We start from the raw sequence: 220209 nt of genomic DNA on the forward strand, positions 1-220209 counted from the left end.
TCGACCAATACGGTCATCATTCACCGATTACGGTTTGACGGCGGTTCGATTCCGCCGATTGGCATTACAGCGGCCACAGCGGCGAGGTGCCTCCCGTACCCATCCCGAACACGGAAGATAAGCTCGCCTGCGTATCGGCAAGTACTGGAGTGGGCGACCCTCTGGGAACGTCGATTCGCCGCTTTCATTCATATTATTCTCACATAGCTACTGCTGTGTGGGGTTCCTTTTATCATCAAGACTGGATCGGCGCTCATCGTCGATACCAGTCGCCTCAAAACTCACCCGTCAGCGCAGCAGCTGTGTCAATTATAGTAGCCACTGAAAGTCAGTGCACACTTGATCGCACGAGGCTGTGCGATCAGTGCGTAAACAGTTTCAGTCGTGTTACTATAGCCGTGATCTCGAGCACGTAACGATCTTTCGCGTTGGCGGGTTTCCAGTAGTGTGACTTCGTGTTCAGTACAGCAACTGCAGCCTGACCCATGTTGACGCCCGATGCAGGGATGTGAGCCGTCACAGAGGTAGCTACGATCTCAATCGTTGAGATACTGCTGTTCCCATTCCCGACGCTCCTCGATGGCTTGTCGACCGTGATCGCTGATCTCGTAGTAGTTGGTCCGCCGATCGAGCTGTCCCTTCTCGACGAGTTCCTTATTGACGAGGGTGTCGAGATTTGGATATAATCGACCGTGGTTGATTTCACTGCTGTAGTATGTTTCAATCTCGTCCTTTACGTCCTGACCGGACGGCTGATCGGCCCCTGCAATTACGTAGAGTAGGTCTCGTTGAAACCCTGTCAGATCGTCCATTGTGTCCTCGAGTGGACGAACGGGAACCCGGCTATTTGTTATCGATTTCGTATCAACTGTTCCGCACACGTTTCGCGGAGCGAACTATGGCGTTCGTATTCATCACACCCATTTCAGTTAGTAACAACGAGTTAAACCCGGTTCCATACTTGTAGCGACTGTTCAGTATCAGATATAGACGGGACGTAGAGACTATCTACAGTAGCGAACGATAAGCGTACAACGGCACGAGTAGTGACTACTTGAGTCGAGTCCCGTGACTGGTGCTTACGCAGTCATCGCGAACGCACTTGGTAGCGGCTGCTAGCCGTCTCGTAGTGCGCGAAAGAACGATAGTCGACTGTGAAAACCCGTTACCGAACGCAAGAAGCCGTATTACAGGCGGGTGACGTTGGTGGCGCGGGGGCCCTTGGGGGCCTGTTCGATGTCGAATTCGATCTCTGTGCCTTCTTCGAGGTCCGGACCGCCAACGTCTTCCATGTGGAAGAAAACGTCATCGTCCGCGTCGTCCGTCGAAATGAAACCGTAGCCGCCTGTGTCGTTGAAGAAATCAACGTTTCCTTTCGCCATTGCAATTCGAAAGAGTCCCCCGACACGTATAACAGTTCTGTTATGGAGTACATGTAGAAACAAAAATAATAGCTTCCTGTATCCAACGATCACGGGGCGAGTATCGAAGAAACAGCGGATTCAACTGTTCTCACTCTTCGATATAATCGTCACTCGAGAAACCGACGTGTCGACCACCCGAGGCGGCGCGGAATCCGTCGTACTGCTGGATGCGAGTAGTCGTTTGGAGATGAAAGCCAGCGAGCAGAGGCCAGTTCAGTCGGTTTCGTCCGAGAGCGAATCAGGTGATCGTCCAGAAACGGTCTCGAGTCGGTCGTGATTGATTTGAGCAGAACTCGGACCGTTACTCGAGCAGGTCGCTTCGGAATGGCACCGCTTAGGTGGATCCACTGGATATCTCCGGTATGACCCAGGCACGGACCCAGAGAGTGCCGACGATCGCGCAGGTGGCCTTGATCGGACTGTTCGTAACGGCGCTCGTGACTGCGCAGGTGACCGCATCGAAGGTACTGGCGTTCGAACTCCCCGTCTCGCTCCCAGTGACGGGGTCCCAACTCGTGTTGCCTGGTGCGGCACTCGCGTACGCGTTGACGTTTCTCGCGAGCGACTGCTATACCGAGCTGTACGGTCGGCGTGCGGGCCAGATCGTGGTCAACGTTGGGTTCGGTCTGAATTTTATCGTGCTCGCGCTCGTCTGGTCGACGATCGCTGCGCCGGCAGCCAACTCGAGCAGCGCTAGCCAGTTCGCGACGGTTCTCGGCGCGTCGACAAACATCGTCCTCGGCAGTCTGCTCGCGTACATCGTCAGCCAGAACTGGGACGTGATCGTCTTTCATCGGATTCGGGAGTACACCGGTGCCGAAATGCTCTGGCTTCGCAACATCGCGTCGACGGCGAGCAGCCAGGCGATCGATACCGTCATCTTCGTGTCGGTCGCGTTCGCCATCGCACCGGCGATTCTCGGCGTCGGTGCCGTGCTCCCCACCGATGTCTTGCTCTCGTTGATGGTGGGACAGTACCTGCTGAAGTTCCTGATTGCCCTCCTCGATACACCGGTCGTCTACGCGATCGTCTCGATCGTGCGCTCGCGCGAGGGGCTGGTCGCTGACGACATGCAGTCCGTCTGAGTCGCTGGTGGCCACGATTGCGGTGGGTCCTCCGAACGGAGAGCGTTTAGTAGCTCCCTCGAGAGCCATACCTATGGACGAACGCGTACGCGAACACGCCGCGGTATTGGTCGACTGGAGCGCTCGTATCGAGGCGGGTGATAACGTCGTCCTATCGGTCGGCCCGGACGCTCACGAACTGGCGGTCGCCGTCGCAGAAGAACTCGGCTCCCGTGGGGCGAACCTGCTCGCGACCTATCGTTCAGGCGAGATTACGCGGGCCTATCTCCAGGCTCACGACGGCGACTTCGATGCGAATCCGGCCCACGAACTCGCGCTGCTCGAGAACACCGATGTCTACCTCTCGCTTGGCGGCGGTCGAAACACGAGCGCAACGGCCGACGTTTCCGGTGACCAGCGGCAGGCGTACAACGACGCTCGACGTGAGATTCGCGAGGCGCGACTGGGTACCCGCTGGGTGTCGACGGTTCATCCGACGCGGTCGCTCGCACAGCAAGCGAACATGGCCTACGAGGAGTACCGAGATTTCGCTTACAATGCGATCCTTCGGGACTGGGAGTCGCTTGCCGAGGAGATGGCCCAGCTCAAGACCCTCCTCGATGACGGCGATGTGGTCCGACTCGTCTCGGAGGGGACCGACCTGACCATGCGAATCGACGATCGCACGGCGGTCAACAGTGCTGCCTCGGTTGCGTACGACTCGCATAACCTGCCAAGCGGTGAGGTCTTTACGGCACCTGCCGGGACCGAGGGGACGGTCACGTTCGACGTGCCGATGACCCTTCGAGGGGAGCCCGTCCGGAACGTCCGCCTCGAGTTCGCTGACGGCGAGGTCGTCGACTACGATGCCGATCAGGGCGCAGCCGTCATCGGCGACATTCTCGAGACGGACGAGGGCGCACGGCGACTGGGCGAACTCGGGATCGGCATGAACCGTGGGATCGACCGCTACACGGACAACATCCTCTTCGACGAGAAGATGGACGATACTGTCCACCTCGCGCTCGGTCGGGCCTACGACGCTTGTCTCCCCACCGGCGAGTCCGGCAACGACTCGGCGGTCCACGTCGACCTGATCACCGACGTCAGCGAGGACTCCCGCCTCGAGATCGACGGAACAGTGATCCAGCGCAACGGTGCGTTCCGGTTCGAGCCAGGATTCGACGGCTGAACGGTCCATTTTATGCGGAGAGCGGCGTGCTCTCGGTGTCTTGGTGCTCGAGTGGCCGTGCCACTGCTGGATGACACAGAGGACACCGACTGCACGCAGGATGTGTTTGTTCCCTCACGGGCTCTGTATCCGACAGTATTAGCTGCTTACGAGAGAGCGGCTGTTCGCTGTCGAACGGAAATAACAGCATACCAATATCGAGACAGCCCCTCATACTGAGTCCCCGCCCTGCCGGTGGCGGAGAATAATCGGCTGGCTCTGTCATCGATCTGTGGTTGTCTCTTGCCCTGCCGGGCGGACGCCTGCCGTCGACACCTCGGTGATCGGCGTCTCGTTCCCAGTGTAGGCGGATGCCGGTCTCGACGATGGTCGGCGGTTCCGTCACGTTCTCGAGTCTCGAGGCCCAACGACGACTATGCGCGATCACCTCCGGGCCGGCGTTGCGATCTTCAACGACGGCTACTACCACGCCGCCCACGACGCCTGGGAGGATCACTGGCTCGACCTCGAGGCCGGTAGCGACGACGAACGCCTGCTGCATGGCCTCATCCAGTACAGCGGCGCGGTGGTCCACGCTCGCGAGCGAAACTGGACGGGTGCCGTTGGCCTCGCCGAGAGCGCCCAGACGTATCTCGCGCCGTTGCCTGCCGACTACCGCGAGTTAGCCCTCGAGCCGGTCCGATCGTCCCTCACAGGTCTCGCGACCGATCCCGAACTCATCGAACGGCAGTCACCGATACAGATCGAACACGAGGGAACTGCCCCGACGCTATCCGACCTCGACATCGGGCCGACGACGATCGCGGCGGTCGTCTTCGCCGAGGTGTTCGGCTATGACGAGGAACCGATCGAACAGGCGCGAGCGTACGCGCAGCGGGATCTCGAGGCCGGTGACGACGCCAGCCAGTTCATTACATTGCTGTTCGATTTCGTTCGCGAGGACGAGCATCGGGGGATCGTTTTCCAGCGGCTCAAAGAACACGTCGACCGGAGACAGGCTCGCGAGAAAGACGTTGAAGGGTTATTCTAATCGAACGACGGAGGCGGGTGCGAGCGTCGGCTCCGTTCAGGCGTCGGGCTCGAGGACCCGATCCTCGCCGTCGTAGTGGGCGGAGTTGTCCTGGGGGTCGTAGTCGAGCACCTCACGGGCACGATCGATCGAGTAGTACTTGCGGTCGTTATCCGAAATGCCGTAGACGATCTCGTAGTCGTAGTCGGCCCGGATACAGCGGTCGAACAGGTGTGCACAGTCCCGGTAGGAGAGCCACATCGCTTGTCCGCGCTCGTAATCGATCGGTGGGTGGCCCTCGGTGAGATTACCGATGCGAACGCAGACGACAGAGAGGTCGTGTTCGTCGTGGTAGTAGCGACCGAGGGTTTCGCCGGCGGCTTTCGAGACGCCATAGAGGTTGCTCGGTCGCGGGAGTTCGGTCCCATCGAGGAGGTAATCGTCGTGGGCCCGGTACATCTCGGGCGTGCGCTCGTCGGTCTCGTAGTTGCCGACGGCGTGGTTCGACGAGGCGAACGCGACCTTCTCAACGCCGGCTTCGACGGCTGCCTCGAAGACCGTCTGGGTGCCGCCGATGTTGTTGGTCAGGACGCTGTTCCACGGCGCTTCCGGTCGCGGATCGCCTGCGAGGTGGATCACGACGTCGATACCTTCCATTGCCTCGCGGACGGCCTCGTCGTCAGTGATATCCGCGACGACGAACTCGCCCGGCTGGTCGCCCGTCGGTGGATCGCGATCCAGCAACCGCCACTCGTAGTCATCCGACAGGCCGCCGAGGATGGCCGTTCCGACCCGCCCCGCAGCCCCCGTGAGCAGGACTGACTGTGCCATTCGTTCGGTGTGAGGGTCAGCGTCGATAAGTACCATGCGATTCGGCCCCAGCGCGGTCGATGGTGGCACGCGTCTCCCCGTTCGCAGCGACGGCGCTCGATCCGGCTCGCTCGCATCGCAATCCCCTTCCCGACCGCACGCGAGGGCCTGTACATGCCCACAGACACAACACCGACTGACGCGGAAGCTGCCTGCTTCGAGGCCGGCATCAAGTTCGGCTCACTGTACCACCAGTTCGCCGGCACACCTGTTTCACCGGACAGCGCCGCGAGTCTCGAGTCAGCAATGGAAGAATCGATCGAAAACCAGCCCCATTGCACCGCAGTGACCGTCGACGTGCTTGTCGACGAGCTCGAGGCCGAACTCGCCGACGCGACGGCCGACTACACCGAACTCACCGGTCGCTTTCTCGAGGTCGAAATCGTCGTCGACTACGAGGGCTGTGAGATCGTCACCCGGATGGAAATGGAAGACGGCTATCCCTTGATGCGCCTCGAATCGGTCCGCGACGAGGGGTCCGACTGACACCGCGACTCAGACGCTCGAGCGGTCGACTTTTTCGGGTGCTTCAAACGCCGTCGCGAGCTCGAGCAGTTGCACTAGAATCCGACCGGTCGCGCCCCAGACGGTGTAGCCGTCGACGTGGAAGTAGTGGATGACGATGTCGCCGTAGTAGGGGTGCGAGCGACGTTCGTACTCGTAATTCTCGGGATCGAGCAATCCCGACAGCGGGAGAACGACGATCTCGGCGACCTCGTTGTCGTCGCGGACGTACTCGCGGTCTGGGACGTTGGCGACGAAGGGCGTGACAGCGTACTCGGTGACCGTCCGGATGTCGTCGAGTTGGCCGACGACCTCGGCCTCGCTGTGCTCGAGGCCGATCTCCTCGTTTGCCTCCCGGAGTGCGGTCTCGAGGATCGTCGCGTCCTCCGGTTCGGCGCCGCCACCGGGAAAGCTCATTTGGCCGGGATGCTCGCCGAGGTGGTCAGCTCGCCGGGTAAACAGCAGGTGGTCCTCGCCGTCGCGGTCGACGATCGGCGCGAGGACCGCCGCGTCGTACTCTTGATCGTCGATCTCGGTGGCCTCGTAGGCCGCAACCGGCTCGAGGGTCAGTCTCGTCGTCATTCCTCGAGGGCGTCCTCCAGTCGCGTCCGTTCGTCCGTGAGATCGACCGGGGCCCACGCTTCGAGATCGTAGCTGATATCGAGGAGCGTTCGGAGCCGGTCGTCGTCGCTCGCTGTGATGGCTTCGTCGACGGCGTCGCTGAATCGTTCGCTCGCCGCCTCGCCGAGTTGCTCGCGATCGGGGTGTCGTCGGTCGACATCGAGGATGTGGGGAACGTCTTCTGCGTGCTCCGGAACGGCGGGAAAGGCCGTCGGCCCCGGAACTAGCAGCCCCTCGTCTGCAGCCGTCGCCCCGTCGTCTTCATTTGCGGGGTCGTATCGAACGAGCGCGAACGACGCGAGTGCCTCGTCGATCGCGGTTGCGAGGGCTGCGTCGTCGACTGCCTGCCCGTCAGCACGGTAGGCGGCCTCGTCGAGCGCCCGCGCTAACTCCGCGCGGGTCAACCCCCCGAAGAGGTCGACCACGCCGGCCAGTTCGTCGGCGGTCGCGTCCATACGCAGCCTAACGGCGGGTGTCGGGATTAGTCTTGTGAGCGCGACTCAGCGTTGTGGTGTCGCCACGGTTGCGCCGCCGCGAGCACGTCCGCGGGCTCGAACGGCGCGTCGACCCATCGCGGGAGGCGCATGTCGGTGTCGGTGTCGGCTCTGGGTGGCACGATCGACTCAGCGTAGCGTGTCACCTGTGCTCGCTCGCTGGCGGAATCGTACTCGAGGCCGTTGAACGCCGCGTCGACACGGTACTGATCGATCAGCGTCGTCCCGGCGGCCCGATAACGCTCGGGCAGCGTCTCGTAGTCGGGGACGACGCCGTGGTCTTCGAGCACGCACAGGAGCGCGGCGGCAACCTCGCGGCTCATTCCCTCGAGGCCGGCCTCGCCGTCGACCGCCCGGTGGTCGTGTTCGTGACGACCGAGGTCGACCTGTGCTGTCCCGCTGAAGCCAGCGTGTTCGTAGGCGTCACCGAGCGTGCCGACCTCGAGGCCCCACGTCCGCGGCGGCTGCAGCCGACGCGCGAGATCGGCGGTCGCGGCGAACTCGCCGGCCAGTGCGTACCGGAACGCCCCGAGGTAGTCGACGATCGGGGCGTCGTGAGCGTCCGCGAGCGCTCGAAGCAGCGGTTCGTAAAACAGGCGAAACAGCCGACCGTAGAGTCGGCCACGCTCGACGCGGGCGTAGTAGCCCTTCGCGAACTCGAAATCCATCGTCAACGGCGCGAGCAGCCGCTGGACGTGGTCGGCCTCGTAGCTTTTGGCGTCGGCGTCGTGGACGACGACGGCGTCGGCAGCCGCGGCAGCCGGTCCGAGCGCAAGCCAGACGTCTCGTCCTTTCCCCCAGTCGCCGGCCAAGCCGGCGTCAGCGAGCAACGTATCCACGCCGGGTGCGTTACACCAGAGGACCTGCGTCGGCAGCTCGAAGGTGGCGAGCCAGTCACGAAACGACCCGATCTGCGCTCGCTCGGCGCGGACGGGAACGAAGACGGTCGCTGGTGCAGGCTCGAGGCGCTCGAGTTCCTCGAGGACGCGTTCGGCAGCAGGGCTCTCGTACTCGCGGGCGGTCATCGGGACGACGACGACCGTCTCGGTGACCGCGGCGACAACGTCGCGGGCGAGGTCGCTGTCCATTCTGTTGCCCTCGCCGAACTCGTGGAGCGTCGCGATTCGCTCCTGACGGTACTCCATCGATGGGTTGTTCGCGCGGACCGATAAAACGGCCACGACTCCGGCCAGATAGCGCGGCTGCAAGCGGACGGTGACGACTCGATCCCGTCTCCGTCGGTCGACTCGACATCGGAAAAAGCACCGGTCTTTTTCTATCCGTCCTGCTTACAGTCAGAGCATGCAATCAGTCAGGAAGGCACTCCGTGACGGCGACCTAGAGAAAGACACCTACGATCGACTCGTCTGTGGAGACTGCGAGAAGCCGCTCAAAACCGAAAACGACCCGGACGAGATCAAGACGGTCCGCATCTGTCCTGACTGTGCGTCCGAGTGGAAGGAGATCCGTTAACAGTCGCAAGCGCTAGCGCTCGCCGGCCAGTGCCGAAAAGAGCCGTTCTTCGAACTCTTCGTGGCTGATCCCATCGGAGGGGCCGATCCCGTTCATGTGATCGATCGAGAGCTGGCCACCGCCCATCCGCGCGTGGCCGCCCGCGCTGGCCATCGGAATGTCGCTGATGGCGTGGCGCAGCGTCTCTCCCATGTGGACCCGATCGTCACGCGACCGGCCGGAGAGATGTAACGTCCCGTCGTGTTCGCCGTAGACGACGACCGCCGTGACTCCCTCGAGGTGCATGAGTTCGTCCGCAGCCTGTGGAATCGCGTCGACGTTGCCGATCTCTCCGACGTCACAAACGGCGAAGGGGCCTTCGACCCGCTTTTCGGTGATCGCCGTTGCCTTGACCTGTAGCACGTCGTCGCTGACCTGCGGGTTGGCGATTCGGTCGAGCAGATCCTCGTCAATTCCCGGAAATAAGGCCGCAGCGGCGTCGAACTCCGCCCGCGAGCAGCCGTTCGTCAGGTGGTTCGTATCGGACTGGATCCCATAGAGAAGCCCGGTCGCAAGCTCCGGCGATACCTCGAGCGAACTCGAGTCGTCCGCTGCATCCATCGTCGCGCCGATGTCGATGAGATACTCGACGAGGACCGTCGACGCCGCCCCGTAGGCCGTTCGGACGTCGGTGAACTTCGTGCCGGCCCCGTTCCCTGGGTGGTGGTCGACGATAGCGACCGGCTCGATGGACTGGGCACCGCTAAAACCCCGCGGCGTGTTGTGATCGACCAGGACTACCGCGTCCGACGCGAGCTGGGAACTGGTCTCGATGGACTCGACCTCGAGCCCGAGCACGGTCCGGAACGCCCGATTCTCCTGATGACGAATCTCGCCTGCGTACTGCAACGTCGTAGCCGTGTCGACCGATTCGGCGATTCGTTCGACGCCCATCGCACACGACATGGCGTCGGGATCGGGGTTTGGGTGCATCAGGACGGTCACGTCGTCGTAGTCGGCCAGCAGACGCTGGAATCGGACCCCCGGCGGTCGCCGAAACCAGCGAACGAGCCACCAGATACCGAGAACGAGCGCAACGACGACGAGAACAAGCAGCGACAGCACGAGGGGCTCGAGCGAGCGGACCGAGTCACCGACCGACTGGGATACCAGTAGCGTCTCCCCGACGAACGTGGTGGCTGTCGGGGCGGTCCCAACGCTCATATCGCCATGTCAAATCGAATCACCAAGAGTGTTCCCCCGAAAGGCCCGCTTTCGACCGCTATCGGTCGCCTCCTGAGGTCCGATAGCGGTCGATCGCATCACGATACCCCTCGCGGAACGTCGGAAAGGCGAACTCGTAGCCCAGTTCGCGCAGGTTCTCGTTCGAACAGCGCTTGCTCGTCAGGATCCGTCGCCGGCCCGCCTCCGAGAGATCGTCGTCCGCGAGCCGTTCGGCTTTCGTCCGCTTCGGCGGCTGCTCGACGCCGCATTCGTCGGCCAGCCAGTCCGCGAAGTCCCACTTTGAGGTCGGCTCGTCGTCGACGACCTGCACGACCTCGCCGCGCGCGAGGTCTTCCTCGAGCACGTACCGGACCGCGCCGGCAGCGTCGTCCCGATGAACCATGTTCAGATACCCCGCCGTCACAGGCCCCTCGAGATAGCGCTCGAGCCGGTACCGACCGGGGCCGTAGAGCCCGGCAAACCGGGCAACGGTCCCCTCGAACCCATAGTTGACTGGTTCCTCGAGCGCGAGCCGTTCGGCTTCCGCGAGTACTTCAGTTTTGTCGGTCGTGGGCTCGAGTGGCGTCTCCTCGTTGACCCAGTCGCCGTCGTGGTCGCCGTGGACACCAGTCGAGGAGGTATAGACGAGCCGGTCGGGGACGTGCTCGCGCTCGCCGAAGGCCTCGATCGCCGTCCGCAAGCCCTCAACGTACACTTCCCGGGCGGCCTCGGCTCCCCGACCGCCGCTGCTCGCGGCGAAGACGATCGCGTCGACGTCGGGAACCGTCGCCAGCGCCTCGCGGTCGGTGATGTCGGCCTGGACGGCCTCGAAGCCAGCGTCGTCGATCTGCTCGACGCCTTCGTCCGACCGGCGCACGCCGATCGGCTCGTGGTCTCGAGCCGCGAGCTGTCGGCCCAGTTCGATACCCACGTGTCCGCAGCCGAGAATGGCAACTCGCATACGCGACCTCGTGGCCGGGTCGGCATAGGTTCACCGCTCGCAGCCGGGAATGGCGGTCACTCGACGGTGCGACGGTGCCCTCGAATCCGTATCAGCGCTCCGCGTTCGCGGCGACACCCCTCGTTCACGGGTCGTCGCTGTCCACGTCCCACCCGGCGATCCGTACCGGCTAGCGGCGGCCCCGCCTACGGCGCACCGTCTGCGATCACGTACTGGAGGTGGACAAACTCCGCGAACGACATCGGCGCTCGTCCCTCGATCTTCTGTTGGATCTCCTTTGCCTCGAGGTCGAGGTCGATATAGCTCTCGAGTGCCTCGACGTCGAGAACCGCCGTCGACATACCCAGTAGCAGATGCTCGAGCGCCATCGTGACCATCGTCTCCGACTCCGGTTCGTCCTCGGCGAGCGACTGGATCGCGGCGGCTTCCTCGAGAGTTAGATTCGGCGAGTCGCCGTTTGCGAGCGCCTCGAGCGTGTCTTCGTCGAGATCGGTGTCGGTGGCGACGGCTTCGGGGCCGCGCTGGTCGACGATCGTTGCGAGGTCGTCCTCGTACTCGGCCCGTAACGCGGCAGGCGAGTCGGGAACCATCATCCGCTGTTCGTAGAACATATCCGAACGGAGGGGAATACGGCAGAAAGGTATTGTGACCTCCACCGGTCGGTACGGGTGGTTCTTCGATCGGCGTGACCGCTCGACGTAGCATATCAATTCACCGGAACGTTAAACAGGCCGCTCGCGCATGGGTGTGGTATGAAAGTTGCCCTGCTCGGAGTCGGTCAGGCCGGTGGGAAGATCACTGAACGGCTCGTCCGGTTCGATGCGGACATGGACTTTGGGGCCGTTCAGGGTGCGCTCGCCGTCAACTCCGCGAAACCGGACCTCCAATCGCTCGAGTACGTCGACACGCAGCTGATCGGTGCCGACCGCGTCAACGGCCACGGGGTCGGTGGCGACAACGAACTCGGCACGGACGTCATGCAGTCGGACATCCAGCAAGTGCTTGGGTCCCTCGATGGCCGTGTCACCTCGAGTGCCGAAGCGATTTTCGTGGTCGCCGGCCTCGGTGGCGGCACCGGTAGTGGCGGCGCGCCCGTGCTCGTCCACCACCTCAAGCAGGTCTACGACGTCCCAGTGTACGCACTCGGCGTCCTGCCGGGGCGCAACGAGGGGGCGCTCTATCAGGCTAACGCCGGTCGCTCGCTGAAGACGCTGCTGCGAGAAGCCGACGCGACGCTGTTGATCGACAACGACGCCTGGCACGAACAGGGTGAGAGCGTCGAAAGCGCCTTCGAGACGATCAACGAGCGGATCGCACGGCGGGTCGGCCTGCTGTTTGCCTCCGGTGAGGCCGTCGAAGGCGTCGGCGAGAGTGTCGTCGACTCGAGTGAAGTCATCAACACGTTGCGCGCGGGCGGCGTCGCGGCACTCGGCTACGCCACCGAAGTCGCAAGCGAGGACAGCGCCGAGAACATCAGGACGACGATGAGTGTTTCCCGACAGGCGCTGCTGACGGGGACGAGTTTGCCGGATGCGACGACCGCGGAGGCGGCACTGCTCGTCATCGCGGGCCAGCCCGACGCGATCCCACGCAAGGGCGTCGAGAAGGCCCGCCACTGGCTCGAAGACGAGACTGGCAGTATGCAGGTCCGCGGTGGCGACTTTCCCCTCGAGAGCGACCGCCTCGGCGCGTTGGTCCTCCTCGGCGGCGCAGAGCGATCCGACCGGATCGAGACGTTCATGGAGCGGGCTCGGGAGGCAAAGCAGGCCCAAGAGAACGACTCGACAGATCACGCCGAGATGTTTGCCGACGACCGACTCGAGAATCTCTTCTAAGACTGCATCGCTCGAGCACTACGCGACTAGCCGGCGAGCCGATCGGGACCGGTCGCCTTCCCCGTAACCAGTTTTATTTATAAGCTGCTCACGAGCCGTGGTATAGCCCAACATGGGGGAACGACGCCCCTGCTAACGGTTTTCAGGGGGTATGCGACCGGTACATTTAAATTATAGGCGACAGTACTGTCTGTCACCAGAACGCCACCGGGGCGCGTATCGCTCGACGATCGATGACAGGAAATCTTATTCACCGAGGTTTCGCAGATCGTGAGCAGTCGCTCCGAACAGTAGAACAGACACAGCGAGGCCCTCGCCGAACCGTCGGCGGGCAGCTCGCTCGATCGTTCGACTGGGCACCCGGTGCGGGTATGGCACAGAGGTTTAACTAACATGGTAGACGAATCGAAAAACATCGAACTGACAGAGGACGACCTAGAAAACAAATCGAAAGGACAGCTCATCAAAATGGCCGGGCAGCTGCGAGACCGGCGAAACGACCTGAATCAGATGGCGTCCGAGCGCGCATCCAAGCGCGACGACCTGAACGCGAAGACTCGCGAAAAGGTCGACAAAGCCCAAGAGCACCGCGAGAAACGCGACGAGCTCAACGAGCAGGTCCAAGAGCACAAGGAAAGCCGCAACGAGCTCAACGCCGAAGCCAACGAGCTGTTCGACAAAGTCGAGCAGCTCAAGTCGGACATGGAGCTCGACGAGGGCAAGGATCTCGAGGAGCTCGAAGAAGAGATCGAGCAACTCGAGTTCAAACAGCAGACCGAGGTCCTCTCGAGCGAAGACGAGAAAGAGCTCATCGAGAAGATCGAGTCCAAGCGCGAGGAGTACGAAGAGCGCAAACAGAAACTCGACCAGAACGAGGATCTCGAGGAGCTCGTCGAGGAAGCCGAGGAAGTCCGATCAGAAGCCTCCCAGCACCACCAGAAGGTGACGGAGCTTGCGGACAAGGCCCAGGAACATCACAACCAGATGATCGAGGCCTATCGCGAGGCCGACGACATCCGTGACGAGGCCGACGAGATGCACGAGAAGTTCGTCGAGGCCCAGGAAGCCGCCGACCGCCACCACGAGGACTTCGTCCGCGTCCAGAAGCGCCTGCGCGAACTGGACAAGAAAGAGGAAGAAGAGCGCAAGTCCGAGCGCGACAAGAAGAAAGAGGAGGCCAAAGAAGAGGCCGAAGAGATCTATCAGAAGTTCAAGGAAGGCGAGACCCTCGACACCGAGGACCTGATGAAGCTCCAGAAGACGGGGCTGCTCTAGGTCGATCCCGTCTACCGCGATTTTCTCCCGATATTCGGGGTTTGCACGCGGATGCGTCGCTGTTTTCTGCGTTGTCACGTCGAGAGCGGATGCCAGATTCGCGTCCAACTGCCGTGACGATCACTGTCGCGCCGGTGACGGCCACCCTCGAGCCCGTCGTATGAGACTGCTCACTGACGAGGCCGTAGTCTATCACTATTCGGACGGGAGACGTGGTGTAGCTGGGGATTACGACAGAACGGGTCATGGCTGACAGTTCGAATCGCGGTGGCTCAGGGCTCGAGTTGGGTGACGACCGCGAACGCGCCTCGTCGGCGGAGCGTCGCCACGTGAGGACGGATATGTGATGCCTACCACCGTTCGGTCGGGGCTCGTTCGGCGGCGATTTCGATGGGGCGTAGTATTCGATCTATAACAATGGAATGGGGCCCACAGCCATCGCCTATGGAACGACACAGGGACGACGCGGGCGTGGTCGTGCCGGGGATCGACGCGCCGAGTACCGTCGCGTGTCTCCGCTCGCTTCGACCGCGCGGTGTTCGCACGATCGTCGGCTCAGAGTCGCGATCGACGCCGGCGGCCACGTCAGTCTATCGCGACGAGTTCGTTGGACTGCCGGATCCGGATTCGGATCTCGCTGCGTACGGCGACGCCCTGCTCTCGCTGGCCGAGCGGTCGGACGTCGAGACGATTATCCCGGTTCGCGAGGAGGATATCTACGTTCTTGCCGAGCGCAAAGACGAATTTGCGGACGCCATCGCGACGCCGTGGCCGGACTTCGAGACGCTTCGACGCGTCCAGGACCGCGTCGAACTCTTTGCAGCCGCTGATGCGGCCGGGGTCGGTGCTCCCGAGACCGCGCTCCTCGACCAGTGGGACGACTGGGATCGAGAGACGATCGTCAAACCACGGTACACCGTCGCATCCCCGACCTATCTCGGCGCGCGGTTCGACGACGCGGAGATCGGCTCGACGGAGTACCAGCGACCGGGCACACAGCCCGATCCGGAGACCGAACTCGAGCGGCGCGGCCACGTCCCGCTCGTTCAGGAACGGATCCCCGACTCGCGGGAGTTCGGCTTTTTCGCACTCTACGAGCACGGAGACCCGGTCGCGACCTTCCAGCACTGCCAGCGCCGCGGCTGGAAGTACTGTGGCGGCCCCAGTGCCTACCGCGAGTCGGTCCACATTCCCGAACTCGAGACTGCCGGCCGAGCGCTGCTCGACGAACTCGAGTGGCACGGACTCGCGATGGTGGAGTTCCTGCGCGATCCCGCCGATGGCGAGTTCAAGCTGATGGAGATCAACCCGCGCTTTTGGTCGTCACTGCCGTTTTCAGTCCGTGTCGGCGCGGATTTTCCCTACTACTACTGGCAGCTGGCGACCGACGGACAGCTTACGTCGGAGCCGACCTACGAGGTCGGGGTTGGCGGCCATCTCCTGCGGGGAGAACTCAGTTATCTCCACAGCGTCGCAACTGAAGAGTATCCACTCGTCGAGCGACCGTCGCTCGGTACGGCTGTCCGCGAGGTCGCGACGTCGCTGGTGTCTCACCCGCGATTCGATTACGCGGTTCCCGACGATCCGGTGCCGTTCTTCCAAGATGGCGTCAACCTCGTGCGAGCGTGGCTCGGCGGGCGATCCAACAGCGGCGTGCCGGATCAAACCGAGACCAGTCTCGAGTCCGAGTTGACCGACGACAGCGTCGAGCCCACGGAGACGAAGCCGGGCACGGACGAGGAATCGACGCGATCGGCCCAGACCGACGGCGGCCAGCCGTCGGATTCGTAGCCGATCCCGCTGGTCAGATGGGGTCGCTCGCTTGCCTGACCGCCAACCCTTAACGGGAACCGCACCCAGCTATCGGTATATGACTCGAGGTGACTGCCGTGGTCAGTAGTGAGGGTATCGAGCGACTCGCAGTCGTCGTCGGTGGCGGTCTCGCGTTCGCGATTATCGGTGTCGCCCTGTTCGTCGTCTTTCCGGAGACGCTGACGGATCTGCTGGGCGTGCTACTCGCGCTCGCCGTCGCGCTCGTCGGCGTTCGGCTTGCGGGCAACGCTGCTAGTTCGCTGTTTCCGGACTACGACGTCGCTGAGGTCGCCGTCGAGGGACCGATCAGCCGGGACGGCGGTGGCGGCCCGCTGCCGACGACGCCGGGCGCGACGCCGGCCGACGATATCGTCGAGCAGATCGACCGCGCGGACGACGACGACAACGTCCGGGCGCTGTTGTTGAAGCTGAACACGCCCGGTGGCGAGGTCGTCCCGAGCGACGATATCCGACTCGCAGCCCAGCGCTTCGACGGGCCGACGATCGCTTATGCGACCGACGTCTGTGCCAGCGGCGGCTACTGGATCGCAAGCGGCTGTGACGAACTCTGGGCTCGCGAAGGCTCGATCGTCGGCTCGATCGGCGTCATCGGCTCGCGAGTCAACGCCAGCGACCTCGCCGAGAAGGTCGGCCTCTCCTACGAACGCTTTGCCGCCGGCGAGTACAAAGACGCCGGCACGGCGCTCAAGGAGATGAACGACGACGAACGCGAGTATCTCCAGGGGTTGATCGACGACTACTACGACACCTTCGTCGAGCGGGTCAGCGACGGCCGCGACCTAGAGCCCGAATTCGTCCGCGACACCGAGGCTCGGATTTACCTCGGTGAGGAAGCCTACGATATGAAACTCGTTGATCATCTTGGCACCCGCCGAGAGATCGAGACGGAACTAGCCGACCGACTCGACACTGACGAAGTCACCGTCGAGGAGTTCGAGCCCCAGCGGCCGTTGATGGCTCGCGTTGGCACGGGGGCCCAGCAGGTCGCGTACGCGTTCGGTGCTGGTATCGCCGGCCTCGGCGATGGCCACGGGTTCCGGCTGCGTAGCTAATCGCGCCGAGGCGCGCTCGAGGCGGCTGCCATGGGACGTCCTCACAACAGTCCGGCTCGAACGAGTAAGTGGTTTTATCGTTGCACGGAATGCATCGCCTACCGTGACAACGCTGGTCGTCTGCCTCGACCGGACCGACGACGTGGGCCGCAAGACCGGGCTCCGCTCGCCGGTCGTCGGCTGGGAGGCAGTCCGCGCGCTCGTGACCGACGTCGGCCTCGCGGATCCGGAGGATTCGGGTGTCAATACCTTGCTCGAGTCGCTTCGGGTCGCACAGAACTTACGCGACGAAAACGAGGAGGTCGTCGTCGCAGTCGTCTCGGGCGATCACGAGTCGATGGTCTCGGCAGACCGAGCGGTCGCCGCACAACTCGACGACCTCATCGCTGACCACGACCCCGATTCGGCGGTCGTGGTGACCGATAGCGCCGAGGACGAACGGCTGATCCCGATCGTCGAGAGCCGCGTCCGGGTCGACTCCGTCGATCGGGTCGTCGTCCGACAGGCACGGGACATCGAATCGACGTACTACTTGCTCAAACAGTTCCTCGCCGACGAGGAACTTCGCCAGACCGTCCTCGTCCCCATCGGGCTGACGATGCTCGTCTTCCCGCTCCTTGCGACCACTGTCGGTCCCGCAGAGGGCGCTGCGGCGATCACGACCGTCATCGGCCTCTTCTTGCTCTACAAGGGGTTCAATATCGACGAACTGCTGGCCCGATTCTCCCATCAGACGCGGGAATCGCTGTACTCCGGTCAGGTGTCGGTCGTCACCTACGTCGTCGCGGCTGGACTGACCTTCGTCGGGCTATTTATGGGGGTGCTTGGCGTCTCGAACCTCGGTGAGACGCCCGGTGTGGTGCTTCCGGCGACGCGATTTGCCTTCGATAGCATCCCCTGGCTGGCGATGGCTGCACTGACCGCAAGCGCCGGTCGGCTGCTCGACGAAGTGATCGGTGATGATCCAGTCCGGCAGTCCTTTCTCAACTTGCCGTTTATCGTCGTCGCCGTCGGTTTGGTGATTCGTGGTTTCTCCGCGTACTTCCTCGAGCAACAGGGTGAAATCGAGCCGTTCGTCGTCTCGGCGTACGAATTCGGCATCTTCTCGAACGAGCGGTTCGTGATAGTCGCCGGCGAACGACTCGCACTGTTCGTCGTCTCGGCACTCGTCGTCAGTCTCGTCGGCGCGCAGATCGCGTCGTCGCTGAGCGAGTCACACGACGGCGATCGAACCGATGGTGGGGCCGACGCGACGACCGACGCGGAAGGTAGCACACTTTCTGACCGGGCCGATCCCGAACTCACGGACGGTGGTGCGAATACGACTGCTGACCCCGATCGCGATCGCTAATACTGTCGGACAACAGTCAATGAACACTCGATCGTGTCTCGAATTCGATCGATGTGTAATCCGTGTTGTCCGACAGTATACCAACCCGAACTCGGTATCCCTTTACCCGTCCCTGCCGATCACGTCACATGAGCGACGCAGACGGCGCGTGGGTGAGTCTCTTTTCGGGTGGCAAGGACTCGGCGTGGGCGCTGTATCAGGCCATCGAGCGTGGCTTGCCCGTCGAACGACTCGTCACGGTCCACCCCGCTGGCGACTCGTATATGTATCACGTCCCCGCGACGGACTTGGCTGCGCTGGCGGCTGAGAGCATTGGCATCGACCTCGTCGACGTCGAACCCGACGATTTCGGGGCCGACGCAGTGACTGACTCGAGCGCACAGGGTGACGACGAACTCGAGCCACTCGAGGCGGCCCTCGAGGAACTCGACTACGCGCTCCAGGGTGGCATCGCCGGCGTCACAGCGGGGGCCGTCGAGAGCGAGTACCAGACGAACCGCATTCAGGGAATGTGCGACCGACTGGGCTGTGAGCTGTTTGCCCCGCTGTGGCAGGAAGATCCCCACGAGTTGGCCGACGCGATGCTCGAGGCGGGCTTCGAAATCGTGATCATTCAGGTCGCAGCTCATGGCCTCGACGAGTCGTGGCTTGGCCGAACGCTCGATCGGGAGGCACTCGCCGAACTCGAGGCGCTCAACGAGGAATACGGCGTCCACATTCTGGGTGAGGGTGGCGAGTTCGAGACATTCGTTGTCGACGGGCCGCATATGGATCGGCGGATCGACCTCGAGTACGAGACTGAGTGGGACGGAACCCGCGGGCGGTTGCGGATTACGGACGCACAGCTGGAATAAGCGATCGTCTCCCGCGAGTGAACGGATGCGCGGCGCTTCGCGCCGCGGCAAGGCGAACGGCGTAGCCGTGAGCCAGTGAACGAGCGGTCTTTTTGGTCCAGATTTTTGCGCCGAGTGGTCACCGCAGGTGACCCGAGGCCAAAAAAGGTGGTTCTGAGACGTTGGTTGTGGATGGGCCACACATGGATCGACGGATCGACCTCGAGTACGAGACTGAGTGGGACGGAACCCGCGGGCGATTGCGGATCACAGACGCGCAGTTGGAGTAGCAGAGCGGAGTCGAGCCCCGTTAGTTACCGATCCGGTAGCGGTTCTCGAACGGGACGCGTTCGTGCCAGGCGAGCAGCACGTGGAGGCCGATCGCAACGGCGAACAGCCCGAAATTCCAGACCGGCGAATTGTAATAGATCACGTCGATGATCACCGGTTTCGCGTACAGCGGCCAGAACGGCTCGAGCGGGGCGGCGATGTCGGGAGCAGAGAGGAGGTCCGCGAAGATGTGACTGATTCCACCGAGGACCAACCCAGCGGTCGCGAAGACCAAGACGGTCTCGTCCGAGATGGCGGTGCTTCGAATCAGGCGGTTGGCGTTGAACCAGTCGGTGAGCCACTTCGCGGCACCTGCACCGACGAGAACGCTCATCAGCGACACGAACAGTAGGGTGTGGGTGATGCCGTGGTGGGTGATCGGGAGGACGTGCCGAAGGACGAGATCGGTGTCCGGGAGCATCGCAGTCGCTAACGCGAAGCCGGTAAATCCCAGTGCACCCCGTTGGCCCCAGATGAGCCACGCTGGCGCGGCAAACAGCAGCGCCATCCCGAGGTGGCCAGTGACGTCGACCATGTGGGTGAGCGGTTATCGGAGCCGCCGGACGACCCGGAGGAACACGGACACTGCTGTCCCGAGGCCGGGAATGCGAGACGAGAGCGCGGCTGCACCCAGTAACAGGAGGCCGCTCTTTGGTCGCCCACGCCGAAACGCCAGCGCGCTGTCGATCAGCGTTGAGACGATACTGAGTTTGTTCGCTGTCCGCGAGTTGACGTTCGTCATCGTCCGTTGATGTCGGCACTTCACGGCTAAGTACGACACCGCTGCAACAGCAGGCTCACAGGACCTCGCTCTCACACTAATAGAAATATTCTCGACGAAAACCGCTCGCTTAGGGGCCGTTGTGACCGTTTACGGCATTAATCGTGCTTGACGAGCGCTGACCCGTAAACGCCATCTCGACATCGACCTTTTTCTCGTCGGGTTCGTTCGCTCTGCTCACTCACCACTCCTTGAAAAATCTCGACCAAAAAGCCGCTCGCTTCGCTCACGGACGTTGTGTCCGTTCGCATTCCGCGGTTCTCGCTCACGATGTTCGCTCCGAACCGCGCATCGCTCGCGGTTCTAATCGTGCTTGAACGACCGCTGTCCTGTAAACGCCATCGCCATGCCGTGTTCGTCTGCAGCCTCGATGACGTCCTCGTCGTTGACCGAGCCGCCGGGCTGGACGACTGCCTCGATACCCGCTTTCGCGGCCTCTTCGATGCCGTCCGGGAACGGGAAGAACGCGTCCGAGGCCATGACCGCGCCCTCGGCGTCTTTGCCTTCGGCGTGCTCGTCGGCTTTCATCGCTGCCAGCCGGACCGCGTCGACGCGGGAGACCTGTCCCATCCCGACGCCGACCGTCTCGGTGCCATCCGCAAAGAGGATCCCGTTCGATTTCACGTGCTTGAGCGTCTGCCACGCGAAGACCATCGACTCGAGTTCCTCCTCGGTGGGCTCGCGCTCGGTGACGACCTCGAGATCGTCGACCGAAATCGACTGCAGGTCCCGTTCCTGGACCAGTCGGCCGCCGACGAGGTCCTTTTCGGTGAAGCGCTCGGTCTGCTCGCCGAGCTCGCCGACATCGAGCACGCGGAGGTTGTCTTTCTCGCAGAGCGTCTCGAGCGCGTCGTCGGTGTAGCCGGGGGCGACGACGACTTCCTTGAACGAGTCGATGATCTGCTCGGCCGTTTCAGCATCGCACTCCCGATTCAGCGCGACGATGCCGCCGAAGGCGCTCATCGGGTCCGTCGAGAGGGCCTTCTCGTAGGCCTCGGCCAGCGAGTCGGCGGTCGCACAGCCTGCGGGGTTGGTGTGCTTGATGACTGCCGCTGCGGGCTCGTCGAACTCCTTGATGAGGTTGAGCGCGCCGTCGGCGTCGTTGTAGTTGTTGTAGGACAGGCCCTTCGCGCCCTCGTTCAGCTGGTCGGCGTGGACGACGCTCGCCTCGTCGCAGGTGTAGTCGGCGTAGACGGCAGCGTCCTGGTGGGGGTTCTCGCCGTAGCGAAGCGTGTCCGCGCGGTCGTCGGAGACCAGCCGCCGGGCGGGCAGCCCATCGTGATCGTCACTGTCAGTGCTCGCCACGTCGGCATCGACTGTGACCTCGCCGGCCTCGAGATCGATCTCGAGTGCGTCCTCGGCGACCCACTTCACGGCGCGGGGATACGCGCGGAACTCGCCCTCGTAGAGGACGCGTTCTTTCAGGGTATCCTCGTCGTCGCCCTCGTAGACGGGGATCGGCTCTTGGGTGACGATCGGCCCCATGTCGACTTCGTCCTCGAGTACGTCGCCGTCCTCGTCGGTCGCGTCGGTGACGACGTGGACCGTACAGCCGGTCACCGACACGCCGGCCTCGAGCGCGTCGCCCCAGGCGTCCATGCCGGGGAACGACGGCAGCAAGGCGGGGTGGACGTTCAGCGTCGTCGGTGCCTCGGAGAGGAACGTATCCGAGAGGATCCGCATGTAGCCGTCCAGACAGACGAGGTCGAACTCGTACTCGCCCAGTGCCTCGAGGACTGCCTCCTCGTGCTCGCGGCGGCTCATTCCATCCTCGAGCGGGACGACTTCGGTCGGAATCCCGCGTTCGGCGGCGGCCTCGAGGACCGGCGCGTCCTCGGTGTTGGTCAGAATTACGGCGAACTCGGCGCCGCCCGGCTTGCGGTCGGCGATGTTCAACAGGTTGCGCCCTCGGTTGCCGGCCATCCCGGCGATTCGCGTCATGGTCGAACCCGCGCTCGCAAGCGGCAAAGTGGTTGCGGTCTCGAGCGCCGACATATACACATCCGTGTATCATTCTGGCTGTATTTCATCACCGATCGGCAGAGGTATGCACGCACGTGGGATCGAACGGCCACGGGTTTCGATACGCTTTTGCAACGGGCTGGACGAACGGCCACTATGACAGAGACCGACGCCCTGTATGCCGTCTCGCCGCTGGACGGCCGATACGGTAGCCGGACTGCACCGCTGTCGCCGTACGCGAGCGAGGCCGCGCTCATGCGCGCCCGCGTCCGCGTCGAAGTTGAATACTTGATCGCGCTGGCCGACTGCGAGGCGACGCCGCTGGAACTCGACCTGGAGGACCGCGAGCACCTCCGCGGGCTCTACAGCCACTTCGCCGAGGAGGACGCCCGGCTGATCAAGAAACTCGAGGCGGAGGGCCACGCCGATTTCGAGGCGACCAACCACGACGTCAAGGCCGTCGAGTACTTCGTCCGCCACCGGCTGCCCGACGACAGCGACGCCTCGGCCTGGATTCATTTCGGACTGACCAGCGAGGACGTGAACAACCTCGCCCACCGGCTGCTCGTCCGCGACGCCGTCGACGAAGTGTTGCTCCCCAAACTCTACGACGTGCGCGAGACCCTCGCCGACATGGCCCGCGAGTACCACGATCTGCCGATGCTCGCACGCACCCACGGACAGCCCGCGACCCCGACGACATTCGGGAAAGAGATGGCTGTCTACGCCTCGCGGCTGGGCCGCGCCACGGGCCGGATTCGACAGACAACCGATGAACTCAGTGGCAAACTCGGGGGCGCGTCAGGTACCTACGCGGCCCACGTCGCCGCCTATCCCGACGTCGACTGGCAGGCCTTCGCGCGGGACTTCGTTGAGGAGCTGGGCCTCGAGTTCGAGGAACTGACGACGCAAGTCAACCCCTGTGACGACCTCGCGGCTGTCTTCGACGCGTTCCGCGGAGCCAACGATGTCCTGCTCGACCTCGATCTGGACATGTGGCTCTACGTCTCCGACCGCTACCTGGGCCAGGAAGCCGTCGAGGGCGAGACGGGCTCGTCGACGATGCCCCACAAGGTCAACCCGATCGACTTCGAGAACAGCGAGGGCAACCTCTCGAAGGCGAACTCGGATCTTACCTTCCTCGCGGACTACGTCACCACCTCTCGGCTCCAGCGCGACCTCTCCGATTCGACCGTCAAGCGCAACATCGGCGGGGCCTTCGCCCACTGTCTGATCGGCTACGGCAAGACCGCTGCTGGCCTCTCGAAGGTCGTCCCGAACGAACACGTGATGCGCGACGAGCTCGAGTCGACCCCCGAGATCATCGGCGAGGCCGTCCAGACGATCCTCCGGCGCGAGGGACAGGCCGACGCCTACGAGCGCGTCAAGGCCGTCACCCGCGGGAAGGACGTCACCATCGAGGACTTCCGCGAGATGTTTGACGAACTAGACGTCGACGAGGACGTCCGCGAGGAACTCCATACACTGACCCCGGCAGGCTACACCGGCGTCGCGAGCGAGTTGGTCGACGACCTCGAGTAATCGCGAACTCGTTTTCTGTCAGTTCCGATCACTGGTCCCGATTCACCTCTCAGTTCCGGAATCCGGTTCCGGGACCGTGACAGTATTGGGGACCCTCATTCGAGGGAGTGTATGGAGTATCTTCTCTGGGTGATCGTCGCCCTCATCGCCTACGGGCTGATGGCACCACTGACGAGCGTCGTGACGAGCGACGTTCCACCCGCGGTCGCGCTCTTTCTCTCGACTACGATCTTCCTCTGTCTGACGACGGTCGTCCTCATTGTCACCGGGACCGGCAGCCTCGAGGCCGTTATCACTCCCTCGGCGGGGATCGTCTACGTTGCCGGCCTGTTTCTCTCCGCCGGCATCCTCGCGTACTACCAGGCGCTCGAGCGTGGGCCAGTCAGCGTCGTCGTGCCGATCTACGGGCTCTTTATCGTCGGGAGTTCGATTATCGGGATCGTCTTCCTCGGCGAAGAACTGACCGCGACGCGCGCGACCGGCATCGTCGTCGCGGCGGCTGCGATCTATCTCGCGGCAGGGGGTGAGGCGTGATGCGGCGGTACGTCTGGCTATCGATCTTCGCCTTCCTGTCCTACAGCCTGGTCGCGCCGTTGCTCTCGATCGCGATGCTCGAGTTGCCCAGTACGCTGGCGGTGTTCCTCTCGAACTCGGTGATGTTTCTCACGGTCGGCCTCGTGATCCGGGCTCGCGGGCTGTCGGTGCAGCCGTATCTCCGCCATCCGCGTACCCCCTACATCCTCGCGATGGGCGTCCTGCTGACGATCGGGCTGTTGACCTACTACCGGGCGCTCGCGCTCGGCCCGGTGAGTATCGTCGTACCGATCTATGGGCTGTTCATCGTCGTCAGTTCGGTGGTCGGTATCGTCGCCTTCGAGGAGACCGTCACACCTCGAAAAATCGCCGCGATCGCGCTGAGCGTGCTGGCGATCGCGCTGATGTCCATGTGATTTTCCCGCGGTCAATTCGTCGTATCGACGCCAGCAGCGTCATTGATCGGGCACTTCTGAGTCGTTCCGGTCACGAGCAGGATCGCGCCGATGACGAGCGCGATGGCCGCGGTCACGATGCCGACGGTCCAGTAGCCCATCAGCGCGGCGATGCCAGCAAGCACAGCGATCGCGCCAATGACGATCCGTCCGGTACGATCGATCCCGCCGACGTTCTTTTGCATGGCATTCACCCACACTAAATTGGGTTCCCGTTGACAAAATCGTTCGGTGTGAAACGTGAGCGGTACGTCTCGGAGAGTAACTGGTCACGATCGGATACCGAAGGGACCGCCCTTCTGCTCCGGTTACGCGAGCAACGCCGCGAGCGTCTCCTCGAGCGCCCGCGCCGCCTCGCGCACGGCCGCAACCTGCACGTACTCCCGTGGGGCGTGGGCGACCGCGCCCTCGTCGTCGGCGAGGACGCCGGGACCGAAGACGACCGTCGGGGCGTCCGCTGCAAAATACGAGGCCTCTGTCGCCGCGGTGAACGGGCGTATCTCGCCCTCCGACGCGTCCGCGAGCGTCTTCGCAACGTCCGCGCCGGGATCGGTGTCCCAGGCCTCGAGAAACGGCGTCGGTCGGTCGGTAAAGCGAAACTCGAGACCTACGTCGTCTGGAACCGCGTCTCGTAGGTGGGCAGTCAGCGCCTCGTGGAACTCGTCGGCGGTTTCGGGCGGGACGCTTCGCCGGTCGACCGTCAGCGCGCAGTCGGCTGGCACCTGATTCGTGGCCTCGCCGCCCTCGACGACGGTCGGGGTCAGCGTCGCCGCGCCGAGTTGTGGGTGAACCGGCGGGGCGTCGTCGCGCTCGTCGAAGGTGCGGATCGCCGCAAGGACGTCCTCGAGTGCTGCAACCGCGTTGATACCGGTGTCGGGTTCGGCGGCGTGGGCGTTGGCTCCCGAGAGGTGAAGCGTTCCCTGGAACCGGCCTTTTGCCGCCGTGCAGACGTCGAGATCGGTTGGCTCGCCGACGATCACCGCGTCCGCGTCCTGAGTGGGTGCGTCGTCGCCAGAGACCAGCGCGTATGCGCCCGTCGAGAGCACCTCCTCGTCGGGGGTGATTGCGAGCGTGACGCGGCCATCCGTCGGCTCGACGGCGAAAAACGCGGACAGGAGGGCCGCGAGCGGTCCCTTCGCGTCACAGGAGCCGCGGCCGCGGATCACGTCGCTCCCCCCCGCTTCGGGAGCGTCCGCGTCACGTTCGAACGGCACGTGTGGCGACACCGTGTCGATATGGGTGTTCAAGACGACGTGCGTCTCGGCGTCAGCTCTCGGCTGTCCGCGACTCGCCAGCACGTTCCCGGCGTCGTCGACGCGGGGCTCGATGCCGTTGGCCTCGAGCGTCTCACAGAGATACTCGCGCATCGGTCCGACGTCCTCGTGAGACGCGTGCTGGACGGCGGTCTCGAGAAACGCGACCGGATCGAACGCGTCGCTAGGTGCGTCGTCGCCCGTCACGATTCGACCGGCGACTCGAGGGACACTTCGCCGTCGAACTCGTGTTCGACCGGGCCGGCGAGCGTCGGCCGGCCGCGGTCGTTGAAACTCACCTGCAGGTGGCCGCCCGGCGGGTGGACGTCGACCGGGTCGGCGTCGGTGAGGCCGAGTCGGCGCGCCACGACGGCGATGGCGACCGCCCCGGTGCCACAGGAGTCGGTTTCGCCCTCCACACCGCGTTCGTAGGTGCGCTGGTCGAACCCACCATCGCCGTCGGGGCTGGCGATCGTGACGTTCGTCCCCTCCGGAAAGACGTCGGCGTGACGTACCGGCGGCGCGACCGCCTCGAGATCGACCTCGTCGACGTCGTCGACGAAACTCACCGCGTGGGGGACGCCGGTGTTGACGACCGAGACCTCGAGGCCCTCGATTTCCTCCTCAAGAACCGGCTCGTCGGCCTCGACCGGTACCTCCTCGGGGTCGAACGTGAGGTCGGTCATCTCGACGACGACGTTCTCGCCATCGCGGTCGGCCCGCAGCGTGCCCGCCTGAGTGTCGATCATCACGCTGTCGGTCCCGGTTCGCTCCATCGCCCACTCGGCGGCACAGCGCGCGCCATTACCGCACATCTCCGCTGTCTTGCCGTCGGGCTGGAACAGCGTCATGACGACACGTGGTGGGTTGAACCCCTCCTCGAGTGCGAGAAAGAGGATCCCGTCGGCACCGACGCCGTCGGTCCGGTCGCACTCGCGCTTGGCGAGTGCGCCCCGATTGGGAACGTGTTCGTTCGCGTGGATGATCAAAAAGTCGTTGCCGGTGCCGTGGTACTTCTGGAATGGAACAGTCATCGTGCTATCGTACTCGTTCGTTGTCGGTGTCGCTCGCCGCTGGGTGGTCGTCGTTCTTTCGATCCGCATCCGAGCCGCTGTGTGCCTCTCGCTCTCGCGGTGAACCGCTCGATGTTTCCGAGACGCTGCGCGTCTCGCGTTCAACTCGAGTCACATCGTCGACCGTCTCGCGACGGCGAGCGAGTCGTGCGTCGCCGTCCTCGAGGACGATCGATGCGGGTCGTGGTCGGGAGTTGTACTGGTTTGCCATCTCGTAGCCGTAGGCCCCCGCGTTGCCGATCGCGAGGACGTCGCCGCGTTCGGTTGCCGGGAGTTCGCGGTCCGCACAGAAAACGTCGCCGCTCTCGCAGATCGGGCCGGCAACGGTCTGGGGGATCGTCTCGCGCTCGCCGGCGTCGCTCGAGGCCGTCAGGTTCCGGATCGGATGGGAGGCGTCGTACATCGCCGGTCGGATCAGCGTCGTCATCCCTGCGTCGACGCCGACGACGGTCGTGTCGCGGGCAGCCTTGACGGTGTTTACGTTGGTCAGCAACACGCCCGCGTCCGCGACGAAATAGCGACCCGGCTCGATCGCCAGTCGTGCGTCGACCTCGCCCAGTGCGTCTCGCGTCGCGTCCGCGACCGATGCGAGGTCCAGCGGCGCGTCGTCCTCGCGGTAGGGGACGCCGAAGCCGCCACCGACATCGACGAACTCGAGGTCGCCGACAACTTGACTCACGTCCCGCGCGAGATCGCCCATCCGCGCGACGAACTCCCGATGGTCGTCGAGCTGGTCGTTCGAGACGCCGGAACCGACGTGGGAGTGAATCCCGACGATGTCGAAACCGCGGTCGGCAGCGTCTGCGAGCACGTCGACCGCGCGCTCTGCGGGGACGCCGAACTTCGCGGCTGCGCCCGTCTGTACTTTCTCGTGGTGGCCGGCACCGATACCGGGATTGACCCGGAGACAGAGCCGACCGTCGTAGCCCCGGTCAGCCAGCCGGTCGATCGTGTCCTCGGAACCGACGGTGACCGTGAGTTCCGGGTGCTCGCGCCAGGCGTCGACGATCCAGTCGAGATCCCGTGCGGGAGGGTTGACCGCCGTGTAGTGGATCTCGGAGCCGGATGCGCCGACCGCGAGCGCCCGCTGGACCTCGCCGGCGGAGGCACACTCGAGGCCGGCCCCTTCCTCGTGCAGCGCCGCGAGGGCGTCGCCCAGCGCGTTCGCTTTTACCGCATAGAGGATGTCAGCCTCGGGAAACGCGGCTGCGAGCCGCCGGTAGTTCTGGCGGACGCGCTCGAGGTCAAGGACGTACAGCGGCGATCCGTACTCGTCGACGAGAGTCTGTAATTCGACCGCGTCCCACTCGGAGAGGCGGCGGACGGACGGTGAAGCCCCAGCGTCAGTCATTACCACGTTCAAGTGACCGCGAGGATTCAAGGGTTTGGGTTCTCGGTTGCGATTGCATTCGGATGATGGTCGCCATTTCGGACGGCTGAAACGCTTCGAAAGCCCCTTTCAGTCCCACCCGCTGTGGCTCGATCGACCAGCCGACATGGGTGGGATTTTCGTGGTGTTCTCTCGAATCCTAGAACCGAAATCGATCATCCGTGACCGAACTCGCGAAAAATCGTTCGCGGATTAAAACGCCTATTCGCGCAGCGTGTCTTCGCGTTCGGTCGCCTCGAGCGTCTCCGTCTCGAGGTCGGTTGCGACGACGGCTGGCTTGTACGCGCCGCCGTCGAAGAGGTCGTGGTCGCTGACCGAGGACTCGACGAAGCGGGTAAAGGCGCGCCGGTCGGCGGGGAGTTCGCCGTACAGCACCTCTTCTTCGACGAGGTCGTAAACCGGGATGCGCGGGGTCAACAGCGTGTTCTCGCCCACGACGCTGTTCTCGCCGACGACGAAGCCGCTGGTGACCCGACAGCCAGCACCGAGTGAGACGTTGTCCTCGACGATGACCGGTGCGTCCTCGACCGGCTCGAGCACGCCGCCGATGAGGGTGTTCGCGCCGAGTTTGACGTTGTCGCCGATCTGAGCACAGGAGCCGACGGTGTCACAGGAGTCGACGAGGGTGCCGTCGCCGACGCGCGCGCCGATGTTGACGAACGCGGGGCTCATCAGGATACAGTCGGAGCCGATGTTCGCGCCACGGCGGACGACGGTGCCGTCGGGCGTGTTGCGGCTGCCGCGGTCGCCGTACTCGCTCGAGTCCGCAAGCGGCAGCACGTCGTTGTACGTCACGCCGCCGTACTCGCGGGGCTCGGTCGCGCGCAGGCCGAAGTTGAGCAGGATGCCCTGCTTGACCCACTCGTTTGCCTCCCACTCGCCGCCAGATTTCTCGGCAGCGCGGATCTCGCCGGCCTCGAGCGCGTCGAGGAAGGCATCCAGCGTCGCGTATTCGTCTTCGCCGGCAGTTTCGGCGCTGATTTCGTCGTTCTGTTTGCGCTCCCACAGCTCGTCGATCTCGGTCTCGAGTGCGCTCATTCGCTGATCACGTCCGCAAAGTCGTAGCTGCCTGCCTTCCGTCCTGCGATCCAGACCGCCGCGTCGACCGCGCCAGCGGCGAAGACGCCGCGATCCTCGGCGCGGTGTGTCAGGCGAACCTCCTCGTGGTTGCCCGCGAGGATGATTTCGTGTTCACCCGTGATGTCGCCCGCGCGCAGCGCGTGGACGCCGATCTCGCCGGCCTCGCGCGGCGCATCGCCTTCGCGACCGTGCGTACGCTCGGTGAAGTCGCCGTTTGCCTCGATCTCCTCGAGCAGGCGGTTCGCGGTGCCACTCGGCGCGTCGCGCTTGCCGTTATGGTGCGTTTCGACGAGTTCGACGTCGTAGCCCGGCAGGTTCTGGACTGCCTCGCCGACGACGTTGACCAGCGCCTGCACGCCGCGCGCGAAGTTCGGCGCGTGGAGGACGGGAACGTCCTCACTTGCAGCCTCGAGTGCCTCGAGGCCGTCATCGTCGAAGCCAGTCGTGCCGGTGACGAACGCGACGCCGGCGTCGGCACAGGTCTCGGCGTACTCGACGGCCGATTCGGGGCCGGTGAAGTCGATGACGGCGGTGGGCTCGCGCTCGGCAACCAGGGAGTCGAACTCCGATGCAGGCTCGATCTCCACGCCGTCGACTGTTTCGCCGTCCGGGTCGCGATTGACGGCGAAGACGACCTCGCAGTCCTCGCGGCCCGTCGCGGCGGCGAGTACTTCACGGCCCATCCGGCCCGTCGCGCCGGTGACACCGAGCCGAACCGTCATCGATCACCCTCCGCCGCGTCTACGTCCGTGATCTCGGTCGGCTCGCGCTCTAAGTCGGCGAGGACGGCCTCGAGATCGTCGCGGTACTCGTCGGCCAATCGGGTCAGCGGCGAACGCATGCGAGCGGGGCCGTAGCCGCGGATCTGCATGGCTTCCTTGACCGGGATCGGGTTGGTCTCGACGAAGAGTCCGCGGAATAGCGGTCCGAGTTCGTGGTGGAGCTCGCGGGCGCGCTCGTAGTCGCCGTCGAGTGCTGCGCCGACCATCGCACACGTCCGCTCGGGTTCGATGTTCGCCGCGACGCTGATCGTCCCGGTGCCGCCGACGGAGATCGTCGGCAGGGTGAGCGCGTCGTCGCCCGAGAGGACCGCGAAGTCCTCGTCGGTCGTACGCTCGGCGATCTCGCCGATCTGGCCCAGGTCGCCGCTGGCGGCCTTGAAGCCCGCGATGTTCTCGTGGCTCGCGAGCTCGACTGCCGTGTCGGGCTCGATATTGCGGCCCGTCCGCGAGGGGACGTTGTAGACGATCTGTGGCAGGTCGACCGCGTCCGCGATCGTCCGGTAGTGTTCGATCAGCCCGCGCTGTTCGGGCTTGTTGTAGTACGGCGAAATCAGCAGGAGGCCGTCCGCACCGGCATCGGCGGCGCGCTCGGAGAGCTCGAGGGCCTCACGCGTGTTGTTCGAGCCGGTGCCTGCGATGACAGGCACGTCGTCGACGGCCTCGATGACCGCCTCGACGACGCGGACGTGTTCGTCGTGGGTCAGCGTCGCCGATTCGCCGGTCGAGCCGACGGGGACGAGCCCGTCGACGCCTGCTTCCTCGAGCCGCTGTGCGTCTTGCTGCAGTGTTTCGTAGTCGATCCGTTCGTCCTCGTCGAAGGGCGTACACATCGCCGGGAAGACGCCCGAAAGGTCGAGTGTTGTCATGGGATGTCGTTGGGTCGTGTCTCGGTCCCCAATCGGTAGGGTGTATCGGTTCCGATCGGTGGATGGTCAGCAGTCGATCGTGCGCGGTCGAATCGTACCCGGGACGGGGATGCCACGCCCGCCGCGAGCACACTCACGCACATTTACGTTTACGTTTAGAACGAGGGGCGACGCCGCTCACGACGGGGTTGACGGTCGGATGAGCGACGTGGCGCATATCCGTCCCGTTGGGCTACTCTGTCTTATTTTTTCCTGTCTTCACTCGAGTCGGATGCCGACTCTGTGGTAAACGGAAGCATACTTATTCATGCAATTTATCCCGTCGCACTCCCTACTGGTTCCTATGACGGATTTCGGATTAAAAGTGCGAATGGCGATCGTCGGTTCGATCCTGTTTGCCTTCTACATGCTCGTCGGGGCTTTCGGCCTGGCGATGTTCGGTCTCAATATGTGGCCGCTGGTCTTGCTCGGGCTACTCGTCTTGCCGGCCATCCAGTACAAAATCGGGACGTGGTCGGCGACCAGACGGGCCCAGGAGATGCCCGAGGACGGCCAGTACCAGGACATCCACCGGATGACCGAGTCGCTGTCCCAGGATATGGGCATCGACAAACCGAAACTGATGGTCATGGAGATGGGCGTCCCCAACGCCTTCGCGACCGGTCGGAAGGGCAAGGGCTACGTCGTCGTCTCGACGGAACTCATCCGGCTTCTCCAGCGCGACGAACTCGAGGGCGTGATCGCCCACGAACTCGCCCACATCAAGAATCGTGACGTCCTCACGATGGTGCTCGGCCAGTCGGTCGGGATGATGGTCGGCTGGGTCGCCTACATGGTCTACATGATGGGCGACGATCGCAATATCGGCAGCATCTTCGTCGGCATGATAATCTCGAACCTCGCCCAGATGCTCGTGATGGTCTTCGTGCTGGCGATCTCCCGGTATCGAGAGTTCGTCGCCGACGACGATGCCCGCCAGTACATCGGCAGCGGCGACCCGCTCGCTCGCGCCTTAGAGAAGATCTCGAAGGGGTCGCAGGGTCGCGAGTCACAGCTCGATGACAGCGTGAGCGCGCTGTGTATCTTCAACGCTGACCGATCGCTCCTCCAGAAGCTGTTCGCGACGCACCCGCCGACCGAAAAGCGCATCGAGAAACTCCGGCGCTGATACGGCCGCGTTGCACGGCCCGTCGCCGGCGTCGTCGGCCACGAGGGACCGATGCGACTTTTTACGTCTGCGCGCGATATGCCGATACGTGACGGAAATTCATCCCGGGCAGCGCGTCGCCGTGCTCGTCGACGCCCAGAACCTCTACCATACTGCACAGAGTCTCCACAGCCGCAATATCGATTACTCCGCTTTGCTCGAGAAGGCTGTTCAGGACCGCCAGCTGACGCGTGCGATCGCCTACGTCATCCGCGCGGATTCGCCCGAAGAGGAGAGTTTCTTCGAGGCGCTGATTGACATCGGCTTCGAACCGAAGATCAAGGAGATCAAGACGTTCGCCGACGGCACCAAAAAGGCCGACTGGGACGTCGGGATGAGTCTCGACGCGGTGACGCTGGCCAACCACGTCGACACGATCGTCCTCTGTACGGGCGATGGCGATTTCTCGCGGCTCTGTTCGCACCTGCGCCACGAGGGCGTCCGCGTCGAAGTGATGGCCTTCGAATCCTCGACCGCCGAGGAACTCATCGACGCAGCCGATTCGTTCCTCGATCTCGAGGAACGTCACGAGACGTTCTTGCTCTGAGCTGTGTGAACCCGGCCGAGACGCGGGAACCGAAACTCGGCAGACTCGAGGGCGTCAGAACTAGTTCGCCTGCCGACGCTGCCACACCCCGAACAGCAACGCAGACGCCGCGACGAACAACGTCGAGCCGGTCACGAGATACATGAGTGGTCCGGTGACGAGTGTGGCGGGCCCAACCAGCGTCAGGGTCCCGATGACGAGGAGAGTGACCCCGAGGCCGATTTGCGTGACGTCCATGTCCTGCCGATAGTACTAGATCGAATGACCATAATAGTCACCCTCCGCCTGTGTCATACGGATTCCTGTCAGTGGGCGCCGGTGCACCGCGATCCGTCCTGCGATCCCAACCAGGGACTCGGGACAGCAGACCGTCTCAGGCTTGCACAGCCCTGTCGATCGACGCGACTCGAGCGACGACCTCGCCGGCAGGTCGAAGGGCTTTCGATCCGGCAGGCCAAACCCCGGGCAATGAGCGAGCCAGCAGACGGGAGTGCGGGCCTCCCCCAGCTTCGGACCATCGCCGACTACCAGTTCGGTGCGGGTGCGGGCGCGGCGCTGTTCCCGCCCGACGAATCGCTGACGATCAAACGGACTACCTCGGGCCGTCCACAGCAGGTTCACGCTGAATCGGGACGGATCGTCTCCTTTGGCACTGACGGCCGGTTTACCCTCGGGATCGAGGGCGGTCGCCGGCTCGATGACGCTCTTTCCCATCCTGCCTACCGCGTCGTTGTCGACGACGAGAGCGAGCCGTTCGTCCGCGACGAGAAGAACGTCTTCGCAAAGTTCGTCTGCGAGGCCGGCGACGAGATCCGACCGGGCGACGAGGTGCTCGTCGTCCACGAGCGCGGTGAACTACTCGCGGTCGGCACGGCGCAGTTAGATGCCGGGGCGATCCGGGACTTCGAGACGGGAATGGCAGTGAACGTGCGCGAAGGCGCGCCTGCGGAGTCGTAATCGGACAGGCGGCGACTGCAGCCAGCTACAGCTGACACTTTCTCCCGATCTCTCGTTCGTATCGTGTCTTGATCTCCGCAAACAGCGTCTCGCCAATCTCAGTGTGGAGTCGCGGTGCGGCTGTCGCGAAGAACTCGTCTAGGTTCTCGTACTGCGAGAAGGCGTCGTTTTCGTCGGTTTCGTCGTATCGGTTTTCGTGTTCGTACTTCAGTGCCTGCAGGCAGTTGTCGATTAGATCCATGTCCTTGACGAACTGTGCGGTGGGCGTCTTGCGACCCTCGTATTCCTCCCAGAGTGACCGGAACTCGCCATCGTTGTCGGCACCGAACGGCTCGAGCAAATCGCCAATTGCCGCCCGCTCGCGGACTGCCTTCTCCTCGGCGGCCACCCGCTGGTGCTCGTCGTCCGCACGGGTCGGGATATCTCCCGTGCGCGCTTCCGCGAGGTCGTGGACCAGCGCCATCGCGACCGCCCGGTCCCGCTCGACGGCGTCGTCGGCCCGGTCTGCATACAGCAGACACAGCGTCGCCACGCCCCACGTGTGGGCCGCAACCGACTCCGGCGTGTCGATCTCGCGGAGGACCCACCCTGTCCGCAACTCGTCTTTCAACTCGAGCGCCTCGAGCAGGGCGCTGATGTCGTCGGCCATGGCTGATTCTCACGCAGCAGATCGGTTGAACCCGTCGCTTATCGACCCTGTTTCGAGTCAGTGGATCGTTTCGGCGCCCGGGTCAGCGATCCTCGAACGACAAAGTAAAAGGTCGCTCACGGCGACGTGGCGAGTATGTTTGGAGGAGGCGGCGGACTCAATCCGCGCAAGATGGAACAGATGATGCAACAGATGGGTATCGACGTCGAGGACATCGACGCCGAAGAGGTCATCATCCGCACTGCGGAGCACGACCTCGTGTTCAACGACGCCGAAGTCACCAAGATGGACGCCCGCGGGCAGGAGACCTACCAGGTCATCGGCTCGCCCGAGAAAGTCGAGGCCGGCTCGGCTGGCGGCGCTGCGGCTGACGACGACGCTGGCTCGTCGATCCCCGACGACGATGTCGAACTCGTCGCCATGCGAGCTGACGTCAGCGAGGACGAGGCCCGCGAGGCCCTCGAAGCGACCGACGGCGACCTCGCCGCAGCAGTCGAGTCCCTCGAGTGACTCGCGTGAGCGGTGACGGCGACGGAGCCGACGAAAGTACTGACCGCATGCCGGTCTTGCTCGTCCGCGGCGATCGCGAGTTCCTCGTCGAACCCGGCGACGAGATGGGGACTGACCTCGGCGTGCTCGAGGTTCCCGAGGACGTCCAGTCGGGCGACACCGTCGAGACACATCTGGGCGACGAGTTTCAGGTGCGCCGACTGCGCGGCCCGGATCTCTTCCATCACTTCGAACGGACCGGTGCGCCGATGGTCCCCCGCGACATCGGGCTGGTGATCGGCGAGACGGGCATCGCAGGCGGCGATCGCGTGCTCGACGCCGGCACCGGAACGGGCGTGCTCGCGGCGATGATGGCCCGTGCCGGCGCTGAGGTGGTGACTTACGAGCGAGACGCCGACTTCGCCGACGTCGCCCGCGAGAACATGGCCCTGGGCGGCGTTTCCGATGCTGTCGATGTCCGAACCGGCGACGTGACCGAGCAGATCGAGGACCTCGAGTCCTCGTCGTTCGATGTTATGACGCTCGATACGGGCGACGCAGCGACGATGGTCGCGCACGCACCCGACCTGCTCGTCGACGGCGGCTTCGTCGCGGTCTACAGCCCATTCATCGAGTCGACTCGCGAGGTCGTCCAGACGGCCCACGAGGTCGGGCTCTCCGACGTGACCACGCGCGAGACGATCCAGCGCGAGATGCAGTTCGACGATCGGGGTTCGCGGCCGTCGACCGCACCCGTCGGCCACACCGGCTATCTGACGATCGCGCGCAACGAGTAACGCGCTCTCTCGCGGTTTTCTCTTCGCTCGCGAGTCCTGGTACCCACTGAGATTACCACCTCCCGATCGTGGTACCGTTCCAGAAACGGAATCACTGACCGGTGGCCGAGAGCGTGGCTCGAGCAGATGCGAGAGCCACGCGATCCGGGGGAGGGCAGGCCGTCACCCGTTACCTACCGCGAGCGAACCCGGAGGGTGAGCGAGCGGGCCGACGACTGACCCATCGGGGAAGGAGGAGTGCTTTTGATCGACCCTAAGCGGGAGCGAAGCTCCCGCGAGGTCCGAGAGAGCTTCGCTCTCTCGAGATTTTGCCGAGGGACATCGCGCTGTGCGGCAGCTACGCTGCCGTCAGCGCGATAGACAGCAGCGCAAAAGGTCGTTAGTTGTCGTCCTCGCGCCACTTGTGCTCACATTCGGTACAGATGAAGAACCGGGTTTCCGATTCGTCAGCAGCCCGAATCTGTTGCATATACCAGTGGGCGCGGTCGTTGCCACACTCGGGACAGCGCGCGTCGGTTTCGGGCAGCGAGGTCTCGCCGGACGACTCGATGATCTCGCTGGCTTCCTGGTCGTCGGTGACGACGTACTGGTCGGCGTCGCCTTTCGGCTTCGTAAAGCCACAGCTGCCACACTCCCAGATGCCGTCGTCGGCTTTCATCATCGAACCGCATTCGTCGCAGAATTCCATCGTTGTCCGGGCTACGAGCGTGGAGCGACTTAAGGCACGCGTTTAGGCTCGCTGACCGGTCGCGGCTCCATGCCTATCGGCGGCAGTTAGCCTTCTCCTTCCGATTGGTACGGCTCGCCGACAGCCTCGCGCGGAAGGACGTTGTGGAGTTCCGACTTGAGGTCTGCGGCCGACTCGAAGCGGTCGCTGCCGCTGCGTTCGATGAGCGCGCCAAGGTTTCGCTCGCCGTCTGCAAGCAGGAGCGTGGTATCCTCGAGTTCGGCGGCAGCCTGGTCGGTCGTGACGGGGTACTCGAGGTCCGCGAAGACAGCTTCGATGCGGCTGAGTTTGACTTCAGACATGGGTGGAGAAACGCAGTCCAATGGTATGTACTTCTGCTGTGCGTGGCCGTACTGTCACGGACACCAATCTGTCCCGTCGAAACTGTAATCGGGTGGGGGCACACAGTTAGGATTTATGCGGAGTGTCGTCGAGCGGGTTATCGCGCCGTTTGCTGTGGATCGACGGGTCCTCGCGCTGGCGGGTGCCCGAATGGCAGACGGGATCGGCAACTCGTTTCTGATCATCGTCATCCCGCTGTACGTGACCAGCGGCGTCGTCGGCGGGACGGCGTTCGGTCTCGAGGAGTCGATGATCATCGGGCTGATCCTTTCGCTGTTTGGCTTTCTCAACAGCAGCTTTCAGCCAGTGACCGGGCGACTCTCGGATCGGCTCGGCCGGCGCAAGCCCTTTATTTTGGCCGGGCTCGCCGGCCTCGCATTGACGAATATCGCCTACGTCGTCGCGGAGACGTACATCTCCCTGCTGGTCATCCGCGGGCTGCAGGGCGTCAGCGTCGCGTTCATCATTCCGGCGTCGGTCGCGCTCGTCAACGAACTCGCCTCGAGCGGCGATCGCGGCGGGAACATGGGCGTCTACAATACCTTTCGGCTGGTCGGCTTTGGAGCCGGCCCCGCGGTCGCCGGTGCCGTCGTCAACCTCGGTCCCTACGCGCTCCCCGGTGGAGTGGTGGTCAACGGCTTCGACGCCGCATTCTACATCGCCACGATCACGGCGACGATCAGCTACGTGCTGGTGACGGTGCTCGTCTCCGATCCCGCGTCGACGGTGGCGAACGCCGGTGCGGACCTCTCGATTCCGGTCCTCGATCGGACGGGTCCGAACCTCCTCGATCCAATCTTCACGCTCGGCCTCGCGTCGTTTTTTATGGCCACGGGGATCGCGCTCTTTGCGACCATCCAGCCGCAGGTCAACGCCCGCCTCGAGCAGGACGCGACCTGGTTCGGTCTGCAGTTCGCGGCGTTCATCCTCGCGCAGGTCGCCCTCCAGACGCCGATCGGGCGGGCCTGCGATCGGTACGGTCGTCGACCGTTTATCGTCACTGGAATGGTGTTGTTGATCCCGACGACGCTCGTCCAGGGGTTCATTCTCTCGTCGGTGCTGATGTTCGTCGCGCGGCTGTTCCAGGGCGTCGCCGCCGCGATGGTCTTCGCCCCGTCGCTGGCGCTGGCGGGCGATCTCGCCGGCGCGGGCGAATCCGGCTCGAAGTTGTCAGTGCTCACGATGGCCTTTGGCTACGGGATCGCCGCCGGGCCGTTCTCATCGGGCGCGCTGGTGGGGTATGGCTTTCAGGTCCCGTTCGTCTTCGGTGCCGTTCTCGCCGTGTTCGGTGCAATTTTGGTCTATACGCAGGTCGAGGAGACGCTCGAGACGACGGCTCCGGTCCCGGTTTTCGGAGACGATTGAGACGGTCTGCTGTCACGAGTTTCCGGTGCAACCGCAGGGCAGTCGCGGTTGCATCGGAACTGACTGAGTGCAGTCCATCTTGCCGGACGCGACGGGACGCAACGCAAAAGTAGCGGTTCCCCATACGGTTCGACGATGACGCTCTCGGAGGAGGCCAAAGACCGGTTGGCGGACGTAGTGGAGCTACAGCCGACGAAAAACGCCGAACTCCAGGATCGGTGGGGGATGGAAAGCGGCAGCGAGGTCCACCAGTATCTCGAGAACGAACTCGGCGACTACTACTTCCGTGATGATAACAGCCTGATCCGGGCGACTGCCGAGGCGGCGGAGTTGGTCGACGTCGAGCCGGGTATCGAGAGCGATCCCGACGCCGACGGAGCCCCCTCCAAAATCCGCGTCCCCGAGCTACAGGCCCAGATCGTCGCGGTGCTGGCCGCCCCCGACGAACGATCCGAGAGCGTCGTCTCGGTGCTCCACAAGCTCCGAGACGAGTACGACATCGACCCCGACGCCGAGGACGTCCGCTCGGGGCTCCAGAGCCTGCGCCGGAAGGGCGTCGTCGAGGTCGAGTATCGCACCGTTCCCACGTTCCGGCTGGCCGTCGAACGTGACGACCTCGAGGTCGCCGTCTCCGACTGATCCTTCTCGCTGCGAGGATTGTCGACCGTCCTACAGTCCCGGCCGTCGTCGCCGGCGGCGCTCGCTGAGAAGCCGCTGTACCAGTTTTCCGGGGCCACCCTCGATCGGCCAGCCGCGGGTCCGCCAGGTCGGCGGCTCGGGTTCGTAGTGAGAACAGGACCCGGCACACTCGGCGACCGTCTGACAGCGATCCATGGCAGCACAGTGGGGTAGCGCCTGTCGGTCGTCTCGAGCGCGCAACTGGAAGTGCCGACAATCAGGACACATCGTATCGACAAACGAGCGCCAGCCGCGCTCGTAGGCGCGTTCGGCGATCGCGAGCCGTGTGTCGGCCTTCGTCTCGGGGTCGACGTACTCGAATCGGGCCGCCGACGCGTCGTGGCCGTTGCCGTCGGGTTGCTCGAGGATCCGCGTTCCCGGCTCGTCGACCGCCAGCGTTCGGGGATACCAGGCGACGTCGGCGGTCAGCGCGTCGGGCTCGAGCGCGAGGATTCCAGCTTCGACAGGCAGGTCCTCGAAGAGCGCGGGCTCGACGGTGTCACCCGTCGCCCGGGTCGCGACCCAGACCTCGTCGGCCAGCCCCATGGCGACGTCGTACTCGAGTTGCGCGCCGAGCGCGCGGGCGGCGCTGGCATCGAGGTCCGGTTTGTTCTCGATCGCGACGATCCGCTCGAGCCAGTCGGGATAGACCCACTTGCGTCGGATCTCGATGCGATTGCCCGACTTTTGCGTCTCGAGGATCCCGCGGTCGTCGGCGCGGTGGATCGCCTCGCGGACGTATCGCCACGGGTAGCCGGGATGTGGGAGGGCGTCGCGGTAGTAGGTCCACTCGTTGGGGGCGTTTCGGACGATGTGGAGGAGATCGCTATCGAGTCGGTCAGGACCGAACCGAGCACGGCGACGGAGGGCGTCGGGGTCGCACTCGAGCACGATGGTGTCCCAGCGGCGGCGCTTCGTGCCGAGTTGGCGAGCGACGACGATCGCAGTGTCGTCGCTGGTAGCGGTGGCTGCCGGTGGCCAGGCCAGTTCGGCCCAGCGACAGGTCCGGAGCTCGAAGCCGAACTCGGCAGTGTATGGGTCCACGGCGGTGCTTGGAAACGGAGTGTGAAAACGCTACTCGATCGGGCGTCGTTCCCGTCCGACTACTCTTCGTCCTCGTCCTCGCGTTCGTCTAGAAATTCGTGGGCGTCCTCCAGAATCTCGCGCGGACCGTCCTGCGTGACGGTGTTGATCGCCTGTTCGTAGTCGCGCCACTGGAGGTCGCGGTGTTCGTTCGAGAGTTCCGCGCTGGCCTCGAACGACTTCGCAACAAAGAGGTGAACGGTTTTGTGAATCGTCTTACCGTTCGCCTCGAAGACGTAGTCGTAGTCTTTGCGAAAGCCGTCGAGGAGCCGGAACTGTTCAATACCTGCCTCTTCCTTTACTTCGCGGATCGCCGTCTGCTGTAGTTCTTCATCTCCTTCGACACCGCCCTTGGGAAACTCCCAATCGCCTGGGCGGCTCTTGAGTAGAAGATACTCGCGCCGGCCCCGCGTATCGCGGAAGAGGATCGCGCCTGCGCTCGTAGCTTCGACTGCCATTAAGTAGGCTAACAGGTGAGGCGTTAAGAGAATATCGGACTGTTCGTCCAGCGTCTGCTGATTGCAGCCCCGATTTGCACGTCGTTGCTGGCCGATCGACCGCAGCCGTTCATACTGTCGGACAGCACCATCGTAACAACTGATACGGACTGCTGTCGGTCAGTGCCGGTGGGACCGCGACCCTCTGCGGACCCACCGCTCACTCGTGACAGCAGCCCGTATCACTACTGCTGTTCAACAGTATCACCGCGCGTGATCGGTCTCGGCGTGTCTCAGCAAGTTTTTACGCACCCACCGTCGACATATGCGACAGCACCAGCCATGACCTTTGTCACCCGTCTGACGCTCCAAAGCGGCGATCGCGCCGCGCTCGATGGTATCGTCGAGGACATCAAAACCACCGCCGAACGAAAGGGAGCGGCACTGAAAGGCCCCCACTCCCATCCGCCGGAGCGACTCTCGGTCCCACAGCGCTGTCGACTGCACGCTGACGACGACCGGCAGTTTTCCTCGTGGGATTACACCGTCTTCACCCGCGAACTCGAGATTCACGGCCACGACAACCTCGCGCGCAACATCGCCTCGCAGAACTTCCCCGATTCGGTCCATATCGAGGCCGAAGTCGAACAGATCCACGGCGCGGGTCGCGGAAACTGAACTGATTCTCCCGTTCGCGACGAGACCGGCGACAGGGCTTTTTACCATTCCAAACGAGGACAGGATATGACCGCTGACGACCTCGTCTCACTCCGGCGAGACCTCCATCGGAAACCCGAACCCGCTTGGCGCGAATTCTATACGACCGCACGGATCGTCGACGAACTCGAGTCGCGACTCGGCGACGACCTCGACCAGCTTTACGTCGGGCCTGAGGCGATCGCTGGTGACCACCGGCTAGCAGTCCCCGACAACGCGGAACTAGCCCGTTGGTACGAGCAGGCCAGAGAGACGGACGTCGATGATGCCACGCTCGAGTCCCTCGAGGGCGGTTACACCGGCGCGGTCGCGGTCATCGAACGCGGCGAGGGGCCGACAGTCGGCCTGCGCGTCGACATCGACGGGCTCCCGCGACCCGAATCCGACGAGTTGAGCCACACTCCTGCTGCTGCGGGCTTTCGCTCTGAACATGAGGGCGCGATGCACGCCTGCGGGCACGACGCCCACGCGACGATCGGGATCGGCGTCCTCGAGCGACTTGCAGCGAGCGACTTTACGGGCACCCTGAAGGTTTTCTTCCAGCCTGCAGAGGAGGTCGTCGGCGGCGGCAAGTCGATGGCCGAAAGCCAGCACATCGAAGACGTCGACTATCTGCTCGCGACCCACATCGGGCTCGACCATCCGACCGGTGAGATCGTCGCAGGGATCGATGGCTTTCTGGCGGTCTCCCATCTCGAGGCCGACTTCACGGGTAAATCGGCCCATGCCGGCGGCCACCCCGAACAGGGGCGCAACGCCGTCCAGGCGATGGCGACAGCCGTCCAGAACCTCTACGCGATTCCCCGGCACAACGACGGCACAACGCGGGTCAACGCGGGCGTCGTCGAGGGTGGTAGCGCCGCCAACGTCATTCCCGACGAGGCGCGGATCGTCGCCGAGGTGCGCGGCGAGACGACAGAACTGATGGAGTATATGAAACACCGAGCCGAGCAGGTGCTCCGGAGTGCTGCCGAGATGCATGACTGTGAGGTGTCGATCGAGACCGGCGCGGAGGCACCCAGCGCAAGAAGTGACGACGACCTCGTTTCGATCGTCGCCGACGTGGCCGGCGAGACGGCGGGCGTCGAACGGGTCAAAGAGCGCGACGAACTCGGCGGCAGCGAGGACGCGACGTACCTGATGCGGGCGGTCCAGGAATGCGGCGGCAGCGCCTGTTATGTTGGCGTCGGCACTGATCACCCCGGCGGCCATCACACGGCGACGTTCGACGTCGACGAAGCGAGCATCGGCCACGGGATCGACGTGCTGGCGGGTGCGATCGAGCGGATCGGCAGCGGGCGTCCCTGATCGAGCATCGGCGGTCGTTGCGCTCTCAGTTGTCCATCACGACCTCGAGGTCGAACGGCGCGTCGGCAGGGGCCGATTTGGGCTCGAGGTAGCCGACCGCGAAGGCAGTGTAGACGTTTCCGGCCTCGGGTGCCACGTCGAAGGTCGCAACCACGTCGCCGTCGTTGGTTTCGGTCGCTGGTCGGATCTCGAGGGTGTAGTCGCCGCCTGGCACCTCGGTCGTCGCCACGTCGCCGAAGGCCGCGTCTTCGAATAGGACCGTCTCGCCGTCGCCGACTGTGACGTCGACAGCGGGTGCGTCCGGCGAGGCATGCACGAGGCGGACACGTGCGTTGTCACCCGGGTCACTGATGTCGTCCTCGAGAACTGCCGGTGCAAAGGGCTGATTCGTCTCGCTCAGTTCGCCAAGCGCCGCGATGGTGAACTCGCCCTCGGGAATCTCGAGGTCGTCCTCGAACACGACCGTGTCGGGATCGCCCGCAGCCGTAATCATTACCGTGTAGGTGCCCGGCGCGAGTTCGAGGTAGTCGCTGACGGCCCGGTAGGGGACGTCCTCGAGGACCGTGTCGCCGTCGACGTAGACATCGACGTTCGGTGCATCCGGCGAGAGGTGAGCAACGCGGACGTTCGCCATGGCCTCGTCGCTTCCGCCGTCGTCACTCGTTTCGTTCTCCGATCCGCCATCGCTCATCTCGTCTCCACTCCCGCCCATACAGCCGGCGAGGGCGATCCCGCCAGCAGTTCCGATCAGTGTCAGTGCGCGTCGGCGCGTGTGGCTTTGTGCCATACATCCGGGTACTTGATGGGTAGGAAAGACGAAAATCCCTAACAACGTAGGGGTATTCCAACAGGAAGTAATAACTCACCAATCGATTGATGATCGGACGCGACCGCCTCGAGCGATCCATGGCCGAGAGGACGGCTCTCGCGTTGCTCGAGCCGTCCGACCCGGGGAAGGGCAGGTGGCTACCCAATTCCGACCGCGAGCGACCAACGGGAGCGAGCGGGCCGACGACCGACCCGTAGGGGAGGGAGGAGTGCTTTTGATCGACCTTTTGTCGAGCGAACGAGCAGCGCGAGTGAGCGCAGCGCAAAAGGTCGGTGCTCAGTATTTGGGCTCCGCCCCAGTCGTCTCGTAGACCTGTTCCATGATGTCGTCACGGCGTTGTTGCCAGTGCTCGAGGGCGGCGGGGTGGTGGGGATACCCTTCGTAGAGCTCGAGCAGGTCGTCGGCCCGACGCTTAGTCTGGAAGAGCGTCCAGATCGTCCCCCAGTGGCCGCGGCTGTTGAGCAGACTCTCCGCGGCGAGTTTCGGGCCGAGACTCGTACTGCCCGAGTACAGCGCCTCCGCGAGTTTCTCGCCGGGCATCGCGGCGAGTAGCCCCATCAGGTCGTCGACGTCGACGGCAGTCGAGAGGATGTTGTAGACGTCCAACGCGGCGTAGCGTGCGCCGAAGTGGTCCATGACGCGCTCGTTGTACTCCCAGAGGGCTTTCTCGCTGACGTCGCCGGTCTCGAGTGCCTCTATTGCGGCTTCGCCGGCGTACTTGCCGCCGTAGGCGGCCCCGGCGATGCCGCCGCCGGTGGTGGGGTTGACGTGGCCGGCGGCGTCGCCAATGGCCATGTAGCCCGGATGCACCGCGGAGTCGTAGGGCCGTCGGGTTGGGAGGGCTGCGCCGAGTTTGTCCTCGACTTCGGCACCGCGGAACTCGGGACGGGTCTCGAGGTCGTGTTTGAGGTCGTCGACGAGTTTCATCGGCTCTTCGGTCATCTGGAAGCCCAGGCCAGCGTTGATCTCCGTCTCGGTGCGCGGGAAATACCAGAGATAGCCCGCAGCGCGTTCGGTCGGCTTGAAGACGAGTGCGTCGTCCCACTCGACGGGCTCGTCGACGTGGACGATCTCGCGGTAGGCAGAGCAGAAGTGGGTGTAGTTGACGTTCGTATCGAACGTGGAGGTCGAAAAGTCGACGTGGTCCTGGAGGACGGACAGCGAGCCCGCGGCATCGATGACGATGTCGGCCTCGTAGGTGACCGGGTCACCCGTCCGGATCGCTTCGACGCCGGTAACGCGACCGTCGTCGTCCTGGAGGACGCTTTTGACGACGGTGTCGTAGTGAAAGTCGACGCCGGCGTCGCCAGCGCCGTCGATGATCCGGCGACCGTACTCCCAGCGGTCGATGACAGCCAGTTCACCGGGAATCGGGATCTCGAGGACGGTATCCTCCTGTGGGATCTCGAAGCGACCGTGATCGACGCCCGTATTTGTGAAGGCGGGCTCGAGTTTCGACTTCGGGATCGCCTCGGGGAAACTGTCGGCGCCCTTCAGCGCGTCGCCGCAGGCGATGTGGCCCGCTTCCGTCTCGGACTTTCGCTCGAGGATGACGACGTCGTACCCTTCCCGTGCGATGGTCGCTGCGGCATAGCACCCTGCGGTTCCGGCTCCGACGACGACCACGTCCGGCGACTGCGTCTTCGGCGTCGTGGCTGCCGACTGCTCCTGCGTACTCATATCAACACTGTGGATGCCGCGGTAAGAAAACGTTTTATCAAGCGGTTGGCTGCGATTCGTGGTCGATTCGGCGGCGAACCCGCGCGCTGGAATCGGTCGGTTTGCTCCCCTTGCAATGAAATAAAGAGTTTTAGTGAGGTCCGCCGTACCGGACCGTATGACTGAGTATACGGTCGAGTTCGTCGGGACGGGTGAGACGATCACCTGTACCGACAAAGAGACGATCCTCAGCCGGTGTCTCGAGGAGGGGATCGCCCAGGAGTACTCCTGCCGGGTGGGGATGTGTCTGGCCTGTTCTGCCGAAATCGTCGAAGGAGAAGTCACCCAGCCCGCGGCCCGTGGCCTGACCGAAGAAGAGGCCGAACGCTACGCGCTGACCTGCATGGCGCGCCCACAGTCGGATCTGAAACTCGATCGTGGCAAGTACCCGCCGAGTATCGAGAGCGATCTCGAGTCGAACGTCGACGGGACGACGGCACCCGCAGACGACTGAGACGGACTCCTGTCAGTGGGTGCCGGTGGGACCGCGATCGCCCTGCGGTCCAACCGGGACATCGTGACAGCAGACCGTATGAACGAACCGCGTACGATGTCTGCCAAGCAACACAGACGCCACGTAACGTTCAGGCGGGGTTCGATGTCGGGAAAGAATGGACTGCCAAGGCAGAAGTCGGCTGGCCACAGGCGCCTGAGAGCCGAGAGACGGTGGCGACGGTGACCGTGACGGACACGGAATAGTCGGAATTGCGCGGTACAGCCACGCCGCCGGCTCCGCGGCTTACTCGACGAAGTCGATGTCGTCGCCGCCCGCGGGTTCGGGCTGGACGGCAGCCTCGCCGTCGGGCCGGCCGTAGATCTGTGGTGATTCGACGCCCGTGACGACGATCATCGTCCGCATACTGCCCTCGAGGCTCTCGTCGATCGAGGTTCCCCAGATGATGCGGGCGTCGGGGTCGATTCGGTCGTAGATCTCTTCGACGACGCCTTCAGCTTCCTCGATCGCCATGTCGTTGCCGCCGGTGACGTTGACGAGTGCGGAACTCGCACCGGAGATGTCGACGTCCAAAAGCGGCGAGCGCAGCGCGGTCTTGACCGAGTCCTCGGCTTTGGCCTCGGAGTCTGCTTCGCCGAGGCCGATCATGGCGACGCCGCCACGTTCCATAACGGTGCGAACGTCGGCGAAGTCCAGATTGACGAGGCCGGGTTTCGTGATGAGTTCAGTGATCCCCTTGACGGAGCGCATGAGCACCTCGTCGCTGACTTTGAACGCCTGTCGGACGGGGAGTTTGCCGACCGAATCGAGCAGGCGGTCGTTGGGGACGACGATGACAGTGTCGGAGACGTCACGCAGGCGCTCGAGGCCGGCCTCTGCGTTCGTTCGCCGAACCTCACCTTCTGCGGTAAAGGGCGTCGTGACGATCGAGATCGTCAGCGCGCCGGCTTCGCGGGCGGCCTTGGCGACGACGGGCGCAGAGCCAGTGCCGGTTCCACCACCGAGGCCGGCCGTGACGAAGACCATATCGGAGCCGTCGATGGCGTCGTAGATGTCCTGCTGGCTCTCGAGGGCGGCTTCCTCGCCGACCTGTGGGAGCGAACCGGCCCCGCGGCCGCCGGTTTTCTCCTCGCCCATCAGGATCTTAGTGTCGGCCTCGATCTCGACCAAGTGCTGGACGTCGGTGTTGGCGGCGACGAGTTTCGCGCCGTGGATCCCCTCCTCGTGCATGCGGTTGACGGTGTTGCCGCCGGCACCGCCACAGCCGACGACGGTGATGTCGGTCTGGAGGTCCTGCAAGACATCTTCCAGTTCGTCGTCGGTCATCGTCCCGGTCTGTCGGCCGTCCGACGTGCCGCCGCCCGATGACTGCCCGTCCTGGGGCGCGTCGTCGGGGTCCGTGGCCGCCCCGTCTTCGGCCTCGTCGATTGCGTCGTCGATAAGAGAGTCCATTCTTGGCCCTGTCTAAACGATGGAGCATAATTACCTTTCCCCTACACGTCAGCCGACTGTCTGACACGTTAGGATGATCGTACGTCTATCACTCCGTGAACGTCGAATCCGCTAGCAGTGCTCGAGTAATAACGTCTTACTGTCGGTTAACGGTCCAGTCAGATCTGAAACCGGCGCGTTCGCTCGCTTCGAACTCTCTCGGGACTGACCGTTTCCCCGTCGACGGTCACGGATTCGCCGTCGGCGAGCGCGCCGAACTTCGGCCCTTCGGGAACGCCGGCTTCGCGTGCCAGTTGTGGATCGAAGGCCGTCTCCTCGGCGACGACGGCGTCGGCTTCGAGCCACACGGCGTCGTATTTCTCCGCGAGAACGTCGGCTAGACCCGCGGTGATCGTCTCACGTGGCTTCGCCGAGGCCGAGTCGCTGGCTGCAGCGGTGTCGGGATCCGGAACGGCCACCTGTGACCCGACGCGGCTTCCGCCGTTTTCGGTGGTGAACGCGACAGTGTTCGCTTCGACGATCTCACGGACGCGATCGGGATCGATCCCCTGAGCGACGCTGACGAGGTCGGTCGGCAGGTCGACGACGGTAACCGATTCCGCGAACTGATCGCCGAAGCGAACCCCGTCATCGACGGCACCTAGCTCGGCTTCGACCGCATCGACGAGTGCGAGCGGGCGGTCGTCGACCTCGCGGAGCCACGTCTCACTGACGATCCGGCAGTCAAGATCCTCGAGCGTCTCCTCGAGCACCGGCCAGTCGCCATCGAGCAGCGCGATCTCGGCCCCGCTGGCGTCGAACGCACGCTCGAGGGCGTCCCGGTGAGCCGTCGGATGGCCCATCGCCTCGAGCGCCCAGTCGGCTGCGACGTGGCCGACCGCCCATGCGGTCTCGCGGACGACTCGTCCGAACCGGGGGGCGTAGTGGTTGCCGCCGAAGCCGACGAGCTGTCTGTCACGATGTGGCGCAACGTTTCGCAACTCGAGGATGGCGCAGGCGACGGCGTCGGCACCGGCGGGGTCGTCCCACTGCTCGTCGTCGCTGCCCAGTTCCGCAAAGAGCGACGGACAGCCCACCTCGGAGGGGCCGTGGTGGGTACACTCCATGCCCACGTCGTACTCGGCGGGTGCGTACTCCTCGAAGGCCGCGAGCAACTCGGCCAGGGCGTTCGGCGCGGCGTCGGCCAGCGCGTCGGGCTCGCCGCCGAACTCGGCCGGGCCGAAGTTGCCCGTGAAGTGGCCGGTCAGCAGCGGACCGGTATCCCCCGAGTGTCGCGAAGCGAAGACGAGCAGGTCAGGATCGCAGTCGAAGGCGTCGGCGGGCCGCTTGAGGTCGATATGTAACGCGTCGAACGACCGCAAGACGGCCCCATCGGTCCGGTAGTAGGTGCCGCCGCCGTCGGCTGCCGGTCGGCTGTCGTCGGTTCGCTGGGTCCAGTCGGCGCGCTCGCGGAGTCGGTCACAGATGTGCTCCGAGGCGCGGTCGGCGTGGCTTTCGACGATCGCGAGCGTGGTCATATCTGTGCTCGTGAGTTGTCGGCGTTAACGTCGCCGGTTTCCAGCTGGAGGTGACGGCGGCCCGCAACTTTTCATGTGTGTGGATACCATACACTGAATGTGGACTAGTTGACCAATGAGCAATGACGCGTCGGATCGAACTGTCACGTCCGGGGGGCAGTCGTTCGAGTTCGACCTCGAGATCAGCGAGTTGAGCGCACTCGTCAGCGGTTGTGCCATCGCGCTGTTCGATGCTGACGGCTGCGTTACCGCGTGGAACGCGGGTGCACGCCGGCTCACCGGCTACGACGCGGAGACGATCGTCGGCGAACACTACCAGTCTCTCTTTCCAACCGACGCCCGCGACGCCGGTCGCCCGGATCGGTTACTCGAGCGAACACGAGCCGAGGGAACCGTCGAAGCCGACGGTTGGCGGCTCGGAGACGGCGGCAGTCGGCTGTGGGTCTGTGAGTCCATCGCCACGATCCATGCGGACGGCAGTGTCGGCGTTCCCGTCGAGTCTACAGCCGACTTAGACGGGTATCTCTGGGTCGTCCGCAATCGTACCGACGACCACGAGCGCGAACGCGAACTCTGCGAGGAGAAGGCGTTCACCGAAAGCGTGCTCAAAGCACAGCCGGATCTCCTCTATGCCTACGACACCGAGGGGGAGCTGATCCAGTGGAACGACCAGTTCGAACGCGTGACCGGCTACGACCCGGCGACGACCGGTGACATCGATCCGCTGACGTTCATCGCGCCCGAAGACCGCGATCTCCTCGGAAAGGCCATCGAGCGCATCCTCGAGGACGGCGAACGCATCACCGCCGAGGGCCGGGTTCTCACGACCGACGACGACCGACTCCCCTACGAGTTCAACAGCGCCAGGATCGTCGACGACGGCGACGTGCTCGGCTTTACCGGCATCGGTCGCGATATCTCAGCGCGCAAAACTCGCGAGCGCGAACTCGAGCGCCTCGAACGGCTCAACGCGGCGATTCGGGCGATCGACGACACGATGGTCACGGCGGACTCCCGCGACGAGATCGAAGCTGCGATCGTCGAAACGTTCGCCGCCGACGACGCCTACCGATTCGGCGTCATCGGTCGGGCTCGAGGTGTCGCGACCGGAGAGGGGTACTCGTGGGAGCCGACTGCCTGGTCCGGAATCGACGCGACCGCCGCTGCTGTGTGCTCGTCGTTCGTCGCGCCACCGACCGACGCCGACGGCGAGTCGGCACTCGAAACGCGAACTGTACAGCGGTATCGGTCCCTCCGCGAAAGCCCGATCGAGCAGTGGCGACGCCACGCTCGCGAGCACGACTACGGCTCGATTGCTGTCGTCCCCATTTCCGCGAGCAGCACGCCACTCGGGGCACTCGTGATCGGCACGGACGAGCCGTCGGCGTTTGCCGATCGCGAGCAGCAAGTGCTCCAGGAGTTCGGTGGGACGGTCGGACACGCCATCAACGCGATGGCGGTCCGTCGGCTGCTCTATCAGGACACCGTCGTCGAACTCGAGTTCGAGTCGACCGACCGAGGCGACGCCTGTATTCGGCTCTCCGACGACCTCGGCTGTAAGCTGTCGGTCGACCACGCCTTGCCGCTGAGCGGCGAAGTGTTTATTTACTATCTGACCGCGTCTGGCGTCGATCCCGATCGCGTTTGCGACCGCGCCCGCGACGACGAGGCGATTACGGACTTCCGACTCATCGACGCCAGTGACGACGAGAGCTACTGTGAGTGTGTCGTTCGCAACGCGACGATCGCCGAAACTTTCGCCGGTTACGGCGCGCGGCTCCAGTCGAAAACCGTCCGTGACGGCGTCGCAAGACTAACGGTCCAGACCAGTTCCGATGTGGCGCTCCACGAGTTCGTCGACACGATCACGTCGGCCTATCCCGACAGCAGGCTCCGCTCGAAACGAACCGTCGAGCGCCCGGTCAAGACGCGCGGCGACTTTCGGCGTACCGTCGAGTCGCTGCTGACCGACAAACAGCGCATCGCGCTCGAGGCGGCGTATCACGGCGGCTACTTCGAGTGGCCGACCCGACACAGCAACGCGAGTGAGATCGCTGACCGACTCGGGATCGCTCGCCAGACCTTCCACCAGCATCTGAGAGTGGCACAGGCGAAGCTGCTCTCGGCGTATTTCGGCGATACAGATTGAGACCGGCTGCTGTCCTGCTGTCCCGGTGGGACCGTCGGGCGGTCGCGATCCCATCGGCACCCACTGACAGGTGTCCGTACGAGACTGTCGGTTTTCGCGGAGCAGATGTAACGGTTTACGGTTACGTCCGCACACAGGTCCAACCGGTATCTGACTCCCACTCGCCGATACCAGAGCATGCTGGTACACCCCTTTCCCCCGCTGGCTGTCTTTCTCCGGCAATGACTTCGCTCCCGTCCACCGAACAGACAACCGCGTTGGATGTTCTCACGGAGCCACGACGGCGCTATCTGCTCGCGACACTGCTCGAGTACGAGGCCCCATCCGAAACGGACTCCCAGTCGGCGTCGGAGGGAGTCTCGATCGGCGCGCTGGCAACTGCGGTCGCGGGGCTCGAACAGGACGCGGACGCCGCGGTCGTCACCGACGAGCAGTCCGGTCGCGTTCGCCTCACGCTGGTCCACGCCCACGTCCCGCGACTGGTCGACGCCGGGCTGGTGACCACGCATACCGACGGTGACGCGATGACGGTCGCCCCCACTGACCATCCGACCCTCGAGGCCGAGTGGGTTCGATCGATTCTCGCCGATCCGACTGGCGAGTCGTTTCCCGCCGACGAAGCGACGCTGAACCGAACGCTCGAGGCGCTTCGCAGTTCGCGTCGCCGGACCGTCTGTACTGCCCTCGCGAAGCGGCGCGGGACCGTCCCCGTTTCCGACCTCGCCGCGACGGTCGCCGCGCGAGAGGCCGACGACGAGACGGGGCCGGTCGCCGTCACAGAGTCAGCGTGTACTGCCGTCGAAACGTCACTCGCCCACGAACATCTGCCGACACTGTCTGCGGCAGGCCTCGTCGAGTACGACGCGGCGGCGCGAACGGTCGCACTTGCGCTCGACGCACCCCTGTGGCAGGCCGACTGGGTGACCGAGGGGCCGCTCGCAGCCGTTGCCGAGTTCGTACGCCACCGCGCCGAGCAGAGCGGCGCGGTTGCTGCACCGCACGATTCGGATCGAACGACGGCTGACGCGACGCCAGCGGACGAGCCGACTGCAGAGGTCGCGCCAACAGAGACAGCGCCCGCACCGACGACGGGATCGTCGGCGACGACCGACGACCGGCTGCTTTGGACGCTGGCACGACCGCCTGCTGGCCGATCGTCGTCGCGATCGGATCGGGTCCCGAATACCCCGTCGATCACGGAACGAGAAGAGCGATAAAGCCGACGTAGCTTCCGACGAGGACCACGCCGTCGAGTCGCGTAAGCTGTTGTCGATAGCCCATCATCCCGACCAGCAGGGCGGTGAACGCGACCATGATCGGAAGTTCGAACCGAAGCGTCGCGGGCGCGATCTCGATCGGAGTGATGAGGGCCACGATGCCAAGCACCGCGAGGATGTTGTAGATATTCGACCCGACGACGTTCCCGACGGCAAAAGACGCGTGGCCACGGATCGCGCCCACGACCGAGGCCGCAAGCTCCGGGAGCGATGTCCCGAGTGCGAGTACCGTCAGCCCGATAACCAGATCCGAGACACCAAGCGCCGATAGCAACCCCGTCCCGCCGGCGACGAGCCACCGTGAGCCGACCACGAGCACCAGTAGCCCACCGACGACGAGCGCCCCGTCTCGGACTGACACGCCCGATATGTCGGCGTCAGGTTCGTCGACCATCGAGGTGGACTCCGCGTTGGCATAGTGGAGGATCAGCGCGGTAAACCCCGCGAGGACCACCAGCAAGACGACACCCTCGAGCCGACCGAGCTGGCCGTTCGCGCCGAGTGCGACCAGCAACAGCGCTGCAAGCACCATAACGGGGACGTGCCGGCGGACCACCTGATCGCTGATCTGCAACGGCTTGATGAGCGTGGTGACACCGAGCACCAGCCCGATGTTCGCGATGTTCGAGCCGACGATCGTGCCGAGGCCGATGTCGCTCGAGACGTTTAGCGCGCCGACTGCCGAGACGAACAGTTCGGGTGCGGTCGTCGCGAAGGCGACCACCGTCACGCCGACGGTCGCCGCACGGAGCCCGATGCCGAGTGCGAGCCGGCCTGCACCCGCGACCAGCAACTCGGCACCGCCATACAGCGCGATGATCCCGCCCACGAGCAAGAGGAGATCGAGGGGGGTTCCGGAGAGCATAGCGGCGGCTACTCGAGACGGGGCTAAAAGCCACGCGGAACGGCCGGGGGATCGTTCGGCTGGCCGTCACAGGACTCGAGCCAGCCCACCGAGTGAACGCCGCTGTCGAAGCCAGACCCATTATAGTCTTGCCACTCCGACTGACAGATCGAACGATGGCTATGGACGTATACGGTCTCCTCGGCAATCCGGTCGGCCACTCGCTGTCGCCGCCGATGCACGAGGCCGCCTACGACGAACTCGGACTCGAGGCTCGCTACGTAACCTTCGAGCCCGACGAAGACGATATCGACGACGCGATCGCCGGGGCCGACGCGCTCGGGATCGCCGGACTGAACGTGACGATCCCGTTCAAACAAGATGCCCTCGAGATCGTCGCGCCCGAGGACCTGGCAGCTCGAATCGGCGCGGTCAACACGATCGACTTCTCGGGCTCGGGGCCACCAACGGGCTACAACACCGACGCCGTCGGCGCGTTGCGCGCGTTACGCGACCACGATGTCACGATTCAGGACGCGCGGGCGGTCGTCGTCGGTGCCGGCGGTGCTGGCCGGGCAATCGCGTTCGGCCTCGCCGACGCTGGTGCGACCGTCGCCGTCGCCAACCGAACCGAGTCGAAAGCACACGACCTCGCCGAGGAAGTGCCCCGCGCGACCGGCCACGGGCTCGCGGAACTCGAGCAACTGGTCGCCGACGCCGACGTGCTGGTCAACGCCACGAGCGTGGGGATGGAATCGGACACGACGCCGGTTCCCGCCGACGCGCTTCACGAGGATCTGGCCGTCCTCGATGCGGTCTACAGCCCGCTCGAGACGCGACTGCTGCGCGATGCGGCCGATGCCGGCGCGACGACCGTCGATGGTGCGTGGATGTTGCTCTATCAGGGCGTCGAGGCGTTCGAAATCTGGACCGGTCGGGATGCACCTGTCGACGTGATGAACGACGCACTTCGCTCGCGGCTGTAGGCCGACGGCGGCCACGGTCGGAATACTGACAGTATCAGGCGAATTTAAGTGTCGGAACCGACTACGTCGATATAATGGCAATCCTCCAGAAGCTGAAGTCTCTACTGGGATTCGACGGGTCGGACTCAGAGCGCAGGAGCTCTCGGGAGGTCGGGGTAACGGTCGAACGAGAAGGGGCGGCCGACGACGGAAACGGGACGACCGCCGGCGCGGCTCGAGATCGGACGGAGGACGTGCGTGACGACCCATCACAGTCGGCCACCGCAGACACGGCAGACGAAGCGTCCGCACAGACGACCGACGCCGACACAGCCACGGAATCCGCTGTCGATTCCGAGACAGCGCCTGACGCCGCGACTGCCGACGACACTGACGCCGACCTCGAGGCTGACGCCGAACCGGCGGTGGATGCCGTCCCCGAACCCCAATCCGAATCCGAGTCGGAACCGAACGACGAGACGGAGCCGCAAGTGGAACCCGAACCAGAACCGGAACCAGCTGTCGAACTCGAGTCCGAGTCGACGGCTGAACCGGAACCAGACGCCGACCTCGAGGAACCGGAGCCGGAACCGCAAGTGGAACCCGAGCCCGAATCCGAATCCGAACCCGAACCTGAGCCCGAACCGGTCACCGAAATCAAAGGTATCGGTCCGGCCTATGCCGATCGTCTCGCCGGTGCAGGCGTCGACACCGTCTCCGAACTCGCCGAGTCGGACGCCGCCGACCTCGCCGAGGCGACCGATATCTCCGAGAAACGCATTCAGGGTTGGATCGATCGCGCCGAAGTCCGATAACGAACCGGTCAGCCGCCCGTCGAACCCCGATCCCACGTCACAGTTTCGCTATCCCCCTCACTGACTCTCACTTTTTGCGCTGTCGTCTACGACAGTCCTGAAATCGCAAGAGGATTACCAACCGGCTGCGTCCCGTCCGACATGAGCGATCCGCGCGTCGTGACGACGCTCGACTCGTTTCGCGCCGCCGCGGCTGGACGCGGCGGGGCGGCTGCGGACCGCGCCGCATCGTCGGTACCAGTCGGGCTCCGCGTTCCCGTCGAAACCCGCGTGACTGTCAGCGATCCGTTTCTCGCTTATCGGCGCGCCCGCGACGGCGACGGCGGCGCGTTCCTCGAGACGACAGGCGGCCAGCCCGGCTGGGGCTACTTCGGCGTCGATCCGATCGAGCGGCTCACGGTCGGCCCCGACACGGTCTCCTGTGACCGAGACGACGGCTCGCCGACGCTGGCCGCACTCGAGGGCCTGCTCGCGGACGATCGCCTCGCTCGCGGGGACTGTGACGTTCCCTATCCCTGCGGTGCCATCGGCTGGCTCTCTTATGACGTGGCTCGCGAACTCGAGTCCCTACCCGAATCTGCCGTTGACGACCGAGGGTTGCCTCGACTCGAGGTCGCGGTCTACGACCGCCTCGCAGCCTGGGAGGAACCAACCGAAGGCGAGGTGACGCTGCGGATCACGACCTGCCCACGGGTCGACAGCGACGCGACCGACCCCGAGGACGCCGTTCTCGAGGCGGCCTACGAACGTGGCTGCGAGCGGGCGCTCGAACTCGCCGACGCCGTTCGAGAGGGCGACCCGGAGATCGGTGAACCGCCGGTCTCGCGGTCCGACGCGACCTTCGAGAGCGACTGTGGTCGTGAGGCCTTTGCCGACCGCGTTCGCCAGGTCAAGGAGTACGTCCACGACGGTGATACCTTTCAGGCCAACATCTCACAGCGGCTGGTCGCACCTGCTGCAGTCCATCCTGTCGCGGCCTACGACGCCCTGCGACGGGTCAATCCGGCACCCTACTCCTGTCTGCTCGAGTTCCGGGCGGTCGATCTGGTGAGTGCGAGTCCGGAACTGTTGCTCGAGCGAGAGGGAACCCGCGTCCGGACAGAACCCATCGCGGGGACGCGACCGCGCGGCGAGACGCCGGACGAAGACGCCGCCCTCGAGGCCGACCTGTTGACCGACGAGAAAGAACGTGCCGAACACGCGATGTTGGTCGACCTAGAGCGCAACGACCTCGGGAAGGTCTGTGCGTACGGCTCCGTCGACGTTTCGGAGTACCGCCGGATCGACCGCTATTCGGAGGTGATGCACCTCGTCTCGAACGTCACGGGTCGACTGCGCCCGGATGCGACCCTGTCCGACGCCATCGCGGCGGTCTTCCCCGGCGGGACGATCACCGGTGCACCCAAGCCGCGGACGATGGCGATCATCGACGAACTCGAGACGGCCCGGCGCGGCCCTTACACGGGCAGCGTCGGCATCTTCGGCTTCGACGGGCGGGCCACGCTAAATATCGTTATCCGGACGCTGGTTCGCCATGCCGACGAGTACCACCTGCGGGTCGGAGCGGGCATCGTCCACGACTCCGATCCGACCAGCGAGTACGACGAAACGCTCGCCAAGGCCCGCGCGCTCATCACCGCGGTCGACGAGGCACTCGGCGAGCGGGCCGACCTGGGGCTCGAGGCGGAAACCGACATCCCTCACGAGCCGACCGACGGCGGTGATCGCAGTGACTAACTCCCGTATCCTTGTTGTCGACAACTACGATTCGTTCGCGTACAATCTCGTCCAATACGTGGGTGAGGTAGCCGACGAGGTCGTCGTCCGGCGCAACGACGAGATCGACCTCGGGGGCGTTCGGGATCTCGAGCCCACCGGTATCATCGTCTCGCCGGGGCCGGGGACCCCACAGGAGGCCGGCATCTCGATCCCGCTCTTTGCGGAGACCGACTACCCCATTCTCGGGGTCTGTCTCGGTCATCAGGCGCTGTGTGCGGCCGAAGGCGCGTCAGTCGTTCACGCCCCCGAGGTCGTCCACGGGAAGCCGTCGACGATCGCTCACGACGGCGAGGGGCTCTTCGCGGGCCTCCCCCCGACGTTCCAAGTCGGGCGCTATCACTCGCTCGCGGTCGAGCGCGGTGAGCTGCCGGCCACGCTCGAGGAAACGGCCCAGACAGCCGACGAGCGCGGCGTTCTGATGGCGGTTCGCCACTGCGAGAAGCCTCACCTCGGCGTGCAGTTTCACCCGGAAAGTATCCTCACACGAGCACAGTCGGACGCTGCGACCGGTTCGGGCGACGGCGCTGGCGAAGACATTTCGCTCGCGCTTGGCAAACGACTGATCGCCAATTTCTGTCAGTTCGCCGTGACGGCTGACAGGAACGCGGAGGCCCACGATGGGTGAGGAACTGTACTACCACGTTGACGGCAACCTCGTCCCAGCCAGTGAGGCAACCGTCAGTGTCGACGATCGAGGGTTTCGCTACGGCGACGCCGCCTTCGAGACGCTGCGGGCCTACGGCGGGACCGTCTTCGCGTGGGATGCTCATCTCGAGCGCCTCGAGCGCACCTGTGAGTCACTGTCGCTCGAGCACGGGCTCACTGCTGCCGATCTCCGAAGTCGAATCGACGAGACGCTGGCGGCGAACGGCCTCGCGGACGCCTACGTCCGCCTCTCGATCACGCGTGGCGTCCAGCCGGGCAAACTCACGCCCCAGCCCGACGTCGAGCCGACGGTCGTGGTATATGTGAAACCGTTGCCTCGCGGTGGGCTCGCGGGCGAGCCCGTCTGGGACGAGCCGGCGACGGTCGAGACGGTCGAAACTCGCCGTGTCCCCGACGAGGCGATTCCAGCCGCAGCCAAGACCCACAACTACCTGAACGGGATCCTCGCGCGCGCAGAACTCGGTGCTGACGTGGACGAAGCGCTCATGTGCGATCTCGAGGGCCACATCGCGGAAGGGGCGACGAGCAACCTCTGGTTCGTCCGTGACGGCGAGATATACACCCCGACGACCGACGGACCAGTGTTGCCGGGGATCACCCGCCAAATCGTCCTCGACCTCGCTCGCGACGCCGGACTGACGGTCCACGAGGGCTTGTACGAGCTGGTCGCCGTTCGCGACGCTGACGAGGCGTTTCTGACCAATCGAACCTGGGAACTGCGCCCGGTCGCGACGCTTGACGGCTGCGAGATCGGTGGCGGACCCGTTACGGAACGGCTCTCGCGGCGCTACGACGAACGCGTCGAACGAACGTGTTACGAATAGCTGTCACGATTCGTATTTGACGGAGTGATACGGCTTACTGTAACGATGTACCGGCGCACCCGCAGGACGGATCGCGGGTGCGCCGGCACTGACTGACAGGAGTCCGTATGAGTTATTTGGGTTCGACAGGCACCCGCGTCGGCTCGTTCGTGTCATCGTCGGGCGTCTCGATCAGCTCTCGTTTTGTCCCTGAGAGCTCGAGGACGAACTCACTGCCAAACGCGCTCGCGGGTGTCTGAAATCCGTCCGGGACGGAGTTCCGCCCCTCGAGAACCCGTCCGGCGGCTGCCACCGCCGATTCGGCGGTGAGCGCGTACGGGTTGGGCGTTCGCAGCCGGGCCCGCGCCTGCTGGCCGGTGTCGTCGTCGACGATTTCGCCCCAGACGACGGCGCTGCCGGTCGCCAATTGCGCTCCGTTCGGCCCGTCAAGCCGGGCGTCGATGACCCGATTCAACAGGCGCTTGACCGGTCCGCGCTCGAGGAGCCACCCCACCGAATTGACGGTCGACAATCGCTCGGCTGCCCACGGCGGCGCGGCGGCGTAGACTTCGATCGACTCGATGCCGGTGCTGTGGGCGGCGGTGACGACGTCGCCCCACGGGATCGTGACGGCGTGTTCGGGGCCATCGCCGAAGTCGATCTCGCGCGTTCGGAAGCCGGTCGGCACCTGGATGAGTCGACCGTTCCGGCGGACAACGCCACCGCTGCCGAGGTGTTCGACGAGCGTCCGGGCAGTGCCCCGCGAGAGGCCACTGTCGCTTTTGATCCCCAATCGAAGCGTGTCGCCGTCGGGGTGGTGGTCGGCGAGGAAGGCTGCCAGACAGTCCGACGGCACGACATCGAAGCCGACGCCGGGCAGGAGCGTAATCCCCGCCGTACGGGCCTCGTCGTCGCGCTGGCGGAGACACTCGAAGACCGGGAACTCGCCGGTGATGTCCAGATAGTCCGTCTTCGTCTCGAGACAGGCCGCGACCAGCGGCTCAGCAGTCTCGACGAACGGCCCCGCACAGTTCATCACGGCATCGAAACGCTCGAGGTGTGACTCGAGCGCGCTCGACTCGAGGTCGACGACCCGGCCTTCGACGCCGAGGGCGTCGGCCTGGCGTGTGACCGCGCTGGCGTCGCGACCGGCGACGACGGGCGAGCCCCCTCGTGCGACCGCCTCTCGTGCGATCAGCCGCCCCGTGTAGCCGTAGGAGCCGTAGATGAGAAGGGAGTCCATAGGTCGCGTTCGTCGGAGACCGATTTAAATTTCCGTCAGACGAGTGTTCACTCGATGGCATAACGTTCAGGGCCACCGCCTTCCAACGGACGCGGTGATGGACGCTGGACGGATCACGACGCTGTCGAATGTGCCTGCCGATTCGACGGTTTGTTTTCGCGTGACCGATGAGTCGGACGAGTTGCAGGAAGCGATTCTCGTCAGAACTGAGCCGGTCGCGACCGACGGCGGCGACCCGGTCGCTGAAGACGGTGTTACCTGCTGGCTGAACTACTGTCAGCATCTCACCCACATCAAACTGGACAAGGGCTCGGGCGCGCCGATGCGAGACGGTGAAGTCGTCTGTGAAAATCACGGCGCGTACTTCGCCGCCGACTCAGGGCGCTGTACGTTCGGGCCGTGCGAAGGTGCCTATCTCACCAGCCTCGAGACCACTGTCGACGATGGCGACGTTTATCTGACCGACGACGACTACACGTTCGTCGGGCTTGGCCCGCTCGAGCGCGACGACCTCGATCGCGCCTCGAGTTCGAACGTCGAGTTCTAGACCGCGACCGGCGCGACCAGATCCCGCTCCTGATCGTACTTGAGGAGGCCGGCGTCGACCAGCCGCGGGAGATGATCGTGGTAGAGGGAGAGGTAGACTTCGGTGACGCGTTCGGCAGAGATGTTTCGCACGGTGTGGCCCGTTTCGCGGGCCGCGACTTCCTCGGCTGCATCGGGCAGCGTCACCTCCTCGCCGTAGTTGCGCATGACAGACAGCAGCAGCCGGCGACGCTGGTCGGCAAGCAGAGAGAACACGTCGTCGAGCGTTTCAGCCGCCGCGTCCGGCTCGTCGGCGTCGTCGAGCCAGTCGAGTACCGTCTGCACGACCTCGACGGAGTCACGCTCCGAGTGGGATCTGGAAGTCATGTGTGGTCCGTTGTCCTCGAGCAGTCGCGACTGAACCGAGCCGAACGTCGCTTCGACAGGCTGTGACGCCGCCACTCGCTCGAGGGTTCGTATCGGGTTCTCGCCTGCAGCATAAATATTAGTATCGGATCCAGTTGACAACTACCACGGTATATTGACAGTTCTTCCTCGCCGACCATCAGGTATCGCTATTCGATCGTGAACGTCGGCTCGTCGATGGACTCGCTTTTACACTCGGGACACCGCGAAGGGAGATTTAGCAGGTCGTCGTAGTTGTCGAACCCGCAGTCGCGACACGTCGGCGGCGCGACGAGCAGCTGTTCGTCGGTTCCGTCGACCGACCGGGAGACGTGTTCGACGTGGCGGACCACCGCGTGTGGCGTCAGATCGAGCTGGGTGGCCAGCTCGCTCGGCGTCGCCGGCTCGGCACGCAGCGCATCGGCGAGTTGCTGTCGCGTCGTTTCGTCGGCCTCGCGCATACGTCCTCTCAGGCGGTGTGTGGTTTTATACTGTCGGACAGCAGTCACGGCGCAGGTCGTTCGTATCCATCGTCGATACCAGTCTCTCCGACTGCTACGAGGTTTCGAGCGTGTTGGATGCTCACACTCGAGAAAGGGCAAGTGACTTGGACCCCGCAGGTGAACACCGGCGTATGAAGGCAGTCGTCCTTGCAGGTGGGTACGCGACGCGAATGTGGCCGATTACCAAACACCGGCCCAAGATGTTCCTCCCGATCGGCGAGTCGACCGTCATCGACCGCATCTTCGCGGAACTCGAGGCCGACGAGCGGATCGACGAGGTCTACGTCAGCACCAACGAGCGGTTCGCCCCCGACTTCGAGGCCCATCTCGCCGACAGCGAGTTCGACAAGCCCCGGCTCTCGGTCGAGGAGACGACCGAGGAAGACGACAAGTTCGGCGTCGTCGGCGCGCTCGCCCAGCTGATCGACCGCGAGAACGTCGACGACGACCTGCTGATTATCGCCGGCGACAACCTGATCAGCTTCGACGTGTCCGACTTCCTCGATTACTTCCAGTCTCACGACGCACCCACGCTCGCCGCCTACGACGTCGGCTCCCGAGAGAAAGCCAAATCTTACGGCTTAGTTGAACTCGAGGGCGACCGCGTCGTCGACTTTCAGGAGAAACCCGACGACCCAAAGAGCACGCTCGTCTCGATCGCCTGCTATGCGTTCCCGCAGGAATCGCTCGACTTACTCCCGACCTACCTCGAGGACGGAAACAACCCTGACGAGCCCGGCTGGTTCGTCCAGTGGCTCCAGAACCGCGAGGCCACCTACGCCTACACCTTCGAGGGTGCGTGGTTCGACATCGGCACCCCCGAGAGCTACCTCGACGCCGTCGCCTGGCACCTCGATGGCGACTCGCTGGTCGCCGACTCGGCGACGCTGGAAGACGCCACGATCGGCGAGAACGTCCACGTCATGGACGGCGTGACCCTCGAGGGCACCGACCTCGAACACACAGTCATCTTCCCGGATGCGACGGTTCACAACGGCGACATTCGTCGCTCGATCATCGATGAGGGAACCCGAATCGAGGATCTCGACCTCGCCGGGGCACTCATCGGAGCCCACACGACGATCACGAACGGCTCCGAGTAGGCCCAGCGCACGTCCCGCTCATCCAGAACCGTCGATACACCTATCTGTTTTCCGTGTGACAGCAGTGGACAACGCGCATGCATCGTGACGATGCGGTTCGGCTGGCGCTCGAGTCGAGCGAAGTCACTGACATCGGTCGATGTCGTTCGACAGTTGCGGCGACCGTTCGGGAGTGCGAACCGAACGGAGACGCGAGCTAGAAGTCTTCGGTCGGGGTGGTGAATTTGGCGGTTACCAGACGACCGTCCTGCGAGATGTCAGTCAGTTCTGCATCCTCCGAGAGTTCGCTCTCGATATCGGATTCTGCCTGATCGAGATCGACTCCGTCCTCGCTCGCGTACAGCAAGTGATACGTTCCGGTCGTCTCGTTGCCGTCAATATCCGCGGTGATCGCGGTGGTAACGACTGTCTGGTTGTCGGCGTCTTCGGCCGCTGAGTCGGTTTGCCCCGTGATGAAGACGTAGGTATCCGTGTCTACTTCGCCCTGTACCTGACCGAAGTCGTCGTTTACGTCGGCGAACCGATCCGCATCTCCGTTGTAGGTGTCGATCAGGAGCTCAATCTCCTCGCGGGCGGTGTCGTACTCGAGCGTGCTCGTTCTGATGAGGAACTCCCCGTCGGTTGCGATCACCGCACCTTCCTCGTTGTCGTCCGTGTAGAGATCGAAGTCGCCGTGACTTCCGTCCCCGTCGAAGCCCATTCCGTCGACGATCCCTTTCCCATCGAACGAGCCGGTGAGTACCTCGGTGCTTCCGACGTTGAGTGAGTACTTGACGTCGTCAGCCACGAGTTCGTCGCTGTAGTTACTGGTGATCTGGTCGCGTAGGTCTCCCTTGTTCGGGACCTTGTCTGCGCCGAGGATCGTCTCTACGTTCATGAGGAAGACTGTCACCGAGTCAGAATCCAGCGTGTCGGGGTCGTAGACCCATTCAGTATAGTCGAAACCGAAGAAGCTCCCGACGACAGGAACATCACTACAGCCGGCAAGTGCCGCAAGCATCCCGGTCCCCGCAACTCCCGCCCCAGTTCGAAGTACATCGCGTCTCGAGTGCATTCGCCCCCTCTGTTGTTAGCCATCCTATAAAATGATTGTGAATAATACGAACATCGACACGAAAATCGGCGGGCAAAGCGGGTGGGACCGTCACTCGAATCGTCGGTTCGCAACACCTGCCCACAACGCTCACAGTGCGGTCGAAGCGCCGGTTTACGACACCGGATGGCTTTAGCGGCTGCCGATCGACGGGTGGCCTATGCAACGCACGCACACTGAGCCGAAGTCGTCGGCGACGGCCACGGGTGATCGGGCGTGATCGATGATCGGGAGCGTCTCGTATCGACCGCCGCCCGCGACGTTGCACTCGCCTGCATCGAGGCCGGCATCGAGGCGGGCCACCCGCGGACGGTCGTCCGCGATGCCGTCGCGCTCGAGGACGAGACCCTCCGGATCGCCGACGCGACGTACGACCTCGAGGCGTACGACGACCTCGTCGTCCTCGGCGGCGGCAACGCTGCGGCCCACGTCGCCGTCGCACTCGAGGGGATATTGAGCGATCGGATCGACGGCGGGGTGGTCGTCACGGACGATCCCGTCGAGACGGCACACGTCGAGGTTCGTGAGGGTGACCATCCCGTGCCGAGCGAGCGCGGGGTCGCAGGGGCGCGCGCCCTGCTCGAGACAGCAGACGCCGCTGACGAGGACACGCTCGTGCTGGCAGCGATCACCGGTGGCGGCAGCGCGCTCATGCCCGCTCCTGCCGAGAACGTCTCGCTTGCGGATCTACAAGCGACCACCGATGCGCTGCTCGCAAGCGGGGCCGACATCGACGAGATCAACGCCGTCCGCAAGCATCTCTCGGCGCTGAAAGGCGGCCGGCTGGCCCGCCGTGTCGCCCCCGCGACGGTCGTCGCGGTCCTCTTGAGCGATGTCGTGGGGAACGATCCAAGCGTCATCGCGAGTGGCCCACTCGCTCCCGACGAGACGACGTATGCAGACGCACTCGCGGTCCTCGAGCGCTACGACCTCGATGCACCCGCGACCGTTATCGACCGGCTCGAGCGCGGTGCAGCCGGCGAGATCGCCGAGACGCCGGCTATCGATGACCCCGCGTTCGAGCGCGTCTCGACGCAGATCGTCGCTGACGGGATGACGGCACTCGAGGCGGCCCGTGACGTGGCGGCAGCTCGTGGCTACGAACCGCTCGTCCTCTCTTCGCGGATTCGCGGGGAGGCTCGCGAGGTGGCGACGGTTCAGATGGGGATCGCCGAAGAGGTTCGCGCCACAGGGTCCCCCGTTTCACCGCCGGCTGTGCTCCTTTCGGGCGGCGAGACGACGGTGACGATCCGCGGCGACGGGGCGGGTGGTCCGAATCAGGAGTTCGCGATGAGCGCAGCGCTCGCGCTTGCAAACGAGAGGGAGACTGAGAACAGCGACGGAGTGGGCAGCGACATCACGGTCGCCGCGGTCGACACTGACGGAATCGACGGCGTGACCGACGCAGCCGGTGCGATCGTCGACGGGACGACCGTCAAAGAGCCCGACAGCGCACGCGACGCACTCGCCGAAAACGATGTCTTCCCGTCTCTCGAGACGCGACACGCGCTGGTTCGAACGGGACCCACGGGAACGAATCTGAACGATCTGCGGGTACTGGTCGTCGAATAGCTCTAACGCTCTGCGTTCCGCGCAAGCGCGTCGATCACGCGACAGGCGTTTTTCGAGAACGCTCGGCGCAGCAGGTCTTCGGAGACGTCGAGGGTGAGAATCTCCATGACTGCGACGTTGGGGTGGCAGGCGGGCGCACCACTGCCGAAGAAGACGCGGTCCGGATGCTCGAGCAGTGCGCGCTCGAGTTGGTCGCGGTAGCGGACGAAACTCGTCTCGAGATAGCAGTCGTCGTACGCCGCCAAGAGGTCGATCATCTCGTCCATGAGCGAGCGCTCCAGCGGGTGGCCGCCGAAGTGGCCAACGATGACGGGAAACGAGCGCTCGAGGAGGATTTCGGCGAGCGTTTCGGGCGGTGCATCGACACCGCCACGGACGATTACGGGGAGGTCGACGTCCTCCATGGCCGTGAGGACATCGTCGTCGGGGTAGTCGTCGGTGGTCGGATCGAGGACGAAGCCATGAAAGCGGTCGTCGTACGCGTATTTCTCGATGTCACTCGGGGAGATATGGTGGTCACTGCGGCGGCTGACGGCGTTGCGGAGCCGCCCGGTCGTCTTCTGTCCCGGCGTCTGGGTGCCGTTGATCCGGGCGAACGGGACGAACGGTCGGTCGACGCTGCGTCTTGCGACGCCGTTGTTCGGTGCGAGATAGCTCGTCTCCGGTGCCGACGGCGGGAAGACGACTGCTTTCGTGATTCCGGCCTGGTGCAGCTCTCGCTCGAGTCGATCCGCCGTAATCGTGTGTCTCTGTGAGGCTCCCCCGCCACCAGTTGACGGCAATCGCGTCGAGAGGTCCACCACACGAAACTCGTGTTCCAACTCCAGCATTCCCATCGGGGTGTTCCGAGTCGACCTATATTGTGCTACCGGCCCGATGGCGGCCCGTCCTGTGGCTAGGTCACACGCGCAATCGCAAGACGGAACGGTGATTCGAGGGAAAGAATTATATAGAAGTGCTGACGACATGGTTAGTGAGGATCAACGATGGCACAACAGCGACGCATGGGCGGACAGCCTATGTTCATTATGAGCGAGGACAGTCAGCGAACGCAGGGCCGCGACGCCCAATCGTCGAACATCATGGCCGGCAAGGCCGTCGCCGAGTCGGTACGTACCACACTCGGCCCCCGCGGCATGGACAAGATGCTCGTCGACTCCGGCGGGGACGTCGTCATCACGAACGACGGCGCGACCATTTTGAACGAGATGGATATCGAACACCCCGCGGCCCAGATGATCGTCGAAGTCGCCGACTCTCAGGAAGAGGAAGTCGGTGACGGGACGACGACCGCGGCCGTCATCGCCGGCAACCTGCTCGGCGAGGCCGAGGACTTAATCGAGCAAGACGTCCACGCGACGACTATCGTCGAGGGCTATCACGAGGCCGCCGAGATCGCCCTCGAGGCCATCGCCGAGGAGGTCGGCGAGGCCGACGTCGACGACGAGGTACTCCAGCAGGTCGCCGAGTCGAGCATGACCGGCAAGGGAACCGGTGGGCTCACCGCCGCCTCGCTGGCCGAGACGGTCGTCGACGCGATCCGCCACGTCGACACTGACGAGGGCGTCGCACGCGACAACGTCACCGTTCACACCCAGATCGGTGCCTCCTCGAACGCGACCGAACTCGTTCCCGGAATCATCGTCGACGAGGAACCCGCCCACGACGGCATGCCGAGCACGGTCGAGAACGCGTCGATCGCCCTTCTGGATGTCGAACTCGACGTCCGGACCGGCGACGTCGACGCGGAGTACGCCATCGACTCGATCGACCAGCTCAACGCCGCCATCGACGCCGAGGAAGGCGAACTCGAGGGCTACGCCGAGACCATCGCCGACAGCGGGGCCGATGTCGTCTTCACCACTGAGGACGTCAACGACCGCGTCGCCACCGCGCTGGCCAACGAGGACGTCCTCGTCTTCGAGGGACTGGGCGACAGCGACGCCCGGCAGGTCGCCTCCGCGACCGGCGCGCGCCGCGTCGGCGCGCTCGACGACCTCGAGGAGGACGACTTCGGCTCGGCCGACCGGATCCACACCGAGAACTTCGGCGACGACGACCTCGCGTTCGTCGAGGGCGGTGCGGCCGCCGAGACGGTCACCGTCTTCGTCCGTGGCGGCACCGAACACGTCGTCGACGAACTCGAGCGCGCTATCGGTGACGCCCTCGACGTCGTCGCGACCGCACTCGAGTCCGGCGAGGTCGTCCCCGGTGCTGGCGCGACCGAGATCGCGATCGCAGATAAGATCCGCCAGGAAGCCGCCGGTATCGAGGGCCGCAAACAGCTCGCCGTGACGGCCTTCGCCGACGCGCTCGACGTCGTCCCTCGGACGCTCGCTGCCAACACCGGTCGCGATCCCATCGACGCGCTCGTGGACCTCCGTGCCGCCCACGAGTCCGAGGGCCGCGCCGGCCTGATCACCGACGGTGACGAGGTCACGATCGCCGATCCCTTCGAGTACGGCGTCGTCGACCCCGCCGACGTCAAGCGCGAAGCCGTCGAGAGCGCCACCGAAGCCGCGACGATGATCGTCCGCATCGACGACGTCATCGCCGCCGAGTAACACCGTCACGTCACCCGTTTTATTCCGCTGTTTGTGGTCGACCGAGCTGCCAGTTAGCGAGAGATCGTCTTGATCGGCCAACAGTGTTAAGTGTTAACACTTTGTAGTTGGGCGCATTATGCCTGAAACCGCTCCACGAGACAATCTGACATCGGTCGGCGAGACGAGCGGTCGAACGATCTACTACGACGAGGGCTGTGGGACCTACCACACGTGGTACGACGACGGCGCGTACGAGCCGGTGAGCACGGCGCTGCTGTTGACGGTCTCGTCGGTGCTCGAGGTCGATCCCACCGATCTCGAGACGCTCTCGGACTACATCGAACCCGACGCACTCAACGCGCTGGTCAGCCACTGGCGGCACGACAAGCCACAGGCTGGTGGCGGTTCGGTCTCCTTCCCCTTCCCACAGTGTACCGTCACGGTCCATGCCAACGGGGAGTTGGTGATCGATCCAGCACAACAGTACGCTGCCCCGACAGGCAACTGATGGCGTGGTGACCGCGACCAGTAAGCGGTCCGATCGCGTCAGCCGTCGCCACTCGGCACGGGTTCGAGGACGACCCGGTCGCCGGGCTGGAGGCCGAAGGCCTCGTCACCACGGCCCTGATTGACGTCGAGTTCCGCGTAGCCGTGGCTGCCGACGGTCACCAGTCGCTCGCCGACGGAGACGGCGGCGAACGTCTCGCCGACCGGAACGGGCTCGCCGTTCGCTCGGACCCGCGCTCGGTCTTCGAGTGCCGATCCCGGGACGTTCGTGATGACGTTTCCGAAGCCGTCGACGGCCAGCACCTCGCCGACCGCTCGCTCGTCTTCGAGTGTTGCCGTCGGCAGCTTGAGGTCGACATCGACTGTCGTCGACTCGAGCCACTCGAGGGACTCGAGAGTCTCGATGCCGATGTCGTGGACCGCGGCGGCAGCCGGCGCGAAGACGTCCCGTCCGTGGAACGTCTTGCTTCGGCCCTGTGGCAGGTGCTGTCCGCGGCTGTCTGGCTCGGACTGGTTGGTCGTCGGCTCGATGGGGCCGAGACCGTCCTCGTCGATGAGATAGTGCTCGAGTCGACCTGCGTCGCCCGCGAGCCGCCGCGCTGCAGGTAGCAAGACGCCGTTGTCCGGGCCGACGAGCGTATGGTCGCCGGCGCGGACGACTATCGCGTTGCGGTCGGTGCCGACGCCAGGGTCGACGACGACGAGATGCGTTGCAGGCGGAAAATAGGGGAGTACTTCACCGAGCCAGAAGGCGGTCGTCCGGACGTTCTGTCGGGGGAAGTCGTGGGCCACGTCGACCAGCCTGGCGTCCGTTCGCTGCAGTAAGACGCCTTTCATCGCTGCCGGATACGGCGTTCCGAAGTCCGAAGCGAGCGTAATCATAGTCGCCGCTACGGTCGCTCGGGCTAAATCAGTCGGTGTTCGAGTCCGATTCGCTGACCATCTGAATGCGCTCGATACCGTTCATCTCCTCGACGACATCGACGACGGCCTCGGGCACGAGCGACTCCCAGTCGCCATCGGTGATCATCCGCTCGCGAACCTCCGATCCCTCGAGAACTTCGCGGTTGAACATCGGCGATTGGCGGATCTCGATCCCGGCTTCCCGAAAGAGCTGGATAACGAGTGGATTGTTCGAGTAGGCAACGTCAAAATCCGGGCTCATGCTCTGGACGTGGCTGACCCACACCGAGTTGCGCTCTAAGTCCTCGATGGGGACGGCGTATGTGACCAGATCGAACTCGACGAGCGACTTCGTGATCATCATGATCCGCTCGCCTGCCGTAAACGGATTCCGGACGGTGTGGGAATCGTCGGCGCTTCCGATCCCGAGGACAAGCTCGTCGACATCGTCGGCGATCTGTTCGACCATGCTCAAGTGGCCGTTGTGGAAGGGCTGGAAGCGACCGATGTAGAACCCCCGAGTCATGCCGGATACTGCTCGAGCAGCACGCTTAAGCGTGGCGAGTTGTCCGTGGATCGCCGCGTTCCGAATCGACGAACGTCCATGAGAGACGCTTTCTATCACGACTGGACAGGCTGTGTACCAGTCTATCAACAGTATATTCACACCCGTTTATATCTGTACGGAAGGCGTCGTCGGATTCGCTTGATTTGCCCCGTCGACCGCTGTGTCCTCCGGTATCAACAACTGACACCATCCTCCGTATGGAGAAAGTATATCAGTGCCAATCCCTTCGACACAGGTACTGAACAGAGTTCTATGAGTAACGATACGAACGTTGACGACCCTCCCGAAGACGCGCCGGCTGGTCCCGACCAGGACCACCACGAGCGTCAGGGAGAACGGTCGCCGCGCGAGGGCGACGGCGATCGTCGTACCGACGTCGACGATCCAACCGACGGGTTCGAGCCGGCGTCCGACGAGGACGACGAGATCGAGACCGTCGAAGACCTCGGCAGCACGGTCGAGGTCGATCCCGGCGTCGAGGTCGACGAGGAGATCGCCGAGGACGACCTCTTGGGCGGTCTCAAGATCGACTCGACGGAGGACATCGAAGTCCCCGATCGACTCGTCGATCAGGTCATTGGTCAGGACGAGGCACGAGACATCATCATCAAGGCGGCGAAACAGCGCCGACACGTCATGATGATCGGCTCGCCGGGGACCGGCAAGTCGATGCTGGCGAAGGCGATGAGCCAACTGCTGCCGAAAGAGGACCTCCAGGATGTCTTAGTCTATCACAACCCCGACGACGGGAACGAGCCGAAGGTCCGGACCGTCCCCGCCGGGAAGGGCGAACAGATCATCGACGCCCACAAGGAGGAAGCCCGCAAGCGCAACCAGATGCGCTCGATCCTCATGTGGATCATCATCGCGGTGGTCATCGGGTATGCGATCCTCAGTTCGGCCAGCCCGCTGCTTGGCATCCTCGCAGCAGGGATCATCTGGCTGATCTTCCGGTACACCTCACGGGGAACCGACGCGATGGTCCCCAACATGATCGTCAACAACGGCGATCAGCGCGTCGCTCCCTTCGAGGACGCGACCGGTGCCCACGCCGGTGCGCTGCTGGGCGACGTCCGCCACGACCCCTTCCAGTCCGGCGGCATGGAGACCCCGAGCCACGACCGCGTCGAACCCGGCGCGATCCACAAATCGAACAAGGGCGTGCTGTTCGTCGACGAGATCAACACGCTCGACATCCGTACCCAGCAGAAGCTGATGACGGCCATCCAGGAAGGCGAGTTCGCCATCACGGGCCAGTCCGAGCGCTCCTCGGGTGCGATGGTCCAGACCGAACCCGTCCCCTGTGACTTCATCATGGTCGCTGCAGGGAACCTCGACGCGATGGAGAACATGCACCCCGCGCTCCGCAACCGGATCAAAGGGTACGGCTACGAGGTCTACATGGACGACACCATCGAAGACACCCCCGAGATGCGGCGCAAGTACGCCCGCTTCATCGCGCAGGAGGTCGAACGCGACGGTCGTCTGCCTCACTTCACCGACGACGCCGTCGAGGAACTCATCCTCGAGGCCAAGCGTCGCTCGGGCCGGAAGAACCACCTGACGCTACACTTCCGCAGCCTCGGTGGACTGGTCCGCGTCGCCGGCGACATCGCCCGCGCCGAGGACCGCGAGCACACGACCCGCGAGGACGTCCTGCAGGCCAAACAGCGCTCCCGGTCGATCGAGCAACAGCTCGCCGACGACTACATCGAGCGCCGCAAGGACTACGAACTGCAGGTCACCGAAGACGGCGTTGAGGGCCGCGTCAACGGGCTCGCCGTCATGGGCGAGGACTCCGGTATCATGCTCCCGGTCATGGCCGAGATCGCCCCCGCCCAGGGTGGCGGGCAGGTGATCGCCACCGGCAAACTCCAGGAGATGGCCGAGGAGTCGGTCCAGAACGTCTCGGCGATCATCAAGAAGTTCTCCGACGTCGACCTCTCGGAGAAGGACATCCACATCCAGTTCGTCCAGGCCGGCCAGCAGGGCGTCGACGGCGACTCCGCCTCCATCACGGTGGCGACCGCCGTCATCAGCGCCTTGGAGAACATCCCGGTCGATCAGTCGATCGCGATGACCGGTTCGCTGTCGGTGCGCGGCGACGTGCTCCCGGTCGGTGGGGTGACCCACAAGATCGAGGCCGCCGCGAAAGCCGGCTGTGACACGGTCATCATCCCGAAGGCCAACGAGCAGGACGTGATGATCGAAGACGAATACGAAGAGATGGTCGACATCATCCCCTGTTCGAACATCAGCGAAGTCCTCGATGTCGCCCTGATGGGCGAACCCAAGAAGGACTCGCTGGTCGACCGCCTCAAGTCGATCACCGACGCGGCGTTCGACCAGGGTGCGGTCGGCTCCGCCAGCGGCTCGAACCCGAGTCCGCAGTAAATGACCCAGTGGACGACGTTCGTCGGGCTGACGGGCGTCGTCCTCGTCTTGCTGCTCGTTCTCTCTCATCTGACTCAATCTGCGTTTGACGACGATACTGACGACGCCAGCGACGGCGTCGCCGAGCGATTCGATGCGACGGCCCACGACGCTGACCGGAACGCTCGAGCCCCTGACGGTTCGTCACCGCCTCACGCGACTAAGAGTGTGCCGGAGCCAATCGACGACGATCGGTCCGCTGCTGACGATCAATCCACCACTGGCTCCGTGTGGCAGTCTCGTGATGAGCGCCAGCCACGGAACGCAGCCGTGTCTGCTGATTCCCGGCCCGGCCACGCCGATCGAGCCGTCGATCCGGCGTCGCTGTCGACCGGTGCCCTCCTTGCGAACGTGGCCTTCTCACAGGGGCTGTTCGCGTTGCTGTTGCTCGGCGCGGCAGTCTACACCGCCATCCCGGCTGCGGCGCTTGGTATCGAGTTTTCCGTGGCGTATCTCGAGACGGGACTGGTACTGGGGATAGCCGCCGGGATTGGCTTCTACGTCGCGAACGAACTCGCCGCGGCGACCGCGACCCGACTCGGCTTCGACCACGACGAGACGCTCCGGGAACTGCTCGCTCCCGACTCGATCGGTGGCTGGCTCGCGTTGTTGCTGGGTGTGTTGCCGATCATCGCCGTCTTCGAGGAGTTTCTCTTCCGCGCGGCACTGATCGGCGTCCCAGCTGCTGGTTTCGGCCTCTCGCCGTGGCTGCTCGCGGTCGTCTCGTCGATCGCCTTCGCCCTCGGCCACGGCATGCAGGGGTCGGTCGGCGTCGTCGTCACTGGCCTCCTCGGGTTCGTCCTCGCTGCACTTTTCATCCTCACTGAGAGCCTGCTGGTCGTCATCGTCGCTCACTACCTCATCAACGCCCTCGAGTTCGTCGTCCACGAGGGACTCGGTCTCGAGTGGGCGGAAACGGTCGAAGGCTAAGGGGGCCACCTGACTGGTATCCGGCAGTCTGAGACGAACGTCTGTCGGCGGGTGCTGGCAGGTCTACGACCGTCGTGTGGTCTCAGCGGGACAGCAGACCGTATGCGAAACGATCACCACGACGAAGACGAAGCCGGTCGCGATTCCCCGCTACGCCGGCAGTGTCGAGCGCTCGACGACCGGTGTCGCGCTCGCAGTTAAAACTGTTCGAGTCCGGTTTGCTCTGCTGCGGCGAGTGCCTTCTCGCAGGTCGACCACGACTCGCGCGCGAACGGCGGGAGTTCACCGTGTGCGTCGGTGTAGGACGCGAGGAACTCGCGAGTGGTCGAATCGCTGGGGTAGCCGCTGCCGATCGCTCCGTACTCGTCGGCCAGTGCGGCGATGTGGGTGTCACGTTCGACTTTGGCGATGATGCTGGCTGCGCCGACCAGCCGCGAGTCGTCGTCGGCGCCGTGGCGGGCATCGACCGCGATTCCCTCGAGCGAGCAGGCATCAGCGACTCGGCGGGCGAACCTGTCGGCGTCGGTGTCGCAGGCGTCACAGAGTCCCGAAATAGGGTCGCTCGAGGAGCCGTCGCGATCGAGATCCGCAACGGCGTCCTCGATCGCCGCTGCGTGGGCCGCGACTGCCAGCGAGTTCATGTCCGTTTCGGGGTCGTCGATCCGTGCCGGCGTGATCTCGGCGACGCCGACTGCGATCCGATTGTCGTCCCGCAGGATCGTTGCCAGTTCCTCGCGGCGCTCAGTGGAGAGTCGTTTCGAATCTCTGATCCCATCGGGGAGGTCGCCGACGTCCTCGAGAGAGACGGCTGCGGCGAACATCGATCCCAGCGCGGGGCCTTTGCCGGCTTCGTCGACGCCGAATGGCATACCACGAGGGTCGACTGCGGTGAGGAAAGTCGTTGTGATACGGACACCTGTCACTGCGTTCCGGAGCACCCGCGACTGCACTGCGGGCGCACCGGAAACCCGTGACAGCAGACCGTATAACTCGTCGTCAGTTGGCTGTCTCTGCGAGTTCGTCGTCGGGCGCCGCTCGCGGCTCGTCGAGGAAGTAGTCCTCGAGTTCGAACGGCTCGTGTTCTCCTTCGACGCCGGTCACGTCGAGTGCCGTTACTTCGGCGTCGGTCTCGAGTAAGCCCGCCAGGCTTGGCTCGGTTCGACCGTTGTCGCTGCTGATCAGCTCTTTGACGTAGAGGCCACCCTCGCCGTGGAGACGCACTTCGGCTTCGGTCGGCGACTGCAGGTCGCCGTCGATCTCGTAGACCGTCCGCTCGCGGGTCAGGCCCGCTCGCCGATGATCGACCCGTTCGGGGGTGTACTGGTCGACGGTCGTCCCCTCGAGTTCTGCGAGTGCGGCGTCGAACTCGTCTTCCTCGACTGACTCCCCGAACGCGACGTCGGCCCGGTAGTGTTTGCTCGCGTCGTGTTCCTTGACGCGTTCGACCATCTCGTAGGTCGCGAGCCGCAGACCCTCGACTTCGACTGCACCCTCGGCGGCGTCGTTGATCTCGCGTTCGAGTGTCTCGACATCGGGGTCGCGAACGCGGGGTCGTTTCACCTCGAGGACGAAGGGCCGGCCCTCCTCGAGCATGCGGGCGTCGACGTCTTCGCGGCCCGCGCCGTGGAAGGTCCCCTCCTCGCCGTCCATCGCGTCGACGACGTGGGGGCGGACGACCTGTTCGACGCTCGTGTCGTACATGTAGCCCGAGCCGCCGCAATAGTCACAGGGTTCCTCGCCGTCGTCGCCCAACTGGACGCCGCTGCCGCCACACTCCCGACAGGGCCACTCGGTCTGAGGAATGTCGCGCTCGAGTTTCCGGTAGCGACCGTAGACGAACGCGGGATTGATCTGAACGTCGACCGCGTGGCTCGTAACGGTTCCAGAGTCGAGGGCCTCGAGCGGGTCGAACCCCTCGAGGTCGACGACCGCAAGCACGTCGGGCCGGTCGAAATCGACGTCGGTGTCGGTCAGCGCGCCGACGCGCCGGCCGACTTCGCGGTTCACTTCGCGCTTCATGGATTCGCCGACATCGGGCTCGAGGCCGGCGTCCTCCCGGAGCAGGCGTTCGTTCTCCTCGACCAGTGGCGGGACGCGCGTGCCGACCTGGTAGGTCGCGAAGTCGACGTCTGCGAGTTCGTCGACGATCGTCTCGGCGATGGCGTCGAAGGTGCCACAGTACCCCTCGCAGACCCAGCAGTCCACGGGCTCGGTCGGCTCGAAGTCCTCGTCGTCGGCCAGTGCGACCGTCGTGCGCAGTGCCCGGCCGCGCTCGGCGTTGGTCAGTCCGAAACTCCGGTCGGCGAAGGGCCGACCGAGACAGGAATCGCAGATGGTGCCCGTCGAAAGCAACGCGCGGGCGTTGTCCGTGATCATGTCTCGGGAGTGGGGCGGCGCGGGTAACACGTTTTCCCTTCGAAGCGACGGTGTGAGACTCGCTTGCAGCGGGTATCGACCGTCTGGCTTCGTTCGGGGGGTCGAGCGCGTGCTTGCTCCTGCAAGCCACAGCCCGGAGGTTCAAATGGGTCGGGTTCTAGCTTTCGGTCATGAGCGATTTTCGACCGGATCGTCGGTCCTTTCTCGCGGCTGCGAGTGCCGGACTCGTTGGCGCGATCGCCGGCTGTGCCGAACCCCGCGCCGAGCAGTCGATCAAGGGTGACTCCTCGGCCACCATCGACCGGGACGACCTCGCTGACGGCTCGGCGTTTACGGACATCTACGACGCGGTCATCGACTCGGTCACGCAGGTGCGTGTTTTCGGCGTCACGGACCCGAACACTGGTGCCGAGGGTCGCGGGCAGGGATCGGGCTTTCTCTACGACGACAGCCACGTCGTCACCAACGACCACGTCATCGCCAACGGCGAGGCGGCGGATCTCCAGTACACGAACGGTGACTGGACGAGCACCACGCTCGCCGGTCGCGACGCACATAGCGATCTGGCCGTCCTCGAGGTCGACCACGTTCCAGAGACGGTGACGCCACTTTCGATGGCCGACGAGCGCCCGGTGGTCGGCCAGCAGGTCGCTGCCATCGGGAACCCCTACGGGCTCGCCGGATCGATGTCAGCGGGGATCATAAGCGGTGTCAACCGGACGCTTACGGTTCCCGAGCGTCAGTTCTCGTTCCCGAACGTCATCCAGACAGACGCCGCCGTCAACCCCGGCAACAGCGGCGGCCCGCTCGTCGACCTCGACGGCACGGTCGTCGGAGTCATCAACTCCGGCGGCGGCGACAACATCGGCTTCGCAATCTCCGCGGCGCTGACCGAACGTGTCGTCCCGGCACTCATCGAAACCGGCGAGTACGACCACTCGTATCTGGGAATCGGCCTCCGAACCGTCGATCGGCTCGTCGCCGACGCAAACGACCTTTCGGCGGCAGCCGGCGTCATCGTCACTGCCGTCATCGACGGCTCGGCTGCCGATGGCGTCCTCGAGCCAGCCACGCGGACCGTCCAGCGACGCGGCGAACGGATCCCGGTTGGCGGTGATGTCATCCGCGAACTCGACGGCACGCCGATCCCTGACCGACACGCCCTTTCGACGTATCTCGCACTCGAGACCAGCCCCGGAGACACGATCGAGGTTCAGTTCCTGCGGAACGGACGGCTGCGTACGCGGGACCTAACGCTCGATGCTTGGCCACCGATATAGGCGGCTGGCGACGCTGCGTGCGTCTCGTGCGGCCGATTGGGCGACTCTGGTTGTGCCCTGCCGAAACCAGCCGTTACTGTCGCTGCTGTGAACTCGTTTCGCGTTCTAGCACGATCATACACATTAGGACTCGTTACGTTCTTTCTCGAGTGATAGATCGCGGTGGAACCGAACGCTACTATCGGGACGTCCTCGGTAAAGACGTGATAACAATGTACATGGGCGTAGCGATCATAGCTGGTGCGAGTACCCACCTGATGTCGCATGACCGACGCCGACACCTCCCACTCCGATAGCACGGAACCGACGTTCGAACTCGACCACGTCGTGGTCGAAAACGACGACGCGCCCGACGAGTGTGCGATCTTCCCGCTCGAAGCCAGCGAGACGGAGCTCCTGTCCGCCTGGATCTCGGCGCACGAAGGCGCGTTCGTCGACCTCGAGTCAATGCACTAGTCCAATGTACCTAAGTCACTCCGTTACCGCTGTCGGCTTCTGGCTTGGGACCTTGCTGCCGGTCGTCTACGTCCCCGTTATCCTGGCCGGGATCGACTCGATCGGTCGCCTCTCGCTGCTCGTCGCCCTGCTTGCGGTTCACGCGCTCGCCCTCGTCATCGGCCACGACTATGCGGGGTCGCGATCGCAGTGATCGCGAGACAGGGCTCGCTTCGGCCCCGTCTTTCGCGTGGTAGCTCTCGTCTAGAGGTGCCCCGTTCTCCGAAGGCACCCGTCGCTTTCGGGACTGATAAGCGCCGCTCCGAAAAGCAGTATGTGCTGGTTCGTGGAAGTCGAGAATATGAAGACCCACTGTCCACTCTGCCGCAGCGTCGTTTCCGACGACGCACAGCACTGGTGTCGGTGCGGCCAGCCGATGGGGTCGCGGTGTTACGATGCACACCGCGAGTGGTGCGCAGTCGACGGCAGCGAGGCCTGGATCGGCGCACTCGAGTGGTAGCGTCGCTGCTCTCCTGTTCGGGTGTGGCGACCCGACAGCGGTGGAGTCAGGTCACCGATCGAATCGAGGCTAGTCGATCGAGGCCGACCAGACCTGCACCTGCGGCGTGCCACACCGATTACAGACCACCGCTCGTTTGTCCTTGTACGTATCCCGCTCGAGTGTGCCGTCGGGACAGTCGGGACAGGACCGCCCCGTGAGAATTGCGAGCAACTGCTGCGTACCGCCAGACTGCGACGACTCTGATTTCGCCATATAGTCATTGCATACCGGAGACCGGGGAAACAGTTGGCCATGCCTATGCAGCCTCGATCGGCTCGTGAGTCGAAGCAGCTATGGCCGCGTCCGGTGAATGCCCGGGAAATGTGGCCCTGGGGACACCTCGCCGTCGCCTATCTGCTCTGTACCGTCGTCACGCACCGCCGATTCGGTCGCCCGCCGCGTGCCTGGCCGGCGATTGCACTCGCTGTCGGCTCGCAGACGCCGGATCTGATCGATAAACCCCTTGCGTGGAATTTCGGCGTTCTGCCCGGCGGGCGCACCCTCGCACACTCGCTTTTCACCGTTGCCTGTCTCGTGCCCGTGGCTCTGATCGTTGCGGACCGGCTCGAGGGCCGTGCGGTCGGCGTCGGCTTTCTGGTCGGTTACTGCTCACACCTGCTGGCCGACATCCCGCCAGCGGTCCTCTCGGGAGAGTTTGCATACGCCGCCTACCTCCTCTGGCCAGTGCTCGAGCAACCTCCCGAGGATCCCGTCGCCGGCATCTTCGATGCGATCCTCCACTACTACGCGATGGGGCCCTACGAGTGGGTGCAGTTCGGCCTCTTTGCCGTCGCCGCCCTCGTCTGGTATCGCGACGGGATGCCGGGGCTCGGACCGGTGTCTGCCTCGCTCGAGCGCCGATTCGGCGTCGAGTCCTGATCGTCGGCAGTCGTGTCCGCTCCCTGAGCGTCGGATCGTGGGGGCTATCCCGACGGCCGGCAACGCTCTGATATGCGCCAGTTCGTACTCATCGGTCACGACGTGCCGACGACGCCCGACTTCTCGCTCGACGATCTCGCTGGCGGAGCCGGTCGTCTCGACGCACTCTGTCGGTCGATCACCGCCGCGTTCGTCACCTCCCACGGCATCCGCGAGGACGTCCGCGTCCACTTGATTGCTCAGGACGAACTCACCATCACCTTCGACGGCAGCGACCTCCAGCGGCTCAACCCCGACGAGCGAAGCACCGCCGCGTTGGTTCGGAAGGCTCTCGAGCACCGCGACGAGGCCATCGGCGCGCTGCCTGCAGAACCCAGTCCGGGCGTCGAACTCTACCGACGCGGATTTGCGGGAACGCTCGAGCAAATCGCCGACGGCGGTCCGATCGTCCAACTCCACGAGGATGGCGAGGCGGTCGTCGACGTCGGCGCGGAGCGGCTTTCGGATGCGGTGTTCGTGCTCTCGGATCATCGTAATTTCACCGCGGAGGAATCCGGTGTGCTCGAGGAACACGCTGATCAGCGGCTTCGACTCGGCCCGCAGTTGCTCCACGCTGATCAGGCGATCACCGTCGCCCATCACTATCTGGATACGAACGGCTACGAGGAGTTTTAGCGGGGAGCAACGGCCCTGCTGGTGATTTGACGGACGCATTCGGAAGCGTTAAAGGACCGGACCCATTCCGTTCGAGTGCGGGCCGGTGGGGTAGCTTGGTATCCTTCGGCCTTCGGGTGGCCGTAACCGCAGTTCGAATCTGCGCCGGCCCATACTACTCCCGCACTTCAAACCGCCGAGTGGCGCGGCTGCGACGCGAGGCATCCGAAGTGCGGGAGTCGATGACGGCACGCAGATTCGAATCAGGGAGGAGCTTCGCTCCGACCGTGGTTCGACATCTGCGCCGGCCCACTTTTCCCGCATTTCACGACGCGAGCAGCGCGATTTCCGTTTAAGTGAACCGAAGCGGTTCTCTATCACCGTAGGCCGTTGGCAAGAGAACCGATCGGACGGGGGTTACATGACCTGCTTCGGTCGAATTCGCAAGAGCACCCGCTCGGATTCGATCGGGTTCGGATACTCGTCGACGTCCATGTATCGCTGGGCGAGGTCGTCGATGTGTTCTCGAGCGCCGTCGGTCGTAAGTTCCTCGACCTCGCCGATCACCGAGAGGCGTCGGTAGGGGTCGTCGGGATCGGCCATGCTGACGCCGATGGCGGGGTTGTGTGCTGCGTTCTTCGCTTTTTGTCGGTGCCGTTCGGTATTGACCAGCAGGAGTCCGTCGTCCGCGTCGTAATCGATCCACACTGGCGTGACGTGTGGCAACCCCTCGTCGGTTAGTGTCGCGACGTGGGCGAACGTTTGCTTCTCGAAGAGGTCGTGGAAGTCGTCGGGGATCGAGGCCATAGACATCGTGTCGTTCACTCGCTTCGGTCTTGTGTATGGCACCTACATCCACTGCAGGCGACTGATTTCGGAAGTTGACAGTCTCTGCCGACCGAACCGCGGGGAATCGCTCGAGAGAAATAAATAGCAACCATGCAGGTGATGGCTGACGGCTTATGCGCTCTGAAAGTGTCCCCATTCCCGTATGACTGATCAGCAGTCGTCGACCCGTCGTCGAGTACTGATGCTTACAGGTGCAGCTGCGTCGACCGCTCTCGTTGCTGGCTGTGGCGGTCCGGGTGGCAATGGCAACGGAGAAGACGGAGAAGAGACCGAAGACGGTGACGGGGCTGTCGATACTGGTGACAACGAAACCAACGAGACCGACATGAACGACACCAACGACACCAACGACACCAACGAAACCAACGAGACCGACATGAACGACACCAACGACACGGAGTAGTCGTCGGTTCGACAGCAGCGACGTGGATATTCGAGTTCACACTGGTCCACTGTGGATCGTCGGCTCGCCGGTAACCGGCAGTCGACTGTCGGACTGCCCCTGCAGACGCGTTTTTTGAATCCTGACACGGACTCCTGTCAGACGGACACCTGTCGGTCAGTGCCGGTGCCCCCGCGACCACCATACCCTACGGTCCCACCGGAACAGCAGGACAGCAGACCGTCTGACCCGAGACGCAACCATTACCGAGCATCGGACCCTCTCTCGAGTAATGACCGACGAACTCGAGTCGGACGTCGAGCGCATGGACGACATCGCCGAGCAACGGGACGAACTGGCTGCCCGTGTGCGGGCCCACGCCGGTGAGATCGCGCGGGAGCTCGCCGTATTACAGGGTGGCGATTACGGGCAGGAAACGTTCGATACCGACGGCGGCAGGTGGACGATCAAGTACGAGGCCGGTGACGTCCAGTATCTGCGATTCGAGCCCACCTCGGGGTCGGAGACGTACGTCGTCTCGAGCAAGCAGCCACCCGAACCCGAGGCCTTAGAGACGGCGATGACCGACTACGGGGCGTTCGTCGCGGCGTACAACGAGTACGTCCGCTCGTTCGACGGGCTGTTCGCGGATGTGCCCGAGGAGTTCCCACCGGTCGAGTCGACGGCGGAACTGGTCGCCGAACGGGACCGGATCGTCGATCGGATCCGCGAGGTCGGTGACGCGATGGCGGCCCAACTCCATCGGTACGACGGCGAGTACGGCACCTACGCGACGACGGTCGCGGGCACCCGCTGGGAACTGAAGTGGGACGGCGACGTTGCCTCGTACCTGCGAGTCGGTGGTTCCGACGGCACCTACCTCCTCTCACAGTACGGGCCACCGGCGGCCACCGAGGTTCGCCGGCTCGCTGACGACGTTCCCGCCTTCGTCGCCGCGTTCAACCACTACGTCGACGACCTCGAGGCGGATCTCGCGCAGGTCAGTCTCGGCGGCGACTAAACCCCACACAGGCGTTCAGCGGCGACGAGCGAACCGCTGTGGGGGACACGACTGCGTCGGCTCTCGAGGTGGTTCTGGAGCGATATACAGCGGACCCAACTGCTCTATACCGGAACTAGTAGCTGTTTTGTACCGTCTGAGCATAGGACGTGGTGGCGACGACGGTCGCCAGGACTACCATGGATGGCTCTACTGACCGGATCGATGAGGGTACTGCCCACGAGTACGCGGCTGCCACCGACGCGGTCGACTCCGACGAGACGGTACTGTTCGATGCCATCGTCGTTCGATACGAATCCGGCAGCGATCGCTGTACGCTCGTTCCCCACGAGGGTTCGACAACGGAGAAACTGAACGCCTGGCTGACCGCAGACCTCGAACTGGTCGTCGATCTCGACGATGCTCGGTGATGGCGAGAGCGAGCGCTGCACGGTTTCACATACTGCCGGACAAGCCGGGTCGCCTGCGGTCGCACTCGAGCCGTGTCACCAGCGGTGACAGCCGTTGGGACGCGCTCGAGTCTGTACTGACGGTTGTTCGGTAGTATCACCCGTTGCTGCGAGTCTGACGCCATCGCAGAAGCGGGACCCCGCTCCTCACGGAGCGACCGAGCGCTGCCGTGAGCGAGGAGGGTAGTTCAGACGTCGACGTACTGATCGACCCACTTCTGGCGGCGCTGGAGTGCACGTCTGCCTTTCGGCGTCAGCGCGTAGTAGTTCGTTCGCCGGTCGAGTTCACCTTTCTCGACGAGTTCTTTCTCGACGAGCGTGTCGAGATTGGGATACAGCCGACCGTGTGTGACCGGCTGGTCGATGTAGTCGTTGATGTCGTCGAGGATCTCTTGTCCGGACGGTCGATCTTTTCCTGCAATTACGTACAGCAAGTCGCGCTGGAAGCCAGTTAGCTGATCCATGGATCACCCTCTGAGTGACGACCTTCACCACTCTGTGGTTTTGTTATAGAGCGGGTACACGCCCGCTCTGTCCCCGAATGCGCTCCATAGGACTGCTGTCAGCGGAGAACGGCCAGCGAGAGCAGCCACACGGCGACAGCGAATGCCTACATCAATATGACGCGTCGCTTTTGACGATCACCGCCGTATCGGTCGCTATGCCAACCGATCAACTGGCCTGGGAAACGCGCGAACGTCGAGTAGCCTACTCCTGTCCCGGTTTCGATGTCGTTAACGAGTCCGTGCAACTTCCCGATGGCACGGAAACCGAGTTCGATTACCTCTCGGAGCCGCCGAGCGTCTGCATCCTGCCGTTTACACCTGACGGTGACGTCGTCTGTATCGAGGAATGGCGACAGGCTGTCTCGCGAATCAGTCGCGGGCTCCCCGTCGGCGGCGTCGAACCCGACGACGACGATCTCGAGGCCGCAGCCCATCGCGAACTCGCTGAGGAGACCGGCTACGAAGCCGAGCGACTCGAGCCGCTGGTGTCGGTCGAACCCGCAAACGGAATCGCGGATACGCGCTTGCACGTTTTCGTCGCCGACGGCTGTCGACCGACTGCCGAACAGCAACTCGATCACAACGAGAGCATTCGACCAACTGAGCTGTCGTTTGCGGACCTCACCGACGCGGTCGTCGCCGGCGAGATCGACGACGGGCGGACGGTACTCGCCGTCTCCTACTATCGGCTGGTCGAGCCAGCGTGTGGCCCGGCGTAAAAATAGTGATCGGTACTGCAACGCGCCAATCAACCGGTGTGATCCGGTGATCTGCTGATACCGTTACTCCGTTTCGTTTGTCGCGTTGCCAGTCCCCTCGTCGGTTTCGTTGGTCACGTTATCGGTCTCGTCGCTCGTTTCGTTGGTTGTGTCGCCGGTTTCGTTGGTTACGTTGCCAGTCTCGTTACCGGTTTCGTTCGCCCCGCCGTCGGCTGGCTGCTGCAGGGCTTCCTCGAGACCCTGTGTTTCGCCGATGGTGAGGGTGTCGACGGTGCTATTCTCGACCGTCATCGATCCGGCTGAGACGGACGAAATCGTCTCGCCCGTTGCCGTCTCGTTACCATCCGCGGCGGTCTCGTTTTCGGTCGTCTCGGTGTCTCCCTGCTGGGTCTCGAGGGTGCCGACGGTCATCGCTTCGACTGTGATCTCGTCGACGTCAAACTGCTCGATGGTGAGCGACTCGATCTGCTGGATGCTTTCGTTGCTATCGGTTGCGGTGTCGTTTGTCTGGTTTCCGCCGTCACCGCTGCCGCCGAACAGGCCGCCGACGGTGTCGGCGATGCCGGAGAGGATACCCCCGTCGTTACCGTTACCGTCACCGTCACTGTCACCGTCTTCGACGGTCAGGTCCTCGATCGTCAGTTGGTCGACGTTCATCGACTCGATCGTCATGTCCTGTACCGCGACCGTGCTGGCGTCCTCGTCGACGACCTGCTGGAGACCCGTTTCGGACTCGCTTTCGCCGTCGGTCTCGTTAGCGTCGGTTTCGTTCCCGCTGTCGGTTTCGTTGGCGTCGGTTTCGTTCCCGCTGTCGGTTTCGTTGGCGTCGGTTTCGTTCCCGCTGTCGGTTTCGTTGGCGTCGGTTTCGTTCTCCCCGTCGGCCTCGGTGACGGCCATGCTCTCGTTAGCGCCGTCGAGTTCGTCGAGCGAGACGTTCTCGAGTACCAGCGATTCGAAGGCGACGTTCGAAATCGTCACCTCGGAGGGCTCGTCGTCCGCGGTTTCAGTATCTGCAGTCTCGTTATCTGCGCTCTCGTTGTCTGCGGTCTGGTTCCCGTCGGTCTCGTTCAGCTGCTGTTCGAGCTGGTCGGTGTCTCCTTGGACATCGAGTTGCTCGACGGTGAGTTCCTCGATCGTCGCGTTCTCGATCGTGACGTTGTCGAGTTCCAGTGTGCCAACCTGGACGTTTTGCAGCGTCGCGCTCGTCTCGCTCATGTCTCCGGCGTCGTCGTTCGTGGCCGTGGTCGCGCCACCGACGAGGGCGGGACCCCCCGCGAGCGTGACCAGCAGCGCGACGAACACAACACCGAGTATCTGCGATCGTGAATCCATACGGGTCGACCGACGGCCGTTTCCGAGCTAAAATGAGCCGACCGTTACGACATTGTTTCACCGAAAACACCCATTATGGCTGCTCGCTGTCGCTGCTCCGGGGACCCGGACAAACTCCTCACCGCCGCGGTGCCCGAGTGGGTTCCAACCAGATGCTTACCCGCGATCCCGCATCAAAACCTTTGATTGCCCCTCGAAACACAAGCGTCGCCTCGCGTCGCCGACAACCGATCACGGCCGTAGTAGTTACTCGAGTCGGAGTTCGCGCGTCTCGACGGCGTCGCAGGCCGGACAGACGAACTGGTATTGGACCCGTTCGCCCGACGTGGTCACGCGCCAGCCACCGTCGGTGTCGATATAGCCACACGACGGACAGCGGAGTTCCGACTCGTCGAACTTCTCCCGGAGTTGCTCGAACGGCGAACGATGGGCAGACATGTGACAACATATGTCGTGACAGTATATAACATTCTAGGCTCGTCGGTGAGTCACTGTACCGTCTGCCTATCACAACGATTCTTAGGTATCACGACCTAGTGAGGGACATGGACGATGTCGACGCGGATCGCGGCGGTGGTCTCGGTGATCCCGCTGGAGCGGCGCGTGCGCTCGAGCACGTGGTCGATCCGGTGGTGGCGGTCGCCGACGGGACGGTCACGTACGCGAACCCGGCTGCCCGTGATGCTTTCGAAATCGGTGACGCCGACCGCGACGCGGCGACCGCACTCGGGACGCGCTGGAACCGGCTCGCGACGGCGATCGACGAGACGACGGTCGGCACTGCCCGATGGATCGACCTCGATGATGGCCGCGAGGGTGCCCGCATCCACCGCGGTGCCGATGGTGCAACGATCACGTTCGATCGCGGCGGATCCGCCGCTGCCGGCGGCGCTGACGATGTGTCGGATGGCACACAGCCGGGAACGAGCGATCGGCTGGTGAAAGATCGCGCACTCGAGGAAGCCCCCGTCGGGATCACGATCTCCGATCCCGACCGCGAGGACAACCCGCTCGTCTACGTCAACGACGCCTACGAGGAGATCACCGGCTACGAGTACGACGAGGTCGTCGGTCGGAACTGCCGGTTCCTGCAGGGCGAGGAGTCCGACGAGGACGCGATCGCCGAGATGGCGGCGGCCATCGACGAGGATCGACCGGTCACCGTCGAACTCAAAAACTACCGCAAGGACGGCACCGAGTTCTGGAACGAGGTCACGATCGCCCCAGTTCGCGACGACTCGGACCGCGTAACCCACTACGTCGGTTTCCAGAACGACATTACCGCGCGCAAGGAGGCCGAACTCGAACTCGAGCGCCGAACCGACGAACTCGAGTACATCTTAGACCGCGTCGAGGGGTTGATTCAGGACGTGACCGACGTCGTCGCCGGGTCGACCGACCGCGCAGAACTCGAGGCCGAAGTCTGTGACCGGATCGCTGCAGAAGACGCCTACGACGGGGTCTGGATCGGCGAGCGGAATCCGGCGACCGGCACGATCGGCGTCCGCTCGAGCGCGGGGGCCGGCCCCGAACGCGATCGGCTCGAGACGGACGACGACCATCCCGCCGCGGAGACGCTTGTGACCGGCGAGCCCGCAGTCGATACTCGCGATGGAACGACGCTCGCTGCCTTCCCGCTGTCGTACAACGAGATCGAATACGGCGTGTTGACCATCCGAACGGATCGAACGCGCGCTGTCGACGACCGCGAAGCGATCATCCTTTCTGCGCTGGCTCGCGCGGTCGCCAGCGGGATCAATGCCCGCGAGACCAGTCGCGTGCTCACGACCGACGCCGTCGTCGCCGTCGAACTCGACGTGACGGATCGCACGCTCGCACCCGTCGCCCTCTCGACCGACGCCAACTGTCGACTCGAGTATCGCCGGTCGGTCCACCGCATCGACGACGAGACGGCGTCGCTGTTTACCGCCACTGGTGCAAGCGCGGACGAACTCACTGCGGCTGCTGCGGACCTCTCCGACGTTGACTGTCGCGTGGTCGTCGAACGCGACGAGGAGGTTCTGATCGAACTGACTGGCGCGGACAACCTCGTCGGCTGGCTCTCCGAGCGCGGCGTTCGCACCCAGGCGATCGAAAGCGAGGCCGGTCGTGCGCGACTCACACTCGAGGTCCCACGCTCGGCGAACGTCCGCGCAGTCGTCGAGGCCGTCGAGGACCGCTATACCGGCACCGATATCATCTCCTTCCAGCAGCGCGAGCGCGAGGCCGAAACGCGTGAGGAGTTCGCAGCCGGGCTCGAGGAGGCGCTGACCGACCGCCAGTTCGGCGCGTTACAGCGGGCGTATCTCGGCGGCTACTTCGAGTGGCCGCGACCGACGACCGGCGAGGAACTCGCCCAGTCGATGGGCGTCTCGCGACCGACGTTCCACGAGCACCTGCGGACCGCCGAGGCGAAACTGTGTCGGGCGTTCTTCGGCGACGCATAGCAGGGCTCGAGACCGTCACGGCTCGAGAACGGTAGTCGAAGCTTAGCCCCGAGAGACGTCGTGGACGGTCGCCGGCGTTTATATTCTCCATCGTACATCGTGTGGGTCGTCGCCATGCTCTCGTTCGCAACGCCGCTGCAGATCGGAGGAGTGGTTCTCTACTGGGCGGTCGTCTGTTTCACTCTCGCGATTACCGCCGCCGTGGTTGGTGCGCGTGGTGTTGCCGAGAGCTCGGTGGAACTCGAACGGATCGTCGTGTTGATCGTCGTCATCCTCGCGGTGATCGTACTCCTGTTGTGACACGCCGGCTATCGTACCACTTGAACCGAGTGACACACCGATCGCATCGTCCGCGGTACTCGCTCGCGAAACTTACTCCGAACCCCCTCCCGTCGGGCGACCGGGTGTGCAGTGATGGTCAGAGGCTCCGATAGCTAGCTACTGCTCTGACTCGAGATGTGATCGCTGCTGGTTACGTGTCTGTCGCAGTTTGCAGTGTCGGCGAGTGTATCGAGCGAATCCGTTCCAGCGTCATCCGGCGATCGGTCCAGTCTCGATACCGCGACTCCGATAACCGGTACTGGTTACGCGCGGTTGAGAACGCCTAACACGCTGGGCGTCATAGATAATGGTGAGCATTTACCATGACTGAACTCGGTGGATTCCAAGATAGAGTCGCCCGCATCGATCTCTCGGATGGGGAGGTTGCCTACGAGTCGATCGACGACGAGGACGCGAAGAAGTATATCGGTGCGCGAGGGCTCGGGGTAAAGTACGTCTTCGATCAGGGACCGGACGTCGATCCGCTCGGCCCCGACAACCTGCTCGCGTTCATGAACGGGCCGCTGTCGGGCACGCAAGTGACGATGAGTGGTCGGATCGCCGTCTGTACGAAATCGCCGCTGACCGGTACCGTCACCGACAGCCACCACGGCGGCTGGTCCGGTGCCCGGCTCAAGTGGTCCGGCTTCGACGGCCTCCTCTTCGAGGGCCAGGCCGACGACCCGGTCTACGCCGTCGTCGAGGACGGCGAGGTCGAACTTCGGGACGCGTCTCACCTCTGGGGGAACGGCGTCCACGAAACCCGCGAGACGATCGAGGAGGAAGTCGACGGGTCCTACGGCAAGAACCTCTCGATCATGGCGATCGGTCCTGGCGGTGAGAACGAAATTAAGTACGCCTGTATCATCAACGAGGACGACCGCGCATCGGGACGGGGCGGGACGGGCTGTGTCATGGGGTCGAAGAACCTCAAAGCGGTCGTCGTCAAGTCCTCGACGAAGATGCCACAGCCGGCCGATCCGGAAACCTTCCGAGAGGGCCACCAGCAGGCCATGCAGGCCATCCAGGAGTCGGAGGTCACCGCGCCCAACGAGGGTGGGCTCTCGATGTACGGGACGAACGTCTTAATGAACATCGGCGAGGAGATGGACGGCCTCCCGACGAAAAACGGCAAATACACCTCGACCAAGGCCATGCGCGAGGCCGAAGGCGTCGACATCGACGCCGAACGCGTCTCCGGCGAGAACGTCCGTGAGAACATCCTCGTCGACGAGCCGACCTGTCACTCCTGTCCGGTCGCCTGCAAGAAGGAAGTCGAAGTCCAGACGATGCACAAAGGCGAGGAGATGAACGTCCGGACCGAATCCTACGAGTACGAATCGGCCTACGCGCTCGGCCCGAACTCCGGTCACACCGACCGCGACGCTATCGCGCTGATGATCGAGCGCTGTAACGACATGGGCGTCGACACCATCGACACGGGCAACATGATGGCGATGGCCATGGAGATGTCCGAGGAGGGCAAACTCGAGGAAGGCGACCTCGAGTGGGGCGACACCGAGACGATGATCGACCTGATCGACCGGATCGCCCGCCGCGAGGACGACCTCGCGGACCTGCTGGCCGAAGGGCCACGCCGGGTCGCCGACCGCAAGGAGGCCCACGACAACTCGCTGGCGGTCAAAGGCCAGACGATCGCGGCCTACGACCCGCGCTGTATGAAGGGCATGGGCATCGGCTACGCCACCTCGAACCGCGGGGCCTGCCACCTGCGGGGCTACACCCCCGCCGCCGAAATCCTGGGCATCCCCGAGAAGGTCGACCCCTACGAGTACGAGGGCAAGGGCGAACTCACCGCTCAGTTCCAGGATCTCCACGCCATCAGCGACTCCTTCGACATCTGCAAGTTCAACGCCTTCGCCGAAGGCATCGAGGAGTACGTCACCCAGTACAACGGGATGACCGGCCGTGACGTCACCGAAGACGAACTCCTCGAGGCCGGCGAACGGGTGTACAACCTCGAGCGGTACTACAACAACCTCGTCGGCTTCGACGGCAGCGACGACTCGCTACCCGAGCGCTTCCTCGAGGACGGCATCCGCGGGCAGGGCGCAAGCGAAGGCGAGTACTGCGAACTCGACGAGATGAAAGCAGAGTACTACGAACACCGCGGCTGGGTCGACGGCGTCGTCCCCGACGAGAAACTCGACGAACTCGGGATCGATATTGGCCCCGGAACGGGCGTCAGCAGCGAGGGCGGTGCAGCGGTCTCGGGCGACGACTGATCGCTATCGTCGTCCTTGCGGCGACCGAATTATTACAAACAGCAAAAGCCGCTTCGAGCCGTCGACTGCGTCCGCTACGGGATGAGACGGATCGTGTCCGCGACAGCTGACTCCGTAGCGACGCTAGTCGTCTGCGACGGCGTAGGTGGCAGCCGAGTCGGCTTCGTCCGGCTTCGTCAGCTCGACTTCGACACCGCCGTCGGCGACGGAGACCAGCACGTCGTCGAAGTTCTTCCGGTACTCGGTCGCGTGCTTGCCCGAGGTGTTGATCCGGACTTGCTCTGTGACCAGCTCGGCTTCGGTCAGCATCTCGACTTTCCGGTAGGCTGTCGACATCGGGATGTCACATTCCTCGGAAAGTTCCGTCGCCGTCAGCGCGGTTTCGGCTGTCGCCTCGAGAATGGCCCGGCAGGCGTCGTCGTCGAGTGCTGCGAGCACGGCCTGGGGATCGACAGGATCGTCACGTTGCCAGCCTCGTCGCCGGGTGTCTGAGTTCGTAGCGGACATCTGTTACATCCCCTAGTAGCAACCAGTCCCCCTCCAAATGAGTCCCAATAAATACAGGGTGCTTTATATACGGTGTCGTAATTCTCGCTCGGCGGCGTACGTGAGGTGCTTGCGGACGCAGGCTTTAGGATGCCTGCGTCCCACCAGTGCGTCATGGCATCGGGGATTCGCGCGGAGGTAAAGATCGACGATCCGACCGACTGTATCGTCACACAGGCCGCAGCCGAAACGAGCGGTCGGGTCCACTCCGTCTCGAAGAGTACCAACCCGTCGACGCCCGAACGCGTGACCGTCGAATTCATGCTCGAGGCGGAGATAGAACCCGACGAATTCGACGTCGACGCGAAGCTCTCGGCGATCTTCTCGTATGGCTCGAGTACCGTCTATCGGTTCGAGCGCGACCTCGACCACGGCTGTCCCTGTGCGTGCATCGAGCGCTTCGACTGTCCGCCCGTCGATGTCCGTGCACATGGCGCGTCGCTGTACCTGACGTTTCACGCACCAGATATGACACACCTCCAGACGGTCATCGGCGCGTTGCGGGAGCGCTATGCGACGCTCGACGTCCAGCGGCTGCTCCAGTCCCAACAAGAACATACCGAGCAGAACCTCGTCTTCGTCGATCGGAACACGCTCACCGACCGCCAGGCCGAAGTCCTCGAGACGGCACATCGAATGGGGTATTTCGAACACCCAAAGCGGGCAAACGCCGGCGAGGTCGCTGACGAGCTCGGAATCACCGGGACGACGCTGACCGAACACCTCGCCGCAGCACAGACGAAACTCCTGAACGCGATTCTCGATCACGAGTAGGCGTCTCGTCGCGGTCGGCGATTCATCTGGATTCAACCCCTAAGAACGTGTCGGGACCTACAGGCACGCGGCAGCGAACCGCAATGCTATATATACCGGACGTGCAGCTATACCGTACACAAGCGAGGGTGCTACCCGACCCGCTCCGCCATGAGTAGATACGAATTCACGTGCCCCGAGTGTGGGCAAGAAATCGAAGTCAATGAATCGATGCGCGAAGCCACGCTGACACACGGCTGTCCGGTTTGTGCAGCGTCGGTGACGCCGTCTGACTTCGCGGCGGGGCAACCGACCGAGAACTGAAACCGCACCGTCCCCCTCGAGTGTCCGTCCTGCGCGACTTCCGCTGCTAGTCTAGGCCTGCCGGTCGACTTTGGTCCAGCGACCGTTGAGCGTGGCCGGTTCGAGGCGATAGAGTTCGATACAGAGGTCGTCTTTCCCGTCAGCCCAGAGCTCGAACAGTGGTCGCTTTGCCTCGCCGTACTGGGCGATTTCCTCGGGTGTGAGCTCCGACGGCTCGATGCTCTCGAGGCTGCCAGTCGCGATGATACTGCGATAGGACGCCTCCGCCTCATCGTAGACGACGAGTCGTGCCTCCGGCGAGGACTCGAGGAACTGGCGTTTTTCGCTCTCGGGCGTCGAAACCAGCCGCATATAGAACTCCCGATCGTCGTCGTCGTAGCCGTACGAGATCGGGATCGCATAGGGCTCGTCTGCGCGCGCAAGCGACAGCACCCCCGTCTCGTGTCGACCGAGGAAGTCGTCGATCTCCGTGTCGGTCATCTCGTTCTCCTGTTCGATGGCCATCGTCTCAGTAGCTTGCCAAAGGTGCAACACTATCTTTATAGTTGCCATCGACCGCGAGACCACTGCGGAGATCGTATCATCGGTTTGTGACGATCCGGTCGTGTCGCCGGCTCGGCCCCACCACTTCGTGCTTCTCAAGTCACTCTCTGTCACTGCAGACCGGCTCACGTGGCGGCCCTGCGAGTTCGTCTGATACGGTCTGCTATCACTGGGTACCGGCACACCCACATGACGGGTCGCGGGTGCGCCGGCACTGACTGATAGGTGTCCGTATGAAGGAGTCCATAGGTGTCCGTATGAAGGAGTCCGTCGCAGGTCAGTCGGTACTAGGCGCTGATCCCGATAATGACCGGCTCCCGGATTTCGAGTGCCGTCTCGAATTCGGCCTCGCGGTCCGTCCGCCGTCCGATCCGCAATAGCTGCTCTTCGTGTGCGCGGCAGATTGCCGACAGCTCGCGGTCGGTCACGTCGAGACGCGTACCGAGGTCGTCCCAGTGTCCCCAGTCGACGAGAAAGACTTCCAGATCGTCGTCTGTATAGAGCCGTTCGTACTCCCGGCGATATCGCTCGAGGTCCGGTCCAAGCATCGCCTGTGTGCGATCGATCAGGTCTGGCAGTCGGGTCGGCGCAACGCTCGCCTTGGCGGCGGTCAGCAGGAGGACCTGTCCCTCGATCGGCTCACCCGCCATTTATCCACCTGCGCGCATCGCTTTCTGTGCGAACTGTTCGACGAGGGGCTCGAGCGTGGCTTCCTCGCCCTCGAAGACGATTGTCACCTCGGTCAACTGGAGCGAGGGGCCGACGCCGACCGTCTCCGAGGAGAACGTCGCCGTCCAGTCGTCGCCTGCGACGGTATCGTCGGCGACTCGCTCGCCGCCAAGCTTCGTCAGGTATCGAACCACGAGCCGCTCGGAGATGCCGCGAAAGGATCGCTCGAGACGCACTGTCATACACCTGATTCGGCTGCCGGACGGATATACTGTCGGGCAGCGGTCAGGCGAGGGCCGATCGCTGCCATCGGTACTGTGATGGAGCGCGGTCAGCCGACCGCTCGAAACAGGACCACCGCGCCGATGCCGCCACACAGCGCCAGCAGAATGTTCTCCGTGCGCCACATGACCAGCACGACGACGCCGGCTGCACCCCACTCTGCTGGTCCACCGGTCGCCAGTTCCGGTCCGAGGATTGCGATCACGATCGCGCCCGGCAGGACCGACAGCCCGGCCTCGAGTCGCTCGCTGACCTCGATTCGGCGCAGCAGCCAGAAGCCACCGACTTTCGTCAGCGCGGTCACGAGCGTCATCGCGAGGATGACGCCGACGACGAGCGGATCGAGCGCAAGCGCACCCTCACTCGTCATACCGGATCACCTCGACGGTTGCGGCTGCGAGGCCGCCAAGCAGGATGTACCACTGACCCGGAACGACGTTCGCGGCGGTGATGGCGGTCGCGAGCGCGACGAGCCACGGGACGAGCGTCGAGCGTCCCTCCCAGAGTTCGACGGCGAGCGCGACGAAGACCGCCGCGAGGACGAAGTCGATTCCGTACTGCGCTGGATCGCCGATCACGCCGCCGGCGGCCGCGCCGATGACCGTTGCGCCGACCCAGCAACACCAGATCGCGATCCCGGTTCCCAGGAGGAACGCCCCCCGGTTGCTGCCGGACTTGAGTTCGCGCATGGTCAGCGCCCAGTTTTCGTCGGCCATCACCAGCAGGCTCCCGTAGCTCTGCCGTGGTGTGAGTCGCTCGAGCCACGGGCTCAGCGCGGCACCCATCAACGAGTAGCGCAGGTTGATCGCAAGCGTCGTGAGAACGATCGTCGCGACCGGGAGCGGTTCCGCCCAGAGTTCGACGGCGACGATCTGGGCGGCGCCCGCGATAACGGTCGCACTCATCAGCGTCGCCTCGGCGACGCTCAGCCCTGCCTGGCGGGCGAGCATCCCGAACGCGACCCCGTAGCCGCCGACACCGAGTGCGACCGGGAGGCAGGTGAGAAAACCGGCGCGAATTCCCTCGCGGTCGAACGTGATCGTCTCGTTTTGCGTTTCCGTCACGTGCAGTTCGTCGGCCGGATCGTCCTCCGTTGCCATCGCGTGCGGTTCGTCGATCGGGTTGTCCGACGGAGTCTCGACGCACTCACCATGGCTCCGATCAGCGTCGCTACCGTCGAGTTTCGTCACGTTCGATTCGAGTCTAGCGACGCGTAAAGCGTTCTCGAAATCGCCGTCGGGCGTGCCGATCACGGCCCGTTCTCGCCGCCCGTGTCAGGAACGTCGGTTCGGCGCTAGCCGCCGGCGACCGGCGGAAACACCGACACGACGTCATCCGCTTCGAGCGCGGTCTCAGCTCCAGCCATGTGGACCACGTTGCGACCGTTTTTCAGCACGCTCAGCTGTGGCCGGATCTGTCCCTCCTCGAGTAACTGCCCCTCGAGCCCGTCGTATTCGGCCTCGAGATCGGCGAGCACCTCGCCGACGGTCGATTCGTCTCCGATCGTTCGCGTTTGCTCTTTCTCCCCGACGGCTTCCCGGTACGTGGCGAAAAACCGAAGATCGATGTCCATACAGGAGGGTCGTGGTCGGACGACATAAGTCCGGGCGGTGGTCCCACTACGATCGCGTCTCGCGGTGTGTGCGCGTTCGCCCGGGCGGTGATCGCTTCCAGCTCAGGTCGCCGAGGCTGCTGGCGATGTCGTGTACGAGACCGACGTGATATCGGCGGTTGCGAGTGCGTCGTCGATCGCGCTCGCGCCGCTTTCGGCTGCCTCGCGCTCGTCGTCGGCCTCGGTGGTGACCGTCACGGAAAACTCGAGGGAGATCGTGTACGGATCGAACGGTGCCGTTGGATGTTCGTAGACGTCGGCGTCGGTAACGTCCCAGTCGGTGATCGTCCCCTCCGCTGCGAGGGTCTCGAGGGTGTCGGCAACTGTCGACGTCGCGTCGTCACAGGCAGTCGTATCGGATCCGCCGTGAAGCGTCACGAGTGTCGTCCCTGTTCGGGACACAGCGAACTCCATGCCGTCTCTAAGGTGGCCTGGAATTTCAATGCTTGGTATGAATTAACACAATTGGTCACTACTCGACCCAGAACGGAACGCCGTGTGCCGAGAGGAGCGATCGCATCCGGTCGACGCCGCCTTGAATGTCCCATCCGTCCTGTGTGTAGTGTTTGTACGGATGGCGAAGCCACGAGTGTTCGCGATGGGCGAACACCTCGACGGTTCCTTCGCCCGTCCGAAACAGCGTGACGTGCAGTTGCCAGCGCGCAAGCGGTGATTCGCGGCGGACCCAACTCCCTGCCGAGCGTCGCCCGTCGTCGTGAACCTTCAGCGACGCGATCGGCTCCGACTCGAACGCCAACTCCGCGAGCATCGACCGCACTGCAGCCAGGGTGCGCTTGACGGTGCCGACGTACTCCGCTGGATGTTGTCTGCAGATGGCGTAGCCACCGAGGGGCTCTTTGAGCCGGTGGAGTGCCGGCAGAAGCCGACGGCGGACGCGAGTCGTCAGATCGATCGCGTCTGTTCCATCCGGTGTCGGTCGGTCAGTCGTCGCCACACGTTTCACTCTCGAGTCTGACTACAAAACAATTATTATCAGATATATTTTACTTCTATGGTGTGGGTAGAGTAAAACGGGGATACAGACATACAAAGGCGAAAATATGGCTATATAGAACTACACTTACGCATGACAGGTTCTACAGACAATTGTTCGGCAGGTGTCGCCGCTCGTCACAGATCCTGGAGTCGAATGCCGTCTGCCACCAATCGGGCGTTTCGCTCCCGATCGAGGTGATCGGCGAGGTCGTCGTGTTCGTGCAGTTGTGCGATCACGTCGGCGTACAGCGTCCGCCACGCGATCGCGTAAATCGGTGACTGTCCCCACGCTCGCAGCTCCGGCACCAGTTCGTCGTAGGTCTCGTATCGCGCCTCGAAGCGGTCGATTGCCTCGAGCACGCGAGCGGCGGCCTCGCGCTCGTCGTCGGCGTCCTCGAGTGCCCGATTGAGTCGGTTTTCCCAGCCTGCGACGGCCTTTTGCATGTCTGCCGCCGCGCTCTCGTCGTCGTCGGGCAGTCGCTCGAGGATCGGTTCCGGAACACCAAGCGTAATTTCGTCCATACGACGTGCTATGCGATCGCCTGACAAGAAACTGTTTCCATTCAGCGACCCCGGGGTGCCTACTGGGAGTCGAGCCACGTCGCCAACATGATCTCGTCGACGAGTTCGCCGTCGAGACAGTACTGGCCCTCGTGTTCGCCGTCTCGCTGCCAGCCGTGTTCTTCCAAGAACGCGAGTGCGTCGTCGTTGGTCGCGGGCACGTTCTGATAGCATTTCTGATACCCGGCGTCGCTGGCCCACTCGAGGCCGTACTCGAGCAGCGACGAGCCGATGCCCCGCCGTCGATACTGTGGCTCGACCCCGACGGTGAGTTCGGCAGTGTGACGCAGTGCCGGGAGTGCCGGTGCGTCGATGTGGAGCCAGCCGACGACATCGCCGTCCGTCGCCGGTGGCTCGGTACGTTCTTCGGACGACTCGGTCTCGGCTTCGTCCTCGGCCGGCTCCGGCAGAAGGATCGCCACGAAGACGATCCGCGACCGCGCCTCGTTGGCACGGACGAGCGCCGATTCCCGATCGAGTTCCATCGCGACGGTCTCGGCGCCGACGTACGTCTCGCCCTCGGCGACCGTCCGCATCGTCTCGACGACCCCGGCCCGGTCTTCCTCGCGCGCCGGTCGGATGACGACGACCCCCTCGTCGCACTCGAGATCAGCCGTCGTTGCCGAGAGCGCGATCCGAACCTTCCCGTCGATGTCGGTCAGATAGCCCTCAGCTTGCAGCGTCTCGAGACACGACTGCAGCTCGTCCTGCGTGGGTGGCACCGACTCGGTGTACGCCCTCGATCGAGCTGGTTTCGAATCCGAGTGACCGCCGTCGACTTCGATCGATCGCGCCAACTCGGCAGGCGTGACGGCTCCGTTTCGCTCGACGTACTCGTAGATGCGTCGCTGGAGCTCGTTTTCGAACGAGCCGGTCGGGTACACGCTCATAGCAACGACCGCGCGAACCGACGGTATTAGTATGCGATTCGTATCAGCGCCGATCTGGTTCCCGCCGCGGCGAAGTACGTCATTGTACTCGAGGCCCAACCGTTTCGAACAGTACGGACGCCTGTCACGACCGGAAATCACTTGCTAGGACCTGTTCCAGTCGCTGCCGATCCCGACTTGAACGGACTCAGTCGCGATTTACTATCGCGATATGGGGTTTATTATAGTGGTGACGGCGACTCACGCCAGCCACTCGGGACACACGTCGGTTGATACGGGAACTGAAATCGAGAACTTGTGACGCAGCATCGACTGTGAACCGGGGATGGCCCGGCGTTCGACTCGGCCAGCACTCGATTGAGACGGATTCCAGCCAGTCGTCATGTCAGTGCCGGCGGATCGCAACCCGCATGCGGGTGTGCTGGGGCCAAGAGATACCAGCCCGCATGACGTGTCGATCGTCCGTCTTGCGCAGGACGTGCCCGCTCTTTCGATCAGCTCACACTGGCGGTCGGACACATCACGGACTGCATTCGAACTGCGTGACTCGAGTCCGAGCCCGACCTACGTACACCGACCGTCGAGTTGGGTGAGCGACCGTGGCAGGCAATGGCCGCTTGTTAGCGCTGTCGTACAGATAGACGATCGTGCGCGCGCGTAGCCACCGCCGTCCGGTCGCCGCCATCAGCCCCGTGTCAGTGGTCTGTCTTCGTCGGCAGTCACCGGTCGTGGTCGTTCCTGCTGCGCGTGTTGATCTCGAGATCTCGGTGTGGTTCGTCACAGTATCGTAACACCTGCACCGAGGACGCACCGATCACACCGTCCGCGGTGCTCGCTCACGATGTTCGCTCCGACCTGCACTCGTGCGATCGGGTGTCCGGTGACGTTCAGATAGACGCTTGTCAGTGGGTGCCGGCGGGTCCGCGACCCGCCATGCACGGGTGCGCCGAGCTACGCGAGTAGTCGTTCCGACGCCAACGGACGTGAGTCCCGTGGCGTGTCCAATCCAGCAGTCCAAGGCAGGCGGTTCGAGAGCCGTGGCCTCACGGTTCACTTCGTGACTGTCTCATCCGAGTGGTGGAACGCCGTTCGTGATGGCGGTCGAATCTCGTCTTAGGCTGTCGCCGATCTCATGCTGTCACACTCGGAGGGTCGACCTGCACACCGACCGGAATCTCGCTTCCTGACCGACGGTAAATCATATATTGCTATATCGAATTAGTGGTACTTTCGACTGGATCGGATCGATCGCGTCATCACAGTCGCTCGTCGGCGTCGATCGGACGGGCAACCGAACTCACAGCCACTCGAGACCGTCTCGAAGAAAGACTATTTCGGCGGCAGGTTTACACCGCCTGCGACTGTTCTAGGCTGTAGTATAGCAGTCTCCAATGACGGATCTTGGCGTTCAGCGCTCGCGAATCGGCGAGTACGGCACGACCAGTAGCCACTCACTGCCGGCAACCGGACACTGCTGGCTGTTATGGCAGGTGCGTGAAGCCGCAAGGACGAACCTCAAGAGCGGGGCCCCACGTATCTCCGTAATCACAGCAAAACGACAGCGCAACATGACCCGGCTGAGTTCGTGCGCGAGCGAACGGAAGACGGCGGCACGGACAGCGCCGACGCCGAACCGGAACGAGCGAGACGGGAGGTCTCCGACTGACAGTGCCCGACACGATGGGAGACGACCAGCATCGACCCAGATTGCCAGCGCAGTTGTGGACCGAGACACGGTAACTGATGAGTAAGTCAGACACGTTTCAGGCAGAGCCAGCACAGATCCTCTTGGTCGAAGACAACCCCGGCGATGTCCGTCTGACCAGAGAGGCGTTCAAACAGGGGCGGATCGAAAACGACCTCCACGTGGTCTCCGACGGGTTCGAGGCGCTTTCGTTTCTCGCACAGGAAGACGAGTACGCCGATGTACCGCGTCCGGACCTCATTTTGTTGGATCTCAATCTGCCGCGAAAAGACGGCGAGGACGTTCTCAAGGAACTCAAAGACGATCCGGCGCTCCGGTCGATCCCGGTGATCGTCTTGACGAGTTCGAGCGCCGAAGAAGACATCGCCAGATCCTACGAACTCCACGCCAACGCCTATCTGACGAAGCCGGTCGATCCCGACGAGTTCATCGAGACGGTCCGCGCCTTCGAGAAGTTCTGGTTTTCAGTCGTCCGGCTGCCACCGGAGGCCGATATCTAATGAGTGAGACGAACACCCAATCCACCGAGGAGGCAAACTCAGAGACCGACGATGCGCTTCAGGTCCTCCTGATCGAGGACAACCCTGGCGACGCCCGCCTCATCCAAGAGATGCTCCACGGGACCGAAGAGCTCGTAAAGCGGGTCGGCGCTGCCGAAACGGTCGATCAGACACCCGAGCTATCACACAAGACGAGCCTCGAGGATGGCCTCGAGACGATCTCATCCGAGCGAACCGACGTTATTCTTCTGGACCTCAACCTCTCCGACAGCGAGGGGTTGTCGACGCTCGAGACGGTCCATGAGGCATCTGAGACGCCGATCGTCGTTTTGACTGGCCTGCGCGATCAGCAGGTCGGCATCAAGGCGATCCAGCGCGGCGCTCAGGACTTCCTCGTCAAAGACGAGGTGACGAGCGAACTCCTGATCCGGACGATCCATCACGCGATCGAGCGGGCCCGCCAACAGCGGAAACGCCGCCAACAGCGCGAGCAACTCGCGGCGCTCAATCGACTCAACCGGATCGGCCACGACATCACCCACGCGGTGATCACGACCGAGACGCGCGCGGAGCTCGAACAACAGGTCTGTGACCGACTCACCGGGTCCGACGCCTATCGCTTCGCCTGGATCGGCGAGGTCAATCCGGGCAGCGACCGCGTCACCCCGAAGGCGGCAGCCGGCGTCGAAGAGGGGTACCTCGACGAGATCGACGTCACCGTCGACGAAGACGAGAGGAGCGGTCAAGGGCCGGCAGGCACGGCCATTCGGACTGGTCAGGTGCAGGTGATGAACGATGCCCAGACGGATCCCCAGTTCGAACCGTGGCGAGAGCCGGCACATGCCCGCGGGTATCGATCGTCGGCGGCGATTCCGATTATACACGAGGATCTCGTCTACGGCGTCTTGGGCGTCTACTCGTCGTCACCGCGAGCGTTCGAAGGCCCTGAAACCGCCGTCCTCGCCCGGACCGGCGACGTCATCGCCCATGCGATCACTGCGATCGAACGCCGGGACGCGCTGGTCAGCGACGCCGTCATCGAACTCGAGTTCCGCGTCGAGGAACTGGCCGAACCCCTGATCGACCTCTCGAGTTCCGAAGCGTGTACGATCACGATCGAGCAGCTGGTCGGCGGTGACGAGACGCTTCTGGTGTATGGCTCGGCTCAGGATGTCTCCCAGGACGCGTTCACCGAGGCCGTCGACCGAACCGACGGCATCAGCGACGTTCGAGTCCTCTCAGCCAAACGCGACGAATTCGAGTTCGAACTCGTCGCACCGACGGCTACCTCCCTGTTCGAGACGATCGCAACCCACGGCGGTCGCGTCGCCTCGGCGACGATCGACGACGGGGAGTTCCGCTTCGTCGTCGAACTCCCGCGTGGACGGGACACCCGCCAGATGATCGAGCTTATCAGAGGCCAGCGCGACGACATTACCTACCTCGCACAGCGAACGGTCGAACGAAGCGAGCGCGGCGAGGCCGGCGCGACGTCCGTCCTCGAGGACGAACTTACCGAGAAACAGCGGGCCGCCCTCGAGACGGCCTACTTCGGGGGCTACTTCGACTGGCCCCGAGAGAGCACCGGCGAGGAGATCGCCGATCGATTGGGTATCGCACCGGCGACGCTCAACCAGCACCTCCGGACAGCCGAACGGAAGTTCTTCGACTCAGTGCTCGGCGAGTAGCGATCGGTGTTGCCGTCGCTGGCCTCGCTGGCTCGCTCGAGTCCGCTTCAAAGCGAAAACTAGTGTCGGACGATTATGCTGCACCGCGGGGTTCGGTCGCGGGCGGGGTCACGTCCTCGATCGGTCGGGACGCCATCGCGACAGAGACCATCGAGAGGCCAGTCACGAGAAGGCTCACGCCCACGAGCAGGCCGATCGCCCAGGCTGCCGTGGCCGGGAAGCCGGCCCAGAGGAGGCCGGCGAGGACCAGCGAGATGACGCCGCTGACGGCGATCGACGTCCGTCCCGGGGCCGACCCCATCCACAGCGCCAGCCCCAGTTCGACGATGCCGTCGACGAACAGGTACGCCACGAGCGCCACCGTCAGAGTGACGAGCGCGACGGCGGGTGCGGCGAGTACGGCCACCCCGGCGAGTACCGAGACGATCGCGAGCGCAACCTGCCAGAGCGAGCCGCGCCAGCCGCGTGCCGTGAACGCGTGGACGGCGTGGACGAGCCCGCCGACGACGAGGAGCGCCCCGAGCGCGATCGATACCGAAAGCCCGGTGACGACCGGAGTGGCCATCGCGAGGATGCCAACCAATCCGACGATCCCGCCCGCGATCGCGAGGGGGCGCCAGTCGCTCTCGAGGGTGGTCCCCTTGGCGTACACAGTGTCTGCTGTTTCACTGCTCATTGTTGTTCACAGTACTCCGTACGTCGTGTACGTATATAACACAATTCTGCGATTTGACAGTGTGTTCCAAAGGGAGACCGGTCCGAAACCCGGATGAACGGCAGTGTCAGGTCGGCTCGAAGGACTCGAGACGGAAGGCAGCCGAACCACGACGACTATCCCAGTGGCCATGAGATGTCAAGCCGTGACCGACGATCACGATGACCGCGAGTGTGACCTCTGTGGAGCGCGGATTCCGACAGCCGTCTACCACGAGCACCTGCTCAAGTCGTGTCCTGGCCGCTGATACTGGTCGGACAACGCGGTTCTGATATCGAGCGCCCGCAGCCGCTTACTTCTCCTCGACGTGGCGGATCTCGCAGGCGATCCCGCGCGTGCTCTCTGCCATCTCGCGGCCGAACATCTCGGCGCGACCGACGGCGAAGGCGTTCGGACCCTCGACGATCACCTCGTCGCCGACGCGGATGTCCTCGTCGGCGTCGACGACCCCCGGCGCGAGCACACTGCCGTGAGGGACGAAGCCATCGATCTCGACGTGCTTGACGGGCGCGTCGCTTGCAAGCCAGCGCTTGGCTCCCTCGAGCGTAAACGACAGCGTCCCGTACTGGGGCACCATCGTCGCGAGCTGGGTGTCCTCGTTGTCGCGGACCTGAATCTTGGGGTAGCGGCTCGTGGTTTGAATATCCGCGAAGAGGTCGTCGCCGGCGCCGTCACCGAGTAGGTAGTCGGCGATGGCGCGGACGGTGTTGTGTTCGCGCTCGCGCTTGGAGTATTTCAGCTCGCCCGACAGCGCCTCGGAAAGGTTCGCAAGCGATTCGTCGTCGGTCGGGTGTTCGGCGACGGTGTAGGTAATATCGAGGTCGAGTCGTTTCTCGACGCGCTCGACGATGTCGCGGTAGCCCTCGTCGGGGACGTGGGCGATGATTTTCGGGTACTCGTTGCGCTCGAGGTATCGCTGGAGGACTTCGGCCACGAATTGCTTCTCGTCTTCCGACCAGCGGCCCGTGACGACGGTGTCGTAGTGCTGGGCGGGGTATGTCGTCTCGAGTTCCTGCGGGACGACGCCGATGGGGCTGGTCATCGAGACGAGGTGGCCGCGCCACTGGATGACGTCGTGGAACTGGCGGTGGCTCTGGGACTCGCTGTAGGGCTTGGTGGCCGAACAGGGGACGAGCACGAGCGGGTTGTCGAACCGGTTGCGATACCGTGTCGTCACCCGATCGGCGAAGCGCTGGATTTCGACCCGGCGAAGCGTGTCCTCGGTCGCCGCGTTGATCTGGGCGTCCCGAAGAATGGGCGTGCGCTCCTCGAGATACCCCCACTGCGAGTCGAGTTCGCGCATGGCGGCGGTGAGCCACTGGTCGTGGCGGGCCTGGCCCTCGATATAGTCGCGGAGTCGGCCATCGCGGATCCGCCGCCGGACGATCGCCAGTTCCGACGCGAGGGCGTGTCGGTTGTGTTCGGCACAGTCTTCGCGGGTGAACTCCTCGCGCGGTTGCTGGCAGGCCGGACACGAACAGGGGAGTTCGTCGAGATCCTCGAGGAAGTACGCCTCGTCGGTCGTGAGATACCGACCTTCAGTCCCTTTGACGACTGCTGCAGTCTCATCGAACAGGTCGACCCCGGCGTAGGCCAACAGGGCGACGTTTCGCGGCGTCGCGACGCCGGAGAACAGCAACGCGGTGTCGGCGGGGATCGCCTCACGAGCGTCGACGACGGCTTCGACCAGCGCTGCGCCGTGGCCCATCACCGACTGGATGTCCGAGAGGGCGTATGCGTCCGTCCCGTGATCGTCGACGTGGTCGCTCGAGACGACGGCAACGCTCGGGTAGTCGACGTCGGGATACTCGACGGCAAAGGATTCCTGGACCTCCGGGGCGGTCCCGCCGGGAAACGCCCGGTGGGGAAGGACGGTCAGTGTCGACTCGTCTCCCTCGGGGACCTCGCGGGACTGGCTCCAGAGCGAGCCTGCATCCTCGAGGATGTCATCGACGAGGGCAGGCGTCGAACGGGGCGACGAGAGGCGGAGTTCGCCCACGCGCGCGGCCCCATCGCGCTCGTGCACTTCGAAATAGTCGGTCATACCCGATATGACCGGGGCGGGCGAAAGAGGTTGTCGATACCCCATGACTGGATTCGGACTGGCGAACCGTCATTTGTCACGACTGCCTTTTGCTTATTACTGAGCGAAATGACCAAGGAACAGTACAATACATTTGGGAAAATTAACCTTTATCACCTTTCAGTTTGATGCCCATCTATATGTCATCAGTATTGAAATCGATAGCGAACCTGCGATCGACAGACGGATTCAGGGCGTTTCTGGCCGTGTTCATGGTCGCAGTTGTCGGTGTCGCGACGATCGGACTCCCTGCCATCGTCGGCGGCCCGACGACAACCGTCGAGGCAGCAGAGCCCTCCCCGGAAGTCAAATCGTACGACTCGGTCGCACAGGCCGAATCGCAACTCGGCCCAGCCGATGACGTCTATCTCGGCGAGAACGGGAGTGCCGTCCTCCAGTACGATAGCGACTCTGCCGATGTCAACAAATTCGACATGGGCATGGACGTCAGCGAAGGACTGGTTCACCTGCTCGTCGTCGACGACGTCGAAAATCCAAGCGAGGAACTCGAGTCGATGAACGCTTCGGCGGTTCTCGACCAGCAGGGACTCTCCGGAAGCGGCTCCATGGTCATGGAGCGACCGGATGACCTCACGGATCTCTCCGTCGATGTCTCCGGTGAAGTTTCCGAGGACACGAACGAGTTCGACGCAGACCTGTCCGGAACGTTCGACAGCGAAAGCATGACCACCGGGACTGTCACCACGAGCGGTGAGTTCTCCGCTACTGCAGACCGCCTCGAGACGAGCGGTGACGTGTCCGTCGAGGGAGACAGCATGAGCGGGACACAAGACGTGTACGTCAATGCCGCCCTGACGGAGACAAAAGACGGCTACACGGTCGACGTCACCCAAGAACAGACTCTCTCCCAGTATACTGCCGGTCAGTGGGAGACGCGAGATCGCGCCAAGCAGACGCTTCAGGGCCAGTATGGGATGGTCGCGACAGCACTGGGCGGCACCAGTGAGATCGAGATCACGAGCTACGACTTCCAAGAGGGATCGAACGGTCAGTCCCAGCTCGACATCGAATACACCGTTACGTACACCGGAATCGACAGCGGGCTCGAAGAGCAACTGACCGAACAGCTGACGACCGATCAGTCGAACGACCTGACCCGCTCGGAAGCGGAGACCATCGCAACCAGCGTCACCGATGTCGAACTCGAGAACATCGAGTTCATGCTCGACGTGAGCGATGGATCGGCCGATGCCGAGTGGGACATCGAAATCGCGAATTACGACGAACTGACGTTTGCGATGTTCGATCTGATGGAAGCAGCCGATACGAGCGGGCAGTTCTCCGAGGAGCAACTCGAGAACGCACGAGCGTCCATCGAGGCCCAGCAGGCAGCGAACCTCGGGACGACGGTTACGTGGGACGGCTCGCTCGAGCAATCGACCAGTGACGTGACGTTCGATCTGACGGTCACGGGCGACACGCAAAACTGGGATGCCTACCTCGACGAACTCGAATCCCGTGGCATCGAGTCGCCAAACGACGTGACGTTCGATCTGACAGCCGAAACCAGTGGTGACGAACTCTCGATGAGCGGTGAGTTCGAGGTCGAGGCCGAGGACCTGGCCGGCCAGGCGATCAACAGTTGGACAGAGTCAATCCAGAACAGTCAGCCGTCGCCGACGATGTCCCCGGAAACGGAAGAGTTCGTGTCGGCACTCGACGAGTCTAACCTCGAGGTCGCAAGTATCGACGCCGGGCTCAAAGACGGCACGGTGCGCGTCGAAGCCGGAGCGGAATTCGAGAACATGAGCAAACTCACCGATACGGTCACCGATAGCATGTCTATCAGTGGAGTCACGACCGAGCAGAATGGTGAGACGACATCGCTGTACGTCTACGTCGACGATATGGGCGGGATCGACACTGCATCGGCGACGAAGGCGGATCTCGAACATCTCGACGTGGTCGGAGCGACGACGACCGTCCACCAAGCCGGCCAGTGGGACGCTGATCTCCCGCAGACGGATACCGAGACGATGAGCGAATTCCTCGAGACCCAACGCAACAAGCTGTCTAGTGACGAGACAGCCGACAACGAGACGGCCAACAACGAGACGACAGACGAGACCGACGACTCCGATAGCACACCCGGCTTCGGGTTCGGAGCGGGACTCGCATCGGTTGCAGGACTGCTGACGGCGCTCCTGCTCCGACGGCGACCGTAGTACGGCTCGCTAGTAGTAACAAGCTGTTCTTTTCACCGGCTGATACCGTCGCAGCCGCTGTTACCATCCTGTGCTAGCGGTCCGTGATGCTTCGACTGCGGAACGGAGCGTCTTGTTTTCGAACGAGACCATTATTACTCCGTTACCGTTCGTCAATTGGACCACACAGCCTTTGACATCTCTTGTTCAATATCTCGTATGGACGATCCGAACTCCGCTGTCGATTCCGAGAGAACGACAACTCGTCGAATAGTGCTAAGCGGCGTCGGGGCCGTCGGTCTCGCGAGCCTTGCTGGCTGCGCTGGGACCGGCGGTAATGACAATGGCAATGGCAATGGCAATGGAGCCGGATCCGAGTCCGTTCCCGACCCGATCTCGATCGACGAGGGAAAGGTGTGTGATAATTGTAGCATGATCATCGGGAACTATCTCGGACCCGCTGGCCAGTCTCATTACGAGGATCCAACAGCAGTTGAGGGGCTTGGCGAAGACCGTCCAGCACAGTTCTGCAGTTCACTCTGTACCTACAAGTTCACGTTCGGGCACGAGTCCGAACCCGTGGTCAGCTACCTGACGGACTATTCGACCGTTGAGTACGAAGTCGACGATAGCGCCGCTCAAACAACCATTTCACGCCATCTCGAGGCCGATGCGTTCGGTGACGTGACGGAACTCACGATGGTCGCAGGCAGTGATGTCAAGGGGGCGATGGGTGGTTCCATCGTTCCGTTCAGTGACGCCGATCAGGCTGACGAGTTCCAGTCCGAATACGGTGGCGATAGTTACGAGCACGACGAAATCACGCAGGAGCTGGTCAGTTCGATGATGTCCGGAGGGATGTGAGCGCGGTTGCTTGACCACGATCGATCGCGTTCGATTACCTGATCCTAAGACACTGTTCTGCTTTTGACACGGCTGTCGTCATTGATACAGCCTCCTGTCAAGCACACGACTCCTATCAGTCAGTGCCGGTGGGACCGCGACCTCCCTGCGGCCCACCGAGGAACTCGTTACAACAGACCGTATCAGTGTCAGTGCACCCGTAACCACCCTGTGGTCCTCCCCGGAGACCGTATGAACGTCGATGCACAGCGGATCACACGGCAGCTGTGTGATCGGTGTGAGGCTGTGTTCAGTCGTTACGATAGCATCGAGAACGCTGCGGTCGGCTCTGACGATCGACTAGCGGTTCAGGACCCACGTCGCGATCCCCAGCGACGTGGCCGTCCAGACGAGGAGGCTCACCAGACTTGCGATCGGTGAAGCGGCTGCCGGGCCGGTTCCTGATGCGACGATGATCGCACTCTCGAAGACGAGCCCCCGGTAGGCACTCAGCGGACTGAGCGCAAGCGCATACACGAGGCTGCCGTCGCCGATCGACCCTGCTGAAAACCCGTAGACGAGCGCCAGATCAAAGCCGACGAGCAAGACGACGAGCGCGACGACCGACAGCGCGATCGCGCTGCGTGTGCCACTGACCACTGCCGAGATCGCGATGGCAATGGCGAGGACCGTCAGCGCAAAGAGGATCGTCAGGACGACGAACCGACCGAACAGGATCGGCGAGTCGACGCCGGCGTGTGAGGCATAGAGGGTCCGTCCCTCTTCTTCGGCGACGAAGACCGTCAGTGCGGTGACGACAAGTGGGGCCACGATCGCAGTCAGCAGGCCGATCGCCCGGCCGACGTAGACGCCGAAGACGATCTCTCGACTCGAGACGGGATACGTCTTTAAAACGTCGAGTTCGCCACGTTCTGCGTCGCCGAGGATCGCGCGATAGCCAAAGGCGATCGCGACGACCGGGACGAGCAGTTCGAGTGGGGTAAGCAGATCGACCAGCGTCGGGACGTACCCACCGCGGACGCTCCCGCTGATCCAGCTAATTCCGAGCACGACGGCGGCGAAGGCGAGTCCGAGGATGAAAAACGTCCGCGTTCGGACGATCGTCCGGAGTTCCCGTCCGATGATCGTCTCGAGGATGTGTCTCGAGTCGGGAGCAGTCGGTTGCGAGCGATCGGTCTGCCCACCTTGCTGAGTCGCGGGCGTGTCACTCGGTGTGTTCAGACCACCGCTCATGCGTGATCACCCACGACCTGCACGGTATCGCGGTGGCCGCCGACGGCGTGTTCGTACACTTGTCGCAGGGTGTCCCCACCCACTCGAGCCCGAACATCGGCGATCGGACCCTGCTCGGCGACGCGACCGTCGGCGAGTATCAGCACGTCGTCGGCGACCTGCTCGACGAGTTCCAGGTCGTGAGAGCTCAACAGGACCGCGATCCCATCGTCGGCGAGGTCGGCGGCGACGTCGAAGACGTGCAGTCCCATACTCGGGTCGAGCCCACTGCCAGGCTCGTCTAGGATGACGATCGGCGGGTCACCGATCGTCGCCTGTGCGATACCGAGCAACCGGGTCATCCCGCCGGAGAGTGCCTCGACCGGTCGGCTGGCTGCGTTCTCGAGCCCGACTCGCTCGAGTTGGGCCATCGCGTCGGCCTCGTCGCCACCGACGAGTGACGCGTAGAACTGCAGCGTTTCGAGTGCGGTAAAGCCGGGTCGAAACGCCGGATGCTGGGGGAGATAGCCGATCTCCCGTGCGGTGTCCGGACCGTTGTAGGTAATTGTTCCTGCTGTCGGCTCGTGGAGGCCGGCGAGGTCGCGAATCAGCGTCGACTTGCCGGCTCCGTTCGGGCCGATCAGGGCCGTTACCCGGCCACGTTCGATGGTCACGGAGATGTCTCGGAGAACGGTGACCGTCCCGTAGTCGTGGTCGATACCGGTCGCTTCAAGAAGTGATGTCGTATCAGTCATTGTTCGTCGTCCGCGTCAGTTCGTAGCAGGTCCAGGCCTCGTCTTCCCACTCGGTCTGGGAAAGCAGGTCGGGGTTGTTCGGTTCGCAACTCGGTGCCCGGTCGACGACACTCCCGGTTCGCATCCCGGGGACCGACCCCTCGAGTCCAGCGAGGGCCTTGAGTGCGGGTGCTCGGGCGAGCGTCGGCGTCCCGTCGGTGCGGTGGAGTCGTTTATCCAGAGAGTCGGTCGGCGAGTACGACAGATCTGACTGATCGCCGCTGGCGATGCCAGCGGCCCCCTGCCAGTAGTTGCCATCGTCGCCGTGGCTCCAGATACGGAGCGGGCCGGACATCGCGGTGGCGTGTTCGTCGTTGCCGACGAAGTCGTTGCTGACGATGCGATTCGTCGGTAACATGGCGCTTGCCTCCGCGCCCACGTTGTTCCCCGCGATGACGTTGTATTCATAGATCGACGATGTCGAGCCGACGTGGAGTCCGAGATCGCTTCCTTCGACGATGTTATGTGCGACGTAGTTCGCGTTCCCGCCCGGGCTGAGGCCATATTTTGTGTCACGGACCGTGTTTCCGACGACAGCGTTTCGTTCTGGCCCAGTCATGATGACGATACCATTGCTTTCCTGTCCGCTGGCAGTATTATCGGCGATGAGACTGTCTCCCGTATACATCAGATGGACGCCGAGGTAGTTGCCCTCGAGCGTGTTCGAGCGGGCGATCGTCTCCGACGAACGATAGAGATAGATCCCGTTTCGTCCACCCGTGAACGTCGAGTTTTCGATGACACTCGGAGACTGGAACAGCAGGACACCGGCGAGGCCTTCCGTCGGATCGTCCGGAGCCGACACTGTCACGTTTCGGACGACGGCGTCTTCGCTTTCGTAGACGATGACGCCACTGGCGGGCGTGTCGATGCTGACGTTTTCGACGCGGAGGCCGGTGGCGTTATACGCCGAGATCCCAGCGTCGGTCCCGGCGTAGTACTGCAGGAAGGACGCGTCCCACGCTCTCTCGTCGATGTCGACGGGCAGGTCGCCGCCCTCGCGCGTCACGTTGCCGACACCGGTGATGTCGATCCCGTCGACTGCGATCGCCTCGCTGGTGACCGTGATGACCGAGCCGTTCCCGTCACCGCGAATCGTCGCGTTCCCCTCGCCGGCGAGCGTGATCGGCTGATCGATCTCGAGTTTCTCCTCGTATGTCCCCTCGGGAACGACGACCGTCGTGTTCGCCGGGGCCTGGTCGATCGCGTCTTGAACGGTGTCTGCGTCCTCGCCGACGACCACGGAGGTCGGTCGATCGAGGTGTGCGGACGTGTTTTCGACTCGTTTGTCAGCCTGTTGCCGGCGGTCGGTCACGCGGTCGCGGGCGACTTCCGCATCGTCACGCTCAAACGATTGCTCGAGGGTCGATTCCCAGTCGTGGACGGCGCCACCGTGCTCGTCAGCAAACGCCTGTGCATCCTCGCGGTCGGCAAAGGGGATGACGGTGTCACCGGCAGGGGTTTGCGCGTCACTCCCGATGACGAACCATGCCGTCTCGGCGTCGGTCCATCCGGGAGCGTCGTCAGTGACTGGGTAGCCGTTGTCGTTGAGTTCGATCCCGGTGTCACTGTAGTCCGAGACGTACACTGTCATCGGATAGCCAAACCGCTGTTCGTGTTCGGGTTGGCGCTGCTGATCGATGAACGTCTCAACGCCGTAATAGCCGACGACGTACTGATACTGTGAGTAAAATACCTGCGCACGTGGGAGGTCGACCTCGTCGCTGAGTGAGTACTCGGACTCAAGGGTGAGTCCGACGGTAACCGTATCGTCGAAGGTGGCGGGATCGGGCGAGGTCGATCCCACGTCGACGACGAACAGCCCGACAGCACCGAGCGCAACGACGAGGAGAAGACCCAAAAAGACGGTGCTAAGGGAGCGATCGATCACGGTCGCCAGTTCGATTTCACGGGAAATATATGATCTGGTCTATTCTTCGAACCGACTGTCAACGATGTTGATCGTCGCTACGCCGTCTCGAGATAGGTCGCCGTCGCGGACGTCTGCCCGCGGTTGAACGAGAGGATCTTGATCCGGATTACGTCCGTCACCGCACAGCTGTCAGGGACGTCCTCGACGAAGACGACGAACCCTTCGACCTTGCCGACCGCCCGCCGCTCGCCGGAGTGGTGATCGGTGAACTCGCGGATCGCGACCGTCTCGACGTCGCCGATGTCGACCGGCGGCTCGCGTTGCTGGGCTTCCCGGTGGCGTTTTCGGGACTGTCGTTCCTCGGCTGAGCCACCGCGGATGCGATTGAACAGCCACGAGCCAACCAACAGAACGACGAACGCGCCGACGGCGAGCGTTGCTGAACCTGGACCGAGCATATCCCAACCGGTCGGCGCCGCGCTATTCGGTGTTCCGATCCGAGACGCGTCGCACTATGTCGCGGTGAGATCGACGAGCGCCACGTCGTCGGGGACGCGCTCGAGAACGCTCGCAGGCCACCCGTCGTGGGCGAGCGTGATGTCGGTCTCCGGATGCATCTCGGCGAGTCGCGCAACGCCGTCGGCTGCGGCTGCGAGGGCGGCGCGATCAGTTCGCTCGGGGACTTCGGCGGTCAGCGGGTAGCTCTTCGAGAGCGCCCGCGGGAACGGGCCGAAGGGCGGTTCGACACGCCAGGAGTCGTCGTACTCGTCGCCACGCGGTGCATCGCCTTCCGTGAGCAACAGGCTGTCCGGAACGGACAGCCGCTCGAGGCGCTCGTGGTGGCGCACGACTTCTGGCCGACGTGCGCTCTCGTGAGACGTGTAGAAGAACGACCCCTTCGAGACGGGGTCCGAGTGCTCGAGTTGCGAGGCGTGATCGAGCAGGGTCCGATAGCCGTCGAGCATCGTCGGGTGGGCGCGAGCGCGCTGTTCGACGAGTTCCATGAGGTTGCCGGCGCGGATCGCCTGCTTGATTCGGCGGATCTCGGCGAACGTGACGTGGAGGTTGTGGGCGGCCAGCTCCGACTCGCGTTCGTCGTCTGGGAGTGCGCGGAGTTCGTCGGGCGAGTGGTCGGTACAGACAGCACACGAACAGGGGAAGTAGTCGATCTCCTCGAGGTGGCGGGTACCCCGAACCGTCAGGTAGCGGTCGTCGCGGGCGTAGAGCGCGTAAGCCGCCGAATCGAACAGGTCACAGCCCATCGCGACCGCGAGCGCGAACATCATGGGGTGGCCGGCACCGAACAGGTGGACGGGCGCGTCGGCCCCGAGCCCGCGTTTGGCGGCGGCGACGGCGTCGATCATGTCGTCGTAGCGGTAGTCGTTCATCAGTGGGACGACCGCGCCAACAGGGAAGACGTCGAGGTCGGTGCCCTCGGCGTGACGGCCCGCTCGCTCGCGGAGGTCGGGATACGTCGAACCCTGGACTGGCGCGCTAACGAGCATCTCGCCCGTGTCGACGTCTTCGGCGATTTCGAGACGCTCCTGAGTGGTCTCGAGTTCCCGTTCGGCCTGCTCGCGGGGCACGTCCGGCGGGGTTGGAATGTCGACGGGTGTCGCGATGTCGGAGCCGATCTCGTGTTGGAACTCGAGGATCTCCTCGGTTGTCACGGTGATCTCACCGTATTCGGAGAGTTGGAACGAGCCGGAATCAGTCATGATCGCGCCGGGGAAATCCAGCATGTCGTGGAGGCCCTCCTCGAGGGCGCGTTCCCGAAGGTCGTCGTCGCCGTTGATGATATAGGAGTTCGTAATGAGAATCTCGGCACCGAACTCGTCAGCGAGTCGGCGGGGACTGAGCGTGTCCAGATTGGGATTGATCACCGGCAATAGCGCCGGGGTTTCGACGGTGACGTCCGCACGGGGAACGGAGAGTTCACCGATGCGGCCGCCGGCGTCGAGATCCCGAACTTCGAAGCACTCGCGCATTGCCTGCCAGTTGGACCGTCGGACGTAAGACGTGACGGTTTTCGACCCGCTGGACTCGAGCCGCAAGAGAGCGACGTTCCAGCCGAGAACGTCGGCACGCGGGGAGACGAAGGCGCTTTACGCGCTGGCCCGCTTGCGTCTCCTAATGAGTAAACCCACGCCCGACGTCTACGAGCAGGGCAAGGGCATGGACGCCCACAATCAGGTCATGCGCGAGATCCGCTCGCGCAAGGAGGCCAGCTACGATCCCCACGAGCCGACCCGCGTCTGGCTTGACGAGGACAACACCCCCGACGGCGTCAAAACCAGTCTAACAATCATTCTCAACACCGGCGGCTGCCGATGGGCCCGCGCTGGCGGCTGTACGATGTGTGGCTACGTCGCCGAAAGCGTCGACGGCGGCAGCGTCTCCCACGAAGCGCTGATGGACCAGATCGACGTCTGTCTCGAGCACGAAGCCGAAAATGGAGACGAGTCCGCCGAGCTCATCAAGATCTACACCTCCGGCTCGTTCTTAGACGAGCGCGAGGTCGGCGCGGAGAGCCGGCGGGCGATCGCCGACACCTTCGCCGACCGCGACCGCATGGTCGTCGAATCGCTCCCTGATTTCGTCGACCGCGAGAAGATCGCCGACTTCACCCAGCACGGGCTCGACACCGACGTCGCGATCGGCCTCGAGACGGCCACCGACCGGGTGCGCCACGATTGCGTGAACAAGTACTTCGACTTCACGGACTTCGAGGACGCCTGTGCGGAGGCCGCGGCCGCCGACGATGTGGCGGGCGACGACGCCGAGGCCGGGATCAAGGCCTATCTGTTGATGAAGCCGCCGTTCCTCACCGAGTCCGAAGCCGTCGCGGACATGATCTCGTCGATCGAACGCTGTGCCGACGTCGACGGCTGTCATACCGTCTCGATGAACCCGTGTAACGTCCAGCGCTACACGATGGTCGACGAACTCTACTTCAACGACGGCTACCGGCCGCCATGGCTCTGGTCGGTCGCCCACGTCTTGGAGGAGACGGCCGACGTCGACGCCATCGTCGTCTCGGACCCGGTCGGCCACGGCTCCGATCGGGGCCCGCACAACTGTGGCGAGTGCGACGACCTCGTCCAGAAAGCGATCAAGGACTTCGACCTGCGACAGGACCCGTCGGTCTTCGAGCAGGTGTCCTGTGAGTGTGAACTGACCTGGGAGACCGTCATGGAGCGCGAGCGGAGCTTCAACCAGCCGCTGACTCGCTAACTCGCTACCGGCACACGGCAGTCGACGGGCCCACGTACTTCCTGCCCGGTCGATTACTGGTAGCCATGGAACGCCCGTCGCTGTGGAACTACGTCGACGAACTCGAGCCCACGCTGTTGATCCTTGTCGGATTCGTCCTGTTCATTTTCCCTGAGCCCGCGACCTCCGCGTTCGGCGCGGGGCTCATCCTCCTCGGCGCGAGCTGGTGGTTCTACGAGTGGGGTCGCTAGCGTTGCTGCGAGTCGAATCGTCGATAGCCGTCTCGAGCCGTCACAAAAGAGCCGCTACAGGTGTCAACTGTCGCGTTAGGCCGACTCGAAGCCGCGGAGAACACCCTGGCCGTCGGTCGAGCCGACGTCGGGAAGGGTCACACGTTCGGGGTGGGGCATCAACACCGCGACGGAGTCGCGGTCGCCGAGGATGCCGGCGATGTCGTGTTTCGAGCCGTTCGGGTTCGCGTCCGGTCCCGTCTCGCCGTTTTCGTCGCAGTATCGGAAGAGCACGCGATCATCGTCCTCGAGTTCGGCCAGGCGATCGTCGGCGATCTCGTAGCGCCCCTCGCCGTGGGCGATCGGGACTTCGATGACCTCTCCCTCGTCGTAGGCGGCCGTCCAGGGCGTATCGTCGCGCTCGACGCGCAGGTAGACGTGTTCACACTGGAAGCGGGCGCTCTCGTTGGTCGTAAACGCGCCCTCGGTGAGGTCGGACTCGCAGCCGATCTGGGCACCGTTGCAGACGCCGAGGACGGGCACGCCGTCGGCCGCAGCCTCGCGGACCTCGGCCATGATCGGGGAGCGAGCCGCCATCGCTCCGCCGCGGAGGTAGTCGCCGTAGGAGAACCCGCCGGGAAGCACGATCCCCGTCGTCTCCTCAGGGAGGCCATCCTCGTGCCAGACGATTTCGGCGTCGATATCGAGATGCTCGAGGGCGCGTTCGGCGTCGCGGTCGCAGTTCGAGCCGCCAAAGCGGATGATCGAAACCGTCACAGTCGACACCCCGCGGTGTTGCGACCGACGGTTTCGATCAGTGTGATTGCGACGGTCATTTACTGTTCGGCGACCTCCACGTCGTAGTCGTGGATGGTCGGGTTCGCCAGCAGCCGTTCGGCCATCTCGTCGGCACGCTCGCGCGCGTCGTCCGCGGAGTCGGCCTCGAGGTCGACTTCGAAGCGGTCGGCCGAGCGCAGCGCCTCGAGTTCGAAGCCGAGCCGCTCTAAGGCTCGCTTCGTCGTCTCGGCCTCGGGGTCCAGCACGCCATGTTTGAGTCGAACCGTCACCGTCGCGGTGTAGGCGGTCATTACCTGATACCCCGTAACCGTGCTCAAAAACGCTTTCGCCTTGGCTCCGTAATGCACGTTCGTGGATACTGGTGCTCGGACACCGGTGTGGGGCCGGTCTCTGTCTTGCGAGCCAGTCGACGGCCAGCCAACGGATCGCGCCGATCGTCGCCGCCCGCTCGGCGGCGTTCGATGCCGATCTGACCGCTGGACGGCGACCTCGTTGTCTTGGTTCGGGTCGTAATCGATCGTCTGACGGGAGAATGCGGGCGTTTCTCACTCGTCTCGACGGAAAGCAGGACTTTTAGCCGTTCGTGGACTGTGATCCGTCGTGATGAACCGAGATTCGCTCGAGCGGAGGTGGCAGCGTTGACGACCGACGTAACCGAAATCACGGTAATCGGAGACGACGATACCGGGCTTATTGCCCGCGTGACGAGCCTCCTGTTCGAGCGCGGGGTCAATATCGAAGACCTCGATCAGGCGGTTCGCGACGGCGTCTTCCGGATGTATCTGGCCGTCGACACCTCGGAGATGGTCTGTACCGAGGACACGCTTCGATCGGACCTCCACGACCTCGGTGACGATCTCGGACTCGACGTGCAGGTCCGATTCCCCGCCGACCGCGAGCACCAGCAGATCGCCGTCCTCGTCACGAAAGAGAGCCACTGTCTCGAGGCGCTGTTCGAGGCCTGGGCTAACGACAACCTCGGTGCGGACATCGGCGTGGTCATCGGCAACCACGACGACCTCCAGCCGCTTGCCGAACACTACGACGTGCCCTTCCACGATATCGGCAACGAGAACGGCCAACAAAACGAGGACGAACTCCTCGCGCTCCTCGAGGAGTACGACGTCGACCTGATCGTCCTCGCGCGGTACATGCGTATTCTCAGTCCTAACGTGGTCTTCCGCTACGAGGATCGTATCATCAACGTCCACCCCTCCCTGCTGCCGGCGTTCCCCGGCGCGGAAGCCTACCGGCAGGCGATCGAGGAAGGCGTGCGGGTCGCCGGCGTCACCGCCCACTACGTCACGACCGATCTCGATCAGGGGCCGATCATTACCCAGCGCGCGTTCGACGTCCCCGACGACGCCGATCTCGATGAGATGAAACGCCGTGGCCAGCCACTAGAGGCCGACGCCTTGCTCGAGGCCGTCCAGCTTCACTTAAACGGCGATGTATCAGTCCACCGCGGTCGAACCTCGGTTCGGGAAAACGGCACCGAGTATCAGCTCGGTCTCCCCGACGAACTCGAGGAGTTCACGCCTGACCGACCGATCGACGGGATCGGCAGTGCGGTTGCTGAGGATCACTGATACGGTCTGCTATCACCGGTTACCGGCGCACCCGCATGACGGATCGCGGGTGCGCCGGCACCTACTGACAGGAGTCTGTCTGATTGCTCGTTTTGGTGTTCGTTTTGCTGCTATGGCGCAGTAACAGCAGCCGGTCTCAGTCCGACGCCGCCGACTCCCAGCGCTCGAGACACTCGTCGCCACAGAAGTGGCGATATACGACAGTCCCGTCTTCGACGGTCGTCACGACGCGCCGTTCGGACGACGGCTCCACCGACCACCTACACTGTCGACATTGGGGTAGCTCCTCGTCGAACGAGTCGATCATCGGCTGACAGATGGGGTGACCCCCACTTGAACGGAACGACCCTATCTTATCGAACACTCGCTCGTGACTCGAGGAGTGTGGAGAGTGGGCAGCAGCCTTATCGCCGTCAGTGTCGAACTATGGGTTGGTATGGCACAACAAGAGGTTCAACAGGAGCTGTCCGTCGACCAGTACACCCTCGGCCTCGTCGGACCGGATCAGGAGTGGGCCGGAACCGTCGCCGACGGCGGCACGATCGAGACGTATACGCCGCCGGGCTGCTGGGGACCGATGATCACACCGGAGTTCCACGGGGGCCACGAAGTCACCCGTCCGGTCCGCGTCGAGGGAGCATCGGTCGGTGACGCCGTCGCGATCCACATCCGGGACATGACTGTCACGAGCATGGCCACGAGTACGGGGTCGATGGCCGAACGCGAGGACGCCTTCGGCGACGACCCGTTCGTCGACCACCGCTGTCCGGAGTGTGGCACCGAGTGGCCCGACTCGATCGTCGAGGGCACTGGGGAGGACGCGATCAAGTGCGCCGAATGTGGCGCGAACGCCTCCTCCTTTGGCTTCGAGTACGGCTACACCGTCGCCTTCGACGACGACCACACCGTCGGGATCACCCTCGACGAGGACGGCGCACACGACCTCGCCGAAGACGCCGCCGAGGTGATGGACATCCCCGAGAACTCCCGCCAGCACCCCATCCTGCTGTACGAACCCGGCGAGATGCCCGGCACCCTGGGCCGGCTGCGCCCCTTTATCGGAAACATCGGGACGACCCCGCCGGTCACGCTGCCCGACTCCCACAACGCGGGTGACTTCGGCCAGTTCCTCATCGGGGCCGAGCACGACTACGGCCTCGCGGACGAAGCCGACCTCGAGGACCGCACCGACGGTCACATGGACATTCCACAGGTCAGGCCAGGCGCGACGCTCATCTGTCCCGTCAAGGTCGACGGAGCCGGCATCTACGTCGGCGACCTCCACGCAAACCAGGGCGACGGCGAACTCTCCCTGCACACGACCGACGTCAGCGGCACCGTTCGGATGGACGTCGAGGTCATCAAAGGGCTCGAACTCGACGGGCCGATCCTGCTCCCTCCCGAGGAGGACCTGCCCTTCATCAGCAAACCATACAGCGACGACGAACGCGAGGCAGGCCGCGACCTCGGTGCAGAACACGGTGTCGACGTCGAGGAAGACATGGGACCGATCCAGGTGATCGGCTCCGGCGCGACGGTCAACGACGCCACGCAGAACGCATTCGATCGCGCCACTGACCTGCTCGAGATGAGCGAGGGCGAGGTCCGCTCGCGGTGTACGTTCACCGGCGGCGTCCAGATCGGTCGCCTCCCCGGTGTCGTGCAACTCGACATGCTCGCGCCGATGGCCGTCCTCGAGGAGCGCGGGATCGACCACCTGGTCCGCGACCAGTACGGCCTCTAGGGTCGTCGAATCGTCGTTATTCTCGAGCGCCACCCTGAACTGCGGGGACGACCGTCAGCGACGCGCCTTCCGGCACCCGAGTGACGAGGTCGGCACGCTCACCCTCGAGCGAGACCCTGACGCTCGGCCGGATTCGGTCGTCATCGTAGAGATAGGGTTCCGCCCGCGGATACGCGTCGACGAGCGCTGCGATGACGTCTGCGACCGTCTCGCCAGTCCACTCGAGCGTGACAGTCTTCGCGCCGGTCGCACTCCGGAGTGGTCCGTACACTGTGACATCGGATTCCATGGTAGTCTCTGGCGACGAGTGGACACATATTCCGTTCGCCAACGCGAGTCGACCACAGACTGTGTCGGCAGTGACCGAGTCGCACTCGATCACCTGGTAGGGTCCTGCTACAGCCGCTGAACCGCGCCAATCGCACTCGAGAGCGGCGGCGCGTCGAAGAACTCTCGGTCGGTGTAGGCGTTGGCCCCTGCACAGTACATGTCGCGGGCGGTCTCGAGGACCTCCTCTGTGAGCGGCTCGGGATCCTCTTCGCAGAGAGACTTCCAGTCAGCGATGTCTTCCTGTTTTGCCTCGGCTTTAGCGGCGTCGACGGCTTCGACCCAGTCGGGCTGGGTACGCTTGTGGTACTGGCGCAGGACTTCCTTCGAGAGTTGGGTTCCCTCGTAGCTGAAGCGGTTCTCGTCGAACGTGCCGACGACGTCGGCGACGCGGATCTCGCCCTGATAGTAGAGGCACTCGATCTTGCCGTCCTCATGGACTAGGCCCGCCGACTCGGCCTGCTCGGTGATGATCCGGTTGACCTCGCGAGCGACCGCCTCGAGCTCGTCGATCGCGGCGACGCCGGCGATGGCGTCGGCCTCCGCGCGGTCGAGATAGCGGTCGCCTTCCTCGTACTTCGTGGAGAACTCGACGATCGGCTCGTCTAAGTCGACGGCCTCGTCGGGCCACTCCTCGAAGTCGAGGTCGTGGTCGGCGGGGTCGGTCCGACGGCGCAGACTCGAGCCGACGGGCACCCGGTTGCGGAAGACGACCTCGAGGGGAATCAGGTAGTTCTCGCCGGCTGCCTCGTGGTAGTGGTCGTAGTCGTATTCGCGGCCCTCGTGGGGCAGGTCAGGAACCTGCGTCAGGTCGATAGCCATCTCCCAGGGCGGGTGAGTGGCATCCTCGAGCGGGATGACGTCGCCGTTTTCGACGACACCCCGGTAGTGGGTCGGGACGCCCTCGGACTCGAGCAGTTCGAAATTGAACGCCCCCATCGTACAGAGGGTCGCGCCCTTCTGTGGGATCTGGTCGGGCATCTTCCCCCAGTCGAACACCGAGTAGTCGTCGGTAAAGACGAACGAGCCGTGACCGAGTTCGTCGGCAGTCGCGTCCTCCTCGATGCGGAACTCTTTGACGCTCGTCATGCGAGACACCCCAGCACGTGTCCGTCGCCGCAGTTCATACCCCAGTTGGGGTGGCCGGACCGTAAGAAGGTTTCAGTATCGTGCTGACCACTGCCGATGCCACAGCCGAAAAATCGAGACGTGCGTTCCTGGGAACAGGCCGAATACCGGATCCATCATCCTTTTCTCACTGTGCAGGCATTGCTATTCCGATGGAGCGACCGGTGACCGAGGCCGACCTCTCGTTCGAACACGTCCCCGAGACCGACCAGTCATTCGAAAACGCGCTGGCGAAGGCGCGCGATGGCGACCGACTCACGGTCGACGATGCCATCGAGTTGCTCACCACGGGGACCGACGGCGAGGGGCTCGACCGGCGGCGCAAGGAACGCGTCCTCGAGGCGGCCGACCGCCGGCGCGCCGAGGTTGTCGGCGAGGAGGTCACCTTCATCGCGAACCTGAACAACAACGTCACGACGGCCTGTAACGTGGGCTGTCTGTTCTGTAACTTCAAAGACGCAGCCCACACGTTCGAACGCGAGACCGAGATCGAAACCGCGGGCTTTACGAAAACGCCAGCGGAGTCACGCGAGATCGTCGCCGACGCGGTCGACCGGGGGATCTACGAAGTTACCTCGGTGTCGGGGCTACACCCCGCGTTCGCGCTTGACGACGACCACCGGGAGATACTCGAGGCCCATCCGAACCCGAAGGACATCAACTACAAGCCACCCGAAGCGTACGAGACCAGCCCCGGCACCTACACGGACCAAATTTCGGCGATGAGCGTCGACGGTGTTCACGTCCACTCGATGACCCCCGAGGAGGCGTATCACGCCCGGCGGGGCACCGATTGGGACTACGAAGCGGTCTACCGACGACTGAAAGAGGCGGGGCTCGATACGGTTCCCGGCACCGCCGCGGAAATCCTCGTCGAGGAGGTCCGAGAGGTGATCTGTCCCGGCAAGATCAGTACGGAGGGGTGGCTCGAGGCCATGGAGGCCGCCGCGTCCGTCGGCTTCGACATGACGGCGACGATCATGTACGGCCACGTCGAGAACGAGGCCCACCGCGCGATGCACTTACAACGCGTTCGAGACCTGCAGGATCGGACCGGCGCGATCACCGAGTTCGTCCCGCTTTCTTTTATCCACCAGAACACGCCGCTGTTCGAACACGACGTGGTTTCGGGCGGGGCGAGCACCGACGAGGACGAACTGATGATCGCCGTCTCGCGGCTCTTCCTCGACAATATCGACCACATCCAGTCTTCGTGGGTCAAATACGGCGACGAGCACGGACTGAAGTTGCTCAACTGTGGTGCTGACGACTACATGGGAACGATCCTCTCCGAGGAGATCACCAAACGCGCCGGCGGCGGCTACGGCGAGTTCCGGTCGTTTGCGGACTACGTCGAGATGATCTCCTCGATCGGGCGGGTTCCCGTTGAACGGTCGACCGACTACGAGACGAGACGTGTCATCGATCCCGACGACCCGCCCTTTGGCCCGCAACTCGGGCCGAACGCGGACGGGACGCCGTTGCTGACGCGAGAAGAGCGCGAGGCGCGAGCGGCCCCTGCTGACGACTGATACGGGCTGCTGCCCCGAGTGATCCGCTCCCAGTCCTCTCCGACAGTATTGCGGCTGGAAAAGCGTGGTCTTCACGCCTCTTCGTCCGATTGTGACCGGATGGGGCTTCCATCGAGGCGAGACCCACCACATGTCGTCGACACCCTGCCCTCCAGTGTCGCCGAGTCCGTCGTCTCGGGGAAGCCGGACAGCGGTCAGCAGTTTGCCATCACCCGTGGTCAATTGGGTCCTCGCTCGATCGGTTCGAAGTCGGTCCTGCGTTGTCGGCGTTGCCGTGTTCCGAAACGTCGTCAGCGAAGCGATCGATATCGGCGAGCACGTCCTCGAACGGCACCGCTCCCCGGTCTTGAATCGTCGCCGGATCGAGCGCAGGCGCGTCGAGGATCTCCTGCGGAGTCAACCACGACCACTCACAGCCCTCGTTTGCCTCGTTCGTTGCGTTGAGTTCTCGCTCGAGGAACGCCTTGCTAAACGGGGGAAGCAGCGGCGGATCTTCGCTCCCTTCGAATGTATCTTCGTAGGCCGGGATGTCGCCGGGCTCGAGGTCGCCGACGACGATTCGCATGGCCATTCCCAGCACGTGGTGCGGACCACAGTACACGTCGTAGAGCCCCGGTTCGGTGAACTCGTAGAGCCAGGCACCATTGACGTTGAGCACCGGTGATGAGAACGGCGGGACCCCGTCGGGAACTCGCTGTTGGAATCCCTGTGCAGGGTGGTATGCCGTAATCGTGTGGTCGGGTGAGTCGGCGGTGAACTGCACGACATCGCCAGTGCTGACGTGAATCCCAGTTGGGTTAAAGTGGAAGAACGGCGGGCGATCCGGGTTCTCCGGGTTGGCCGGTTCGTTCGTGTGGAGCTCGACCTCGTGGTCCGGTTGGCGGTTGCCAGGAACGGTCTCGGCGTCGGGTGTCGCCAGGCCGTAATACGGGTCGATCTCCGCGGCAGTCGGCTCTGTCCCATCAGTCGGTGCTGCGTCGGACTCGTTGCGACTTTGGGCAGTTGCGAGCCCGCTTCCCAGCGAAAGGATGGCCCCCGCGCCAAGCGTTTTCAACAGCGGTCGCCGCCGAGCGTCGACCCATTCAGCTTCCGATTCGGTGAGCGATTCCTCGGTCCGCTCCGCGTCGGATGGTGTCATTGTTTCACTCCTCCAGTTACGTCTGGCTGCATCGAATCCGTCGACCGACGGCAGAATAGATGGTAAGGATCGTTGCAGCCTAACCAGAGCATTCGGCTACTGGATCGGCCTCGTCACTGGTCCGGGACGGATTCACCGCTAGCGGTACGGTAACAGCCAATGTACTTCGAGAACACCGTAAAAACAGCCTCTTACGCGTGTGGGCCGCTGGCGACCGAGACGACGGATAGCTGCAGTCTCAGGTGGAATCAGCGCCCCAACCAGTTCTTTATTGGTGCCGTTTGAACCGCGCTTGACAGTGATCGTGTTCGAAGCGGTGGAGCTCACCCGATCCCACAGCAAGAGGAAGCGTTTCGAAGCCGGCGACGCAAGGAGCGCTATGACCACTGCCGAATCCTTCGTTCGACGCGCCATCGACCTCGCACGTTCAGCAGTCGAACACGGAAACACACCATTCGGCTCGCTGCTCGTCGTCGACGACACTGTCATCCGGACGGCCGAGAACACGACGCTGACTGACGACGACATCGCCGCCCACCCAGAATTCAAACTGGCCCAGTGGGCCGCACGCGAACTCGAGCCACACGAGCGCGCGTCGTGTACGATGTATACCAGCACCGAGCCGTGTCCGATGTGTGCGAGCGCGATCGTCTACGCGGGCCTCGAGCGGGTCGTCTACAGCGTTCCTGTCGACTCACTCGCAGCCGTGCGAGACGAGAACGTAATCGAGATCCCATGCACAGAGGTCGTCGATCGGGCCGACGGATCGACGACAGTTGAGGGACCGATTCTCGAGGACGAGGGGCTCGCAGTCCACGAGGACTATTTTTAATCCGAACGCGCCATCGTTGTTTCGTCCTCAATCACCGCTCGATAGCGCTTGCCTGCTGGATCGTCGGCCACGAGCGCATCCCGAACCGTCGGCGAGAGCCACGTCCGATCGTCGCCGTCCGCACCGTCGGCGACTCGTCCGTCGAACCCGTCCGGTCGCAGGCCGGCGGGCAGGAATCGCTCGTAGACCGGCAGTCGCTCGCCGAGTGGCACGCCCGCACTGTCGGCAATCGCCTCGAGTTCGCGCAGCGCGGGCCACGCGTACTCGGGATTGATGTGGTCGTCGGTGACCGGCGAGACGCCGCCCAGATCGTCGACGCCGCAGTCGATCAGGTCGTTCGCGGGCGCGAGGTTCGGCGGGACCTGCACCGAGATTTCGTCGGGCAGTGCGGCACGGGCCATCGCCGTCACCCGACGCATCGTCGCGAGATCGGGCGAGCCGTCGGCCCAGCGCTCGTTGTCCACGACGGGCTGGACGATCACTTCTTGGATGTGATCGTAGCGGTCGTGTAACTCACGGATTGCGAGCAGGCTCTCGGCGCGATCGCGCCAGGTCTCGCCGATCCCCACCAGAATCCCGGTCGTGAACGCGACGTCGAGTTCGCCCGCGTTCTGGATAGTCCGCAGGCGTTGCCCCGGTTCCTTCCGGCGCGGGCCAGCGTGGGCGTCCACCTCGGCGGTTGTCTCGAGCATCACACCCATGCTGGCGTTGACGTCCGCGACGGTTGCCATCTGTTCGCGCGTTTGATCGCCCGGATTGGCATGGGGGAGCAGTCCTTCCTCAAGAGCGACCTCGCAGGCCGCCCGCAAGTACTCGTGAATGGTGTCGTAGCCCCACTCTGCGAGCTGGGCGTGAATCTCGGTGTAACGGTCGTCGGGATCGTCGCCGAAGGTAAACAGCGCCTCCGTACAGCCGGCGTCCGCACCGCGCCGACAGATCTCGCGAACCTCCTCAAGCGAGAGCAGGGAGGCCTGTCCCGGCGGGTCGAAGTAGGTGCAGTACGTGCAGGTGTAGCGACAGGCCGTCGTCAGCGGCACGAAAACGTTCCGTGCGAAGGTCAGTTCCGACGGCGCGTCGACGTCGGTCGGGTTGATCGCAAGCAGCTCTTCGACGGCTCGATCGTCGACCGTGAGCTCGACGCCGTACTCGTTCGCCCCGGGGAACATTACCTCTCCCTGTCGCCGCTCGGCGTATAAGAGCTTGGCTTCGCGGTGTTCGGGCCGGCGGCTATCACGTCTCTGTCAGTGACTCCTCGGAACGAACGACGCCGACCCGACCGCCATGTCGGTCGAGTTCGAAGCCGAACGCCCGAAGGCAGGCGGGCGCACGATCGCCCTCGCGTCCGTGGACGAGCACCTCGACGAGGTCGTCGGGTTCGTCGATATCTGTTCCTAGCCGAAGCGAGTCGATCGTCTCGAGACTGGCCCCGACCTCGCGAGCGATCTCGCAGTGGTCGAGATAGGAAGTGCCGTGATAGTCGACGGTAAACGCGGGCTCGCGAACGACGAGCGCGTTCGTGCCGCCGGCCCGCCCCGGCGCGATCGCGATGTCGGCGTCGGCAGCCAGGAGGCGCTCGAGGGAAGCGGGCGTCGCCAGCGCGAGGTCGGCCATGACGACCGCGACGGCGTCTCCGGTCGCCGCGTCGCCGCCTGGCAGCCGCGCGTTGACCGCGTCCGTCAGGGGTCGGTCGTCGACCATGACCGACACTGCTGTCGCGACGTTGTCCGGGAGTTCGAGCGCGTCGAGATCGAGCGGCGCGGTCGCGACGACCGTCGGCTCGTGGCCCGTCTCGACGATCGCACACAGCACGTCCGCGAGCATGGCGTGGGCAAAGCGCAGCCGCTCGGCTGGGGACAGCACGGACTCGAGGCGCGTCTTCGGCGTCTCGGCTGCGAACGGGACCATGACACGCATCCGGATCTGACTGGTGTAGTTCGAGCGCGCTCAAAAACACGTCGGAGTCCGGGATCGATTCCGGTCGATCGATCGCATGGGTCGGCTCGATTCCCGTGCCCCCCGACACGAGTGCGGTCGCTCGGCCCGTCGACCGCAAAACGCAACGCCGGCCTAGAACAGCGGCTCGAGTTCGTCCTCGTCGTCCTCGACGAGTTCCTCTAAGTTCTCCTCGCTTTCCTGTTGGATATCGTCGATGTTGTCCTGGGCCTCGATGGCAACCTGCTGAAGACGCTTGATCCGCGGGACGTTCGTCACACCCGAGAGCAAGATCGCTGCGGACACTTCGGGTTCCTGTCGGGGGAAGTCGCCACCGCGAACTTCCATGCTGCCGGTTTCCTCCTCGAGCCACTTGCGCCCGCGTTCGATGCCTTTCCGGTTCAAATACTCCGAGGGGCCGGAGAGAACGAGCAGGGCGCGCTCGGTGCCTTCGATCTCACACGGCAGCGTGAGCCGGCCAAGCGCGGCCTTGCGGACGAGGCTCGTGATGCGGTTCGTGGTGTTGGCAGCGTCCAGTCCGTCGTCGCCACCGCCGCCGTCGCCAGTAAACCGCGAGAGGAGGCCACCACCGGTATTCAACTCGACCTCTTCGCTCGCGAAGCCGACGGTCGAGACGCCGCCGCCCGAGAGTGTGTTGATGATCTCCGAAGAGTCGACGACGCTTTCTGCGACCTCCTGTCCGTCGCCAACCTCGCCGGCACCGAAGAGGATACCAAAGCGGCGGACGATCTCCTCGTTGATCTGTTCGTAGCCGCCTTCGACGGACTCACCGGTCTGTCGCCAGGAGTCGTTGTCGAAGACGAGCAGGTTGTCGACCTCGCGGACGAACGTCTGGAAGGATCGAGCCGCGTTGAGCGTGTAGATCCCACCCTCGTCCGTCCCCGGCAGGACGCCGAGTCCGTAGACGGGGATCGTGTAGATTCGCTTCAGATGTTTCGCGAGGACTGGCGCACCACCCGAGCCGGTGCCGCCGCCCATGCCGGCGACGATCAGAAACGCGTCGACCTCGTGGGTCGGGATCTGGTCGATGGCGTTCTGTACCTCGTCGATGTCCTCCTCGGCGACTTCCGCGCCGAGCTCGTTGTCAGCACCCACGCCGTGGCCCTTTACACGGGCCTGGCCGATGAGTACGCGATTCTCCTGTGGAATATTGTCAAGACCGATGAGGTCCGCTTTCGCGGAGTTGACGGCAATCGCCGCGCGGACGATTCCGCTGTTCGTCCGATCGTCGTACTCGAGGAATCGATCGACGATCTTGCCACCGGCCTGTCCGAATCCGATCATCGCCAGCTTCATTGTTTGTCAGGGGGCTCCGTTGGATTGGTACCAGTGCAATGGAGGATATAAACCTTGTGCTAAGCTGAATTTCTCGAACGATTTACTATCTCGCTAAATAGAGAGAATGGGCGGGTCTCCCCCCGAAACGGGGAGAGAAACACCACTGATTATGTCTATCGGTTGATCGGTGTTTATTACTGTAAGCGGTGTCGCCGTCAGACGGACTCCTGTCAGTGGGTGCCGGTGTACCCGTGACTGCCCTGCAGTCGGGCCGGTCGCTCGTGACAGCAGACCGTCTCAGGCCGTGCCAGCCGGTTTCGGCCGTCGTGTCGCCCCATCGAGCCCGAGGTACGACTCGAGCGTCGTCAGGTCTGCGGGCTTACGACCAAAGTCGGTTACGTCGTTGTCGGCGACGGTGTTGTCGAACGCGAGCGAGCGGGCCTGATCTGGACCGAAAGGCACGAACGGCAGCGGGCCGACCGCCGAGAGCCCGACTTTTGCGAGTCCCATCGGGATCGGGACGATTGTGACGTCTTTCCCCTCGGCCTCGTAGGCCAGCTCCGTCACGTCCGCGAGTGTGAGGACCTGTGGGCCACCGATTTCGTAGATTTCACCGATGTGGGTGTCGTCTTCGAGCGCCTCGGCCAGTATCGGGACGAGATCCCCGACCCAGATCGGCTGGAACCGGGTCTTCCCGCCGCCTGGCAATGCGGTCACGTACGGCGTCGTCAGGGTTTTCGTGAAGTCGACGAACTCGCCGCCGTCGCCGAAGACGACCGACGGGCGGACGATCGTCCATTCGAGACTCGAGTTCCGGACGACCCGCTCTGCGTTTCCCTTGGCACGGATATAGGCGGTGTCGCCGTTCGGGTCTGCTCCAAGTGCGCTCAGCTGCAGGAAGCGGTCGACATCGCCGTCCTCGGCCGCGCGAACGAGGTTCTCGGTACCGCCGAGGTGGACTTCCTCGTGGCTCGTCCCGCCGGGGGGCTCGAACAGCGGCGACAGCGAGACGAGGTTGACGACGGCGTCGTGGTCCGCAACGGTCGTGGCGATCGAGTCGTAGGCGCTGACGTCGCCCATTGCCGTCTCGACGCCATCTGGCAGGCCGCTGCTGTCGGGTGATCGTGACAGTGCCGTTACCTCGTGGCCGCGCTCGGCCAGTTCCGCACACAAATTCCTGCCGATAAAGCCGGTTCCGCCGGCGACGAGGATCTTCATACGTGAAATATGACCGTGGAGCGATAAATAGATGGACGGCTACGTATGCAGCCAGTGGCGGGGCCGATCGCCACGTCACCATCGGCAGTTGGGATGGGCAGCCTTATTTTCGGATTGATTAAACAGGTCTGACATGCCGCCGGAAGCCCGGGAGACGACGGAGCGATACTTCAGACAGGCAGTCGAGCGCCACTGGGATCCGTACGCGATCGACCTGACGACCGACCGAGAGACGCTCACCGACCTCAGCCGAAGCGCGTTTACGCAGTTGCGCGCGACACTTGCCATGTTCGGCGCGGGCGAGGAACACGTCACCGAGGATCTGGTGCCGGTCGCAGCAGTCGTCGACGACGACAGCGATCAGCGATTCGTCGCGAGCCACCTCTACGACGAGGCCAAACATGCCGCCTTCTTCGAGCGCTACTGGGCCGAGGCCGTCAGGCCCGCCACGGAGGCGCGCGGCCTCGAGCCGACCGCGCCGACGGCCGATCGCTGGTTCACCGACTCCTACGAGGAAATCTTCGATCGGACCGAAACGGCGATGAATCGCCTGCTCGAGGCAGATACGCCCGAAAACCGGGCTCGAGCGTACTGTCACTACCACCTGACGGTCGAGGGCGTCTTCGGCCAGACTGGCTTTCACGCCGTCGAGTCGACGTTCGGCCCGGAAACGGATGGGCCGTCGCTTCCGGGGCTGGTCGAGGGATTCAGCGGTATCCGCCGGGACGAGGGTCGCCACGTCGGCTACGGGATGGATCGACTCGCAGCCCTCCTTCGGCGTGGCGCGGTCGACCGCTCGCTCGTCGAGGAGACAGTCATGGACCTCGCCGAGCCGGTCGACGCCGTCGTCGAGCGGATGGGGTGGCGTCGCCTGCCCGGCCCCGACAGCGACGACCTCGTGGCGTTCGTCGCCCAGCAGCGTCGCAACCGACTACAGCAACTGCCCGGCGGAGCCGCCGCCGACACGGAGGGCGAGAACTGACCATGCGAGCTGTCGAAGTACCTGAATACGGCGGCAGCGACGTCCTGACGGTCACCGACCGGGACGCACCTACGCCAAACGCGAATGAAGTCGCTATCGACGTCGCCGCCGCCGGCGTCAACTTCGCCGACCTCGAGCAACGTCGCGGGGTCTACCCCGACAGTCCGTCGCCGCCGTTCGTCCCGGGGCTGGCCGTCGCCGGTACCGTCACGACCGCGCCGGCGACGAGTGACTTCGCGGTCGGCGATCGCGTCGCCGCGCTGTCGTCGACCGGCGGCTACGCGGCGGTTGCGACGGCACCCGTCGACCGAACCTTCGAAATCCCCGACTCGATTCCGTGGGCCGACGCGACTGCCCTGCCGGTCCAGGGGCTGACCGCCCACAACGTCCTCCACGAGTGGGGCGACCTCTCGGCCGACGACCGAGTCCTGATCCATGCTGGGGCAGGCGGCGTCGGCTCGCTTGCCGTCCAACTGGCCGCCGCGGCCGGAGCGACCGTCTTCGCCACCGCGAGCACCACAGCGAAACGCGAGCTGGCTCGAAAGCTCGGGGCCGACCACACCATCGACTACACCGACACCGACGTTGCAGACGCCGTCCACGAACGAACGGACGACCGTGGCGTCGACCTCGTCGTCGACGGGGTCGGCGGCGACGCCTTTGCTGCCAGCGTGGACGCGCTCGCGCCGGTCGGTCGCATCGTCTCGTTTGGGATGGCGAGCGGCTCCGTGCCGACCGTGGCGACCCCGCGGCTGTTTTTCGCGAACCAATCCGTCCGCGGCTACCACCTCGAGCACGCCCTCGAACACGTCCCCGAGCGCGTCCTCGGTGCGGTGCCGTCGCTGCTCGAGAGTGTTGCCACCGGGCAGGTCGATGTCGTCGTCGACCGGACATTGGCGCTGGCGGACGCCACGCAGGCCCACGACGCGCTCGCCGCCCGCGAGACCGTTGGCACGATCGTCCTCGAATCATAAGGGCCGACGAGAACCGGGACGGTTTTAGCGGCGGTCACGGAACGACAGCATATGACAGCTACTGAGGGTGTACCCGACCGTGTCGAAGGGATCGTTGCTGACCGATTGCGTGTCGACGCGGACGCGTTCGACGATGACACGCCGTTCGACGGCGAGGCGCTCGACGCCGATTCGCTCGATCTGGTCGAAATAGCGGAGGCCATCGACGCAGAGGTCGGCGTCCACGTTCCTGATGATGATCTCGAGGACCTCGAGACAGTTGGTGACCTGACGACGTACGTTGCCGAGCGCGCCTGAGATGAGCCGCGACGTGGTCGTGACCGGCCTCGGTCTGGTAACACCGCTCGGCGAGAGCGTCGACCGGACCTGGGACGGGTTGCTCGACGGTGCGAGCGGCGCGGGGCCGATCACTCGTTTCGACCCCGACGAGGCGGGGCTGCGGGCCTCGATCGCCTGTGAGGTGGAGACCGATCCAGCAGCCGTCGCGCCCGACGACCGTGTCGACGACCGGACGATGGGCCGGTACGCTCAGTTCGCCGTCGCCGCCACTGCCGGGGCACTGGCCGATGCCGGCTTCGACGCTGCCAGTCCCGACTGGAACGCCGAACGGGTGGGGACCAGTATCGGCTCCGGACTGGCCGGCCTGGCCGAAATCGAAGCTACGGCGGGCGAGCGCCCCTCGCCGTCGTTTCTCGTGAGCGCACTAACGAACCTCGCAGCCGGCCACGTCAGCATGACCATCGGTGCGAAGGGGCCGAACCGCGCGCCGGGCACGGCGTGTTCGGCGGGTACCCACGCCATCGCGGTCGCGACCGACGACATCCGACGCGGTCGGGCCGATATCGTCGTTGCTGGTGGCACCGACGCCGCGATCTCGCCGCTCGGCGTCGGCAGCTTCGACGCGATGCGGGCGCTCAGTACCCGTACCGACGACCCCGCGGCGGCGAGTCGCCCCTTCGACACCGACCGGGATGGGCTCGTTCTCTCGGAGGGCTGTGGCATCGTCGTCCTCGAGGCACGCGACCACGCCCGCGAGCGCGGGGCGACGCCGTACGCCGCGATCACCGGATCCGGTCGGTCGGCCGACGCCCACCACCCCACGCGACCGGCTGAATCGGGCGACGGGCTTCGACGCTGTCTCGAGCAGGCGCTGTCCGATGCCGACAGGGAGCCGACCGCCGTCGATCACGTCAACGCTCACGCGACGAGTACGCCGGTCGGTGACGCGCGTGAAGCCGACGCGCTCGCGACGGTGTTCGCCGAGACCGGCGTCCCGCCGACGACGAGTATCAAAGGCCACCTCGGGCACCCACTCGGCGCTGCCGGCGCGATCGAGGCTGCTGTCGTCGCCCGGACCATCGCCGAGGGGACGATCCCGCCGACGGCGAACTACGAGACGCCCGATCCGGCCTGTGAGCTGCCGGTGGTCACCGAGCCACACGAGACGACTGTCGATGTCGCCGTGAGTACGTCGGCTGGCTTCGGCGGGACCAACGGGGCGCTCGTGTTCGAGCGCCCGTAACGATGGCCGACGACGGCGTTCCCCGTGACTCGGGTCCCATCGTCGCACACGGCGTCGACATCGTCGCCATTTCCCGTATCGCCGACCTCCTCTCCGAGTTCGATGACTCGTTTCGCAACCGCGTGTTCACGTCGACCGAACAGACCTATTGTGAGGCACAGGCCGATCCACCACAGCACTACGCCGCCCGCTGGGCGGCCAAGGAGGCGTTCCTGAAGACACTCGCCGGTGCGTCCCCCGGCGTGCCCACCGCCGCCATCGAAATCGATCGCCAGGCCGACGGCCCCCACCTCTCGCTTGCTCCCGTCGCGACCGATGCGCTCGCTGTGACGCTCGAGGAACGTGGCAGTTCGCTCGCGATGGCCGACATCGACGTCAGCCTGAGCCACGATCAGACAGCAGGGTATGCCGTCGGCTCGGTCACTGTCGTGGGGACTCGACACCACTAAGCGGATGGTCTGATTCACAGCACTGATATGACCACTGCCGAGTCCGCCACGACGCTCGACGGGACGGCGTTTCTCTTCCCCGGGCAGGGGAGCCAGACCGTCGGGATGGGACGGGCGTTCTACGACGACTGGCCCGAGACGCGAGCGATGTTCGATCGGCTGGACGATGCCCTCGAGATCGATCTCCCGGGGCTGTGCTTCGACGGGACCGCCGAGGCGATCCAGCGTCCAAGCAACACCCAGCCGCTGTTGTTGGCGACAGGGATCGCGGTCTATGAGGGGCTGACGGCTCGCTTCGATGTCGAGCCGGCAGCCGTCGCCGGCCACAGCCTCGGGCACTTCACAGCGCTAGCAGCCGCCGACGCGATGGAGCCCGCGACCACGGCCACACTCACCCACTGGCGAGGCAAGTGCATGGAACGGGCGGCGACCGCCGACGGCCCGGGGACGATGGTCGCAGTGTTGCTGGCCGACCCGGACACGGTCGCCGAGGCCTGTGCCGCCCGCGATGATGTCGGTGTCGCCCTATATAACGCACCGAAACAGACTGTCATCAGTGGCACGACCGAGGGCGTGGCGACGGTCCAAGAAACGATCTCGGAGCGGACGACCGCCCGGTTTCGCGAACTCGAGGTCGGCGCGGCGTTCCATTCGCCGGTGATGGCGTCAGCCATCGACTGCGTCGAAACAGCGATGGCCGACGTGACGTTGCGTGAGGCCGAACTCCCCGTCGTCTCTGACGTGACCGGCGAGTGCTATACCGAGCCGACCGTCGCACGGCGAGACCTGACGGCCCAGATCACGTCGCCGGTCGACTGGGTAGCTGTCATTGACACGCTCCGCACACAGGGTATCGAGCGGTTCGTCGCGTTCCCGCCGGCTGGTGTGTTGGCGGGACTCGTCGAGCGTATCGCGCCCGAAGCCGAGTGCTGGACGCTCGAGACGCCCGCGGACGCCCGGGAGGTATTCGCGTGATCGACTTCGACGGCGAGGTCGCGGTCATCACCGGCGGGACACGCGGCATCGGTCGCGCGGTGGCGACGCGACTGGCCGAGCAGGGAGCGACCGTCGTCGCGACCTATTACGAGGACGACGCGGCTGCCGACGAGACGGCGGCGGCGCTGGCGTCGTTCCCCGCCGAGACAGCGGTCGAACGGTTCGACGTCGCCGACTTCGACGCGGTAGCGGCGACGTTCGAGACCGTCGCCGAGCGGTACGGTCCCCCGACGGTGCTGGTGAACAACGCCGGAACGATGGCCAACGGGCTGTTGGTTCGGATGTCTCCCGAGCAGTGGCAGCGGGTCATCGACGTTAACCTCACAGGGACGTTCTACTGCACGCGGGAAGCGGCCAGACGCATGTTGGGCCGCGACGACGGGGGCGGTCGCATCGTCAACGTCGCCAGCGTCGCCGCTCAGCACGGCTGGGCCGGGCAAGCCAACTACGCCGCGAGCAAGGCCGGCGTCCTCGGCCTCACGCGTGTGGCGGCCCGCGAACTCGGGGGCAAGGGCATCCGCGTCAACGCCGTCGCACCCGGCTACACCGACACCGACCTGCTCGCGGATTCACGGGGCCACGAGTCGGCTGTCGAGACGGATACCGCAAGCGGTCGCGTCGCCACACCTGCGGAAGTCGCCGATGTGATCGCGTTTCTGGCCAGCGACGCCGCATCGTACGTCAACGGCGAGGTCGTGCGCGTCGACGACGGTCTCGCGGTGTAAGTTCGGCTGTCGATGCGTCCAACCCTCTCGACAGATTGTAGTACCCATCACGACGAGGTGCGACCATGCTCGTCACGCTCGAGGGGTTGGATGGCAGCGGCAAGACGACGGTCTGGGAGGCCTTACACGAGCGCTATCCCGACGCCGTGTTCACGCGGGAGCCGACGAACTCCTGGTACGGCGACGCCGTCTACCGATCGATCGAAGACGACGACGCCGATCCGCTGGCGGAACTCTTTCTCTACACCGCCGACCACGCCGACCACCTCTCGCGGGTGATCGAACCTGCCCTCGAGCGCGGCGACCTCGTGATCTCCGATCGCTACTCCGACTCGCGCTTTGCCTATCAGGGCGCGACCCTCGAGGGAGCCGATGGCCACGGGCTTGCGGACCCTCTCGAGTACGTCGCCGACGTCCACCGACCGTTCTCGATCGAGCCGGACCTGACGATCTACCTCGATCTCGACCCCGAAACCGCCGCGGCCCGCGCGGGGACGACGAACAAGTTCGAGCGCGCCGAGTACCTCGCGTCGGTGCGGGACAACTACGAACGGCTCCTCGAGCGTGACCCCGACCGTTTCGTCCGCGTCGACGCGACCCAATCGCCTGAGACAGTCCTCGAGGCGACGACCGACGTGTTGGCCGAGGCGCTCGGCGAGTCGCGCTAAGCTCGCCTCGACACCTCGTCGTCGAGCGCGATCGAAACTCGGGCAAAGGCTTTAGTCGTGTCATAGCGTACCACACTGGCGATGGTCCATGCGTTCATCATGGTGAAGACCGCTGCCGGGAAATCCGAGGGCCTGCTCGCGGAGATCGGTGGGCTCGAGTTAGTCACCGACGCGCACATCGTCGCGGGCAACTACGACATCATCGCGGAGATCGACGCCCCGGAGGTCTACGACGTGCTCCAGACGGCTTCGTCGAAGATGCAGCAACTCGGCGGTGTCTCCGAGACGAAGACCTACATCGCGATGGGATGACGGCCCGATCGCGGTTGTGACGGTATCGTCGTGTCGGCGTCGCCAAGCGCGTTCGTTTCTCCGATCACAGTCATCGTTCGACCACCGACCATGCTAGTCCGGGGCAAACTTATTCACAGGGGCGAGCGTACGCCTGTCTATGCAGTTCGTCATTATTGGGGCCGGACGGGTCGGGCTGCGGACGGCGCGCGTCCTCCGCGATGAAGGCCACGAGATAACGCTGGTCGAACGCGACGAATCACGGATCAAACGCGCCAAGAATCAGGACTTTCCCGTCATCGAGGGCGACGGCTCCCGCGAGGCCGTTCTCGAGGAAGCCGGTGTGATGGACGCCGATGCCGTCGGCGCGTTGACCAGCGACCTCAACGTCAATTTCACTGCCTGCATGATCGGGAACCATCACGGCTGTCGAACCGTCATGCGGATCGACGAGGCCTACCGTGAGGGGATCTACCGCAAGTACGCCGATCAGGTCGACGAGATCATCCACCCCGAGCGGCTGGGCGCGATCGGTGCCAAAAACGCCCTGTTGGGCGGGACGATTCGCGCCATCGCCGACGTTGCACCCTCTTTGCAGGTCGTCGAACTGACGATCACCAACGGCGCGCCCGTCAACGGCTATACGCTCAGCGAACTGCAGTTGCCAGCCAACGCGACCGTCCTCGCGTTCGGCAAGAACAACAGTCCCCTCGAGATCCCGAGCGAAGACAGTTCGCTCGAGGACGGCGACCGGCTCGTCGTCCTCGCGGACTTCGACGTCTTGAGCGAGGTCCGCCAACTGCTGGTCGGTGAGACGCCGATGCAGGCGGCTGCGAACGCGGGGTCGGGCTCGAGTTCGGTCTCGACGGATCGTGATACGAACAGCGACACTGGAGGTGTGAACTAATGGTTACGGCATTCGTTATGATCAAGGCGAACACGGGCGAGGCGGATCGGCTCAGAGACAGCATCGAATCGATCGAGGGCGTGCAATCGGCGCACATCGTCGCCGGCGACGTCGACCTCATCGCGAAAGCACAGGTCGAGACACCGGCGGAAGTCAAAGAGATCGCAGCGACCCGCATTCAGGCGGTCGAGGGCATCGAGGATACACAGACGTACATCGCGATGGACTAGAAACGAAATTTTACCCTGCGGTCTATCGGGCTGGCGGCAGCTACGCTGTCGCCAGTCCGATGCCCCTCGGCAAAATTTCGATCAAAAGCACTCCTCCCCTCCGGGTCGGTCGTCGGCCCGCTCGCTCACCCGTCGGGTTCGCTCGCGGTCAGTAACAGGGTGAGTGCCTGCCCTTCCCCGGGTCGCATGGCTCTCGCATCTGCTCGAGCCACGCTCCCGGCCATAGCTGTGAGCCTCACCCGGAAACAGCCGCCAGCGTATTATAGAGGCATGCCGCCGCTGCCCCCGTTGTCGTCTGCGGCCTGCTGACCCTGTTGCTGGGCGTTTTCGAGTAACGTCGCCGCTGGCCCGCGGTACTCGTAGCCGGGGATGATCCCCTGTGCGTAGGTGCCTTCGACGAACTCGAGGAGTGCTTTGGCGTCTTCGACGCCCTCGCTTGCGTCCCAGGCAGTGTACGCGAGGTGAACCCGAACCTCCTCGGCGTCGCGTTCGACGACCGGTTCGTCGTGGGTGCTCGTGTTGGCGACAGTGAAGACGTCCCCCAGGCGGCGCTCGAGCGTTTCGAACCAACCATCTTCGACGACGTCGGCGACGTGCTCACCGGCGACGGCGGCGTCGAGCGTCGGGAGAAAGACGGTAACGCGGAAACGACCGTCGCGCTTGCCGTCGGCGTCCTCGGCTGTAACGGTCGTCTCGAAGACGGTCGTCGTGAGGGCGTAGCCGTCGTCAGTTTGATCGAACGCGTCGTGGGCCTCGAGTGCGCGGTCGATGGGGGCCGGAAGATCGGTCATCGGTCACCCAGAGGGGCGTGACGAAAAAGGGTGTTTTGGACTAGCTGACTCGCCGCTTCGGCGGCGACCGAACGATGGCCGTTTGGCGGTCGATATCGGATCGTTTCACCGAGAAACGCCGCGTTGTGTCCGAAACGAATGCAGGGTACTTCCCGGCGTTCCGGCATCGCTCGACGGCATGACTCTCGATCGAAAAACTGCGGACCGTCGTCGATTCGCTCGCCTCCTCGGGACGGACAGGGACCGCGGCTCCGGCTTGCCGATCGTCGGGACCGATGCCGACAGCGAGGCAGCCGACGAAGACGACCGTGACAGCACCACTGACGCCACGTCAGACCGCCGCACTCGCTCGTGACTCCTTACGCCTGTTCGATCGCCTGATCCAGATCCGCGATCACGTCGTCGACGTCCTCGATGCCGACAGAGAGACGTACGAGGTCGTCGGTGACGCCGCCTGCCAGCTTCTCTTCCTCGGTGAGCTGCTGGTGGGTCGTGCTCGCGGGGTGGATGATCAGCGTCTTCGCGTCGCCGACGTTCGCCAGCAGGCTCGTCAGGTCGACTTCGTTACAGACCGTTTCGGCGGCGTCGTAGCCACCCTCGAGTCCGAACGTGATCATGCCGCCATAGCCGCCCTCGAGATACTTCGCGGCGTTCTCGTGGGTCTCGTGACTCTCGAGGCCGGGGTAGTTGACCCACGCCACGTCGGGGTGGTCCTCTAAGTACTCCGCGACGGCCATCGCGTTCTCACAGTGTTTCTCCATGCGCAGGGGCAGCGACTCGAGTTTCTGGAGCGTGACCCAGGCGTCGAACGGCGACTGCTGGTTGCCCAGATCTCGCAGGCCGCGGGTCCGAGCGGCGAACGCGAAGGCCGCGTCGCCGAACGTCTCGCGGAAGTTGACGCCGTGGTAGGCCGGGTTCGGCTCGGTGAGTTCGGGGAAGTCGCCGTCTTCCCAGGGGAACGAGCCGCCGTCGACCAAGATGCCGCCGACGGTCGAGCCCGCGCCGTGGATCCACTTGGTCGTCGAGTTCCAGACGAGGTCCGCGCCGTGCTCGAGCGGTCGGCACAGATACGGCGTCGCGAACGTGTTGTCGACGAACAGCGGCACGTTGTGCTCGTGAGCGATGTCGGCGATGCGCTCGATATCCGGGGTGACGAGCGCGGGGTTGCCGATCGTCTCGAGGTGGACGAACGCGGTGTCGTCGTCGATGGCCTCGGCGTAGGCCTCGTAGTCGAGCGTGTCGACGAACTTCGTCTCGACACCGCGTTTCGCGACGGTGTGGGTGAGGTAGGTGTAGGTCCCGCCGTACAGCGACGACGAGGAGACGATGTTGTCGCCGACGTCCGCGAGGATGAACGTCGCGAGGTCGAACGCGGCCATCCCCGAGGCGGTCGCGAGTGCGCCGACGCCGCCTTCCAGCGTCGCGATGCGTTCCTCGAGCATCGCGTTCGTCGGGTTCATGATCCGCGAGTAGATGTTGCCGAGCTCTTCTAAGCCGAACAGCGCGGCGGCGTGGTCGGTATCCTCGAACTCGTAGGACGTGGTCTGGTACAGCGGCGGTGCCCGGGCTCCCGTCGTCGGGTCGGACTCCTGGCCGGCGTGGATGCTGTTGGTTGCGAAGCGATGGCCGTTCGAATCGGATTCGTCACTCATACCAGAGCCGTTGCAGCCACTCTACGTAAAACCCCTCGCGTTTCCCTTGACGCCGGAATACGACCGAGATGCGGGCAGATATTACCGAGTACCGCATGGCACTCATACGGTCTGCTGTACTGATGTCCCGGTGGGACCGCAGTGCGGGTCGCGGTCCCACCGGAACTGGCTGGCAGGAGTCTGTCTCAGACCTCGAGCACGGTGACGACGCGAAGGCTCTCTAAGAGCAGCCAGCAGACGAACGCGCCATAGAGTCCCAACAGCAGCCACGCCTCGCGTGTCGAGAGTCGCATTTCGGTTCGGGAAATCCCGAAGAAGACGATCGTCGCGAACACCAGAAAGGCCATCATCGGGACGATGTGGGCGAAATTGATCGTCAGCGAGCCCGCGACGAGGACACCGACCGGGACGGCGACCAGCAGGTCAAAGGTGTTGCTCCCGAGGACGTTCGCCAGCGTCACCGTCGGTCGATCCGCCCGTGCGGCCGCGAGACTGACGAACGTATCGGGCAGGCTCGAGCCGGCGGCGACGACAGTCATTCCCCAGAGAAACGAGGGGGTCCCGAACGCGTCGCCGAGGCCGACAGCCGACCGGACGAGCCCCTCGACGCCGAGGACGATCGCCACCAGCCCGACGCCGAACTGCAACCAGGTCGGGAGCACGTCGACCGACGTGTCCGTCGTTGCGCCTTCGTCGGCGGCGTCGAGGTACTGGGTGAAGATGTAGAGGCCGTACAGCGCGACGGGAAACAGCGCGAGCGGGCGTGAGACGTTTCCTTGGATGAGCCGGCCACTGCCGGCAACCGGGTTGTAGATGACCGCCAGCGAGAACGTCAACAGTAGCGACGCGACCGCGAGCATGTAGAACAGTGACTCCTTGTAGACTAGCTCGCGCGACGTATCGATGCCGCCGCCGACCACCACGGCGAGGCCGGGGATCGCCAGCAGATTGAACACTGCCGAGCCGACGATCGATCCCACGCCGAGTTCGAACTCGCCGTGAATCAGTGTCGCGAGCAACACGCTCACCAGCTCGGGCATGCTTGAGCCGACAGCGGCAATGACGGCTCCCTGGACGACCGCCGGCAGGCCGTACGCGGCCGCGAGGTCATTGGCTGCCTCCTCGAGTCTGGCGCTGCCGTACCAGAGTACGCCCGTTCCAACGGCAGCGAGGGCGATTAGCCCCGCGATCTCGATCATGACTGGGCCGCTGGTCGACGACCGACCGTCGATCCGTGCTGAGACGTTCGTGTGCGCTCGCCTCGTTGAGCGGTTGTCTCGCGCGTCTCCGCTTTCTCGGCGGCTTCCGCTTCCATGTCTCGTCCTTCTCGCGCAGACGTGTAAAGATGGCAGACTCTCGCGGCGATGGGCGTTGCGATCGCCCCACTGCGGGGTGCTCGAGCGGCCATCGAGCCACGCGATGTGACGGACCCAATTTATCGACAGGGCTGGAGCGAGGGAGCGCTCTATACCGCTCGTGAGCGTTTCGTGGGCATTGGTACTGCTACTAGCAACGCTCATACGCACGGCGCCCGGCACTTGGTGCACGACGCGACGGTACGTGCGGCGGACCGCCGTCCGAACCGCTGCCGAGCGATATCGATCACCTATGTCCGAATCACCGCCACGGTCATCGAGCGACGATACAGAATCGGTCTACAACGACTACATACTGGACGTCCGAATTCTCGAGGTCGTGCCGCCAGACGCCGAGACACCGCAGTACCGGTTCGAGGCTCCCCAGCATACGCCGGTGACGTTCGAGGATCCGGAGACGGCGACGCTGTACGCCGATATCTACTTCGACACGAACGGTTTCCAGGAAGCGGGTACCGGCGACCGGGGCGTTCCGCCGGAGGTCATTCAGGCCGGCCGGGATACGCTCGCGGCGTACTTCCTCACGATGCCAGGGACGGACGTGAACTGGGTGGCGTCGTTTTACGGGAAGACGCCACCAAAGATCGAGCGCTACGTCGCATCCGTCCGCGAGCGCGCCCAAGAGATCCGCACGAACGCCGCCGAACAGGGTCTCGAGTAGCTGACGCCGGCCTCGTCGGCACTGGCTCTGGACCCGTTCGTGAGCGGTGAGACGCATCTATTTTTGCCACGAGACACGGACGAGCACCGAGCTCGAGCGACTTATCGGATCACGATGTCGGATCGGAATCAGCGCAAGCACAGGTCGACGGTTGCCGGACCGGTCGCAACGTGAACGGAACGGAGACCTCCATAGCATTCTATACACTTTGTTCTGGAATGGGCAGATAAATATTAGAAATATAAAGGTCCTATAATCGGATAATCCGTTACGGAACTGATGGTCGATTTAACTCGACGAAACCTGATGGAAGCCTCGGTCGCCGCAGCGTTGGGTGCAAGCGTCACCGGCGTCGCGAGCGCCGCCGACCCTGACGATCCCGATACGCCGCTGGCACCGCACGTCGACGGAGAGTTAAAGCGGTTCTCCTCGACCGCGCTCGGCGCGGAAGTCACCGGACCGTTCGTGTTCGGTGATGGCTCGCTGCTCTACAGCCTCCAGCACCCGAGCCGCGACAACCCCGCGCCGTACGACGAGGCAGGTATCGGTTACTTCAGCGGCTTCCAGTTCGAGCTCGACGGCAGCAACGACGATTTTGACGAACTGTCGACGCCCCAGACGAACGCCGAACAGCAGACGGTTCGTGGCGCGGACGGCGAGTACACGTTCCTCGCACAGGCCCACGAGCCGATCAACGGGGGCACCGAAGAACTCGGCGTCGTCCAGACGCCCGACGGCGAGAATATCACGACCGACGCGTTCGCCGGCACACAGTACGGCGACGCCGCGTACAACCCTGACTGTAACCAGTTCGTCCCCACGACTGCGGACGGCACCGAGGGCTACCTCTTTACCAACTGGGAGAACAGCCCCGGCAACGTCTCTCGGATTCCGATCAGCCGGACCGACGATGGCGAGTGGGAGGCCGACCTCGAGAACGCGATCAATCTCGCCAACACCGAGCCGATGCGCGAACTCGGCGGGACGCGCATCAACTGTTACGGCGATCTGAGCCCGTGGGAGACGATGCTCTCCTCCGAGGAGAACTACGCGCACCCGCGCGTCTCGCTGGCCGCGACCGTCGGCGACATCGTCGAGGCGGGGACGGGCAAGGGACGCCGCGGCGCCCACGAGTTCTGGAACCGACCGAACCCCTCGGCGATTCAGAGCGCCATTGATGACTACTACGGCGACGAGTCCTGGGGTATTCAGGGCTACTGGGCGATGACTGGCGTCGAGTTCCTCGCGTACTACCTCGGTTCCGACCCGGTCGATCAGGGCGCCGACGGGAACACGACCGAGCCGATCGACGACGTCTATCCCAACCCCTACCGCTACGGCTACCACGTCGACGTCCGCGAGCCGACGGCTGACCCGCCACAGCCGGTCAAATACTACGTGATGGGACGGGCCGCCTGGGAAGCACCTGACATCCAGTCCGACAAAAAGACCGTCTACGGCTGCTCTGACGGCGACAGTAAAGGGATCTACAAGTTCGTTGCTGACGAGCCGATCGACAGCTACGACGATCCCATGGATGTCGCCGGCACGCTCTACGCCCCCAAAGTGACCAACGAGGAAGCTGCTCGCGAACTGCCGCCGGCGGCAGTCAACCTCGAGCTCGAGTGGCTCGAGTTGGGCCACGCCACGAACCGGGAGGTCGAGGCGTGGATCGCCAAGTACGACGGTATCACCCAGACGGACTACCTCGAGACCCACGCCGAGACCGACTGGGAAACGGACCTCGAAACCGCACTCGAGGAAGCTGACAGGGAGGTCGTCGAAAACGGCAATCAGGACTACATCACCGACGCGGAGATCGTCCGCTGGGCCGACCAGTACGAGGCAAACGGTCCAGACGGCGTCGATCCGGCACTCCGTCGCGTGCCGTTCCTCGAGACGCGCGCGGCTGCCAAGGAGATCGGCGCGACCATCGAGTTCAACAAAGCCGAGGGCGTCGACAGCGTCGACGGGGCCGGTCCGGGCGACTACGTCTACTTCGCCATCTCGGAACTCAACGACGACCTCTCTGCCGAGGAGGGCTACGAGGACGTTGGCGACGTCCAGCTCGAACGAGTCGACGGCGGCGTCGTCTATCGGGCGGAACTCGAGGCGGATTTCAACGTCTCGGAGCTCGAGCCGGTCATCGTCGGGCCGGACGCGAGCGATCCGGCGGCCGTCGCGGACGACGCGCTCATCAACGTCGACAACGTGCTCGTGATGGACGACGGTCGCGTGCTCTGCTGTGAGGACGCCGATCAGTTCGGTCGCTCCTACAGCAACGACTGCCTCTACGTGTACGAACCGCCGGAAAACGACTCCCCCGACCGTCCGACCGACCATCCGGGGCGTGGCCACGGCGGAGCCGGTGACGACGCCGCCGACGGCTTCCCAGGTCGTCCCACCGATCAGCCGGGACGTGGTCGCGGACGAACGGACAACGACGACTGACGGAGCGCCGTCCGTCGGCAAACACTGTGGCTATCGATTCGACGACGAACACGGACGGTGACGAGTGTGCCATCTCCTGTCCGTTTCGAGGAACGTAACTGCTGAATGCTTCTGTCAGTCCGTCGTCGCACCGCGGTCGACCCACGACGCGCTCACTCGAGCAGCGACTCGCCGGTCATCTCGGGTGGCTGGTCGAGGTCGATGGCCTCGAGCATCGTCGGCGCGATATCGGCGAGCGTGCCGCCCTCGCGGACGGTGCGACCGCCGTCGGAGCCGTCGGGAGCGAGATAGACCAGCGGCACCTCGTTGTACGTGTGTGCCGTGTGGGGATCGTCTTCGGTCCCCATGTCGTCGGCGTTGCCGTGATCTGCGGTGATAAGGACATGTGCGTCGGCGGCCTCGAGTCGGTCGACGAGTCGCCCGAGCTGTTCGTCGACGGCTTCGACGGCCTCGATGGCTGCCTCGTAGTCGCCGGTGTGGCCGACCATGTCCGGGTTGGCGTAGTTGAGCACGAGGACGTCTGGATCGTCGGAATCGATGGTGTCGATCGCGGTGTCGGTCACCTCGGGCGCGCTCATTTCGGGCTGCTGGTCGTAGGTCGGCACGTCGGGACTCTTGACGATCTTTCGGCTCTCGCCGTCGAACTCGACCTCGCGGCCACCATTGAGGAAGTAGGTGACGTGAGCGTATTTTTCGGATTCGGCGATCCGCAACTGCGTCTTCCCGGCGTCGGCAAGCACCTCGCCGAGCACCTGTTCGGGCTGGTTCGGCGGGTAAGCTACGGGGAGGTCGAACGTCTTGTCGTACTGAGTCATCATCACGACCTCGGCATCCGGTGGGTTGGTTGCGAACTCATCGACCCAGTCGTCGGGTCGGATGTCCGCGAGCATCCGGGTGAGCTGTCGCGCTCGATCGGAGCGGAAGTTGAACCAGACGACTGCGTCGCCGTCCTCGAGCGCCGGCTGATCCGAAATGAGTGTCGGCTTGACGAACTCGTCGGTCTCACCGCAGTCGTACGATTCTTCGACCGCGTCGACGGCTGACTCGGCGGTCCACTCCGCGTCGCGGTTGGCGATGGCGTCGTACGCTCGTTTGGTCCGCTCCCAGTTCTGATCGCGGTCCATCGCGTAGTACCGGCCCGAGACCGTCGCCACGTCGCCGGTGCCGTGCTCGGCGATCACGTCCTCGAGCGTGCCGAGGTAGTCTCGGCCCCCGGTCGGCGAGGTATCCCGACCGTCGGTGATCGCGTGGGTGACGGCCTCGACGTCACGGTCTGCCGCCAACTCGATCAGTGCGTGGAGGTGTTCCTGATCGGAGTGGACGCCTCCGTCGCTGACGAGGCCGACGAAGTGGACCCGACCGTCGTTGTCACGCGCTCGGTCGAACGCCCCGTTGATCGCGTCGTTCTCCCGGAAGGAGCCGTCCGCGATGGAGTCCGAAATGCGGGTGTACTCCTGATAGACGACCCGACCGGCACCGATGTTCAGGTGGCCGACCTCGCTGTTGCCCATCTGTCCCTCGGGGAGGCCGACGCGTCGACCGGCGACCTCGAGTCGTCCGTACGCGCCCGATTCTGCCAGGCGGTCGAAAACCGGCGTTTCGGCCGCGTCGACCGCGTCCCTGCCGCCGTCACCGAGTCCCCAGCCGTCGAGGACGATCAGCGCAGCTTCCATATCAGACGGGAAATCGGCATGTCGTAACTAGCTGTCGTTGTCGTCGTCAGCGGCGGCCGGCTGCAGGCACCGTTCGTCACAAACGTATCAGTACTGGGATCACTCTGTGGTCCGACTCGAGCGACCGGTTCCAGCGCCCGACTGTGTCGCACAGACGAGCCGACTCGAGCCAGTGTCGCGTGGTCATACGGGCTGCTGGTACTGGGCCCTGTGACATCACAAGGCGAGCTATGGGTTCGCCAGCATTGACTGACAGTAGTCCGTCTCAGTCGTTCTGTGGGTGATCGAACGTCGTCCCGCAGTCGCCACAGACGGTCGCGTTGCCGGGCGTACTCCGCTGTGCGAAGACGGCACCGCACTCGTCACAGATCATAAAGAGGCGATGTTCCGGCGGGACGCCGGCTTCGAAGTCGGCCCGGATCCAGGCGTCGGGGTTCCCCTCTTCGTAGATGGTGACCCCGGACCCGTTCTGTCGCCAGTTGATCGCACGCTCGTCGGAGGTAACGGTCGCCGATTCTCGCTCGGACATCCAGATATCTCCAGTCTCGAGCCGTCCATACATACGTTTTCTGATAGTAATTTACACGGCACCGAGTCAACATCTCCGTCGTTCACGACCACTGGCTTTTTGCGGGTTGGGCGGGAGCCCCCTGTCATGACGCTCGATCCGGTCCACTTCGACGGTATCGCGCGACTCGCGAGGCGGATCGACCACGGGACCGACGAGCGCGACCGTCGCGCCTTCGCCGAGACCGTCTGGGAGGAGTTTCTCGATCCCTTGCTCGACGATGGCCGGCGAGTCCTCGAGCCGGTCGACGAGCAGGCGCGGCGGCTGGTCGACTGCGAAGCCGTTGCCCTGCGCGACCGCGAGTTCCCGACCGAACACGGCCTCGACGCGGGGACGATCAACCCGACGACGTTCAAAAACGGGCTCGTCATCGACATCGCGCAGGCGGCGATGAGCGCGACGCCGAGCGACCTCGACCTCCACCGGTCGCGGACGACCGTGATGACGGTCCACTCGAACGACGAGACGATGACCGTCGACGAGACGTGGGGCAAGTTCGACGAGGGTTACAGCCGGAGCCGCGCGGTCAAGATCCCACCGCTACCGCGGTTCGCCGAAGGCGTCGTCCACGCACTGGCGCTGTACCTCGCCGAGAGCACCCACGCCCGTGATCACGCCGACGACGTTTCTGATCTCCTCGTCCTCGACGGGCCGCTGTATCCACGTGGCCTGCTGCGCTGGGCCGACCAGCACCCCGATCTGGCCGACTTCCTGCTCGACGACCCGCGGCCCACGACCGTCCTCGAGAACTACGTCCGGCTGGTCGAGACGTTCGTCGACCGGGACGTGCCACTCGTCGGCTTCGTCAAAAACCCCGCGACGCGCGTCGTCACGCGGACGCTGAAATCGAACCGGGAGATCGACGTTAGCGTCCCGTGGGCAGACGATTCGGCGCTGTTTACCCGGCTGCTCGAGCGCGGCGAGTACGTCGACGACGTCGACGGCGAGCGCTGGGAGCGGGACATGTCGGCGCTGACCTATACGAACTGGTTCCGCTCACGCGGTGGCGTCGATCAGCCGCTGTCAGCGGAGGGCGATGCACTCGGCGTCGACCGTCGCCTCGAGCGGTCGGCTTACGAAGTCACGTTTTTCGTCGTCTACGATCCGCGTGACGATCTGCTGTATCGGATCGAGGCACCCTACGCGTTCACGAAAGACCAAGACATGCGCGAGCGACTGACGATGCAGGTGTTACAGGACGTCGCCGTCGCACACGGCCCGCCGACGATCGTCGAAAAAGCCGATGAACTCGCTCGGATCAGCAACGCGGAGAAGGCCTCGCTTCGCGAGACGCTTGAGGAGCAGTTCGACGCGGTTCAGGACCGGACCTACGACGATCACCGCTGGAACGACCAGCCGTACTGACCGGGTCAGTCGCGCCGATCCGGTCACTCGGCGTCGTTTTTCTCCACCTCGAGGTCGACATCGTCTGGATCGACCCCGATGCGGGCGAACTGCGTTCTGACGTGTTCTTTGGCTCCCTCGAGTGCCTGGTCGCGGGTGTCGAAGCCCCGCGGCATCGGCGACTCGAAGGCGAGGTTAACCTCGCGACCGTCGACGAGCTGGGTCGTCCCCCCGCTATCGACCTCGTAGAACTCGTCACAAACCCAGACGTACGCGGCGTCTTCGTCCGGTGCGCCGCGGAACGAGGGGGCTCGTTCACCTCGCTCGTACAGTGTGCCGGTGAGTTCCGTCCCGCCAGCACGACCGCGTACCTGAAGCATAGGGAATGATACGCCTCGTGGACGCAAAAATACAGCGCTCACGACACCGAGCCGACCCGCTCGAGCGATCGTAATAAGAGTGTATGAGCTGATGGAGTGAGTAGCATCTTCTTTGCGAGTCAGTAATAGTGTTCTACCGACTCTCGTAGGCACCTGTCGATCAGTGTGGGCGACTCCACGATTCGCCATGCGGACCCGACGGGACCCAGTGACAGCGGCCCGTCTCAGTGCTCGGTGAGACGGACTGCGTTCGAATCTCGCCACCACATTCCCAACGGTAATTCCCATCAACTGCAGTTTGTGAGCGATTCAGCATGTTACTCGTCGGATACAGGAGTAATCGCATCTTCACGAGCCAAATCGTTTTGGAACGGGTCTTATAATCCATGGATGGCTTACTAGTGCTAATGACTTCGGACGCTCATATCGGCGACGACACCACCCCCGGGCCGCTCGTCAACGTCCCGTCGGAGTGTTACGAACTCTTTCGCCATCCGCGCCGACTTCGCGTCATCGAGATTCTCGGACGCCAGCACACACGACTTCCGCTGGCGGAACTGACGACGGCACTGATCGACCGGATGGACGCAGATCACCTGACCGGACAAGCACGACACGACGTGCGGACCAGCCTCGTTCACAATCACTTGCCACGACTCGAGGACGCAGCGATCGTCGACTGGACTGACACCGGCGTCGCACTCGTCGACGAACCGCCGGTCCGTCCTGCGGACCTCTCGATCTTTCTCGAGGTCTGTGAGGACGAAAACGCCGACGAACTGCTCCAGCAACTCGTCGATCCCGTCCGGATGCGCATTCTCTCCGTGCTCGAAGCGAGCGACCAACCGCTCTCACTCGAGCAACTCGCGGCTCGACTCAGTGCACGTGCCGGCGGGCCGTTTTGCGACGCTGACCGCGCGGCGGTCGCACTGCACCACTCTCACCTGCCTGCGATGGCCGATGTCGGCGTCATCAGCTACGATCACGACTCGAAGCTGATCACGCGATACGACGACAGCATCTCGATCGTCCAGTAGTCGCCGCCAGCGTCCGAACGTCTCCCGTTCTCGCGCCGATGGCGCGTTCGCCTATCCCAGTGGTCGTCTCCTGTCGGGCGTCGTGTCGGAAACGACAAGAGTGTTCTCGGTGAGCATCGTACGCACGAGACAGGCATGACGGTGCCACGCGCAGCCGCTGGTCGCGGTGGTGTGACGAGCGACGCCAGCAGGGCCGCCATCGTCATTGGGACTGCCGTCTTGCTCGCACTGTCGCTGGCTGGCATCGCGGGAACGGTCGTCGCGATCGATCAGGTCGCGATCCTCTCGCCTGATCGGACGACGATCGAGGCGACGCCCGGCGAGACGCTCGAGATCGACGTCACGCTCCAGAGTCAGGGCGGCCACGGCGGCGAGGGCGTTACGAACGTGTCGCTGGTCGCCCAGTACCACCCCGACTATCTCGAGGTGACCGACATCGAACGGGGGCCGTGGCTCGAGGGCGAGGACACCGAGGTCCAGACGGCGACGGCGATCGGCAACGACCAAGGAACCGCGATCATCGAGCAGCGCCGCGAGCCGGCGGCTGGGGGAACCGCCGGGACGGGAACGATCGCGACGCTGACGGTCCGCGTTGCTGCGGACGCGCCGCCCGGTACGACGCCGATCTCGTTCGACGACAGCAACGTGGCACTCACCGGTGACTGGCCGATCGCTGTCGTCGACGAATCCGTGACCGTTGCGACCGACGGCGGTGCCGAGTCGCTCGGCACCTTCGAACATCCTGATCCCGACACGTTAACGCTCGAGAGCGGGGGAGCGACAGCGAACGACTCGATCGACGACGGGACGGCAGAACACGACGGTGGACTGGCGGTCCCCGGCTTCACGGCTTTGCTTGCGCTGATAGCCGTGTCTGTCATCGCGGGAGCGCTGTGGGTCAGTCGGGAGCGTCGGCGTTGAGAGACAGTCCATCCGGCTGGAGGGAAACGCGTTTTAGGGATGGGCCGGATGAAACCCATATGACTGACCTGGGAGACTTCGGCGATTTCGACGCCGGTGCCGATGCCGATGCGGAGTCGGCAGCCGACGCAGCCGATTCGTCGACGGCAGCGGCAGGATCCGACGAGCCGGCGACTGCGAGTTCGACGACCGACGGCGCGAACGACGCGTTCGAGCCGACGCCGGTCGAACCCAGCGGTGACGATGTCGGCATCGGTGCGCTCTGTGTCTCCCAGGGACTTCGGATCGCCGAGGACGGCGACGACACGACCCTGCAGGCCTACATCACCCGCGGCAACCGCTCGTCGATCCGCATCGGGAGCTACCTGCTCGCACCCTATCCCGACGGCGAGACGTTGTTCTGTCGGATTACGGGACTCGAGTACGCCCAGCAGTACCACGCCGACGACGCGACGGAGATCCACGCCCGGCGGGCGATGCGCTCCGACGGGATCGACGAGTCCGACTACAAGTTCGTTGCGACGCTCGAGCCGGTTGCGGTGCTCTACGATGATGACGGCGACCTCAAACGCCGGATGACCGACCGCGTGCCGAAACCGCAGACCGTGATCCGGCAGGCCGACGACACCGAGGCGATCAAGACCGGGTTGAAGATGCCCGACGACGGCGTCTTTCTGGGCCATCTCTCGGTCGGCGGTGAGAAAGTCCGGACGGCAGCCACCCCGCCGACGATCGATTACCGGTTGAAAGACGACTACGATGCGGGCGATCCGCTCGTTTTCCGGCACACGCTGATCGCCGGCGGGACGGGCTCGGGGAAGACCCACGGCGCGAAGAACATCCTGCGACAGTATCTCGCCGACGAGCGCACGTATCCGATGGCCGACGGTCGCGCGGTCCAGCCCGCGGTCGTTCAGTTCGACCCACAGGACGAGTACGCTCAGATGCACGACGACAATCCCGAGTTGGACGGCGACTTCGCGCGTCGGCTCGAGCGCGAGGGGATCGCCTACGGCGGTGTCTCCGATACGACCGCCTTCGTCCCGAAAGTCGGGTCGGCGTCGTACGCTGCGGGCCATCACCGTGCGAAGCAGGTCGAATTCACCATTCCGTTCTCGATGGTCCACGATAATCCGTGGCTGGTCGCAGGCAGCGGGTTAAACGACAACCAGTACGGCGCGCTCGTCAGCGTGCTCCTGCAGCGATTCCGGAACCAGTACGGCGAGGATGGCACGTACGAGGAGTTTACGACGTTCCTCGACGATCCCGCGCTGCGCGAGGAACTCGACGAGTCCGGTCGCGTCCACGAAGCGACCTTCGACGCGGTCCGCCGGCGCGTGCTCGGCTTCGGCCACGTCTTCGATCAGGACGCTCGACCGATCACCGATCTGGTCCACGAGTTCGTCCGCCCCGGCGGGCTCACCGTGGTGCCGACCTACCACATCAACGACACGCGAGCGACCGAAACCGTCGTGCTCGCGGTCTCGTCGCTGTTGATCGACCAGAAGCTCTCGAACGATCCGACCTACGACCGAATCAAGGAGACGCCGCTCGTGCTGGGCATGGACGAGGCACACAACTTCCTGACCGACGCCGACAGCGTGCAGGCCGGGAAAGTCATCACCAAGTTCACCGAGGCCGCCAAACAGGGCCGCAAGGAACGACTCGGTCTCTTCTTGATCACGCAGGACCCCCAGGACATCCACGACGCCGTCTTCAAACAGATCAACACGACCATCGTGTTGAATCTCGGCGACGAGGACGCGATCAAGAGTGTGAACATCCCGAGCAACCTCGAGTCGAAGGTTCCCTACATGGAGAAAGGGCAGATGGTCGTCTATTCGCCCGACAATTCGGAGCCGGTCGAGCTGATCGGGCTGCCGAAATGTCTGACTCGACACGGGCGGGATTGAGGCGGGCGGGACTTAGACGCGAGTCGCCAGTCGGTGTTACAGCCGGCACGTTGTCGTGACGTGCCGTCGGCTCGCGGCCGATTCAAGAGAGAAAAGAACAAATCGTCAGGGACGGCTACGGCGGGCCACGACATCGTCGCGACCCGGTCGGGAGCCGTCCACACCGTCAGGGAGCGCTCGTTTTCGTTATCCCTGCCCGACCATCGACTCTTCTTCGTCCCACTCCTGTTCCTGCAGCTCGTATTTCTGGATCTTGCCCGTTGCCGTCTTCGGGAGGGTGTTGACGAACTCGACGCGGTGAACGACCTTGTAGCCCGCGAGGCGCTCGCGCGTGAACTCCGTCAGCTCGTCCTCGGTGACTGGCGGGTTCTGTGGGTCGTCGTTCGACGGCACGACGAATGCCTTCGGCGTTTCGCCCCACTTCTCGCTGGGCGAGGGGATCACGGCCACGTCGGCGACTGCCTCGTGGTCGAACAGCGTGTCCTCGAGCTCGATGCTCGAGATGTTCTCCCCGCCGGAGATGATGATGTCTTTCTCGCGGTCCTGAATTGCGAGCATCCCCTTCTCGTTGACGACGGCGAGGTCACCGGTGTGGAACCAGCCCTCGCGCTTGTCGTTGAACGCTTCCTCGGTCTCCTCGGGTTTCTCCCAGTAGCCTTCCATGACCTGGTTGCCGCGGACGAGGATCTCGCCGATCGACTCGTCGTCCCACGGGACCTCGTTGCCGTCGTCGTCGACGACTTCAATCTCGGTGGCCAGCGGGGCGATGCCCTGGCGCTTTTTGAGGCCGAAGCGCTCCTCGCTGTCCTCGTCGATCAGGCGACGGGTCGCGGAGGTGCCGATCAGCGGGCCGGTCTCGGTCGCACCGTAGAGCTGGCGGAAGTGCCAGCCGAACGTCTCTTCGACGGTTCGGATGACGCTTTCCGGCGGCGCGGCACCGGCGGCGGTGACGCGCATCGGATTGTCGCCCTCGGTGGAGACGTCGTTCTCCTCGTAGTACTCGTCGAGCATGCTGAGCACGGTCGGTGCACAGCAGAGGAACGAGACGTCCTCGTCGTTGATCTGCTGGAAGATCTCCTCGGCGTCGACGCCGCGGGTACAGACGTGTTTCGCGCCCATGCCCGTGATGGAGTAAATGTGGCCCCAGCCGTTGACGTGGAACATCGGCAGCGTCCACAGGTAGACGTCGTCGTCGGTGATCTCGTGGTGGATCGTCACGAGCTGGGCGTGCAGCGACTCGGTGCGGTGGGTCCGCATGACACCTTTCGGATCGCCGGTCGTCCCTGAGGTGTAGTTGATCGTGATGATGTCGTCTTCGCTCATCTCGGGGCGCTCGTAGTCGGGCTCGACGTCTGCGATGAGGTCGTCGAAGTCCTCCCAGTCGCCCTCGACGGCGTCGGCGTCGTTCGTGATGAAGATCTCCGTCGGGACTTCGTCACGGATTTCTTCGATCTTGTCGGCGTACTCGTAGTCGGCGATGATCGCTTTCGTCTCGGAGTCGTTGAGAAGGTACTCGTAGTCCTCGGGGGTCAGCCGGTAGTTCAGCGGCGTGTGGACGGCACCAAGCTGCATGATCCCGTAGGCGGACTCGAGCTGGTAGTGTGTGTTGGGGTCGAGAACGGCCACGCGGTCGCCTTTCTCGATTCCGCGGTCCTGCAGGACCGTCGAGAGGCGGTCGGCTCGGTCGCCGAACTCCTCGTACGTGAACCGCTCACCCGTCGTCGCGACGATCGCTTCTTCGTCGCCGTAGTACTTGCGCGCTCGGTCGAGGAAATCGGTCACCAACAGTGGGACTTCCATATACCCGGTCATCGAACATTGATTATAATATTCTTTATGGAGTCATCCCGTGTTTCAGTACAGCAGTTTGATGCGTACCAATTACTGTAATTTTTGTCTGACATCTTTTTCTGTTCCCAACACGTCGTCTCGAGACCGATCGAGACGCGTAGCGGTCGTCTGTGACTGTCTCGGTCGTGCTACGCCGACTCGAGCAACGTTGTCTCGAAAAATGCCCGGATCGCCCTCGCGATGTCGTCGGTCGCGCCGAGGAAGAAGTGATCGGCCGACAGGGCGGTAGTTTCGTCGCCGCGACCTCGCGCGCGCTCGATGATCGGCTCCCAGTCGGCGGTCGTATCTCGCGTGCCATACAAGATGTTGAGGGGTGCCTCGAGCGAGTCGAGGGCCTCGAGCGCGTCAAGATCGGCGGCCAGCCGTGCGGTCGGGGCGAGGGCGGCGACCGCATCGGGCTCGACCTCGGCTGCCGCGAGCAGTGTCAGCGTCGCGCCGAAGCTGTAGCCGAAGACGCCGACCAGACCGTCGTACGCATTGCGCGCCCATCGGATGGCGTTCCGTACGTCTCCCCGTTCGCCGTAGCCGTCGTCCCACGGACCGTAATCGAAGCGCAAACAGGCGATGCCGGCGTCACGCAGGGCGTCGCTAACGGCGACGAGGCGCTGATCACTCCGCGTGCCACCGTGTTGGGGATGTGGCGGGCAGGCGACGACGATCGCACGCGGATTGTCCTCCGGTTCCTCGAGCGTCCCGCGCACGTCGCGGCTGCCGGGAAGCACTACGTTCGTCATGGGTGGGCCATCACGACGCTCGGTAATCAACCCGACGCGCCGGGACAGCCGGTTCGACATGGAATATTCCCGAAGTGACATTTTTAAGGGTCAGGAGCGATACGTTGCGAGTATGGGCATCCTCTCTCGGGCTTCCTACGTCATCCGGTCGAAACTCAACTCGGTACTCAACCGAGCCGAGGACCCGACCGAAACGCTGGACTACTCTTACGAGCAGATGCGCGACCAACTCCAGCAGGTCAAACGGGGCATCGCCGATCTCACCACGCAGAAAAAGCGCCTCGAGATGCAGAAACGCCGGCTCGAGGACAACGTCGAGAAACACAACGAGCAGGCCCGGACGGCGGTTCAGCAAAACCGCGAGGATCTGGCACGCCGCGCCTTGGAGAAGAAAAAGACGAAAATGAACCAGATCGAGGATCTCGAGCGCCAGATCTCGGACCTGCAGGGCCAGCAAGACCGGCTGGTCGAACAGAAAGACGAACTCCAGCGCCGCATCGAGGAGTTCCGCACAAAAAAGGAGACGATGAAAGCCCGCCACGAGGCCGCAAAGGCCAGCACGACGGTCTCGGAGGCGATGACGTCTACCGGCGAGGAGTTCGAGGACGTCGGTCGCGCTATCGAACGCGCCGAAGAACAGACCGAGGACATGGAAGCCCGGGCTGCCGCCCTCGACGAACTCCACGAATCCGGCGCATTCGAGGACGTCATGTCCGACAAGGACACCATCGACCGCGAACTCGAGCAGCTGTCGACCGACAGCGGCGTCGACGCCGAACTCGAGACGCTCAAATCCGAGGTCGGTGAGGGCGAATCCGAGCCGGCAGCCGATGCTGCGAGCGAGGTCGACGAGGAGGAGCTCACGGAGCTCGAAACTGGCGATCAGGAAGACGTCGAGGCCGAACTCGCGGAGCTACAGGACGACGAGCAATCCTGAGCCTGATACTGCCGTTCCTAATATGAGGTCGCATACGCCAGTGTCTTTGTCGCTGTTTTCGTCCGGGGACCGTGGTTCTCTCGGTGGGATTTGGGGCAACGGTTACCATTGTCCATGAATAAGAGTTACATATGAGTGACGAGTCACAGTTTGAGTCAATCTCACTGATGAATCAGGCGGTCTTGCTCACCGTCGCCGAACTCGCCCGCCAGGACGAAACGCCAGTCCAGACACATGACCTCCGGAAACGCTGCCAGGAACAACTCGCCGATGTCGACACGGAGGTCGTCGGTACGATTTCCGAAGCCGACATCATCCGCTCGCTGTACCGACTCGAGGACGAAGACCTCGTCGACGAGATTCACCAGTCGGAGACGTCGCCGACGGGAAAGGGGCGACCAGCGTACACGCTTGCCGTCCCCGAAACAGCGGTCTACGACGGTGTCGACGAGGAACTGCACGAAACCATCGTCGAGTAGTCCGACTACGCCATCGGCTGTCCGCCACAGTCGATCCCGCTGTCACGACGGGGTGCCGAGAACGGCGATATCGTAGCTGGCGACAGCTGTCGGTGACTCGAGGACGATCACCTGAAACTCCCAGGTCGACCCGCTGTTGAGATCGCCGGTGCTGGCGAGATAGCGGCCGAGCATGGTTCCCTCGTCGTCGTAGAGACGTGTCCGCACTTCGGCGACTACCAGTCGGTTGCCGCCCGTGTTTTCGACGGTCCCTTGGATGGTCGAGCCGAGATAGCCACTCTCGACGACGAACTCGTGGTCACGGAGCGCAAGCGAGTCAAGCGGCGTCACCGAGTTGCTGGGTTGCTGTTGGGCGAGTGCGGCGGCCGCGGACAGCTGCGTTGCCGACCGGTTGGAGACGTTGCTGGCGTTGATCCCACTGACGGTTCCTTCCTCGTAGGTCGGCTGTCCGCCGAGACTATTGCTGCCGAGACAGCCGGCGGCTGCGGCTGCGATACCTGTTCCCAGTGTCGCAAGGACACGTCGTCGACTCGTCGACTGCCGTCGGCTCATCGCCGTCGAGCGGTCGTCTGCGAGGTGACTCCATCACGGTACATGTGTCGGGTCAACACCGCGGATCCATTTCAGTGTCGGCCTTGAAACCGCTGTTCTCGTCCGCCGGCGACCGTCTCGGTCGTCCCTGTCGGCACGACTCGCTCGAGCGCTGTACCCGTTCGTCAGCGCCGGCGTGTGGCAGTGTGCAACGCAGTCCCTTATTGTCGGGTCGGTGGAACGTGTCGCTATGGAATCCGCCGAGACCGACGAAACGCTCGAGTCTTACGGGGCCGACATCGGTACCCACGAGGGGCTGGTGACGCGGTTCCAAGAGTGGGTCCTGGTCGACGGAAACCGGTTATCCGTCGCCGCCATCATCTTGCTCGTCGTCTTCGCGGTGGTCGCCGCGTTGTACGAACTCGGCGTCATTACCTTCGTCAACCCGGGTGCCGTGACGAGCGTGGCAAGCGGTCTGATCGCGGGGACGTTCTCGCTCGTGACGCTCGTCGTCTCTGTCAACCAGCTCATCCTCTCTCAGGAGTTCAGCGCGGCTGGCAGGGCCCGCGACCGGCTCGAGGACGTCATCGAGTTCCGTCAGACCGTCGCGGACGACGCGGCCGTCCCTGCGAGCCCGGCAGTGCCGACGCGAGTCCTCGGACTGATCCTCGAATCGATCCATCACGACGCCACCGCGCTCGCCGATGCGGTCGGGGATCACGACGACGAGCCCTCGGAGATCGTCATTCGATACACGAACAGCGTTCGAGAGCGGACGGAGCGGATCGACGACCGTATCGGGCAGTCCGGTTCCGACGCGTTCACCGCCGTGTCGGCGGCGATTACGTACGACGAGTCCTGGCACCTGTACGTCGGCACTCACCTGCGCGGCGAGTACGCCGACTCGCTGTCGCCGGCTGCTGCCGAGCGACTCGACGGACTGATCGACTCGCTCAAGCTGTTTCACGTGGCCCGCGAGCAGTTCAAGACGACGTACCTGCAGCAGGAACTCACGCGCTTCTCGCAGCTCACGGTCTACTGTGGCGTACCATCGATCCTGTCGGCGATCCTCATCGGATTGTTGTATGCTGACTTCACTGGGCCGAGCGTCAGCGCCGCCGTGCTCCCGGCCGTCGTGAGCGTGCTGTTTCTCGTCGTCCTCTCGCCGCTCGCGCTGCTTGCCTCCTACATCCTGCGAACCGCAACCATCACGCGCCGAACCGCGTCGGTCGGCCCAATGGTCCCCCAGAAAGACCCCGAAGCGGGCCCGTTCGACGTGAGCGTCGGGGACGATCGGTGATCGCGTCCGCACCTGCTCGAGCGTGACATCGTGGCTGTTCGCAGAACGAACACGTCGTTCGAGCGACGCCGGAACCCACCCTCCCGATTCCGGATCGACTCATTCGTATGGCCGTGGCCACTATCGACGGCTGTGATCGTCATCTGCGGGCCACCGGGTGCCGGGAAAACCACCATCGCGACCCGCGTCCGTGACCGACTCACGGAGCGGGACGTTCCGGTTCGACTTTCCCACTCTGATGACTTCTCGAGTCGGACCTACGAACAACTGGCCGAGCAGGCCGGTTCGGCCCCTACGGCCGGCGTTACGCTCGTCGACGGGACGTTTTACCGTCGGAAATGGCAGACGCAGTTTCGCGCCCTCGGCGACGTGCGGTTCGTCCACGTGACAGCGAGCCTCGAGACCTGTCTCGAGCGCAATCGGGCCCGGGCGGATTCGATCGCGGAACAGGGCGTCAACGTCGTCTATCGGGAGTTCGAGGCCCCCGACGCCGATCTCGTGATCGATACCGACCGGTGTGAGCCCGCCGCCGCTGCCGAGCGAATACTGACTGCGATCGAGACGTGGGACGAGCACAACGCGGTGCCATCGGTCGACGACACGCTCTGCTACTGAATCCCGAGAGCGATTGCCGCCGTCGAGACAGTCAGGCGACGGGTACGACGCCGGGAATGGCCCTCGTCAGGCAGTGAATACGGGGACATCGAGCGAGCCGATGACCCGGTTGGTGATCGAACCCAAAAGCGGTTTGTCCGGATCCGAGCGCCCGCGTTTCCCCATCACGACGAGGTCGATATCGTGTTCGTCGACGTACTCGGTGATGGCTTCGACCGGCGTGTTCGCCTTGACAGCCGTGACGCAAGAGACGTCGGCGTCGTCGGCGAAGGCTTCGATTTCGCTGACGAACTGCTGGCCCTTCTTCTCTAAGCGGTTCCGCGTCTGCCTGATATCGCTCGGCACCGCGACGTAGTCGGCGTCGCCCATGTCCATCGCATACAGGACGTGCAGCGTCGCGTCGTTTCGCTGTGCGAACTTGATCGCCTGTTTCGCTCCGTTGCGAGCAGCGTTGCTGCCGTCGGTCGGCACGAGAATGTCGTCGAAATCGTGTGGCTCGTCCATACATCCCACACGACGCCGAAATGGGTAATCCTTGCCCATGTAGGACAGCCACTGAGACCGTCTGCTGGCACTGGAGACTGCCACATTCGCATAACAGAGGTCGGGTGCGCCGGTAACTCGGTACAGCACCTCGTCTCAATCGAACCCGTGGACGGCTATCCGGCGTCACGAAACCGGCGCGTGATCCGGTTGCAGACGTATTCGGGCAGACTGGCCGAGTCCATCCCGGAGCAGGTCGATCGCGTGTTCGTGTTCGTGTTTCGGGCGGTGGATGTGCGTTGGGCGAACCGGTTGTGTCTCGTAAGCATCAAACGCATCTGCAGGTACGTCTCCGTCCCGCTCGAAATGAATCCGCAATTCGAACAGCAATGCGTGGACATGGACGAGTTCTTGGGCGTTCACGCAGCAATCCACACGAGCCATTTCCTTAATCCTCTTTGTCATTTCTCCCGAGTGTCAGCCTGATTGTACCTGTTTGATAGCCTCACGCACGATTTGGGCACTGTGTGTCTCGGTCAGACCGCAGCCGCTACCTAGTCGAGATACTCGCCAGCCAGCAACTCGACACGCTCTCTGGTTTCGTCGGGAATCGCCTCCGGCGGCGTGTTGATCGCCCCCTCGAGCGCGTTCCAGGCCGGACTTTCGAAGTCCTCGGGCATCGTCCGGATCGCGCGTTCGACGACTGCGTTGATCGCGTCGCGGTTGGCCACGGCGTTTTCGCGGACCTCCTCGAGCGAGACCTCGTTATCCGTCTTCCAGACGTCGTAGTCGGTAACGCCGGCGACGGTGGCGTAACTCAGCTCGGCCTCACGGGCGAGTTTAGCCTCGGGGATGGCGGTCATACCGATGATATCCCACCCTTGATCGCGGTAGAACTCGCTTTCGGCTTTCGTCGAGAACTGTGGGCCTTCGATGCAGACGTAGGTACCGCCTTCCTCGGTCTTCGTCTCGGCGGCAGTCGCCTCGCGGGCCGATTCGGCCAGGTGGGCGGCCAGTGCCGGACAGTAGGGTTCGGCAAACCCCATGTGGACGACCATCCCGTCGCCGAAGAACGTCGGCGAGCGGTGTTTGGTCCGGTCGAAGATTTGGTCGGGGACGACCAGCGTCCGGGGCGGCAGGTCCTCGCGGAGGCTCCCGACCGCGTTCGTCGAGATCACGCGATCGACGCCGATCGACTTGAGCGCGTAGATGTTCGCCCGATAGGACGCGTCGGTCGGCGGATGCCGGTGGTCTTCGCCATGACGCGGCAGAAACGCGACCTCCCGACCGGCGAGTTCGCCGATCGTGACCGCGTCGCTTGGCTCGCCGTATGGCGTCGAGACGTGCTCGCGACGGATGTTCTCGAGTGGCAGTGCCTCGTAGATGCCGCTTCCACCGATAACGCCGATTGTCATACGGACACGTGGGCGGACGAGCCTCCTAATACTGCCGGACGAACCGATTTACACATCGATCGAGCGTTCGGCAGCTCAACAGTTCCGTTCGATCACCGTTCGCAGCCGCCGCTCGATGTCGCCCTCCTCGCCGGGCATGAGCGACAGTCGCTCGTACTGCTCGTCGAGGTCGAACTGCTCCGCCAGCAAGCCGCCACGACGGTCGACCTCGAGCAGTAGGTCGAAGCCGTCGCCTTCGGGGAGCGTGACGACCTCGAGTTCGTCCAGTTCGCCCGCGAACGGCCCCGATCGGGGGACAAACTCGAGTTCCTGGACGAATCGATGGTCGGCGAACAGCGACTCCGTGGCCTCGCACGTGGCCGATCGGAGCGTAAAGCCAAGCGACTCGAGGGCGTCGAACAGCGCCTGCCGGAGCGGATCGGGCTCGATTTCGACAGGGTCGCGGTCGTCGGGGTCGATCGCCCAGTCGATGTCGAGCCCGGTGTCGAGCCAGACCTCCGTTTTCCCCAGCGTCACGGGCGTGTGGTACGGGACGTCGACCGAGACGGTAACGCTTCGCTCCTCGTCGGGCTCGATCGTAAACGAGTCCGCGAGACGGAACGTGTCGACCTTCGCCGTTCCCGTGCCGTCGTCAGTCTCGTAGCGCGTCTCGAGTGCGAAGTAGATCCCGTCGACCTCCTGGCTGTCGTTACCGCCGGTGATGTCGACGCGTGCGTCGACGGATTCGCCGGCCGTGAGCGTCGTCGGGAGAACCGTATCGACTGTCGCTGCACCGATACCGAGACTCGTAAGAACTCGTTTCATACGTCGAGAACAGTCACAGCCAGCCTATAAATAATGTCCTGCCGACACTCTCGGCGGACCGACTATCGCTCACGCGATCCTCACGACACCGGGCGAGTATCTATCAGATACTATGGCTATTGGCTGTTGATCGCCAGTATCGCATCCGACAGAATCGGCCTGTGAGATGGTCTGCGGTACCGATGTCCCGGTGTAACCGAATGGCGGTCACGGTCCTCCTGGATCCTACTGACAGGAGTCCGTATGAGCCAGGTCCGGCTACGAGACCGACTCGCCTGCGAGCGTCCACCCGTCGACCCCAGTCGACTCGAGCACCTCGCGTCGTTCCATCTCGGCGAGGACTTCTGGCAGCCGGTCGGGTTGGGCGATCTCCATCTCCATGCGGTCGATCCCGTGGAACGCCGCGAGGAAGTGGCGGATCTCCTCGCTCGTGAACGTCTCCTGGTCGGCCTTCTCCATGGCGCTCGAGATCAGATCGATCATATCCTCGATGAAGTTCCACGGGTAGACGACCCAGGTCCACTCCTCGAGTTGTTCGCCGACGTAGTCGGGCTGGAACTCACTGGTGCCAAGCAGTTGCAGCGTCGCGGTGCGGACCTCGCTGGCCTCGCGATCCATGACGTACTCGTAAGCGCGGCTGATCGAGCCGCCGGTGTCGGCGATGTCGTCGATAATGAGGACGTCCTTGCCTTCGACGCTGCCTTCCGGCATCGGATAGCGAACGGTCGGTTCGTCGGCCTTCTCGGCGGTGCCGACGTAGTGTTCCATCTTCAGACTTGTCAGGTCATCCAGACCGAGGAAGTCACAGAGACACCGACCCGCGAACCAGCCACCGCGGGCCAGCGCAACGACGACGTCCGGTTCGAACGCGTCGTCGCGCACGTCGTCGGCCACGTCTCGGCACAGGCCGTAAATGTACTCCCAGTTGGTTATGGTACAGTCGAAATCGTCCGGTAGATCGGACATCTGATGGCCACCTACCCGGTGTCTCGGTCGCGGTCCCCTTAAGTTGGCTGAAACGGGCTTCAATCACGAACCCCAGGTGACCGTGTCGTTCACAGTCGTAGATAGTTATTTATAACTCGCTAATACAACCTAGTTATCGATGGCGCAGACACAGCTGCAGGCCGCCCGTGACGGGACGATAACGTCCGCAATGGAACGCATCGCCGAGCGAGAGAACCGCGATCCCGAGTTCGTTCGCGAGCAGGTCGCCGACGGACAGGCCGTGATCCCGGCTAACCGACACCACGACGCGCTCGATCCGATGATCATCGGCCGCGAGTTCGCGACCAAGATCAACGCCAACATCGGCAACAGCGAGACGACGAGCGACCTCGAGACGGAACTCGAGAAACTCCACACCGCGGTCCACTACGGCGCGGATACGGTGATGGACTTAGGCACCGGCAGCGATCTAGACGAGATCCGCGAGGCCCACGTCGAACACTCGCCGGTGCCACTCGGGACGGTCCCACTGTACGAAGCGGTCAAACAGGCCGGCAGTCCCGAGGACATCACGACGGAGTTGCTACTCGAGATCATCGAAAAGCAGGCCGAACAGGGCGTCGACTACATGACGATCCACGCGGGGATCGTAGCCGAACACCTGCCGTTGACGGACGGCCGAAAGACGGGGATCGTCTCGCGGGGCGGCTCGATCATGGCCTCGTGGATGGAAGCACACGGCGAGCAGAACCCGCTGTATCAGGTGTTCCCCGAAATATGTGAAATCTTCGCCGAACACGACGTGACGTTCAGCCTCGGGGACAGCCTCCGGCCCGGTTGTCTGGCCGACGCCTGCGACGAGGCCCAGTACGCCGAACTCGACACGCTGGGCGAACTCACGCGCGTCGGCTGGGACCACGGCGTGCAGGTGATGGTCGAGGGGCCGGGCCACGTCCCGATGCACAAGGTCGCCGAAAACGTCGAGCGCCAGCAGGAGGTCTGTGATGGCGCGCCGTTCTACGTCCTCGGCCCGCTGGTGACCGACATCGCGCCGGGCTACGACCACATCACCAGCGCCATCGGGGCCGCGATGGCGGCACAAGCGGGTGCCGCGATGTTGTGTTACGTCACGCCGAAAGAACACCTCGGGCTTCCCGAGGAGGATGACGTCCGCGACGGACTGGCGGCCTACCGGATCGCCGCCCACGCCGCCGACGTGGGGACCGAACGGCCCGGCGCGCGCGACTGGGACGACGCCCTCTCGGAGGCCCGCTACGCGTTCGACTGGCGCGAGCAGTTCGAACTCGCGCTCGATCCCGATCGTGCTCGGTCGTTCCACGACCAGACGCTGCCTGGCGATAACTACAAGGACGCCCGCTTCTGCTCGATGTGTGGCGCTGAGTTCTGTTCGATGCGGATCGACCAGGATGCGCGCGAAACCGGGGAAATGGAATCGCTCGCGACAGACGATGGTACCGATCTCGAGACCTCGCCCGCAGCCGAGGTCAATCGACCGCCAGTCGGCACCCACGCCGCCGGCGACCTGCCGCCGATGGCCGACCACGAAGCTGTCGACGCGCTCGAGGAAGCCGGCGACGACTGAGACGGGCTACTGTACCGAGTTGCCGGTGTACCCGCAGTGCGGGTCGCGGTCCCACCGGTACTGACTGACAGAAATCCGTGCGAACTGGTCCCGCTCGCGGACGGTTTCACAGTTGTATATCAAAATCGAATACAGTCACAGAGAATCGACCTCGTCTTTATCCGATATACTGTGGACGATCCGACAACGATGGCTCCCCGACGGCGGACCGTACTCGCGGCAGTATCGACGGCGACAGCGTCGGCAGCGGCCGGCTGTACGGACCTGTTCACCGAGCAGACGAGCGACGAAACCGGCGGCTCGACTCCGACTGATGTCGCGACAGCACTGGTCAACGACCTCGCAAGCGAGGCGTTCGAGCGGGCCAGCGATCGGTTCGTCGAACAGGAACGTGACAGACGTGGCGATCCCGCCCGCCTCGAGCGCCTCTGGATGGGATACGGCGCGGTCGGCGGCTCGTTCGGCGAAATCGTCGACACGAGCACGACGACGAGGGGAGACTACACGGCGGTCGACCTGACGCTGGCGTTCAGCCGCGGCGATCATAGCTGTCGTGTCATCGTCGACGGCCAGTCACGGCCCGTCGATTGTGGGATCGCCGACGAGTACGAGCGACCGTCGTACGTCGATCGGAGCGCGATCGTCACACAGGACGTGTCGCTTTCGGTTACGGGCTGTTCGCTGCCGGGGACCATCACGACGCCCGACGGGAGCACCGGAGACGCCGTCCCCGGCGTCGTCCTCGTGCACGACGCTGGTGCAGGAACCAGGAACAACGATCGCGGCGGCACGAAGACGTTCATGGATCTGGGGGAGGGACTGGCCTCGAAGGGCATCGCGACGCTTCGCTACGACAAGCGCATCCCGGCCTGTGAGGTTCAGCCGGGATCGCACACCCTCGACCACGTCACCGTCGACGATGCGCTGGTCGCCGTCGAGCGGCTCCGAGCCGTCGAGGGCGTCGATCCCGATCGGATCGTCGTCGTCGGGCACGGCCTTGGTGGTCGCGCGACACCGCGGATCGCTGCCCGAGACGGAACCCTCGCCGGCGTCGCCGGATTGGCCGCGCCGGCACGACCGTATCACGACCTGACGCTCGAGCAACTGGAGTACAAGGTGTCGGTCGGCAGCCAGACGTGGGACGATCTGGCGACGATCGCCGACCGGTGGGCCGACGAGATCGAGCGAGTTCGAGCGGGGGAGTACGACGCGAGCGAGCAACTGCTCGGGAAACCCGGCGCGTTCTGGGACAGCCTCGCGGCGTACGACCACCTCGCGACTGCAGCCGAAACCGACGTGCCGATGTACTTCGCACAAGGCGAGCGCGACTTTCAGGTCACCACGAGCGACGACCTTGAGCGGTGGCGGACCGAACTCGAGGGCAGATCTGTGACGACATTCGAGACGTACGACGGTCTCAACCACCTGTTCATGCCGGGCGAGGGGCCGTCGGTAGAGTTCGCCTACGCCGCTCGGAACAACGTCGCCGAGCAGGTCGTCGCCGATCTCGCAGACTGGGTCACAGACCGGTAGCTGACGGTTCGCGGCTCCGCCAGTCCAGTCGGTCGACCGAGGATTGATACGCCGGTCGACCGACCCACGTCGTATGGAGACGATTCGAGTCTTGCAGGTCGATGCGTTTACCGATGAACCGCTGACTGGCAATCCGGCGGGCGTCGTGCCGGACGCCGACGGACTCTCGAACGCGCAGATGCAGGCGATCGCCGCCGAAATGGCCGTCAGCGAGACGGCGTTTCTCCGCTCGAGCGAGCGCGCCGACCACCGGATTCGCTACTTCACCCCCACGCAGGAAGTCGATCTCTGCGGCCACGCGACCATCGGAACCTTCGCTCACCTCCGCGATGAGGGACTCGAGCCCGGGACGACGACCCTCGAGACGAACGTCGGCGTCCTCGATATCGAGATTGACGCCGACGGCACGGTGTGGATGACACAGGACGAGTCGACGATCCGCGAGGTCGATGTCGGCTACGACCGCGTCGCCGACGCGCTGGGCGTCGACCGAGCCGCGCTCGAGGGCGCGAGCGCTGATCTCCCGCTGGCAGTGGCTTCGACCGGCCTGCCGTTTCTGATCGTCCCGATTACGTATCTCTCGGACGTCGGCAGCGCCGAGCCGGACATGGCCGCGATCGAAGCGCTGACCGACGCGGTCGACGCGACCGGGATCTATCTCTTTACGTTCGATGCACTCGAGCGCGAATCGACGCTGCACGGTCGGATGTTCGCGCCGGGCGCTGGCGTGCCGGAAGACCCCGTCACCGGCACCGCAAGCGGGGCCGTCAGCGCGTACCTCGACCGCTTCGGCGCGTTCGACGGCGACCTGCCCGAGGAATGCCGCCTCGAGCAGGGCCACTACGTCGATCGACCGGGGACGGTCCGTGTCCGCCTCGGCGACACGGTGCGGGTCGGTGGCCGCGGGGTGACCGTCCTCGATGGCTCGCTGGCCGTTCCCGACGAGGACGAGGACGATATTCTCGAGGCCTGAGACCGGCTGCTGTCATGGTGTCCCGGTAGGCCCGCAGTGCGGGTCGCGGTCCCACCGGCACCCACTGACAGAGGGTCCGTATGATTCCGGACCACACGGACGATCGGTCGGGACCGGTGTTGCCGACACAGACGAGCACCCCGACTGTGACCACAGCGGTTCACACTCGCTGTTCTGACTGTGCTCGTTCGGTGGCCGCCCGTCCGCGTGAGCCCGTATCAAACCATTCATATCCCTGAGAGTACTCGAGATTGTACACTCACGATAGCTCGCTCGTTTGTGGCGACAGATCGCGGAAATGGCTGCGCTGGCCTCGCTCGACGGCCAGCTGGCGTCGATCCTCGTTCGCGCTCGAGTTTCGACTCCGAGCGGCTGTTCGCAACCTTCTTTATGCGGTCCACTGTCACTCTCAATAGAGATGGCTGTACTCTGGCTGGACGAGATCGGTGCCGGCGACCTCGAGAAGGTCGGCGGGAAAGGTGCCTCCCTGGGCGAGCTTACGGGTGCGGGGCTACCCGTTCCACCGGGATTCGTCGTAACCGCCGGGACTTATCGTTCGTTTATCGAAGAAGCCGAAATCGACGAGGAACTGTTCGCAGCCGTCGACGTCGACGTCGATGACTCGGCCGCGCTGGCTGACGCTGCAGACCGCGCACAGGAACTCATCCTCGAGACGCCGTTCCCCGACGACCTTCGCGAGGAAATCGTCGAGAGCTACCGCGAGGTCGGCAACGGCGAGGCGTTCGTCGCCGTTCGATCGTCGGCGACCGCCGAAGACCTGCCCGATGCATCGTTCGCGGGCCAGCAGGAGACCTTCCTCAACGTCACCGAGGACGAGCTCCTGAAGCGCGTTCGCGAGTGCTGGGCGTCGCTGTTCACCCAGCGGGCGATCTACTACCGACAGGAACAGGGCTTCGACCACTCCGTCGTCAACATCGCGGTCGTCGTCCAGCAGATGGTCGACGCCGAGAAGTCGGGCGTGATGTTCACGAGCCACCCCTCGACCGGCGATCCAACGATGATCATCGAGGCCGCGTGGGGACTCGGCGAAGCCGTCGTCTCCGGTGCCGTCTCGCCGGACAATTACATCATCGATCGCTCGGACCGGTCGATGGACGTCACCGTCGCCGAGAAGAAGGTGATGCACGAAAAAGACGAGGAGACCGGCCAGACCGTCGAGCGCGAGGTCCCCGAGGACAAGCGAACGGCACGGGTTCTCGACGCCGAGGAGATCGACGAGCTCATGGATCTCGGCGAGCGCGTCGAGGATCACTACGGCGAGCCACAGGACGTCGAGTGGGCGATCGTCGATGGCGACGTGTACATGCTGCAGTCGCGACCGATCACGACGATCGATGAGGCCGACACCGACGCCGCGGCAACCGCCGACGCCTCGAAAGGCGTGACCGACGGCAGCGGTAGCGTTCAGGCCGCTGAGGCTAGCGACACTGACGCTGCTGAGGCGGGTGGCTCCGGCGACGTGCTTGTCGACGGACTCGGCTCGAGTCCCGGCACCGTCAGCGGTCCCGCGCGGATCGTTACCAAACTTGACGACCTCGCGAAGGTCGGCGAAGGCGACGTGATCGTCACCGAGATGACGATGCCCGATATGGTGCCCGCGATGAAACGCGCCTCGGGGATCATCACCGACGAGGGTGGCATGACCAGCCACGCCGCCATCGTCTCCCGCGAACTGGGCGTCCCCGCCATCGTCGGGACGACCAACGCGACGACCACCTTGGAAGACGGGCAGGTCGTCACGCTCGACGGAGACAAGGGTGCCGTCCTCGAGGGCTCGACGGTCGAACCCGACGAGGAGACCGAGCCGGTCGAGGAGGTCCGGCCGCAGTCGCCGGTCAAGCCGATGACCGCGACGGAGGTCAAAGTCAACGTCTCCATTCCTGAAGCCGCCGAACGCGCGGCCGCGACGGGTGCCGACGGCGTCGGCCTGCTGCGGACCGAGCACATGATCCTCTCGCTGAACCAGACCCCCGAGAAGTTCATCGAGGAAAACGGCACGGACGCCTACATCACGGAACTCGTCGAAGGCATCCGCGGCGTCGCCGACGAGTTCTATCCGCGCCCCGTCCGCGTGCGCACGCTCGACGCACCAACCGACGAGTTCCGCCAGCTCGAGGGCGGCACGGACGAACCCGAGGAACACAACCCGATGCTGGGTTACCGGGGCATCCGCCGCTCGCTCGACCGGACCGATATCTTCGCCCACGAACTCGAGGCCTTTTGCCGGCTCTACGAGCTGGGCTACGACAACGTCGAGATCATGTTCCCGCTGGTCAACGACGCCGAGGACGTCTATCAGGCCAAAGCGTGCATGAAAGAGGCCGGCATCGACCCCGAGAAGCGCCGCTGGGGAGCGATGATCGAGACGCCTGCCGCCGCGCTGTCAGTCGAGGAGATGGCCGAGGCGGGCATCGACTTCGCCTCCTTCGGGACCAACGACCTGACTCAGTATACGCTCGCGGTCGACCGGAACAACGAGAACGTCGCCGACCGCTTCGACGAACTCCACCCTTCCGTGTTGCGCCTGATCGGGAACGTCATCGAAACCTGCCGCGAACACGACATCGACACGAGCATCTGCGGGCAGGCAGGCTCCAAACCCCAGATGGTCCAGTACCTCGTCAACGAGGGAATCAGCTCCATCTCCGCGAACATCGACGCCGTCCGCGACGTCCAACACGAGGTCAAACGCGTCGAACAGAAGCTGTTGCTCGATTCGGTCCGTTAACAGGACAGTACTGTTTCGGCTGCTGATTTTCGACCGGTGCTGGTGTGATCGCTCGAGTGCGACAGCTCTCGAGCGAGCGGGGAAAAGCCCATCACGTCGGCCACCCTCCGTTCAGCCATGAGCGACCGCTCGGACGAGGTGACCGAGAGCCGGCGGGAGACCGCCACTGACGACCTCCTCGAGGAGACGGATCGTCTGCTCTCGGAGTCGGATCTCGACGTTGATAACGGATCGTCCGAGTCCGTGGGGGAATCACCGAGCGCGTCGAGCGACGACACGGGCCTGGATTCGCTCACTGGGTTCGATCGCGAGCCGGATGCCGAACCCGCTGGGTCCTCGGACACCGACTCGTCTCGCTCGTGGCTCTCGCCGCTGACGTCACGACTCTCACCCGGGCGCTACTTCTCGCCGAAGGAGTACATCGCGCTCGTGCTCTTGCTCGGTGCCGGGTTACTAGCCGGGGCAACCGTGCTGCCGATCGCCGGGCGTGTGATCGGCACGTTCCTCACCGCCTTTTCCATCGGGCTGGTCGCGTCGAAGCGGCGCTATCTCGAGATGACGACCGCTGGCGTCTCCGTCGGTGCGGTTGCAGCCGTCCTCAACAATGCGATCCTCACCGTGGCCGGCTCCGGCCAGACGCTCGTCACCATCGGCGCGACCGTGGGGGTTCTCGCCGCGGTCGGGGGCTACTACTTCGGTCGCGATCTGCGTGACGGACTGGGCCGCGATCTCGAGTGATTGGGGCCGGAACCCGACCTGCACGTCACTCGCTGTTGTACCCGTTCGTCGTCAGCTCCCAACCCTGTTCGGTCCGGCGAACGACACCGTTGTCGGCCATTACCTCGAGTAAGTCGGCGACGACCTCGCGTGGTGCGCCGAGGTCCTCACTGAGCTCGCCGACCGATTTGGGCTCTGTCCGAATACTCGCAAGCAGGTCGGCGTAGATCCGGCTTTCCGAGCCGGCTCCGACGGTCTCGGAGATGCGATCGAGCACGTCGGACAGTCGGCCTTGCACCCACCGCTGGGCCAGCGAGAGTTCGTTTTCGAGTTGCTCGAGCTCTTCGAGGACGGCGAGTAAGTCGTCGAGATCGTCCGTCTCGTCCCAGGCGACGTCGAGCGAGAGGTGTCGGCAGGCCGTGATATCGAAACTGTTGTTGGCCGGATAGGCGCTCTTGCTCGCGAAGCCATAGGGAGAGACGGTCACCTCGAGTCTGACGTTACGGGCGATGTGAAAGTACTTCCGTCGCTGGTCGTCGACGTGGCTCTCGATCAGCCCCGCTTCCTCGAGTTTCCGCAGGTGTTCGATGACCGCCTTGGGACTCACGCCGAGGTAATCAGATATTTCGGTGACGTAACACGGCTTGCGGGCGAGCAACCGAAGGATTCGTCTTCGGTTTTCGTTCCCGAGTAAATCCAACAGCGCGGCGGAGTCCATTACGCGAGCGTTAGTGATTGGCGCTGAAAAGCGTGTCTGCTCGAAATACGACCGGGGGTGCGATGGTACGGGACACAGTATCGCGGCTCAAGCCCGTGGCTTACTTGCTGGCGTCAGCGCCGCGCGAGTCCCCGGATCCGGTGGCTGAGCGACTGCCACTGTTCGACTTGTCCATCGATGAATCGGCTGGTGTCGCTGCGGGGCGGTCTGACGACTGATCACTGGATCCGGTCTCCGACGGGCGGTTATCGTGGCCGTTTCCCGGCGACTGCGTGGTGTCGGGGCTGCGTTCGTCCGGCGGTCCCGCGGGGACGTCGGACGGGGCGTTGCCCGCCACTCCTCGAGCAACCGTTGCGACGCCGGGACCGGCTTGCTTCGAGGTGTTTTGCCGGACCATCGTCACGTCTTGCTGGAGCGTCGCGAGTCGAGCCTCCGCGACGCCGACCGCCTCGGCACGGCGCTCGGTTCGTTCGATAGACCGCTCGAGGCCGGCGAGCTGTACTGTCAGTCTGGACAGCTGCGATCGGTAGGCGCCTTCCGAGAGCTGCTCGCGGTTCGCTTCGAGTGTGGCGCGTTCGGCCTCGAGGGCGGCGACCTTTGCCTCGAGTTCGGCTGTGCGGTCACTGACAAGCGTTGCCTTGCTCTCGTTGTCGGCACGCTCGTATGCCGTCTCGAACAGCTCGGTTTCGATCCCGTTGCTCGCATCGGCTGCGCTGGCTTGCATGAGCGTGCCGACGGACGCGTTCGTCGAGGCCGACTGAGCCCCGTTGGGGCCGGTCGCGGTGAACGAGCTCGCAACGACACCGCTCGTGACCGGCGCGACCGTGAGTGAGAGGCCGACGATAGCGAGGGTCACCAGGAGGGCGACAGACCGCGTGGTTCTCATCGGTCGTAGTGTCGTTCAGGATATCCTAAAAAGACAGACCTTCGTTCGAACCGTTCACTCGCGCTGCTCGACCGCTGAAATCCGTTTTGAGCGTTCACAACGGGTTGTGGGGGCGTAATTGATCGCGTGCGACTACCTGGAGTGACGCTGGTGTCTCGGTGGCTGACTGACTGTTCACACCGTTTCATCACGGTTCGTGGCAATCAGCCACGCCCTCTCTGCGATCGGGTGGGTGGTGTCGGGTAGCTACTGCTCTGATAGCGCGTCGTTGTAATCGTGTCCGAAAACAGTTATCCCGCTTGGCCCCTTGGTACTAGCTAGCATGTTCGAGGTGTTCTCTCGAGGCTACTATCTCGGACGGCTCTACGTGACCCCGACCGACGGGGACCGCGCACTCATGCACAGCGAGCAACACGAGCGGATCAACGAGGAGGTGTACGCGACCGGTGACGGACTCGAGCGACTCGATACCCCACTGGTGATGAAACTCGAGACGCGCCATTTCCCGGTTCACGGCGCCGACGACGTCCCGACGAACACGCTCGCATTACCAGAATCGATGCTCGAGGGAACCAGCGTTCGGAATCCCCCCTCGCTTCAGGAGGTGTTTCTGGCCCGGCGCGAACGCGCCCGTCAGTTGCTCGCGCTTGCCGGAACCTAAAAGTAGTCTCGCTTCCCGATTTCGCCCGCATGCTCGACGAGTTGCTCGGTCGCGCGTCGCTCAAGCAGCGTATCGACGAGCTCGAGGCGGAAACCGAGCGGTTGCGAAAGCGCTACCAGGCTGAGGCCGAACGCCGGGCTGAGGCTGCCACCGCCCGACAGGAGGTCGAAGAGCGTAACAATCGGCTCGAGGACCGCATCGCCCAACTCGAGGGTGAACTCGAGCGCCTCGAAGCCGACGAAACGGGACTCGATGTCCGACGCCGCGAGCAGCTCCGCGGAGCCCGGCTCAAGGACGTCCTCGACCGACTGGCGTCGGTTCGAACGGGGCCAGAGGGGGCGCTGACCCTCGGCGTCGACGACGGAGTACCCGACGCCGTCCGCGACGACCTCGCGGACGTCCTCGGCGAGCGACTCGCGCTCATCGACGAGGCCGCGCCGTGTCTCTGCTGTGTCGACGATGCCGGTCTGCTCGCGGTGACGCTCGACCCGCCGCTCTCCCCCGATGTCGATGCCACGTGGCGCGATCGATTCGAACTCGAGCGCGACTGGTTCCTGCCGACCGGTCGCCACGCGGTCGCGTTAGTCCGGACCGACCTGTTCGCCTTCGGCGTCTACGAGGGCGACGAACGGATCGACTACCGCGGCTTCGAAAGCGACGTCAAAGGAAGCCACTCGAAGGGCGGCTTCTCACAGGCACGCTTCGAGCGGCTCCGCGACGGGCAGATCGACGATCACCTCGAGCGCTGCCGCGACGCACTGTCAGCGTACGAAGCCGGCGGTGAACGCGCCGAGACGCCGCTCGTACTCGTGGGCCAGCGTGGGATCGTCGACACGCTCGTCGACGAATCGGGACTCGAGCCGACCGCGACGACCGCCGTCGATGCGACCGGTGACCCGGAGCCGGCGCTTGCTGATGCCGTCCGCTCGTTCTGGACGACGGAGTTGCAGGTCCTGTGAGATGGTCTGCTGTCACGATGTCGCGGTGCAATCGCAGGACGAGCCGCGGTTGCACCGGCACTGACTGACAGGAGTCCGTCTCAGTAGCCGCTGCCGTCGGCAAAACAGCGACCGCATTTGGTCACGTCCGCATCGGAGACTGCTCGCTCGATAGCGACCAGCCGGAGATGATCGTGGGCGACGTGGGTGGTTGCCCCACAGGTCGTTTGGAAGTCAGACCGACTGGTCTCGTGTCTGTGAATCTTGTTCGTCGTTTCGTTTAGGACCCCATTCATGGCCTGCGTTGTCATCCCACACGGCAATAAGCGCACCGACCGTTGCAGCCGCGATGGGATGCAACTGGCTGCGATCGGGATCGAGGCGTGTTTGCTGCTCCCTGCCACCTCGGCGGTTCACGTAGTTCAAGTACTCCCTCGTCCATCTCCCACGTATGCGTGTTGCAATTCTCGCCCACGAGAAGTTCCCCGACAACGCGAAAACCGCACTCGGTATCCTCCGCTATGCTGACCACGATGTCGTCTCAGTCCTCGATCGGACGGCCGACGGCCACCGCGTCTCCGATTTCGTCCCCGACGTACAGGATGCACCGATCGTCGCCGGGATGGATGCCATAGAGCCCGACGACATCGATGCCTTGGTGATCGGCATCGCACCGATCGGCGGCGGCTTTGACGAGAGCTGGCGCGACGACGTTCGAACGGCACTCGAGTACGGCTGTGACGTGATCTCGGGACTGCACTACTTCCTCGAAGACGACGAGGAGTTCGCCCAACTGGCTGCCGAGAACGACTGCGAGCTCTGGGACGTGCGGAACCCACCCGAAGACCTCACAGTCGCCGAGGGTGTGGCCGACGAGGTCGACGCCGAGGTCATCCTCACCGTCGGCACCGACTGCTCGACCGGCAAGATGACGACGACGATGGAACTGGCTCGCGATGCTCGCGCGGCCGGCCACGACGCCGCCGTGATCCCGACCGGCCAGACGGGCATCATGATCGAAGGCTGGGGGAACCCGATCGACCGCGTCGTCAGCGACTTCACTGCGGGTGCGGTCGAGGAGATGATCACAGAGAAAGGCGACGAGCACGACTACCTGTTCGTCGAGGGGCAGGGCAGCATCGTCCACCCGGCGTACTCGGCGGTCACGCTCGGCATCCTCCACGGGTCGATGGCCGACAAACTCGTGCTCTGTCACAACGCCGGCCAAGAGGCGATCCATGGCTACGAGTCGTTCGAGCTGCCGTCGATTTCGACGTACGTCGACCTCTACGAGAACGTCGCCGCCCCGGTCGCGGACAGTGACGTCGTCGCCGGCGCGCTGAACACGTCCGCCCTCGAGGACGACGAGGCAGCCCGCGACGCCGTCGACGAGTATGCCGATCGGCTCGATGCGCCCGCGACTGACGTGATCCGCTTTGGAACCGACGAGCTCCTCGACGAACTCCTATGAGCCTCGAGACCGCGTTCGAACAGCGCTCGCTGCCCCTCGAGTACCCGTTCGGCATCGCTCGCGGCACGACGACTGAGTCCGAAGCCGTCTTCGTCCGAATCGAAGACGACGAGGGCCGAGTCGGCACCGGCGCTGGCACACCGTCGTCACACTACGGCGAGACCACAGCGACCGTCACTGCCGTCTTACCCGACCTGCTGTCGGTCGTCGAGGACGTCGGTGATCCCCACCAGCTCGAGCGGATCGAGCGCCGCATGCGCGAGACGGTCCGCAAGAATCCGGCTGCTCGGACCGCGGTGAGTATCGCGCTCCACGATCTCGTCGCCAAACGGCTCGAAGTTCCGCTCTACCGCTACTGGGGGCTCGACCCCGACCGGACCCTCGAGACGTCCTACACCATCGGAATCGATGACACGGAGACGATGCGCGAGAAGACGGAAACGGCGCTCGAACGTGGCTACTCAACGCTGAAGGTCAAACTGGGCACTGATCGCGACCTCGAGATCATCGAGACGATCCGGTCGGTCGCCACCGACGTTCGGCTGTTCGTCGACGCGAACGAGGCCTGGACGCCCCGCGAAGCCGTCGCCAAGATCGAGCGGTTGGCAGACTACGACCTGGCGTTCGTCGAACAGCCGGTTCCCGCCGAGGACCCGGAGGGGTTGCAGTTCGTCTCCGAACGGTCACCGCTGCCGATCGCCGCCGACGAATCCTGTGTCACGCTCGCGGACATCCCACAGATCGCGGATCGCTGTGACATCGCGAACCTGAAGCTGATGAAATGCGGCGGCCTGCTCGAGGCCAAGCGGATGATCCACACTGCCCGCGCTCACGGCCTCGAAGTGATGTGTGGTTGTATGACCGAGTCGAACGCCTCGATCGCGGCGGCCTGTCATCTCGCGCCGCTGCTGGACTACGCCGACCTCGACGGTCCGCTGCTGTTGGCCGACGATCCCGCAGACGGTGTCCCGATGCCCGACGGTCGGATCGACCTCGCCGGCCTCGAGCGCCCCGGAACCGGTGCCGTCCTTGGGTCTGCATTCGACTGACCGGCCCACATCGAAGCTGGCCGAATAAAGCCCACAGTGACTGTCAGTACAACCGGCAACGGGGTTTCATACCGGTCGTCGGTGTGTGACGTGCCGGTATGTACGACAGTGACGACGATCGACCCGTCTCCCGTCGGACGCTGTTACGGGTGTCGGTCGGGACGGTTGCACTTTCTGCCGTCGGCAGCGTGCGAGCCGACGACGGCGGCGGTAGCGACGGAAGCGTTCCGTGGCTCGACCGGAACTGTCCGGACGCGACCGTCGAGCCCGGAATGACGTCCTGTGAGGGTGCGAGTACGGAGGGCTGTGCGGACGACCATCCGGCGACGACCGAGCTTCGATCGGCGGTCAAGGAGTTCCTCGAGACGCAGCTTCCCGACGTCGACGCGCTGATCGACGCGGGGTTCAAGCCGTACTTCGACGCCCTCGAGGGCGGGGACGGCAGCTGGTCACACTGGCTCCATCCGGCGTTCATTGGCGACGACGGAGTGTTAGATCCCGAACGACCCGAATCGGTCCTCGTCGACAACGAGTCGTGGCGGTCGATGGGTGTCATGTTCATCGCGACGCGCGGCGGGGAGCGGGTCGAGCCGCCGGCAGTGTATGGCGAGGACGACGCCGAGGAACGGTGTTCGCCGTGGCACGCTCACACCGGACTCCCCGGCCGGTTCGCGTGGTGGTACTACCAGCAGGTGTACGGTGAAGCGACAACGGATGCCCTCGAGTTTCCCTGCCGGACTCCCTGTATGCTCCACGTCTGGACTGTCGACCACCCCGAGGCCGTCTATGCACACGACGCACCACCACAGGAGCACCGCGAGCTCTCGCCCGCTAGCGATCCCAGTTTCGAGACCGACGCGGTCCCCGGCGAGGACGAACTCGAATGGGACGTGTTGCCGAACGAGCTCGTTCCCGAGCAACCGCCCGACGAGTTCGCCGTGCCCGACTCCGTCGGGGTCGATCTCGGGTTATAAACGGGGTGGTGCGCAGTCGAACGATAGCTGTATTTGCAGCGACCCGACAATTGATCAGTCAGCGATCGCTTCGCCCGCATCCGACTCCACCGTCGCCTCTTTCACCCAGAGGTCGCCGAACAGGTCGTCCTGCTCGAGGGTCACCCGACCCCGATGAGCCAAAAAGAGCAATGCGAGATACGTCATCACACGCGAGCCACCGGCGGCGTCGATCTCGGCGTACAGCACTTCGTCGCGGCCCCGCTCGTAGTGGGCCTCGAGTTCGGCCTCGACGTCGTCGATGACCGCTTCGATGTCCTCCTCGTGAGTCGTGTGGGTGACGTCGTCGCTGGTTGGCTCGTCGTCGACTCGGAAATCGTCGCCCGAGTGGTAGTTCAACTCCTGGACGCCCCGGTCGTACCCCGACGGGGAGTCGCTCGTGTCGTAACTGCGGGATTCCTTCCACCGGCTGTCGCGTTCTGCAGTCCGGAGCTCGCGCACGAGTTCGTCCAGCGTCTCCGGCTTGCCGCGGGCGTGCTTGCGCTCGAGACGGCGTTCCATCTCGTCCTCGAGGTTCTCGACGGGGTCGAACCCCGGCGGGTGGCTCTGGTCGCTGCCCTCGGCGTCCATCGGCCCGTCGTCGGCGAAAGGGGCTTCCCACGGCGGGAGCTCCTCCTCGTCGGGCTCGTCGGTCGCGAACAGCTCGTCGCTTTTCATCCGCAGGAGGACGCTCGCGTAGAACAGTGCTCGTCCCGACGTCCGCAGGTCGACCTCGTCGATCGCCTCGAGGAACTTGTCCGTGACACGGACGACGTCGATATCCCACGGGTCGATCTCGCCGTCTTCCGCGAGTTGAACGAGCAGTTCGACCGGCTCGACCGTTTCTTCGTCCTCGTCTCCCTCGTCCGTTGCCCCAGTTTCGCCATCAGTGAACTCGAGGACCGCGTCGTCCGCCTCGTCCGCGCTGTTCGCGTCGGATCGCGGCGACTCGCCGGGGCGGTCGCGCTCCTCGTGGCCTGTGATGTTCAGCGGAATCTCGTCGTCAGTCATCGGCCGGCACCTCGCCGCTGCTCAGGTCGATGCCAGTCACCGCGCTGACGTTGTCCTGTTGCATCGTCACACCGATCGCCCGCTCGGAGCGATCGAGCATCGCAGAACGATGGGAGACGACGACGAACTGGGCCTCCTCGGAGAGTTCGTCGACCATCTCGCCGATCCGCTCGGCGTTGACGGCGTCGAGGAAGGCGTCGACCTCGTCTAACGCGTAGAACGGGGCCGGGTTGTGCCGCTGAATCGCGAAAATGAACGCCAGCGCCGTCAGCGACTTCTCGCCGCCAGACATAGCATCCAGCCGCTGAATCGGCTTGTCGCCCGGCTGGGCCTTCATCGTCAGGCCGCCGTCGAACGGATTGTCCTCGTTCTCGAGGTGCAACGTCCCCGTCCCTTCCGAAAGCTTCTCGAAGATTTCCGTGAAGTGGGCGGCGATCGCGTCGTAGGCGCCCATGAACGTCTGTTTCTTCTGGGTTTCGTACTGCTCGATTCGGTCGCGGATGCCGTCCGCTTCCTCGACTAACGTCGCCTTGCCGTCCTCGAGTTCCTCGAGATCCTCGCGGACGTCGTCGTACTCGTCGATCGCGAGCATGTTGACCGGCTCCATCGCCTCCATGTCCGCGGTCAGCAGGTCGATCATCTCGAGGACAGTGTCGTGATCGGGGACGGTCTCGGGATCGTAGTCGCCAACCTCGGACTCGAGCGATTCGATCTCCCACTCGAGGTCGCTCGCGCGTTCGCGGGCGTCCTCGAGCTTGCTTTCGACGGCGTTGACCCGGTCTTGTTGCTGGTCGCGGTTCGTCCGGGCCGTCGATACCTCCTCTTTGAGGTCGCTGCGCTCGGCTTTCAGCTCCGTGAGTTCGTCCTCGAGTTCCGCAACGGCCTCGCGTTTCTCGTCGAGTTCGTCGCGTTTCGCGTCGATCTCTGCCTCGTACTGCTCGATCCGATCTTCGTGCTCGGCTTTGCGATTCTGTGCGGCCTCGATGTCGTCGTGGAGGTCCTCGATGGCGTCCTCGGCGTACTCCTTCTCGAGGGAGAGTTCGTTGAGATCGCCGTCGATGTTCTGGATTCGGTCCTCGCGCTCGTCGATCTCGGCCTCGAGCGCTTCGATCTGGTCGGTCAACTCGGGGATCTTCGAATCGGCGAGTTCGGTCTCGAGGTCGTCGATTTCGGCCTCGAGGTCGTCGACCGTCGCCGTCTTCGCCTCGATCTCGTCGGCGATCTCGTTCATCCGCTCGTCGACGGATTCGCGCTCCTCGCGGAGTTCCTCGAGGTCGGCCTCCAGTTCCTCGATTTCCGTCTCGATGCGCTCGCGTTTCTCGTCGAGTCCCTCGAGTTCGGCCTCGATCGACCGGACTTCGTCGGCTGCGTCGCTCTTGCGGTCGCGGGCGTCGTCGAGTCGCCCTTCGACGCCTCGGATCTCCTCGCGAAGCGCGTCGCGTTCCTCCTGCAGGTCGGTGATCTGTTTGGCGACGCGCTCGAGTTGGCCCTCGCCGCCGCCGGTAAAGGAGTACCGGGAGCCGCCGCCGGAGCCGCCGGTCATCGCGCCGCTCTTTTCGACTAAGTCACCGTCGAGCGTGACCATCCGGTAGTCGCCCATGTACGAGCGGGCGGTCTCGATGTCCTCGACGACCAGTGTATCCCCGAGAACATAGGAGAAGACCCCTGCGTATTCGCTGTCGAAATCGACCAGGTTGTACGCGAAGTCGACGATACCTGGATCGCTCGGTGCCGACGGGAGCCGGCGCTGGCTCATATCAGTCAGCGGTAGGAACGTCGCCCGACCCGCGTTGCGCGACTTGAGGTGTTCGATACACTGCTGGCCGATGACGTCGTCGTCGACGACCACGTTCGCCAGCCGACCGCCGGCAGCGGTTTCGCAGGCGGTCGCGTACTCGCCGGGAACGGTCCCCAGCTGGGCGACCGCGCCGTGGACGCCGTCGATCCCCGAATTGAGAATCGTCGTCACCGCACGACCGAAGGAGGAGTCGCCGCTCTGGCCGGCGTTGGCCTCGAGTTCGGCGTACTCCTGTTGTTTGGCCTGGATCTCGTCGTCTAAGTCGTCGAGGTCCGACTGAAGCCGGCGCTTCTCGGCTTTCAGATCGTCGACGACCTCGGCGATATTTTGACGGTTCCGTTCGGCTTTCTCGAGTTCCCGCTCGAGGTCGCTTCGCTCGCTTTCGAGCTCGGGGAGCTGTTCGCGTTTGGCCTCGATCGTGTCCTCTTTCTCGCTGATGGCGTTCGAGCGTCGCCGGGCCTCGTCGAGCAAGCGGTCCTGTTCGCGCTGCAGGTCATTTTTCTCGGTCTTGGCCGCCTCGAGCTCGTCTTTGCGCTCGGCGAGGTCGGCCTTGAGTTCGTCGAACTCGGTGTCGACGGCCTCGATCTCGGCCTCGAGCTCGTCGCGTTCGGCCTCGCGTTCTTGAATCTCGCTCTTGATCGAGGCTTTCTCGAGTTTGTGCTCGCGGATCTCGGACTCGAGGTCGTCGATCGTCTCCTGTTTGCGATCGATCTGGACGAAGGCGTCGCGGCGCGTCGATTCGGCGTCCTCGATCGCTTCCTCGCTGGCCTCGATCTTGTCCTCGAGCCGCGAGATGTCGCCTTTGAGCTCCTCGATCTCGCTTTTGATCCGGAGCTGTTCATCCTCGCCCTTGCGTTCGATTTCGGCATTGAGGTCCTCAAGGTCTTCCTCTAAGCGGACGACTTTGCCTTCGCGTTCGTCGAGTTCGCGCTGCAGGTCGCGGAGTTCGTCCGCGAGGTCGTCGGACTCGGCTTCGACCGACGCGAGTTCCGTGCGTTTCTCCTCGAGTTCGCTGGCTTTCTTGTAGCCTTCGTACTCCTCTTTTTCGCGCCGGAGCCGGCGGTAGCGCATGGCTTCCCGGCGTTCGTCCGCGAGCTGCTCGATGCGGTCGCGTTTCTCCTCGATGCGGAGTTCGGCCTCGTCGATCCGTTCCTGGACCGTCTCGAGTTCCGCAAACGCGTCTTCCTTTTTCGCGTCGAACTCGGCGACGCCCGCGATTTCGTCGATGATCTCCCGGCGAGCGTGGGGCGTCATGTTGATGATCTCGGTGACGTCGCCTTGCATGACGACGTTGTATCCTTCGGGAGTGATGCCGGCCTGGGCAAGCAGGTCCTGAATGTCCGAGAGGTTGACAGAGCGGTCGTTGAGATAGTAGTAGGAGTAGTAGTTGTCCTCGGTCTCTTTGACTCGGCGTCGGATGCGAATCTCGTCGACGTCGCCGACGTCCTCGCTGCCCGCGGCGTTGACGACCTGCGAGCGCTCTAAGGTGTTATCCGAGTTGTCGAGGACGACCTCGACGGTGGCCTCGCGAGGGCCACTAGACGTGTCGCCGTCCTCGTGGCCGGGGTTGTAGATGAGGTCAGTCAGCTTCTCGGCGCGGATCCCGCGGGTCCGGGCCAGTCCGAGCGCGAAGAGGACGGCGTCGATGATGTTCGACTTCCCGGAGCCGTTCGGGCCCGTCACCACCGTAAAGTCCTCGTAAAACGGGATCTTGGTCTTTCTCCCGAAGCTCTTGAAATCGTCGAGGATGATCGCCTTGATATACATTCTCGTTGCGCGGCCTCCGTGCCGTCGAACGCCGTCGATCGTGGGTGCTCGTCACGGCGCTGCCCCCCGTCCCACGGCGTCGTCTGCAGTTATGCTACGATAATGTCGTCGCTACCTGAGTCTTCCGTTTCGTCACCGGTCGCATCCGCCTCTCCGTCGGCGTCGGCTGCCGCTTCGGCGACGTCGTCAGGTTCGGCTTCCGGCGTCTCGTCTTCGTCGGTTGGCTGTGCCCGTCGCTCGGGGACGCGCGTCGGTGTGTCGGCGTCGAGTTCGGCCTCGAGAACTCGAATCCGCTCTTTCGCCTCGATCAATTCCTCCGTCAGACCCGTTACCGTCGACTCGAGTTCCGCAACCGTCGATTCGAGCTGCTCGACACGGTTGTTCGACATATCAGCTAGGGGTCCGTCAGGCCACATAAACGTACGTCAGACGATCATAAGCTGACTTACAGATCGCGATGTGACGACGTATGGCTCCGAATCTGGCAGCGATTCGCCGTCCCTGTCGCCGATCGCGAGTGCCCGATCTCCATCTCACCGCGGGATCGAGATCAGAAGTCGCGACCCATGCCACTGGCGTGCAAACCGATAAAAAGCCGTCTGCTTGCCAGACCGGCGGTGGTCGCGGAAACCGCGCTCACCGCTGGCGACGGAGCCAGGCAGCCGCAGCGACTGTCACTGCCGTCGCGCCGAGACCGAACCCTGGCTGTGCGTCACCGCTCTCCGCCTCGGTGTCGGATGGAACGACGACGGCCTCGTAGCCCTCGAGCGACGTGTTCGCACCCCAGGTGATTCGGGTATCCGTTCGGTCCGCTGGTGCTGGCGTCGACTCCGCGAGCGTGTATCCGTCGGGAAGCGTCAGGACGACGGGTTGCTCCGCGATGAACCCGCTGGCGAACGGCTTGGAGAGGCGCAATCGGTCGTCGTCGGTCGCCGCGAGTTCGGTCCAGGTCGCCGAAACGGACACGATACCACGGTCGTTTTGATCGACTGTCTCGAACGAGACGCGAGGGTTTTCGATCGTCATCTCGCGCCCCGTCTCGTTAGCCGTGCTGGCTGCAACCGTTCGGAACCGCTTTTCGGTACGTGCTTCGAGTTGCTCTCGTTTCGTTTCGTTCGTCTGAAGCGCGTTGAACGCGGTTCGGTCCGCTTCGTCGGTCAGGTCGAAACTGACGGTGATCGAGACGTTCGCGTCGCCGTCGTCCTCGAGTGCGACCACGAACGCCGAGTCAGTCTGCTGCGACTGGGCGTCGATTTCGGTCGAGCTGTCACCAGTTGCGACGACGCTTCCGGTCACGAGGAGCGCAACGAGTACGATAGTCAGGAGCCGCGATACATGTGCCCCAGCTCGCAGCGATCGGCGCTGGTCGGTGTCAGGCGCTCGGCTCATCGATCGTCGTCTGTTTCGAGGTCGTCGTCCTCAGCAGGCTCGTCTTCGTCCGTTTCCTCATCATCGTTGTCATCGTCGTTATCCTCTTCTTCGTCGGTATCGCCTTCTTCATCACTTTCCTCATCTTCTTCGTCGTCAGCGCCTTCTTCGTCGTCTTCAGCTGCTTCCTCGTCAGCTTCGGCATTGCCATCCCCCTCAGTTTCGAGATCGATCTCGAGTTCGGTCTCGAGTTCACCGCGGACCACCTCGACCTCGAGTTCGTCCGTTCCGTTAGGGGTGGCAAACGAAACCGTTCCTGCGTCACCGGTGTGGCCAACCGTCTCGTCGTTTGCAATAACGGCTGCATCGGAGACTGGGCTCCCGTTGAACGTCACGGACACGGTCACGGTTCCGTTGTCGATGGCAGCGTCGGCGTTGAGCTGTGATGCAGTGTCTCTCTCGTCGTCCGAATCGTCCGTCTCGTCGTCGAACTCGAACTCGAACTCGAGTTCGCCCTCGGCGTCACCGTTGTCGGCCTCAATCTCGACTTCGTCGCGTGGCAGCGTGACGGTGAGCGTTCCGTTGGCGTCCGTCTCACCGACAGTTCGATCGTTGACGGTGATCGCCACGTCGGTTGCCGGCTGTCCGTTCGCGAGTAGTTGCAGCGTCACCTGCTCACCCGGTCCGGGCGAGCCGTCCGCGACGAGAAACACGAGCGATTCAGTATCGTTCGCGTCCGTCGCTTCGTCGTCTTCCGCAGCTTCCTCGTCGATATCTTCGTCGTTCGCGCGACGTTCGATCGCTTCTTCGAGTTCGAAGACGGTCCCCGTTTCTCCGTCGACGCTGACTTCGGCCTCACCAGTTTCGGCTCCGGTCAACACGAATTCGAACTCGTAGACGCCATCCTCGGCGTCCCGCTCGGCTTCGGAAACCGTCCAACTGCTGTTGTTGCTCGTCGCAGAGAGGGCGGCGGTGGCTGTGGCAAGCGCGTCCGTTTGAGAGATCGACAGCGATCCGTTTCCGTCGCGCGGTCGCTCGTACTCACGGCTTCGCTCGCCGTCGTCGCTTTCGACCTCGATCGACATGCCGCCGTCGAGGTCGATTTCTACGTTCCCGCTCGCTTCGCCGGTGAACTGTCGGGTCAGTGCGTTGGTTCCTGCGCTCGTGAGCTCGGCCACTGCCGTGCGCTCGTCGGCGAGATCGGACAGCGTCACGCCGGCAGCACGAAGCTCAACCGTCTCGACTGACTCGGCGCGCTCCTCGAGGCGCTCGTAGCTCGAGACTACGTTCCGTGCCCGTGTGTTCAGCGATGCGAGCCGCTGTGCGTACGCTGATTCCTCGAGATCGCCGCCCTCGTAGGCAGCGGTTGCGCGCTCGTACTCAGCCTGAAGCGCTATCGATCGGTTCTCGAGGACTGCCGCTCGACCGGCGATCGCGGCTGCGCGGGCGCTATCGTTGCCCTGTTCCATGCGTTCGTCGAACGCCGTGTCCTCGAAGTCACTACGCACGTCGTCGCTCGTCGCGGTAACGACGGTCGACAGCTGTGCACCGGTTGTGACGGTCACACCGTTTTCAGTCTGTACGTCTGGATTCGATTCACTCTGGGTCGTCGCGCCAGCGACGACCGCAGGGCCGAGCATGCTCGTACAGAGCAGGACGGCCAGTGAGACGATCAGTAATCGTCGGTTCAACATCGATCACGTCTCGGAACGGACTTCTGATAAAACGGATCGGTCGTGGGACCGGTTTTCACCGATTTGCACGAGTCGATTCCGCTGCTTGCGGTAGTTTGCAGCGAGTTGCAGTGCATTGCAGCTACCGAGACAGTATGCTTATACGATCCGTCTCGAAAACCTAGCGACCGTGAACCCGTCACTCCGTCGCGTCCTCGTCACTGTTCTCATCGCCCTCTCGCTTGGGATCGTTCCCATCGGAGCCGTGGCGATCGGGCAGCCCGATGAGGCGGGTGCCGGCGATATGCCTTCGATCGGGACGGCAGCGGTTCCCGAGCCGGATACGACAGTGACGCGCATTACGATCGACGAGAACGGGACTGCTCACTGGTCGGTGACGATTCGAACGCGCCTCGCCAACGAATCCGATGTCGCCGACTACGAAGCCTTTGAAGAGCGGTTCAACGCCGATCGAAACACCTCCGTCGAGCAGTTCGAGCGGCGAATGACCGGCGTCGTCTCGAGTGCGGAAGCGGCGACCGGTCGTTCGATGTCCGCGTCGAACTTCCGGGCCGAGAGCTCGATTCAGGAGGTACCCAGACGCTGGGGCACCGTCACGTACTCATTCCGATGGACGAATTTCAGTACGCGAGCCGGGACTGCCCTCGTCGTCGGTGACGTGTTCGAAGGTGGCCTCTATCTCGACGAGGACGATCGCCTACAGATCGTCCCGCCCACTGGATACACCGCAGCGGAGACGACACCCCCACCCGACGAAACTGATGGCGAAACGCCGGTCTGGGTCGGCCCGAAGAACTTCGCCGACCGACAGCCGACGGTTCGCTTCGAACCAGCCGAACCCGAGGTCGGCAGTGATCGCAACAGCAGCCACTCGTGGACCGGATCACCCCTCGTGCTCGCGGGCGCTACTGTCGTCCTTGTGGGTCTCGGAATCGCCGTTTCCGTCATGTCCGACCGCGAGTTGCTCCGTCAGGTGCGCTCGAGCGTCCCGCTCCCTGTCGGGACGACACCCGACGCAACCGAACAGGCTGCGACCGACTCGGACGATGCTCTCAATGGGGTGAACAACGACACGAACGACCGGAAAAGCGCCGGTGAGACGGCGGATACGGCGGCAACCGCCGCCAACCCTCCGTCTCCCGACCTCGTCACCGACGAGGACCACGTCCGCGCGCTCATAGAGCAACACGGCGGGCGGATGCGCCAGGCCGCGATTGCCGAAGAACTCGAGTGGTCGGCGTCGAAAACCTCGCGGGTCGTCTCCGGAATGGCTGAGGAGGATGTCGTCGAAAAGCTTCGGGTCGGTCGCGAAAACGTGATCGATCTCGTCGACGACACGGAATAAGAGACGGCATCGCCAGTCGTTACGCTTTACCCCCACCAGCCCGAATCGAGGCGCAATGACTGCCCAGACCGTCCAGCAGGGCGACCTCGTGACCGTCATCGGGCTCGAGGTCCACGTTCAGCTGGAGACCGACACGAAGATTTTCTGTGGGTGTTCGACCGACCAGACCGACGACCCCAACGAGAACGTCTGCCCGGTCTGTCTCGGCCTGCCGGGGGCGCTGCCAGTGTTAAACGAGGCTGCCGTCGAGGCCGCCGTCAAGATCGGCAAGGCGATCGACGCCGACATCCCCGAGGAGACCCGTTTCCACCGGAAGAACTACTACTACCCCGACCTGCCCAAGAACTTCCAGATCACCCAGTACGACGAGCCGATCTGTGCCGACGGCGAACTCGAGGTGTCCGTCGAGGGCCAGCGGCGCACGATCGCGATCGAGCGCGCCCACTTAGAGGAGGACCCGGGCAGCCTCCAGCACGTCGGCGGCGGTGGCGGTATCGATTCAGCCGAGTACACCCTCGTCGACTACAACCGCGCCGGCACGCCGCTGATGGAGATCGTCACAGCACCCGACTTCCGCAGCCCCAGCGAGGTGCGAGCGTTCCTCGCCGAACTCGAGGAAGTGCTCGAGTATCTGAGCGTCTTCGACGCCGAGCGCGACGGCAGCCTGCGGATCGACGCTAACCTCTCGATCATCCCTGAGGAGGAGATCGACGGCGACGGCATCGACGAGATCAGTGAGGAAGCGCTGGCTGCGGCCAACCGGACAGAGGTCAAGAACATCTCGAGTCACAAGGGCGCTGAAAAAGCTCTGGCGTACGAAGAAACGCGTCAGAAAAACGCCATTCAGCGCGGGCGCGCGGTCGAACAGGAGACCCGCCACTGGGACGAGAGTCGGGGCATCACGGTCTCGATGCGCTCGAAAGAAGAGGAGAAAGACTATCGCTACTTCGAGGAGGCTGACCTGCCGCCGCTGCGCGTCTCGGGCTGGAAAGACGAGATCGCGATCCCGGAACTGCCCTCGGCCCGCCGCGAGCGGTTCCAAGCGGAGTACGGCCTGAACGAGGAGGCCGCCTCGAAGCTTACCTCCACCAAGCAAGTCGCGGACTTCTACGAGAACGTCGCCGGCGAGTTCGACCCCGACCTCGCCGCCACGTGGGTCGCGGACAACCTGCTAGGCGAACTCAACTACCGTGACATCGAGATCACCGAAATCGAGGGCCGACTCGAGGAAGTCACCCGCCTGGTCGAACTCGTCGCCGAGGACGAGATCACGGCGAAAAACGCCCGTGAGACGGTGCTGCGCTCGATGCTCGACGACGGTCGCACGCCGGACGAGGTCGTCGCCGAGGAAGGCTTAGGCAAGACCGGCGAAGACGAGGTCCAGCAGGCCGTCGTCGAGGCGATCGACGAGAATCCAGATGCCGTCGACGACTACGAGTCGGGTGACGACGGTGCGATCAATTTCCTCGTGGGCCAGGTCATGCAGAAGACCGGCGGCAGCGCGGACCCGGGCGACGTGAATCAGTTGTTGCGGGCCGAACTCGAGGCCTAGTCAGCCTGTAGGTCGTCCTGTAGTGCCTCGAGATCCTCCCTGGCGTGTCCACAGAGGACCCGCGCGTCGTGGCGGCGCTCGAGATCTTTGAGCGTCCGGAGACTCTCGCGCCAGTCGCGTTTGCTCCAGAGGAGTCCCCCGCCCATCGGGAGCCCCTGATCGTAGTTCTCGCGGGTGTAAGCCTGATCGCCCGCGAGGATTACCGTGCCGGCGTCGTCGAGTTCGAGCACCACGCCGAGGAGGCCGGGCGTGTGGCCGGGCAAGTGGATGAGTTCGAGACCGTCGACGACCTGTCTGCGGTCGCGGTGGATGATCTCCCAGTGCAGGTCGCGGTCGAAGTCGCCGGCGAGATAGGCCACGTCGCCGGCATCGGTTTTGGCGCTGTAGTAGGCGTACTTGAGCTCTTCTTCGTGGACGACGATCGGCGTCTCGGTGCCCTCGAACGCGTAGAGCCCGCCGGCGTGGTCGAGGTGTAGATGCGTCTGGAGCACCATGTCGATGTCGTCGACTGCGTAGCCGGCGTCGGCCAGATCGTCCTCGAGCGGGCGGAGGTCGGTGTGTTCGAAGGCTGCATAGAGGTCAGCAGGCCAGTGGCCATCGGCGGCGTCGGGATGGGTGCCGGTATCCCAGAGGATCGTCGCCTCGGGATGGTCGATGACGACGTTGTAGACCGGCGCGTCGTCCATGACTGTCTCGGGATTTGGTTCGTCGGTCGTTCCGAGAGCGGCCCCCTCGATGATGTTGTTGCGATCGGCGGTGATCGTCCCGCGATCGATCGGTGTGAGTGTCGCGTCGACCATACTCTCAGCACGCGCGGCGCGCGCTTATGCGTGCGGAATCGATAACAATCTCGGCGCGGTTGGCTACTCGGAGCGATTCTGTCCTGTCTCCCGCTCCGATCTCGTTGTCAATGCCTGCCGTGATTCTTCCTGTCGTCGGGGCGTCGTGTCCACATGGTCAGAGCTTCGACGATCGTGCTCGTCGTCGGTGTTGGATTGCTGTTCGTCCCGATTCCACCCGTAGCGACGGTCCTCGGTGCGATCGTAATTCTCGTCGGGGCAGCGCTCAGAATCCTAACCGATCACTGAGACGGTCTGCTGTCAGTCAGTGCACCCGCGACCGTCCTGGGGGTGCACCGGTAATCAGTGACAGTAAACCGTGTGACTTGTCCACGATTGCCACTGGATTTGCGCTGGATCGGTTCGCACACGTTGCATCGTTAGGTTCACGGTTTTATTGACTGTCGTTCAATCAGTACGTATGGCTTCACCCCCTCACGTGCTCGTCGCTGGCGGTGGTCTCGCTGGACTCGTTGCCGCCCGCCACCTCGCTGGCGGCGGCCTCGACGTGACGCTCCTCGAGCGCCACGACACGGTCGGCGGTCGCGTCCGCACCGTCGAGCGCGACGGCTATCGATTCGACCGCGGCTTTCAGGTGCTGTTTACGGCTTATCCCGCAGTGCAACGGGAACTCGATCTCGAGGCACTCGACCTCTGCCGGTTTGCCCCGGGTGCGACCATCGCAGGCCCCGATGGCCGCACGACGCTCGCGGACCCGCTTCGGGAACCCGGCACCATCCCGATGACGCTCTCGAATCCGTCCATCTCCGTCGGTGACGCGCTCCGGATCGCCCGGCTTTGGTGGGACCTCCGCCGAACCGACCCGAACGCACTGCTCGAGGCGGGACCCGACGAGACGATCCGAGCGTATCTCGACGAACGCGGGTTCTCCGACCGGTTCATCGATGAGTTCGTCGCACCTTTCTACGGCGGGATCACGCTCGATCGCTCGCTGTCTACCTCTCGTCGCGTGTTCGAGTACACGTTTCGAACCCTCGCAGCGGGCGAGATCGCTGTCCCCGCCGCGGGAATGGGCGCGATTCCAACCCAACTCGCCGATCGCGTCCGCGAAGTCGGCGGCACCATCGAGACCGGCGTCAGGGTCGAGTCGGTTACAGCGAGCGACGGCGACTCGAGGGGGACTGCCACAGTTGAGACCGGTGCCGAATCGATCGCAGTCGACGCGGTCGTCGTCGCGACCGATCCGCCGACCGCACGCGAGCTGACCGGCGTCGACGCGATTCCCACCGACGCACGCGGCTGTGTCACCCAGTATTACACGTTGCCGGCTGATGTCGACCTCGAGACCGACCGCCGACTCCTGTTGAACGCGACCGAAGCGGGGCCGAACCACGTCGTTCCGCATAGCGCGGTCGCGCCGACGTATGCCCCCGACGGCACGACGCTCATCAGCGCGACGTATCTCGGCGGCGAGGGCCATAGACACTCGAGGCGAAGCGGCGCGAGCCGCGGAGCGGCGGACCCCGACGGCGAACTATCCGAGCTGACGCGACGAACGCTCGAGTCGTGGTACCCCGACCAGCGGTTCGACGGACTCGAGGTCCGTCACACCGAGCGCGTGCCGTTCGCCCAGTTCGCTCAGCCGCCGGGCTTTCGCGAGCGGCTGCCCGACGTACGCGAGCCAGCGGGCCCGGTCTATCTGGCAGGCGACTACATGCGGTGGTCGTCGATTCAGGGCGCGATGGAGAGCGGTCGACAGGTGGCGAAGGCGGTCATCGACGATCTCTCGCGGTCTCGCCGCCGCTGATACGGTCTGCTGTCACGATGTCCCGGTGGGTCCGCAGTGCGGGTCGCGGTCCCACCGGCACTGACTGACAGGAGTCCGTATGAGGACCTGATTACCAATCGTTAAATCGCTGGACACCGACTTTCCAGTCTGATTTCTCGCATGAAGCTACTCGTACTCGGAGACCTCCATCTCGGCGAGGACGGCTACACCGCTCGTCCGCATCCGTCGTGGGAGCGGTTCGACGCCGTCCTCACCGTCGGCGACGTCGCTCACTCCCGCGTGAGCGTCGCAAACGGGACGTTGCAGCAAGAGGAACTGGTCGGGCTCGAGGAGGCGACGGCCTTCTTCGAGCGGCTGGACGACCTCGGTATCCCGCTCCTGACGGTTCCCGGCAATCACGACTACCAGCGACACGACGAGATCATCGACGGCGCGACAGGCGCTCAAAACCTGCATCGAGCGACGACCGACCTCGGCAGGTACAACGTGTTCGGCTTCGGGAGCGAATTGCTCGACGACGGCCCGGAAGTGCGATACGATCCCGAAAACGTGACCGAAATCGACGATCCCGACGCCTGGCTCGCGCGAACCCTTGACCGTGCCGCAGGCGACGAAACGGAAGCCGCCGCGTTGCGCGACAGACTCGAGGGGGTCGACCAGCAGGTTGCAACTTACACTGATGGATACGAGACGCTGACATCGCTGGCGACGGCGGAGGCGGGAGCCCTCGGGACGATCGCGCTCACACACGTCCCACCGTTTAACACCACGCTCGATCGGGTCGCCGACTCCGTTCCTCGCATCGGCGGTCGCCACTGGGGGTCGATCGCACTGACGAACCTGCTTGCCGAACACGACATCTCGTTCGTCGCGTGTGGCCACATCCACGAGGCAGAAGGCGTCGAACCAGTTGCCGGCACGCCCTGTCTCAACGCTGGCTACCGGAGTGCCTACGACGTGACACTCGAGAACGGCGACGTCTCGATCACCGACGCCGAACCACCGGTCGAGTGAGCGCGTCCGCGCGCAGCCGACGTGCGCTCACAGTCAGTTCACAGCAGTTTTCGCAGCTTTTCGAGCGGCGGAAACCACAGCGCCTCGCCGCTCGAGTCGTCCCAAACGGCTGGATAGAACCCGTCGGAAAGTCGGACGAGCGGCGTCTGAAAGTCGCGACCGGCCAGCTGGTTGACGGTCGTGCCGGCGGCCAGCCGGGTAAACGCTGGGAGGACGAGCACGTCCGCGCCCTCGTAGGTGTCAGGGCCGTAGAGGACACACGGTCGTTTGCGACCCTCGATCGACAGCGCGGGATGATCGTGGCCGACGATGTACCGGTCGGCTGTCGTCTTCGGTCGCTCGTGGCCGTGACAGGCCACCGTCTCGCCGTCGGCCAGTTCGTACTCGAGTGCTGTCTCGCCGTCGAAGGCCGTCTCGAGAATCGTGTCGTGGTTGCCCGGCGTGACGACTACCTCCGCCCCAGCCGCGTCGACGGTTTCGAGTAGTCGATCGAGATCGTGTTCGACGCCGCGTGGCAGGCGGGCAAACGAGTGCAGTAGGTCGCCAGCGATGACGACAGTCTTCGGATCGGTCTCCGTGAGGAGTCTCTCGAGTCGCTCACGGATGTCGGCACCATCGTCGATCGGGGCGTCGACGCTCGAGGCGGCAGCCTTCCCGAGATGGACATCTGCAAGGACGAGCGTCTCGGCGGCGGGGACGAAAACAGCGCGGTCGTGGACGGCAAACGGAACGTCGATCTCGACGCCGCGGTCAGTCATCGCCCGTCTTGGAGCGTGCTGTGCGTGCTGCCGTGTCGGTCTCTCCCTGAACGTCCGTGCCAAGTGCGTCCGCGAGGTCGTACTCCGTCCCGGTCAGGATGTAGAGGACTTCCTCGAGGGGGTCGAGTACTTCGGGGAGCAGACGGACGACGAGGTACGTAATGCCAAGCAGGGCGACGATCGACAGCGACTGGGCGATGAAGTTGTGGGCGACGAGATAGGAGGTCCGGTCGGCGGGTGCGCCCATGAACTCCGTGGCGACGTAGACAAGAGCGTCCTGCTGGAACCAGCCCCACGGAGAGGCCAGTCCGATGAAGACGTTCCGGACGAGATTCAGGAACCAGATAACGCCGATCGAGAGCACGAAGGGCGTGACCTTCCGCTTGAGTGGCGCGTCGACGGCCGCAATAAGACCGCCGAAGATAGCCATGCTGCCGATGCCGGTACAGGACATGATGATGTAGGTCGTCCGACCGGTTACCGTCTCGTCGGGATCGAATCCGAACTTGCTCATGTAGCCGTTGCTCCCCTCGACGATGCCGGGGCTGTAGCCGAACAGTTCCATCCCGAAATGCGTCTGGGCGGCCGTCGTCTCGATCAGCCAGGTGCGAACGACGGGGATCGTCTCCGCTGGCAGATAGAGCAGGCCCATGAACGCGACGGCGTTCGACAGCACGAGTAACGATTCCCGTCCCTGGACGAGCAGATACCCGGCATAGACGGACAGCGGCAGCGCGGCGAGGGTTAACAGCGTCTGGATCGGGCTCTTGACCTCGAGATAGTAGTGCGGGACCATCGTCAGCCAGAAGAGCCCGAAGACGACCCACGCACCGGCAGCGAGGTATCGTGCAGGATCGACGGCATCGAGCCACTTGAGGACCATCGCCAGGACGAACGCACCGATGGCGGTCCAGGCGAGGACGTCCCCGAGCGGGATCGAACCGATGCTCGTCGCAGTCGCCGCGGGTAGGGCCGGCATGCTCACGTCAATCCGACGGACTCTCCGGCTATCAACTTGACGCCTCGGCACGGTCGATCGACGCAGCGATCCAGACCGGTGACCGACCGCGTCCCTTTTTGCCGCGCACCAAAATATGGCTGTATGGTCGATGTCCTCGACAACAAGCGGGCCGCGACGCGGTTCCGGATTCTCGTCCAGATCGCCGAGCGCCAGCCCGCGGTCAGTCAGGGTGAGATCGCCGAGGAGGTCGGCGTGACGAGCCAGGCCGTCAGCGAATACATCCGCGAACTCGTCGAGGAGGGATTCGTCGAAAAGGAAGGGCGCTCGCGCTATCGGGTCACCCGCGAAGGGGTCGATTGGCTCTTCCGTGCGGCCGACGACGTCCGCCGGTTCGCCGACCACGTAACCGGTGACGTCCTCGGCGCGATGAGTGAGGATGCCTACATCGCGACCGACGACATCGAGGAGAACGAGACGGTCTCGCTGACAGTCAAGGACGGTCTGCTCCACGCTACGCCGGGAGACGAGGGGCCCGCAACCGGGATCGCCACCAGCGATGCCGCAGCCGGGACCGACGTCGGCGTCACCAGTTTCGAGGGCGTCATGGAACTCGAGCCTGGATCGGTCACCGTCTTGCAGGTCCCGTCGATCCGGACCGGCGGGAGCCGCGCAATTGACGACGAAACTGTCACCGGGGCCTGTGACGATGCCGATCTCGTCGTCGCAACCGGCGTCGAGGCCGTCGTCGCCTGCCGGCAGGCCGGCACCGACCCCGCGGTCACGTTCGCCGTCGGCGACGTCGCAGCCGACGCCGCGAATCACGGGCTCACGGTGACTGCTGTCGCCACGACCGACGCTGTCGGTCGCGTCACCGATGCGCTGCGAGATGCCGACGTATCCTACGAAGTCCTCGAAGGCTGACCGCTAATCGATCCGGACGACAGAGCGGGACCGCAGCCCGTCTCACTCACGGCTCAGCGCTACTTGTCAACGGCGATGGGCACAACTGACCGAAAGAGAAATCCAAATCGCGTCGTTAGCCGATATAGCGCAGATCGTCGTCGGTCGGCACGTCCATGCTCTGTTGCTGTTCCATCTCCTGGATCTTGCCGATGACATCCTCCATCTCGTCAGCGCGCTCATCAAGGGAGTCGTAATCGAGTTCGAAGCCGAGTACGTCCGCAAGCACCTCGAGCACCGCGCGGGCGCTTTTGGGATCGACGAGATAGCCGCTGGTCTCGCCCATCAGACAGGCCGCATCGAAGCCGCGGCGCTCGCCGAGCCCGAGCAAGAGCCCGGAGACGCCGACGATGCCGCCGGCGGGTTCGTCCTCACGGAACTCGACGCCAGCGTCCTCGAGTCCCTCGAGCAGTGACTCGTCGCTGACAGCCCCGACGACGGCGTACTCGTCGATGAGTTCGCCGGTCGGGACGCCGCCGAGTGCGTACACTTCCGTCGCGCCGAACTCCTCGGCGATGTCGAGGAAGGCATCGGTCAGTGTGTAGTGACCGGCGTTGCTCTGTGCCTGGTGGTCGCCGGTCAGAAGCAGGAGATCCCGTCCCTCGGGAACGTCGACGGCGTAGAGCTCGGCACAGGTCAGCTCGGAGACGCCGTCCTCGACGCTCACCTGCGGCGGGAACTCACGGGAGTAGACCCGTCGAACGAGCGTGCTCTCACCCTCGAGTTCTTCGAGCAGGTGCTCGACGGCGAGGGTGCCGACGTGTCCGACCCCCGGCAACCCCTCGACGAGAACGGGGTCGTCCAGTTCGACCTCGGCGACTGCGTCGATCTCGAGTTCGTCCATACCGTATCAGCGATTGCGACGTTTAAGAGCGCGTCGGTACTCGCCGTGGGGGTCGTTGGGGTCAAAGGGTGCCGGCGCGCTGTTTTCGGCGTCGGCACCGCACTCGGGACAGACCGCAGAAAGGGTATACACCGGGCGGTCGTGGACCTCGCGCCACGCCGAACACACCCGAATGTCGGATTTCATTACTCGTCGTCGGTACGTCGCTCGCGGTGGTACTCGCCGCTGCCGTCGTGGCCTTCGATCGCGGCGATCGCGCGGTCAGCGCTGTCCTCGAGCTGGGATTCGGCGGTCTTGTAATTGGGTGCCTGCACCTCGATGCGGTACTCGGGCGCGCCGACGTAGCTCACTTCGAGGTCGACTTCGTCGGGCACCTCGCCGTTGCCTTCGGCGGCCTCGAGAGCTTCGCGGATGCCGTCGACACCGCTCGGCGACGGGTTCTCTAAGTCGACGTAGCCGGTGACGTTGACGTAGGGCACCGAGACGTTCTCGCGGGCTGTCTCGACGAGCGAGTCGATCTCGTCGGTCTCGAGACCGGTGTTCTCGAGGGCTTCCTCGCCGTGGATCGCGGCCTGTTTGAAGCCGTCGTAGAGGCTTCCGTGGGCGCCGATCAGTTCGTTAGCGATCGCGGTGTAGGCCTCGTCGTCGATGTCGTCGCCGAAGGCCAGTTCCATCCAGTTGTCGGCCTTCTGCTCGTTTTTCCACTCCTGAATCTTGTCGGAGCGCTGGTGGTCGTTGACGTCTTTCAGCGAGAGGTCGATTTGCTGGGAGCTCTCGTCGACGTCTAGGACCTTACAGACGACGATCTGGCCCTCGCGGACGTGATCGCGGACGTTCTTGATCCAGCCGCTTGCGACCTCGGAGATGTGGATCAGTCCGCGCTTGTCCTCGTACTCCTCGAGATCGACGAAGACACCGAAGTCCTCGATTTCGTCGATCTTGCCGACGACGAGTTCGCCGGGGTCGGGCCAGCCGCTGTATTTCATCGTGACTCGACTGTGTCGATGATCTCGTGTTCGATCTCGGCTTTGCCACCGGTCGGTCGCGCGAGCGTCGTGCCACAGACGGCACAGGCGACCTCCGAGGAGGCCTTGCCGAAGACGGTCTGTTCGTTCTCGCAGTCACTGCATCGAACGCTGTAGAAATTTCCTGCCATTGAAATCACTCCTGGAACTCGAGTCGGCCAGCGCGCCATCCCTCGCGGAGGTGGGCCTTGCCACATTCACTGCAGCGGTACTTGAGGTCGGTCTTCTTGGTCGGCTTCTCGCCACCGGGCACCTTCGAGAAGCGACCGGAGTTACCGATCGACGCGCTGTTGCGCCGGGTACGGCGAGCGTCCCATTTCATACCGCTCGAACGGCCCGTTCGGGACTTTTCGACTTCGTGTTCGTGGTGTTCGTTGCAGTGCGGACAGTACGTATTGAATCGGCGTGGCATCTGCATGGTTATCTCACTTGCTGTGGCCTATGGCTGCGCTGTTTAAAAACCGTTTGATAGCCGCCGGGCCACCGCCCGCGACCGACGACGGGCTGCCGGTCGCGCTCGCGTTTGACTTGCAGACGGGGCCGCCATCTCCATCGCCCGCGTCTGCGAGGCGACAGCAGCCTCCGAAGCGTTTAATCCGCTCTCCTGTGAAGCAGCACCCATGAAGCAGCTCATCATCCACGGCGATCCCGGCATTCGAAACGGGGCCATCATCCGATACGAGGGGTCGGAAGTGGTCTGTTTCGGGATCAACAGAAACGGCGAGTACCACGGTCCCGACCGGGTCCAACTCTGGTGTACCGTCGGCGAGGAAGACGAGTACGAGGATTACGAGAAACGGAACTACATGCCACACTTCCTCGAGGTCGACCATGTCGAGGCCGAGGACGTCGAAGTCATCCGGGCAAAGGCCGATCTCGCGATCTGATCGGCAGCCGGTGCGACTCACATCTTGATCCGTGTCCGGTTCGATTTCGTTCCTGACCGCCCGCATCCGCGAATTGAGTAGGTCTCTGACACATTTCTACATCTGTATATTAGTTGCTATTTTTACGCGGCGACCGGAAGATGGAAATCCAAGCCGTCGACAGTGACCGGTACGCTCGAGACCGAACACGACGATGAGTAATTCCCTGTCAGAGGCCGTTCGGATGCGGGTTCGCGCGTTGTGGTCGACGACGCGGTTCGGGCAGTTCGTCGGTGTCGGTGCCGTCGGGGCGACTGTCGACAACGTGACCCTCGTGTTGCTCGTCGAGGCGACGGTTCTCGGTCCGGTCGTCGCGAAGATGCTCTCCTGGGAGCTCGGCATTGCGGTGATCTTTGCAATCAATGAACGGTGGACGTTCGCAGACTATGGACAGACTGGCCTCTGGCCGTTAGGGAAGCGATTTCTACGCTCGAACGTGGTCCGATTCGCTGGGTTTCTCGTGACGCTGGCCGTGCTGGCCGTCCTAGTTCGCCAGTTCGAAATCTGGTATGTGACGGCGAACGTCATCGGGATCGGGTTCGGCTTCTTCGTTAACTACACCTGCGAGAGCCTCTACACGTGGCAGGTTCATCAGGACTAACGGTAGAAACCCGCATACGGCAGCCGAATCACAACCCTTAACTAGGCGACTCGGGTATGAACAGGTAGCGGGATGGGATAGCCAGGAGATTCCGGCGGGCTCATAACCCGCAGACCGGTAGTTCAAATCTACCTCCCGCTATGTTTTGGCGCGAACAAGCTCGTGAGCGCCAACCATAGCACGGTTGTCGTTTGAGCCAAAAAGCAGCTTCGCTGCGACCGTGGTTCAAATTCACCCCCGCTACTTTTGACGAATTCAACGACGAACGACGAGTAGATTCGAGCTAGACGACGAGGGAGCAAAGCGATCGAAGTCGGCGTAGTTCAACTCGACTTCCCGCTCGAGCCGAAGACGCCCCCGCTCGAGACGGGGAGCGAACCCGACCGTGCCGTCGAAACTAACACGTTAGCTGACGATTTCGAGTACAGCAGTGTCAACGAGTCCACGAGCAGCAGCATCCGAACGCGTGAGGCCGACTGCGATCGTGTACCGACCGGGGTCGACCGGTCGCCACTCGTCGTCGCTGATCTGAATTCGCTGGTGCCACTGCCGCCGGAATCGTTTGCGTTCACGCCGCGCGAACGAAAACGCGGCGGGCCGGTCGGGCACCGTCCGTGGTACCTGTGAGTCCTCACGATGGCCGTCGACGGTCCAGTACCAGTAGTTCGGCGAGTCCGTCCGAATCCGGATCGGGATCGGGAGCCGATTGTGGAACGTGACCGTGATGTCGACCGGTTCACCGGGCTCGTAGCGCCGTTTGTCTGTCGACACGTCGACGTTGATCGCCCGATGGCGCAGCGCCCGCGGCGTCACCGCGTAGCTGAGTGCTGCCCAGTCGATCGTTCGCGTGCGCTCGTCGGCCGCGCGCTCGCGTGGATTGGCGTCTCGAGTCATTCGCCAGTCGATCGTGTTCCGGAGTCGGCGGTATCGTCTGTGAACCGGTCGTCGAATCGATGGCAGGCGATCGGATGGGATGCTGGTCCCGACGTTAGCACCGGTTCGGTCGTTTCACAGGGCGTCTCGAACGTCGATGCGAGTCGAGTCCGTGCGGTCTCGAGGTTTCCATCCGCGGCGGCCTCGAGCGCAGCCGCGAGCGCGTCGTTGGCGTCCGGATCGGAGAGCCGTCGGGGGATGTTGTAGGCGTCCCGGATCGTCGCCGGGTCGGTCTCGCGCTCGTCGGCGTGTGGAAGCAGCGCCGCGGGTCCGGCATCGGCGTCCGTCTCGGCGAGGCGGGTTCGCAACGACAGTACGGCGCGGAACTCGTCGTCGGCGAGGTCGAACGGAGCGGGCGGAAGTACCCGCTGACAGCGCGTGTGGAACGGACAGCCTGACGGGATGTCGGTCGGCGAAGGAGCGGCTCCCTCGAGGACGATCCGACCGCCGTCCCAGCGGGGATCGGGTTCGGGGATCGCCGACAGCAGCGCCTCGGTGTAAGGATGGGACGGGGCGGCGAACACTTCGGCGGTCGTCCCCGTTTCCACGAGCCGGCCCAGATACATGACGGCCACCCGGTCGGCGAGGTGCTCGACCACCGAAAGGTCGTGGCTGATCAGTAGGTAGGAAAGTCCGAACTGATCTTGCAAGTCGGCCAGCAGGTTGAGAATCCCAGCCTGAACCGAAACGTCAAGCGCGGACACTGGCTCGTCGCAGATGAGCACCTCGGGCTCGGCGGCGAGTGCGCGGGCGATGCCGATCCGCTGGCGCTGCCCGCCGGAGAACTCGTGGGGGTATCGGGTCGCGTGACCGGCCCGTAGTCCGACGGTCTCGAGCAACTCCCGAACCCGTTCGTCGCGACGCGCCGGCGGTACGACATCGTGAACGTCGAGCGCTTCGCCGACGATCTCGGCGACGGTCAACTGCGGATTCAGACTCGAGAGGGGGTCCTGAAAGACGTACTGGATCTCGCTTCGCAGCTCCCGAAGCTCGGCTCGAGAGCACGCGGTGAGGTCGGTCCCGCGGTAGGTGACCGAGCCGGCGGCGGGCTCGAGCAGTCCGACGAGCGTCCGACCGAGCGTGGTCTTGCCACAGCCGCTCTCGCCGACGAGGCCGACCGTCTCGCCGGCGTGAAGCTCGAGGTCGACGCCGTCGACCGCCCGAACCGTCTCGCCGCGCCCGAGCAGTCGATCGAGAACCCCGTCGGCAGTGGTATAGTGTGTCGAGAGGGCGTCAGCGCACAACAGCGGCTCGTCATCGCTGCCGGTCATCGCGGCTCACCCTGCTGTTTCCGGTCACGACAGTTACTGTCCGCATCGTCCCGTATTTTCACCTCGTAGTCTAAGCCAGTCTCGAGATCACCGGTGTACTCGAGGCAGGCGGCGGCGTGGGTGTCGGGGTCGCCGTCGGTCGGACGACCCGTCGCCGGTTCGACCAGCGCTGGCCGCTGTCTGGCACAGCAGTCTTCCGCGTACGGACAGCGGGGGTGGAACCGACAGCCTGTCGGCGGGTCCACGAGATCGGGGGTCGTTCCCGGAATCGTTGGCAGGCGCGCGCGGTCGTCTCCGAGTCGCGGCGTCGCGGCCAACAGCCCGACGGTGTAGGGGTGTTTGGGGTCGTAGTACAGTTCGTCGACCGGCGCGCGCTCGACGAGTTCGCCGGCGTACTGGACCAGCACCCGATCGCAGAGTTCGGCGACGACGCCGAGGTCGTGAGTGACCAACTGGACTGCCGTCTCGGACTCCGCTGCGAGCTTCGCGAGCAACTCGAGGATTCCGGCCTGTACCGTCACGTCGAGGCCGGTCGTCGGCTCGTCGCAGATGAGCAACGCGGGATCACAGGACAGCGCCATCGCGATGACGGCCCGCTGTTGCATCCCGCCGGAGAACTCGTGGGGGTAGTCCGAATATCGTGTGGCCGGCTTTGGGATACCAACGCGCTCAAGGTGGCCGATCGTCCGATCGCGGGCCTCGCGGTCGGTGACGTCCTCGTGGGCGCGGATCGTCTCGGCGATCTGTTCGCCGACGGTGTAGACGGGGTTGAGTGCCGCGCCGGCGTCCTGAAAGACCATCGCGATTTCGTTGCCCCGGATCGCCCGGAGATCGTCGCTCGAGAGTTCGCGAACCTCGCGACCGCGAAAACGGATCTCGCCGGCGACGATCTCGCCAGCCCCGTCGAGCAGGCGGAGCAACGCGCGGCTCGCGGCGCTTTTGCCGGCACCGCTTTCGCCGACCAGCCCGACCGTCTCGCCGGCGCGGATCTCGTAACTGATGCCGTCGACTGCTCGGACCACACCGTCCTCGGTGTAGAACTGAACGACCAGATCTTCGACCTCGAGCAGCGCCATCAGCGCATCCGCCTCCGATCGTCGCTGACGTTTCGGTCGGGCTCGAGTGCGTCGGTGATGCCGTCGCCGACGAGGTTGATCGCCAGGACGAACAGGAAGATCGCAAGCCCGGGGAAGACAGTGATGTGCCAGTCGCCGCGCAGCAGCGAGCTGCGGCCCTGTGCGAGCATCGCCCCCCATTCGGCGCTGCCGGGCTCGAGGCCGAGGCCAAGAAAGCCAAGCGCCGCCGCGGTGAGCACGACCGTGCCGACGTTGAGCGTCGCCTGGACGACGACGGGCGCGACGGCGTTCGGCACGACGTGTCGCCGGATGATCGTCCGATCGGGGACGCCGAGCGCCCGCGCGGCGGTGACGTACTCGCGTTCGCGCACCGAGAGGACTTCGCCACGCAACAGCCGGGCGTAACCCACCCAGCCAGTGACGGCGAGTGCCACCACCACCGTCCAGTAGCCGCTCCCGAGGATCGGCACCGGCTCGAGGATCGGAACGATCGCGATCGCGAGCACAAGAAACGGGAAGGCGTAGAGCACGTCGACGACCCGCATGATCGCCTCATCGATCCAGCCGCCGAAATAGCCGGCGATCGCCCCGAGCGGAACGCCGACACAGAGCGCCAGTCCGACGGCGACGAGCCCGATGCTGAGCGTATACCTGCCGCCGACGAGCACCCGCGAGAACTGATCGCGGCCCGCCCAGTCGGTTCCGAACGGATGTGCCGGCGAGGGCGGCGCGTTCGCCGGCCCGACGAACGTCGCGGACGGATCGTAGGGTGCAAGCGAGAACGGCTGGAGCGTGATCGTCACCTCGGTGATCGAAATCTCGATCGGTCGGGCGAAGACCGCGAGCAGTGCCATGCCGACGATCACTGCCAATCCGGCCATCGCCGACCGGTTCCGACGGAACCGCCGCCACGCGTTCTCGAGGCGGCGTCCCGGCTGACGGCGCGTCGATCGGTTCGTCGACGCTGTTGCCGCGGTTGTCGTCGGGCTGGCACCGGAATCCGCCGGCGTCGTGCGGTCTGTGTCGTAGTCACTACTCGCGTCGTCGTCCGATCGGTTTGCATCGGCATCGTCGAAGCCGACGATTCGAATCCGGCCACGTTCGGTGGTGTGTCGGTCGTTCATCGTCAGTATCGAATGCGTGGGTCGAGGATCGCGTAGACGACATCGACGAGTAAGTTCGCGAGGACGATCGCGACGGCGATGAGCAGGACGATCGCCTGAATGAGGGGGTAGTCCCGTCGGAGAATCGACCGCACTAGCAGCCGTCCCATCCCCGGCCAGGAGAAAATCCCCTCGACGACGACGGCACCGTCGATCAAGAACGCAAGCTGGAGGCCGGCGATGGTGACGACCGGTAGCAAGGCGTTTCGCAGGACGTGTTTCAGGACCACCGTTCGCTCCGGGAGCCCCTTCGCACGCGCGGTCGTGACGTATGGCGCATCGAGCTCCCGTCGCATCGACGATCGGAGCAAGCGCATGACGAGCGCAGTCGCGGCGGTCCCCAGCGTGATCGTCGGTAACACGAGGAACTTCGCCGTCGCAATACTTGCGAGCGGTGCGTCCGGTGGGATAACCCGAACCCAGCCGAGCCGAACGCTGAAGACGAACAACAGGATGAGACCGAGCCAGAAGTTCGGTGTCGCAATGCCGGCCAGCGCAGCGACTCGCCCGAGTTCGTCAGCCGGTTCGCCAGCCTTGACGGCAGTGACGATCCCAGCCGGGATTCCGATCGCGAGCGCGAGTAGCCACGCCGCCCCGCCGAGTGCCAGCGTCGCCGGGAGTCGGCTGCCGATCGTCGCCGTCACGTTGCGACCGGTGACCGGCGACTCGCCGAACTCGAGGGTGACCGCATCACGCACCCACAACAGGTACTGGTTCCAGACCGGCTGATCGAGGTGATACTCGGCTCGGATCGCCGCTTCGGTCGCGGGGCTGACGTCTCGGAAGCCGACGATCGCGTCGACCGCGTCACCCGGAAGCAGGTGGACGAACAAAAACGTAAGTGCGCTAACGCCGACTAAGACCGGCACTGTGACCGCCAGCCGCCGACTCACGTATCGACCGAGCGACATCAGTGTCAGTTGGGACGAACGTACTCGTCTGCGATTTCTTGCTGAAACGATTCGCCCGCGTAGTCCTCGAGCAGCGGCGAGATTGGCGTATATGCCACCTGTCCGATCTCGTGATAGACGTTCTCGAGGATGCGCTCGCGTGGAATCAACATGTTACAGCCGCGGCGAACGGACGGCTCGGAAAACGGTGGGAGATAGCAGGGGTAGAGAATCATGTCGAAGCCGCCACTGACACGACGACCGACGCCATATGCGTCGTCGCGTTCGAAGTCGGCGAGACTCGCCGACGGCAGGTTGTAACTGAAATGAAGGTCACCGCGCTCGAGCGCTGCCTGTCGGGACGATTGCTCTGTGATGATCTCGAGCGTGATGGTTTCGATCGGCGCGGTCGCGGGGACCGCCTCGTCGCCTGTAAACCAGTGGTCGTCGAATCGGCGCAGTCGCCAGTGGTTGCCGGACTCGTGTTCGACGAACCGATACGGGCCGGTCCCGATCGGTTCTTCCTGAAGATCGAGTTCGCCGTCGATCGCGGCCAGCGGGACGATCGCGACGTTGAACAGTGCTGTCTCGAACGGGCCGTACTCCCGCTTGCAGTTGATCTCGATCGTGTGGTCGTCGATGATCGTACTGCTCTCGTACCAGTCGTAGACGTCGCTCTCCCGTGTCGTTCCCTCGTAGCGTTGGAACGAGCGCTTGACGTGGGTGGCGGTAAGTTTCTCGCCGTTGTGAAACTGGACGCCTTCGCGGAGGGAGAATCGATACGTCGTCGCGTCGCGTTGCTCCCAGTCGGTCGCGAGCATCGGCTGGACCTCGCCATCGAAGTCGACACCGACGAGTTGCTCGTAGACGAGCGCTGTCGCCTGACTCGAGACGGTACCGTTTATCTTGACAGGGTCGTAGTTGGAGACATCGCTGCCGAGATCGCCGACGAACTCAGTTTCGTCCTCGAGATCGGTGTAGACGCCAGCCCAGGGGGCGTACACCGCGTAGTACGAGCCCGGCTGCAGCGGGTACGTCTGCCAGTCGCTGACGACATCGCCATCCCAGACGTGGGTGGCCTCGCGAAACCGGACGAACGACGCTGGCGAGTCTGCAACCAGTTCTTGTTGGAGATTCCGATAAATCTCGACACGGTCGTCGGAGTCGGTCTCGGTGAGTCCGGCGTCGATGTACTCGTCGACGGTTTCGTTTTCGTAGTGGCCGACGTTGAGCCCGTTTGGCGTCTGGTTCTCCGAGTGAAAGAGCATGGCGACGTAGTTGCTCGGGTCCCAGCCGCCGGTCCAGCTCGAAACGAAGATGGCGTTTTCCTCCGTGTCGGCCGCAGAAAGCATCGACTCGATGTGTGAGCCGAAGTCGCGCGATTCGATCTCGACATCAAAAAAGTCGGTTCCGTTGAGCGTGCTCTGGAGGAGCTGTGCGACTCGATTTCGCTCTTGGTCCTGCGTGATGGCGATCGTCGTTTCGAACGGTGGCTCGATGTCCGCCGTGGCAAACCCCTCCTCGATCAGTTCCTCGGCCGGGCCGTCGGCCGTGGCGCTATCGAAGCTGAGACAGCCCGCCAGCCCTGCCACCCCGACAGCACCTGCACGCGTCAGGAATGAACGCCGCCGCAACCGATTGCGTTCATTTGCCCCGACACTATTCTCTGCCATACGCGTGAGGTTCAGATCCTGCTATCATATTCCTTGTGTTGGGCCGACACGGACCGATTCGACCGGCGGCGGGTCCAGACGCTATTTATCGTTCGAGCGATACGATCGCAGCCGCTAGTCAACGCTCCCGTCTGCGTGTGACCCAGCGGTGGCTGCTGGATCTGGCGTCGACGGTCGCTTACGAATCGCCTTCCTCGTCGATGATGACGACCTCGCCATCGACGACATCGACGTTGATCAATGTCTTGACGTCGTAGCCGGCGTCGTCGACCTTGTTCTCCCCGCCGACTTTCTTGATGACAGCGACAGTGTCGATGACCTCCGCGCCGATGTCGTCCAGTGCGGTGAGCACTGCTGCGAGCGTCCCGCCCGTCGAGAGCACGTCGTCGATGACGAGCACGCGCTCGCCCTCGCGGACGTCGTTGATGTACATCTCGTTTTCCGAGTAGCCGGTCTGCTGAGAGATCGCGACCTCGTCTTCGAGTCCGTACTCACGCTTCCGGATGACCGTCAGCGGGATGTCGGTCATCAGCGAAACCGCCGTCGAGATGTGAATGCCCATCGCCGCGGGCGTGACGATCCGATCGACGTTCTCGAGCTCGGCCTTGCGGATGATCCGGATGACGATCTCGCGCAGCAGGCCCGGCTCGAGTTTGGGGAGCCCGTCGCTGATCGGATGGACGAAGTAGTGATAGCCGTTCTTCTCGATAATCGGCGCATCGAGGAGGGACTGCTTGAGCTGATCCATGCCGTCGGTCGGGCGGTCGGAGAGTAAAAGTTGACGATCCGCCCGAGTGAGCGCTCGAGCGGCGGGATGTGTTGGCTGCCCACACGATGGCGGTTCCGGACTGGTCGGTTCGTGCGGTGCCGGTCGTCACTCGGTGTAGCTGAGCTCCGGTGGCTGGTCACCGTGGCCCAGCCGCATGTTCCGCTCGTAGTAGATGTGGGCGACCGCCGTGGCCGTGAACGTGCCCGCGATGACAGACAGCCAGGTCAGATTCGAGAGGTGGGTAAGCGGATAGATCTCCAGCCAGAGCGCGGCGGCCAGCGCACAGCTAATCGCCCCCATCGAGAGATACAGCTCCCGCCACGCGAACTCCCGACCGGGGACGATCTCGAGGTAGACGCTGATGTCTCGCGTTCGGTCGGTCGACTCGATGAGGCCCCGATCGGAGTCGAAGCGGAGAATGCCGGTCGAGTCCATCTTCGGGAGGTGCGTCTGCTGGAGCGTCGTATAGACCCGTTTTCGCTGTTCGGGTGTGACTCCCTCGAGGGTCGTGTCGTACTCCCAGGCGGCGACCTGCTGGGCGAGGTCGCCGAGTTCGACTGGCCGATCGTCCTGTTTGAGATACTGCACGACGTAGCGACGTCGCTGGTTCCGAAGGACTTCGAAGACGTCGCCTTTCGAGAGCGGTTCGTCAGTCGCGTCGTGGTCGTCACCGTCCGTCGTCGAGGCCTCGTCAGTCCGTAGCTGTTGTGCCATTTCAGTCACCTCGCATTGCCGGATCGACCGAGTCTCGTGCTCCCCCTTTGATCAGATCGAATACTCATTAGTTCGAACGAATGAATCCCACCCATATAATTGTCTTGACGAGCCTGTGACGAGATTAGCTCTCTGTCGAGCCGGCTCCGAGCATCGCTGCGATCGAGTCGGCGATTTCGCCGCCCAACCCAGCTTTCGTCCCCTCGTAGCGAGCGGCGTCGTCCGCGTGGACGAGCAGGGCGCGTGTCGTCTCCGATCCCATCACGCTCGCGTCGTTGGCGACGACGAAGGCGAGGCCAGCCCGCTCCAAGGTCCCTCTAGCCTGTTCGATCATCGCCCCCTCGTCACCGGAGGTTTCGGTCTTGAAGCCGATGATCGGCAGCTCGGGATACTCGGCGCGGATCTCGTCGATGAGCTTCGGTGTCGGCTCGAGCTCGAGCGTGAGATCCGTCCCCGAACGCAGCTTTTCGTCGCTCGCCTCGACAGTATAATCGCTGATAGCGGCCACAGAGACGAGCGTGTCGGCATCCGCGCAGGCCTCGCGGGTAGCCGCGAGCATCTCCGCGGCGCTTTCGACCTGCTGGACTGTAGCGTAGGGCACGTCGGGACCATCGTGGACGAGAGTCACGTCCGCGCCGCGGACGTAACAGGCCTGTGCGACCGCACGGCCCATCTTCCCCGACGAGCGGTTCGTGATGACGCGAACAGGGTCGATCGCCTCGCTTGTCGCTCCGCTGGTCACGACGACGTGCTCGCCCGCGAGCGGTCGGTCGCCGGCCGCGCGGGCCACATCACAGACGATCGCCTCCTCGCTTGCGATCTTGGCCTTGCCTTCTTCGATGCGCGGATCGACGAAGTCGACGCCCCAGTCGGCGACGGTGTCGATCGCCTCGAGCACGCCGGGGTGGTCGTACATCGGTTCGTGCATCGCGGGGGCGATCACGACCGGCGTGTCCGCGCCGAGTGCGGTCGTCGCACACGTCGTCACGGGTGTGTCGTCGACGGCACCGGCGATCTTGCCGACGGTGTTGGCCGTCGCCGGCGCGATGAGCAAGACGTCGGCCCAGCCGTCGTACCCACAGAGGTCGACGTGTTCGACGCTGCCCGTGATCTCCGTGACCACGTCGTTGTCAGTGGCGAACTCGACGGCCCAGGGGTGGATGATCCCCTGGGCACTGCCGGTCATCACCCCGCGAACTGTGGCACCCTGGCGTCGCAACTCGTGGGCCAGTTCGACCGTCTTGACGGCCGCGATCGACCCCGTCACTCCGAGCGCGACGTTGACTCCCTCGAGCATTCGTCTGCTAGTCTCTCTCGGGGTGTGTTAAGCGTAGCGAGGCGTCGCCGCGCTCCGTGGCGATGGCTACTCCTCGGCCACGAGGTCGATCCGTTCGGCCAGCCACTCGAGGGCCGCGTCAACGGTTGCGGGATCAGTGCCGGTCACCTTCAGGCGATTTCGTCGCTCCATCGCCGGATAGCTGCCGATCGTCACGTCGAAGTGTTCTCGAACGCCGTCGATGGCCTCGGCCATCGTCCCCTCCGGCTGGGGCGTGTACGCGACCCGCGAGATCGTCTCGCCATCGAACTCCGCGGCGACCTGCTCGAACAACGCCTGCATCTCCGCTGGCACGCCCGGGAACGCGTAGACGCTCTCGAGGACACAGCCGGGGCACAGCCCCTCCGGATTGCGTAGCGGACGGCTCCCCGCGGGTAGCGCCGCCCACGCGTCGACGTCGAAGTCGAGTTCTTCGGCCGTAACCGTCTCGGGGTCGAGGTCTCGGTACGCCGCGACGGTCTCGATGACGTCCTGCCGGACGGCCTCGTCGACGACCAGCTCGCGGTCGAACGCGTCTGCGAGCGCGTCGGCGGTGACGTCGTCGTGGGTGCCGCCGAGGCCACCAGTCACGATCACGGCGTCCAAGGTGGTTGTCCACTCGCTGATCGTCGCCGCGATGCGGTCGCGGTCGTCCGGGATCGTCAGGATTCGGTCGACGGTCGCGCCGCTGTCGGTCAGCCGGGCCGCGAGCCACTGCGCGTTCGTGTTCGCGATATCCCCGGCGAGTACTTCATCGCCGACGGTGAGGATGGCGACCTCCATCAACCGAGTCGACGCACGCATTCAGCAAAAGGATACGGTCGTGTCGCGTGGCTGACTCAGTCGTCCTCGACGCTCGGGTGCATCGTCGGCACCTCGTCTAACGGTTCCGCGAAGGCCTCGAGCATGCGCGTTCGCGCCTGTTCGTCACGCTCGCGTCGTTCCGCGTCGTCGATCTCCTCACAGCCCGGCGGTACCTCGCGGCCGCGGCCGGTAAAGTAGCCCGCGGGGACGACCCAGTCGTGATAGAAGTTCGCGTCCGAGTCATGGATCACGGCGAGCCCGACTTTCGCGCCGTGGCCCGCTGCCACGATCGCCTGATGGGGTTCGTCCGCGAGGCGGCCCGCGGCGTAGACGCCGTCGACGGTCGTCCGACCGGCGTCGTCGGTATCGACGAAGTGTTTGCTCCCGCGCTGGATCCGGCCCACGTCCAGTGGCACGAGATACTCGCTGTCCGACCACGAGGCCGCGATCACGCGCCGTGTTTCGATCGGGTCGCCGCCATCCGTCTCGAGGACGAAGCCCGCCTCGAGATCCGTCTCGTCGACCGGTTCAGCACGCGTCACGCGCCCGAGCTCGAACCCGGCACCGGCGTTGCGAGCCTGTTCGCGGGTCAGTTGCAGGTATCGACGGGCGTCGACGCCGTCCGGAAAGCCGGGGTAGTTCTCGAGGCTGGCGTTGCGCGCGAGGATCGATTCGCCCCCGTCGTCGCCGGACTGCGTCCGGCTGCTCGAGGGACTTGGTCCCTCGCTGATGACGAGGGTGTCTAGTCCCGCGCGAGCGGTGAAAATCGACGCGGCGAGGCCGGCGGTGCCCCCTCCGACGATGCAAACGTCTCGCATGGCCATCGGTTGAGTGCGACGCGTATAGAAGGGTTTCCATCGTGGAGTTGCGCAACAGGGAGCGACTCGGTGTCGGGCGTCGGGAGTGGCGATCGTCACGGTCTCCCGACAACCGAAACTATATGTAGTTACTCTGGGCCCCTCACGTGACTGGTATCAATTATGTTTAAGCCGGTAGCCGTGGTTGTCAGTGACATGGCCCACTCGACAGACGATCCATCCCGACCGCTTCAGGCGCGAAAGCGGGCGGTGATCAAGACGCTGGGCTATCGGCTCCTGATGGTCGCGATCACGATCGTCGTCGCCTGGGCCGTCATCGGCGACGCCCGGGCTGCGATCGATATCGGGCTCGTCGCCAACGTGGTCAAGACCGGTACCTACTATGGCTACGAACGGCTCTGGGATCGCATCTCGTGGGGGGTGTTCGCCTGATCGGGATTCGAGCTCGACATCCACTGAAACCGTGCCGACGGACGGGCGGCAGTCGCGCAGAGCGCCGGATGTCTGCCCGGCACAACCGTAGTCACGTGTTCTGGACGGCGTGTGTTCGGAACTCGTCGTCGGAGCGATGGAGATAGCCCTTGGCGAGTCGGGCTTCGGCTTGCCGAAGCCGATACGAGACCGTCGATTGTGGAATGTCGAGAACGTCCGCGAGTTCGCTGACGGTGATGTCCCGTGGGGTCTCGTAGTAGCCGTGTTCGATCGCGGCTCGGAGCGTCTCCCGTTGTTCCTGTGGCACCGAGACGGTCGCCAGCGAGTCGTAGTTCAACTGTTCGGCACTGCCGAGGCGGTTGATCGTAAACCGGATCCCATCGTCGAGATGTGCGTCGACCTGTTCGGCGAACACGTCGACGTTCTCGTCCGACGGCATGAGCAAGCGCCACTCGTGGCAGTTCCGGCGTCGCTGTGTCTGAAAGACGACGCCGAGATCGAGATGTCTGGCTGCGAGTGCCACCACCGAGTCACAGGTATGCAGCCGTTTCAGCGCCGAGTAGAGGACGAGCGTCGTCGAGGACCGTTCGAGGGGGTCGTGCTCGCGGATCGCATCACACTCCGTCGTCGTCATCTCCTCGCCTGGCGCGTCGGCCTCGAGCCTGATGGTGTCGATCCGATCGAGCGCCGCCGAGGGGCCAACGAACCGCTCGATACACCACAGCCGATCCCGACGGACACAGCTGGCGATCGAGTCCGACGACAACGTGGGATAATCGATGAACACATCCATCAGTGGGCTGACACCATCGCCGTACTCGAGTTCGAAGAGCAGCTCCCGCATATGGCACTAGATAACGTGGCCCAATAAATATATACTATTTATTTTAACACCTGTGGCGGGGCCTCCGTAACCCTCGAGATAGGCTGAAAAATCGAGCGGTGCGAGCGGCGTGGACAGCAGTCCGGCTGACTGTCACTGCACAGTCGGACATGCCTGCCGAGGCGATTGGTCTGCACCAATTCAGGATATATGCAGACCGGCCGCTTGGATGGTCTGTACGATGATCGAACGACGCGCGTTCCTTCGAACGGCTGGGACGGTGATAGTCGGGACGGCACTTGCAGGCTGTTCTGGTGGGGACGAGCAAAACGGCACAGACGATGCTAACGGCGACACTGGTGTCACCGATGTCGACGTCGGTCCGGAGGGACGCCTCCGGTTCGAACCCGAAGAGGTCGAGATCACGACCGGAGAGACTGTCAGATGGACCGCACTGAGCGAGGGTCACAACGTAACGAGCCACCCGGATGCATCGCCGAAATGCGAAAACCCGGACGGCGCTGAGCCCTTTACCTCCTACGAGGGCGACGATCACTTCGCTATCATGGCCGTCGACGAGACCTTCGAACACGAGTTTACCGTCCCGGGCGAGTACGTCTACGTCTGTACGCCACACGCGGGTCAAGGCATGGTCGGGACGGTGATCGTCTCCGAGTGAGAGTTGGTATAGACCAGACGATGTTTGATATTGGTAAGCATACTCAATATGGGGCATGTCACCCGAGCAATCGGACACGAGACACAGTTCCGAGAGGGGAGCGGTACGCGACCGGTTCATCGAACGGCGGCGGTTCCTGATGGCAACGGGAGCGCTGGCCGGCGTCGGCGTTCTCGCCGGCTGTGCAGAAAGCGGCGACAGCAACGGCTCAGACGGCGGGGACGGTGGTGGCGGCCCATCGCTCGAGGAGCGGTATCCGGGCCTGCGTATCCTCTCGCCGGAGCCCGAAAACGCCGAGGCGGCAGCCAGATCGACGTACGCGGATTACATCACGCCACGCGAGGAACACTACATCCGGAACCACTACCCGACGCCTGACATCCAGGAGTCGGACTGGACCGTCTCGCTGACCGGTCTCGTCGACGACGAGGTCGACCTGTCGATGGAGGAGCTCAAACACTCCTTTAGCACCGAGTCGGTCACCCACACGATGCAGTGTGCCGGCAACGGTCGGTCGTACTTCGACCCGCAGGTCGGGGGCAACCAGTGGACGTTCGGTGCCGTCGGCAACACCGTCTGGACGGGGACGCCGGTGTCGGACATCCTCGAGTACTACGGAGCCGAGACCGGCGAAGGGTACTTCCTCACGGTGATGGGTGGCGAGCATCCGGAGGGGGAAGACGTCTTCACCCGGTCGATCCCGATGGAGAAGGTGCTGGACGACACGTTGCTGGCGTACAACATGAACGGGTCGCCGGTGTCGCCAGACCACGGGTTCCCGGTCCGGCTGCTCGTGCCCGGCTGGTTCGGCTGTAACAACGTCAAATGGGTCAACCGGATGCACGTCATGGAGACGATGGTAATCGGCGACGAGTGGGAGGAAGAGGGTGCTCCTGAAGACGGCCAGCGGACCTACACCCACTGGCAGCAGTACTCCTACCGGGTCGTCCCCGAGGAAGACGACGGCGCGGAACACTACGAGGACATCCCGGTCTACGACACGCGCGAGCAGATGGAACAGACCGACGCGATCAACAACGCCTACATGTACGATCAGGTCGAGAAGTCGCTCATCGGCTACCCGGGCGAGGGACAGACCGTCTCCCCGTCGCCCGCGGGGACCATCGAGGTCATCGGCGTCGCGTGGGCCGGCGACGACGGCCTCGAGACAGTCGAAGTCTCGACCGACGGCGGTGACTCGTGGGGAGAAGCCGAGTTCTTCGGCCCGGTCGACGGTAGCTCGGGCTGGCGGCAGTTCCGCTACGTCTGGGAAGACCCGTCAACGGGCGACCACACGCTCGCCTCGCGGGCGACCGACAGCCGGGGCTATACGCAGCCGGCAACGATCTCCGATCCGGACGACCAACTCCGCGGGATCGAGGACGACCAATACCCCTGGTGTCAGAGCGGCTACGGCAACAACGCCTACATGCCCCACGCCGTCGACTGCACCGTCGAGGAGTCATGATCGAACCTGGTCACATCGCGATCGTCCATCTGACTGGCCGTCTCGTCGACGGTCCGGAGGCCGGACAGGTGTTCGAGACGACCGACGTCGACGTCGCCCTCGAGGAGGGGATCTACCACGACAGCCGCGACTTCAAACCCCTCGAGTTCCGCGTCGGAGAGGGACACGTCCTCCCGGGGCTCGACGAGGCCGTCGAGGGGATGGCTGCAGGCGAGACGAAAACGGTTGTCCTCGAGCCCGAATCGGCCTACGGGGCCGTCAACGAGGACGCCGTCGTCACGATCTCCCGCGACGAACTCGAGGCCCGCAGCGAGACAGTGGCAGAAGTGGGCGAACTCGTCGAGAGCGAGACCGGCGACATGGGATGGATCGTCGACGTGACAGACGAGACGGTGACCGCCGATTTCAACCACGAACTCGCCGGTGAGCGCGTTGAATTCGAGATTCGCGTCTTGGAGACACACGCCACCGAAACCGGCCACGATGTCGATTCCGTCGACGGCGTCGGGACGCCCTGACCGTCCTCGTCTGGTATCGGAGTCCGTGAGTGGTGATGTCGACCGGCTGCTGGCCGGTCCGGTGAGCATCGCCTTGGAAACGCCACTCTCGGTCGTTATCCTGTGTGCGTTGTCGCGTCCGGCTTTAACTCGTACTGTGCGAATGCACACCATACCTTTGGCTGGTGGTGTCGAAGTGCAGGCTATGTTCGCCGTCGCCGTGTTCGTTCTCGTCCTCGCGGTCGTGCCGTTCGTCGGGTTTCGAGCGTACGCACGACGCATCGAGACGATGGAGACGCCGATCGACGACCGTCTGCACCGCCTCAATCGCGTCCAGCAGGCAGCCGGGTTCGGCCTTCCAGCCCTCGCGATTCTGGGAGTCTATGCGTTCGGACTGATGGACCGAGCAACGGCACACATTGACACGGCAGGGCCCGAACTGTTCGGGATCGACGTCCTCGAGTTCGCCGTGACCGTGCTGGTCTCGTTTGGCGTCGTCGCCGTGCCACTCGTGGCGATGGCACTCGGCACGTACCCCACGGTTCGTTCGTTGCGCGAGACGACGGCGTCGGCGTGGCGAAGCGTCAGTCGAGTGGTCGCTGTACTGACGATTTCGATCGGCACGGCAGGACTCGGAATCGGCGGCTTCATCGCGCTCGTCTCGACCGTTAGTGTGTCGCGTCTCGTTCTCGTCGCCGCGCTCGGCGTCCTCGTCTTCGTCGGCTTCGGCCTCTCGCCGTATCTGCTCGTCTTTACGCGGACGCACGACTCACTGGAGGGGCAGCGCCGCGAGCGCGTCGAGCGCCTCTGTGAGGCGGCGGGCTATAGCCCCCGGAGGATCTACCTGCTCGATGGCGAGTCGACCAAGACCGCGACCGCGCTCGTCGCCGGTACCCTTCCCGGGCTGCGATACGTTTTCCTGACTGACTACCTCCTCGATGAGTGCGACGACGCCGAACTCCGGGCGATCCTCGCCCACGAGTTCGGCCACGTCGCGGGCCGTCATCTCTGGCAGCGCGGCATGCTCACCGTTGCCGTCTTTGGCGTTTGGGCGCTCGTCGCCCAGCAGGTCGGGTTCGGCTGGTTGGCGGCGACGTTTGGCTTCGTCGGCTACTTCATTCCGCTCATCGGGGTCTACGTGCTGTATCGCGTCTTCTTGCTGGGCGGACTCGCACGCTGGCAGGAGTTCCGCGCGGACGCCTACGCGGCCAGTACCGCCGGTCGCGAGGCGATGGTCGATGCCCTCGAGACGCTGGCCGACGCGAACGACGTTCGCCTCGAGGCGGGATTGCTCTACAGTCTCGCGACGCATCATCCGCCGATTGCAGCCCGCATCGCTGCGCTCCGAGATGTTGCCGACGGAGAGCGATCTCGATCGGCCTCGAGCGACTGAGATACTGCCAGCAGTCTGAGCAGCGACCGGTTCTACAGCAATCCTTACGTTTGAACGCCCCCTAATATGAGTGTGGACAGGATTCTCCTCAGTACGCTCGCTCACCGGTCACCCGAGGAGGTGTTCCCGCACGTGCGCTCGTTCGCCGACTACCCGCGGTACACGGACCATCTGAAAGAGGTCCGGATCAACGGCGACGGCGACGTCGGCTCGGTCTATGACCTCACGCTGACGTGGTGGAAGCTCAGCTACACCGCCCGCTCGAAAGTGATCGATATTACGCCGCCGACCTCGCTCGAGTGGCGGCTGGTCAACGACATCGACGCCCGCGGCGAGTGGCGCGTCGAACCGGAGCCGGAGTCGGCACCGGCGGACGCCCCGACGGCGAGCCGGATCTATTTCGATGCCATCTACAACCCCTACTCGGCGGATACGAACGCGATCGCGCTGCCGCGGTTCGTCTCGCTGGACTGGGTCATCGACAAAGTCGAGCCAAAACTGCTCGCGGAGGCAGAAACCGTCGTCGAGCGACTGGTCGCCGACATCGAGGGCCAGCGGCGTGACGTCGAATTGACGGTCCACGAGATGCCCTAATCTTCCTGGCCAGCCCGACCGGTCGGTTCATGGGTCGAGTGCAGGGCCAACCGACTTACTGGCGGGGCCCGATACCGCTCACATGAGCCGGAGCCACGCCGTTTCGCGTCCGCGATCGTCGCGGGTGAGCCGCCGGTGCGCGTAATCGTCGTCGGTGCCGGACAGGTCGGATCGAACATCGCCGCTAGCCTCGACCACGATCACCACGTCGTCGTCGTCGACACCGACCCCAGTCGGATCGAGGCGATCACCTACTCCCACGACGTGCTGACCGTCCAGGGCGACGGAACCGCCATCGAGACGCTCGAGGAGGCCGGCATCGAGAACGCGGATCTGGTCATCGCAAGCACCGACGTCGACGAGACGAACATCGTCATCTGCGGGGCGGCGAAGGCCGTCGGCGATCCGTTCACGATCGCTCGCGTCAAACAGACGGGGCTGTTGCGGACCTGGGAGCGATCCGAGGGGGCGTTCGGCGTCGATTTCATGGTCGGGACGAACCTCCAGACCGCCCAGTCGATCGTCCGGATCGCCGGACTGCCCGGCGCACACGACGTCGAGACCTTCTCGGATGGCCTCGTTCGGATGGCCGAGTTCGAGGTGATGGCGAACAGTCCCATCGCCGGCGAGACGGTATCCGACGCCGCTCGCTACGAGTCGCTGACGTTCGCCGCACTCTTGCGTGACGACGACGTCATCGTTCCGGCCGGTGAGACGGTCATCAAGACCGGCGACGCCGTCGTCGTCATCGGCTCCGTGGAGAGCGTCCGTGCGTTTGCCGATTTCGTGACGCCACCCCCCTCGCTCGAGGACGTCCGCGAAATCGTCATCGTCGGCGGCGGCGAGATCGCCGCACAGACGGCCCGACTCTTCGAAGCCGAAGGAATCGATACGCGACTCATCGAACGAGATCCAGCGCGGGCGCGTGAACTGGCAGAGAACCTGCCGAGAACGATGGTTTTGCAAAGCGATGCGACCGACATCGACTTTCTCGTCCGCGAACACGTCGACGAGTCCGATCTCGTCGTCGCCACCCTCGACAGCGACGAGAAGAACCTGCTGGTCTCGCTGCTCGCAAAGCGGGTCGGCGTCGAGCGAACCATCGGCGTCGTCGATGCCGGCGAGTACGTCGACCTCTTCGAGACGGTCGGGCTCGACGTCGGCGTCAACCCGCGTCTCGTCACCGCCGAGGAGATCACCCGCTTTACTCGCGCCCGCCGAACCGAAAACGTCGCGATGCTCGAGTCGGACCGCGCCGAGGTCCTCGAGATCGAGGTCGACCGCGATAGCGTGCTCTTCGAGACGCCGATCGAAGAGGCGATGGCCGACCTCCCGGATGGAATCGTCATCGGGGCGATCACCCGCGACGGGAAGCTGATCACGCCACGCGGTGAGACCGTCGTCGAGGACGACGATCACGTGGTGGTTTTCGTCGATACGAGAGTGGTCGACGAAGCGACCGCCGCGCTATAGGTTGGCGTCGGCGACTCGCTCGCCGACCGCGAGGCCGTTTCGGAGCGCAGCGTGGATGCGTCCCTCGCCGGCGACCCAGTCGCCGAGACAGTACAGACCGTCGCGTTCGGCGCGCTCGAGTGGCTCGCGGGAGACCTCCCCCTCCGGAAGCGCGTACCGCCAGCCCTGGTGGTCCGTCCAGTCCGGGTCGCGCAGGCGCTCGTCGCCGACGAGGTCGGCGGTCAGCGCCGCGAGTTCCGCGAGCGTCTCCGTCGGTGGCTCGTCGTAGTGGTCGACCGACCACTCGTGGGTGGCCTGGACAACCAGCAGCGACTCGCCGTCAGGAACGTGGCCGGGTTTGCACTCTTCGCGGCCGACCCAGCCCACCGCGTGGGCCTTGTCTGCGTTTACGAGCGCGTAGTAGGGTCGCTCGAGTTCGAACGGGTAGTGGAAGATCCCGGTCCAGACCGTTCGGTAAGGAACACCGTCGACGGTCGACAGGAGCGACTCGCGGGCGTCGCTCTCCCAATCGGCCGTCCGCAGCAGGTCGGCGGTCTGGGGGGCTGGCGGATTCAGAAGCAGGACGTCGAAGGGACCCCACCGGGTTCCAGAGGTGTCCTCGAGTTCCCACGTCTCGTCCTCAGTTCGGATAATCGTCTCGACGCGTGTCTTGCGGTGGACGGTCGCGTCGGTACGCGCAAAAAGCCGCTTTGCGATCTGGGTCAATCCCTGGCGGTAGGTCCACTTGTGCTCGTCGCGGCCATCGCCCGGCGACACCTCGCCCGTGTGGTCGAACGTCCACACTGGCTCGGTCACGTCGACCAGCCCCTCGGTGTCGAGCGTTTCCGTTAGCAACTCGACGATTCGCTCGTCGTCGGATTTGACGTAGTTCGCGCCGTAGTCGTAGACGATCCCGTCGCGGCGTCTGGTCGCGGCCCGGCCACAGAGTCCGCCGGATTTCTCGACGACCGTCACGGTCACGTCGTTGCGCGATTCCTCGAGGGCGTACGTCGCGGCTGCTGCACCGACGCCAGCCCCGACGATCCCGATGTGTGTCATAGGCACAGTTTGGGTCCGACTCTACAGGAGACTGTTGGCTGACACTGTTAGGGTGCAGTGGCGAACCGTCACCGAAGCAAGTTGCTCAGCCACCGGTATGGCCGCGGGAGCCGGAGATATCGTTTTTGCTGGGCCTGTATCCAGCCGATCGTCGTCAGGCACCCAGCAGCAAGCGGCGCGATCGACGTGGTGCCGGGAAGCAGGACACTGCTCCCGAGGATCGCCGCAGCCGTCGTGAACCCGGCAAGCGTATACAGACGCGTGTATGCAACGTCGGTTCCGTTCTGCCATGCACGACCGAACAGGGTCGCGCCGACACCGAATAGAGCCGTGAGAAACACCGTGTGCAGCCAGTAGCCGACGTTTGGAACGATACCGGTAACGGCAATCGAGGCGGGTGGGGTGTCCGTCACGGTCCAGTACAGCGAGTGTGTCGGGGTGGTAATCGCGAGCGTGATGTCAATCCCGGCGAGCAGGGCAACGGCGCGATAGATCTGTTGGCGGTGATCGAGTCGCGGCGTGCTACTCGCTGTACTGGCAAACAGCAGCCAACCCAGTCCGGCCAGAACGGCACCCAGCGTCGCGATGCTGAAGAAAAACCCCTTCACGATCGGTCGTGGATCGAGCGCCTGTGCGGCGAACAGCCCGTTCCAGACCGCGACACCCATGAGAAACAGGATATACGACAGGCCGTTATCGCGGTCGCGGTACGCGATCCCGGTCGCAAGATACGGGTAGGTCGTGAGGACGATGAGACCGGCCGCTGCAATGAGCGAGACGGACAGCAAGTGGCCGGAATCCATACACCCAGTCCTGTTTCAAATAACTTGTATATTCTGACGTGCTGTCGGCACGACGAAACCGGTGACGAGCACGCCTGTGACGGGTGTCGGTGCGACTCCGTGCGTATCGATCGAACGGCTTTTGCGATGCCGGCAGGTAGGAGCGAGCAATGGACGTACTGATCGTCGGCGCAGGGTCGATGGGGACGTGGTTCGGCGACGCCGTCGACGCCGAGGTCGCGTTCGCCGATATCGACGGCGACGCTGCGGCGGCTGCGGCAGAGACCGTCGGCGGCGCTGTCGCCGAGCTCGAGGGGGAGACGACCTACGACGTCGTCTGTCTCGCGGTGCCGATGACCCACGTGGCCGAGGCGGTTGCTGCCCAGGCCACGCGGGCCAAGCAGGCGCTCGTCGACGTCTCTGGCGTGATGGAACCCGCACTCGAAGCGATGGAACGCCACGCGCCGACCGTCGAACGGGCCAGCCTCCACCCGCTGTTTGCACCCGAGCGGGCACCCGGCTCGATCGCCGTCGTTCGCGACCGATCGGGGCCGGCAACTGACGAGCTACTCACGACGCTCGAGGCTCGTGGCAACGACTTGCTCGAGACCACTGCCACAGAGCACGACGAGGCCATGGAGACTGTGCAGGCGGCGACCCACGCCGCGGTCCTCTCGTTTGCGCTTGCAGCAGAGTCGGTCCCCGACGGGTTCGAGACGCCGATCTACGATGCGCTGGGACGACTCGCCAGGCAGGTCACAGCGGGGACACCGCGAGTCTACGCCGACATTCAGGCGACGTTCGACGGTGCGGACGCCGTCGCAGACGCCGCCGCCGATATCGCCGCTGCCGATGCTGACGAACTCGAGGCGCTGTATCAAGAGGCGGCTGCGAACTGGCACGATGGACACGACGAACGACGCGACACTGAGGAGGAGACGACATGAGTGATCACCGCGAGGCCGTGCGCTCGAACGCGAAGTATCTGCGAAACGTCCGACCGATCGACCCCGACGAGATCGCCGAATACATCGAGGGCGTCCCGCATCCGGCGGTCGTCAAACAGCTCCTCCGCGAGGAGGCCGCCGACCTCGGCTTGCTCGAGCGAGACGACGGGACGTTCGTCCCCGTCGACGACGACCCGGTGCGGCCTCGCCGGGGACCGGTCGAGGCGTTCCCGGCTGATTACGAACGGCGGCTCGAGGACCTGCTCGCCGACCGCTATGGCCCTAACTGGTACGACGGGGCGTCTGGCGACGTGCTCCGGTCGACGATCCGACGATTCAAAGCCGACTACCTCGATGGCCGCTCGGTCGAGTACGACGACGACGTGGCGGCAGGCTACGCGATCTATCACCTGCCGGGCTACTACGCGGCGATTCAGTACGCACTCGACGACCTCGCAGATCGGGGACTGCTGGGACGGAAGCTTCGAGTTCTCGATGTCGGCGCTGGCGTCGGCGGTCCCGCACTCGGCCTCTGTGACTACCTCCCCGAGGATGCGCTGGTCGACTACCACGCGATCGAACCCAGCGCGGCCACGGACGTCCTCGAGGACTTGCTCGCCGAAACCGGGCGAAACGTCCACACGACGATCCACCGGACGACCGCGGAGGACTTCGACCCGAGCGAGGCCGCCAGTGACAGCTTCGACCCCACCGCACCCGACGACGGCTTCGATCTCGTCCTCACCTGTAACGTGTTAAGCGAACTCGAGGAGCCTGCCGCAGTAACACGATCGTTCCTCGAGACGGTCGCCCCCGACGGGACGTTCCTCGCGATGGCACCCGCAGATAAGAACACCAGCGTGGGGCTGCGCGAGGTCGAACGCGAACTCGAGGGCCAGCGGCTGTGGGACCAGGATGCAGTGGCACCTGCCGACGGCGGCGACAGCAGCGGTGACGAAGCGACGGGAGCCGACCGCCGGCGTGGCACGGTGACCGTCTACGGTCCAACTGTTCGGCTCTGGCCCGGCGAAACCCCGTCAGATCGTGGCTGGTCGTTCGACGTGCGACCGGATCTGGCTGTGCCGGGATTCCAGCGCCGTCTCGACGAGGCGACGCCGGCCGACGACGCCGACCACGACCCCGGCGAGTTCGTCAACGTGGACGTCCAGTTTTCCTATTCTATGCTGCGACTCGACGATCGTCGGCGGATCGACATGGCCCTCGACACCAGCAAGTGGGCGAAGATGGCTGAGATGGACCGCCACGTCACCAATCGGATCGACCTCGTCGCGGCGAAACTCAGCCGATCGCTGAGCGACAGCGACGAGGGCCGCGGCGGTCGATCGAACCCGCTGTTCAAGATCAGCGACGGCAGCGAGGCGATCGACCACTATGCCGTCGTGACGAAGGAGACCTCGCTCAACCAAGCGCTGCTCGAGGCCGACTACGGAGAAGTTTGCTCGTTCGAGCGGATTCTCGCGCTCTGGAACGACGACGAGGAAGCCTACAATCTGGTCGTCGACGAGGAGACGATCGTCGACCGGCTCGCCTGATCCTGTCTCCTCTCCAGATTCTGCGCGCGCACATGGGCGGTGAAGATCGCGGGTGTGCCGGCGCTGCGGGACGCCCGGGAAGCCGTGTCGAGTGCCGGAAGCGGTGACCTTTTCGCATCGCTGCCCGACGGAACTGACATGACCGACGACCTCGAGATCCTGCTGACCAACGACGACGGGATCAACAGCACCGGCATCCGGGCGCTGTACGACGCCCTCTCCGAACACGCCAACGTGACCGTCGTCGCGCCCGCCGGCGACCAGAGCGCGTGCGGGCGGTCGATATCCCACGAAGTTGAGGTCGACGACCACGAACTCGGCTACGCTGTCCACGGGACGCCAGCCGACTGCGTCGTCGCCGGCCTCGCGGAACTCGGCCCGTTCCCCGACCTCGTCGTCGCGGGCTGTAACAAGGGCGCGAACCTCGGCGAGTACGTCCTCGGGCGCTCGGGGACGATCAGCGCAGCCGTCGAAGCCGCATTCTTCGACGTCCCCGCGATCGCGACCTCGCTGTACGTCCCCGTCGACGACACCCCGTTCGAGGACGTCGAGATCACAGCCGACGACTACGCCGAAGCCACCCGCATCACGACCTACCTCGCCGACCGTGCGCTCGAGGCCGGCGTCTTCGAGCACGCCGCCTATCTCAATGTCAACGTCCCGCTGCCCGACGGCGAGCCCGCACCGCTCGAGATCACACGGCCCTCGAAACGCTACGAGATGGACGCCGAACGCGACGGCACACACGTCACGCTCCACGACCGCGTCTGGGACGACATGACGCCCGACGCGCTCCCCGATCCGCCGGGAACGGACCGCCGGGCCGTCGTCGAAGGGAAGGTGAGCGTCTCGCCGCTGACCGCTCCTCACTCGACGAACCACCACGAGGCCCTCGATGCGCTCGCCGACGACTACGACGGCTCTCGACTCGAGTGAGCCACCGTTCGCGATGTCGGCGGACCTGTCGGTCGTCGAAAGTGATAACTGACTTGCGGGTCGCAAGGCGGCTACTATTTGATACCCGCACCGTCACGATAGCTACGACATCTCCAACGGATACTACCCATGCCATTCATAAAACATAAAATCAAGGTAGGTGGGCGTACAAGTTGTGACAGACCCAATGGACGGTGATCAATAGATGGTATTCGACGCACTCCGGACCCGTCTCTCGTCTCTCTGGCGCAGCTCGACCGACGAGTCAGCCGCGGACGAGTCCGGGACGACACCGGACACAGACACAGACTCGAGTCCGGCAGCCGACGACGAAACGTTGAGCTATGCCGAACAGATCGAATACGGCGTCGACGAACACGACCTCCCGGACGAAGACAAGATCCTCCGACTGCTCGTCAAACGCGGCGGTCGCGTCGATCAATCCACCATTCTAGACGAAACTGACTGGTCGCAGGAGCACCTCGAGGCCGTCATCGACCGCATGGAAGCCGACGACCAGATCAGCGCCATCACTGTCGGTCGTAAGCGCGTGATCTGTCGCCGCGGCTTCGAGCCCAAAGGGTATCGATCGCATCTCAACGAGTAGTTCGCTGTCTCTCCGCCACCGTCGCCTGACCACCGGTGCTCCGCTCGCCAGTGCCTCCACGTCGCGGTGCAACTCCAGGGTCGTTTCGACGGGTCCCGGCGCAGTCCCGACTGGTGTTGGGCGGTGTTTTCGATGCTGTGTCTCGAGTCGACCATTTGTCTCGGAGGTGTACCCAGCCGATCGTGGAGTCGGAATTTCGCGACCGTCAGCGCGTGACGGCGCTCGATTGCGCGACTGAAACGGCGTTATGATCCGTATAGTGATCCCTCCAACAGTGGAATCAGTGTCTAATGAAATCTCGCAGACCAATGTCTGACGGACGGCATAACAAGCAGTGCTGCTCGATCGGGTCTCCGGATCGATCCCGACCCGACAGCGTCCCGGCTCCGATAGTAGTGGCGGATACCCAGAGCACGGAGACGACCGGCTGGTCGCCCGCTGACCGGCTCCAACCGGCATCGACAGTCGGCGAGCCGATGAGCGTGTAACTTACCGACACTATCTCAATTCCAAACTTATCGATAATGCGCCGCAACGCCCAACACCACCGAACGGAGACCCGATCGATTCAGCGCAGCGTCCAGATCCTGCTTACCGTCTGTGGCATCGCGTTCCTGCTTGCAGGCATGGTACTTGCCGTGAGCGGAGCCTCCGTCAGCAGCGCGGTCGGATCGGTCAGCGACAGAATAGACGATGCCCGACAGCCGACCGACGGCGGTGTCGACACGGTCGACAGCGGATCGGCAGACGATGGCGGTACGACCGACACCGAGACGGCCAACGAAACGGAAACGACGGACGATGCTGACAATACAGATACCCGGACCGGCGAGACTGACGACGCGGACACCCAGACGGATGGGACTGACAGTACAGACACCGAAGCTGGCGGCAACGAAAGTAGCAGTACTGACGAATCGCACGTCCTGACGGCAGTCGTGGAATCGAAGAACGGTGACGTGATCGATAACGCTACCGTCTCCGTCGATACCGGATCCGCCTCGACCATCTCGCAATCAGTCGACGGGAACGGCGAGACGGAATTCGACCTCGAGGACGGCGAATACACGATTACCGCGGACGCCGACGGCTACCAGCCGTCGGAAACGACCGTCCAGATCGACGGTGCAGACGAGACGGTCACACTGACGCTCGAGCAGCAGACGCAAGCCGACAGCGGTACCGATAGCGGCGATGGATCGCATACGCTGGCAGTGACGGTCAAAGACGAAAACGGCACCGCGGTCGAGAATGCAACCGTCGAGGTCGAAGCGGACTCCAGTTTCCTCGGCTCGAGCGACACGAAACAGGTTGGCGACGATGGCGTAGCGACGTTCGAGCGCAGCGACGGGACATACACGGTCAGCGCGGACGCGGACGGATACCGGCTCGCGGAGCGAACTGTCACGATCGATGGCGACGACGAAGCGATCACGCTGACACTCGAGTCGCGAGACGACTAACTGCGACCGCTGCCAGCGCGCTGTGCCACGACGCGCGACTCATTTTGCACGCTGACCCCGTACTCCGGTGCCAGTACGGTCTCGAACCCATCCGAGACCCGGTCCCAAAGCCGAAGAGTGTAGCGTAGCCGCCGTTCGAGACGGCGCTGGCCGATTGCTCGAGCGTGCTGGACCAGCGGTGAGACGACGCCAATGTCAATCGAGACGACCGACAGGGGACACGCGATGACGTCAGCGAGTCGATCCGTACCTGACGAACGGCACTATCAGCAACATCGTACCCTCCTCGGCGGCCTCGAGCGGGCCACCGGGGCGGCAGTCGATCCGATAGCTCCTTTCGCACGAGCGGGACGACTCATGCGAGTCGCTGCGCCGCGTTTCGGCACTCGCCGGGTCTGTACCGCTGCACTCCGCTAACGGTGTGAGAAGACGCTACGCGGATTTGAGCCGTGAACCGGCGGCGTCGAACTGACCGCGAAAAAACGTTAGCTGTGAGACGGGACGATCATTCGACCGTCACGCTCTTCGCGAGATTGCGCGGTTTGTCGATCGGTCGACCGAGTTGCTTCGCGGCGTGATAGGACAGCAGCTGCAACTGGACGTTCGCGAGCAGGCCCGCCCAGACGGGATGGGTCTCGGGGACCGACAGGTGTGCGTCGGCGACGTCGACGAGGGGGTTATCGTCGGGTCCGACGGCGACGATCGGTGCCCCGCGGGACTGGGCTTCGATCGCGTTCGTCTTCGTCTTCTCGTCGTCGCTGCTCGTGTAGACCGCGAACAGCGGCGTCTCCTCAGTCACGAGCGCGAGCGGCCCGTGTTTGAGCTCACC

The 220209-nt window shown here is 64.1% G+C and carries 232 protein-coding genes, 2 tRNA genes and 1 rRNA gene (1 of these 235 only partly in view); 118 read left to right on the forward strand and 117 right to left on the reverse strand.

Annotation, left to right across the window (positions count from 1 at the left end):
- Positions 1 to 65: 65 nt before the first annotated feature.
- Positions 66 to 187: ribosomal RNA gene (rrf, locus tag ACERI1_RS00005) — 5S ribosomal RNA — on the forward strand.
- 349 nt (positions 188 to 536) lie between these two features.
- Here rrf and ACERI1_RS00010 read toward each other — a convergent pair.
- Together ACERI1_RS00010 and ACERI1_RS00015 are read right to left on the reverse strand one after the other, a co-directional pair.
- Positions 537 to 812 carry a PadR family transcriptional regulator gene (locus ACERI1_RS00010; protein ID WP_373615969.1) on the reverse strand — a complete coding sequence of 92 codons (276 nt, stop codon included), beginning with the start codon at positions 810 to 812 and terminating at the stop codon, positions 537 to 539.
- Positions 813 to 1187: 375 nt separating this feature from the next.
- Positions 1188 to 1382 carry a cold-shock protein gene (locus tag ACERI1_RS00015; protein WP_049922404.1) on the reverse strand — a complete coding sequence of 65 codons (195 nt, stop codon included), beginning with the start codon at positions 1380 to 1382 and terminating at the stop codon, positions 1188 to 1190.
- Between the two features lie 404 nt (positions 1383 to 1786).
- Between ACERI1_RS00015 and ACERI1_RS00020 the strand changes: the two genes are divergently transcribed.
- From ACERI1_RS00020 to ACERI1_RS00030, 3 genes are all read left to right on the forward strand, one after another.
- Positions 1787 to 2509: a queuosine precursor transporter gene (locus ACERI1_RS00020; protein ID WP_373615970.1), complete on the forward strand. Its 723-nt coding sequence runs from the start codon at positions 1787 to 1789 to the stop codon at positions 2507 to 2509.
- Positions 2510 to 2582: 73 nt separating this feature from the next.
- Positions 2583 to 3680: an aminopeptidase gene (locus ACERI1_RS00025; protein WP_373615971.1), complete on the forward strand. Its 1098-nt coding sequence runs from the start codon at positions 2583 to 2585 to the stop codon at positions 3678 to 3680.
- Between the two features lie 415 nt (positions 3681 to 4095).
- On the forward strand, positions 4096 to 4710 hold the full coding sequence (locus ACERI1_RS00030; RefSeq protein ID WP_373615972.1) for a DUF309 domain-containing protein: 615 nt from the start codon (positions 4096 to 4098) through the stop codon (positions 4708 to 4710).
- A gap of 36 nt (positions 4711 to 4746) precedes the next feature.
- Here the strand turns inward: ACERI1_RS00030 and azf are convergent, their stop codons facing one another.
- Positions 4747 to 5520: an NAD-dependent glucose-6-phosphate dehydrogenase Azf gene (azf, locus tag ACERI1_RS00035; protein WP_373615973.1), complete on the reverse strand. Its 774-nt coding sequence runs from the start codon at positions 5518 to 5520 to the stop codon at positions 4747 to 4749.
- Positions 5521 to 5673: 153 nt separating this feature from the next.
- On the opposite strand from azf, the gene ACERI1_RS00040 reads away from it, so the two are divergent.
- Complete coding sequence (locus ACERI1_RS00040) at positions 5674 to 6045, forward strand: dihydroneopterin aldolase family protein (protein ID WP_373615974.1); 372 nt, start codon at positions 5674 to 5676, stop codon at positions 6043 to 6045.
- 9 nt (positions 6046 to 6054) lie between these two features.
- On the opposite strand, the gene ACERI1_RS00045 is transcribed toward ACERI1_RS00040, so the two are convergent.
- Genes ACERI1_RS00045 through ACERI1_RS00055 form a run of 3 tightly spaced genes read right to left on the reverse strand, consistent with a single transcriptional unit; the run spans position 6055 to position 8323 of the window.
- Positions 6055 to 6645 carry a CoA pyrophosphatase gene (locus ACERI1_RS00045; protein WP_373615975.1) on the reverse strand — a complete coding sequence of 197 codons (591 nt, stop codon included), beginning with the start codon at positions 6643 to 6645 and terminating at the stop codon, positions 6055 to 6057.
- Positions 6642 to 7139, reverse strand: a complete 498-nt coding sequence (locus ACERI1_RS00050) for a hypothetical protein (RefSeq protein ID WP_373615976.1) — start codon at positions 7137 to 7139, stop codon at positions 6642 to 6644. The genes ACERI1_RS00045 and ACERI1_RS00050 overlap by 4 nt, the downstream gene beginning before the upstream one ends.
- Positions 7140 to 7165: 26 nt before the next feature.
- A complete protein-coding gene (locus tag ACERI1_RS00055) occupies positions 7166 to 8323 on the reverse strand; it encodes a glycosyl transferase family 2 (RefSeq protein ID WP_373615977.1) in 1158 nt (385 codons plus the stop codon).
- 157 nt (positions 8324 to 8480) lie between these two features.
- Between ACERI1_RS00055 and ACERI1_RS00060 the strand changes: the two genes are divergently transcribed.
- The gene (locus ACERI1_RS00060) at positions 8481 to 8651 is read left to right on the forward strand and encodes an HVO_0758 family zinc finger protein (protein WP_373615978.1); all 171 of its coding nucleotides are present in this window, start codon (positions 8481 to 8483) and stop codon (positions 8649 to 8651) included.
- Positions 8652 to 8663: 12 nt separating this feature from the next.
- Here ACERI1_RS00060 and ACERI1_RS00065 read toward each other — a convergent pair whose 3' ends face one another.
- From ACERI1_RS00065 to ACERI1_RS00075, 3 genes are all read right to left on the reverse strand, one after another.
- Positions 8664 to 9854 carry a bifunctional oligoribonuclease/PAP phosphatase NrnA gene (locus ACERI1_RS00065; protein ID WP_373615979.1) on the reverse strand — a complete coding sequence of 397 codons (1191 nt, stop codon included), beginning with the start codon at positions 9852 to 9854 and terminating at the stop codon, positions 8664 to 8666.
- A gap of 58 nt (positions 9855 to 9912) precedes the next feature.
- Positions 9913 to 10815, reverse strand: coding sequence for an SDR family oxidoreductase (locus tag ACERI1_RS00070; protein WP_373615980.1), 903 nt, complete (start codon positions 10813 to 10815; stop codon positions 9913 to 9915).
- Positions 10816 to 11000: 185 nt separating this feature from the next.
- Positions 11001 to 11426 (reverse strand): DUF5791 family protein, encoded by a 426-nt coding sequence (locus ACERI1_RS00075; RefSeq protein WP_373615981.1) that lies wholly within the window; start codon positions 11424 to 11426, stop codon positions 11001 to 11003.
- Positions 11427 to 11567: 141 nt separating this feature from the next.
- Here ACERI1_RS00075 and ACERI1_RS00080 point away from each other — a divergent pair, with 141 nt between their 5' ends.
- From ACERI1_RS00080 to ACERI1_RS00105, 6 genes are all read left to right on the forward strand, one after another.
- The gene (locus tag ACERI1_RS00080) at positions 11568 to 12650 is read left to right on the forward strand and encodes a tubulin/FtsZ family protein (protein WP_373615982.1); all 1083 of its coding nucleotides are present in this window, start codon (positions 11568 to 11570) and stop codon (positions 12648 to 12650) included.
- Between the two features lie 393 nt (positions 12651 to 13043).
- Positions 13044 to 13925, forward strand: coding sequence for a coiled-coil protein (locus ACERI1_RS00085; protein ID WP_130499688.1), 882 nt, complete (start codon positions 13044 to 13046; stop codon positions 13923 to 13925).
- Positions 13926 to 14369: 444 nt separating this feature from the next.
- Positions 14370 to 15716, forward strand: a complete 1347-nt coding sequence (locus ACERI1_RS00090; protein WP_373615983.1) for a carboxylate--amine ligase — start codon at positions 14370 to 14372, stop codon at positions 15714 to 15716.
- Between the two features lie 98 nt (positions 15717 to 15814).
- Entirely contained in the window at positions 15815 to 16810 is a 996-nt protein-coding gene (sppA, locus tag ACERI1_RS00095) for a signal peptide peptidase SppA (RefSeq protein WP_373615984.1), read from the forward strand.
- 103 nt (positions 16811 to 16913) lie between these two features.
- Positions 16914 to 18161 (forward strand): DUF373 family protein, encoded by a 1248-nt coding sequence (locus tag ACERI1_RS00100; protein WP_373615985.1) that lies wholly within the window; start codon positions 16914 to 16916, stop codon positions 18159 to 18161.
- Positions 18162 to 18289: 128 nt separating this feature from the next.
- Positions 18290 to 19015 (forward strand): diphthine--ammonia ligase, encoded by a 726-nt coding sequence (locus ACERI1_RS00105; RefSeq protein ID WP_373615986.1) that lies wholly within the window; start codon positions 18290 to 18292, stop codon positions 19013 to 19015.
- A gap of 289 nt (positions 19016 to 19304) precedes the next feature.
- Here the strand turns inward: ACERI1_RS00105 and ACERI1_RS00110 are convergent, their stop codons facing one another.
- The 3 genes from ACERI1_RS00110 to purH form a co-directional block, all read right to left on the reverse strand.
- On the reverse strand, positions 19305 to 19859 hold the full coding sequence (locus tag ACERI1_RS00110) for a metal-dependent hydrolase (RefSeq protein WP_373615987.1): 555 nt from the start codon (positions 19857 to 19859) through the stop codon (positions 19305 to 19307).
- 12 nt (positions 19860 to 19871) lie between these two features.
- Complete coding sequence (locus ACERI1_RS00115; protein ID WP_373615988.1) at positions 19872 to 20066, reverse strand: hypothetical protein; 195 nt, start codon at positions 20064 to 20066, stop codon at positions 19872 to 19874.
- A 342-nt stretch (positions 20067 to 20408) separates the two neighbouring features.
- Positions 20409 to 22046 (reverse strand): bifunctional phosphoribosylaminoimidazolecarboxamide formyltransferase/IMP cyclohydrolase, encoded by a 1638-nt coding sequence (purH, locus tag ACERI1_RS00120; protein ID WP_373615989.1) that lies wholly within the window; start codon positions 22044 to 22046, stop codon positions 20409 to 20411.
- 177 nt (positions 22047 to 22223) lie between these two features.
- Here purH and purB point away from each other — a divergent pair, with 177 nt between their 5' ends.
- The 3 genes from purB (at position 22224) to ACERI1_RS00135 (ending at position 24559) form a co-directional block, all read left to right on the forward strand.
- On the forward strand, positions 22224 to 23609 hold the full coding sequence (gene purB / locus ACERI1_RS00125) for an adenylosuccinate lyase (RefSeq protein ID WP_373615990.1): 1386 nt from the start codon (positions 22224 to 22226) through the stop codon (positions 23607 to 23609).
- A 111-nt stretch (positions 23610 to 23720) separates the two neighbouring features.
- Positions 23721 to 24143 carry an EamA family transporter gene (locus ACERI1_RS00130; RefSeq protein WP_373615991.1) on the forward strand — a complete coding sequence of 141 codons (423 nt, stop codon included), beginning with the start codon at positions 23721 to 23723 and terminating at the stop codon, positions 24141 to 24143.
- Positions 24143 to 24559, forward strand: a complete 417-nt coding sequence (locus ACERI1_RS00135; RefSeq protein WP_373615992.1) for an EamA family transporter — start codon at positions 24143 to 24145, stop codon at positions 24557 to 24559. Before ACERI1_RS00130 ends, ACERI1_RS00135 begins: the two co-directional genes overlap by 1 nt.
- A gap of 11 nt (positions 24560 to 24570) precedes the next feature.
- On the opposite strand, the gene ACERI1_RS00140 is transcribed toward ACERI1_RS00135, so the two are convergent.
- The 7 genes from ACERI1_RS00140 to dapA all read right to left on the reverse strand — a co-directional run bounded on the left by ACERI1_RS00140 (position 24571) and on the right by dapA (position 31042).
- Positions 24571 to 24783: a DUF2892 domain-containing protein gene (locus ACERI1_RS00140; protein ID WP_373615993.1), complete on the reverse strand. Its 213-nt coding sequence runs from the start codon at positions 24781 to 24783 to the stop codon at positions 24571 to 24573.
- Positions 24784 to 24906: 123 nt separating this feature from the next.
- Complete coding sequence (locus ACERI1_RS00145) at positions 24907 to 26058, reverse strand: M20 family metallopeptidase (protein ID WP_373615994.1); 1152 nt, start codon at positions 26056 to 26058, stop codon at positions 24907 to 24909.
- Positions 26055 to 26885, reverse strand: a complete 831-nt coding sequence (gene dapF / locus ACERI1_RS00150; RefSeq protein ID WP_373615995.1) for a diaminopimelate epimerase — start codon at positions 26883 to 26885, stop codon at positions 26055 to 26057. Before dapF ends, ACERI1_RS00145 begins: the two co-directional genes overlap by 4 nt.
- A gap of 4 nt (positions 26886 to 26889) precedes the next feature.
- Complete coding sequence (gene lysA / locus ACERI1_RS00155) at positions 26890 to 28275, reverse strand: diaminopimelate decarboxylase (protein ID WP_373615996.1); 1386 nt, start codon at positions 28273 to 28275, stop codon at positions 26890 to 26892.
- A 240-nt stretch (positions 28276 to 28515) separates the two neighbouring features.
- Positions 28516 to 29352, reverse strand: a complete 837-nt coding sequence (locus tag ACERI1_RS00160; protein WP_373615997.1) for a 2,3,4,5-tetrahydropyridine-2,6-dicarboxylate N-succinyltransferase — start codon at positions 29350 to 29352, stop codon at positions 28516 to 28518.
- Complete coding sequence (gene dapB / locus ACERI1_RS00165) at positions 29349 to 30116, reverse strand: 4-hydroxy-tetrahydrodipicolinate reductase (protein ID WP_373615998.1); 768 nt, start codon at positions 30114 to 30116, stop codon at positions 29349 to 29351. Before dapB ends, ACERI1_RS00160 begins: the two co-directional genes overlap by 4 nt.
- On the reverse strand, positions 30113 to 31042 hold the full coding sequence (gene dapA / locus ACERI1_RS00170; protein ID WP_373615999.1) for a 4-hydroxy-tetrahydrodipicolinate synthase: 930 nt from the start codon (positions 31040 to 31042) through the stop codon (positions 30113 to 30115). The genes dapB and dapA overlap by 4 nt, the downstream gene beginning before the upstream one ends.
- A 343-nt stretch (positions 31043 to 31385) precedes the next feature.
- Between dapA and ACERI1_RS00175 the strand changes: the two genes are divergently transcribed.
- Together ACERI1_RS00175 and ACERI1_RS00180 are read left to right on the forward strand one after the other, a co-directional pair.
- Positions 31386 to 32210 (forward strand): M48 family metallopeptidase, encoded by an 825-nt coding sequence (locus tag ACERI1_RS00175; RefSeq protein WP_373616000.1) that lies wholly within the window; start codon positions 31386 to 31388, stop codon positions 32208 to 32210.
- An 88-nt stretch (positions 32211 to 32298) separates the two neighbouring features.
- Entirely contained in the window at positions 32299 to 32796 is a 498-nt protein-coding gene (locus ACERI1_RS00180) for an NYN domain-containing protein (protein WP_373616001.1), read from the forward strand.
- A 60-nt stretch (positions 32797 to 32856) separates the two neighbouring features.
- Here ACERI1_RS00180 and ACERI1_RS00185 read toward each other — a convergent pair whose 3' ends face one another.
- The gene (locus tag ACERI1_RS00185) at positions 32857 to 33033 is read right to left on the reverse strand and encodes a hypothetical protein (RefSeq protein ID WP_373616002.1); all 177 of its coding nucleotides are present in this window, start codon (positions 33031 to 33033) and stop codon (positions 32857 to 32859) included.
- Between the two features lie 231 nt (positions 33034 to 33264).
- On the opposite strand from ACERI1_RS00185, the gene ACERI1_RS00190 reads away from it, so the two are divergent.
- Complete coding sequence (locus ACERI1_RS00190; protein ID WP_373616003.1) at positions 33265 to 33753, forward strand: PUA domain-containing protein; 489 nt, start codon at positions 33265 to 33267, stop codon at positions 33751 to 33753.
- 25 nt (positions 33754 to 33778) lie between these two features.
- Here ACERI1_RS00190 and ACERI1_RS00195 read toward each other — a convergent pair whose 3' ends face one another.
- Entirely contained in the window at positions 33779 to 34402 is a 624-nt protein-coding gene (locus ACERI1_RS00195; protein ID WP_373616004.1) for an HD family hydrolase, read from the reverse strand.
- Positions 34403 to 34537: 135 nt separating this feature from the next.
- Between ACERI1_RS00195 and ACERI1_RS00200 the strand changes: the two genes are divergently transcribed.
- Positions 34538 to 34912 (forward strand): nascent polypeptide-associated complex protein, encoded by a 375-nt coding sequence (locus tag ACERI1_RS00200; protein WP_373616005.1) that lies wholly within the window; start codon positions 34538 to 34540, stop codon positions 34910 to 34912.
- Positions 34909 to 35688 (forward strand): methyltransferase domain-containing protein, encoded by a 780-nt coding sequence (locus ACERI1_RS00205; RefSeq protein WP_373616006.1) that lies wholly within the window; start codon positions 34909 to 34911, stop codon positions 35686 to 35688. The genes ACERI1_RS00200 and ACERI1_RS00205 overlap by 4 nt, the downstream gene beginning before the upstream one ends.
- Before the next feature lie 379 nt (positions 35689 to 36067).
- On the opposite strand, the gene ACERI1_RS00210 is transcribed toward ACERI1_RS00205, so the two are convergent.
- Positions 36068 to 36376 (reverse strand): transcription factor S, encoded by a 309-nt coding sequence (locus ACERI1_RS00210; RefSeq protein ID WP_373616007.1) that lies wholly within the window; start codon positions 36374 to 36376, stop codon positions 36068 to 36070.
- A gap of 86 nt (positions 36377 to 36462) precedes the next feature.
- Positions 36463 to 36717: a hypothetical protein gene (locus ACERI1_RS00215; protein ID WP_373616008.1), complete on the reverse strand. Its 255-nt coding sequence runs from the start codon at positions 36715 to 36717 to the stop codon at positions 36463 to 36465.
- Positions 36718 to 36832: 115 nt separating this feature from the next.
- Between ACERI1_RS00215 and ACERI1_RS00220 the strand changes: the two genes are divergently transcribed.
- Together ACERI1_RS00220 and ACERI1_RS00225 are read left to right on the forward strand one after the other, a co-directional pair.
- Positions 36833 to 38122: an MFS transporter gene (locus ACERI1_RS00220; RefSeq protein WP_373616009.1), complete on the forward strand. Its 1290-nt coding sequence runs from the start codon at positions 36833 to 36835 to the stop codon at positions 38120 to 38122.
- 135 nt (positions 38123 to 38257) lie between these two features.
- Complete coding sequence (locus ACERI1_RS00225; RefSeq protein WP_373616010.1) at positions 38258 to 38761, forward strand: DUF5797 family protein; 504 nt, start codon at positions 38258 to 38260, stop codon at positions 38759 to 38761.
- Between the two features lie 30 nt (positions 38762 to 38791).
- Here the strand turns inward: ACERI1_RS00225 and ACERI1_RS00230 are convergent, their stop codons facing one another.
- Together ACERI1_RS00230 and ACERI1_RS00235 are read right to left on the reverse strand one after the other, a co-directional pair.
- Positions 38792 to 39844 carry a DUF5787 family protein gene (locus ACERI1_RS00230; RefSeq protein WP_373616011.1) on the reverse strand — a complete coding sequence of 351 codons (1053 nt, stop codon included), beginning with the start codon at positions 39842 to 39844 and terminating at the stop codon, positions 38792 to 38794.
- Positions 39845 to 39903: 59 nt separating this feature from the next.
- The gene (locus tag ACERI1_RS00235; RefSeq protein ID WP_373616012.1) at positions 39904 to 40341 is read right to left on the reverse strand and encodes a bis(5'-nucleosyl)-tetraphosphatase; all 438 of its coding nucleotides are present in this window, start codon (positions 40339 to 40341) and stop codon (positions 39904 to 39906) included.
- Positions 40342 to 40662: 321 nt separating this feature from the next.
- On the opposite strand from ACERI1_RS00235, the gene ACERI1_RS00240 reads away from it, so the two are divergent.
- Together ACERI1_RS00240 and ACERI1_RS00245 are read left to right on the forward strand one after the other, a co-directional pair.
- Positions 40663 to 40998, forward strand: a complete 336-nt coding sequence (locus tag ACERI1_RS00240) for a 30S ribosomal protein S10 (protein ID WP_373616013.1) — start codon at positions 40663 to 40665, stop codon at positions 40996 to 40998.
- A gap of 66 nt (positions 40999 to 41064) precedes the next feature.
- Complete coding sequence (locus ACERI1_RS00245) at positions 41065 to 42345, forward strand: amidohydrolase (protein ID WP_373616014.1); 1281 nt, start codon at positions 41065 to 41067, stop codon at positions 42343 to 42345.
- A 25-nt stretch (positions 42346 to 42370) separates the two neighbouring features.
- Here the strand turns inward: ACERI1_RS00245 and ACERI1_RS00250 are convergent, their stop codons facing one another.
- On the reverse strand, positions 42371 to 43132 hold the full coding sequence (locus ACERI1_RS00250) for a DUF4397 domain-containing protein (RefSeq protein WP_373616015.1): 762 nt from the start codon (positions 43130 to 43132) through the stop codon (positions 42371 to 42373).
- Positions 43133 to 43450: 318 nt separating this feature from the next.
- Complete coding sequence (locus tag ACERI1_RS00255; protein WP_373616016.1) at positions 43451 to 44854, reverse strand: geranylgeranyl reductase family protein; 1404 nt, start codon at positions 44852 to 44854, stop codon at positions 43451 to 43453.
- Between the two features lie 157 nt (positions 44855 to 45011).
- On the opposite strand from ACERI1_RS00255, the gene ACERI1_RS00260 reads away from it, so the two are divergent.
- Positions 45012 to 45347, forward strand: a complete 336-nt coding sequence (locus tag ACERI1_RS00260; protein ID WP_373616017.1) for a 2Fe-2S iron-sulfur cluster-binding protein — start codon at positions 45012 to 45014, stop codon at positions 45345 to 45347.
- Positions 45348 to 45632: 285 nt separating this feature from the next.
- Here ACERI1_RS00260 and ftsZ read toward each other — a convergent pair whose 3' ends face one another.
- Entirely contained in the window at positions 45633 to 46799 is a 1167-nt protein-coding gene (gene ftsZ, locus ACERI1_RS00265; protein ID WP_373616018.1) for a cell division protein FtsZ, read from the reverse strand.
- Between the two features lie 158 nt (positions 46800 to 46957).
- Entirely contained in the window at positions 46958 to 48316 is a 1359-nt protein-coding gene (locus ACERI1_RS00270) for a D-aminoacyl-tRNA deacylase (protein WP_373616019.1), read from the reverse strand.
- Between the two features lie 115 nt (positions 48317 to 48431).
- Between ACERI1_RS00270 and ACERI1_RS00275 the strand changes: the two genes are divergently transcribed.
- A complete protein-coding gene (locus ACERI1_RS00275; RefSeq protein ID WP_373616020.1) occupies positions 48432 to 50465 on the forward strand; it encodes a bacterio-opsin activator domain-containing protein in 2034 nt (677 codons plus the stop codon).
- 221 nt (positions 50466 to 50686) lie between these two features.
- Positions 50687 to 51682 (forward strand): hypothetical protein, encoded by a 996-nt coding sequence (locus tag ACERI1_RS00280; RefSeq protein WP_373616021.1) that lies wholly within the window; start codon positions 50687 to 50689, stop codon positions 51680 to 51682.
- Here ACERI1_RS00280 and ACERI1_RS00285 read toward each other — a convergent pair.
- Positions 51660 to 52607 (reverse strand): calcium/sodium antiporter, encoded by a 948-nt coding sequence (locus tag ACERI1_RS00285; protein WP_373616022.1) that lies wholly within the window; start codon positions 52605 to 52607, stop codon positions 51660 to 51662. The two genes, ACERI1_RS00280 and ACERI1_RS00285, sit on opposite strands and share 23 nt — an antisense overlap.
- 161 nt (positions 52608 to 52768) lie before the next feature.
- Between ACERI1_RS00285 and ACERI1_RS00290 the strand changes: the two genes are divergently transcribed.
- The 5 genes from ACERI1_RS00290 (at position 52769) to ACERI1_RS00310 (ending at position 57635) form a co-directional block, all read left to right on the forward strand.
- Positions 52769 to 53572, forward strand: coding sequence for a shikimate dehydrogenase (locus tag ACERI1_RS00290; protein WP_373616824.1), 804 nt, complete (start codon positions 52769 to 52771; stop codon positions 53570 to 53572).
- Between the two features lie 74 nt (positions 53573 to 53646).
- Positions 53647 to 54366 carry a helix-hairpin-helix domain-containing protein gene (locus ACERI1_RS00295; protein ID WP_373616023.1) on the forward strand — a complete coding sequence of 240 codons (720 nt, stop codon included), beginning with the start codon at positions 53647 to 53649 and terminating at the stop codon, positions 54364 to 54366.
- A 141-nt stretch (positions 54367 to 54507) separates the two neighbouring features.
- A complete protein-coding gene (gene pabB, locus ACERI1_RS00300; RefSeq protein WP_373616024.1) occupies positions 54508 to 56103 on the forward strand; it encodes an aminodeoxychorismate synthase, component I in 1596 nt (531 codons plus the stop codon).
- Positions 56096 to 56770, forward strand: coding sequence for an aminodeoxychorismate/anthranilate synthase component II (locus ACERI1_RS00305; protein WP_373616025.1), 675 nt, complete (start codon positions 56096 to 56098; stop codon positions 56768 to 56770). Before pabB ends, ACERI1_RS00305 begins: the two co-directional genes overlap by 8 nt.
- Positions 56763 to 57635, forward strand: a complete 873-nt coding sequence (locus ACERI1_RS00310; protein ID WP_373616026.1) for an aminotransferase class IV — start codon at positions 56763 to 56765, stop codon at positions 57633 to 57635. The genes ACERI1_RS00305 and ACERI1_RS00310 overlap by 8 nt, the downstream gene beginning before the upstream one ends.
- 112 nt (positions 57636 to 57747) lie before the next feature.
- On the opposite strand, the gene ACERI1_RS00315 is transcribed toward ACERI1_RS00310, so the two are convergent.
- The gene (locus ACERI1_RS00315; RefSeq protein WP_373616027.1) at positions 57748 to 58857 is read right to left on the reverse strand and encodes a trans-acting enoyl reductase family protein; all 1110 of its coding nucleotides are present in this window, start codon (positions 58855 to 58857) and stop codon (positions 57748 to 57750) included.
- Between the two features lie 97 nt (positions 58858 to 58954).
- Between ACERI1_RS00315 and ACERI1_RS00320 the strand changes: the two genes are divergently transcribed.
- The gene (locus ACERI1_RS00320; protein ID WP_373616028.1) at positions 58955 to 59404 is read left to right on the forward strand and encodes a Rieske (2Fe-2S) protein; all 450 of its coding nucleotides are present in this window, start codon (positions 58955 to 58957) and stop codon (positions 59402 to 59404) included.
- Here the strand turns inward: ACERI1_RS00320 and ACERI1_RS00325 are convergent.
- Entirely contained in the window at positions 59401 to 59769 is a 369-nt protein-coding gene (locus ACERI1_RS00325) for a hypothetical protein (RefSeq protein WP_373616029.1), read from the reverse strand. The two genes, ACERI1_RS00320 and ACERI1_RS00325, sit on opposite strands and share 4 nt — an antisense overlap.
- A gap of 188 nt (positions 59770 to 59957) precedes the next feature.
- On the reverse strand, positions 59958 to 60248 hold the full coding sequence (locus ACERI1_RS00330; RefSeq protein ID WP_373616030.1) for a transcriptional regulator: 291 nt from the start codon (positions 60246 to 60248) through the stop codon (positions 59958 to 59960).
- Between the two features lie 173 nt (positions 60249 to 60421).
- Between ACERI1_RS00330 and ACERI1_RS00335 the strand changes: the two genes are divergently transcribed.
- On the forward strand, positions 60422 to 61393 hold the full coding sequence (locus tag ACERI1_RS00335) for a sugar phosphate nucleotidyltransferase (protein WP_373616031.1): 972 nt from the start codon (positions 60422 to 60424) through the stop codon (positions 61391 to 61393).
- Positions 61394 to 61589: 196 nt separating this feature from the next.
- Here ACERI1_RS00335 and ACERI1_RS00340 read toward each other — a convergent pair whose 3' ends face one another.
- Positions 61590 to 62447: a hypothetical protein gene (locus ACERI1_RS00340; protein WP_373616032.1), complete on the reverse strand. Its 858-nt coding sequence runs from the start codon at positions 62445 to 62447 to the stop codon at positions 61590 to 61592.
- A gap of 255 nt (positions 62448 to 62702) precedes the next feature.
- Here ACERI1_RS00340 and ACERI1_RS00345 point away from each other — a divergent pair, with 255 nt between their 5' ends.
- Positions 62703 to 64058: a glycerate kinase gene (locus tag ACERI1_RS00345; protein ID WP_373616033.1), complete on the forward strand. Its 1356-nt coding sequence runs from the start codon at positions 62703 to 62705 to the stop codon at positions 64056 to 64058.
- Positions 64059 to 64060: 2 nt separating this feature from the next.
- Here the strand turns inward: ACERI1_RS00345 and ACERI1_RS00350 are convergent, their stop codons facing one another.
- Positions 64061 to 64888 carry an amidohydrolase family protein gene (locus ACERI1_RS00350; RefSeq protein ID WP_373616826.1) on the reverse strand — a complete coding sequence of 276 codons (828 nt, stop codon included), beginning with the start codon at positions 64886 to 64888 and terminating at the stop codon, positions 64061 to 64063.
- Between the two features lie 189 nt (positions 64889 to 65077).
- Between ACERI1_RS00350 and thsA the strand changes: the two genes are divergently transcribed.
- Complete coding sequence (thsA, locus tag ACERI1_RS00355) at positions 65078 to 66622, forward strand: thermosome subunit alpha (protein WP_373616827.1); 1545 nt, start codon at positions 65078 to 65080, stop codon at positions 66620 to 66622.
- A 118-nt stretch (positions 66623 to 66740) separates the two neighbouring features.
- On the forward strand, positions 66741 to 67112 hold the full coding sequence (locus tag ACERI1_RS00360; RefSeq protein ID WP_373616034.1) for a HalOD1 output domain-containing protein: 372 nt from the start codon (positions 66741 to 66743) through the stop codon (positions 67110 to 67112).
- A 38-nt stretch (positions 67113 to 67150) separates the two neighbouring features.
- Here the strand turns inward: ACERI1_RS00360 and ACERI1_RS00365 are convergent, their stop codons facing one another.
- Positions 67151 to 67993 (reverse strand): S-adenosyl-l-methionine hydroxide adenosyltransferase family protein, encoded by an 843-nt coding sequence (locus ACERI1_RS00365; protein ID WP_373616035.1) that lies wholly within the window; start codon positions 67991 to 67993, stop codon positions 67151 to 67153.
- Between the two features lie 28 nt (positions 67994 to 68021).
- Positions 68022 to 68540 carry a nicotinamide-nucleotide adenylyltransferase gene (locus ACERI1_RS00370; protein ID WP_373616036.1) on the reverse strand — a complete coding sequence of 173 codons (519 nt, stop codon included), beginning with the start codon at positions 68538 to 68540 and terminating at the stop codon, positions 68022 to 68024.
- A 294-nt stretch (positions 68541 to 68834) separates the two neighbouring features.
- On the opposite strand from ACERI1_RS00370, the gene lonB reads away from it, so the two are divergent.
- Entirely contained in the window at positions 68835 to 70976 is a 2142-nt protein-coding gene (gene lonB / locus ACERI1_RS00375; RefSeq protein WP_373616037.1) for an ATP-dependent protease LonB, read from the forward strand.
- Positions 70977 to 71945, forward strand: a complete 969-nt coding sequence (locus ACERI1_RS00380) for a lysostaphin resistance A-like protein (protein ID WP_373616038.1) — start codon at positions 70977 to 70979, stop codon at positions 71943 to 71945.
- Between the two features lie 197 nt (positions 71946 to 72142).
- On the opposite strand, the gene rnhB is transcribed toward ACERI1_RS00380, so the two are convergent.
- Together rnhB and ACERI1_RS00390 are read right to left on the reverse strand one after the other, a co-directional pair.
- Entirely contained in the window at positions 72143 to 72814 is a 672-nt protein-coding gene (gene rnhB / locus ACERI1_RS00385; protein ID WP_373616039.1) for a ribonuclease HII, read from the reverse strand.
- A gap of 127 nt (positions 72815 to 72941) precedes the next feature.
- Entirely contained in the window at positions 72942 to 74321 is a 1380-nt protein-coding gene (locus ACERI1_RS00390) for a tRNA pseudouridine(54/55) synthase Pus10 (RefSeq protein WP_373616040.1), read from the reverse strand.
- 170 nt (positions 74322 to 74491) lie between these two features.
- On the opposite strand from ACERI1_RS00390, the gene ACERI1_RS00395 reads away from it, so the two are divergent.
- From ACERI1_RS00395 to ACERI1_RS00410, 4 genes are all read left to right on the forward strand, one after another.
- Positions 74492 to 75601 (forward strand): S1C family serine protease, encoded by a 1110-nt coding sequence (locus ACERI1_RS00395; protein WP_373616041.1) that lies wholly within the window; start codon positions 74492 to 74494, stop codon positions 75599 to 75601.
- A gap of 264 nt (positions 75602 to 75865) precedes the next feature.
- Positions 75866 to 76057: a hypothetical protein gene (locus tag ACERI1_RS00400; RefSeq protein WP_373616042.1), complete on the forward strand. Its 192-nt coding sequence runs from the start codon at positions 75866 to 75868 to the stop codon at positions 76055 to 76057.
- Between the two features lie 4 nt (positions 76058 to 76061).
- Complete coding sequence (locus ACERI1_RS00405) at positions 76062 to 76250, forward strand: hypothetical protein (RefSeq protein WP_373616043.1); 189 nt, start codon at positions 76062 to 76064, stop codon at positions 76248 to 76250.
- Positions 76251 to 76397: 147 nt separating this feature from the next.
- Positions 76398 to 76556, forward strand: a complete 159-nt coding sequence (locus ACERI1_RS00410) for a hypothetical protein (RefSeq protein WP_373616044.1) — start codon at positions 76398 to 76400, stop codon at positions 76554 to 76556.
- 69 nt (positions 76557 to 76625) lie between these two features.
- On the opposite strand, the gene ACERI1_RS00415 is transcribed toward ACERI1_RS00410, so the two are convergent.
- Positions 76626 to 76811: an HVO_A0556 family zinc finger protein gene (locus ACERI1_RS00415; protein ID WP_373616045.1), complete on the reverse strand. Its 186-nt coding sequence runs from the start codon at positions 76809 to 76811 to the stop codon at positions 76626 to 76628.
- A gap of 108 nt (positions 76812 to 76919) precedes the next feature.
- Between ACERI1_RS00415 and ACERI1_RS00420 the strand changes: the two genes are divergently transcribed.
- The 3 genes from ACERI1_RS00420 to ACERI1_RS00430 all read left to right on the forward strand — a co-directional run bounded on the left by ACERI1_RS00420 (position 76920) and on the right by ACERI1_RS00430 (position 78304).
- Positions 76920 to 77477: a metal-dependent hydrolase gene (locus ACERI1_RS00420; RefSeq protein WP_373616046.1), complete on the forward strand. Its 558-nt coding sequence runs from the start codon at positions 76920 to 76922 to the stop codon at positions 77475 to 77477.
- Positions 77478 to 77549: 72 nt separating this feature from the next.
- A complete protein-coding gene (trmY, locus tag ACERI1_RS00425) occupies positions 77550 to 78152 on the forward strand; it encodes a tRNA (pseudouridine(54)-N(1))-methyltransferase TrmY (RefSeq protein ID WP_373616048.1) in 603 nt (200 codons plus the stop codon).
- Between the two features lie 79 nt (positions 78153 to 78231).
- Positions 78232 to 78304, forward strand: a tRNA-Pro gene (locus tag ACERI1_RS00430).
- Positions 78305 to 78548: 244 nt separating this feature from the next.
- Here the strand turns inward: ACERI1_RS00430 and ACERI1_RS00435 are convergent.
- On the reverse strand, positions 78549 to 78938 hold the full coding sequence (locus tag ACERI1_RS00435) for a pyridoxamine 5'-phosphate oxidase family protein (protein WP_373616828.1): 390 nt from the start codon (positions 78936 to 78938) through the stop codon (positions 78549 to 78551).
- Between the two features lie 223 nt (positions 78939 to 79161).
- On the opposite strand from ACERI1_RS00435, the gene ACERI1_RS00440 reads away from it, so the two are divergent.
- The 3 genes from ACERI1_RS00440 (at position 79162) to ACERI1_RS00450 (ending at position 80793) form a co-directional block, all read left to right on the forward strand.
- Positions 79162 to 79383, forward strand: coding sequence for a hypothetical protein (locus ACERI1_RS00440; protein WP_373616049.1), 222 nt, complete (start codon positions 79162 to 79164; stop codon positions 79381 to 79383).
- A gap of 271 nt (positions 79384 to 79654) precedes the next feature.
- Positions 79655 to 80383, forward strand: coding sequence for a hypothetical protein (locus ACERI1_RS00445; RefSeq protein ID WP_373616050.1), 729 nt, complete (start codon positions 79655 to 79657; stop codon positions 80381 to 80383).
- A 179-nt stretch (positions 80384 to 80562) separates the two neighbouring features.
- Positions 80563 to 80793, forward strand: a complete 231-nt coding sequence (locus ACERI1_RS00450) for a hypothetical protein (RefSeq protein ID WP_373616051.1) — start codon at positions 80563 to 80565, stop codon at positions 80791 to 80793.
- Between the two features lie 227 nt (positions 80794 to 81020).
- Here ACERI1_RS00450 and ACERI1_RS00455 read toward each other — a convergent pair whose 3' ends face one another.
- On the reverse strand, positions 81021 to 81296 hold the full coding sequence (locus ACERI1_RS00455; RefSeq protein WP_008009301.1) for a PadR family transcriptional regulator: 276 nt from the start codon (positions 81294 to 81296) through the stop codon (positions 81021 to 81023).
- Between the two features lie 197 nt (positions 81297 to 81493).
- Between ACERI1_RS00455 and ACERI1_RS00460 the strand changes: the two genes are divergently transcribed.
- Entirely contained in the window at positions 81494 to 82057 is a 564-nt protein-coding gene (locus ACERI1_RS00460) for an NUDIX hydrolase (RefSeq protein ID WP_373616052.1), read from the forward strand.
- Between the two features lie 63 nt (positions 82058 to 82120).
- Here ACERI1_RS00460 and ACERI1_RS00465 read toward each other — a convergent pair whose 3' ends face one another.
- A complete protein-coding gene (locus ACERI1_RS00465; protein WP_373616053.1) occupies positions 82121 to 83389 on the reverse strand; it encodes a hypothetical protein in 1269 nt (422 codons plus the stop codon).
- Positions 83390 to 83635: 246 nt separating this feature from the next.
- Complete coding sequence (locus ACERI1_RS00470) at positions 83636 to 83827, reverse strand: HVO_0649 family zinc finger protein (RefSeq protein WP_373616054.1); 192 nt, start codon at positions 83825 to 83827, stop codon at positions 83636 to 83638.
- Positions 83828 to 83934: 107 nt separating this feature from the next.
- Here ACERI1_RS00470 and ACERI1_RS00475 point away from each other — a divergent pair, with 107 nt between their 5' ends.
- The 3 genes from ACERI1_RS00475 (at position 83935) to ACERI1_RS00485 (ending at position 88403) form a co-directional block, all read left to right on the forward strand.
- Positions 83935 to 85836: a bacterio-opsin activator domain-containing protein gene (locus ACERI1_RS00475; RefSeq protein WP_373616055.1), complete on the forward strand. Its 1902-nt coding sequence runs from the start codon at positions 83935 to 83937 to the stop codon at positions 85834 to 85836.
- Positions 85837 to 85950: 114 nt separating this feature from the next.
- Positions 85951 to 86136 (forward strand): DUF1328 domain-containing protein, encoded by a 186-nt coding sequence (locus ACERI1_RS00480; protein ID WP_373616056.1) that lies wholly within the window; start codon positions 85951 to 85953, stop codon positions 86134 to 86136.
- Between the two features lie 344 nt (positions 86137 to 86480).
- Complete coding sequence (locus ACERI1_RS00485; protein WP_373616057.1) at positions 86481 to 88403, forward strand: aldehyde ferredoxin oxidoreductase family protein; 1923 nt, start codon at positions 86481 to 86483, stop codon at positions 88401 to 88403.
- Positions 88404 to 88526: 123 nt separating this feature from the next.
- Here ACERI1_RS00485 and ACERI1_RS00490 read toward each other — a convergent pair whose 3' ends face one another.
- Positions 88527 to 88910, reverse strand: a complete 384-nt coding sequence (locus tag ACERI1_RS00490) for a helix-turn-helix domain-containing protein (protein ID WP_373616058.1) — start codon at positions 88908 to 88910, stop codon at positions 88527 to 88529.
- Positions 88911 to 89063: 153 nt separating this feature from the next.
- Here ACERI1_RS00490 and ACERI1_RS00495 point away from each other — a divergent pair, with 153 nt between their 5' ends.
- Together ACERI1_RS00495 and ACERI1_RS00500 are read left to right on the forward strand one after the other, a co-directional pair.
- Positions 89064 to 89723 (forward strand): helix-turn-helix domain-containing protein, encoded by a 660-nt coding sequence (locus tag ACERI1_RS00495; protein WP_373616059.1) that lies wholly within the window; start codon positions 89064 to 89066, stop codon positions 89721 to 89723.
- A 150-nt stretch (positions 89724 to 89873) separates the two neighbouring features.
- Complete coding sequence (locus ACERI1_RS00500) at positions 89874 to 90026, forward strand: FmdB family zinc ribbon protein (RefSeq protein ID WP_373616060.1); 153 nt, start codon at positions 89874 to 89876, stop codon at positions 90024 to 90026.
- Between the two features lie 51 nt (positions 90027 to 90077).
- On the opposite strand, the gene ACERI1_RS00505 is transcribed toward ACERI1_RS00500, so the two are convergent.
- The 10 genes from ACERI1_RS00505 to ACERI1_RS00550 all read right to left on the reverse strand — a co-directional run bounded on the left by ACERI1_RS00505 (position 90078) and on the right by ACERI1_RS00550 (position 95579).
- The gene (locus ACERI1_RS00505) at positions 90078 to 90530 is read right to left on the reverse strand and encodes a pyridoxamine 5'-phosphate oxidase family protein (protein WP_373616061.1); all 453 of its coding nucleotides are present in this window, start codon (positions 90528 to 90530) and stop codon (positions 90078 to 90080) included.
- A 326-nt stretch (positions 90531 to 90856) separates the two neighbouring features.
- Positions 90857 to 91219: a hypothetical protein gene (locus ACERI1_RS00510; protein WP_373616062.1), complete on the reverse strand. Its 363-nt coding sequence runs from the start codon at positions 91217 to 91219 to the stop codon at positions 90857 to 90859.
- Positions 91220 to 91480 carry a hypothetical protein gene (locus ACERI1_RS00515; RefSeq protein ID WP_373616063.1) on the reverse strand — a complete coding sequence of 87 codons (261 nt, stop codon included), beginning with the start codon at positions 91478 to 91480 and terminating at the stop codon, positions 91220 to 91222.
- A gap of 89 nt (positions 91481 to 91569) precedes the next feature.
- Positions 91570 to 91890, reverse strand: a complete 321-nt coding sequence (locus ACERI1_RS00520; RefSeq protein WP_373616064.1) for an AzlD family protein — start codon at positions 91888 to 91890, stop codon at positions 91570 to 91572.
- A complete protein-coding gene (locus ACERI1_RS00525; protein WP_373616829.1) occupies positions 91880 to 92620 on the reverse strand; it encodes an AzlC family ABC transporter permease in 741 nt (246 codons plus the stop codon). Before ACERI1_RS00525 ends, ACERI1_RS00520 begins: the two co-directional genes overlap by 11 nt.
- Positions 92621 to 92814: 194 nt before the next feature.
- Positions 92815 to 93093 (reverse strand): ubiquitin-like small modifier protein 1, encoded by a 279-nt coding sequence (locus ACERI1_RS00530; RefSeq protein ID WP_373616065.1) that lies wholly within the window; start codon positions 93091 to 93093, stop codon positions 92815 to 92817.
- A 102-nt stretch (positions 93094 to 93195) separates the two neighbouring features.
- Complete coding sequence (locus ACERI1_RS00535) at positions 93196 to 93546, reverse strand: hypothetical protein (protein ID WP_373616066.1); 351 nt, start codon at positions 93544 to 93546, stop codon at positions 93196 to 93198.
- Positions 93547 to 93604: 58 nt separating this feature from the next.
- Entirely contained in the window at positions 93605 to 94087 is a 483-nt protein-coding gene (locus ACERI1_RS00540) for a hypothetical protein (protein WP_373616067.1), read from the reverse strand.
- A 176-nt stretch (positions 94088 to 94263) separates the two neighbouring features.
- Positions 94264 to 94650: a hypothetical protein gene (locus tag ACERI1_RS00545; RefSeq protein ID WP_373616068.1), complete on the reverse strand. Its 387-nt coding sequence runs from the start codon at positions 94648 to 94650 to the stop codon at positions 94264 to 94266.
- 59 nt (positions 94651 to 94709) lie between these two features.
- Positions 94710 to 95579, reverse strand: a complete 870-nt coding sequence (locus tag ACERI1_RS00550) for an N-acetyltransferase family protein (protein WP_373616069.1) — start codon at positions 95577 to 95579, stop codon at positions 94710 to 94712.
- 1743 nt (positions 95580 to 97322) lie between these two features.
- Here ACERI1_RS00550 and ACERI1_RS00555 point away from each other — a divergent pair.
- Both ACERI1_RS00555 and ACERI1_RS00560 read left to right on the forward strand, forming a co-directional pair.
- The gene (locus tag ACERI1_RS00555; RefSeq protein ID WP_373616070.1) at positions 97323 to 97784 is read left to right on the forward strand and encodes a response regulator; all 462 of its coding nucleotides are present in this window, start codon (positions 97323 to 97325) and stop codon (positions 97782 to 97784) included.
- Entirely contained in the window at positions 97784 to 99472 is a 1689-nt protein-coding gene (locus ACERI1_RS00560; protein ID WP_373616071.1) for a bacterio-opsin activator domain-containing protein, read from the forward strand. The genes ACERI1_RS00555 and ACERI1_RS00560 overlap by 1 nt, the downstream gene beginning before the upstream one ends.
- A gap of 73 nt (positions 99473 to 99545) precedes the next feature.
- On the opposite strand, the gene ACERI1_RS00565 is transcribed toward ACERI1_RS00560, so the two are convergent.
- Together ACERI1_RS00565 and arcS are read right to left on the reverse strand one after the other, a co-directional pair.
- On the reverse strand, positions 99546 to 100148 hold the full coding sequence (locus ACERI1_RS00565; protein ID WP_373616072.1) for an HdeD family acid-resistance protein: 603 nt from the start codon (positions 100146 to 100148) through the stop codon (positions 99546 to 99548).
- 331 nt (positions 100149 to 100479) lie between these two features.
- Entirely contained in the window at positions 100480 to 102231 is a 1752-nt protein-coding gene (gene arcS, locus ACERI1_RS00570; protein ID WP_373616073.1) for an archaeosine synthase subunit alpha, read from the reverse strand.
- A 179-nt stretch (positions 102232 to 102410) separates the two neighbouring features.
- On the opposite strand from arcS, the gene ACERI1_RS00575 reads away from it, so the two are divergent.
- Both ACERI1_RS00575 and ACERI1_RS00580 read left to right on the forward strand, forming a co-directional pair.
- A complete protein-coding gene (locus tag ACERI1_RS00575) occupies positions 102411 to 104456 on the forward strand; it encodes a hypothetical protein (RefSeq protein WP_373616074.1) in 2046 nt (681 codons plus the stop codon).
- 198 nt (positions 104457 to 104654) lie between these two features.
- Positions 104655 to 105299: a nitrous oxide reductase accessory protein NosL gene (locus ACERI1_RS00580; protein WP_373616075.1), complete on the forward strand. Its 645-nt coding sequence runs from the start codon at positions 104655 to 104657 to the stop codon at positions 105297 to 105299.
- 339 nt (positions 105300 to 105638) lie between these two features.
- Here the strand turns inward: ACERI1_RS00580 and ACERI1_RS00585 are convergent, their stop codons facing one another.
- The 5 genes from ACERI1_RS00585 to tgtA form a co-directional block, all read right to left on the reverse strand.
- Positions 105639 to 106532 carry an ABC transporter permease gene (locus ACERI1_RS00585; RefSeq protein ID WP_373616076.1) on the reverse strand — a complete coding sequence of 298 codons (894 nt, stop codon included), beginning with the start codon at positions 106530 to 106532 and terminating at the stop codon, positions 105639 to 105641.
- The gene (locus tag ACERI1_RS00590; RefSeq protein ID WP_373616077.1) at positions 106529 to 107266 is read right to left on the reverse strand and encodes an ABC transporter ATP-binding protein; all 738 of its coding nucleotides are present in this window, start codon (positions 107264 to 107266) and stop codon (positions 106529 to 106531) included. Before ACERI1_RS00590 ends, ACERI1_RS00585 begins: the two co-directional genes overlap by 4 nt.
- On the reverse strand, positions 107259 to 109196 hold the full coding sequence (locus ACERI1_RS00595) for a NosD domain-containing protein (protein ID WP_373616079.1): 1938 nt from the start codon (positions 109194 to 109196) through the stop codon (positions 107259 to 107261). Before ACERI1_RS00595 ends, ACERI1_RS00590 begins: the two co-directional genes overlap by 8 nt.
- A 77-nt stretch (positions 109197 to 109273) precedes the next feature.
- Positions 109274 to 109636 carry a TRAM domain-containing protein gene (locus tag ACERI1_RS00600; RefSeq protein ID WP_373616080.1) on the reverse strand — a complete coding sequence of 121 codons (363 nt, stop codon included), beginning with the start codon at positions 109634 to 109636 and terminating at the stop codon, positions 109274 to 109276.
- A gap of 54 nt (positions 109637 to 109690) precedes the next feature.
- Positions 109691 to 111166 (reverse strand): tRNA guanosine(15) transglycosylase TgtA, encoded by a 1476-nt coding sequence (gene tgtA / locus ACERI1_RS00605; RefSeq protein ID WP_373616081.1) that lies wholly within the window; start codon positions 111164 to 111166, stop codon positions 109691 to 109693.
- A 145-nt stretch (positions 111167 to 111311) separates the two neighbouring features.
- Between tgtA and ACERI1_RS00610 the strand changes: the two genes are divergently transcribed.
- Positions 111312 to 112412, forward strand: coding sequence for an archaeosine biosynthesis radical SAM protein RaSEA (locus ACERI1_RS00610; RefSeq protein WP_373616082.1), 1101 nt, complete (start codon positions 111312 to 111314; stop codon positions 112410 to 112412).
- Positions 112413 to 112477: 65 nt separating this feature from the next.
- Entirely contained in the window at positions 112478 to 112642 is a 165-nt protein-coding gene (locus tag ACERI1_RS00615) for a hypothetical protein (protein ID WP_373616083.1), read from the forward strand.
- A 75-nt stretch (positions 112643 to 112717) separates the two neighbouring features.
- Here the strand turns inward: ACERI1_RS00615 and purQ are convergent, their stop codons facing one another.
- Both purQ and purS read right to left on the reverse strand, forming a co-directional pair.
- Positions 112718 to 113398: a phosphoribosylformylglycinamidine synthase I gene (gene purQ / locus ACERI1_RS00620; RefSeq protein WP_373616084.1), complete on the reverse strand. Its 681-nt coding sequence runs from the start codon at positions 113396 to 113398 to the stop codon at positions 112718 to 112720.
- Between the two features lie 59 nt (positions 113399 to 113457).
- A complete protein-coding gene (gene purS / locus ACERI1_RS00625; protein ID WP_373616085.1) occupies positions 113458 to 113709 on the reverse strand; it encodes a phosphoribosylformylglycinamidine synthase subunit PurS in 252 nt (83 codons plus the stop codon).
- Between the two features lie 339 nt (positions 113710 to 114048).
- Between purS and ACERI1_RS00630 the strand changes: the two genes are divergently transcribed.
- On the forward strand, positions 114049 to 115008 hold the full coding sequence (locus ACERI1_RS00630) for a formyltetrahydrofolate deformylase (protein WP_373616086.1): 960 nt from the start codon (positions 114049 to 114051) through the stop codon (positions 115006 to 115008).
- Positions 115009 to 115144: 136 nt separating this feature from the next.
- Here ACERI1_RS00630 and ACERI1_RS00635 read toward each other — a convergent pair whose 3' ends face one another.
- A complete protein-coding gene (locus ACERI1_RS00635; protein ID WP_373616087.1) occupies positions 115145 to 115315 on the reverse strand; it encodes a hypothetical protein in 171 nt (56 codons plus the stop codon).
- A 129-nt stretch (positions 115316 to 115444) separates the two neighbouring features.
- Between ACERI1_RS00635 and ACERI1_RS00640 the strand changes: the two genes are divergently transcribed.
- The gene (locus ACERI1_RS00640) at positions 115445 to 116752 is read left to right on the forward strand and encodes an acetamidase/formamidase family protein (protein ID WP_373616088.1); all 1308 of its coding nucleotides are present in this window, start codon (positions 115445 to 115447) and stop codon (positions 116750 to 116752) included.
- A 16-nt stretch (positions 116753 to 116768) separates the two neighbouring features.
- Here the strand turns inward: ACERI1_RS00640 and ACERI1_RS00645 are convergent, their stop codons facing one another.
- Positions 116769 to 117041: a ubiquitin-like small modifier protein 1 gene (locus ACERI1_RS00645; protein ID WP_373616089.1), complete on the reverse strand. Its 273-nt coding sequence runs from the start codon at positions 117039 to 117041 to the stop codon at positions 116769 to 116771.
- Between the two features lie 107 nt (positions 117042 to 117148).
- Positions 117149 to 118168 (reverse strand): phosphoribosylaminoimidazolesuccinocarboxamide synthase, encoded by a 1020-nt coding sequence (locus tag ACERI1_RS00650; protein WP_373616090.1) that lies wholly within the window; start codon positions 118166 to 118168, stop codon positions 117149 to 117151.
- A 191-nt stretch (positions 118169 to 118359) separates the two neighbouring features.
- Between ACERI1_RS00650 and cofH the strand changes: the two genes are divergently transcribed.
- Positions 118360 to 119739 carry a 7,8-didemethyl-8-hydroxy-5-deazariboflavin synthase subunit CofH gene (cofH, locus tag ACERI1_RS00655; RefSeq protein WP_373616091.1) on the forward strand — a complete coding sequence of 460 codons (1380 nt, stop codon included), beginning with the start codon at positions 118360 to 118362 and terminating at the stop codon, positions 119737 to 119739.
- 208 nt (positions 119740 to 119947) lie between these two features.
- Here the strand turns inward: cofH and ACERI1_RS00660 are convergent, their stop codons facing one another.
- Positions 119948 to 120877 (reverse strand): plastocyanin/azurin family copper-binding protein, encoded by a 930-nt coding sequence (locus ACERI1_RS00660; RefSeq protein WP_373616092.1) that lies wholly within the window; start codon positions 120875 to 120877, stop codon positions 119948 to 119950.
- A 379-nt stretch (positions 120878 to 121256) separates the two neighbouring features.
- Here ACERI1_RS00660 and ACERI1_RS00665 point away from each other — a divergent pair, with 379 nt between their 5' ends.
- Positions 121257 to 121709 carry a nucleoside deaminase gene (locus tag ACERI1_RS00665; RefSeq protein WP_373616093.1) on the forward strand — a complete coding sequence of 151 codons (453 nt, stop codon included), beginning with the start codon at positions 121257 to 121259 and terminating at the stop codon, positions 121707 to 121709.
- On the opposite strand, the gene cofG is transcribed toward ACERI1_RS00665, so the two are convergent.
- From cofG to ACERI1_RS00685, 4 genes are all read right to left on the reverse strand, one after another.
- Complete coding sequence (gene cofG / locus ACERI1_RS00670) at positions 121706 to 122875, reverse strand: 7,8-didemethyl-8-hydroxy-5-deazariboflavin synthase subunit CofG (protein ID WP_373616094.1); 1170 nt, start codon at positions 122873 to 122875, stop codon at positions 121706 to 121708. The genes ACERI1_RS00665 and cofG overlap by 4 nt on opposite strands.
- A 64-nt stretch (positions 122876 to 122939) precedes the next feature.
- Entirely contained in the window at positions 122940 to 123623 is a 684-nt protein-coding gene (gene cofC, locus ACERI1_RS00675; protein WP_373616096.1) for a 2-phospho-L-lactate guanylyltransferase, read from the reverse strand.
- A 153-nt stretch (positions 123624 to 123776) separates the two neighbouring features.
- Positions 123777 to 124958, reverse strand: a complete 1182-nt coding sequence (locus tag ACERI1_RS00680; RefSeq protein ID WP_373616097.1) for a tubulin/FtsZ family protein — start codon at positions 124956 to 124958, stop codon at positions 123777 to 123779.
- 279 nt (positions 124959 to 125237) lie between these two features.
- Positions 125238 to 126158: a complex I NDUFA9 subunit family protein gene (locus tag ACERI1_RS00685; RefSeq protein WP_373616098.1), complete on the reverse strand. Its 921-nt coding sequence runs from the start codon at positions 126156 to 126158 to the stop codon at positions 125238 to 125240.
- A gap of 133 nt (positions 126159 to 126291) precedes the next feature.
- Here ACERI1_RS00685 and ACERI1_RS00690 point away from each other — a divergent pair, with 133 nt between their 5' ends.
- From ACERI1_RS00690 to ACERI1_RS00740, 11 genes are all read left to right on the forward strand, one after another.
- Complete coding sequence (locus ACERI1_RS00690; RefSeq protein WP_373616099.1) at positions 126292 to 127140, forward strand: ribonucleoside-diphosphate reductase; 849 nt, start codon at positions 126292 to 126294, stop codon at positions 127138 to 127140.
- 2 nt (positions 127141 to 127142) lie between these two features.
- Complete coding sequence (locus ACERI1_RS00695; RefSeq protein ID WP_373616100.1) at positions 127143 to 128114, forward strand: zinc-binding alcohol dehydrogenase family protein; 972 nt, start codon at positions 127143 to 127145, stop codon at positions 128112 to 128114.
- A 51-nt stretch (positions 128115 to 128165) separates the two neighbouring features.
- A complete protein-coding gene (locus tag ACERI1_RS00700; RefSeq protein WP_373616101.1) occupies positions 128166 to 128411 on the forward strand; it encodes an acyl carrier protein in 246 nt (81 codons plus the stop codon).
- A 1-nt stretch (position 128412) separates the two neighbouring features.
- On the forward strand, positions 128413 to 129636 hold the full coding sequence (locus ACERI1_RS00705) for a beta-ketoacyl synthase (protein WP_373616102.1): 1224 nt from the start codon (positions 128413 to 128415) through the stop codon (positions 129634 to 129636).
- 2 nt (positions 129637 to 129638) lie between these two features.
- The gene (locus ACERI1_RS00710; protein WP_373616103.1) at positions 129639 to 130085 is read left to right on the forward strand and encodes a holo-ACP synthase; all 447 of its coding nucleotides are present in this window, start codon (positions 129639 to 129641) and stop codon (positions 130083 to 130085) included.
- Positions 130086 to 130112: 27 nt separating this feature from the next.
- A complete protein-coding gene (locus ACERI1_RS00715) occupies positions 130113 to 131060 on the forward strand; it encodes an ACP S-malonyltransferase (RefSeq protein WP_373616105.1) in 948 nt (315 codons plus the stop codon).
- The gene (fabG, locus tag ACERI1_RS00720; RefSeq protein WP_373616106.1) at positions 131057 to 131806 is read left to right on the forward strand and encodes a 3-oxoacyl-ACP reductase FabG; all 750 of its coding nucleotides are present in this window, start codon (positions 131057 to 131059) and stop codon (positions 131804 to 131806) included. The genes ACERI1_RS00715 and fabG overlap by 4 nt, the downstream gene beginning before the upstream one ends.
- Before the next feature lie 65 nt (positions 131807 to 131871).
- Positions 131872 to 132474 (forward strand): dTMP kinase, encoded by a 603-nt coding sequence (gene tmk / locus ACERI1_RS00725; RefSeq protein WP_373616107.1) that lies wholly within the window; start codon positions 131872 to 131874, stop codon positions 132472 to 132474.
- Between the two features lie 81 nt (positions 132475 to 132555).
- Positions 132556 to 132786 carry an Lrp/AsnC ligand binding domain-containing protein gene (locus ACERI1_RS00730; protein ID WP_373616108.1) on the forward strand — a complete coding sequence of 77 codons (231 nt, stop codon included), beginning with the start codon at positions 132556 to 132558 and terminating at the stop codon, positions 132784 to 132786.
- Positions 132787 to 132925: 139 nt separating this feature from the next.
- Positions 132926 to 133672, forward strand: a complete 747-nt coding sequence (locus ACERI1_RS00735; RefSeq protein ID WP_373616109.1) for a TrkA family potassium uptake protein — start codon at positions 132926 to 132928, stop codon at positions 133670 to 133672.
- Positions 133672 to 133902, forward strand: a complete 231-nt coding sequence (locus ACERI1_RS00740) for an Lrp/AsnC family transcriptional regulator (protein WP_130500687.1) — start codon at positions 133672 to 133674, stop codon at positions 133900 to 133902. Before ACERI1_RS00735 ends, ACERI1_RS00740 begins: the two co-directional genes overlap by 1 nt.
- Positions 133903 to 134162: 260 nt before the next feature.
- Here ACERI1_RS00740 and ACERI1_RS00745 read toward each other — a convergent pair whose 3' ends face one another.
- Positions 134163 to 134693 carry a DUF5813 family protein gene (locus ACERI1_RS00745; protein ID WP_373616110.1) on the reverse strand — a complete coding sequence of 177 codons (531 nt, stop codon included), beginning with the start codon at positions 134691 to 134693 and terminating at the stop codon, positions 134163 to 134165.
- A gap of 178 nt (positions 134694 to 134871) precedes the next feature.
- Between ACERI1_RS00745 and ACERI1_RS00750 the strand changes: the two genes are divergently transcribed.
- Positions 134872 to 135048 (forward strand): hypothetical protein, encoded by a 177-nt coding sequence (locus tag ACERI1_RS00750; RefSeq protein ID WP_373616111.1) that lies wholly within the window; start codon positions 134872 to 134874, stop codon positions 135046 to 135048.
- 4 nt (positions 135049 to 135052) lie between these two features.
- Here ACERI1_RS00750 and ACERI1_RS00755 read toward each other — a convergent pair whose 3' ends face one another.
- A complete protein-coding gene (locus tag ACERI1_RS00755; protein ID WP_373616112.1) occupies positions 135053 to 136345 on the reverse strand; it encodes an O-acetylhomoserine aminocarboxypropyltransferase/cysteine synthase family protein in 1293 nt (430 codons plus the stop codon).
- Positions 136346 to 136530: 185 nt separating this feature from the next.
- Complete coding sequence (locus ACERI1_RS00760; protein WP_373616113.1) at positions 136531 to 137544, reverse strand: sodium:calcium antiporter; 1014 nt, start codon at positions 137542 to 137544, stop codon at positions 136531 to 136533.
- A 409-nt stretch (positions 137545 to 137953) separates the two neighbouring features.
- Between ACERI1_RS00760 and ACERI1_RS00765 the strand changes: the two genes are divergently transcribed.
- Both ACERI1_RS00765 and ACERI1_RS00770 read left to right on the forward strand, forming a co-directional pair.
- Entirely contained in the window at positions 137954 to 138382 is a 429-nt protein-coding gene (locus tag ACERI1_RS00765) for a hypothetical protein (protein ID WP_373616114.1), read from the forward strand.
- A gap of 279 nt (positions 138383 to 138661) precedes the next feature.
- Positions 138662 to 140833 (forward strand): alkaline phosphatase PhoX, encoded by a 2172-nt coding sequence (locus tag ACERI1_RS00770; RefSeq protein WP_373616115.1) that lies wholly within the window; start codon positions 138662 to 138664, stop codon positions 140831 to 140833.
- Positions 140834 to 140985: 152 nt separating this feature from the next.
- Here the strand turns inward: ACERI1_RS00770 and gpmI are convergent, their stop codons facing one another.
- Both gpmI and ACERI1_RS00780 read right to left on the reverse strand, forming a co-directional pair.
- Positions 140986 to 142506: a 2,3-bisphosphoglycerate-independent phosphoglycerate mutase gene (gpmI, locus tag ACERI1_RS00775; protein WP_373616116.1), complete on the reverse strand. Its 1521-nt coding sequence runs from the start codon at positions 142504 to 142506 to the stop codon at positions 140986 to 140988.
- Positions 142507 to 142771: 265 nt separating this feature from the next.
- Entirely contained in the window at positions 142772 to 143035 is a 264-nt protein-coding gene (locus tag ACERI1_RS00780) for a hypothetical protein (RefSeq protein WP_373616117.1), read from the reverse strand.
- A 126-nt stretch (positions 143036 to 143161) separates the two neighbouring features.
- Here ACERI1_RS00780 and ACERI1_RS00785 point away from each other — a divergent pair, with 126 nt between their 5' ends.
- Complete coding sequence (locus ACERI1_RS00785; RefSeq protein WP_373616118.1) at positions 143162 to 144439, forward strand: DNA double-strand break repair nuclease NurA; 1278 nt, start codon at positions 143162 to 143164, stop codon at positions 144437 to 144439.
- A 23-nt stretch (positions 144440 to 144462) separates the two neighbouring features.
- Here ACERI1_RS00785 and ACERI1_RS00790 read toward each other — a convergent pair whose 3' ends face one another.
- Positions 144463 to 144798 (reverse strand): hypothetical protein, encoded by a 336-nt coding sequence (locus tag ACERI1_RS00790; RefSeq protein WP_373616119.1) that lies wholly within the window; start codon positions 144796 to 144798, stop codon positions 144463 to 144465.
- Between the two features lie 407 nt (positions 144799 to 145205).
- Between ACERI1_RS00790 and ACERI1_RS00795 the strand changes: the two genes are divergently transcribed.
- The 3 genes from ACERI1_RS00795 to ACERI1_RS00805 all read left to right on the forward strand — a co-directional run bounded on the left by ACERI1_RS00795 (position 145206) and on the right by ACERI1_RS00805 (position 148669).
- Positions 145206 to 145835, forward strand: a complete 630-nt coding sequence (locus ACERI1_RS00795; RefSeq protein WP_373616120.1) for an ArsR family transcriptional regulator — start codon at positions 145206 to 145208, stop codon at positions 145833 to 145835.
- Between the two features lie 135 nt (positions 145836 to 145970).
- A complete protein-coding gene (locus ACERI1_RS00800) occupies positions 145971 to 146756 on the forward strand; it encodes a cohesin domain-containing protein (RefSeq protein WP_373616121.1) in 786 nt (261 codons plus the stop codon).
- Positions 146757 to 146815: 59 nt separating this feature from the next.
- Positions 146816 to 148669 (forward strand): ATP-binding protein, encoded by a 1854-nt coding sequence (locus ACERI1_RS00805; RefSeq protein WP_373616122.1) that lies wholly within the window; start codon positions 146816 to 146818, stop codon positions 148667 to 148669.
- 186 nt (positions 148670 to 148855) lie between these two features.
- On the opposite strand, the gene ACERI1_RS00810 is transcribed toward ACERI1_RS00805, so the two are convergent.
- Together ACERI1_RS00810 and ACERI1_RS00815 are read right to left on the reverse strand one after the other, a co-directional pair.
- Positions 148856 to 150469, reverse strand: a complete 1614-nt coding sequence (locus ACERI1_RS00810; protein ID WP_373616124.1) for a long-chain-fatty-acid--CoA ligase — start codon at positions 150467 to 150469, stop codon at positions 148856 to 148858.
- Between the two features lie 179 nt (positions 150470 to 150648).
- Positions 150649 to 151254 carry an alpha/beta hydrolase gene (locus ACERI1_RS00815; RefSeq protein ID WP_373616125.1) on the reverse strand — a complete coding sequence of 202 codons (606 nt, stop codon included), beginning with the start codon at positions 151252 to 151254 and terminating at the stop codon, positions 150649 to 150651.
- A gap of 112 nt (positions 151255 to 151366) precedes the next feature.
- Between ACERI1_RS00815 and ACERI1_RS00820 the strand changes: the two genes are divergently transcribed.
- Positions 151367 to 152191 (forward strand): PspA/IM30 family protein, encoded by an 825-nt coding sequence (locus ACERI1_RS00820; RefSeq protein ID WP_373616126.1) that lies wholly within the window; start codon positions 151367 to 151369, stop codon positions 152189 to 152191.
- Between the two features lie 131 nt (positions 152192 to 152322).
- Positions 152323 to 152670 carry a hypothetical protein gene (locus ACERI1_RS00825; RefSeq protein ID WP_373616128.1) on the forward strand — a complete coding sequence of 116 codons (348 nt, stop codon included), beginning with the start codon at positions 152323 to 152325 and terminating at the stop codon, positions 152668 to 152670.
- Positions 152671 to 152712: 42 nt separating this feature from the next.
- Here the strand turns inward: ACERI1_RS00825 and ACERI1_RS00830 are convergent, their stop codons facing one another.
- Positions 152713 to 153222: an FxLYD domain-containing protein gene (locus ACERI1_RS00830; RefSeq protein WP_373616129.1), complete on the reverse strand. Its 510-nt coding sequence runs from the start codon at positions 153220 to 153222 to the stop codon at positions 152713 to 152715.
- A 229-nt stretch (positions 153223 to 153451) separates the two neighbouring features.
- Between ACERI1_RS00830 and ACERI1_RS00835 the strand changes: the two genes are divergently transcribed.
- Together ACERI1_RS00835 and ACERI1_RS00840 are read left to right on the forward strand one after the other, a co-directional pair.
- Positions 153452 to 154501: a hypothetical protein gene (locus ACERI1_RS00835; RefSeq protein WP_373616130.1), complete on the forward strand. Its 1050-nt coding sequence runs from the start codon at positions 153452 to 153454 to the stop codon at positions 154499 to 154501.
- 132 nt (positions 154502 to 154633) lie between these two features.
- Positions 154634 to 155116, forward strand: a complete 483-nt coding sequence (locus ACERI1_RS00840; RefSeq protein ID WP_373616131.1) for an AAA family ATPase — start codon at positions 154634 to 154636, stop codon at positions 155114 to 155116.
- A gap of 66 nt (positions 155117 to 155182) precedes the next feature.
- Here the strand turns inward: ACERI1_RS00840 and ACERI1_RS00845 are convergent, their stop codons facing one another.
- The 5 genes from ACERI1_RS00845 to ACERI1_RS00865 form a co-directional block, all read right to left on the reverse strand.
- Positions 155183 to 155620, reverse strand: a complete 438-nt coding sequence (locus tag ACERI1_RS00845) for a universal stress protein (protein WP_373616133.1) — start codon at positions 155618 to 155620, stop codon at positions 155183 to 155185.
- A 165-nt stretch (positions 155621 to 155785) separates the two neighbouring features.
- Positions 155786 to 156022, reverse strand: coding sequence for a UPF0058 family protein (locus ACERI1_RS00850; protein ID WP_373616134.1), 237 nt, complete (start codon positions 156020 to 156022; stop codon positions 155786 to 155788).
- Positions 156023 to 156153: 131 nt separating this feature from the next.
- On the reverse strand, positions 156154 to 157014 hold the full coding sequence (gene mtnP, locus ACERI1_RS00855; protein WP_373616135.1) for an S-methyl-5'-thioadenosine phosphorylase: 861 nt from the start codon (positions 157012 to 157014) through the stop codon (positions 156154 to 156156).
- A gap of 75 nt (positions 157015 to 157089) precedes the next feature.
- The gene (locus tag ACERI1_RS00860) at positions 157090 to 157818 is read right to left on the reverse strand and encodes a sporulation protein (protein ID WP_373616136.1); all 729 of its coding nucleotides are present in this window, start codon (positions 157816 to 157818) and stop codon (positions 157090 to 157092) included.
- Between the two features lie 258 nt (positions 157819 to 158076).
- Positions 158077 to 158784: a phosphoribosyltransferase gene (locus ACERI1_RS00865; protein WP_373616137.1), complete on the reverse strand. Its 708-nt coding sequence runs from the start codon at positions 158782 to 158784 to the stop codon at positions 158077 to 158079.
- A gap of 139 nt (positions 158785 to 158923) precedes the next feature.
- Here ACERI1_RS00865 and thiC point away from each other — a divergent pair, with 139 nt between their 5' ends.
- From thiC to ACERI1_RS00890, 5 genes are all read left to right on the forward strand, one after another.
- Positions 158924 to 160369, forward strand: coding sequence for a phosphomethylpyrimidine synthase ThiC (gene thiC / locus ACERI1_RS00870; RefSeq protein ID WP_373616138.1), 1446 nt, complete (start codon positions 158924 to 158926; stop codon positions 160367 to 160369).
- A 189-nt stretch (positions 160370 to 160558) separates the two neighbouring features.
- Positions 160559 to 161902, forward strand: a complete 1344-nt coding sequence (locus tag ACERI1_RS00875) for an alpha/beta hydrolase family protein (RefSeq protein ID WP_373616139.1) — start codon at positions 160559 to 160561, stop codon at positions 161900 to 161902.
- Between the two features lie 73 nt (positions 161903 to 161975).
- Complete coding sequence (locus ACERI1_RS00880) at positions 161976 to 162875, forward strand: PhzF family phenazine biosynthesis protein (protein WP_373616140.1); 900 nt, start codon at positions 161976 to 161978, stop codon at positions 162873 to 162875.
- A 418-nt stretch (positions 162876 to 163293) separates the two neighbouring features.
- Positions 163294 to 165624: a phosphoenolpyruvate synthase gene (gene ppsA, locus ACERI1_RS00885; RefSeq protein WP_373616141.1), complete on the forward strand. Its 2331-nt coding sequence runs from the start codon at positions 163294 to 163296 to the stop codon at positions 165622 to 165624.
- Positions 165625 to 165741: 117 nt separating this feature from the next.
- Positions 165742 to 166362 carry a DUF456 domain-containing protein gene (locus ACERI1_RS00890; protein WP_373616142.1) on the forward strand — a complete coding sequence of 207 codons (621 nt, stop codon included), beginning with the start codon at positions 165742 to 165744 and terminating at the stop codon, positions 166360 to 166362.
- Positions 166363 to 166387: 25 nt separating this feature from the next.
- Here ACERI1_RS00890 and ACERI1_RS00895 read toward each other — a convergent pair whose 3' ends face one another.
- Both ACERI1_RS00895 and ACERI1_RS00900 read right to left on the reverse strand, forming a co-directional pair.
- A complete protein-coding gene (locus ACERI1_RS00895) occupies positions 166388 to 167059 on the reverse strand; it encodes an ArsR family transcriptional regulator (protein ID WP_373616143.1) in 672 nt (223 codons plus the stop codon).
- Between the two features lie 100 nt (positions 167060 to 167159).
- Positions 167160 to 167945: a hypothetical protein gene (locus ACERI1_RS00900; protein ID WP_373616144.1), complete on the reverse strand. Its 786-nt coding sequence runs from the start codon at positions 167943 to 167945 to the stop codon at positions 167160 to 167162.
- Positions 167946 to 168267: 322 nt separating this feature from the next.
- Here ACERI1_RS00900 and ACERI1_RS00905 point away from each other — a divergent pair, with 322 nt between their 5' ends.
- Together ACERI1_RS00905 and ACERI1_RS00910 are read left to right on the forward strand one after the other, a co-directional pair.
- Positions 168268 to 168606 carry a DUF5802 family protein gene (locus ACERI1_RS00905; RefSeq protein WP_373616145.1) on the forward strand — a complete coding sequence of 113 codons (339 nt, stop codon included), beginning with the start codon at positions 168268 to 168270 and terminating at the stop codon, positions 168604 to 168606.
- A 29-nt stretch (positions 168607 to 168635) separates the two neighbouring features.
- Positions 168636 to 169565, forward strand: coding sequence for a Vms1/Ankzf1 family peptidyl-tRNA hydrolase (locus tag ACERI1_RS00910; RefSeq protein WP_373616146.1), 930 nt, complete (start codon positions 168636 to 168638; stop codon positions 169563 to 169565).
- 80 nt (positions 169566 to 169645) lie between these two features.
- On the opposite strand, the gene ACERI1_RS00915 is transcribed toward ACERI1_RS00910, so the two are convergent.
- A complete protein-coding gene (locus tag ACERI1_RS00915) occupies positions 169646 to 169840 on the reverse strand; it encodes a hypothetical protein (RefSeq protein WP_373616147.1) in 195 nt (64 codons plus the stop codon).
- A gap of 155 nt (positions 169841 to 169995) precedes the next feature.
- Between ACERI1_RS00915 and ACERI1_RS00920 the strand changes: the two genes are divergently transcribed.
- From ACERI1_RS00920 to ACERI1_RS00930, 3 genes are all read left to right on the forward strand, one after another.
- Complete coding sequence (locus tag ACERI1_RS00920) at positions 169996 to 171015, forward strand: DUF1611 domain-containing protein (RefSeq protein WP_373616149.1); 1020 nt, start codon at positions 169996 to 169998, stop codon at positions 171013 to 171015.
- Positions 171012 to 172064: a dipeptide epimerase gene (locus ACERI1_RS00925; protein WP_373616150.1), complete on the forward strand. Its 1053-nt coding sequence runs from the start codon at positions 171012 to 171014 to the stop codon at positions 172062 to 172064. The genes ACERI1_RS00920 and ACERI1_RS00925 overlap by 4 nt, the downstream gene beginning before the upstream one ends.
- 98 nt (positions 172065 to 172162) lie before the next feature.
- Entirely contained in the window at positions 172163 to 173038 is an 876-nt protein-coding gene (locus ACERI1_RS00930; protein WP_373616151.1) for a hypothetical protein, read from the forward strand.
- Between the two features lie 54 nt (positions 173039 to 173092).
- On the opposite strand, the gene ACERI1_RS00935 is transcribed toward ACERI1_RS00930, so the two are convergent.
- The 5 genes from ACERI1_RS00935 to ACERI1_RS00955 form a co-directional block, all read right to left on the reverse strand.
- Complete coding sequence (locus tag ACERI1_RS00935) at positions 173093 to 174067, reverse strand: segregation/condensation protein A (protein WP_373616152.1); 975 nt, start codon at positions 174065 to 174067, stop codon at positions 173093 to 173095.
- Entirely contained in the window at positions 174060 to 177632 is a 3573-nt protein-coding gene (gene smc, locus ACERI1_RS00940) for a chromosome segregation protein SMC (RefSeq protein WP_373616153.1), read from the reverse strand. The genes ACERI1_RS00935 and smc overlap by 8 nt, the downstream gene beginning before the upstream one ends.
- 89 nt (positions 177633 to 177721) lie before the next feature.
- On the reverse strand, positions 177722 to 178021 hold the full coding sequence (locus tag ACERI1_RS00945) for a hypothetical protein (protein WP_373616154.1): 300 nt from the start codon (positions 178019 to 178021) through the stop codon (positions 177722 to 177724).
- A 247-nt stretch (positions 178022 to 178268) separates the two neighbouring features.
- Positions 178269 to 179021: a hypothetical protein gene (locus tag ACERI1_RS00950; RefSeq protein WP_373616155.1), complete on the reverse strand. Its 753-nt coding sequence runs from the start codon at positions 179019 to 179021 to the stop codon at positions 178269 to 178271.
- Positions 179018 to 180694, reverse strand: coding sequence for a PepSY domain-containing protein (locus tag ACERI1_RS00955; RefSeq protein ID WP_373616156.1), 1677 nt, complete (start codon positions 180692 to 180694; stop codon positions 179018 to 179020). The genes ACERI1_RS00950 and ACERI1_RS00955 overlap by 4 nt, the downstream gene beginning before the upstream one ends.
- Positions 180695 to 180863: 169 nt before the next feature.
- Between ACERI1_RS00955 and ACERI1_RS00960 the strand changes: the two genes are divergently transcribed.
- Together ACERI1_RS00960 and gatB are read left to right on the forward strand one after the other, a co-directional pair.
- On the forward strand, positions 180864 to 182039 hold the full coding sequence (locus ACERI1_RS00960; protein WP_373616157.1) for a helix-turn-helix transcriptional regulator: 1176 nt from the start codon (positions 180864 to 180866) through the stop codon (positions 182037 to 182039).
- Positions 182040 to 182094: 55 nt separating this feature from the next.
- On the forward strand, positions 182095 to 183591 hold the full coding sequence (gatB, locus tag ACERI1_RS00965) for an Asp-tRNA(Asn)/Glu-tRNA(Gln) amidotransferase subunit GatB (protein ID WP_373616158.1): 1497 nt from the start codon (positions 182095 to 182097) through the stop codon (positions 183589 to 183591).
- On the opposite strand, the gene ACERI1_RS00970 is transcribed toward gatB, so the two are convergent.
- Positions 183588 to 184391, reverse strand: a complete 804-nt coding sequence (locus ACERI1_RS00970; RefSeq protein WP_373616159.1) for an N-acyl homoserine lactonase family protein — start codon at positions 184389 to 184391, stop codon at positions 183588 to 183590. The two genes, gatB and ACERI1_RS00970, sit on opposite strands and share 4 nt — an antisense overlap.
- Positions 184392 to 184544: 153 nt before the next feature.
- Between ACERI1_RS00970 and ACERI1_RS00975 the strand changes: the two genes are divergently transcribed.
- The 3 genes from ACERI1_RS00975 to ACERI1_RS00985 all read left to right on the forward strand — a co-directional run bounded on the left by ACERI1_RS00975 (position 184545) and on the right by ACERI1_RS00985 (position 187194).
- Positions 184545 to 184679 (forward strand): transporter, encoded by a 135-nt coding sequence (locus ACERI1_RS00975; RefSeq protein ID WP_373616160.1) that lies wholly within the window; start codon positions 184545 to 184547, stop codon positions 184677 to 184679.
- Between the two features lie 172 nt (positions 184680 to 184851).
- Complete coding sequence (locus ACERI1_RS00980; protein WP_373616161.1) at positions 184852 to 186198, forward strand: NAD(P)/FAD-dependent oxidoreductase; 1347 nt, start codon at positions 184852 to 184854, stop codon at positions 186196 to 186198.
- A 141-nt stretch (positions 186199 to 186339) separates the two neighbouring features.
- Positions 186340 to 187194 carry a metallophosphoesterase gene (locus ACERI1_RS00985; protein ID WP_373616162.1) on the forward strand — a complete coding sequence of 285 codons (855 nt, stop codon included), beginning with the start codon at positions 186340 to 186342 and terminating at the stop codon, positions 187192 to 187194.
- Between the two features lie 38 nt (positions 187195 to 187232).
- Here the strand turns inward: ACERI1_RS00985 and ACERI1_RS00990 are convergent, their stop codons facing one another.
- Together ACERI1_RS00990 and artA are read right to left on the reverse strand one after the other, a co-directional pair.
- A complete protein-coding gene (locus ACERI1_RS00990) occupies positions 187233 to 187952 on the reverse strand; it encodes a metallophosphoesterase (protein WP_373616163.1) in 720 nt (239 codons plus the stop codon).
- Positions 187945 to 188931, reverse strand: a complete 987-nt coding sequence (artA, locus tag ACERI1_RS00995) for an archaeosortase A (RefSeq protein WP_373616164.1) — start codon at positions 188929 to 188931, stop codon at positions 187945 to 187947. The genes ACERI1_RS00990 and artA overlap by 8 nt, the downstream gene beginning before the upstream one ends.
- A gap of 123 nt (positions 188932 to 189054) precedes the next feature.
- Here artA and ACERI1_RS01000 point away from each other — a divergent pair, with 123 nt between their 5' ends.
- Positions 189055 to 189834 carry a winged helix-turn-helix transcriptional regulator gene (locus ACERI1_RS01000; RefSeq protein WP_373616166.1) on the forward strand — a complete coding sequence of 260 codons (780 nt, stop codon included), beginning with the start codon at positions 189055 to 189057 and terminating at the stop codon, positions 189832 to 189834.
- 115 nt (positions 189835 to 189949) lie between these two features.
- Here ACERI1_RS01000 and ACERI1_RS01005 read toward each other — a convergent pair whose 3' ends face one another.
- The 5 genes from ACERI1_RS01005 to ACERI1_RS01025 are packed head-to-tail and all read right to left on the reverse strand — an operon-like array spanning position 189950 to position 192160.
- Positions 189950 to 190717, reverse strand: coding sequence for a proteasome assembly chaperone family protein (locus ACERI1_RS01005; protein WP_373616167.1), 768 nt, complete (start codon positions 190715 to 190717; stop codon positions 189950 to 189952).
- A gap of 6 nt (positions 190718 to 190723) precedes the next feature.
- Complete coding sequence (locus ACERI1_RS01010; protein ID WP_373616168.1) at positions 190724 to 190903, reverse strand: RNA-protein complex protein Nop10; 180 nt, start codon at positions 190901 to 190903, stop codon at positions 190724 to 190726.
- Positions 190903 to 191703, reverse strand: coding sequence for a translation initiation factor IF-2 subunit alpha (locus ACERI1_RS01015; RefSeq protein WP_373616170.1), 801 nt, complete (start codon positions 191701 to 191703; stop codon positions 190903 to 190905). The genes ACERI1_RS01010 and ACERI1_RS01015 overlap by 1 nt, the downstream gene beginning before the upstream one ends.
- Positions 191700 to 191873 (reverse strand): 30S ribosomal protein S27e, encoded by a 174-nt coding sequence (locus tag ACERI1_RS01020; protein ID WP_138778694.1) that lies wholly within the window; start codon positions 191871 to 191873, stop codon positions 191700 to 191702. Before ACERI1_RS01020 ends, ACERI1_RS01015 begins: the two co-directional genes overlap by 4 nt.
- 5 nt (positions 191874 to 191878) lie before the next feature.
- On the reverse strand, positions 191879 to 192160 hold the full coding sequence (locus tag ACERI1_RS01025) for a 50S ribosomal protein L44e (RefSeq protein ID WP_008009492.1): 282 nt from the start codon (positions 192158 to 192160) through the stop codon (positions 191879 to 191881).
- 202 nt (positions 192161 to 192362) lie between these two features.
- On the opposite strand from ACERI1_RS01025, the gene ACERI1_RS01030 reads away from it, so the two are divergent.
- From ACERI1_RS01030 to ACERI1_RS01040, 3 genes are all read left to right on the forward strand, one after another.
- Positions 192363 to 192629 carry an HAH_0734 family protein gene (locus tag ACERI1_RS01030; RefSeq protein WP_373616171.1) on the forward strand — a complete coding sequence of 89 codons (267 nt, stop codon included), beginning with the start codon at positions 192363 to 192365 and terminating at the stop codon, positions 192627 to 192629.
- A gap of 193 nt (positions 192630 to 192822) precedes the next feature.
- Entirely contained in the window at positions 192823 to 193269 is a 447-nt protein-coding gene (locus ACERI1_RS01035) for a GtrA family protein (RefSeq protein WP_373616172.1), read from the forward strand.
- Between the two features lie 66 nt (positions 193270 to 193335).
- Positions 193336 to 193410: transfer RNA gene (locus tag ACERI1_RS01040), tRNA-Met, on the forward strand.
- A gap of 264 nt (positions 193411 to 193674) precedes the next feature.
- On the opposite strand, the gene ACERI1_RS01045 is transcribed toward ACERI1_RS01040, so the two are convergent.
- The 11 genes from ACERI1_RS01045 to ACERI1_RS01095 form a co-directional block, all read right to left on the reverse strand.
- Positions 193675 to 194163, reverse strand: a complete 489-nt coding sequence (locus ACERI1_RS01045; RefSeq protein WP_373616173.1) for a hypothetical protein — start codon at positions 194161 to 194163, stop codon at positions 193675 to 193677.
- Positions 194160 to 195473: an ABC transporter ATP-binding protein gene (locus ACERI1_RS01050; protein ID WP_373616174.1), complete on the reverse strand. Its 1314-nt coding sequence runs from the start codon at positions 195471 to 195473 to the stop codon at positions 194160 to 194162. The genes ACERI1_RS01045 and ACERI1_RS01050 overlap by 4 nt, the downstream gene beginning before the upstream one ends.
- Positions 195470 to 196549 (reverse strand): ABC transporter ATP-binding protein, encoded by a 1080-nt coding sequence (locus tag ACERI1_RS01055; protein WP_373616175.1) that lies wholly within the window; start codon positions 196547 to 196549, stop codon positions 195470 to 195472. The genes ACERI1_RS01050 and ACERI1_RS01055 overlap by 4 nt, the downstream gene beginning before the upstream one ends.
- Positions 196549 to 197673: an ABC transporter permease gene (locus tag ACERI1_RS01060; RefSeq protein WP_373616176.1), complete on the reverse strand. Its 1125-nt coding sequence runs from the start codon at positions 197671 to 197673 to the stop codon at positions 196549 to 196551. Before ACERI1_RS01060 ends, ACERI1_RS01055 begins: the two co-directional genes overlap by 1 nt.
- A gap of 2 nt (positions 197674 to 197675) precedes the next feature.
- Positions 197676 to 198623: an ABC transporter permease gene (locus tag ACERI1_RS01065; RefSeq protein WP_373616177.1), complete on the reverse strand. Its 948-nt coding sequence runs from the start codon at positions 198621 to 198623 to the stop codon at positions 197676 to 197678.
- A 5-nt stretch (positions 198624 to 198628) separates the two neighbouring features.
- Positions 198629 to 200275 (reverse strand): ABC transporter substrate-binding protein, encoded by a 1647-nt coding sequence (locus ACERI1_RS01070; RefSeq protein WP_373616178.1) that lies wholly within the window; start codon positions 200273 to 200275, stop codon positions 198629 to 198631.
- Positions 200276 to 200453: 178 nt separating this feature from the next.
- Positions 200454 to 201023, reverse strand: coding sequence for a hypoxanthine/guanine phosphoribosyltransferase (gene hpt, locus ACERI1_RS01075; protein WP_373616179.1), 570 nt, complete (start codon positions 201021 to 201023; stop codon positions 200454 to 200456).
- Between the two features lie 126 nt (positions 201024 to 201149).
- Positions 201150 to 201767, reverse strand: coding sequence for a hypothetical protein (locus tag ACERI1_RS01080; RefSeq protein ID WP_373616180.1), 618 nt, complete (start codon positions 201765 to 201767; stop codon positions 201150 to 201152).
- Positions 201768 to 201882: 115 nt separating this feature from the next.
- A complete protein-coding gene (gene coaBC, locus ACERI1_RS01085) occupies positions 201883 to 203055 on the reverse strand; it encodes a bifunctional phosphopantothenoylcysteine decarboxylase/phosphopantothenate--cysteine ligase CoaBC (RefSeq protein ID WP_373616181.1) in 1173 nt (390 codons plus the stop codon).
- 66 nt (positions 203056 to 203121) lie between these two features.
- The gene (locus ACERI1_RS01090) at positions 203122 to 203856 is read right to left on the reverse strand and encodes a competence/damage-inducible protein A (RefSeq protein ID WP_373616183.1); all 735 of its coding nucleotides are present in this window, start codon (positions 203854 to 203856) and stop codon (positions 203122 to 203124) included.
- Positions 203857 to 203912: 56 nt separating this feature from the next.
- Entirely contained in the window at positions 203913 to 204695 is a 783-nt protein-coding gene (locus ACERI1_RS01095) for an FAD-binding protein (RefSeq protein WP_373616184.1), read from the reverse strand.
- A gap of 195 nt (positions 204696 to 204890) precedes the next feature.
- Between ACERI1_RS01095 and ACERI1_RS01100 the strand changes: the two genes are divergently transcribed.
- Complete coding sequence (locus ACERI1_RS01100; protein WP_373616185.1) at positions 204891 to 205127, forward strand: DUF2061 domain-containing protein; 237 nt, start codon at positions 204891 to 204893, stop codon at positions 205125 to 205127.
- Between the two features lie 91 nt (positions 205128 to 205218).
- Here the strand turns inward: ACERI1_RS01100 and ACERI1_RS01105 are convergent, their stop codons facing one another.
- A complete protein-coding gene (locus ACERI1_RS01105) occupies positions 205219 to 205971 on the reverse strand; it encodes a helix-turn-helix domain-containing protein (protein ID WP_373616186.1) in 753 nt (250 codons plus the stop codon).
- A gap of 220 nt (positions 205972 to 206191) precedes the next feature.
- Between ACERI1_RS01105 and ACERI1_RS01110 the strand changes: the two genes are divergently transcribed.
- From ACERI1_RS01110 to trkA, 6 genes are all read left to right on the forward strand, one after another.
- A complete protein-coding gene (locus ACERI1_RS01110) occupies positions 206192 to 206629 on the forward strand; it encodes a plastocyanin/azurin family copper-binding protein (RefSeq protein WP_373616187.1) in 438 nt (145 codons plus the stop codon).
- Positions 206630 to 206768: 139 nt separating this feature from the next.
- Complete coding sequence (locus tag ACERI1_RS01115) at positions 206769 to 208097, forward strand: sulfite oxidase (RefSeq protein WP_373616188.1); 1329 nt, start codon at positions 206769 to 206771, stop codon at positions 208095 to 208097.
- Positions 208094 to 208615 carry a peptidylprolyl isomerase gene (locus tag ACERI1_RS01120; RefSeq protein ID WP_373616189.1) on the forward strand — a complete coding sequence of 174 codons (522 nt, stop codon included), beginning with the start codon at positions 208094 to 208096 and terminating at the stop codon, positions 208613 to 208615. The genes ACERI1_RS01115 and ACERI1_RS01120 overlap by 4 nt, the downstream gene beginning before the upstream one ends.
- Before the next feature lie 184 nt (positions 208616 to 208799).
- On the forward strand, positions 208800 to 209987 hold the full coding sequence (locus tag ACERI1_RS01125; protein ID WP_373616190.1) for a M48 family metalloprotease: 1188 nt from the start codon (positions 208800 to 208802) through the stop codon (positions 209985 to 209987).
- Positions 209988 to 210059: 72 nt separating this feature from the next.
- The gene (locus ACERI1_RS01130) at positions 210060 to 210581 is read left to right on the forward strand and encodes an SRPBCC family protein (protein WP_373616191.1); all 522 of its coding nucleotides are present in this window, start codon (positions 210060 to 210062) and stop codon (positions 210579 to 210581) included.
- Between the two features lie 135 nt (positions 210582 to 210716).
- Positions 210717 to 212054 (forward strand): Trk system potassium transporter TrkA, encoded by a 1338-nt coding sequence (trkA, locus tag ACERI1_RS01135; RefSeq protein WP_373616192.1) that lies wholly within the window; start codon positions 210717 to 210719, stop codon positions 212052 to 212054.
- Here the strand turns inward: trkA and ACERI1_RS01140 are convergent.
- Both ACERI1_RS01140 and ACERI1_RS01145 read right to left on the reverse strand, forming a co-directional pair.
- Positions 212049 to 213092, reverse strand: coding sequence for an NAD(P)/FAD-dependent oxidoreductase (locus ACERI1_RS01140; protein ID WP_373616193.1), 1044 nt, complete (start codon positions 213090 to 213092; stop codon positions 212049 to 212051). The two genes, trkA and ACERI1_RS01140, sit on opposite strands and share 6 nt — an antisense overlap.
- A 68-nt stretch (positions 213093 to 213160) precedes the next feature.
- Positions 213161 to 213895, reverse strand: a complete 735-nt coding sequence (locus ACERI1_RS01145; RefSeq protein ID WP_373616194.1) for a histidine kinase N-terminal 7TM domain-containing protein — start codon at positions 213893 to 213895, stop codon at positions 213161 to 213163.
- 149 nt (positions 213896 to 214044) lie between these two features.
- On the opposite strand from ACERI1_RS01145, the gene ACERI1_RS01150 reads away from it, so the two are divergent.
- The 5 genes from ACERI1_RS01150 (at position 214045) to ACERI1_RS01170 (ending at position 219380) form a co-directional block, all read left to right on the forward strand.
- Positions 214045 to 214821 (forward strand): prephenate dehydrogenase, encoded by a 777-nt coding sequence (locus ACERI1_RS01150; RefSeq protein ID WP_373616195.1) that lies wholly within the window; start codon positions 214045 to 214047, stop codon positions 214819 to 214821.
- Positions 214818 to 216374: a small ribosomal subunit Rsm22 family protein gene (locus ACERI1_RS01155; RefSeq protein ID WP_373616196.1), complete on the forward strand. Its 1557-nt coding sequence runs from the start codon at positions 214818 to 214820 to the stop codon at positions 216372 to 216374. Before ACERI1_RS01150 ends, ACERI1_RS01155 begins: the two co-directional genes overlap by 4 nt.
- A 138-nt stretch (positions 216375 to 216512) precedes the next feature.
- A complete protein-coding gene (gene surE / locus ACERI1_RS01160) occupies positions 216513 to 217310 on the forward strand; it encodes a 5'/3'-nucleotidase SurE (protein ID WP_373616197.1) in 798 nt (265 codons plus the stop codon).
- A gap of 205 nt (positions 217311 to 217515) precedes the next feature.
- The gene (locus tag ACERI1_RS01165; protein WP_373616198.1) at positions 217516 to 217917 is read left to right on the forward strand and encodes a helix-turn-helix transcriptional regulator; all 402 of its coding nucleotides are present in this window, start codon (positions 217516 to 217518) and stop codon (positions 217915 to 217917) included.
- A gap of 524 nt (positions 217918 to 218441) precedes the next feature.
- Positions 218442 to 219380, forward strand: coding sequence for a carboxypeptidase regulatory-like domain-containing protein (locus tag ACERI1_RS01170; RefSeq protein WP_373616199.1), 939 nt, complete (start codon positions 218442 to 218444; stop codon positions 219378 to 219380).
- Positions 219381 to 219885: 505 nt separating this feature from the next.
- Here ACERI1_RS01170 and glmS read toward each other — a convergent pair.
- Positions 219886 to 220209 carry the 3' portion of a glutamine--fructose-6-phosphate transaminase (isomerizing) gene (gene glmS / locus ACERI1_RS01175; protein WP_373616200.1) on the reverse strand. 1485 nt of this gene lie beyond the right edge of the window, so only the last 324 of its 1809 coding nucleotides appear in the window; the start codon falls outside the window, past its right edge — the gene reads right to left on this strand; the stop codon is at positions 219886 to 219888.

The organism is Natrinema sp. HArc-T2 (assembly GCF_041821085.1).
Classification (GTDB): Archaea; Halobacteriota; Halobacteria; order Halobacteriales; family Natrialbaceae; genus Natrinema.

Bases quoted from the DNA above. Each gene is read 5' to 3' on its own strand.
- ACERI1_RS00480 (WP_373616056.1), top strand. From the start codon at position 85,951: ATGCTCTCGTTCGCAACGCCGCTGCAGATCGGAGGAGTGGTTCTCTAC.
- ACERI1_RS00915 (WP_373616147.1), bottom strand. From the start codon at position 169,840: ATGAATGGGGTCCTAAACGAAACGACGAACAAGATTCACAGACACGAG.
- ACERI1_RS00240 (WP_373616013.1), top strand. From the start codon at position 40,663: ATGACCTTTGTCACCCGTCTGACGCTCCAAAGCGGCGATCGCGCCGCG.
- ACERI1_RS00495 (WP_373616059.1), top strand. From the start codon at position 89,064: ATGGCATCGGGGATTCGCGCGGAGGTAAAGATCGACGATCCGACCGAC.
- dapF (WP_373615995.1), bottom strand. From the start codon at position 26,885: ATGACTGTTCCATTCCAGAAGTACCACGGCACCGGCAACGACTTTTTG.
- ACERI1_RS01105 (WP_373616186.1), bottom strand. From the start codon at position 205,971: ATGCGGGAGCTGCTCTTCGAACTCGAGTACGGCGATGGTGTCAGCCCA.
- ACERI1_RS00935 (WP_373616152.1), bottom strand. From the start codon at position 174,067: ATGACTGACGACGAGATTCCGCTGAACATCACAGGCCACGAGGAGCGC.
- ACERI1_RS00780 (WP_373616117.1), bottom strand. From the start codon at position 143,035: ATGTCCGAGCGAGAATCGGCGACCGTTACCTCCGACGAGCGTGCGATC.
- ACERI1_RS00970 (WP_373616159.1), bottom strand. From the start codon at position 184,391: ATGGTCGACGCGACACTCACACCGATCGATCGCGGGACGATCACCGCC.
- ACERI1_RS00455 (WP_008009301.1), bottom strand. From the start codon at position 81,296: ATGGATCAGCTAACTGGCTTCCAGCGCGACTTGCTGTACGTAATTGCA.
- ACERI1_RS00835 (WP_373616130.1), top strand. From the start codon at position 153,452: ATGGAATCCGCCGAGACCGACGAAACGCTCGAGTCTTACGGGGCCGAC.
- ACERI1_RS00460 (WP_373616052.1), top strand. From the start codon at position 81,494: ATGCCAACCGATCAACTGGCCTGGGAAACGCGCGAACGTCGAGTAGCC.
- ACERI1_RS00600 (WP_373616080.1), bottom strand. From the start codon at position 109,636: ATGCTCGGTCCAGGTTCAGCAACGCTCGCCGTCGGCGCGTTCGTCGTT.
- pabB (WP_373616024.1), top strand. From the start codon at position 54,508: ATGAGCGATCCGCGCGTCGTGACGACGCTCGACTCGTTTCGCGCCGCC.
- ACERI1_RS00450 (WP_373616051.1), top strand. From the start codon at position 80,563: ATGGATGGCTCTACTGACCGGATCGATGAGGGTACTGCCCACGAGTAC.
- ACERI1_RS00705 (WP_373616102.1), top strand. From the start codon at position 128,413: ATGAGCCGCGACGTGGTCGTGACCGGCCTCGGTCTGGTAACACCGCTC.
- ACERI1_RS00515 (WP_373616063.1), bottom strand. From the start codon at position 91,480: ATGACAGTGCGTCTCGAGCGATCCTTTCGCGGCATCTCCGAGCGGCTC.
- ACERI1_RS00520 (WP_373616064.1), bottom strand. From the start codon at position 91,890: ATGACGAGTGAGGGTGCGCTTGCGCTCGATCCGCTCGTCGTCGGCGTC.
- ACERI1_RS00195 (WP_373616004.1), bottom strand. From the start codon at position 34,402: ATGGCCGACGACATCAGCGCCCTGCTCGAGGCGCTCGAGTTGAAAGAC.
- ACERI1_RS00530 (WP_373616065.1), bottom strand. From the start codon at position 93,093: ATGGACATCGATCTTCGGTTTTTCGCCACGTACCGGGAAGCCGTCGGG.
- ACERI1_RS00370 (WP_373616036.1), bottom strand. From the start codon at position 68,540: ATGACTCGGGGGTTCTACATCGGTCGCTTCCAGCCCTTCCACAACGGC.
- ACERI1_RS00030 (WP_373615972.1), top strand. From the start codon at position 4,096: ATGCGCGATCACCTCCGGGCCGGCGTTGCGATCTTCAACGACGGCTAC.
- ACERI1_RS01025 (WP_008009492.1), bottom strand. From the start codon at position 192,160: ATGCAGATGCCACGCCGATTCAATACGTACTGTCCGCACTGCAACGAA.
- ACERI1_RS00975 (WP_373616160.1), top strand. From the start codon at position 184,545: ATGGTCAGAGCTTCGACGATCGTGCTCGTCGTCGGTGTTGGATTGCTG.
- ACERI1_RS00130 (WP_373615991.1), top strand. From the start codon at position 23,721: ATGGAGTATCTTCTCTGGGTGATCGTCGCCCTCATCGCCTACGGGCTG.
- cofC (WP_373616096.1), bottom strand. From the start codon at position 123,623: ATGCGTGTCATGGTCCCGTTCGCAGCCGAGACGCCGAAGACGCGCCTC.
- ACERI1_RS00320 (WP_373616028.1), top strand. From the start codon at position 58,955: ATGGACGCTGGACGGATCACGACGCTGTCGAATGTGCCTGCCGATTCG.
- ACERI1_RS00160 (WP_373615997.1), bottom strand. From the start codon at position 29,352: ATGAGCGCACTCGAGACCGAGATCGACGAGCTGTGGGAGCGCAAACAG.
- ACERI1_RS00310 (WP_373616026.1), top strand. From the start codon at position 56,763: ATGGGTGAGGAACTGTACTACCACGTTGACGGCAACCTCGTCCCAGCC.
- ACERI1_RS00175 (WP_373616000.1), top strand. From the start codon at position 31,386: ATGACGGATTTCGGATTAAAAGTGCGAATGGCGATCGTCGGTTCGATC.
- ACERI1_RS01095 (WP_373616184.1), bottom strand. From the start codon at position 204,695: ATGCGAGACGTTTGCATCGTCGGAGGGGGCACCGCCGGCCTCGCCGCG.
- ACERI1_RS00555 (WP_373616070.1), top strand. From the start codon at position 97,323: ATGAGTAAGTCAGACACGTTTCAGGCAGAGCCAGCACAGATCCTCTTG.
- ACERI1_RS00415 (WP_373616045.1), bottom strand. From the start codon at position 76,811: ATGGCGAAATCAGAGTCGTCGCAGTCTGGCGGTACGCAGCAGTTGCTC.
- ppsA (WP_373616141.1), top strand. From the start codon at position 163,294: ATGGCTGTACTCTGGCTGGACGAGATCGGTGCCGGCGACCTCGAGAAG.
- ACERI1_RS00235 (WP_373616012.1), bottom strand. From the start codon at position 40,341: ATGGCAGTCGAAGCTACGAGCGCAGGCGCGATCCTCTTCCGCGATACG.
- azf (WP_373615973.1), bottom strand. From the start codon at position 5,520: ATGGCACAGTCAGTCCTGCTCACGGGGGCTGCGGGGCGGGTCGGAACG.
- ACERI1_RS00050 (WP_373615976.1), bottom strand. From the start codon at position 7,139: ATGGACGCGACCGCCGACGAACTGGCCGGCGTGGTCGACCTCTTCGGG.
- ACERI1_RS00225 (WP_373616010.1), top strand. From the start codon at position 38,258: ATGACGCTCTCGGAGGAGGCCAAAGACCGGTTGGCGGACGTAGTGGAG.
- ACERI1_RS01145 (WP_373616194.1), bottom strand. From the start codon at position 213,895: ATGGATTCCGGCCACTTGCTGTCCGTCTCGCTCATTGCAGCGGCCGGT.
- ACERI1_RS01035 (WP_373616172.1), top strand. From the start codon at position 192,823: ATGAGTAATTCCCTGTCAGAGGCCGTTCGGATGCGGGTTCGCGCGTTG.
- ACERI1_RS01115 (WP_373616188.1), top strand. From the start codon at position 206,769: ATGGCAACGGGAGCGCTGGCCGGCGTCGGCGTTCTCGCCGGCTGTGCA.
- ACERI1_RS00950 (WP_373616155.1), bottom strand. From the start codon at position 179,021: ATGAGCCGAGCGCCTGACACCGACCAGCGCCGATCGCTGCGAGCTGGG.
- ACERI1_RS00730 (WP_373616108.1), top strand. From the start codon at position 132,556: ATGGTCCATGCGTTCATCATGGTGAAGACCGCTGCCGGGAAATCCGAG.
- ACERI1_RS00830 (WP_373616129.1), bottom strand. From the start codon at position 153,222: ATGAGCCGACGGCAGTCGACGAGTCGACGACGTGTCCTTGCGACACTG.
- ACERI1_RS01020 (WP_138778694.1), bottom strand. From the start codon at position 191,873: ATGGCAGGAAATTTCTACAGCGTTCGATGCAGTGACTGCGAGAACGAA.
- ACERI1_RS01055 (WP_373616175.1), bottom strand. From the start codon at position 196,549: ATGGCGCTGCTCGAGGTCGAAGATCTGGTCGTTCAGTTCTACACCGAG.
- artA (WP_373616164.1), bottom strand. From the start codon at position 188,931: ATGCCGGCCCTACCCGCGGCGACTGCGACGAGCATCGGTTCGATCCCG.
- ACERI1_RS00990 (WP_373616163.1), bottom strand. From the start codon at position 187,952: ATGACTGACCGCGGCGTCGAGATCGACGTTCCGTTTGCCGTCCACGAC.
- ACERI1_RS00135 (WP_373615992.1), top strand. From the start codon at position 24,143: ATGCGGCGGTACGTCTGGCTATCGATCTTCGCCTTCCTGTCCTACAGC.
- ACERI1_RS00860 (WP_373616136.1), bottom strand. From the start codon at position 157,818: ATGAAACGAGTTCTTACGAGTCTCGGTATCGGTGCAGCGACAGTCGAT.
- ACERI1_RS00025 (WP_373615971.1), top strand. From the start codon at position 2,583: ATGGACGAACGCGTACGCGAACACGCCGCGGTATTGGTCGACTGGAGC.
- ACERI1_RS00020 (WP_373615970.1), top strand. From the start codon at position 1,787: ATGACCCAGGCACGGACCCAGAGAGTGCCGACGATCGCGCAGGTGGCC.
- ACERI1_RS00040 (WP_373615974.1), top strand. From the start codon at position 5,674: ATGCCCACAGACACAACACCGACTGACGCGGAAGCTGCCTGCTTCGAG.
- purB (WP_373615990.1), top strand. From the start codon at position 22,224: ATGACAGAGACCGACGCCCTGTATGCCGTCTCGCCGCTGGACGGCCGA.
- ACERI1_RS00405 (WP_373616043.1), top strand. From the start codon at position 76,062: ATGTACCTAAGTCACTCCGTTACCGCTGTCGGCTTCTGGCTTGGGACC.
- ACERI1_RS00565 (WP_373616072.1), bottom strand. From the start codon at position 100,148: ATGAGCAGTGAAACAGCAGACACTGTGTACGCCAAGGGGACCACCCTC.
- ACERI1_RS00365 (WP_373616035.1), bottom strand. From the start codon at position 67,993: ATGATTACGCTCGCTTCGGACTTCGGAACGCCGTATCCGGCAGCGATG.
- dapB (WP_373615998.1), bottom strand. From the start codon at position 30,116: ATGACGGTTCGGCTCGGTGTCACCGGCGCGACGGGCCGGATGGGCCGT.
- ACERI1_RS00435 (WP_373616828.1), bottom strand. From the start codon at position 78,938: ATGGCCTCGATCCCCGACGACTTCCACGACCTCTTCGAGAAGCAAACG.
- ACERI1_RS00055 (WP_373615977.1), bottom strand. From the start codon at position 8,323: ATGGAGTACCGTCAGGAGCGAATCGCGACGCTCCACGAGTTCGGCGAG.
- ACERI1_RS00755 (WP_373616112.1), bottom strand. From the start codon at position 136,345: ATGAGTGACGAATCCGATTCGAACGGCCATCGCTTCGCAACCAACAGC.
- thiC (WP_373616138.1), top strand. From the start codon at position 158,924: ATGGCGCAGACACAGCTGCAGGCCGCCCGTGACGGGACGATAACGTCC.
- ACERI1_RS00900 (WP_373616144.1), bottom strand. From the start codon at position 167,945: ATGAGAACCACGCGGTCTGTCGCCCTCCTGGTGACCCTCGCTATCGTC.
- thsA (WP_373616827.1), top strand. From the start codon at position 65,078: ATGTTCATTATGAGCGAGGACAGTCAGCGAACGCAGGGCCGCGACGCC.
- ACERI1_RS00250 (WP_373616015.1), bottom strand. From the start codon at position 43,132: ATGGCACAAAGCCACACGCGCCGACGCGCACTGACACTGATCGGAACT.
- ACERI1_RS00640 (WP_373616088.1), top strand. From the start codon at position 115,445: ATGGCACAACAAGAGGTTCAACAGGAGCTGTCCGTCGACCAGTACACC.
- ACERI1_RS01070 (WP_373616178.1), bottom strand. From the start codon at position 200,275: ATGGCAGAGAATAGTGTCGGGGCAAATGAACGCAATCGGTTGCGGCGG.
- ACERI1_RS00395 (WP_373616041.1), top strand. From the start codon at position 74,492: ATGAGCGATTTTCGACCGGATCGTCGGTCCTTTCTCGCGGCTGCGAGT.
- gpmI (WP_373616116.1), bottom strand. From the start codon at position 142,506: ATGGAAGCTGCGCTGATCGTCCTCGACGGCTGGGGACTCGGTGACGGC.
- trmY (WP_373616048.1), top strand. From the start codon at position 77,550: ATGCGCCAGTTCGTACTCATCGGTCACGACGTGCCGACGACGCCCGAC.
- ACERI1_RS00190 (WP_373616003.1), top strand. From the start codon at position 33,265: ATGAGCGAGCCAGCAGACGGGAGTGCGGGCCTCCCCCAGCTTCGGACC.
- ACERI1_RS01050 (WP_373616174.1), bottom strand. From the start codon at position 195,473: ATGACCGGCAGCGATGACGAGCCGCTGTTGTGCGCTGACGCCCTCTCG.
- ACERI1_RS01065 (WP_373616177.1), bottom strand. From the start codon at position 198,623: ATGTCGCTCGGTCGATACGTGAGTCGGCGGCTGGCGGTCACAGTGCCG.
- ACERI1_RS00105 (WP_373615986.1), top strand. From the start codon at position 18,290: ATGAGCGACGCAGACGGCGCGTGGGTGAGTCTCTTTTCGGGTGGCAAG.
- tgtA (WP_373616081.1), bottom strand. From the start codon at position 111,166: ATGCGCGAGTGCTTCGAAGTTCGGGATCTCGACGCCGGCGGCCGCATC.
- ACERI1_RS01000 (WP_373616166.1), top strand. From the start codon at position 189,055: ATGGTCGATGTCCTCGACAACAAGCGGGCCGCGACGCGGTTCCGGATT.
- ACERI1_RS00445 (WP_373616050.1), top strand. From the start codon at position 79,655: ATGACCGACGAACTCGAGTCGGACGTCGAGCGCATGGACGACATCGCC.
- ACERI1_RS00015 (WP_049922404.1), bottom strand. From the start codon at position 1,382: ATGGCGAAAGGAAACGTTGATTTCTTCAACGACACAGGCGGCTACGGT.
- ACERI1_RS00090 (WP_373615983.1), top strand. From the start codon at position 14,370: ATGGAACGACACAGGGACGACGCGGGCGTGGTCGTGCCGGGGATCGAC.
- ACERI1_RS00955 (WP_373616156.1), bottom strand. From the start codon at position 180,694: ATGTTGAACCGACGATTACTGATCGTCTCACTGGCCGTCCTGCTCTGT.
- ACERI1_RS00795 (WP_373616120.1), top strand. From the start codon at position 145,206: ATGACTTCGGACGCTCATATCGGCGACGACACCACCCCCGGGCCGCTC.
- ACERI1_RS01120 (WP_373616189.1), top strand. From the start codon at position 208,094: ATGATCGAACCTGGTCACATCGCGATCGTCCATCTGACTGGCCGTCTC.
- ACERI1_RS00465 (WP_373616053.1), bottom strand. From the start codon at position 83,389: ATGGATTCACGATCGCAGATACTCGGTGTTGTGTTCGTCGCGCTGCTG.
- ACERI1_RS01155 (WP_373616196.1), top strand. From the start codon at position 214,818: ATGAGTGATCACCGCGAGGCCGTGCGCTCGAACGCGAAGTATCTGCGA.
- smc (WP_373616153.1), bottom strand. From the start codon at position 177,632: ATGTATATCAAGGCGATCATCCTCGACGATTTCAAGAGCTTCGGGAGA.
- ACERI1_RS00660 (WP_373616092.1), bottom strand. From the start codon at position 120,877: ATGACACCATCCGACGCGGAGCGGACCGAGGAATCGCTCACCGAATCG.
- ACERI1_RS00325 (WP_373616029.1), bottom strand. From the start codon at position 59,769: ATGACTTCCAGATCCCACTCGGAGCGTGACTCCGTCGAGGTCGTGCAG.
- ACERI1_RS00535 (WP_373616066.1), bottom strand. From the start codon at position 93,546: ATGGAGTTCGCTGTGTCCCGAACAGGGACGACACTCGTGACGCTTCAC.
- ACERI1_RS01015 (WP_373616170.1), bottom strand. From the start codon at position 191,703: ATGAAATACAGCGGCTGGCCCGACCCCGGCGAACTCGTCGTCGGCAAG.
- ACERI1_RS00290 (WP_373616824.1), top strand. From the start codon at position 52,769: ATGGACGTATACGGTCTCCTCGGCAATCCGGTCGGCCACTCGCTGTCG.
- ACERI1_RS00665 (WP_373616093.1), top strand. From the start codon at position 121,257: ATGACCACTGCCGAATCCTTCGTTCGACGCGCCATCGACCTCGCACGT.
- ACERI1_RS00470 (WP_373616054.1), bottom strand. From the start codon at position 83,827: ATGTCTGCCCATCGTTCGCCGTTCGAGCAACTCCGGGAGAAGTTCGAC.
- ACERI1_RS00980 (WP_373616161.1), top strand. From the start codon at position 184,852: ATGGCTTCACCCCCTCACGTGCTCGTCGCTGGCGGTGGTCTCGCTGGA.
- arcS (WP_373616073.1), bottom strand. From the start codon at position 102,231: ATGACCGACTATTTCGAAGTGCACGAGCGCGATGGGGCCGCGCGCGTG.
- ACERI1_RS00760 (WP_373616113.1), bottom strand. From the start codon at position 137,544: ATGATCGAGATCGCGGGGCTAATCGCCCTCGCTGCCGTTGGAACGGGC.
- ACERI1_RS00680 (WP_373616097.1), bottom strand. From the start codon at position 124,958: ATGAAGCTGGCGATGATCGGATTCGGACAGGCCGGTGGCAAGATCGTC.
- ACERI1_RS00695 (WP_373616100.1), top strand. From the start codon at position 127,143: ATGCGAGCTGTCGAAGTACCTGAATACGGCGGCAGCGACGTCCTGACG.
- ACERI1_RS00350 (WP_373616826.1), bottom strand. From the start codon at position 64,888: ATGCTGGAGTTGGAACACGAGTTTCGTGTGGTGGACCTCTCGACGCGA.
- ACERI1_RS00010 (WP_373615969.1), bottom strand. From the start codon at position 812: ATGGACGATCTGACAGGGTTTCAACGAGACCTACTCTACGTAATTGCA.
- purH (WP_373615989.1), bottom strand. From the start codon at position 22,046: ATGACGCGAATCGCCGGGATGGCCGGCAACCGAGGGCGCAACCTGTTG.
- ACERI1_RS00825 (WP_373616128.1), top strand. From the start codon at position 152,323: ATGAGTGACGAGTCACAGTTTGAGTCAATCTCACTGATGAATCAGGCG.
- ACERI1_RS00715 (WP_373616105.1), top strand. From the start codon at position 130,113: ATGACCACTGCCGAGTCCGCCACGACGCTCGACGGGACGGCGTTTCTC.
- ACERI1_RS00080 (WP_373615982.1), top strand. From the start codon at position 11,568: ATGAAAGTTGCCCTGCTCGGAGTCGGTCAGGCCGGTGGGAAGATCACT.
- ACERI1_RS00545 (WP_373616068.1), bottom strand. From the start codon at position 94,650: ATGGACGAAATTACGCTTGGTGTTCCGGAACCGATCCTCGAGCGACTG.
- ACERI1_RS00270 (WP_373616019.1), bottom strand. From the start codon at position 48,316: ATGACCACGCTCGCGATCGTCGAAAGCCACGCCGACCGCGCCTCGGAG.
- ACERI1_RS00610 (WP_373616082.1), top strand. From the start codon at position 111,312: ATGAGTAAACCCACGCCCGACGTCTACGAGCAGGGCAAGGGCATGGAC.
- ACERI1_RS00390 (WP_373616040.1), bottom strand. From the start codon at position 74,321: ATGATCACGGACAACGCCCGCGCGTTGCTTTCGACGGGCACCATCTGC.
- ACERI1_RS00735 (WP_373616109.1), top strand. From the start codon at position 132,926: ATGCAGTTCGTCATTATTGGGGCCGGACGGGTCGGGCTGCGGACGGCG.
- ACERI1_RS00185 (WP_373616002.1), bottom strand. From the start codon at position 33,033: ATGGACGTCACGCAAATCGGCCTCGGGGTCACTCTCCTCGTCATCGGG.
- ACERI1_RS00140 (WP_373615993.1), bottom strand. From the start codon at position 24,783: ATGCAAAAGAACGTCGGCGGGATCGATCGTACCGGACGGATCGTCATT.
- lysA (WP_373615996.1), bottom strand. From the start codon at position 28,275: ATGACTGACGCTGGGGCTTCACCGTCCGTCCGCCGCCTCTCCGAGTGG.
- ACERI1_RS00510 (WP_373616062.1), bottom strand. From the start codon at position 91,219: ATGGCGGGTGAGCCGATCGAGGGACAGGTCCTCCTGCTGACCGCCGCC.
- ACERI1_RS00910 (WP_373616146.1), top strand. From the start codon at position 168,636: ATGCTCGACGAGTTGCTCGGTCGCGCGTCGCTCAAGCAGCGTATCGAC.
- ACERI1_RS00635 (WP_373616087.1), bottom strand. From the start codon at position 115,315: ATGATCGACTCGTTCGACGAGGAGCTACCCCAATGTCGACAGTGTAGG.
- ACERI1_RS00810 (WP_373616124.1), bottom strand. From the start codon at position 150,469: ATGGAAGTCCCACTGTTGGTGACCGATTTCCTCGACCGAGCGCGCAAG.
- ACERI1_RS00245 (WP_373616014.1), top strand. From the start codon at position 41,065: ATGACCGCTGACGACCTCGTCTCACTCCGGCGAGACCTCCATCGGAAA.
- ACERI1_RS01090 (WP_373616183.1), bottom strand. From the start codon at position 203,856: ATGGAGGTCGCCATCCTCACCGTCGGCGATGAAGTACTCGCCGGGGAT.
- ACERI1_RS00550 (WP_373616069.1), bottom strand. From the start codon at position 95,579: ATGAGCGTGTACCCGACCGGCTCGTTCGAAAACGAGCTCCAGCGACGC.
- ACERI1_RS00110 (WP_373615987.1), bottom strand. From the start codon at position 19,859: ATGGTCGACGTCACTGGCCACCTCGGGATGGCGCTGCTGTTTGCCGCG.
- ACERI1_RS00805 (WP_373616122.1), top strand. From the start codon at position 146,816: ATGACTGACCTGGGAGACTTCGGCGATTTCGACGCCGGTGCCGATGCC.
- ACERI1_RS00685 (WP_373616098.1), bottom strand. From the start codon at position 126,158: ATGAAGATCCTCGTCGCCGGCGGAACCGGCTTTATCGGCAGGAATTTG.
- ACERI1_RS00740 (WP_130500687.1), top strand. From the start codon at position 133,672: ATGGTTACGGCATTCGTTATGATCAAGGCGAACACGGGCGAGGCGGAT.
- ACERI1_RS00575 (WP_373616074.1), top strand. From the start codon at position 102,411: ATGTCATCAGTATTGAAATCGATAGCGAACCTGCGATCGACAGACGGA.
- ACERI1_RS00875 (WP_373616139.1), top strand. From the start codon at position 160,559: ATGGCTCCCCGACGGCGGACCGTACTCGCGGCAGTATCGACGGCGACA.
- ACERI1_RS01140 (WP_373616193.1), bottom strand. From the start codon at position 213,092: ATGACACACATCGGGATCGTCGGGGCTGGCGTCGGTGCAGCAGCCGCG.
- ACERI1_RS00895 (WP_373616143.1), bottom strand. From the start codon at position 167,059: ATGGACTCCGCCGCGCTGTTGGATTTACTCGGGAACGAAAACCGAAGA.
- ACERI1_RS00485 (WP_373616057.1), top strand. From the start codon at position 86,481: ATGACTGAACTCGGTGGATTCCAAGATAGAGTCGCCCGCATCGATCTC.
- ACERI1_RS01170 (WP_373616199.1), top strand. From the start codon at position 218,442: ATGCGCCGCAACGCCCAACACCACCGAACGGAGACCCGATCGATTCAG.
- ftsZ (WP_373616018.1), bottom strand. From the start codon at position 46,799: ATGGACTCTCTTATCGACGACGCAATCGACGAGGCCGAAGACGGGGCG.
- ACERI1_RS00750 (WP_373616111.1), top strand. From the start codon at position 134,872: ATGACTCTCGATCGAAAAACTGCGGACCGTCGTCGATTCGCTCGCCTC.
- ACERI1_RS00590 (WP_373616077.1), bottom strand. From the start codon at position 107,266: ATGACTGATACGACATCACTTCTTGAAGCGACCGGTATCGACCACGAC.
- ACERI1_RS01045 (WP_373616173.1), bottom strand. From the start codon at position 194,163: ATGACTCGAGACGCCAATCCACGCGAGCGCGCGGCCGACGAGCGCACG.
- ACERI1_RS00645 (WP_373616089.1), bottom strand. From the start codon at position 117,041: ATGGAATCCGATGTCACAGTGTACGGACCACTCCGGAGTGCGACCGGC.
- ACERI1_RS00490 (WP_373616058.1), bottom strand. From the start codon at position 88,910: ATGTCCGCTACGAACTCAGACACCCGGCGACGAGGCTGGCAACGTGAC.
- ACERI1_RS00065 (WP_373615979.1), bottom strand. From the start codon at position 9,854: ATGAGCGTTGGGACCGCCCCGACAGCCACCACGTTCGTCGGGGAGACG.
- ACERI1_RS00335 (WP_373616031.1), top strand. From the start codon at position 60,422: ATGAAGGCAGTCGTCCTTGCAGGTGGGTACGCGACGCGAATGTGGCCG.
- ACERI1_RS00280 (WP_373616021.1), top strand. From the start codon at position 50,687: ATGACTTCGCTCCCGTCCACCGAACAGACAACCGCGTTGGATGTTCTC.
- ACERI1_RS00765 (WP_373616114.1), top strand. From the start codon at position 137,954: ATGTCCGAATCACCGCCACGGTCATCGAGCGACGATACAGAATCGGTC.
- gatB (WP_373616158.1), top strand. From the start codon at position 182,095: ATGACTGCCCAGACCGTCCAGCAGGGCGACCTCGTGACCGTCATCGGG.
- ACERI1_RS00045 (WP_373615975.1), bottom strand. From the start codon at position 6,645: ATGACGACGAGACTGACCCTCGAGCCGGTTGCGGCCTACGAGGCCACC.
- ACERI1_RS00085 (WP_130499688.1), top strand. From the start codon at position 13,044: ATGGTAGACGAATCGAAAAACATCGAACTGACAGAGGACGACCTAGAA.
- hpt (WP_373616179.1), bottom strand. From the start codon at position 201,023: ATGGATCAGCTCAAGCAGTCCCTCCTCGATGCGCCGATTATCGAGAAG.
- purS (WP_373616085.1), bottom strand. From the start codon at position 113,709: ATGACCGCCTACACCGCGACGGTGACGGTTCGACTCAAACATGGCGTG.
- ACERI1_RS00905 (WP_373616145.1), top strand. From the start codon at position 168,268: ATGTTCGAGGTGTTCTCTCGAGGCTACTATCTCGGACGGCTCTACGTG.
- cofH (WP_373616091.1), top strand. From the start codon at position 118,360: ATGGAGCGACCGGTGACCGAGGCCGACCTCTCGTTCGAACACGTCCCC.
- ACERI1_RS01005 (WP_373616167.1), bottom strand. From the start codon at position 190,717: ATGGACGAACTCGAGATCGACGCAGTCGCCGAGGTCGAACTGGACGAC.
- ACERI1_RS00745 (WP_373616110.1), bottom strand. From the start codon at position 134,693: ATGACCGATCTTCCGGCCCCCATCGACCGCGCACTCGAGGCCCACGAC.
- ACERI1_RS00880 (WP_373616140.1), top strand. From the start codon at position 161,976: ATGGAGACGATTCGAGTCTTGCAGGTCGATGCGTTTACCGATGAACCG.
- ACERI1_RS00815 (WP_373616125.1), bottom strand. From the start codon at position 151,254: ATGACGAACGTAGTGCTTCCCGGCAGCCGCGACGTGCGCGGGACGCTC.
- ACERI1_RS00360 (WP_373616034.1), top strand. From the start codon at position 66,741: ATGCCTGAAACCGCTCCACGAGACAATCTGACATCGGTCGGCGAGACG.
- ACERI1_RS01010 (WP_373616168.1), bottom strand. From the start codon at position 190,903: ATGAAATCCGACATTCGGGTGTGTTCGGCGTGGCGCGAGGTCCACGAC.
- ACERI1_RS00525 (WP_373616829.1), bottom strand. From the start codon at position 92,620: ATGGCAACGGAGGACGATCCGGCCGACGAACTGCACGTGACGGAAACG.
- ACERI1_RS00800 (WP_373616121.1), top strand. From the start codon at position 145,971: ATGACGGTGCCACGCGCAGCCGCTGGTCGCGGTGGTGTGACGAGCGAC.
- ACERI1_RS00820 (WP_373616126.1), top strand. From the start codon at position 151,367: ATGGGCATCCTCTCTCGGGCTTCCTACGTCATCCGGTCGAAACTCAAC.
- coaBC (WP_373616181.1), bottom strand. From the start codon at position 203,055: ATGCTCGAGGGAGTCAACGTCGCGCTCGGAGTGACGGGGTCGATCGCG.
- dapA (WP_373615999.1), bottom strand. From the start codon at position 31,042: ATGACAACACTCGACCTTTCGGGCGTCTTCCCGGCGATGTGTACGCCC.
- ACERI1_RS00275 (WP_373616020.1), top strand. From the start codon at position 48,432: ATGAGCAATGACGCGTCGGATCGAACTGTCACGTCCGGGGGGCAGTCG.
- tmk (WP_373616107.1), top strand. From the start codon at position 131,872: ATGCTCGTCACGCTCGAGGGGTTGGATGGCAGCGGCAAGACGACGGTC.
- ACERI1_RS00580 (WP_373616075.1), top strand. From the start codon at position 104,655: ATGGACGATCCGAACTCCGCTGTCGATTCCGAGAGAACGACAACTCGT.
- ACERI1_RS00845 (WP_373616133.1), bottom strand. From the start codon at position 155,620: ATGGACGAGCCACACGATTTCGACGACATTCTCGTGCCGACCGACGGC.
- ACERI1_RS00295 (WP_373616023.1), top strand. From the start codon at position 53,647: ATGGCAATCCTCCAGAAGCTGAAGTCTCTACTGGGATTCGACGGGTCG.
- ACERI1_RS00560 (WP_373616071.1), top strand. From the start codon at position 97,784: ATGAGTGAGACGAACACCCAATCCACCGAGGAGGCAAACTCAGAGACC.
- ACERI1_RS00930 (WP_373616151.1), top strand. From the start codon at position 172,163: ATGTACGACAGTGACGACGATCGACCCGTCTCCCGTCGGACGCTGTTA.
- ACERI1_RS00945 (WP_373616154.1), bottom strand. From the start codon at position 178,021: ATGTCGAACAACCGTGTCGAGCAGCTCGAATCGACGGTTGCGGAACTC.
- ACERI1_RS00865 (WP_373616137.1), bottom strand. From the start codon at position 158,784: ATGTCCGATCTACCGGACGATTTCGACTGTACCATAACCAACTGGGAG.
- ACERI1_RS00650 (WP_373616090.1), bottom strand. From the start codon at position 118,168: ATGACGAGCGTCAAAGAGTTCCGCATCGAGGAGGACGCGACTGCCGAC.
- ACERI1_RS00615 (WP_373616083.1), top strand. From the start codon at position 112,478: ATGGAACGCCCGTCGCTGTGGAACTACGTCGACGAACTCGAGCCCACG.
- ACERI1_RS01060 (WP_373616176.1), bottom strand. From the start codon at position 197,673: ATGAACGACCGACACACCACCGAACGTGGCCGGATTCGAATCGTCGGC.
- ACERI1_RS00475 (WP_373616055.1), top strand. From the start codon at position 83,935: ATGGACGATGTCGACGCGGATCGCGGCGGTGGTCTCGGTGATCCCGCT.
- ACERI1_RS01110 (WP_373616187.1), top strand. From the start codon at position 206,192: ATGATCGAACGACGCGCGTTCCTTCGAACGGCTGGGACGGTGATAGTC.
- ACERI1_RS00500 (WP_373616060.1), top strand. From the start codon at position 89,874: ATGAGTAGATACGAATTCACGTGCCCCGAGTGTGGGCAAGAAATCGAA.
- lonB (WP_373616037.1), top strand. From the start codon at position 68,835: ATGAGTAACGATACGAACGTTGACGACCCTCCCGAAGACGCGCCGGCT.
- ACERI1_RS00220 (WP_373616009.1), top strand. From the start codon at position 36,833: ATGCGGAGTGTCGTCGAGCGGGTTATCGCGCCGTTTGCTGTGGATCGA.
- ACERI1_RS00440 (WP_373616049.1), top strand. From the start codon at position 79,162: ATGCTTACAGGTGCAGCTGCGTCGACCGCTCTCGTTGCTGGCTGTGGC.
- rnhB (WP_373616039.1), bottom strand. From the start codon at position 72,814: ATGCCATTCGGCGTCGACGAAGCCGGCAAAGGCCCCGCGCTGGGATCG.
- ACERI1_RS01150 (WP_373616195.1), top strand. From the start codon at position 214,045: ATGGACGTACTGATCGTCGGCGCAGGGTCGATGGGGACGTGGTTCGGC.
- surE (WP_373616197.1), top strand. From the start codon at position 216,513: ATGACCGACGACCTCGAGATCCTGCTGACCAACGACGACGGGATCAAC.
- ACERI1_RS00330 (WP_373616030.1), bottom strand. From the start codon at position 60,248: ATGCGCGAGGCCGACGAAACGACGCGACAGCAACTCGCCGATGCGCTG.
- ACERI1_RS00790 (WP_373616119.1), bottom strand. From the start codon at position 144,798: ATGCTTCAGGTACGCGGTCGTGCTGGCGGGACGGAACTCACCGGCACA.
- ACERI1_RS00770 (WP_373616115.1), top strand. From the start codon at position 138,662: ATGGTCGATTTAACTCGACGAAACCTGATGGAAGCCTCGGTCGCCGCA.
- ACERI1_RS00410 (WP_373616044.1), top strand. From the start codon at position 76,398: ATGAAGACCCACTGTCCACTCTGCCGCAGCGTCGTTTCCGACGACGCA.
- ACERI1_RS00200 (WP_373616005.1), top strand. From the start codon at position 34,538: ATGTTTGGAGGAGGCGGCGGACTCAATCCGCGCAAGATGGAACAGATG.
- ACERI1_RS01100 (WP_373616185.1), top strand. From the start codon at position 204,891: ATGGCCCACTCGACAGACGATCCATCCCGACCGCTTCAGGCGCGAAAG.
- mtnP (WP_373616135.1), bottom strand. From the start codon at position 157,014: ATGACAATCGGCGTTATCGGTGGAAGCGGCATCTACGAGGCACTGCCA.
- ACERI1_RS00985 (WP_373616162.1), top strand. From the start codon at position 186,340: ATGAAGCTACTCGTACTCGGAGACCTCCATCTCGGCGAGGACGGCTAC.
- ACERI1_RS00585 (WP_373616076.1), bottom strand. From the start codon at position 106,532: ATGAGCGGTGGTCTGAACACACCGAGTGACACGCCCGCGACTCAGCAA.
- ACERI1_RS00785 (WP_373616118.1), top strand. From the start codon at position 143,162: ATGACGCTCGATCCGGTCCACTTCGACGGTATCGCGCGACTCGCGAGG.
- ACERI1_RS00255 (WP_373616016.1), bottom strand. From the start codon at position 44,854: ATGAGTACGCAGGAGCAGTCGGCAGCCACGACGCCGAAGACGCAGTCG.
- ACERI1_RS00210 (WP_373616007.1), bottom strand. From the start codon at position 36,376: ATGGAATTCTGCGACGAATGCGGTTCGATGATGAAAGCCGACGACGGC.
- ACERI1_RS00070 (WP_373615980.1), bottom strand. From the start codon at position 10,815: ATGCGAGTTGCCATTCTCGGCTGCGGACACGTGGGTATCGAACTGGGC.
- ACERI1_RS00710 (WP_373616103.1), top strand. From the start codon at position 129,639: ATGGCCGACGACGGCGTTCCCCGTGACTCGGGTCCCATCGTCGCACAC.
- ACERI1_RS00215 (WP_373616008.1), bottom strand. From the start codon at position 36,717: ATGTCTGAAGTCAAACTCAGCCGCATCGAAGCTGTCTTCGCGGACCTC.
- ACERI1_RS01165 (WP_373616198.1), top strand. From the start codon at position 217,516: ATGGTATTCGACGCACTCCGGACCCGTCTCTCGTCTCTCTGGCGCAGC.
- ACERI1_RS00505 (WP_373616061.1), bottom strand. From the start codon at position 90,530: ATGGCCATCGAACAGGAGAACGAGATGACCGACACGGAGATCGACGAC.
- ACERI1_RS00380 (WP_373616038.1), top strand. From the start codon at position 70,977: ATGACCCAGTGGACGACGTTCGTCGGGCTGACGGGCGTCGTCCTCGTC.
- ACERI1_RS00315 (WP_373616027.1), bottom strand. From the start codon at position 58,857: ATGGACTCCCTTCTCATCTACGGCTCCTACGGCTACACGGGGCGGCTG.
- ACERI1_RS00925 (WP_373616150.1), top strand. From the start codon at position 171,012: ATGAGCCTCGAGACCGCGTTCGAACAGCGCTCGCTGCCCCTCGAGTAC.
- ACERI1_RS01125 (WP_373616190.1), top strand. From the start codon at position 208,800: ATGTTCGCCGTCGCCGTGTTCGTTCTCGTCCTCGCGGTCGTGCCGTTC.
- ACERI1_RS00075 (WP_373615981.1), bottom strand. From the start codon at position 11,426: ATGTTCTACGAACAGCGGATGATGGTTCCCGACTCGCCTGCCGCGTTA.
- ACERI1_RS00890 (WP_373616142.1), top strand. From the start codon at position 165,742: ATGAGCGACCGCTCGGACGAGGTGACCGAGAGCCGGCGGGAGACCGCC.
- ACERI1_RS00690 (WP_373616099.1), top strand. From the start codon at position 126,292: ATGCCGCCGGAAGCCCGGGAGACGACGGAGCGATACTTCAGACAGGCA.
- ACERI1_RS00420 (WP_373616046.1), top strand. From the start codon at position 76,920: ATGTGGCCCTGGGGACACCTCGCCGTCGCCTATCTGCTCTGTACCGTC.
- ACERI1_RS00260 (WP_373616017.1), top strand. From the start codon at position 45,012: ATGACTGAGTATACGGTCGAGTTCGTCGGGACGGGTGAGACGATCACC.
- cofG (WP_373616094.1), bottom strand. From the start codon at position 122,875: ATGTTCCCCGGGGCGAACGAGTACGGCGTCGAGCTCACGGTCGACGAT.
- ACERI1_RS00400 (WP_373616042.1), top strand. From the start codon at position 75,866: ATGACCGACGCCGACACCTCCCACTCCGATAGCACGGAACCGACGTTC.
- ACERI1_RS01030 (WP_373616171.1), top strand. From the start codon at position 192,363: ATGAAGCAGCTCATCATCCACGGCGATCCCGGCATTCGAAACGGGGCC.
- ACERI1_RS00340 (WP_373616032.1), bottom strand. From the start codon at position 62,447: ATGCACTCGAGACGCGATGTACTTCGAACTGGGGCGGGAGTTGCGGGG.
- ACERI1_RS00700 (WP_373616101.1), top strand. From the start codon at position 128,166: ATGACAGCTACTGAGGGTGTACCCGACCGTGTCGAAGGGATCGTTGCT.
- ACERI1_RS00060 (WP_373615978.1), top strand. From the start codon at position 8,481: ATGCAATCAGTCAGGAAGGCACTCCGTGACGGCGACCTAGAGAAAGAC.
- ACERI1_RS00285 (WP_373616022.1), bottom strand. From the start codon at position 52,607: ATGCTCTCCGGAACCCCCCTCGATCTCCTCTTGCTCGTGGGCGGGATC.
- ACERI1_RS00115 (WP_373615988.1), bottom strand. From the start codon at position 20,066: ATGACGAACGTCAACTCGCGGACAGCGAACAAACTCAGTATCGTCTCA.
- ACERI1_RS00920 (WP_373616149.1), top strand. From the start codon at position 169,996: ATGCGTGTTGCAATTCTCGCCCACGAGAAGTTCCCCGACAACGCGAAA.